This is a genomic window from Aquimarina sp. TRL1 (genome assembly GCF_013365535.1).
Classification (GTDB): Bacteria; Bacteroidota; Bacteroidia; order Flavobacteriales; family Flavobacteriaceae; genus Aquimarina; species Aquimarina hainanensis.
Genome location: NZ_CP053590.1, coordinates 672,501 through 903,186, shown reverse-complemented (window position 1 = coordinate 903,186; position 230,686 = coordinate 672,501). Strand labels below are relative to the sequence as shown.

Annotated in this window: 172 protein-coding genes, 2 tRNA genes and 2 rRNA genes (2 of these 176 only partly in view); 126 read left to right on the top strand and 50 right to left on the bottom strand. The window is 36.5% G+C overall.

Going from position 1 to position 230,686, the window contains the following annotated elements; genetic code table 11:
- From HN014_RS03395 to HN014_RS03365, 7 genes are all read left to right on the top strand, one after another.
- Positions 1 to 2,704: the 3' portion of a SusC/RagA family TonB-linked outer membrane protein gene (locus HN014_RS03395; protein ID WP_176027483.1), read on the top strand. It extends 515 nt beyond the left edge of the window; the window shows 2,704 of its 3,219 coding nt (coding positions 516-3,219); its start codon lies beyond the left edge, outside the window; it ends in the stop codon at positions 2,702 to 2,704.
- 12 nt (positions 2,705 to 2,716) lie between these two features.
- A complete protein-coding gene (locus tag HN014_RS03390; protein WP_176027482.1) occupies positions 2,717 to 4,144 on the top strand; it encodes a SusD/RagB family nutrient-binding outer membrane lipoprotein in 1,428 nt (475 codons plus the stop codon).
- Between the two features lie 77 nt (positions 4,145 to 4,221).
- A complete protein-coding gene (locus HN014_RS03385) occupies positions 4,222 to 5,580 on the top strand; it encodes a sodium:solute symporter (protein ID WP_254884088.1) in 1,359 nt (452 codons plus the stop codon).
- On the top strand, positions 5,556 to 6,386 hold the full coding sequence (locus HN014_RS03380) for a metallophosphoesterase (protein WP_176027481.1): 831 nt from the start codon (positions 5,556 to 5,558) through the stop codon (positions 6,384 to 6,386). The genes HN014_RS03385 and HN014_RS03380 overlap by 25 nt, the downstream gene beginning before the upstream one ends.
- A gap of 1,131 nt (positions 6,387 to 7,517) precedes the next feature.
- Positions 7,518 to 34,937, top strand: coding sequence for a gliding motility-associated C-terminal domain-containing protein (locus HN014_RS03375; protein ID WP_176027480.1), 27,420 nt, complete (start codon positions 7,518 to 7,520; stop codon positions 34,935 to 34,937).
- A 207-nt stretch (positions 34,938 to 35,144) separates the two neighbouring features.
- A complete protein-coding gene (locus HN014_RS03370; RefSeq protein WP_176027479.1) occupies positions 35,145 to 36,101 on the top strand; it encodes a type IX secretion system membrane protein PorP/SprF in 957 nt (318 codons plus the stop codon).
- 16 nt (positions 36,102 to 36,117) lie between these two features.
- Positions 36,118 to 38,079 (top strand): OmpA family protein, encoded by a 1,962-nt coding sequence (locus HN014_RS03365; RefSeq protein WP_254884087.1) that lies wholly within the window; start codon positions 36,118 to 36,120, stop codon positions 38,077 to 38,079.
- An 84-nt stretch (positions 38,080 to 38,163) separates the two neighbouring features.
- Here the strand turns inward: HN014_RS03365 and HN014_RS03360 are convergent, their stop codons facing one another.
- The gene (locus tag HN014_RS03360) at positions 38,164 to 39,240 is read right to left on the bottom strand and encodes an adenylate/guanylate cyclase domain-containing protein (RefSeq protein ID WP_176027478.1); all 1,077 of its coding nucleotides are present in this window, start codon (positions 39,238 to 39,240) and stop codon (positions 38,164 to 38,166) included.
- Between the two features lie 153 nt (positions 39,241 to 39,393).
- On the opposite strand from HN014_RS03360, the gene HN014_RS03355 reads away from it, so the two are divergent.
- The 15 genes from HN014_RS03355 to HN014_RS03285 all read left to right on the top strand — a co-directional run bounded on the left by HN014_RS03355 (position 39,394) and on the right by HN014_RS03285 (position 58,527).
- Complete coding sequence (locus HN014_RS03355; RefSeq protein WP_176027477.1) at positions 39,394 to 40,419, top strand: S1C family serine protease; 1,026 nt, start codon at positions 39,394 to 39,396, stop codon at positions 40,417 to 40,419.
- Positions 40,420 to 40,581: 162 nt separating this feature from the next.
- A complete protein-coding gene (locus HN014_RS03350) occupies positions 40,582 to 41,223 on the top strand; it encodes a DUF6515 family protein (protein WP_176027476.1) in 642 nt (213 codons plus the stop codon).
- 26 nt (positions 41,224 to 41,249) lie between these two features.
- The gene (locus HN014_RS03345) at positions 41,250 to 41,978 is read left to right on the top strand and encodes a hypothetical protein (RefSeq protein ID WP_176027475.1); all 729 of its coding nucleotides are present in this window, start codon (positions 41,250 to 41,252) and stop codon (positions 41,976 to 41,978) included.
- A gap of 550 nt (positions 41,979 to 42,528) precedes the next feature.
- The gene (locus tag HN014_RS03340; RefSeq protein WP_176027474.1) at positions 42,529 to 42,678 is read left to right on the top strand and encodes a hypothetical protein; all 150 of its coding nucleotides are present in this window, start codon (positions 42,529 to 42,531) and stop codon (positions 42,676 to 42,678) included.
- An 11-nt stretch (positions 42,679 to 42,689) separates the two neighbouring features.
- On the top strand, positions 42,690 to 43,319 hold the full coding sequence (locus HN014_RS03335) for a hypothetical protein (protein ID WP_176027473.1): 630 nt from the start codon (positions 42,690 to 42,692) through the stop codon (positions 43,317 to 43,319).
- Positions 43,320 to 44,258: 939 nt separating this feature from the next.
- Positions 44,259 to 44,489: a hypothetical protein gene (locus HN014_RS03330; RefSeq protein WP_176027472.1), complete on the top strand. Its 231-nt coding sequence runs from the start codon at positions 44,259 to 44,261 to the stop codon at positions 44,487 to 44,489.
- A gap of 388 nt (positions 44,490 to 44,877) precedes the next feature.
- Entirely contained in the window at positions 44,878 to 45,783 is a 906-nt protein-coding gene (locus HN014_RS03325) for a DUF6268 family outer membrane beta-barrel protein (RefSeq protein ID WP_176027471.1), read from the top strand.
- A gap of 203 nt (positions 45,784 to 45,986) precedes the next feature.
- Positions 45,987 to 46,400, top strand: a complete 414-nt coding sequence (locus tag HN014_RS03320; protein ID WP_176027470.1) for a hypothetical protein — start codon at positions 45,987 to 45,989, stop codon at positions 46,398 to 46,400.
- A gap of 14 nt (positions 46,401 to 46,414) precedes the next feature.
- Complete coding sequence (locus HN014_RS03315) at positions 46,415 to 48,766, top strand: TolC family protein (protein WP_176027469.1); 2,352 nt, start codon at positions 46,415 to 46,417, stop codon at positions 48,764 to 48,766.
- A gap of 13 nt (positions 48,767 to 48,779) precedes the next feature.
- Complete coding sequence (locus HN014_RS03310) at positions 48,780 to 49,874, top strand: efflux RND transporter periplasmic adaptor subunit (RefSeq protein ID WP_254884086.1); 1,095 nt, start codon at positions 48,780 to 48,782, stop codon at positions 49,872 to 49,874.
- A gap of 22 nt (positions 49,875 to 49,896) precedes the next feature.
- A complete protein-coding gene (locus HN014_RS03305; RefSeq protein ID WP_176027468.1) occupies positions 49,897 to 53,010 on the top strand; it encodes an efflux RND transporter permease subunit in 3,114 nt (1,037 codons plus the stop codon).
- A gap of 764 nt (positions 53,011 to 53,774) precedes the next feature.
- Positions 53,775 to 54,524: a porin family protein gene (locus HN014_RS03300; protein WP_176027467.1), complete on the top strand. Its 750-nt coding sequence runs from the start codon at positions 53,775 to 53,777 to the stop codon at positions 54,522 to 54,524.
- A 178-nt stretch (positions 54,525 to 54,702) separates the two neighbouring features.
- A complete protein-coding gene (locus tag HN014_RS03295) occupies positions 54,703 to 56,448 on the top strand; it encodes a S41 family peptidase (protein ID WP_176027466.1) in 1,746 nt (581 codons plus the stop codon).
- 170 nt (positions 56,449 to 56,618) lie between these two features.
- Complete coding sequence (locus HN014_RS03290; protein WP_176027465.1) at positions 56,619 to 57,083, top strand: RNA methyltransferase; 465 nt, start codon at positions 56,619 to 56,621, stop codon at positions 57,081 to 57,083.
- Positions 57,084 to 57,150: 67 nt separating this feature from the next.
- Complete coding sequence (locus HN014_RS03285; RefSeq protein ID WP_176027464.1) at positions 57,151 to 58,527, top strand: sodium:alanine symporter family protein; 1,377 nt, start codon at positions 57,151 to 57,153, stop codon at positions 58,525 to 58,527.
- 84 nt (positions 58,528 to 58,611) lie between these two features.
- Here the strand turns inward: HN014_RS03285 and HN014_RS03280 are convergent, their stop codons facing one another.
- The gene (locus tag HN014_RS03280) at positions 58,612 to 59,409 is read right to left on the bottom strand and encodes a dolichyl-phosphate beta-glucosyltransferase (protein ID WP_176027463.1); all 798 of its coding nucleotides are present in this window, start codon (positions 59,407 to 59,409) and stop codon (positions 58,612 to 58,614) included.
- A gap of 178 nt (positions 59,410 to 59,587) precedes the next feature.
- On the opposite strand from HN014_RS03280, the gene HN014_RS03275 reads away from it, so the two are divergent.
- The 3 genes from HN014_RS03275 (at position 59,588) to HN014_RS03265 (ending at position 65,562) form a co-directional block, all read left to right on the top strand.
- On the top strand, positions 59,588 to 62,710 hold the full coding sequence (locus HN014_RS03275) for a hypothetical protein (RefSeq protein ID WP_176027462.1): 3,123 nt from the start codon (positions 59,588 to 59,590) through the stop codon (positions 62,708 to 62,710).
- Positions 62,710 to 63,951, top strand: a complete 1,242-nt coding sequence (locus tag HN014_RS03270) for a hypothetical protein (protein WP_176027461.1) — start codon at positions 62,710 to 62,712, stop codon at positions 63,949 to 63,951. The genes HN014_RS03275 and HN014_RS03270 overlap by 1 nt, the downstream gene beginning before the upstream one ends.
- 63 nt (positions 63,952 to 64,014) lie before the next feature.
- Positions 64,015 to 65,562, top strand: coding sequence for a cellulase family glycosylhydrolase (locus HN014_RS03265; protein ID WP_176027460.1), 1,548 nt, complete (start codon positions 64,015 to 64,017; stop codon positions 65,560 to 65,562).
- Between the two features lie 278 nt (positions 65,563 to 65,840).
- Here the strand turns inward: HN014_RS03265 and HN014_RS03260 are convergent, their stop codons facing one another.
- The 4 genes from HN014_RS03260 to HN014_RS03245 form a co-directional block, all read right to left on the bottom strand.
- A complete protein-coding gene (locus HN014_RS03260) occupies positions 65,841 to 67,049 on the bottom strand; it encodes a glycosyltransferase (RefSeq protein WP_176027459.1) in 1,209 nt (402 codons plus the stop codon).
- 240 nt (positions 67,050 to 67,289) lie between these two features.
- Positions 67,290 to 68,537 carry an oligosaccharide flippase family protein gene (locus HN014_RS03255; RefSeq protein ID WP_254884085.1) on the bottom strand — a complete coding sequence of 416 codons (1,248 nt, stop codon included), beginning with the start codon at positions 68,535 to 68,537 and terminating at the stop codon, positions 67,290 to 67,292.
- Entirely contained in the window at positions 68,527 to 68,826 is a 300-nt protein-coding gene (locus HN014_RS03250; protein WP_176027458.1) for an STAS domain-containing protein, read from the bottom strand. The genes HN014_RS03255 and HN014_RS03250 overlap by 11 nt, the downstream gene beginning before the upstream one ends.
- A 94-nt stretch (positions 68,827 to 68,920) precedes the next feature.
- Complete coding sequence (locus HN014_RS03245; RefSeq protein ID WP_176027457.1) at positions 68,921 to 69,223, bottom strand: STAS domain-containing protein; 303 nt, start codon at positions 69,221 to 69,223, stop codon at positions 68,921 to 68,923.
- A gap of 349 nt (positions 69,224 to 69,572) precedes the next feature.
- Between HN014_RS03245 and HN014_RS22595 the strand changes: the two genes are divergently transcribed.
- Positions 69,573 to 72,929 carry a tetratricopeptide repeat protein gene (locus HN014_RS22595; RefSeq protein WP_254884084.1) on the top strand — a complete coding sequence of 1,119 codons (3,357 nt, stop codon included), beginning with the start codon at positions 69,573 to 69,575 and terminating at the stop codon, positions 72,927 to 72,929.
- Positions 72,930 to 72,945: 16 nt separating this feature from the next.
- On the opposite strand, the gene HN014_RS03235 is transcribed toward HN014_RS22595, so the two are convergent.
- Genes HN014_RS03235 through HN014_RS03205 form a run of 7 tightly spaced genes read right to left on the bottom strand, consistent with a single transcriptional unit; the run spans position 72,946 to position 78,833 of the window.
- Entirely contained in the window at positions 72,946 to 73,671 is a 726-nt protein-coding gene (locus tag HN014_RS03235) for a LytTR family DNA-binding domain-containing protein (protein WP_176027456.1), read from the bottom strand.
- A gap of 13 nt (positions 73,672 to 73,684) precedes the next feature.
- Complete coding sequence (locus HN014_RS03230; RefSeq protein ID WP_176027455.1) at positions 73,685 to 74,005, bottom strand: Hpt domain-containing protein; 321 nt, start codon at positions 74,003 to 74,005, stop codon at positions 73,685 to 73,687.
- Positions 73,998 to 75,158 carry an ATP-binding protein gene (locus HN014_RS03225; protein WP_176027454.1) on the bottom strand — a complete coding sequence of 387 codons (1,161 nt, stop codon included), beginning with the start codon at positions 75,156 to 75,158 and terminating at the stop codon, positions 73,998 to 74,000. The genes HN014_RS03230 and HN014_RS03225 overlap by 8 nt, the downstream gene beginning before the upstream one ends.
- A gap of 6 nt (positions 75,159 to 75,164) precedes the next feature.
- Positions 75,165 to 76,265 (bottom strand): FIST signal transduction protein, encoded by a 1,101-nt coding sequence (locus tag HN014_RS03220; RefSeq protein ID WP_176027453.1) that lies wholly within the window; start codon positions 76,263 to 76,265, stop codon positions 75,165 to 75,167.
- Between the two features lie 2 nt (positions 76,266 to 76,267).
- Complete coding sequence (locus HN014_RS03215; RefSeq protein WP_254884083.1) at positions 76,268 to 77,902, bottom strand: PAS domain-containing sensor histidine kinase; 1,635 nt, start codon at positions 77,900 to 77,902, stop codon at positions 76,268 to 76,270.
- Positions 77,859 to 78,404: a heme NO-binding domain-containing protein gene (locus tag HN014_RS03210; RefSeq protein WP_176027452.1), complete on the bottom strand. Its 546-nt coding sequence runs from the start codon at positions 78,402 to 78,404 to the stop codon at positions 77,859 to 77,861. Before HN014_RS03210 ends, HN014_RS03215 begins: the two co-directional genes overlap by 44 nt.
- Positions 78,405 to 78,425: 21 nt before the next feature.
- Positions 78,426 to 78,833: a response regulator gene (locus tag HN014_RS03205; RefSeq protein WP_176027451.1), complete on the bottom strand. Its 408-nt coding sequence runs from the start codon at positions 78,831 to 78,833 to the stop codon at positions 78,426 to 78,428.
- A gap of 199 nt (positions 78,834 to 79,032) precedes the next feature.
- Between HN014_RS03205 and era the strand changes: the two genes are divergently transcribed.
- The 3 genes from era (at position 79,033) to der (ending at position 83,241) form a co-directional block, all read left to right on the top strand.
- A complete protein-coding gene (era, locus tag HN014_RS03200) occupies positions 79,033 to 79,917 on the top strand; it encodes a GTPase Era (RefSeq protein WP_176027450.1) in 885 nt (294 codons plus the stop codon).
- 200 nt (positions 79,918 to 80,117) lie between these two features.
- Positions 80,118 to 81,635 carry a choice-of-anchor I family protein gene (locus HN014_RS03195; protein WP_176027449.1) on the top strand — a complete coding sequence of 506 codons (1,518 nt, stop codon included), beginning with the start codon at positions 80,118 to 80,120 and terminating at the stop codon, positions 81,633 to 81,635.
- Between the two features lie 298 nt (positions 81,636 to 81,933).
- Positions 81,934 to 83,241, top strand: a complete 1,308-nt coding sequence (der, locus tag HN014_RS03190) for a ribosome biogenesis GTPase Der (protein WP_176027448.1) — start codon at positions 81,934 to 81,936, stop codon at positions 83,239 to 83,241.
- Between the two features lie 96 nt (positions 83,242 to 83,337).
- Here der and HN014_RS03185 read toward each other — a convergent pair whose 3' ends face one another.
- The 6 genes from HN014_RS03185 to HN014_RS03160 are packed head-to-tail and all read right to left on the bottom strand — an operon-like array spanning position 83,338 to position 87,681.
- Positions 83,338 to 84,150 carry a YgcG family protein gene (locus tag HN014_RS03185; protein ID WP_176027447.1) on the bottom strand — a complete coding sequence of 271 codons (813 nt, stop codon included), beginning with the start codon at positions 84,148 to 84,150 and terminating at the stop codon, positions 83,338 to 83,340.
- On the bottom strand, positions 84,151 to 84,588 hold the full coding sequence (locus tag HN014_RS03180) for a TPM domain-containing protein (RefSeq protein WP_176027446.1): 438 nt from the start codon (positions 84,586 to 84,588) through the stop codon (positions 84,151 to 84,153).
- 2 nt (positions 84,589 to 84,590) lie between these two features.
- On the bottom strand, positions 84,591 to 85,190 hold the full coding sequence (locus HN014_RS03175) for a LemA family protein (RefSeq protein WP_176027445.1): 600 nt from the start codon (positions 85,188 to 85,190) through the stop codon (positions 84,591 to 84,593).
- A 57-nt stretch (positions 85,191 to 85,247) separates the two neighbouring features.
- The gene (locus tag HN014_RS03170; protein ID WP_176027444.1) at positions 85,248 to 85,577 is read right to left on the bottom strand and encodes a MerR family transcriptional regulator; all 330 of its coding nucleotides are present in this window, start codon (positions 85,575 to 85,577) and stop codon (positions 85,248 to 85,250) included.
- Positions 85,578 to 85,579: 2 nt separating this feature from the next.
- Complete coding sequence (locus tag HN014_RS03165) at positions 85,580 to 86,695, bottom strand: CapA family protein (protein WP_176027443.1); 1,116 nt, start codon at positions 86,693 to 86,695, stop codon at positions 85,580 to 85,582.
- An 8-nt stretch (positions 86,696 to 86,703) separates the two neighbouring features.
- Positions 86,704 to 87,681, bottom strand: a complete 978-nt coding sequence (locus HN014_RS03160) for a M23 family metallopeptidase (protein WP_176027442.1) — start codon at positions 87,679 to 87,681, stop codon at positions 86,704 to 86,706.
- 211 nt (positions 87,682 to 87,892) lie between these two features.
- Here HN014_RS03160 and alaS point away from each other — a divergent pair, with 211 nt between their 5' ends.
- Both alaS and HN014_RS03150 read left to right on the top strand, forming a co-directional pair.
- Entirely contained in the window at positions 87,893 to 90,526 is a 2,634-nt protein-coding gene (alaS, locus tag HN014_RS03155) for an alanine--tRNA ligase (protein ID WP_176027441.1), read from the top strand.
- A 125-nt stretch (positions 90,527 to 90,651) separates the two neighbouring features.
- On the top strand, positions 90,652 to 91,599 hold the full coding sequence (locus HN014_RS03150) for a GSCFA domain-containing protein (protein WP_176027440.1): 948 nt from the start codon (positions 90,652 to 90,654) through the stop codon (positions 91,597 to 91,599).
- A gap of 63 nt (positions 91,600 to 91,662) precedes the next feature.
- Here HN014_RS03150 and HN014_RS03145 read toward each other — a convergent pair whose 3' ends face one another.
- Positions 91,663 to 92,841, bottom strand: a complete 1,179-nt coding sequence (locus HN014_RS03145) for a DUF3103 family protein (protein WP_176027439.1) — start codon at positions 92,839 to 92,841, stop codon at positions 91,663 to 91,665.
- 262 nt (positions 92,842 to 93,103) lie between these two features.
- Positions 93,104 to 94,861: an aromatic amino acid hydroxylase gene (locus tag HN014_RS03140; RefSeq protein ID WP_176027438.1), complete on the bottom strand. Its 1,758-nt coding sequence runs from the start codon at positions 94,859 to 94,861 to the stop codon at positions 93,104 to 93,106.
- Between the two features lie 116 nt (positions 94,862 to 94,977).
- Here HN014_RS03140 and HN014_RS03135 point away from each other — a divergent pair, with 116 nt between their 5' ends.
- From HN014_RS03135 to HN014_RS02930, 42 genes are all read left to right on the top strand, one after another.
- Entirely contained in the window at positions 94,978 to 96,657 is a 1,680-nt protein-coding gene (locus tag HN014_RS03135) for a T9SS type A sorting domain-containing protein (RefSeq protein ID WP_176027437.1), read from the top strand.
- Positions 96,658 to 96,771: 114 nt separating this feature from the next.
- Positions 96,772 to 97,341: a TetR/AcrR family transcriptional regulator gene (locus HN014_RS03130; RefSeq protein ID WP_176027436.1), complete on the top strand. Its 570-nt coding sequence runs from the start codon at positions 96,772 to 96,774 to the stop codon at positions 97,339 to 97,341.
- Between the two features lie 96 nt (positions 97,342 to 97,437).
- Positions 97,438 to 98,511, top strand: coding sequence for a 1,2-phenylacetyl-CoA epoxidase subunit PaaE (paaE, locus tag HN014_RS03125; RefSeq protein ID WP_176027435.1), 1,074 nt, complete (start codon positions 97,438 to 97,440; stop codon positions 98,509 to 98,511).
- Between the two features lie 103 nt (positions 98,512 to 98,614).
- On the top strand, positions 98,615 to 99,571 hold the full coding sequence (gene paaA / locus HN014_RS03120) for a 1,2-phenylacetyl-CoA epoxidase subunit PaaA (protein ID WP_176027434.1): 957 nt from the start codon (positions 98,615 to 98,617) through the stop codon (positions 99,569 to 99,571).
- Between the two features lie 93 nt (positions 99,572 to 99,664).
- Positions 99,665 to 99,946 carry a 1,2-phenylacetyl-CoA epoxidase subunit PaaB gene (paaB, locus tag HN014_RS03115; protein WP_176027433.1) on the top strand — a complete coding sequence of 94 codons (282 nt, stop codon included), beginning with the start codon at positions 99,665 to 99,667 and terminating at the stop codon, positions 99,944 to 99,946.
- A gap of 227 nt (positions 99,947 to 100,173) precedes the next feature.
- Complete coding sequence (paaC, locus tag HN014_RS03110; RefSeq protein WP_176027432.1) at positions 100,174 to 100,929, top strand: 1,2-phenylacetyl-CoA epoxidase subunit PaaC; 756 nt, start codon at positions 100,174 to 100,176, stop codon at positions 100,927 to 100,929.
- A 129-nt stretch (positions 100,930 to 101,058) separates the two neighbouring features.
- Complete coding sequence (gene paaD, locus HN014_RS03105) at positions 101,059 to 101,562, top strand: 1,2-phenylacetyl-CoA epoxidase subunit PaaD (protein WP_176027431.1); 504 nt, start codon at positions 101,059 to 101,061, stop codon at positions 101,560 to 101,562.
- A 42-nt stretch (positions 101,563 to 101,604) separates the two neighbouring features.
- The gene (locus HN014_RS03100; protein WP_176027430.1) at positions 101,605 to 102,387 is read left to right on the top strand and encodes an enoyl-CoA hydratase-related protein; all 783 of its coding nucleotides are present in this window, start codon (positions 101,605 to 101,607) and stop codon (positions 102,385 to 102,387) included.
- A 58-nt stretch (positions 102,388 to 102,445) separates the two neighbouring features.
- A complete protein-coding gene (locus tag HN014_RS03095) occupies positions 102,446 to 103,609 on the top strand; it encodes a 3-hydroxyacyl-CoA dehydrogenase NAD-binding domain-containing protein (RefSeq protein WP_176027429.1) in 1,164 nt (387 codons plus the stop codon).
- 23 nt (positions 103,610 to 103,632) lie between these two features.
- Positions 103,633 to 104,013, top strand: coding sequence for a four helix bundle protein (locus HN014_RS03090; RefSeq protein WP_176027428.1), 381 nt, complete (start codon positions 103,633 to 103,635; stop codon positions 104,011 to 104,013).
- Between the two features lie 50 nt (positions 104,014 to 104,063).
- Positions 104,064 to 104,441 (top strand): PaaI family thioesterase, encoded by a 378-nt coding sequence (locus HN014_RS03085; protein WP_176031025.1) that lies wholly within the window; start codon positions 104,064 to 104,066, stop codon positions 104,439 to 104,441.
- 193 nt (positions 104,442 to 104,634) lie between these two features.
- Positions 104,635 to 105,843 carry an acetyl-CoA C-acyltransferase gene (locus HN014_RS03080; protein WP_176027427.1) on the top strand — a complete coding sequence of 403 codons (1,209 nt, stop codon included), beginning with the start codon at positions 104,635 to 104,637 and terminating at the stop codon, positions 105,841 to 105,843.
- A 59-nt stretch (positions 105,844 to 105,902) separates the two neighbouring features.
- Positions 105,903 to 108,407 (top strand): phenylacetic acid degradation bifunctional protein PaaZ, encoded by a 2,505-nt coding sequence (gene paaZ / locus HN014_RS03075; protein ID WP_176027426.1) that lies wholly within the window; start codon positions 105,903 to 105,905, stop codon positions 108,405 to 108,407.
- A gap of 66 nt (positions 108,408 to 108,473) precedes the next feature.
- The gene (locus tag HN014_RS03070) at positions 108,474 to 109,226 is read left to right on the top strand and encodes an enoyl-CoA hydratase/isomerase family protein (RefSeq protein ID WP_176027425.1); all 753 of its coding nucleotides are present in this window, start codon (positions 108,474 to 108,476) and stop codon (positions 109,224 to 109,226) included.
- 58 nt (positions 109,227 to 109,284) lie between these two features.
- A complete protein-coding gene (locus HN014_RS03065) occupies positions 109,285 to 109,884 on the top strand; it encodes a transferase hexapeptide repeat family protein (protein WP_176027424.1) in 600 nt (199 codons plus the stop codon).
- A gap of 32 nt (positions 109,885 to 109,916) precedes the next feature.
- The gene (locus HN014_RS03060) at positions 109,917 to 110,699 is read left to right on the top strand and encodes a DUF3050 domain-containing protein (protein ID WP_176027423.1); all 783 of its coding nucleotides are present in this window, start codon (positions 109,917 to 109,919) and stop codon (positions 110,697 to 110,699) included.
- A gap of 180 nt (positions 110,700 to 110,879) precedes the next feature.
- Positions 110,880 to 112,184 (top strand): dihydrolipoamide acetyltransferase family protein, encoded by a 1,305-nt coding sequence (locus tag HN014_RS03055; protein ID WP_176027422.1) that lies wholly within the window; start codon positions 110,880 to 110,882, stop codon positions 112,182 to 112,184.
- A gap of 199 nt (positions 112,185 to 112,383) precedes the next feature.
- Positions 112,384 to 113,442: a branched-chain amino acid aminotransferase gene (locus HN014_RS03050; protein WP_176027421.1), complete on the top strand. Its 1,059-nt coding sequence runs from the start codon at positions 112,384 to 112,386 to the stop codon at positions 113,440 to 113,442.
- A gap of 163 nt (positions 113,443 to 113,605) precedes the next feature.
- The gene (locus HN014_RS03045) at positions 113,606 to 115,669 is read left to right on the top strand and encodes a thiamine pyrophosphate-dependent enzyme (RefSeq protein WP_176027420.1); all 2,064 of its coding nucleotides are present in this window, start codon (positions 113,606 to 113,608) and stop codon (positions 115,667 to 115,669) included.
- 226 nt (positions 115,670 to 115,895) lie between these two features.
- Complete coding sequence (locus HN014_RS03040) at positions 115,896 to 116,570, top strand: HAD family hydrolase (RefSeq protein WP_176027419.1); 675 nt, start codon at positions 115,896 to 115,898, stop codon at positions 116,568 to 116,570.
- 145 nt (positions 116,571 to 116,715) lie between these two features.
- Complete coding sequence (locus HN014_RS03035; RefSeq protein ID WP_176027418.1) at positions 116,716 to 117,297, top strand: alkylphosphonate utilization protein; 582 nt, start codon at positions 116,716 to 116,718, stop codon at positions 117,295 to 117,297.
- Between the two features lie 374 nt (positions 117,298 to 117,671).
- A complete protein-coding gene (locus tag HN014_RS03030; RefSeq protein ID WP_176027417.1) occupies positions 117,672 to 118,415 on the top strand; it encodes a DUF6261 family protein in 744 nt (247 codons plus the stop codon).
- A gap of 753 nt (positions 118,416 to 119,168) precedes the next feature.
- A complete protein-coding gene (locus HN014_RS03025) occupies positions 119,169 to 119,741 on the top strand; it encodes a hypothetical protein (protein WP_176027416.1) in 573 nt (190 codons plus the stop codon).
- Positions 119,742 to 119,766: 25 nt separating this feature from the next.
- Positions 119,767 to 120,351 (top strand): acyltransferase, encoded by a 585-nt coding sequence (locus HN014_RS03020; RefSeq protein ID WP_176027415.1) that lies wholly within the window; start codon positions 119,767 to 119,769, stop codon positions 120,349 to 120,351.
- Positions 120,352 to 120,356: 5 nt separating this feature from the next.
- Entirely contained in the window at positions 120,357 to 121,328 is a 972-nt protein-coding gene (locus HN014_RS03015) for a Gfo/Idh/MocA family protein (protein ID WP_176027414.1), read from the top strand.
- A gap of 94 nt (positions 121,329 to 121,422) precedes the next feature.
- Positions 121,423 to 122,865 (top strand): lipopolysaccharide biosynthesis protein, encoded by a 1,443-nt coding sequence (locus HN014_RS03010; protein WP_176027413.1) that lies wholly within the window; start codon positions 121,423 to 121,425, stop codon positions 122,863 to 122,865.
- A gap of 53 nt (positions 122,866 to 122,918) precedes the next feature.
- Positions 122,919 to 123,752, top strand: coding sequence for an FkbM family methyltransferase (locus HN014_RS03005; RefSeq protein WP_176027412.1), 834 nt, complete (start codon positions 122,919 to 122,921; stop codon positions 123,750 to 123,752).
- Complete coding sequence (locus tag HN014_RS03000) at positions 123,749 to 124,843, top strand: glycosyltransferase (protein ID WP_176027411.1); 1,095 nt, start codon at positions 123,749 to 123,751, stop codon at positions 124,841 to 124,843. Before HN014_RS03005 ends, HN014_RS03000 begins: the two co-directional genes overlap by 4 nt.
- 92 nt (positions 124,844 to 124,935) lie before the next feature.
- Positions 124,936 to 126,255, top strand: coding sequence for a glycosyltransferase family 39 protein (locus HN014_RS02995; RefSeq protein WP_176027410.1), 1,320 nt, complete (start codon positions 124,936 to 124,938; stop codon positions 126,253 to 126,255).
- Between the two features lie 15 nt (positions 126,256 to 126,270).
- Positions 126,271 to 128,016 carry a hypothetical protein gene (locus tag HN014_RS02990; protein WP_176027409.1) on the top strand — a complete coding sequence of 582 codons (1,746 nt, stop codon included), beginning with the start codon at positions 126,271 to 126,273 and terminating at the stop codon, positions 128,014 to 128,016.
- 113 nt (positions 128,017 to 128,129) lie between these two features.
- Positions 128,130 to 129,272: a hypothetical protein gene (locus HN014_RS02985; RefSeq protein ID WP_176027408.1), complete on the top strand. Its 1,143-nt coding sequence runs from the start codon at positions 128,130 to 128,132 to the stop codon at positions 129,270 to 129,272.
- 19 nt (positions 129,273 to 129,291) lie between these two features.
- Complete coding sequence (locus HN014_RS02980; protein ID WP_176027407.1) at positions 129,292 to 130,218, top strand: glycosyltransferase; 927 nt, start codon at positions 129,292 to 129,294, stop codon at positions 130,216 to 130,218.
- On the top strand, positions 130,211 to 131,215 hold the full coding sequence (locus tag HN014_RS02975) for a GNAT family N-acetyltransferase (protein WP_176027406.1): 1,005 nt from the start codon (positions 130,211 to 130,213) through the stop codon (positions 131,213 to 131,215). Before HN014_RS02980 ends, HN014_RS02975 begins: the two co-directional genes overlap by 8 nt.
- 40 nt (positions 131,216 to 131,255) lie before the next feature.
- Complete coding sequence (locus HN014_RS02970) at positions 131,256 to 132,320, top strand: DUF354 domain-containing protein (protein ID WP_176027405.1); 1,065 nt, start codon at positions 131,256 to 131,258, stop codon at positions 132,318 to 132,320.
- Positions 132,321 to 132,326: 6 nt separating this feature from the next.
- Positions 132,327 to 133,082, top strand: coding sequence for a hypothetical protein (locus HN014_RS02965; protein ID WP_176027404.1), 756 nt, complete (start codon positions 132,327 to 132,329; stop codon positions 133,080 to 133,082).
- A 3-nt stretch (positions 133,083 to 133,085) separates the two neighbouring features.
- The gene (locus HN014_RS02960; protein WP_176027403.1) at positions 133,086 to 134,522 is read left to right on the top strand and encodes an MBOAT family protein; all 1,437 of its coding nucleotides are present in this window, start codon (positions 133,086 to 133,088) and stop codon (positions 134,520 to 134,522) included.
- Positions 134,522 to 135,451 (top strand): hypothetical protein, encoded by a 930-nt coding sequence (locus HN014_RS02955; protein ID WP_176027402.1) that lies wholly within the window; start codon positions 134,522 to 134,524, stop codon positions 135,449 to 135,451. Before HN014_RS02960 ends, HN014_RS02955 begins: the two co-directional genes overlap by 1 nt.
- A 387-nt stretch (positions 135,452 to 135,838) precedes the next feature.
- Positions 135,839 to 136,999 carry a sugar transferase gene (locus HN014_RS22705; protein WP_176027401.1) on the top strand — a complete coding sequence of 387 codons (1,161 nt, stop codon included), beginning with the start codon at positions 135,839 to 135,841 and terminating at the stop codon, positions 136,997 to 136,999.
- A 162-nt stretch (positions 137,000 to 137,161) separates the two neighbouring features.
- On the top strand, positions 137,162 to 139,540 hold the full coding sequence (locus HN014_RS02945; protein WP_176027400.1) for a tyrosine-protein kinase: 2,379 nt from the start codon (positions 137,162 to 137,164) through the stop codon (positions 139,538 to 139,540).
- A 355-nt stretch (positions 139,541 to 139,895) separates the two neighbouring features.
- Positions 139,896 to 141,212 carry a DUF5690 family protein gene (locus tag HN014_RS02940; protein WP_176027399.1) on the top strand — a complete coding sequence of 439 codons (1,317 nt, stop codon included), beginning with the start codon at positions 139,896 to 139,898 and terminating at the stop codon, positions 141,210 to 141,212.
- A 28-nt stretch (positions 141,213 to 141,240) separates the two neighbouring features.
- Positions 141,241 to 142,398: a TIGR03364 family FAD-dependent oxidoreductase gene (locus HN014_RS02935; protein WP_176027398.1), complete on the top strand. Its 1,158-nt coding sequence runs from the start codon at positions 141,241 to 141,243 to the stop codon at positions 142,396 to 142,398.
- A 4-nt stretch (positions 142,399 to 142,402) separates the two neighbouring features.
- A complete protein-coding gene (locus HN014_RS02930) occupies positions 142,403 to 143,083 on the top strand; it encodes a phosphonatase-like hydrolase (protein ID WP_176027397.1) in 681 nt (226 codons plus the stop codon).
- 108 nt (positions 143,084 to 143,191) lie between these two features.
- On the opposite strand, the gene HN014_RS02925 is transcribed toward HN014_RS02930, so the two are convergent.
- Positions 143,192 to 143,770, bottom strand: a complete 579-nt coding sequence (locus HN014_RS02925; protein WP_176027396.1) for a helix-turn-helix domain-containing protein — start codon at positions 143,768 to 143,770, stop codon at positions 143,192 to 143,194.
- A gap of 281 nt (positions 143,771 to 144,051) precedes the next feature.
- Here HN014_RS02925 and HN014_RS02920 point away from each other — a divergent pair, with 281 nt between their 5' ends.
- Positions 144,052 to 144,477: a hypothetical protein gene (locus HN014_RS02920; RefSeq protein ID WP_254884081.1), complete on the top strand. Its 426-nt coding sequence runs from the start codon at positions 144,052 to 144,054 to the stop codon at positions 144,475 to 144,477.
- 76 nt (positions 144,478 to 144,553) lie between these two features.
- Here the strand turns inward: HN014_RS02920 and HN014_RS02915 are convergent, their stop codons facing one another.
- The 3 genes from HN014_RS02915 to HN014_RS02905 all read right to left on the bottom strand — a co-directional run bounded on the left by HN014_RS02915 (position 144,554) and on the right by HN014_RS02905 (position 146,202).
- The gene (locus HN014_RS02915) at positions 144,554 to 145,138 is read right to left on the bottom strand and encodes an NAD(P)H-dependent oxidoreductase (protein ID WP_176027395.1); all 585 of its coding nucleotides are present in this window, start codon (positions 145,136 to 145,138) and stop codon (positions 144,554 to 144,556) included.
- A gap of 156 nt (positions 145,139 to 145,294) precedes the next feature.
- A complete protein-coding gene (locus HN014_RS02910) occupies positions 145,295 to 145,876 on the bottom strand; it encodes a Crp/Fnr family transcriptional regulator (RefSeq protein ID WP_176027394.1) in 582 nt (193 codons plus the stop codon).
- 140 nt (positions 145,877 to 146,016) lie between these two features.
- On the bottom strand, positions 146,017 to 146,202 hold the full coding sequence (locus HN014_RS02905; RefSeq protein ID WP_176027393.1) for a hypothetical protein: 186 nt from the start codon (positions 146,200 to 146,202) through the stop codon (positions 146,017 to 146,019).
- 330 nt (positions 146,203 to 146,532) lie between these two features.
- Between HN014_RS02905 and HN014_RS02900 the strand changes: the two genes are divergently transcribed.
- Complete coding sequence (locus tag HN014_RS02900) at positions 146,533 to 146,865, top strand: single-stranded DNA-binding protein (protein WP_176027392.1); 333 nt, start codon at positions 146,533 to 146,535, stop codon at positions 146,863 to 146,865.
- A 59-nt stretch (positions 146,866 to 146,924) separates the two neighbouring features.
- Here HN014_RS02900 and HN014_RS02895 read toward each other — a convergent pair whose 3' ends face one another.
- The 7 genes from HN014_RS02895 to HN014_RS02865 form a co-directional block, all read right to left on the bottom strand.
- Positions 146,925 to 148,352, bottom strand: coding sequence for a DUF3526 domain-containing protein (locus HN014_RS02895; RefSeq protein ID WP_176027391.1), 1,428 nt, complete (start codon positions 148,350 to 148,352; stop codon positions 146,925 to 146,927).
- A gap of 2 nt (positions 148,353 to 148,354) precedes the next feature.
- Positions 148,355 to 149,761 carry a DUF3526 domain-containing protein gene (locus HN014_RS02890; RefSeq protein ID WP_176027390.1) on the bottom strand — a complete coding sequence of 469 codons (1,407 nt, stop codon included), beginning with the start codon at positions 149,759 to 149,761 and terminating at the stop codon, positions 148,355 to 148,357.
- Complete coding sequence (locus HN014_RS02885) at positions 149,758 to 150,474, bottom strand: ABC transporter ATP-binding protein (protein ID WP_176027389.1); 717 nt, start codon at positions 150,472 to 150,474, stop codon at positions 149,758 to 149,760. Before HN014_RS02885 ends, HN014_RS02890 begins: the two co-directional genes overlap by 4 nt.
- Before the next feature lie 111 nt (positions 150,475 to 150,585).
- Positions 150,586 to 150,912, bottom strand: a complete 327-nt coding sequence (locus HN014_RS02880; protein ID WP_176027388.1) for a hypothetical protein — start codon at positions 150,910 to 150,912, stop codon at positions 150,586 to 150,588.
- Between the two features lie 171 nt (positions 150,913 to 151,083).
- Entirely contained in the window at positions 151,084 to 151,740 is a 657-nt protein-coding gene (locus HN014_RS02875; RefSeq protein ID WP_176027387.1) for a hypothetical protein, read from the bottom strand.
- Between the two features lie 219 nt (positions 151,741 to 151,959).
- The gene (locus HN014_RS02870; RefSeq protein WP_176027386.1) at positions 151,960 to 152,340 is read right to left on the bottom strand and encodes a hypothetical protein; all 381 of its coding nucleotides are present in this window, start codon (positions 152,338 to 152,340) and stop codon (positions 151,960 to 151,962) included.
- 21 nt (positions 152,341 to 152,361) lie between these two features.
- Positions 152,362 to 152,676: a hypothetical protein gene (locus HN014_RS02865; RefSeq protein ID WP_176027385.1), complete on the bottom strand. Its 315-nt coding sequence runs from the start codon at positions 152,674 to 152,676 to the stop codon at positions 152,362 to 152,364.
- A 219-nt stretch (positions 152,677 to 152,895) separates the two neighbouring features.
- Between HN014_RS02865 and HN014_RS02860 the strand changes: the two genes are divergently transcribed.
- The 7 genes from HN014_RS02860 (at position 152,896) to HN014_RS02830 (ending at position 159,661) form a co-directional block, all read left to right on the top strand.
- Positions 152,896 to 153,177, top strand: a complete 282-nt coding sequence (locus tag HN014_RS02860) for a hypothetical protein (RefSeq protein WP_176027384.1) — start codon at positions 152,896 to 152,898, stop codon at positions 153,175 to 153,177.
- 277 nt (positions 153,178 to 153,454) lie between these two features.
- Positions 153,455 to 154,906 carry a serine hydrolase gene (locus HN014_RS02855; RefSeq protein ID WP_176027383.1) on the top strand — a complete coding sequence of 484 codons (1,452 nt, stop codon included), beginning with the start codon at positions 153,455 to 153,457 and terminating at the stop codon, positions 154,904 to 154,906.
- Positions 154,907 to 155,821: 915 nt separating this feature from the next.
- Positions 155,822 to 156,511 (top strand): hypothetical protein, encoded by a 690-nt coding sequence (locus HN014_RS02850; RefSeq protein ID WP_176027382.1) that lies wholly within the window; start codon positions 155,822 to 155,824, stop codon positions 156,509 to 156,511.
- On the top strand, positions 156,496 to 157,887 hold the full coding sequence (locus tag HN014_RS02845; protein WP_176027381.1) for an RtcB family protein: 1,392 nt from the start codon (positions 156,496 to 156,498) through the stop codon (positions 157,885 to 157,887). Before HN014_RS02850 ends, HN014_RS02845 begins: the two co-directional genes overlap by 16 nt.
- Position 157,888: 1 nt before the next feature.
- The gene (prfH, locus tag HN014_RS02840) at positions 157,889 to 158,584 is read left to right on the top strand and encodes a peptide chain release factor H (RefSeq protein WP_176027380.1); all 696 of its coding nucleotides are present in this window, start codon (positions 157,889 to 157,891) and stop codon (positions 158,582 to 158,584) included.
- Between the two features lie 2 nt (positions 158,585 to 158,586).
- Positions 158,587 to 159,102: a hypothetical protein gene (locus HN014_RS02835; RefSeq protein WP_176027379.1), complete on the top strand. Its 516-nt coding sequence runs from the start codon at positions 158,587 to 158,589 to the stop codon at positions 159,100 to 159,102.
- Between the two features lies 1 nt (position 159,103).
- Positions 159,104 to 159,661 (top strand): hypothetical protein, encoded by a 558-nt coding sequence (locus tag HN014_RS02830; protein WP_176027378.1) that lies wholly within the window; start codon positions 159,104 to 159,106, stop codon positions 159,659 to 159,661.
- Positions 159,662 to 159,828: 167 nt separating this feature from the next.
- On the opposite strand, the gene HN014_RS02825 is transcribed toward HN014_RS02830, so the two are convergent.
- Positions 159,829 to 160,089, bottom strand: a complete 261-nt coding sequence (locus HN014_RS02825) for a hypothetical protein (RefSeq protein WP_176027377.1) — start codon at positions 160,087 to 160,089, stop codon at positions 159,829 to 159,831.
- 376 nt (positions 160,090 to 160,465) lie between these two features.
- On the opposite strand from HN014_RS02825, the gene HN014_RS02820 reads away from it, so the two are divergent.
- From HN014_RS02820 to HN014_RS02810, 3 genes are all read left to right on the top strand, one after another.
- Positions 160,466 to 160,792 (top strand): roadblock/LC7 domain-containing protein, encoded by a 327-nt coding sequence (locus HN014_RS02820; RefSeq protein ID WP_176027376.1) that lies wholly within the window; start codon positions 160,466 to 160,468, stop codon positions 160,790 to 160,792.
- Between the two features lie 27 nt (positions 160,793 to 160,819).
- A complete protein-coding gene (locus HN014_RS02815; protein ID WP_176027375.1) occupies positions 160,820 to 161,194 on the top strand; it encodes a hypothetical protein in 375 nt (124 codons plus the stop codon).
- A 261-nt stretch (positions 161,195 to 161,455) separates the two neighbouring features.
- Entirely contained in the window at positions 161,456 to 163,039 is a 1,584-nt protein-coding gene (locus HN014_RS02810; protein WP_176027374.1) for a S41 family peptidase, read from the top strand.
- On the opposite strand, the gene HN014_RS02805 is transcribed toward HN014_RS02810, so the two are convergent.
- Positions 163,036 to 163,773, bottom strand: a complete 738-nt coding sequence (locus tag HN014_RS02805) for a 4'-phosphopantetheinyl transferase superfamily protein (protein WP_176027373.1) — start codon at positions 163,771 to 163,773, stop codon at positions 163,036 to 163,038. The genes HN014_RS02810 and HN014_RS02805 overlap by 4 nt on opposite strands.
- A gap of 301 nt (positions 163,774 to 164,074) precedes the next feature.
- On the opposite strand from HN014_RS02805, the gene HN014_RS02800 reads away from it, so the two are divergent.
- From HN014_RS02800 to HN014_RS02700, 21 genes are all read left to right on the top strand, one after another.
- The gene (locus HN014_RS02800) at positions 164,075 to 165,649 is read left to right on the top strand and encodes a fatty acid--CoA ligase (protein WP_176027372.1); all 1,575 of its coding nucleotides are present in this window, start codon (positions 164,075 to 164,077) and stop codon (positions 165,647 to 165,649) included.
- A 62-nt stretch (positions 165,650 to 165,711) separates the two neighbouring features.
- Positions 165,712 to 166,602 carry a TauD/TfdA family dioxygenase gene (locus HN014_RS02795; RefSeq protein WP_176027371.1) on the top strand — a complete coding sequence of 297 codons (891 nt, stop codon included), beginning with the start codon at positions 165,712 to 165,714 and terminating at the stop codon, positions 166,600 to 166,602.
- A gap of 5 nt (positions 166,603 to 166,607) precedes the next feature.
- Positions 166,608 to 167,153: an FcoT family thioesterase gene (locus tag HN014_RS02790; RefSeq protein ID WP_217704362.1), complete on the top strand. Its 546-nt coding sequence runs from the start codon at positions 166,608 to 166,610 to the stop codon at positions 167,151 to 167,153.
- A gap of 124 nt (positions 167,154 to 167,277) precedes the next feature.
- Entirely contained in the window at positions 167,278 to 173,550 is a 6,273-nt protein-coding gene (locus tag HN014_RS02785) for a non-ribosomal peptide synthetase (protein WP_176027370.1), read from the top strand.
- A 144-nt stretch (positions 173,551 to 173,694) separates the two neighbouring features.
- On the top strand, positions 173,695 to 174,045 hold the full coding sequence (locus HN014_RS02780; RefSeq protein ID WP_176027369.1) for a hypothetical protein: 351 nt from the start codon (positions 173,695 to 173,697) through the stop codon (positions 174,043 to 174,045).
- Between the two features lie 460 nt (positions 174,046 to 174,505).
- Positions 174,506 to 176,890, top strand: a complete 2,385-nt coding sequence (locus tag HN014_RS22700) for a TonB-dependent receptor (protein ID WP_176027368.1) — start codon at positions 174,506 to 174,508, stop codon at positions 176,888 to 176,890.
- A 4-nt stretch (positions 176,891 to 176,894) separates the two neighbouring features.
- The gene (locus HN014_RS02770) at positions 176,895 to 177,800 is read left to right on the top strand and encodes a DJ-1/PfpI family protein (protein WP_176027367.1); all 906 of its coding nucleotides are present in this window, start codon (positions 176,895 to 176,897) and stop codon (positions 177,798 to 177,800) included.
- A gap of 431 nt (positions 177,801 to 178,231) precedes the next feature.
- Complete coding sequence (locus HN014_RS02765) at positions 178,232 to 179,206, top strand: ribonucleotide-diphosphate reductase subunit beta (protein ID WP_176027366.1); 975 nt, start codon at positions 178,232 to 178,234, stop codon at positions 179,204 to 179,206.
- Between the two features lie 184 nt (positions 179,207 to 179,390).
- On the top strand, positions 179,391 to 181,040 hold the full coding sequence (locus tag HN014_RS02760; protein ID WP_176027365.1) for a ribonucleoside-diphosphate reductase subunit alpha: 1,650 nt from the start codon (positions 179,391 to 179,393) through the stop codon (positions 181,038 to 181,040).
- 10 nt (positions 181,041 to 181,050) lie between these two features.
- Positions 181,051 to 181,446: a hypothetical protein gene (locus HN014_RS02755; RefSeq protein WP_176027364.1), complete on the top strand. Its 396-nt coding sequence runs from the start codon at positions 181,051 to 181,053 to the stop codon at positions 181,444 to 181,446.
- Positions 181,447 to 181,592: 146 nt separating this feature from the next.
- Complete coding sequence (locus HN014_RS02750) at positions 181,593 to 183,092, top strand: ankyrin repeat domain-containing protein (protein WP_254884079.1); 1,500 nt, start codon at positions 181,593 to 181,595, stop codon at positions 183,090 to 183,092.
- Positions 183,089 to 183,592 (top strand): DUF2271 domain-containing protein, encoded by a 504-nt coding sequence (locus HN014_RS02745; protein ID WP_254884078.1) that lies wholly within the window; start codon positions 183,089 to 183,091, stop codon positions 183,590 to 183,592. The genes HN014_RS02750 and HN014_RS02745 overlap by 4 nt, the downstream gene beginning before the upstream one ends.
- A gap of 312 nt (positions 183,593 to 183,904) precedes the next feature.
- Positions 183,905 to 184,912, top strand: a complete 1,008-nt coding sequence (locus tag HN014_RS02740; RefSeq protein WP_176027363.1) for a serine/threonine dehydratase — start codon at positions 183,905 to 183,907, stop codon at positions 184,910 to 184,912.
- Positions 184,913 to 184,952: 40 nt separating this feature from the next.
- Positions 184,953 to 185,405 (top strand): tRNA (cytidine(34)-2'-O)-methyltransferase, encoded by a 453-nt coding sequence (locus tag HN014_RS02735; RefSeq protein WP_176027362.1) that lies wholly within the window; start codon positions 184,953 to 184,955, stop codon positions 185,403 to 185,405.
- A 14-nt stretch (positions 185,406 to 185,419) separates the two neighbouring features.
- Positions 185,420 to 186,007 carry a Crp/Fnr family transcriptional regulator gene (locus tag HN014_RS02730; RefSeq protein ID WP_176027361.1) on the top strand — a complete coding sequence of 196 codons (588 nt, stop codon included), beginning with the start codon at positions 185,420 to 185,422 and terminating at the stop codon, positions 186,005 to 186,007.
- 68 nt (positions 186,008 to 186,075) lie between these two features.
- Entirely contained in the window at positions 186,076 to 186,780 is a 705-nt protein-coding gene (locus tag HN014_RS02725; RefSeq protein ID WP_176027360.1) for a DJ-1/PfpI family protein, read from the top strand.
- Between the two features lie 121 nt (positions 186,781 to 186,901).
- A complete protein-coding gene (locus HN014_RS02720; protein ID WP_217704361.1) occupies positions 186,902 to 187,555 on the top strand; it encodes a LysE family translocator in 654 nt (217 codons plus the stop codon).
- Positions 187,556 to 187,706: 151 nt separating this feature from the next.
- Positions 187,707 to 188,210, top strand: coding sequence for a sigma-70 family RNA polymerase sigma factor (locus HN014_RS02715; protein WP_176027359.1), 504 nt, complete (start codon positions 187,707 to 187,709; stop codon positions 188,208 to 188,210).
- Between the two features lie 54 nt (positions 188,211 to 188,264).
- On the top strand, positions 188,265 to 189,221 hold the full coding sequence (locus HN014_RS02710; protein ID WP_176027358.1) for a FecR family protein: 957 nt from the start codon (positions 188,265 to 188,267) through the stop codon (positions 189,219 to 189,221).
- 90 nt (positions 189,222 to 189,311) lie between these two features.
- On the top strand, positions 189,312 to 192,044 hold the full coding sequence (locus HN014_RS02705) for a TonB-dependent receptor (RefSeq protein ID WP_176027357.1): 2,733 nt from the start codon (positions 189,312 to 189,314) through the stop codon (positions 192,042 to 192,044).
- A gap of 6 nt (positions 192,045 to 192,050) precedes the next feature.
- Complete coding sequence (locus tag HN014_RS02700; RefSeq protein WP_176027356.1) at positions 192,051 to 192,890, top strand: DUF4249 family protein; 840 nt, start codon at positions 192,051 to 192,053, stop codon at positions 192,888 to 192,890.
- Between the two features lie 134 nt (positions 192,891 to 193,024).
- Here HN014_RS02700 and HN014_RS02695 read toward each other — a convergent pair whose 3' ends face one another.
- From HN014_RS02695 to HN014_RS02670, 6 genes are all read right to left on the bottom strand, one after another.
- Positions 193,025 to 193,465 (bottom strand): N-acetyltransferase, encoded by a 441-nt coding sequence (locus tag HN014_RS02695; protein WP_176027355.1) that lies wholly within the window; start codon positions 193,463 to 193,465, stop codon positions 193,025 to 193,027.
- Positions 193,466 to 193,992: 527 nt separating this feature from the next.
- Positions 193,993 to 194,268 carry a hypothetical protein gene (locus HN014_RS02690; protein WP_176027354.1) on the bottom strand — a complete coding sequence of 92 codons (276 nt, stop codon included), beginning with the start codon at positions 194,266 to 194,268 and terminating at the stop codon, positions 193,993 to 193,995.
- A 115-nt stretch (positions 194,269 to 194,383) separates the two neighbouring features.
- Positions 194,384 to 195,268 carry an AraC family transcriptional regulator gene (locus tag HN014_RS02685; RefSeq protein ID WP_176027353.1) on the bottom strand — a complete coding sequence of 295 codons (885 nt, stop codon included), beginning with the start codon at positions 195,266 to 195,268 and terminating at the stop codon, positions 194,384 to 194,386.
- Between the two features lie 485 nt (positions 195,269 to 195,753).
- Entirely contained in the window at positions 195,754 to 196,371 is a 618-nt protein-coding gene (locus HN014_RS02680; protein ID WP_176027352.1) for a DUF4230 domain-containing protein, read from the bottom strand.
- Positions 196,372 to 196,515: 144 nt separating this feature from the next.
- Entirely contained in the window at positions 196,516 to 197,049 is a 534-nt protein-coding gene (locus HN014_RS02675) for a DUF4136 domain-containing protein (protein WP_176027351.1), read from the bottom strand.
- A gap of 78 nt (positions 197,050 to 197,127) precedes the next feature.
- Positions 197,128 to 197,304 (bottom strand): DUF5522 domain-containing protein, encoded by a 177-nt coding sequence (locus HN014_RS02670; protein ID WP_176027350.1) that lies wholly within the window; start codon positions 197,302 to 197,304, stop codon positions 197,128 to 197,130.
- A 28-nt stretch (positions 197,305 to 197,332) separates the two neighbouring features.
- On the opposite strand from HN014_RS02670, the gene HN014_RS02665 reads away from it, so the two are divergent.
- The 5 genes from HN014_RS02665 to HN014_RS02645 are packed head-to-tail and all read left to right on the top strand — an operon-like array spanning position 197,333 to position 201,195.
- The gene (locus HN014_RS02665; protein WP_176027349.1) at positions 197,333 to 197,659 is read left to right on the top strand and encodes a hypothetical protein; all 327 of its coding nucleotides are present in this window, start codon (positions 197,333 to 197,335) and stop codon (positions 197,657 to 197,659) included.
- A 3-nt stretch (positions 197,660 to 197,662) separates the two neighbouring features.
- Positions 197,663 to 198,604 (top strand): 1-aminocyclopropane-1-carboxylate deaminase/D-cysteine desulfhydrase, encoded by a 942-nt coding sequence (locus HN014_RS02660; RefSeq protein ID WP_176027348.1) that lies wholly within the window; start codon positions 197,663 to 197,665, stop codon positions 198,602 to 198,604.
- Between the two features lie 6 nt (positions 198,605 to 198,610).
- Positions 198,611 to 199,567, top strand: coding sequence for a glucosaminidase domain-containing protein (locus HN014_RS02655; RefSeq protein WP_176027347.1), 957 nt, complete (start codon positions 198,611 to 198,613; stop codon positions 199,565 to 199,567).
- A 6-nt stretch (positions 199,568 to 199,573) separates the two neighbouring features.
- The gene (gene hemL / locus HN014_RS02650; protein ID WP_176027346.1) at positions 199,574 to 200,860 is read left to right on the top strand and encodes a glutamate-1-semialdehyde 2,1-aminomutase; all 1,287 of its coding nucleotides are present in this window, start codon (positions 199,574 to 199,576) and stop codon (positions 200,858 to 200,860) included.
- Between the two features lie 2 nt (positions 200,861 to 200,862).
- Positions 200,863 to 201,195 (top strand): gamma-glutamylcyclotransferase family protein, encoded by a 333-nt coding sequence (locus HN014_RS02645; RefSeq protein ID WP_176027345.1) that lies wholly within the window; start codon positions 200,863 to 200,865, stop codon positions 201,193 to 201,195.
- Between the two features lie 54 nt (positions 201,196 to 201,249).
- Here the strand turns inward: HN014_RS02645 and HN014_RS02640 are convergent, their stop codons facing one another.
- Complete coding sequence (locus HN014_RS02640) at positions 201,250 to 202,746, bottom strand: hypothetical protein (RefSeq protein WP_176027344.1); 1,497 nt, start codon at positions 202,744 to 202,746, stop codon at positions 201,250 to 201,252.
- A gap of 171 nt (positions 202,747 to 202,917) precedes the next feature.
- On the opposite strand from HN014_RS02640, the gene yiaA reads away from it, so the two are divergent.
- The 3 genes from yiaA (at position 202,918) to HN014_RS02625 (ending at position 205,463) form a co-directional block, all read left to right on the top strand.
- On the top strand, positions 202,918 to 203,391 hold the full coding sequence (yiaA, locus tag HN014_RS02635; RefSeq protein ID WP_176027343.1) for an inner membrane protein YiaA: 474 nt from the start codon (positions 202,918 to 202,920) through the stop codon (positions 203,389 to 203,391).
- A gap of 100 nt (positions 203,392 to 203,491) precedes the next feature.
- Positions 203,492 to 204,838 (top strand): DUF2157 domain-containing protein, encoded by a 1,347-nt coding sequence (locus HN014_RS02630; RefSeq protein ID WP_176027342.1) that lies wholly within the window; start codon positions 203,492 to 203,494, stop codon positions 204,836 to 204,838.
- Between the two features lie 52 nt (positions 204,839 to 204,890).
- Positions 204,891 to 205,463, top strand: a complete 573-nt coding sequence (locus tag HN014_RS02625) for a GDYXXLXY domain-containing protein (RefSeq protein WP_176027341.1) — start codon at positions 204,891 to 204,893, stop codon at positions 205,461 to 205,463.
- A 63-nt stretch (positions 205,464 to 205,526) separates the two neighbouring features.
- Here the strand turns inward: HN014_RS02625 and HN014_RS02620 are convergent, their stop codons facing one another.
- The 7 genes from HN014_RS02620 to HN014_RS02590 form a co-directional block, all read right to left on the bottom strand.
- A complete protein-coding gene (locus HN014_RS02620) occupies positions 205,527 to 206,132 on the bottom strand; it encodes an SPOR domain-containing protein (RefSeq protein ID WP_176027340.1) in 606 nt (201 codons plus the stop codon).
- Between the two features lie 259 nt (positions 206,133 to 206,391).
- Positions 206,392 to 208,599, bottom strand: a complete 2,208-nt coding sequence (locus tag HN014_RS02615) for a TonB-dependent receptor (RefSeq protein ID WP_176027339.1) — start codon at positions 208,597 to 208,599, stop codon at positions 206,392 to 206,394.
- Positions 208,600 to 208,656: 57 nt separating this feature from the next.
- Positions 208,657 to 209,868: a GTP-binding protein gene (locus HN014_RS02610; RefSeq protein WP_176027338.1), complete on the bottom strand. Its 1,212-nt coding sequence runs from the start codon at positions 209,866 to 209,868 to the stop codon at positions 208,657 to 208,659.
- A gap of 388 nt (positions 209,869 to 210,256) precedes the next feature.
- Positions 210,257 to 211,945, bottom strand: coding sequence for a lysine--tRNA ligase (gene lysS, locus HN014_RS02605; protein WP_176027337.1), 1,689 nt, complete (start codon positions 211,943 to 211,945; stop codon positions 210,257 to 210,259).
- A 274-nt stretch (positions 211,946 to 212,219) separates the two neighbouring features.
- Positions 212,220 to 212,696 (bottom strand): DUF1573 domain-containing protein, encoded by a 477-nt coding sequence (locus tag HN014_RS02600; protein WP_368660067.1) that lies wholly within the window; start codon positions 212,694 to 212,696, stop codon positions 212,220 to 212,222.
- Between the two features lie 87 nt (positions 212,697 to 212,783).
- Positions 212,784 to 213,947 (bottom strand): hypothetical protein, encoded by a 1,164-nt coding sequence (locus tag HN014_RS02595; protein WP_176027336.1) that lies wholly within the window; start codon positions 213,945 to 213,947, stop codon positions 212,784 to 212,786.
- 102 nt (positions 213,948 to 214,049) lie between these two features.
- Positions 214,050 to 215,114: a response regulator transcription factor gene (locus HN014_RS02590; protein WP_176027335.1), complete on the bottom strand. Its 1,065-nt coding sequence runs from the start codon at positions 215,112 to 215,114 to the stop codon at positions 214,050 to 214,052.
- 325 nt (positions 215,115 to 215,439) lie between these two features.
- On the opposite strand from HN014_RS02590, the gene HN014_RS02585 reads away from it, so the two are divergent.
- From HN014_RS02585 to HN014_RS02555, 7 genes are all read left to right on the top strand, one after another.
- Positions 215,440 to 215,598: a YqaE/Pmp3 family membrane protein gene (locus tag HN014_RS02585; RefSeq protein ID WP_176027334.1), complete on the top strand. Its 159-nt coding sequence runs from the start codon at positions 215,440 to 215,442 to the stop codon at positions 215,596 to 215,598.
- Between the two features lie 165 nt (positions 215,599 to 215,763).
- Positions 215,764 to 216,528, top strand: a complete 765-nt coding sequence (locus HN014_RS02580; protein ID WP_176027333.1) for a hypothetical protein — start codon at positions 215,764 to 215,766, stop codon at positions 216,526 to 216,528.
- A 145-nt stretch (positions 216,529 to 216,673) separates the two neighbouring features.
- Positions 216,674 to 217,375, top strand: a complete 702-nt coding sequence (gene lipB / locus HN014_RS02575; protein WP_176027332.1) for a lipoyl(octanoyl) transferase LipB — start codon at positions 216,674 to 216,676, stop codon at positions 217,373 to 217,375.
- A 910-nt stretch (positions 217,376 to 218,285) separates the two neighbouring features.
- Positions 218,286 to 219,659, top strand: coding sequence for an IPT/TIG domain-containing protein (locus HN014_RS02570; protein WP_176027331.1), 1,374 nt, complete (start codon positions 218,286 to 218,288; stop codon positions 219,657 to 219,659).
- Positions 219,660 to 219,745: 86 nt separating this feature from the next.
- A complete protein-coding gene (locus tag HN014_RS02565) occupies positions 219,746 to 220,009 on the top strand; it encodes a hypothetical protein (RefSeq protein ID WP_176027330.1) in 264 nt (87 codons plus the stop codon).
- Between the two features lie 79 nt (positions 220,010 to 220,088).
- Positions 220,089 to 220,976, top strand: coding sequence for a helix-turn-helix transcriptional regulator (locus HN014_RS02560; protein ID WP_217704360.1), 888 nt, complete (start codon positions 220,089 to 220,091; stop codon positions 220,974 to 220,976).
- Between the two features lie 69 nt (positions 220,977 to 221,045).
- Entirely contained in the window at positions 221,046 to 221,768 is a 723-nt protein-coding gene (locus HN014_RS02555) for a metallophosphoesterase (protein ID WP_176027328.1), read from the top strand.
- A gap of 387 nt (positions 221,769 to 222,155) precedes the next feature.
- Here HN014_RS02555 and HN014_RS02550 read toward each other — a convergent pair whose 3' ends face one another.
- Both HN014_RS02550 and HN014_RS02545 read right to left on the bottom strand, forming a co-directional pair.
- The gene (locus tag HN014_RS02550) at positions 222,156 to 224,630 is read right to left on the bottom strand and encodes a hypothetical protein (protein WP_176027327.1); all 2,475 of its coding nucleotides are present in this window, start codon (positions 224,628 to 224,630) and stop codon (positions 222,156 to 222,158) included.
- A 59-nt stretch (positions 224,631 to 224,689) separates the two neighbouring features.
- Positions 224,690 to 225,292, bottom strand: coding sequence for a ribonuclease HII (locus HN014_RS02545; protein WP_176027326.1), 603 nt, complete (start codon positions 225,290 to 225,292; stop codon positions 224,690 to 224,692).
- Positions 225,293 to 225,419: 127 nt separating this feature from the next.
- Between HN014_RS02545 and HN014_RS02540 the strand changes: the two genes are divergently transcribed.
- The 5 genes from HN014_RS02540 to HN014_RS02520 form a co-directional block, all read left to right on the top strand.
- Positions 225,420 to 227,399 carry a putative porin gene (locus HN014_RS02540; protein WP_176027325.1) on the top strand — a complete coding sequence of 660 codons (1,980 nt, stop codon included), beginning with the start codon at positions 225,420 to 225,422 and terminating at the stop codon, positions 227,397 to 227,399.
- Positions 227,400 to 228,020: 621 nt separating this feature from the next.
- Positions 228,021 to 229,546 (top strand): 16S ribosomal RNA (locus tag HN014_RS02535).
- 69 nt (positions 229,547 to 229,615) lie between these two features.
- Positions 229,616 to 229,689 (top strand) — tRNA-Ile (locus HN014_RS02530).
- A gap of 91 nt (positions 229,690 to 229,780) precedes the next feature.
- A tRNA-Ala gene (locus tag HN014_RS02525) sits at positions 229,781 to 229,854 on the top strand.
- A 165-nt stretch (positions 229,855 to 230,019) separates the two neighbouring features.
- A 23S ribosomal RNA gene (locus HN014_RS02520) occupies positions 230,020 to 230,686 on the top strand (it continues 2,155 nt past the right edge of the window).
- Together the 16S and 23S rRNA genes with 2 tRNA genes alongside form the textbook arrangement of a ribosomal RNA operon.

Genomic DNA, 230,686 nt, shown 5'->3' with positions numbered 1-230,686 from the left:
TAATAACCCTCTTTTCATAGTAGATGGAACCCCCATAAACAACAGTACGGTTTTTAATACCACCAATGAGGCTGCTGCAGGATTTCAGGAAGTTGATTTTGGAAATGGCGCTATGGATATTAATCCCGACGATATTGCTTCAGTATCAGTTTTAAAAGGTCCCTCCGCCGCCGCATTGTACGGAACCAGAGCGTCTAATGGAGTTGTGATTATTAATACAAAAGACGGAAGCAAACAAAAAGGAATAGGCATCAGTCTTACTAGTAGTTTGTTCATTGATTCTGCATTTCAGTTGCCAAAGTTTCAAAACCAATATGGGCAAGGAAATTCAGGACAGTTTGAATATGTAGATGGATTAGGTGGAGGAGTCAATGATAATATTACCTATAGTTGGGGACCAGCCTTACACCAGGGAATTCGTATTCCTCAGTTCGATAGCCCGGTTACCCTTCCAGATGGTACGGTCGTCAGAGGAGGAGATACTTCCCTTTATACGGGATTGCCAATAACAGCTACCCCTTTTGTGGCACACCCGAATAATCTTCGGAATTTTTATGAAACGGGAGTAACGACGATTAATAATATTGCTTTTGCAAATGCAACAGAGACAGGGAACTATCGATTGTCGTTTACAGATTTACAAAGTGAGTCGATTATACCAGGGGTGAATTTTGATCGAAAGACGCTAGCGACAAGACTTCGTTTTTTACCTACTGATAAAACTACAGTAACAGCTTCTGTTAATTATATGAATAGCCAAAGTGATAATCGTCCATCCAATGGATATGGATCAGAAAATGTAAATTATTCTTTGGTAGCCTGGGGACCGCGTTCTCTGGATATTAATAGCCTGAGAAGATATTGGCAACCTGGATTAGAAGGAATACAACAGTATTCTTTTAATTATACATTTTTTGATAATCCGTATTTTATTCTATTTGAAAATAGAAATTCATTCAATAGAGATCGCGTATTTGGGACAATAGCTATAAAACAACAATTATCCAAACATCTCAGTATTACGCTTCGGTCAGGAATGGATTACTCTAATGAAAAACGAAGATTTTTGAGGAATTTCAGTACGAATAGATTTAGAAATGGAGCATATGCAGAACATGATGTTACATACAGAGAAGTAAATACAGACTTTCTTCTAAATTACACTCGAAAGTTAGGAACGTTTGATATAGATGTTTCATTTGGAGGAAATCGCTTGGATCAAAAAGCAAAAACAATACAAACGCAAACAATACAACTAGCACAACCGGGCGTTTTTAGCTTTAATAATGCTGCTGCTCCTATAGAAAGTTTTGATTTTGAATCCAGAAAACGAATTAATAGTTTGTATGGCCTGATAAAAATTGGTTTTGAAGACTTGATTTATATTGATATAACCGGAAGAAATGATTGGTCCAGTTCTCTGGCAACTCCATTTTCTACCGATAACACCTCTTTTTTTTATCCCTCGATATCGTCGAGTTTGATATTGAGTAATCTGGTATCATTACCAGAAACTATTTCATTTGCTAAAATCAGAGCAAGTATCGCTCAGGTAGGAAATGATACGGATCCCTATCAAACTTCCGGAGCTTTTGTAGCAGGAACAACTGTAAATGCGCAACCTACTTTTAGTAATCAAAATTTTATTCCCAATCCGAATTTAGTTCCGGAAAAAACCACTTCTTATGAGCTAGGAACAGATATCAGATTTTTAAAAGATCGCCTAGGAGTTGATTTTACATATTATAATTCCATTACAAAAGATCAGATCATTTCGCTTCCTATTCCCATTTCATCAGGATTTAGTCAGCAAGTAGTAAATGGGGGAAAGGTCCGTTCTCAGGGAGTCGAAATGATCATTCGGGCAACGCCAATAAAAAGGCAGAGTTTTAAATGGAACACAACCCTGAATTTTAGTAAAAATAGATCAGAAGTTGTTTCATTGCCCCAGCAGGAAGGACGAGTTACTTTGGCATATTCCAGAGTGTATGATAACCCTGATCAGACAGTATGGTTTCAAGCAGAAGAAGGAGGGCGTATCGGAGATTTTTATGGTACAGGGTATCTAAAAAATGAAGATGGAGATTTTGTATTAACAGCGGATGGAAGGTTTATAGCGGATAATACACTCAAAAAATTAGGGAATTATACCCCTGATTTTATGGTTGGACTTTCTAATGAATTTTCTTTCAAGAATTGGCGGGCGAGTTTCCTTCTGGATTGGAGGCAAGGAGGAGAGATTGTATCCAGAACACTATCTTTAGCTGGCGTTGGGGGACAGCTAGAAGAAACTGCTTATAGACCTGAAGCAGGGATTGTAGCGAGGGGAGTAATCAATACAGGAACAGAAGCAAATCCGGTATACCAGCCTAATACCGTTGCAGTATCGCCCGAAAGTTACTACAGACAATTTTATGATAGGAACCATGAAGAAAATAACGTATACGATGCATCGTATCTAAAACTTCGTCAGTTTTCCATTGGATATTCTTTTGATATGAAAAAGGGAGCCTTTGGGGTATTAGATGATGGAGCAACCGTAGATATATCGTTGATTGGAAAAAACCTATTTGCGATTAGTGAAATCCCTCATTTCGACCCAGAGCAATTGGCAGTACAGGGACAAGGACTTGTGAGTGGAGTGGAAGATATGTCATATGCTACCTCGAGGAGCTTTGGAATAAAGCTGGGAATTAACTTTTAATAAAAGAAAAAAATGAAAATAATATATAGTGTCATTATTGGAATGTTGTTGTTGGGGTGTACCAAGGATTTTGAAGAAATTAATACCAATCCTAATACACCTGTTGATGTTCATCCGAGTTTATTGCTACGGCAAGTTATCTATAACTATGGCGAAGAGATGTCGTATGAAGGATTTGTAGCGGGGAATTTATTAGGACAATATCTAACTGCTATAGACTTTAACCTGTTTGATAGGCATGCGTTGAGTTCTCCCCAACTGGGAGGAAATCCCTGGTCTATTCTGTATACCAACCTTAGAGATAATGAAGTTATTCTCCGTAAGTCCCAAACAGAAGAAACCCTGGCAGTGTATGAAGGACCTGCGCTGATTTTTAAGGCATATATGACCATGACATTAACAGATTTATACGGAGATGTTCCATATACGGAAGCTTTTATAGGAGATCAGGGGATAACTACCCCTAGATATGATGAACAATCAAGTATATATCTGGATGAAGGCGGGATTTTGGATAATCTGAGAAAAGGAATAGAAGTGATTACAAACTATCAGGGGACTATAAAATTGGAAGGAGATGTATTGTATGAAGGAGTGTTATATAACTGGGTGAAATTTGCAAACTCTCTTCGAATTAAAGCATTGATGCGTATTTCAGGAAAAGAAGCTGTAGGGAGTGAATTGGCAGCTATTTTTGCAGAAGGAAATTTTATCCAAACAAATGAAGAGAATGCGGTTTTTAATTTTTCAGATGAAGCTCCTAATAATTTTAGATTAGCGCGTCTTAGAGCAGGAGATTTTAATAATTTCGTGATGTCAGAAACTATCGAAGAAGTTTTAACTGGCTTAAATGATTCGAGAATCAAGACATTGTTTCGCCCATTATCGAATACAGAAGAAGAATCGTATCATGGTTTGATTAATGGTATTGACGCTTCTCAAACACCAATAACAGTGTCTGATTATTCATTTGCAGGAACTGTATTTAGAGAAAATACAGGCGAGTTGTTTGCTAATTATATGACAGCCTGGGAGACCTCTTTTCTTTTGGCGGAAGCAGCAGAAAAAGGACTTATTAATGCAGATGCAGAATCGCTATATGAATCTGGAGTTACAATGGCATTTGATTATTGGAATGTGCCACTGCCGGTAACATATTTATCATCAGAAGCATTATATGATCCGACCAAAGGGGTAGAACAGATTATTACCCAAAAATGGATAGCTAATATGATTAATGGATATGAAGGGTGGATTGAGTATAGAAGAACCGGGTATCCTGCTTTAAAGCCGGTGGCAGCAAGCTTAAATAATAATTTGATTCCTGTAAGAATGCCGTACCCGGCAGAAGAAGCAACATTAAACTCAGCGAATTATGAGATGGCAGCAACAGCAACCAATGGCAATAGTATTAATATGCCAGTTTGGTGGGATCAATAAAAGAGATTAATTGTTAAAAGTTAAAATCAAAGATATCGATTCAATGAATTAGTATCTTTGATGTTTTTAGTAAATACATGTTCACGATTATGCAGGAAGTCGCTTTATGGCAATGGGGTTTAATTTTGCTATCTAGTGTTTTGTTTTTTTGGTTATCTCCATTTGCCAAAACAAAAACACAATTTTTTAAGGCTACTTATACTGATGAGTTTTCTTCTGTGTGGAAACTAACAGGAAGTCTGATTATTTCATGGATTTTTGCAAAAAGTATTACGAATGCTGCAAATTTAGGAATGAGTTTTGGTTTGCTCGGGGGGCTTGCCTATGCGGCCTATTATCTCTCTTTTGCAGTAGCAGGAATACTCATTTACAGAATGAGAAAAAAAGGAGGCTTCACAAGTATTCATCACTTTTTAGTAACCAGTTTTGGAAAGGGAGCCGTTTATGTCTTTTCGATTTTGATTAGTATTCGGTTATTTAATGAAGTTTGGTCAAATACCATGGTGATTGGTACTTATTTTGGAAGTGAAGGAAGCTTACCGTATTATAGCTCGATTGTTGTCTTTACATTTTTAACACTGGGTTATGCCTTAAAAGGAGGCTTGAGTAGTTCTATATTTACTGATACCATACAGATGATTCTTTTTTCTATGCTACTGGCAGTAATTTTATGGAGTATTTTCAGAGTAGAAGAATTTTCTGTTTCTACTGTGATACACTCAGGGGAATGGACAATGGAGATGGGAGGGAATTTATTAATTGCAGCATTATTACAATCATTTAGCTACCCCTTTCATGATCCGGTATTAACAGACAGGGGATTTATAGCTTCTCCAAAAGCTACATTAAAAAGTTTTCTTTGGGCAAGTATTCTAGGAGGAGGATGTATCGTCCTTTTTAGTATTGTAGGTATTTATGCACAGCATGAAGGAATGGAAGGGCAAGCAGCTGTTGCTGTGAGTCAATCTTTTGGTCTGGTGATTCTACTGATGATTAATTTTATAATGATTACTTCAGCAGCTTCTACGTTGGATTCTACTTTTTCGTCTTTTTCAAAACTAATGACGATTGATTTAAAATTAGGAGAAGGGCTTCGGTTCGGAAGATTAACCATGGTTGTGATTGCCCTTTTAGGAACCATTCCTGTTTTTTTTGGAGCAGAAATATTATCAGCCACAACGATTAGTGGAACCATGGTTATCGGTCTTTCTCCGGTTTTTTTACTTTGGAAAAAAGATGCTCCTAAAAGCAGTTTTTATCTTTCGCTCTGTTGCGGATTGTTTTTTGGATTATTATTAGTATTTGATGCTTTCCCCAATAGTTTAGTGTTTACAAAAGGAAAATATGCAGCTCTTTTATGGAGTAACATCTGGGGAATAGGAAGCTGCTTTATCGTTTATTTTATACCCATATGGCTACAAAAACAAAAGCGTTAGGAACTCTATCAGGAAAAGTACTTTTATTTGGAGGAGTCTATAGTAATTTACAAGCTTTAGAACAATTGATAGAAATCGCAGGTAAAGAAAACATTCCACCCGGAAACTGTATTTGTACTGGAGATATCATAGGGTATTGCGCACAGCCGGAAGAAGTAGTGAAACGCTTCAGGGAATGGGGAGCGAATAGTATTTTAGGAAACGTAGAAGAGCAATTAATAAGTGGTGCTATCGATTGTGGCTGTGATTTTAGAAAAGGATCTAAATGCGACCATTTGTCCAGGCAGTGGTACCCGTATGCACAAAACCAATTATCAGAAGATTCGATCACATGGATAAGAACATTACCGAATTATATTTCTTTTAGATATGCTAACCGAAAAGCAACCGTAGTTCATGGCAGTTACTCTTATATTTCAGAATTTATTTTTGAATCTACTCCCTGGAAAAAGAAGGAAGAGTCCTTTAGTAGAAGTAAGGCAGATATGGTCATTGCAGGACATTCCGGGTTGCCTTTCTTTCAAGAAAAGAAAGAAAAATTGTGGATAAATCCGGGAGTAATAGGAATGCCCGCTAATGAAGGACTACCCAGAGTTTGGTGTGTGATTTTAGAAAAAGAAATTGACCCTTTTTTTTCTTTTACATCATATACATATGATAGCGAATTTGCATATCAGCAGATGAAAAAACAAAACTTGCCGATGGAGTATGCTAATACCTTGAAAACAGGGTTTTGGGATAATATGGAAATCTTACCAGAAAGAGAAAAAAAGCTGCGTGGAAAAAAAATCTTTACAAAGGGTTAAAATAAGTAAGAATAAAAAACGTTTTTGATACTTTTAGAAAAAATTAAGAAAGGAAATATAGTTCCTGTTATTTTTTCTAAATACATTTATCAGGACTTTATGCTATTTTATTTTGTCTTCCCTATTTAATAAGGTTTTCTGTCAGAAAAGTCATTTTACAGTCGTAAATCACTAGTTATAAGGTTATTCCGTATTTATTCGGAGTAATTAAAGTATCCTTTTTTAAATATTTGTAGTTAATTTTAAGTGTTGAAAATAAATTTCAACAGATACCCCATATATAAGAGCATTAAAAACAGAAAATGTTCTTCCTAGTATATTTAAATAAAAAAAATGAATTATTTATTTGAATAAAATATAAGTGATATATGATTATAAAATTGTTCAAATAATCTTGTTTATGGATAAAAAATACATTTAAATCTTCTCAACTGCTTTGAAATAAATGATAAAGGATGTTCTCTAAAAAGAAATTTTTAGAAGTAAAGGAAAGGTGTTAAAGATATTTAGTGCGTATAATTTTTTCCTGAAAACATATGTTTGTATTCCTGGCAGTATCTCATAGTACTTGATATAATACAGGAATATGTTTTAAATATTACTGTATAAAAAGCCCCTACAAGAGTAAGACTTTGGCGAGCATACAATTGTAGGGGGGTGTATAATAATTAATTTATAACTAAATCAACCATTATGAGGATATGCTTTCGGATAGTACCTTCAAGCAACATATATGAATATATTACATCTCTTCAAATTAATTTCTCTTCGAATGAGGAGCTAAATACCCCAAAATTAATAAGTGTTAAAGATACCTATTATTTATCAAATACTACGATAGCAATTCCCTCTGTTTCAATTTTGAAACCCCCTAAAGAAGAGGAGTTTATTTATTTAGATTTAAAGCGTTTTCATTTGTTTTTCAGAAGGTTGATTTACTTCTGGAAAACATTTTTTTGTATTGAAAAATAAAAACGATAACAATAGATTCAGCTCATTTTATAAAAGTGATTTACTCCTTTTTTTCTATAGATGAATGTAACCCCACACTAAAATGAAATAACAATGATAAACCGGAATACTTTACATAGCATAGGGCACTTTATATATAACAAAATACTGAAATATAGGGTGGTAAATATTGTTGTTCTGACGATTTTATTTACGACAATATCATATTCTCAGACATTTATTGATGAGGATTTTGACAGTCCATTAAGTGCCGATTGGGTATTAAGTGGAACCGCGGCACAAAATACAAACTGGTTGCGATTAACGGATGCTTTAGGGAATCAGTCAGGAACTGCTATTTATAATGTGGCATTTCCTTCTACAGACAATGTAATTGTCGAATTTGATTATGCAGCTTATGGAGGAAATGGAGCAGATGGAATTTCCTTATTTCTAATTGATGGAACTGCGGCTCCAAGTACTGGGGGAGCAGGAGGACCATTAGGTTATGGATACTGTTCATTGTGTGGGTCACCTGTTACTGATGGAGTAGATGGAGGATGGATTGCAATAGGTATTGATGAATTTGGGAACTTTGAACCAGTGGGGGGAGGAGACGACTGTAGAGGAAATTATCCAACATATGCAGGGACTGTACCAGATACATTTACAATAAGAGGAGAAGAAGGAGCAAATTATCCGTGTTTAGGGTATACCACTCTCCCAGGAGGAGCTTTGGTAGATGGAGTTACCAGAGCGAATAGCAGAAGAGTGAGGATGACTATTATTGATGGAATAGTCAATGCATGGCTGAATCTAAATGATGGAAATGGATTTCAACAAATCTTTACGAATGTCAATTCAGGACAAACAGCTCCTGCAACATTCAAATTGGGAATTAGTGGAAGTACAGGAGGGTTTAATAATGTACATGAAATAGATAATATACGAGTAGGAGCTGCCATCGATACAGATAAAGATGGCATCATAGATAACGTAGATTTAGATGATGATAATGATGGCATCCCGGATGCTATAGAATGCCAGCCAACAGGAACCGATGCAATTGTGAATGGAGATTTTACATCTTTACTATCATCGTGGTCTGAAGGAGGTGATCTTGCCTGGAATTCTTTTGCAGGAGCAGATCCAGATGCTCAGATAAGTACGACAGGAACAGCTTCAACAATCTCTCAAACATTTTCGACTACTGCAGGAGATGGGAATTTATTATCATTTGATCTGGCAGCCAATTATACTAATGGAAACAGTTCCAAACTAAATATTTATATAGATGGAGAATTAGTATATGAGACAACTGCTCAGGAGTATCAAACAACACATGGAGCTTCTACCAGTGCAAATCAAAAAATAGTTATTAGCTCATTAGGAACTTCTACTACAATTACTATAGAAGCGATAACAGGAACAGGGGGTTCTGATCTATATTTTATCGATGATATAACTGTTTTAAGAACATGTGATAATCTAGATGGGGATGGAGTCCCTAATTATAAAGATCTAGATGCCGATGGTGATGGTATTCCTGATAATGTAGAAGGGCAGACTACCTATAGCTACACAGCCCCTGGAGGAACATATACCAGTAATGGAGTGGATACTTCTTATGGAGAAGGGATTAATGTGATTGATTCGGATGGAGATTTAATACCAGATTATTTAGATACCGACAGTGATGGGGATGGAACAAACGATACTATTGAAGCAGGAATTACATTAGCAGGCAGTGATACAGATGGTGATGGATTAGATAATGCAATCGATACGACAAGTGATCATACAGATCCTAATGGTACTATTAATACACCTTCTTCATTACCGGATTCGGATAATGATTATCCTTCAGATGATGTGGACTATAGAGACGGACATACGTACAGTTTGGATACAGATGGAGATGGGGTAGATGATAGTGTTGATTTAGATTCAGATGGAGATGGAATTTTAGATACAGAAGAAGGAAGATGTACTCAGGTCTCTACCGGAATCTGGTCAGGTTCGGGAACTACTTACACAACTACTGCAGGGAGTGTTTCAATTACCACGACATCTACATTTACAGCCCCAGCAGTACCTTTCCCTTTTGGAAATAATACATTAAATACAACGAACTATTGGACCCCAAATGTTGCTGGTGCTCCTTCTCTGGTATACGATGTAAATTGGGATCAAACTAATGAATCAGGAACAGATATTGATTTGCCCACTGATGATCAGGGATCAGGAACATTAACGTTTACTTTTGATCAGGCTGTAACGAATCCTGTTTTGCATATAGATAAATTAGGAGGAATTGATGGAATACATACCAATTCTCTAAGCCTAACTATTACCACTCCGGGAATCTCTTTATCCAGATTAAGCGGATCTGATGATTTTCAGGTGATTGGAGGCGCAACCATTCAGAGAATGCCCAATATAATACATACAGTAAATTCTACAGAGACATTACCTGCAGTTGATCAGGGAACCGCTTCCGGATCGGTAAGAATCAATGGGACAGTAACATCTGTAACATTTTCCTGGAAAGGAGTAGGGTATGAGGGGTTAGGAGGAGATTTAATTGAGATAGCCTTACAGGCTTGCGCTTCTAGAGATTCTGATGGAGATGGATTGGCAGATTATCTGGATTTAGATAGTGATAATGACGGAATACCAGATAATATAGAAGCACAGACTTCTGTAGGGTATGTAGGACCTAATGGAGATGCTGGACCAGCAAATAATGGGGTGGATTCTGCTTATACAGGAGGTATTTCTCCAACCAACACAGATGGAACAGATACACCGGATTACATAGATTTAGATTCAGATAATGAAGGAGGAAATGATACTTCGGAGGCAGGAATTACATTAGCAGGAAGTGATACAGATGGCGATGGATTGGATGATGCTACAGATGCAATAACAGGATATGGAGATAGTAATGGAATTTATGATGAGACACAGATCAATAACTTCCCAGATGCAGATAATGATGTTACAGTAGGAGGAGATTTAGATTGGAGAGATGCAATAATAAATTCTCCGTTTATAGATACAGATTCAGACGGAATACCTGATGTCACAGATATAGATGATGATAATGATGGGGTTTTAGATGATACAGAATGCCCTCGAACTTCTTATACGATTTTATGGGGGCAAATAGGTCTTACAGATGCAGGAATTAGCGCAGTTGGAGGGCAAACTATAGCCGATTTAGGAATCGTTACGGGAATTCCAGAATTTAATGGGATTTCTATGACTGTAGAGTTTGAGCATTCTGGAAGTTCACCTAACTCTAATTTAGTTAATGAAGGAACACCGACAAGTCCATTTTTAGTAGTAGGTAATGTTCCCGGAGAAAATAATAAGGTAACAATTACATTTAGTCAATATGCTGGAGAAGCTATTTTGGGATATGATCCATTATTTGTAGATGGAGAAACAGTGTCCTTTGGAATAAATGGAATTTTAGAAACACCTGTAATTGGTTCTGTTTCTGGATTAAATATTACAACCAATAGTATAGAAAACCCTATAGGAGGGGTAACCACAGGAATTAATTCAGGAAGTATTTCGTATAATTTGGGATATAATACAGTAGCAGAATATACTACTTCATTTTCTGCTTCTTCTGGAGTTTCATCCTCTCAAAATGCAATTTTTATTAGAATTTGGTATAGACCAGATAGTAGTTGTGATATCGATGGAGATACAACTCCGGACTATTTGGATTTAGATAGTGATGGTGATGGATGTAGTGATAGTGTTGAGGGAGGAAATACTTTGGTGAGTAATAATGATATTTCTAATTATAATACAGGTATTGATGCCAACCTCAATGGGCTACTAGATCAGTTTGAAGATGGTACAACAGGCACTATAAATTATACTTCTACTTATACGGAATATGCAAAAAGTAATCAGGTCAGTGCATGTTTAGATACAGATGGTGATGGGGTTGTAGATATTGTAGATATAGATGATGATAATGATGGGATACCAGATGAAGATGAATGTCCTGGGTTGAATCAACCTTTGGTAGTATATGGTAGTTTTTCTGAAAGTTCTATTCCAACGACAGAATGGTATATTTCGAGCACGGCATCTAATTTTGATACTCCTACAGGAAGTGTATATACTTATTCTTCTACAAATAAAAACTCTACATTAACAGGAGGACTTTTTGATGAAATAGGAGATGGAAATCCAGATACAGGGAATAGAAATACATTATTTGAGATAAACTCTTTTAATTCGGGGGTGGTTTTGAAATTTTCAAAGCAATTAGATGGAGGGGAAAATTATCAATATTCTTTTGACTTAGGGGCAAGAGGAGTAGGCTCCGCCTCAGAATATGTAGTAGATTTATACAATGCAGATACAGATATAGTAGTTAGTACACTAGAAAGAGCTGCATTTAACACATTACCTTCTTATTCGGCATCTCCTAATTATGCTACTTACTCAGGAAATTTCACAGTACCTCAAACCGGAAATTATTATGTTTTATTTAGAGGTACAGGTACAGGGAGTTCACCTGATGATTACATCATAGATAGAGTCGCTTTTAAAAGGACGGTACCTGAAATATGTACTACGAATACAGATGGCGATGGAGTTCCGAATAGTTTAGATTTAGATAGTGATGGCGATGGATGTAGTGATAGTGTCGAGGCAGGAAATACGTTAGTAGCTAATAATGATACAGTAAATTACAATACAGGGACTGATGCTAATGGAAATGGATTATTAGACCAGTTTGAGGATGGTACTACAGGAAATATTAACTACACTCCTTCGTATTATCTGGCAATAGATAACACCTTGAATGCTTGCCTGGATACAGATGGGGATGGTGTTGGAGATCTAACAGATATAGATGATGATAATGATGGGGTACTGGATACGACAGAACTTTCGTGTGGAGTTGGAGAAGCTGCGGTTACGAATACAGTACTTACAGCCGGGAGTCAGCAGATAGAAGGAACTTTTACCAATGGATCAGGAATTGCGGATTACAATATTCAGTTTTCGAACCTGAGTGCTGCTTTGGTAGCAGCTAATATTGCACCCGTCGCAGGAGGATTGCACTATATAGTTGATGATACGAATCTGGGAGATTACGAAACTACGATACAAATAACCCCTCAAACCGGAGGATTATTGGAATCTGTTGAGTGGGGACCTGATTTAGTAGGAAATACAGATACGGAGAATGATAATGATGAACAAACGATTACATTAACCTGGACTCCTGCAGTTACAGCAGTAGTGATTGATCCGGATAATCAATTAGACATAGCAGATGGTACGATAATAAATTCTGGACAGGCGATATTTCAGGGGGCCGAATATGAAAATGCGAGTCCCCCTACCTGGAAGATAGTCTTTACTACCAATTTGATTTCCTCAGCGTTTGCATTAACCACCTCTCATGAGGCTTTAGCAGGAGTTGCAGATTTACGAGACGAAGGGTTTAGTTTAGTGACCAATGTTTGTTACGCAGAAAATACTGATGGAGATGGACTTATTAATAGTTTGGATTTAGATAGTGATGGAGATAGTTGTAGTGATAGTGTCGAAGCAGGGAATACATTAGTTAATAATAATGATACGGTAAACTATAATACCGGAGCAGATGTTAATGGCAATGGGTTATTAGACCAGTTTGAAAATGGAACTACAGGAACAATCAATTATAATTCATCCTATGATAGCTTAGCAAAAGACAGTTCGTTCAATGGGTGTTTAGATACTGATGGTGATAATGTAGGGGATTTGATCGATATAGATGATGATAATGATGGAATATTAGATGAAATGGAATGTGATTATGGAGGAGGAAATACAGTGCCTTTAATATCGCACTCTTTTGCTGAAACGGGTTCTTATGGTGCCTATACATTAACAAATTATGCAGGATCCCCTTTTATTGATTCGAGAGGGATTGTTCTTAATAGAGATGCCAATTTCAGTGCAGAGCTGACAACAACCATAACAGCAAATAAGGGAGATCAATTAGATATGACAATAACAATTGGGAGATTGTCTGGAGCGAATACACTCGATTATGTAGAGGTGTTCTTAGACGGGGTTTCTCAGGGAACAGAGTTCGCTTCAGCCTTAGCATCTGGACCAATTGTTATCTCTTCTACAGTAGACAATAACAATCCTGAATTAAAGGTTGTCTTAAACCATATTCATTCGGCAGGTAATAACGATTATTATATTCATACAATAGAAGGTTTTTTAACGTATTCAGCAACTTGTAAAGAAAATACAGATGGTGATGGAGTTCCGAATAGTTTAGATTTAGATAGTGATGGCGATGGATGTAGTGATAGTGTCGAGGCAGGAAATACGTTAGTAGCTAATAATGATACAGTAAATTACAATACAGGGACTGATGCTAATGGAAATGGATTATTAGACCAGTTTGAGGATGGAGCTACAGGAAATATTAACTACACTCCTTCGTATTATCTGGCAATAGATAACACCTTGAATGCTTGCCTGGATACAGATGGGGATGGTGTTGGAGATCTAACAGATATAGATGATGATAATGATGGGGTACTGGATACGACGGAACTTTCGTGTGGAGTTGGAGAAGCTGCGGTTACGAATACAGTACTTACAGCCGGGAGTCAGCAGATAGAAGGAACTTTTACCAATGGATCAGGAATTGCGGATTACAATATTCAGTTTTCGAACCTGAGTGCTGCTTTGGTAGCAGCTAATATTGCACCCGTCGCAGGAGGATTGCACTATATAGTTGATGATACGAATCTGGGAGATTACGAAACTACGATACAAATAACCCCTCAAACCGGAGGATTATTGGAATCTGTTGAGTGGGGACCTGATTTAGTAGGAAATACAGATACGGAGAATGATAATGATGAACAAACGATTACATTAACCTGGACTCCTGCAGTTACAGCAGTAGTGATTGATCCGGATAATCAATTAGACATAGCAGATGGTACGATAATAAATTCTGGACAGGCGATATTTCAGGGGGCCGAATATGAAAATGCGAGTCCCCCTACCTGGAAGATAGTCTTTACTACCAATTTAATTTCCTCAGCGTTTGCATTAACCACCTCTCATGAGGCTTTAGCAGGAGTTGCAGATTTACGAGACGAAGGGTTTAGTTTAGTGACCAATGTTTGTTACGCAGAAAATACAGATGGAGATGGACTTATTAATAGTTTGGACTTAGATAGTGATGGAGATAGTTGTAGTGATAGTGTCGAAGCAGGGAATACATTAGTTAATAATAATGATACGGTAAACTATAATACCGGAGCAGATGTTAATGGCAATGGATTATTAGATCAGTTTGAAAATGGAACTACAGGAACAATCAATTATAATTCATCCTATGATACCCTTGCAATAGATAATTCATTAGGAGGATGTTTAGATACTGATGGTGATAATGTAGGGGATTTGATTGATATAGATGATGATAATGATGGAATATTGGATTCAGAAGAACAAAAACCATGTGATTTGGATGCTTTTGATGCCAGATATGTTGATACGGTAATAGAGTATACATATCCGGCGAATGTACCTATAATAAACAGAGACCCGGAACAGGCATTAGGACCACCAGATAATGTAGATAACCTAGGGGAGGTTGTTTCTTTAGGAGATGTAGGAAATTACATAACTCTTGGTTTTTCGAATGCTTATATGACAAATTCGGGAGATAATCAGATTGATTTGATCGTTTACGAAGCAGGAGCAGCAGAAAGTGTAGAGTTGAGGGTAAGACCTGTAAATAATCAAATAGCTACTGCATTACAAGGATTAGGAATTACAGCCGATGTACAAGGATATTACCCGTTAGGAATCTTTTTAAGTTCTTCCGGTCTGGATATTGACGCAGCAACAAGTAATGCTTTTGGTGCGGGAGAACTCATTTTTGATGCCATAAAATTAGTGAGTAACACTAATGCAGGAGGTTCTTATCCAGGAGCAGATATAGATGCTGTAGAAGCCAGGTTTATTACATGCTACCCTGAAGATATAAATACTGATAGTGCCAGTGGAGATAGTATTGTGAATCGGTTAGATCTTGATAGTGACGGCGATGGATGTAGTGATAGTGTAGAAGCAGGAAATACCTCAGTAGCAAATAATGATATTGTAAATTACAATACGGGTACTGATGCGAATGCAAATGGATTATTAGATCAGTTTGAAGATGGCACGACAGGAAATATAAATTATACTTCGACATATTATTTGGCAATGGATGATTCATTAAATGCTTGTTTGGATACAGATGGAGATGGAGTAGGGGACTTAATTGATATAGACGATGATAATGATGGAATTTTAGATAAAACCGAGCTTTCTTGTGGTGTTGCAGCAGCAGCAGTAACTAATACGGTACTGATAGCAGGAAGTCAGGAGATCGAAGGAACTTATACAAATGGAATGGCTGTTGCGGATTACAAAGTTAATTTTTCAAATTTAAATGCAGCTTTGGTAGCAGCGAATATTGTTCCTGTTGCAGGAGGGTTACACTATGTTGTCGATGATACTAATTTGGGAGACTATCAAACAATCATAAAAGTTATACCGCAAGCAGGCAGCCTATTAGAAACAGTAGAATGGGGACCTAACTTAGTAGGAAATACAGATGCCGAAAATGATAATGATGAGCAAACAATCACATTAGTCTGGACTCCATCAGTAATAGCTACAGTAGTAGATCCCGATAACCAATTAGATATAGCAGATGGTACGGTAATAAATTCAGGACAAGCCATATTTCAGGGAGCTGAATATGAAAATACAAATCCTCCAACCTGGAAGATTGTCTTTAATACGAGTCTTCTTCCCTCCGCATTTGAGTTAACAGCTTCTCATACAGCCTTAGCAGGAGTTGCGGATTTAAGGGATGAAGGTTTTAGTATCATAGCTAATGTTTGTTATGGAGAAAATACTGACGGAGATGGAATGATTAATAGCTTGGATTTGGATAGTGATGGCGATGGATGTAGTGATAGTGTAGAAGCTGGAAATACTGTTTTTTCTAATAATGATATTATCAATTACAATTCAGGCTTAGATGCGAATGGAAATGGATTATTGGATCAATTTGAAAACGGAACGTCTGGGACTATTAATTATGTATCAACCTATACACAATATGCTTTAGATGGAAATATTAGTGGTTGCCTGGATACGGATAATGATGGAGTAGTTGATATAGTTGATATAGATGATGATAATGATGGGGTGTTAGATACAGATGAAAGTCAGTCATGTTCTACTGCGATAGAACCTATTATTACTCCAGTCGCAATAGTATCTATTCCGGGGGCACCTTTTACGATTGATTGTAATACAGAAGGGTCTTTAGATGAAATGATAGATGGAGATTTTGCTTCTAATGGAGATGGATGCAGGGATTTAGACTGGACAGTAGCAGATGATAATCAAGGAAATGGATTGAGACTTACATTAGCAACAGTATATGATAACATATCTGAGTTTTATCTGTGGAATGATGTGAATTTGTCATCAGGGGTTAATGATGGAGTTCAAAATTTCTCAATAAAATTATATGATAAGGATGCTGTTTTATTAGGAACAGAAACAGGATTTGTAGCAGCAAATGCTGGAGCAGCAATGCAGAGCTTTTCACTCTCTCAGACATATAATGGAGTGCTCAGCTTTGATTTGGTTATTGAAACAACATACACGAGATCCCCTATTCAAATCAGAGAAATTGCTATTGGGGGTCCCTCTGCTAGATGTAGTGTTGACTATGATGTAGACGGGGATACCACAGCAAATCGACTGGACCTTGATTCAGATGGAGATGGATGCTCTGATGCCTATGAAGCAGGAGCAACAACAGATAAAACGGCAAATTTTGCTTTTACAAATACTACAGTTAATGGAGAAGATACAAATGGAAATGGGTTAGCAGATAGTATAGAAGATCTTCCAGGAAACCCAGGGCAGGTGAATTATAGTTTGTCCTATTTTCAGTTTGCTATCGATAATTCTGTTAATGCGTGTGCGGATAATGATAATGATGGTATAGGAGATCATGCAGATATAGATGATGATAATGATGGAGTGTTAGATGCTGTAGAATCTCCTAATTGTTTCTACACTGAGGCAGAAGCAACCACCATAGTAACAGTAACTTCTGACTTAACAGTAGAATCGGTGTCAAGGCCTTTCTCAAATGCTCATGACGGAGCAGATAATACAGCTAGTTATACAGGAGTAACGCCAAATCAGAATGGAGTAGGGGTATCTATTTATGAAATCACCCCTACAATTCCAATGGCAATTACAGCAATAGATTTTTCAATGTATAATCTGGCATTTACAAATGGAGCAGGAAATACGGTAAAATTACAAGGGTTTACAGGAAGTATATGGGAGGATCTAGATACTGCATCTAATAGGACAGTAGTAAATGCAATAGAGACATTTATCAATACATTACAACCTAATAAGGTTTATCAGAAGTTTAGAATAACAGGAGAAACGGGATTGGTATATTATGCCAGAGTGAAAGAAATCTATATTTATGCTAATAACTTTGTTTCGTCATTAAACCCTAAAACAATCTGTAATGATAATTTGGATGGTGGAACAGGAGATGTTCTTCCTAATCATTTTGATCCGGATTCAGATGGAGATGGATGCTCTGATGCCTATGAAGCAGGAGCGACTTCTGATAAAACAACAGATTTTGCCTTTACAAATACTTCAGGGAATGGAGAAGATGTTAATGGAAATGGGTTGGCTGATGTTGTTGAAAATGGAACAACAGGAACTATTAATTATGTATCTACGTATGAGTTATATGCCTGGTCAGATGAATTAAACTTATGTATTGATACAGATAATGATGGTGTTGGAGATTTAGTAGATTTAGATGATGACAATGATGGTATTTTGGATCCAGATGAAAGTAGTTATTGCAGTAACCCATTTACGTCTTCATATACAATTGCAAATGCAGTATTTGCAAATAATACTACGGCAAATGCCACGTATACTGCGGATATTTTGGACTCCTCTAATACAAAAGTGGCAACTATACAGTTTTTAATCCCGGCTACATCTGCTAATGTAGTAGGGTACGCAGATTATTCTGAAGTAGTTAATGGAGATGAACTACAATTTAATTGGTTAGGAACCGGGACAAACCCTAATCAATGTATCCAATATACAATTACCCCTGAAGCAGGGATGGAATTTAATGCTACTTTGAGGTGTTATTTGCCAGGAAATGGCTCTTCTGCACAAAATAATACAATTTCGATGACTCCTGATTTTGGAACATTACCTAATGGCAAAGCAATATCTGCTACATTTTTCGAATCAGCAACAAGTCATACCGATAGGGATACAGGAGATATTATTTCATCAGGAATGACAATTCAGCGATTGTCTAATGGAGTGCCTGGTACTACCTATAGTTATTTAGAATTTGATGTGATGTCAGATGATATTAATCCATATATTTTTAATATGTGTTTTAACTGGAGTAGCGCTATGAATCATGAGACGTTTAGTATTAGATTCGAGTCAGTAAATTGTACTTCCAGTGAATTAGATGTTGATGGAGATACTTTGATCAACTCATTAGATTTGGATAGTGATGGAGACGGTTGCTCTGATGCCGCAGAAGGAGGTGTTCCTCAGGCTTTAGGAAATACATCAAATAACTTTCAGTTTGTAATTTCTCAAGGTGTTGGTAATGGTGATGAAAATGGAAATGGATTGGCAGATGAAGTAGAAGATTTACCAGGATCTCCAGGACAAGTTAACTATACATTAAACTACACTAATGCTGTAGATCCAGCAGTTAATGTAGCATGTTCTATTGATAGTGACGGAGACGGGATTGATGATGTTGTAGATTTAGATGATGACAATGATGGTATTGTTGATCGTATAGAAGGAGGCGGAGTTGATCCTGGTGCAGATGATGACAATGATGGTATTTTAAACTATGCAGATTCGGACTACCCTGGATATGTAGACAGTAATGGCGATGGTATTAATGATCATTTTGATTATGACGGAGATGGCGTTGCCAACCATTTGGATTTGGATAGTGACAATGATGGTTTGTTAGATCTTATAGAAGCCGGTGGGGTAGACACAGATGGAGATGGAGCTGTTGATTACCCGACTCCTGGTGATGCCAGTAGTATGGTTGATGTTGACGGGGACGGATTAGCCGATAGTCTGGATACGATTGACAGTGGTAGTGGTGCAGGTGAGGTTACCAGTGGTACGGCGCTTCCGATGCCTAACAGTGATGGTACAGGCGGTTCGGATTCTCAGGATATAGACAGTGATGATGATGGTATTGTAGATAATATAGAGGTTCAGCCTACGGTAGGTTATATCGCCCCGTTAGGCAGTGATGCAGATGGGGATGGTATTGATGATGCGTATGATCTGGATGCAGGCGGCAGTGTTTTAGTTCGGGAAGATACAGACACTGATGGTTTGTATGACTATGTTGATTTGGATAGTGATGGAGATGGAGAGAGTGATCATATCGAGGGATATGATGTTGATGGCGATGGTGTTTCTGACACATTATTTAGTGGAGTTGATATAGATGGAGATGGTCTGGATGATGCCTTTGATGCAGATACGAGTGTTTTAGATGCTACCAATGGGGGTCAGACCTCAGGAAGTTTCCCGGATATAGACAATGTAGGAGGAGAGCCAGACTGGCGAGAAGCGAAGGATAGTGACGGAGACGGGATTAATGATGTTTCAGATTTAGATGATGACAATGATGGTATTGTTGATCGTATAGAAGGAGGCGGAGTTGATCCTGGTGCAGATGATGACAATGACGGTATTTTAAACTATGCAGATTCGGACTATCCTGGATATGTAGACAGTAATGGCGATGGTATTAATGATCATTTTGATTATGACGGAGATGGCGTTGCCAACCATTTGGATTTGGATAGTGACAATGATGGTTTGTTAGATCTTATAGAAGCCGGCGGGGTAGACACAGATGGAGATGGAGCTGTTGATTACCCGACTCCTGGTGATGCCAGTAGTATGGTTGATGTTGACGGGGACGGATTAGCCGATAGTCTGGATACGATCGACAGTGGTAGTGGTGCAGGCGAGGTTACCAGTGGTACGGCGCTTCCGATGCCTAACAGTGATGGTACAGGCGGTTCGGATTCTCAGGATATAGACAGTGATGATGATGGTATTGTAGATAATATAGAGGTTCAGCCTACGGTAGGTTATATCGCCCCGTTAGGCAGTGATTCAGATGGGGATGGTATTGATGATGCGTATGATCTGGATGCAGGCGGTAGTGTTTTAGTTCGGGAAGATACAGACACTGATGGTTTATATGACTATGTTGATTTGGATAGTGATGGAGATGGGGAGAGTGATCATATCGAGGGATATGATGTTGATGGCGATGGTGTTTCTGACACATTATTTAGTGGAGTTGATATAGATGGAGATGGTCTGGATGATGCCTTTGATGCAGATACGAGTGTTTTAGATGCTACCAATGGGGGTCAGACCTCAGGAAGTTTCCCGGATATAGACAATGTAGGAGGAGAGCCAGACTGGCGAGAAGCGAAGGATAGTGACGGAGACGGGATTGATGATGTTTCAGATTTAGATGATGACAATGATGGTATTGTTGATCGTATAGAAGGAGGTGGAGTTGATCCTGGTGCAGATGATGACAATGACGGTATTTTAAACTATGCAGATTCGGACTATCCTGGATATGTAGACAGTAATGGCGATGGTATTAATGATCATTTTGATTATGACGGAGATGGCGTTGCCAACCATTTGGATTTGGATAGTGACAATGATGGTTTGTTAGATCTTATAGAAGCCGGCGGGGTAGACACAGATGGAGATGGAGCTGTTGATTACCCGACTCCTGGTGATGCCAGTAGTATGGTTGATGTTGACGGGGACGGATTAGCCGATAGTCTGGATACGATCGACAGTGGTAGTGGTGCAGGCGAGGTTACCAGTGGTACGGCGCTTCCGATGCCTAACAGTGATGGTACAGGCGGTTCGGATTCTCAGGATATAGACAGTGATGATGATGGTATTGTAGATAATATAGAGGTTCAGCCTACGGTAGGTTATATCGCCCCGTTAGGCAGTGATTCAGATGGGGATGGTATTGATGATGCGTATGATCTGGATGCAGGCGGTAGTGTTTTAGTTCGGGAAGATACAGACACTGATGGTTTATATGACTATGTTGATTTGGATAGTGATGGAGATGGGGAGAGTGATCATATCGAGGGATATGATGTTGATGGCGATGGTGTTTCTGACACATTATTTAGTGGAGTTGATATAGATGGCGATGGTCTGGATGATGCCTTTGATGCAGATACGAGTGTTTTAGATGCTACCAATGGGGGTCAGACCTCAGGAAGTTTTCCAGATATAGACAATGTAGGAGGAGAGCCAGACTGGCGAGAAGCGAAGGATAGTGACGGAGACGGGATTGATGATGTTGTAGATTTAGATGATGACAATGATGGTATTGTTGATCGTATAGAAGGAGGTGGAGTTGATCCTGGTGCAGATGATGACAATGATGGTATTTTAAACTATGCAGATTCGGACTACCCTGGATATGTAGACAGTAATGGCGATGGTATTAATGATCATTTTGATTATGACGGGGATGGCGTTGCCAACCATTTGGATTTAGACAGTGACAATGATGGTTTGTTAGATCTTATAGAAGCCGGTGGGGTAGACACAGATGGAGATGGAGCTGTTGATTACCCGACTCCTGGTGATGCCAGTAGTATGGTTGATGTTGACGGGGATGGATTAGCCGATAGTCTGGATACGATTGACAGTGGTAGTGGTGCAGGCGAGGTTACCAGTGGTACGGCGCTTCCGATGCCTAACAGTGATGGTACAGGCGGTTCGGATTCTCAGGATATAGACAGTGATGATGATGGTATTGTAGATAATATAGAGGTTCAGCCTACGGTAGGTTATATCGCCCCTTTAGGCAGTGATGCAGATGGTGATGGTATTGATGATGCGTATGATCTGGATGCAGGCGGTAGTGTTTTAGTTCGGGAAGATACAGACACTGATGGTTTATATGACTATGTTGATTTGGATAGTGATGGAGATGGGGAGAGTGATCATATCGAGGGATATGATGTTGATGGCGATGGTGTTTCTGACACATTATTTAGTGGAGTTGATATAGATGGAGATGGTCTGGATGATGCCTTTGATGCAGATACGAGTGTTTTAGATGCTACCAATGGGGGTCAGACCTCAGGAAGTTTTCCAGATATAGACAATGTAGGAGGAGAGCCAGACTGGCGAGAAGCGAAGGATAGTGACGGAGACGGGATTGATGATGTTGTAGATTTAGATGATGACAATGATGGTATTGTTGATCGTATAGAAGGAGGTGGAGTTGATCCTGGTGCAGATGATGACAATGATGGTATTTTAAACTATGCAGATTCGGACTACCCTGGATATGTAGACAGTAATGGCGATGGTATTAATGATCATTTTGATTATGACGGGGATGGCGTTGCCAACCATTTGGATTTAGACAGTGACAATGATGGTTTGTTAGATCTTATAGAAGCCGGTGGGGTAGACACAGATGGAGATGGAGCTGTTGATTACCCGACTCCTGGTGATGCCAGTAGTATGGTTGATGTTGACGGGGATGGATTAGCCGATAGTCTGGATACGATCGACAGTGGTAGTGGTGCAGGCGAGGTTACCAGTGGTACGGCGCTTCCGATGCCTAACAGTGATGGTACAGGCGGTTCGGATTCTCAGGATATAGACAGTGATGATGATGGTATTGTAGATAATATAGAGGCTCAGCCTACGGTAGGTTATATCGCCCCTTTAGGCAGTGATGCAGATGGTGATGGTATTGATGATGCGTATGATCTGGATGCAGGCGGTAGTGTTTTAGTTCGGGAAGATACAGACACTGATGGTTTATATGACTATGTTGATTTGGATAGTGATGGAGATGGGGAGAGTGATCATATCGAGGGATATGATGTTGATGGCGATGGTGTTTCTGACACATTATTTAGTGGAGTTGATATAGATGGAGATGGTCTGGATGATGCCTTTGATGCAGATACGAGTGTTTTAGATGCTACCAATGGGGGTCAGACCTCAGGAAGTTTTCCAGATATAGACAATGTAGGAGGAGAGCCAGACTGGCGAGAAGCGAAGGATAGTGACGGAGACGGGATTGATGATGTTGTAGATTTAGATGATGACAATGATGGTATTGTTGATCGTATAGAAGGAGGCGGAGTTGATCCTGGCGCAGATGATGATAATGATGGTATTTTAAACTATGCAGATTCGGACTACCCTGGATATGTAGACAGTAATGGCGATGGTATTAATGATCATTTTGATTATGACGGAGATGGTGTTGCCAACCATTTGGATTTGGATAGTGACAATGATGGTTTGTTAGATCTTATAGAAGCTGGTGGGGTAGACACAGATGGAGATGGAGCTGTTGATTACCCGACTCCTGGTGATGCCAGTAGTATGGTTGATGTTGACGGGGACGGATTAGCCGATAGTCTGGATACGATTGACAGTGGTAGTGGTGCAGGTGAGGTTACCAGTGGTACGGCGCTTCCGATGCCTAACAGTGATGGTACAGGCGGTTCGGATTCTCAGGATATAGACAGTGATGATGATGGTATTGTAGATAATATAGAGGTTCAGCCTACGGTAGGTTATATCGCCCCGTTAGGCAGTGATTCAGATGGGGATGGTATTGATGATGCGTATGATCTGGATGCAGGCGGTAGTGTTTTAGTTCGGGAAGATACAGACACTGATGGTTTATATGACTATGTTGATTTGGATAGTGATGGAGATGGGGAGAGTGATCATATCGAGGGATATGATGTTGATGGCGATGGTGTTTCTGACACATTATTTAGTGGAGTTGATATAGATGGAGATGGTCTGGATGATGCCTTTGATGCAGATACGAGTGTTTTAGATGCTACCAATGGGGGTCAGACCTCAGGAAGTTTCCCAGATATAGACAATGTAGGAGGAGAGCCAGACTGGCGAGAAGCGAAGGATAGTGACGGAGACGGGATTGATGATGTTGTAGATTTAGATGATGACAATGATGGTATTGTTGATCGTATAGAAGGAGGTGGAGTTGATCCTGGTGCAGATGATGACAATGATGGTATTTTAAACTATGCAGATTCGGACTACCCTGGATATGTAGACAGTAATGGCGATGGTATTAATGATCATTTTGATTATGACGGGGATGGCGTTGCCAACCATTTGGATTTAGACAGTGACAATGATGGTTTGTTAGATCTTATAGAAGCCGGTGGGGTAGACACAGATGGAGATGGAGCTGTTGATTACCCGACTCCTGGTGATGCCAGTAGTATGGTTGATGTTGACGGGGATGGATTAGCCGATAGTCTGGATACGATTGACAGTGGTAGTGGTGCAGGCGAGGTTACCAGTGGTACGGCGCTTCCGATGCCTAACAGTGATGGTACAGGCGGTTCGGATTCTCAGGATATAGACAGTGATGATGATGGTATTGTAGATAATATAGAGGTTCAGCCTACGGTAGGTTATATCGCCCCTTTAGGCAGTGATGCAGATGGTGATGGTATTGATGATGCGTATGATCTGGATGCAGGCGGTAGTGTTTTAGTTCGGGAAGATACAGACACTGATGGTTTATATGACTATGTTGATTTGGATAGTGATGGAGATGGGGAGAGTGATCATATCGAGGGATATGATGTTGATGGCGATGGTGTTTCTGACACATTATTTAGTGGAGTTGATATAGATGGCGATGGTCTGGATGATGCCTTTGATGCAGATACGAGTGTTTTAGATGCTACCAATGGGGGTCAGACCTCAGGAAGTTTTCCAGATATAGACAATGTAGGAGGAGAGCCAGACTGGCGAGAAGCGAAGGATAGTGACGGAGACGGGATTGATGATGTTTCAGATTTAGATGATGACAATGATGGTATTGTTGATCGTATAGAAGGAGGCGGAGTTGATCCTGGTGCAGATGATGACAATGACGGTATTTTAAACTATGCAGATTCGGACTATCCTGGATATGTAGACAGTAATGGCGATGGTATTAATGATCATTTTGATTATGACGGAGATGGCGTTGCCAACCATTTGGATTTGGATAGTGACAATGATGGTTTGTTAGATCTTATAGAAGCCGGTGGGGTAGACACAGATGGAGATGGAGCTGTTGATTACCCGACTCCTGGTGATGCCAGTAGTATGGTTGATGTTGACGGGGACGGATTAGCCGATAGTCTGGATACGATCGACAGTGGTAGTGGTGCAGGCGAGGTTACCAGTGGTACGGCGCTTCCGATGCCTAACAGTGATGGTACAGGCGGTTCGGATTCTCAGGATATAGACAGTGATGATGATGGTATTGTAGATAATATAGAGGTTCAGCCTACGGTAGGTTATATCGCCCCGTTAGGCAGTGATTCAGATGGGGATGGTATTGATGATGCGTATGATCTGGATGCAGGCGGTAGTGTTTTAGTTCGGGAAGATACAGACACTGATGGTTTATATGACTATGTTGATTTGGATAGTGATGGAGATGGGGAGAGTGATCATATCGAGGGATATGATGTTGATGGCGATGGTGTTTCTGACACATTATTTAGTGGAGTTGATATAGATGGAGATGGTCTGGATGATGCCTTTGATGCAGATACGAGTGTTTTAGATGCTACCAATGGGGGTCAGACCTCAGGAAGTTTCCCGGATATAGACAATGTAGGAGGAGAGCCAGACTGGCGAGAAGCGAAGGATAGTGACGGAGACGGGATTGATGATGTTTCAGATTTAGATGATGACAATGATGGTATTGTTGATCGTATAGAAGGAGGTGGAGTTGATCCTGGTGCAGATGATGACAATGATGGTATTTTAAACTATGCAGATTCGGATTACCCTGGATATGTAGACAGTAATGGCGATGGTATTAATGATCATTTTGATTATGATGGGGATGGTGTTGCCAACCATTTGGATTTGGATAGTGACAATGATGGTTTGTTAGATCTTATAGAAGCCGGTGGGGTAGACACAGATGGAGATGGAGCTGTTGATTACCCGACTCCTGGTGATGCCAGTAGTATGGTTGATGTTGACGGGGATGGATTAGCCGATAGTCTGGATACGATCGACAGTGGTAGTGGTGCAGGTGAGGTTACCAGTGGTACGGCGCTTCCGATGCCTAACAGTGATGGTACAGGCGGTTCGGATTCTCAGGATATAGACAGTGATGATGATGGTATTGTAGATAATATAGAGGTTCAGCCTACGGTAGGTTATATCGCCCCGTTAGGCAGTGATGCAGATGGAGATGGTATTGATGATGCGTATGATCTGGATGCAGGCGGTAGTGTTTTAGTTCGGGAAGATACAGATACTGATGGTTTGTATGACTATGTTGATTTGGATAGTGATGGAGATGGGGAGAGTGATCATATCGAGGGGTATGATGTTGATGGCGATGGTGTTTCTGACACATTATTTAGTGGAGTTGATATAGATGGCGATGGTCTGGATGATGCCTTTGATGCAGATACGAGTGTTTTAGATGCTACCAATGGGGGTCAGACCTCAGGAAGTTTCCCGGATATAGACAATGTAGGAGGAGAGCCAGACTGGCGAGAAGCGAAGGATAGTGACGGAGACGGGATTAATGATGTTTCAGATTTAGATGATGACAATGATGGTATTGTTGATCGTATAGAAGGAGGCGGAGTTGATCCTGGTGCAGATGATGACAATGACGGTATTTTAAACTATGCAGATTCGGACTATCCTGGATATGTAGACAGTAATGGCGATGGTATTAATGATCATTTTGATTATGACGGAGATGGCGTTGCCAACCATTTGGATTTGGATAGTGACAATGATGGTTTGTTAGATCTTATAGAAGCCGGCGGGGTAGACACAGATGGAGATGGAGCTGTTGATTACCCGACTCCTGGTGATGCCAGTAGTATGGTTGATGTTGACGGGGACGGATTAGCCGATAGTCTGGATACGATCGACAGTGGTAGTGGTGCAGGCGAGGTTACCAGTGGTACGGCGCTTCCGATGCCTAACAGTGATGGTACAGGCGGTTCGGATTCTCAGGATATAGACAGTGATGATGATGGTATTGTAGATAATATAGAGGTTCAGCCTACGGTAGGTTATATCGCCCCGTTAGGCAGTGATTCAGATGGGGATGGTATTGATGATGCGTATGATCTGGATGCAGGCGGTAGTGTTTTAGTTCGGGAAGATACAGACACTGATGGTTTATATGACTATGTTGATTTGGATAGTGATGGAGATGGGGAGAGTGATCATATCGAGGGGTATGATGTTGATGGCGATGGTGTTTCTGACACATTATTTAGTGGAGTTGATATAGATGGAGATGGTCTGGATGATGCCTTTGATGCAGATACGAGTGTTTTAGATGCTACCAATGGGGGTCAGACCTCAGGAAGTTTCCCGGATATAGACAATGTAGGAGGAGAGCCAGACTGGCGAGAAGCGAAGGATAGTGACGGAGACGGGATTGATGATGTTTCAGATTTAGATGATGACAATGATGGTATTGTTGATCGTATAGAAGGAGGTGGAGTTGATCCTGGTGCAGATGATGACAATGACGGTATTTTAAACTATGCAGATTCGGACTATCCTGGATATGTAGACAGTAATGGCGATGGTATTAATGATCATTTTGATTATGACGGAGATGGCGTTGCCAACCATTTGGATTTGGATAGTGACAATGATGGTTTGTTAGATCTTATAGAAGCCGGCGGGGTAGACACAGATGGAGATGGAGCTGTTGATTACCCGACTCCTGGTGATGCCAGTAGTATGGTTGATGTTGACGGGGACGGATTAGCCGATAGTCTGGATACGATCGACAGTGGTAGTGGTGCAGGCGAGGTTACCAGTGGTACGGCGCTTCCGATGCCTAACAGTGATGGTACAGGCGGTTCGGATTCTCAGGATATAGACAGTGATGATGATGGTATTGTAGATAATATAGAGGTTCAGCCTACGGTAGGTTATATCGCCCCTTTAGGCAGTGATTCAGATGGGGATGGTATTGATGATGCGTATGATCTGGATGCAGGCGGTAGTGTTTTAGTTCGGGAAGATACAGACACTGATGGTTTATATGACTATGTTGATTTGGATAGTGATGGAGATGGGGAGAGTGATCATATCGAGGGATATGATGTTGATGGCGATGGTGTTTCTGACACATTATTTAGTGGAGTTGATATAGATGGCGATGGTCTGGATGATGCCTTTGATGCAGATACGAGTGTTTTAGATGCGACCAATGGGGGTCAGACCTCAGGAAGTTTCCCGGATATAGACAATGTAGGAGGAGAGCCAGACTGGCGAGAAGCGAAGGATAGTGACGGAGACGGGATTGATGATGTTTCAGATTTAGATGATGACAATGATGGTATTGTTGATCGTATAGAAGGAGGTGGAGTTGATCCTGGTGCAGATGATGACAATGATGGTATTTTAAACTATGCAGATTCGGATTACCCTGGATATGTAGACAGTAATGGCGATGGTATTAATGATCATTTTGATTATGACGGGGATGGTGTTGCCAACCATTTGGATTTAGACAGTGACAATGATGGTTTGTTAGATCTTATAGAAGCTGGTGGGGTAGACACAGATGGAGATGGAGCTGTTGATTACCCGACTCCTGGTGATGCCAGTAGTATGGTTGATGTTGACGGGGACGGATTAGCCGATAGTCTGGATACGATTGACAGTGGTAGTGGTGCAGGTGAGGTTACCAGTGGTACGGCGCTTCCGATGCCTAACAGTGATGGTACAGGCGGTTCGGATTCTCAGGATATAGACAGTGATGATGATGGTATTGTAGATAATATAGAGGTTCAGCCTACGGTAGGTTATATCGCCCCGTTAGGCAGTGATGCAGATGGGGATGGTATTGATGATGCGTATGATCTGGATGCAGGCGGCAGTGTTTTAGTTCGGGAAGATACAGACACTGATGGTTTGTATGACTATGTTGATTTGGATAGTGATGGAGATGGAGAGAGTGATCATATCGAGGGATATGATGTTGATGGCGATGGTGTTTCTGACACATTATTTAGTGGAGTTGATATAGATGGAGATGGTCTGGATGATGCCTTTGATGCAGATACGAGTGTTTTAGATGCTACCAATGGGGGTCAGACCTCAGGAAGTTTCCCGGATATAGACAATGTAGGAGGAGAGCCAGACTGGCGAGAAGCGAAGGATAGTGACGGAGACGGGATTAATGATGTTTCAGATTTAGATGATGACAATGATGGTATTGTTGATCGTATAGAAGGAGGCGGAGTTGATCCTGGTGCAGATGATGACAATGACGGTATTTTAAACTATGCAGATTCGGACTATCCTGGATATGTAGACAGTAATGGCGATGGTATTAATGATCATTTTGATTATGACGGAGATGGCGTTGCCAACCATTTGGATTTGGATAGTGACAATGATGGTTTGTTAGATCTTATAGAAGCCGGCGGGGTAGACACAGATGGAGATGGAGCTGTTGATTACCCGACTCCTGGTGATGCCAGTAGTATGGTTGATGTTGACGGGGACGGATTAGCCGATAGTCTGGATACGATCGACAGTGGTAGTGGTGCAGGCGAGGTTACCAGTGGTACGGCGCTTCCGATGCCTAACAGTGATGGTACAGGCGGTTCGGATTCTCAGGATATAGACAGTGATGATGATGGTATTGTAGATAATATAGAGGTTCAGCCTACGGTAGGTTATATCGCCCCGTTAGGCAGTGATTCAGATGGGGATGGTATTGATGATGCGTATGATCTGGATGCAGGCGGTAGTGTTTTAGTTCGGGAAGATACAGACACTGATGGTTTATATGACTATGTTGATTTGGATAGTGATGGAGATGGGGAGAGTGATCATATCGAGGGATATGATGTTGATGGCGATGGTGTTTCTGACACATTATTTAGTGGAGTTGATATAGATGGCGATGGTCTGGATGATGCCTTTGATGCAGATACGAGTGTTTTAGATGCTACCAATGGGGGTCAGACCTCAGGAAGTTTTCCAGATATAGACAATGTAGGAGGAGAGCCAGACTGGCGAGAAGCGAAGGATAGTGACGGAGACGGGATTGATGATGTTGTAGATTTAGATGATGACAATGATGGTATTGTTGATCGTATAGAAGGAGGTGGAGTTGATCCTGGTGCAGATGATGACAATGATGGTATTTTAAACTATGCAGATTCGGACTACCCTGGATATGTAGACAGTAATGGCGATGGTATTAATGATCATTTTGATTATGACGGGGATGGCGTTGCCAACCATTTGGATTTAGACAGTGACAATGATGGTTTGTTAGATCTTATAGAAGCCGGTGGGGTAGACACAGATGGAGATGGAGCTGTTGATTACCCGACTCCTGGTGATGCCAGTAGTATGGTTGATGTTGACGGGGATGGATTAGCCGATAGTCTGGATACGATTGACAGTGGTAGTGGTGCAGGCGAGGTTACCAGTGGTACGGCGCTTCCGATGCCTAACAGTGATGGTACAGGCGGTTCGGATTCTCAGGATATAGACAGTGATGATGATGGTATTGTAGATAATATAGAGGTTCAGCCTACGGTAGGTTATATCGCCCCTTTAGGCAGTGATGCAGATGGTGATGGTATTGATGATGCGTATGATCTGGATGCAGGCGGTAGTGTTTTAGTTCGGGAAGATACAGACACTGATGGTTTATATGACTATGTTGATTTGGATAGTGATGGAGATGGGGAGAGTGATCATATCGAGGGGTATGATGTTGATGGCGATGGTGTTTCTGACACATTATTTAGTGGAGTTGATATAGATGGAGATGGTCTGGATGATGCCTTTGATGCAGATACGAGTGTTTTAGATGCTACCAATGGGGGTCAGACCTCAGGAAGTTTTCCAGATATAGACAATGTAGGAGGAGAGCCAGACTGGCGAGAAGCGAAGGATAGTGACGGAGACGGGATTGATGATGTTGTAGATTTAGATGATGACAATGATGGTATTGTTGATCGTATAGAAGGAGGTGGAGTTGATCCTGGTGCAGATGATGACAATGATGGTATTTTAAACTATGCAGATTCGGACTACCCTGGATATGTAGACAGTAATGGCGATGGTATTAATGATCATTTTGATTATGACGGGGATGGCGTTGCCAACCATTTGGATTTAGACAGTGACAATGATGGTTTGTTAGATCTTATAGAAGCCGGTGGGGTAGACACAGATGGAGATGGAGCTGTTGATTACCCGACTCCTGGTGATGCCAGTAGTATGGTTGATGTTGACGGGGATGGATTAGCCGATAGTCTGGATACGATTGACAGTGGTAGTGGTGCAGGCGAGGTTACCAGTGGTACGGCGCTTCCGATGCCTAACAGTGATGGTACAGGCGGTTCGGATTCTCAGGATATAGACAGTGATGATGATGGTATTGTAGATAATATAGAGGTTCAGCCTACGGTAGGTTATATCGCCCCTTTAGGCAGTGATGCAGATGGTGATGGTATTGATGATGCGTATGATCTGGATGCAGGCGGTAGTGTTTTAGTTCGGGAAGATACAGACACTGATGGTTTATATGACTATGTTGATTTGGATAGTGATGGAGATGGAGAGAGTGATCATATCGAGGGGTATGATGTTGATGGCGATGGTGTTTCTGACACATTATTTAGTGGAGTTGATATAGATGGAGATGGTCTGGATGATGCCTTTGATGCAGATACGAGTGTTTTAGATGCTACCAATGGGGGTCAGACCTCAGGAAGTTTTCCAGATATAGACAATGTAGGAGGAGAGCCAGACTGGCGAGAAGCGAAGGATAGTGACGGAGACGGGATTGATGATGTTGTAGATTTAGATGATGACAATGATGGTATTGTTGATCGTATAGAAGGAGGCGGAGTTGATCCTGGCGCAGATGATGATAATGATGGTATTTTAAACTATGCAGATTCGGACTACCCTGGATATGTAGACAGTAATGGCGATGGTATTAATGATCATTTTGATTATGACGGAGATGGTGTTGCCAACCATTTGGATTTGGATAGTGACAATGATGGTTTGTTAGATCTTATAGAAGCTGGTGGGGTAGACACAGATGGAGATGGAGCTGTTGATTACCCGACTCCTGGTGATGCCAGTAGTATGGTTGATGTTGACGGGGACGGATTAGCCGATAGTCTGGATACGATTGACAGTGGTAGTGGTGCAGGTGAGGTTACCAGTGGTACGGCGCTTCCGATGCCTAACAGTGATGGTACAGGCGGTTCGGATTCTCAGGATATAGACAGTGATGATGATGGTATTCCTGATAATGTAGAAGTTCAGTTCACCACTGGATATGTGCCACCATTGGGACGAGATACAGATGGAGATGGTATTGATGATGCGTATGATATTGATAATAGCGACCCTGATACAGGAAATGCACTAATCGCAATAGATACCGATCGTGACGGAATACCAGATTATTTGGATACAGATTCTGATGATGATCAAATCCCGGATGTTTTAGAAGCAGGGATAGGGACGCTTATAGGTGTTGATAGCGATAATGATGGTTTAGATGATGGTTTTGAAGGAGGAAATTCAAATGATGGTTTTGATACGAATGATGAATTAAATAATGGGGCAAGAGATACCAATAATAATGATTATCCTACAACATTCGAGGTAGATTTTAGAGAGAAGTTGGATTGGGATAATGATGGGATTCCTGATGCAGTTGATTTGGATGATGACAATGATGGTATTGTTGATCGTATAGAAGGAGGCGGAGTTGATCCTAGCGCAGATGATGACAATGACGGTATTTTAAACTATGCAGATTCGGACTACCCTGGTTATGTAGACAGTAATGGCGATGGTATTAATGATCATTTTGATTATGACGGGGATGGCGTTGCCAACCATTTGGATTTGGATAGTGACAATGATGGTTTGGTAGATATTATAGAAGCTGGTGGGGTAGACACAGATGGAGATGGAGCTGTTGATTATCCGACTCCTGGTGATGCCAGTAGTATGGTTGATGTTGACGGGGACGGATTAGCCGATAGTCTGGATACGATCGACAATGGTAGTGGTGCAGGTGAGGTTACCACTGGTACTGCTTTACAGGTTCCTAACAGTGATGGCGCAGGCGGTTCGGATTCTCAGGATATAGACAGTGATGATGATGGGATTCCTGACAATGTAGAAGTTCAGTCCACCACTGGATATGTGCCACCATTAGGGCGAGATGGAGATGGAGATGGTATTGATGATGCCTATGATACTGATCTAGACGAAGGTATTAGTTTAAATAGACCAATGGATACAGATGGTGATACAATTCCAGATTACTTGGATACAGATGCAGATAATGATTCTGTTCCGGATGTTATAGAAGCAGGGTTCGATATCGCTATAGATATAACAGATACCGATGGAGATGGGCTATTGGATATTTTTGAAGGAAGTGACTCTGCCGATGGATTTGATACGAATGATGAATTAAATGGAGGGTCAGAAGATCTTCAGAATACAGATGATACAGATGATGTCGATTATCGGGATATAGATGATGATAATGATGGAATACTGACATATAATGAAGATTATGATGGAGATTCAAACCCTGTAAATCAAGACACTGATTCAGACGGGATTCCTGATTACCTAGATGATGATGACGATGGGGATGGCGTGTTGACTACTAATGAAGGGGTGAATCCAGATAATGATGGAGATCCATCAACGGGAGATATACAAGATACAGATGGAGATACAATTCCAGACTATTTGGATATAGACGATGATGGAGATGGGATACATACAGAATATGAATTAGACGTTAATAATGATGGAGAAGAACCAGATGATACAGATAGTGATTCTATACCTGATTATCTGGACCCTGATGATGATGGAGATGAAATTCTTACAATAGATGAAGACTCGGATCCAAACGGAGATGGAAATCCTAATGACGCTATAGACAGTAATAACAATGGAATTCCAAACTACTTAGAACCAAATACATTAACGGATGCAGAAGATGGAATAGAAATATTTACAGCGATGTCTGTAAATGCAGATGGGGATAATGATGTATTTATGATTAGAGGAGTAGAGCAATATGAAAATAGATTAGAAATTTATAACAGGTGGGGAGTAAAGGTTTATGAAGCTGATAATTATGGAGTAGATAATAAATACTTTACAGGAATGTCAGAAGGAAGATTAACTATTAATGAAGAAGAAGAATTACCAGTAGGAACATATTATTATTTATTGGAGTATGTATTACCTTCCGGAGTAAGGAAAAGTAGAATGGGATATCTCTATATCAATAAATGATATAAAAACACTCCTTATAGCTAATAGGTTATGAGGAGTGTTATACTATGAAAAAAGAAAAATGAATAAATGGAAAAACAATAATTGATTCGTTCAAGAGGACTTTAATACTCATGACAAGTTTTGAAATCAATAATATTTTTTTCAAAATAGGATATGTAGTTGGGCTTATGCAGATATAGCTAACTAAATAAAAAAATAGATCATATGAAGAAACTATACTTTTCGATACTAATAATTTTGTCTATTTCTTTATGGAATAAAGGATATACGCAGCAAGATGCTCAATACACTCAATATATGTATAATACAATAAGCGTTAATCCGGCATATGCAGGGAGTAGAGGCGTTTTTAGTATTAACGGATTACATCGTAGTCAATGGGTAGGATTAGATGGGGCTCCCAGAACGCAAACAATATCGATAAATACTCCTTTAGGGCAAAGTGAGCGAGTAGGTCTAGGAATATCAATAGTAAATGACGAAATAGGACCGACCAGAGAAACCTACTTTGATATTGATTTTTCATATACAATTCCTACTTCAGAAAAAGGAAGGCTAAGTTTTGGTCTTAAAGGAGGAGGTCACTTATTAGATGTGGACTTTAATAAATTATCAAAATTTGATGTAAACGATGCGAATTTTCAGCAAAATATAGACAATAGATTTAGTCCGAATGTCGGAGTAGGGATCTATTATTATACAGATAAATTCTATTTTGGACTGAGCGCTCCAAATATCTTAGAAACAGAACATTTTGATGAAAGTGCTACGGTTGGTAATAATAACTCCGAAGCCTTTATCGCTAGAGAACGAATCAATTATTATTTGATTACCGGATATACGTTTGATTTAAATGAAGAAGTGAAATTTAAACCGGCATTATTGACCAAAGCGGTTTTTGGAGCCCCATTACAGGTAGATTTATCCGCTAGCTTTTTATTGTATGAACGCTTGACACTGGGAGCAGGGTATAGATGGAGTGCAGCGTGGAGTGGAATGATCGGATTTCAACTCTCTAATGCGATGATGATAGGATTGGGGTACGACAGAGAAACAACAGAATTAGGAAAAGCGCAATTTAATGATGGAAGTTATGAGGTTTTTATACGATTCGAACTCTTTAAGAAGTATAGTAGAATGTTAACTCCTCGTTTCTTTTAATGATAAAATACTATTTATGATAATGAATTTCAGAAAATACAGTGTATTGATTTTAATTCTCTCTCTCTTTAATATATATGCTCAGGAAAATCAGTTGATAAAAGCGAATGAAGATTTTGAGCGATTCGCGTATGTAGATGCCAGAAAAATATATCAAAAAGTAGCTAAAAATGGATACTCTTCTCCCGATTTATACCAAAAACTAGGCGACTCCTATTACTTTAATGGAGAGTTGGAAGAAGCGGTAAAATGGTATGAGTCATTAGTCAATGAATATGAAGATGAAATAGAAGCAGAATACCTGTTTCGATATGCTCAGAGCCTGAAAAGTGCTAAAAGATATGTGGAAGCAGATAAAGTAATGGAAAAATTTTATATGCAGACAGGGAATGATCAACGGGCAAATTCATTTATGACGACCAGAGATTATTTGAAATTTATAGACATGCAATCTGGAAAATTTCAACTGCTGAAACTAAGTGTAAATTCAGAACATTCGGATTATGCTCCAAGTTTTAATCATCATGGAGATTTGATTTTCGCTTCTTCCAGAAATAGCCGTAATATGACCAAAACCGTTCATGAATGGAATGAAATGCCTTTTTTAGATCTGTTTTATTCCAAAATGAATATTGATGGAGACTTAAGCCCACCCAAAAAAATAAGAGGAGGTATTAATACGCGTTTTCATGAATCTTCTTCAACCTTTTCCAAAGATGGAAAGACCATGTACTTTACCCGAAATAATTTTACGAAACGAAAAGTAAAAATGGATTCTACAGGAACTATTTTGTTGAAAATTTATAAAGCAAAATTAAAAGGGAGCCAATGGACAGATATTGAAGAATTACCTTTTAATGGAGAAGAGTATTCAGTTGCACATCCGGCATTAAGCGCAGATGGAACAAAATTATATTTTGCCAGTGATATGCCTGGAAGTAGGGGACAGTCGGATATATATGAAATTGATATTTATGAAGATGGAAGCTTTGGAGTTCCTAGGAACTTAGGCGATCAAATCAATACAGAAGGGAGAGAAACATTTCCTTACATAAGTGATTCGGGAGTCCTTTATTTTTCGAGTGATGGACATACAGGTTTAGGAGGGTTAGATGTATTTGTTGCGGTTCAGGAGGATGGGTATTTTTCATTACCCTATAATGTAGGAAGACCGATTAATAGTCCGGAAGATGATTTTTCTTTTGTGGTTAATGAAACCACTCGAATGGGGTATTTCTCTAGTAATCGGAATGGAGGAAAAGGGAATGATGATATTTACAGTTTTAAGCAAACAGAAGAGTTGATAACCAAATGTAAACAATTTATAAAAGGAACTGTCACAGATAAAGAAACAAGAGAGCGAATGGGAGATGCAGCAGTTATTCTTCTGGATGAAAACAATGATGAAATCACCAGAACACTAACTAATGAAGATGGAGAGTATAGTCTAGATGTAGAATGTAATAAGTCATACATCTTACAAGCGAAACAAATAGCATATGCCCCTACAGAAACTGTTTTTACAACAAATAGTTCTTTGGGAGAAGAAAATGAATACCCGTTGGAATTAGAAAGAGGAGGATTGGAAGAAAAAGAAGTAGAAGAAGGGAATGATCTGGCGGCAGTACTGGAATTAGAAGTCATTTATTTTGATCTTGATAAAGCGAATATCAGACCTGATGCAGAAGTAGAACTGCAGAAGATAATAGAAGCATTAAGAGAATATCCCCGCTTGAGGATTAATGTAAGATCCCATACGGACAGTAGGGGGAAAGACAAATACAATATGATGTTAAGTGAAAAAAGAGCACAGAGTACTGTGAATTACATTATTGAGCAAGGAGGAATAAGTTCAGAAAGAGTTAGTGGTAAAGGGTATGGAGAAACTGAATTACTTAATAAATGTAGTAATGGAATCAAATGTAGTAAAGAAGAACATCAAAAGAACAGACGAAGTGAGTTTATTATTATTCGATAATCGAGATTTAGAGGTGGCGGAATTTCTTTTGAAATGATATTTATTTCCTCTAATGTTCTGTTTATCAATATTGAGCTCATTTTATTAAACCAATACAGTGTTATTTTTTAGCGATACACTATATAGTTCAGTTGTATTTTTTTTGCCCTTTAATAAGGGATTTCCCGTATTAATCAATTCAAAAACAGTAGGGTTTTTAATTCGATCAAAAATCGTCTTTGAAATCAGAAGAGACACCCCTTGTTTCTTACACTGTTCCTGAACTCTGGAGGCAATATTAATAGTATCTCCATGATATGCGATCTCATGTTTGATACTTCCTATTTCTACTACAGTAATGATACCTCCATGCACCCCAGCTTTAAAAAAAGGAACATGTCCGTAGTTTTTTTGATAATAAGACGTACGATCTTGTAACCTCTTAGAGAAAGCAAAAAATGCTAACAAACAAGCATCGGTATTAACTGTTTTATTCATTTTCCAGGTTAATACAGCTTCATCTCCTACATATTGATATACTTCAGCATTATACTTTTCTACTACAGCCAGATCCAGAAAACAATCTTGGATAAAACGACTGTACTGTAAATGTCCTAAATCTTCTGCAATCATAGTAGAAGATGTGAGATCTATAAACATAAAAACACGTTCTTCTTCCTGTGGATGATAGAAACGACCGGTAATTAATTTTAATAAATTTCCTTTCCCTAGTAATTTTTCGAGGTGAATCGTGATTACAATAAAAATATTAGTGACAATAGAATATCCAAGATTAACCAAAATCAATGGACTGGTTAAAAAATCAATAAATAGTATTTCCAATTTCTCAATTGCTAGGTTTAGCTGTATATAAATAATCAGATATATAAGAATCATGATAAAGACATGAAGCCCTAATCCCTTAATAAGTATATTTCTAAAAGATCGTTGCTTATTAGCAATAGATTCTTCACTAAGAAGCTGAATACTGCCAAATAAGATACCGCAAATGACAGCTATCAAAGCGATATATAAAAAAGAATTAGAAGCAGAATATTCGATGTCGAAAACACTTAAATAGGACTTGATTCCATATTTTCTGGTCATGCTCCATATAAATAAAGAAATAAACCAGCCTATTACAAATGTGGTTACTTTACTAAACCATTTTTTCGTCATCATGACCTATCTGGATTTTTTGGCTAAGAGCGAAATTACGAAACATTTTCTAGATCTATCAGCTAAAAAAAAATATAGATAGAACCGCTTTTTATAAAGAGTGATTCTAGGATGTCACAAGCAAATTATAGTATATTTGACAAAAAATACAGAGAGATGAAATTGCTGAAATTACTATTCTTTTTATTGTTTGTAGTATCCGTACAGGCTCAGAAATTATCGGACTTATATAAGAAAGTAAATTCCTCTGTGGTTGTAATAGAAATTATTAGTGTCGGAACAGAATCGAATGGGAGTAACAGACAATTAGTCAAAGAATCTTCTCAGGGATCTGGAGTATTAATCTCTGAAGATGGAAAAATCTGGACAGCAGCACATGTAGTACAATCGGCAGAAGTAGTTTCAGTAGAATTTGTGGATGGAGATATTTATGAAGCGACAATTGTTTCTTCTAATCCTCAGGCAGATGTAGCTTTATTACAAATCAAAAATAATTTCCAGTTAAAAAATAAAAAAGTCGCAACTATTGGAGATTCCGATAAAACATTAATAGGGGAAGATGTTTTTGTTTTGGGAGCCCCTCACGGGTTTAAACAATCTTTATCCAGAGGAATTATAAGTGGACGTTATGTGCCTGATCACAGGAGTAATGATTTTGTAAAGATAGAGTTTTTACAAACTGATGCGGCCATAAATCCAGGAAACTCTGGAGGACCTATGTTTAATATGAAAGGAGAAGTTATTGGAATTGCCAGTAGAATTTACTCAGCATCGGGAGGGTTTAGTGGTATTGGATTTGCCGTATCTTCTAATATTGCCCAAAAACTGCTATCCGAAGAAGAGAACATATGGACAGGGATGGAAGGGCTTTTAATCACAGGAAATGTTGCCAAAGCGTTAAATGTTCCTCAGGAATCAGGGCTGCTGGTGCTTAGTACAGCAACTCAGGGAGCAGCCAGTAAATTGGGATTACAAGGAGGGTATGTTCCTGCTGTAATTGACGGAGTTGAATTACTACTGGGAGGAGATGTAATCCTGCAAATTGCAGGAATTCCTTTTACAGATGATAACTCTGGATATCTGATAAAAAAGAAGTTAAAAGAATTCAAAAAAGGAGAAAAAATCTCGATTTCTATTCTCAGGCATGGAAAAATAGGAACTGCTGAGTTCTATAAGCAATAGAGATAGATTTACCGCTTGTACTTCACAACCAGAAAAGTACACTTCACAGCTAATTTTATTTAATTCACTTATTTCCTTCCCAGATAAACCGGTAAGCCAGGGTACTTTTGTGTAAAGAAATTCAAAGAAATTGATTTCACAAATATTTAAACCCTAGTAGTTATGAAGGCAATAAAAAGAATTATCGGAATTATCATTATCATAAGCTGTTTGGCTGGTCAGGATCTTCAGGCACAAGGAAGGTCAGGAAACAGAGGTGTGAAAACTTCTCATAGAGGAGGAAATCATGTAGGAACGAATCATTATAAAGGAGGACGCTACAGAACACAGCCGATTTATAGAAACCCGCATTACAGATATCCCCGACACAGAAGAGTAATCAGAACATTACCAGCGCATCATGTTCGCGTTGTATACAGAGGTTTACCGTACTTCTTCTATGCTGGGTTGTATTATACTATATATAATGATGGGTATATCGCAGTATTGCCACCAGTGGGAGTACGCATCGCGGTCTTACCAGTAGGACATGTAAGAGTAGTAGTAGGTCCCTCAGTAATGTACTACCATTCTGGGATTTATTACACGGAAATCCAGGGGGCTACCACAGAAGAGGAACGGTATGAAGTCATACAGCCACCGGTAGATACCATTGTTTCAGAAATATCAGCAGATGCAGAAGAAGTGATGATCGATGGCAATGTATTTTATGAATACAATGATGTTATGTACAAGAAAGTTACGTTGGATCAGGAAAGAAAAGGATATAAAGTGGTCTATGTAAAAGAAAATGAAGAGAATTAATTGCAAAAACTATAAAAAATAAAAAAATGAGAATTTCAGGGAGTATCGTAATCACACTAATGATGTTAGGTGCAACAGTACAAGCACAAAACGGAAGAGAAGCCGTACAAAACAGGGCACAAATTAATCAGGGAAAAAGAGATCTGGATAGAGATCTTAGGGAATTGGAAGCTTTCAAAGTAAAAATGGAAGTGTTTAATCGCTCATTCGATGCCAGAGATGGAAAAATCAATACCCTAAAAGCAGATTTGTTAACAGACATGGCGAGAGAAGTACGTCAGAGTGAAGAAAAAGCAAAAAGAGCCAGAAGAGAAATAGCGCAAAGTTCGCAAGAAGTACGATCAGAAAGAAGAGAAGTGAGAGATGATGTGAAAGATTCGAATAGAGGGCGCTATGACCATAAGGATGATAAAAAAGACCTGGCGAGAGACAGAGCAAATACCAGAGATGATAAAAGAGATCGAAAAGACGATATAAGAGATTTTGAAAATCAAATAAAAAGAGCGGATAGACAAGCCGTTATTCTGAAAACCATGAAGACAGTTAATTTCTCATTTGATGCAAGAGGAATAGAAAAGTCTAGAGTAAACAGAAAGCTGTTAAACGAATTTTTGGAAACCTTGAGAGCAGATGTAGTAGCCACTCAGAGAGAGATTAATGAAGATAAAAGGGAGGGAAGAGAAGATAGAAGAGAACGAAAAGATGACAGAGAAGAGAGGAATGAGTATGACTCTCCTAAAAAGAGAAGATGGTAATTTATTATCTGTGTGAATACAACTAGTAAGTTGTGAACCTTTCGGGAGCATCCCTCGAAAGGTTTTTTATTGTTATTATTAACTCGATAATCGTGATGTAATTACTTTGTGACGAGTCTCGAAATTAATATTAATTCTCAGAAGAGTAGAGTGTGTATTTACTGCGGGTAGTTCTGTTCTATTATATATAAATCCAGAATATCCCTGTTGTATGACAGAAAAGGCTGTTTCTTATTTTAGAAACAGCCTTTTCTTATAAAGAGACGTAAATATTCTTCAGCTTACTCCAAAGCCTTTATATAAAAAGCAAGGTTTCTAAGAAAAGAAGGCAATGGGATACAGTCTAGCTTGTTATATAAAAGTAATAAACAATAAAAGCATTGTTGTTTTTGAAAAAACCGATGCCAGATTCTGATTGTAAAATCAGAAAAACACTTCACTGTCTAAAAAGGAAACTTCACCGTCAAAATAGGCTGCTTCACCCAAAAAGCCCTTAAACAAAGGGGATAGCAGTGATACCTTTGTGTAAACAAAACAAAAGGATATAACAATGAAAACATTACAATCGAATTTAGAACTAAAAATAGAAAAAGTATTAGCACGCATTTCTACCGTTTTTAAACCAGAAAAGAAAACTGTTTTTATAGAGGAAACAGAAGGTTATGTTTTTTGTTTTTCACAAATAGAAAAAAGAAACTAAAATATAGAGGGATGTTAAGGTTAGCAGGGGTAAGTGTAATCGCATTGTTGTACTGTAGTTGTTCATCGGTAGATGTAACTAAGACATGGAATAGAAGCCAAACTACAGACTGGAAAAAAGAAAATGTAGTCGTTGTTAGTAAAACAACAGATACAGATATAAGAAAGCAGTTCGAGAGAGATATCACGACAGCTTTAAATAAAGAAGGGTATATCGCACTTGAGAGTTATTTAGTGATGCCGGAACTATCAAGATTAAACAACTTAGATAATAGAGAGGTTGTACGGATAAAAAATAGTTTGATACGAAGAGGAGCTGATATTTTATTTCTTACGGTACTCAGGGATCGAAAGGAGTATAAAAAAGCTGTAAAAACAACCTATGAAACAAAATCATACCCTTTGTTTTATAGACCCTTCAGATCAGGAGATAGTGTACTGTATACAAAATCAACACCAGAAGAAGTCATAAAAACAATAAAAAGAAGCTTTGTGCTCGAGACATTGGTATATGATCTGAAAGAAGAAAAGGAAAAGCAATTGTTATCAGTGATGATTACAGAAATTGATAATCCGAAACAGCTTACCTCAGTGTCGAGAGAGTTCTCGAAAGAGATTGTAGAAGCGTTAGTGAGTAAGTAATTTTTTTTCATAATAATTAGGTTAGCAAATCACCGGAGGATATGTATTTCCCCCACAAACATCTCCGGTGATTGTTTTTAAAGAAAAAGAATCAGTAATAAAGAAAAGAGAGGGGATGCATAAAGAAATAGTAAGTAATTTTTTTCATAATAATTAAGTGAGTAAGCCACTGGAATCACAATGTATTCCCCCCACAAACATTTCCAGTGGCTTTTTTTAAAGTAGAGAGGGGGCATTAAAAAATAGTAAGTAATTTTTTTTCATAATAATTAGGTTGGTGACTACCAGAGAGTAGTAAAGAGAATTCTCTGGTAGTTTCTTAAGAAAAGAAAACCGTGAAAAACATAAAAATAAGAGGTAAGTAATTATTTCATAATTGGGTTGGTAAGCTGCCGGAGATAAATAAGGGAAAGGGCATCTCCGGCAGTTTTTAAAAAAGATAAAAACATATGTACAGGTAGTACATTTTTTTTCATAATTGGATTGGTTGATTGCCGGAGGTGAAGTAAAGGGCGCCTCCGGTAATTTTTAAAAACAAAACAAGTTGCTGAAATATTATCGGATTGGATACAAAGCAATGATTAAGAAATATAAAATTCATGTACGAGTCGTACATATTTTTTCATAATTGGATTGGTTAATTACCGGAAGCAAATTCTAAATAGCTTCCGGTATTTTTTTGTAGTCAGTAGGGATATAAGAATATTTATTATTAAGGATAAAAGATATGCATAGAATACGATGTGTCAGAAAACACAAAAAGAGAAACATAATAGGATGTGGAATAAAACTTCTATTGATAAAAAACGGTTGACTGTTCTTATAGGATAGTTCAGGTACGGATTTGTCTGCTTCACCCAGAAAAGCAGATTTTGAGCCTGATTGGTGTCGTATTTTTGGAGTGTAGAAAAAATAAAACACCACTATTAAATATTAGTTATGAGAACTTCAAATCTGTTAATAGGAATGTTGGTGATTGCAGGAGTAGTTTGGTTAATGATAGGAAAAGGAAAATATGATTTTTGTGAAAAAAGATGCAATGAGTCAATAACCAGAGAGCTTACGACAATAGAGAAAATAGAGAAACTATTAGCAGATGAAGATAATGAGAAGAACCTTTTGGAAGATGAAGGAAAAGGTTCGGAAGAAAATGACTACCAGAATGAATGATGAGTAAATAAAGTAAAGTAGGTAGCAGTCAAACAGTGAAGGGACACTCCCCCAAAATTTCCCCCTAACTAAAGTTGATTACACGTCCCTTCACCGTATTTTGATCAGGCCTCCAGAAGTAATGGAGGCTTCTTCTTTTTAAAAAAGAAGTCAGGAAAAATAGAAAATAGTAAAATGTCAAAAAAAACATTAAAAAAATAAGAAAAACCCACCGATAATCACTTACCATTATGTAGTTCTGAAAAAAAAATAAAATACCCCTGTTTTTTGCTGAGTATACCTACTCATAATAGTCCTACATAGTTGATTTATAGCTGAATTTATTTATAAACCAAATATTGAAATTGGCAAATATTGTTTTTATTTGCCACAAATTAAATGACTAAAAATGAATAATAAGATTTTATTAACCACCGCAGTACTTTTTTTTCAAACGATTCTTGTTATCGGTCAGGAAAGATCACAAAAAGATCCTATGGAAGAGTTTTATATTGGGACTGTTAGTTACACACATTTTGGAGAATCCAGTTTTGAAGAAAAACAATATGAAGGAAAAGTTGGATTCTCTGAGGTTTTAGTAGACTTAAAATTCCCCTATGTTTTAAAAAATAAAAAAACAATCATAATTAATGGAGTTGAGTTTACCAATTTAAAACCTAATTTTTCTAATGAAGCAGATGCCTCTTCTTCCGTATCCAGAAACTTTTATTCTGTAGCGTATTATTTAGCATTGAATAATAGAATCGGAAAACAATGGAGTTATTCAATTGGATTAAAACCTACCTTCGCATCTGATTTTCAGAGTGGAATTTCTTCTGATGATTTTATGCTTAGAGGAACCGCTCTAGTCAGTAAACAAGTAAGCAGGTCATTTAAATACGGGTTCGGAGTGTCTTATAATACGCGTTTTGGTAGAAGAATGGTGATTCCATTAGTACAGTTAGTGTATAAAAAAGGACATTGGGGGACCTATGCCTACCTACCTGCTTATATTTCTCAGTTTTATCATTTAAAAAATGGAAAAGTTGGTCTGTCAATTATAGCCAATGGTAATAATTATAACTTTTATGACGATACAGGAGCAGGATTGAATCTGGATAAGTTAAATTATACTCGTGTTAATATAGGACCTGAATACGAAACAAAAATAGGAGGAAAACTAAAAATCAATGTTAGTGGAGGAATTACTGTTGCTAATAAACTGGAGTGGACAGATAGTGATAGTGAAACAGCATTGGATTTATCGCCAGAAAACAAGTATTTCTTAAGAGCTACACTGAAGTTTGGAAGATAAAGGAAGGAACCTTTTACTTAGAAGATAAAATATATGGAAGGTGGTTTCACATGTTATAAAGGTCATTTGATCTGTCAAAAAGAATACTTGACCTTAAAAAATGAGGAACTACCTTTTGATGTATAATATTTTTGTGTGTAGTTATTTGATTTTAAGGGATGTAATATCAGATATAACAAGTTTAAAAAACAAAATAAAAAACCATGAAATTAGTAAAACCAATCGCAACCTTCATCTGTTTAATTTTTTCTATCGCTTTTTATGCACAGGAAGCACCAGTGGAAAAAAACAAAAAAGTAGAAATTTTTACTCCACAGGAAAGAGATAATCTACAAGTATGGTTTCATGAAAAAGTAAAAGACATGAAACTTGGAATGGAGGTGGAAGAAGAGTATTTTAGTATTGTTTTATATCACATAGTGAAAATTACAAGACTAGACGATAAAAAAACGTTGACAAAGGAAGAAATAAGGGATAAAGCAAAGACGCTGTTGCTAAAGCAAAACAAAGAAGTAAAAGGGATCTTGACAGAAGAGCAATATGCAAAGCATCTAAGTATTTTTGGAGACATTATTAAGAGTGTTCACAATAGAAAGACACAACAAAAAGATAATTAGAACTTATTTTTCAGATGAAACACATAACACTTCTACTCTGTATTGTATTCAGTATGGTGTTTGGATATGCGCAAACCAATAAAACAGTTACAATAGGAGTTTTAACAGACAAATCAACTGCCAGAACACAAGTTCTTTTTCAGCAGATGAAAAAAGAAATTACAGCAGTTATAGGACAAGATGTTACTGTTCGGTTTAAACAACCCTTAGAAAATCAGTTTAACTTTCCGGAAGCTAAGAAGAACTATGAAAAAATGGTTGCTGGAGATGCGGATATCATTTTGGCATTTGGGGTAGTAAATAACTTAGTGATTAATAAAATAAAACAATACGCAAAACCTACTATTTTATTCGGTTCTGTGAATAGTGATTTTACTGATTTCCCAAAGGAACAAAAAACATCAGAAATTCCTAATATTACGTACCTCATTACACCTTTTTCATACACGAAGGATTTGGAAGCTTTTCATAGTCTGTACGAGTACGATCACGTAGGAATTATAGTGGATGAGTTTTTACCGGAGATTCTTCCATTGCAATCGCTTTTTGATACTCATTTTTCGGATAAAGAAGCTACCTATTCCTTACTACCTATCAAAGAAGGAAAATTACCCCCTTCTTCTCTTAATGAGGTTGATGCGGTATATCTTATTAGCGGTTTTTACCTTCAGGAAACTCAATTTGGAGAGTTGGTTACAACAATTAATAAAAATAAAATCCCTTCATTTTCTGCCAATAGTATAGTAGATGTAGAAAGAGGAATTTTAGCGACGAATCAACCAGAGACGAATATAGATAGGTTTTTCAGGAGAATAGCCTTGAATGTAGAGTCAATTATCAGTGGAGTAAACCCTTCAGACCTGCCCATTTTTGTCGATTACAAGAATAAGTTAACGGTGAATTACAGAACAGCAGATGAAATCGGTTTTCCGATGCGATATAGTATGTTGTCTTCGGTAGATTTTGTAGAAGGTTCTCAGGAGATTCACCCGGGACCTAATCAGAAATCTTATACGATTACAGATATATTAAACGGGGTAGTAGAAAAGAACTTATCATTAGAAGCTGCCAGAAAAGAAGTTGCCCTAAGTGAACAAGATGTAAAACTGGCTAAGAGTAATTTCTTGCCCAATGTAGTCGCGAGTGCATCCGGAGCTTATGTAGACCCGGAATTGGCTAAGGTTTCCAATGGACAGCGGCCAGAACTATCAACCTCTGCAAATATAGGGTTAGAGCAAGTGATTTATTCAGAGGGAGCAAATGCCAACATAAAAATTCAGAAAAACTTACAGAAAGCACAGCAAGAGATGTATAATGCAGAAGAACTCGATGCAATTCTCAATGCTTCAGCTTCTTATTTTAATGCATTGATATTAAAAACGAATGTAAGAATTCAGAATCAAAACCTACAGGTGACCAAAAAGAACCTACAGATAGCACAACAAAATTTTGAAACCGGAGCTTCTGGAAAATCAGATGTCCTGAGATTACAAAGTCAGTTGGCCCAGAATACCCAAAGTTTGATTAATGCAGGAAACTCATTGCAGCAAGCCTTTAATGCAATCAATCAGTTGATGAATAACCCGATGAGTACCAAAATAGATGTAATGGATGCTGGTATTGCCAACGGAATCTTTAAGAATTATCGATATGAAGAATTTCAGGAAATTTTAGATAGCCCTCAATTACGCCCGGCATTTATAGAGTTTTTAATAGAAGAAGCAAAAACCAATTCTCCTGAGCTCAAAAACCTGGGATATAACCTGGATGCTACACAGATAAATTATAAGTTGAATAATCTGGGAAGATTGATACCAACGGTTGCCTTACAAGGAAATTATAATATGACTTTCTCCCGATCGGGAGAAGGAGCTTCTCCACCGGCAGGTTTTCCAATGTTACCAGATAATTATTACAATATAGGATTGAATATTTCTCTACCGATTTTTCAAAGAAATGAACGAAATATCAATAAACAAATTGCCAAAATACAGGAAGATCAACTGTTGATTCAGAAAGATAACATTACCCTGGACCTTGACAAACGATTAAATGACATGGTGCTAAATGTGATTAATCAAATTGCAAATATTGAAATTTCTAAAGAGGCAGAGCGAACCGCAGAAGAAAGTCTTTCATTATCCCAGAATGCTTATAAGCAGGGAGCCATTCCGATTATACAATTAATAGATGCCCAGAATAATTTATTACAGTCTCAGTTGGCCAGTGCTACTGCTGTATATAATTATCTGATGACGACAATGCAGTTAGAAAGAGTGATCGGATATTTCTTCTTGATGAACACGGACGAGAGAAATCAGGAATTTATTCAAAAAGCAAATCAGTTTATACTCAATAAAAACTAATACCAATCAACTCATGAAGTGTATACAATATATCGGATTACCCCTGATGCTGGTTTTTTTACTGGGATCATGTAAGAGTAAAAAAGAAGAACAAAAAGAAGAAATATTACGACCTGTAAAATACCAGACAATAGGTACAGTTGCCACTCAGAATGTGAGAACCTTTAGTGGAGTAGCTAAAGCAGGAGATGAAATCGAATTAAGTTTTAGAAGCAGTGGAATCATTACGGTTTCTAATATCAAAGTAGGTCAAAAAGTAAAAAAAGGAGACCTGATTGCCAAGCTGGATAATGTACAAGCTAATTTATCCTATGAGAAAGCAGTTTCTGCTACGATTAGTGCTAAATCGTCAATGAAAACAGCAAAGTCCAGCCTGGAACGAATGAAATCCTTATACGAGAAAGGAAGCAATTCTCTAAGTGATTATGAAGCTGCTAAAAATGCATATCAAAATGCTTTAGAACAATATGAATCTGCAAAAAGAAATAAAAGCATACAACAATCACAGGTAAACTACGGGTATATCTATGCTCCTAGTGATGGGACAATTGCAGCTAAAAATAATGAATTGAATGAAAATGTGAATCCAGGACAAGTAATTGCAGTGCTAAATGCAGGAGAGCAGATCAATGTAGAGGTAGGACTTCCTGAAAATGTGATTAATAAGGTTGCGTTGTCGATGAAGACATCCCTTTCTTTTTCGGCACTTAATGGGAAAAAGTACGAAGGAACTATTATTGAGATTTCTCCAATTGTAGATACAGGATCTTCCACATATCCAGTGAAGATCGCGATAAAAAAACCAGAAACAGCAATCAAACCAGGGATGGCTGCAAATGTGACTTTTGATTTTGGAGAGCAGGAGAAAATACCAAGCAGCCAATTGATTGTACCTGTAAAAGCAGTAGGTGAAGACGGAAATGGAAATTTTGTTTTCTTAATTGAGACTGCAGATGGAAAAACCGGAATTGTCAAAAAACAAACCATTGAGATAGGAGAACTGACGACAGAAGGGTTTACAGTACGTTCAGGAATCACTGCAGGGCAGAAAATAGCTACTGCAGGATTACAGACCCTGTTAGATGGACAAAAAGTAAGATTACAATAACCGTATACAAAACAGAAACACTATGAATCTTACGAAATTTTCAATAAGTCAAAACCGGGTAGTACTTAGTATTCTTGGGGTAGTACTTATTATGGGAATGGCGTTTTACCAATCGCTGTCCAGAGATAGTATGCCACCGTATACGGTACGGGTTGCTACGATTGTATCTTCATTTCCGGGAGCTAGCCCCGAGCGAGTAGAAGAGTTAGTTACAGATAAAATAGAAAAAGTAGTTCAGGAACTTCCAGAATTAAAAAATGTAAAAAGTACGTCCAGAACAGGGCTATCCGTCGTAAAAGTAGAACTGAAAATGGATGTAACCCCAGAGAAGCTACAATCTGTTTGGGATCGTCTGCGAAGAAAGTTAGATGCATTAAAAGGATTGCCGAGCAATGTAGAACCTATGCTTGATGATGATGGAATAGGGGAAGTATTCGGAATTGCAGTAGGGATCACCAGTGATGGATATTCTTATCGAGAAATGAAGGAATATGCTGATGATCTTAGAGATGATCTGATCAAGTTAGAAGATGCAGCTAAGGTGGAGATAAATGGAGATCAGGAAGAACGCGTTTTTGTGATGTTTGATAATACCAAACTCAAAGCTTATGGGTTGACAGCCGGAAAACTAAAAGGAATTATCAATAATACGAATATTCTTAGTTCAGGAGGAGAAATTAATGTAGAAGATGAACGAATTATTTTAGAACCTACAGGGAACTTTAATAATCTGTCGGATATAAAAAGCATGTTGATTCCTATAGGACAAGGAGATCAGGTAGTAGCATTGGAAGATATAACCACAATTCGCAAGGGATATATTAACCCTCCAAAACAGAAAGTAAGTATCAACGGGAAAGAAGCAATTTCTTTACATGTCTCTTTAAAAGAAGGAGCCAATGTTATCAAATTGGGAGAGGAAATTGACCAGGTATTAAAAAAATGGGAAGGAAAACTACCTGTAGGACTCGAAGTACAAAGAATCGCTTCTATTGATAGTTATATTGATTTAAAAATCAATGATTTTGTAGGGAATCTGATTCAGTCTATTGTTATTGTGTTAGCGGTTATGTTGCTGTTTTTAGGAATACGAACCGGATTGATTATTGCTAGTTTAATTCCGATGGTAACTATTACTACCATCATGATCATGGGACTACTGGGAACCGGACTCAACCAAATTACACTGGCAGCTTTAATTATGGCTTTAGGAATGATGGTAGATAATGCCATAGTAGTGGCAGAATCCGTCATGGTTAAGATGGAGCAAGGAGTTTCGGTAAAAACAGCAGCCATTGATTCTTGCTCCGAGTTATTTACTCCTCTGTTAATTTCTACACTGACTACTTCGGCAGCATTTTTAGCATTTTTTCTTGCAGAATCTGTTATGGGAGATATTATGGGACCATTGTTTGTGGTGATTTCCATTGCTCTTTTATCTTCATGGATTATTGCTTTGAGTATTGTTACTTTATTGTGTGTGTTTTTTCTGAAGATTAAGAAAAAAGAAAAAGATCAGAAACCTTCTTTTCTGGATAAGTTGATCAATAGTCTGAAAACAAAATATAAAGCTTTAATCATGTTTGCCTTGTCCTGGAAAAAATCTGTGTTGATTGGTATTGTCGTCTTATTTCTTTTGTCGATTTTTGGGTTCACTAAACTGGCATTTGTCTTTTTCCCGGATAGTGACCGGAATATGATTACCATGGATATTAATCTGCCAGAGGGGACTAAAATCAGTACGACTCAGAAAACAGTAGATGCTATAGAAGCCTATATCAGAAAAGAGTTGGAAGTGACGGAACAACGCTCTGAGGGAATTGCTAATTGGGCTGCCTTTATAGGAAAAGGACCATCTGCATATGATTTAGGGTATAGTGCAGATGAAGCAAACTCTAATTATGCTCATATTGTGATTAATACCTCCTCATTTACTGTAAATGCTGAGATGGTTAAACAATTAGATGCTTATTGCTTTAATACTTTCCCCAATGCAGATATCAAAGTAGGGTTTTTAGGATCTGGAGGAGGAGGGGTTCCTATCGAGATTAAGGTATCAGGGGATAACCCGGATCGTTTGGCTGTTATTTCGGAAGCGATTAAAACCCGCTTATCAGGAATTAATGGGACTAAGAATATCAAAGATGACTGGGGGCCTAAAGGGAAAAAATTTGTAATTGAGATTGATCAAAATAAAGCTCAGTCAGCAGGAATTACTAATCAAGATATTGCCACCTCTTTACAGACAGTATTGGATGGATTTAAGGCAGGAGAATTTAGAGAAGGAGATAAGTTTATCCCGATTGTAATGATGAGTGATCAGGGGAAAGAACAAACATTAGCTTCTTTGGAAACTCTTAATGTTTATGCACAAAATTCTGGAAAAAGTGTACCATTGTTGCAAGTGGCAAATGTGATACCAAAATGGCAGTACTCCAAGATCAAGCGACTGGATCTTACACGTACAATGATTATTTCTAGTGAGTTGACCGAAGAAGGAAATGCTTCTAAGATTATGTCAGAGATGAAACCCTGGTTGGAAGAACAGAAAAAGGAATGGGGAGATGAATATACCTATACCCTTGGGGGAGATGCAGAGAATACAGCAGAAAATATGGGAGCAGTAGCAAAATACTTGCCATTAGCCGGTTTTATTATAGTGATGTTACTCATTATCCAGTTTAATTCTTTTAGAAAAATGACAATGATTGTCAGTACCATTCCACTAGGTGTTATTGGTATGGTTATCGGATTATTGGTCTTTAGAGTGCCTTTTGGATTTATGGCCTTTTTAGGAATTATATCGCTGGCAGGAATTGTGATTAATAATGCAATTGTATTAGTTGATCGGATCGAAATCGAAGAAAAAGAATTGCAGCGGATTCCTCAGGATGCTATTATAGGAGCTTGTTTACAGCGTTTTCGCCCTATCTTATTAGCGACTTTTACTACGGTATTAGGGCTTATTCCTTTGTATCTAGGAGGAGGAGAACTATGGGAACCCATGGCAGTAACTATTATGATAGGATTGCTTTTTGGAACGGTTATCACTCTGGTATTTATTCCCGCATTTTACAGTGTCCTGTATAAGGTAGATTATTCAGATTATACTTTTAATGAGTCTTTACTTGAGTAAAGAGTCAATCAACAATATCCAAGAGAGCCTGTACATTATGTACAGGCTTTTTTGGTTTTTAAGTGGATAGCTAATTTGCTTAAACAGAAAAAGAAGGTAAAAGATATACATTCTTTCTTCTTGATCGTAATTGAAAAAATAGTGCTTGTATTTTGAAGACTTCATTCGGTTCTCAGGGGGCACTTCGAGTACCCAAGAGCTATAGAATAGCGACTAAAAGTTAAATCGAATAGTAATGAGATGTTAACTTCTGAGACATAAAGTAGTATTATTTATAGTAAAAATATGAGATGTTAGCCTATTAAAAGGAGAAATAGTGTTTTAGACGGGGTAATCAATTGTGTATTTATTTTTTAAAAGACTTAATCTTTTAAAATGTATGCAAAAACCATAAAATAAATAAGGTTTTAATATTGTACAAACAATGGGTTTAACGCTATTTTTAGGGGGTTTTAACAAGGTGTTGGGTGTTATTGCCAATACCAGAAGATACATTTGCTGCTCACCAAAACTAAAACGATAGTATGATCATCTTAATTCTTATCCAAAAACAAGTCATCAATAATTGCATAAACAGACAATCAAAAGGTCTGATTCTTTATTAAGCAAATCATTTTTTTATAAAGGGAGTACTTATAAAAATGTTTTTATAAACCCGCTTCTTTGATTGTTGTGTATCGGTACAAAACAGTACGGAGTACATAAGTATGCACTTATTGTAGTGATGATCATAATTGGTGACTTAAAAATTTAAAACGTAATTTATGAATATAAAATTGTATGGCTGTATAGCCTGCTTCCTAATGGTATTCCATCTGGGAGCCCAGGAAGTACAAATAAAAACAAAACAGGATCAAACAATGCTTAGAGTTGAGGTGTCGGGGGGGCTATCTATGAATAGTGTCCGGCAAAACCTATCTAACCTAATTCATTCTCGGTATATAGGAAAAGAAGGGTATTTTGTCAATGCATCAGTAGCATATAGGTTTGAAGATCCGTTGATTATCACTGCCGGGATTTCATTATTGCAGAAAGACTTTGAATTTAAGCGTTCAGGTCCTTATGAAGGAGTATTTACAGATTATAATACGACATATCTTAATTTTCCAATAATGTTGGGAGCTTATCTGATCAATCCATATAAGGAAAAAGGCTGGAAACTTTCTGTAGCAGCAGGAGGATATCTAGGACATTGGTTAGATCTAAAAAGAAAAGGAAGATATCAGTCAATAAAAGGGTTAGAGTTTGATGATGTGGTAAAGGTAGAGGTGTTTCCTTGGGCTACGGTAGAGGAACGATATGATTTTGATACCAATGAGAATCAATTGAATCGATTTGATTATGGAGTACAAGGAGAGGTAAAAGTAATATATGACTTTTCAAAATACCTGGGATGCTCTTTGGGGTATACCTATAAGCATGGGCTTTCTAATATTTATAAAACAAATATCAATGACCATCCCATGTATAACCGTACCTCTGTTATATCGATAGGCATGTCCTATAAACTTTAAATACTCTACTCACTCTTTTTTCAGAATAAAATCCATAACGATAGTAAAAATATTTATAGACAGATTGTATGCGTATGGGATTGTTGTTTCTAATTTTTAAACAGGATGATTATTCTTAAAAAAGGTGAAATTTTGAAAACCAACAAGTTGTAGTTTTAATAGACAAATAAAACAATAGATGAAAAATTATTATATAAGTATACTCTTTCTTTTCTTAGGAAGTATACAGTTTTCTTGTACGCAAGATGATACAGTTATAGAAGAGCCTTCTAGAAAAGCACTACCGACATCTTATGCAGAAACATTTCAGTTATTATGGGATGTAATGGATAAGCGGTATAATTATTTTTATGAAGAAAAAATTAGAAATGGATTAGATTGGGATGAGGTTTATCGGGAATATTATCCAAAGTTTGCAAAGCTATCTACCTATGGCGATAAGCAGGCAAATAAGGAGTTAGCTTTACAAGAGCTTCGATTAGCTGTAGATTATTTTTATGAGATAATTAATCCGTTAATAGATCGCCACCTGAACATTTCTATATCATTTAATATCCCTTCCCTATCAAATTTTCCTTTGAAAGCATTTTATCAAACAGGAATGACGGATAAGGACGCATATAAGGACTTTCCATACAACTATTCGGTACAGGAAAAAACAGCAGTAGGCAGAGGTCAAATAAGAAGAGTTATGGAAACTAAGATTAATCGAGATATTAATATCGCAGATAAGAACGAAGAAGGGAACGTCACATTTTCTGCCTATGGAGGTTTTCTAAAATCTGACCCGGATGTGTATTATTTTTCTTTTGGTAGTTTTTCACTTACCAATAGAGATTTGAATATAGGAAGTGCCTTCGAAATTAAAGAGTTAACCCCTTCATTAGTTCCGACAGTTTCTTTATTTCCATTAGATGTTATTAAAAATGAAGAAGTACGGAATTATGCAACAGATTTCATAGATAGATTTGTAGCTACGTGGATAGGAACTTTAGGAGAGATCCGATCTTCTGAAAAATATACATCTTATAAACAGGCGGTGGCTATTTTTCAGGAAACAGAAAAAATAACTCCTCTGAAGGAAGCTTCAGATGAACTAGCTATCGAATTTGAACACTTGTTTGATACCATTAATGAGATGTTAGAAGAAATAATTCTTGTTCAACAAAACTTAGCATTAAACCCAGCGATTGATCAGTTGGATATCAATAATTTAGGAGAGGTGATCAATGCGAATCGTTTGTTTAATCTTCATAGAAAACTTTCTGTATTACATGGGTTACAATCATTTTTTAAAACGCAAGAAAAAATAAATAGTGCATATGAGCTATACCGAAACTTCTATAATAAATTAACAGATGGAACAATCAAAAAACTTATTGTAGACTTTAGAGGTAATACAGGAGGAATGGTATTAGATCTTAGGACATTTGTAGAACGCTTTATCACAGAAGAAAAAGTGTATTCTTATCAAAGAACCAAAGAAGGGAACGGACGATTTAATTATACTCCATGGGTAGCTAATACAATTGCTCCACATCCTTTTGGAATTCCCCAAAAAATCCCGATAGCTTTATTAACAAACAAAATTTCTATTAGTATGCCGGAAATGTCTACCATGGCAATCAAGTCACAAGGAAGTCATGTGATTTCTGTAGGGGACTATACTCGTGGAGGTACAGCAATATTGGGAGGTAATGATTCGATGAACGGAGGATATATTGGAGATGTAGGAAATATTAATTTTTACATGCCTTTAATGGCTACCAGAGATGCATCTAAAAATGTAATTGAAGGCATTGGAATCAAGCCAGATATACATATTCTTCCTACAGAAGAAGAAATTTTTGGATTAGGAGAAAATCCAGAGATTAAAGATAGTGTCTTTGAAGCGGCCCTTCTGGAAATCTCTAAAATGAATTAACATAAGGGACGCCTTCAAGGTATATACTTAGTGATTTAAAAAGGGAGTTTTTAGCTCCCTTTTTTTGTTTTCGTAAGAATAAAAAGAAGTTTGTCTACCTTTAAATTAAGAAGCTATATAAAAAGAAAATTATAGGATATTGGTTTCTATGGCTTTTATATTTTTGTAGCATGATCGATACTTTTGAAAACGAATTTTTTGGAATAGGAATTCAAAATGGAAAAACTCCGGAGAATCTGGGGGTGCTATGGCGTTCGGCCCAGAATATGGGAGCCAGCTTTATTTTTACCATTGGTAACCGTTATGCTAAGCAAGCATGTGATACGCACAATGCAGTAGCAGCGATGCCATATTTTCATTATGATACCTTTGATGATTTTTATAAGCATTTGCCCAAAGGAGCCATGTTAGTCGGAGTGGAAATGGATGAACGTGCAGAACCTTTGGAAACATTTCATCACCCTAAACGCTGTGTATATCTTTTAGGGGCAGAGGATCATGGACTTTCTAAAAAAGCGATTGAAAAATCCCATCGATTGGTACAATTCTCCTCTACTTATAGCCTGAATGTGGCAGTAGCGGGTAGTATTGTACTTTATGACAGAGGTATAGGGAAACCCCGGTTTATCAGATGATATTTTGGAAAAAAGAAGAAAAGAGATAGAGAGTTAAAGGCGCTTGCTTTTTTCTTACATTTATAGAATGCTTTTTAATAGACTAACACCAATAGATTCAATACCGGCTTATCTCAAAGCATTTAGTAAATGGATATGGGATTGGCCTTTACTTATATTACTCATCGGAGGAGGGATTTTTTTTCTGATTTATTCTCGTTTCACTCCTTTTTTGTATTTCAAACACGCCCTACAGATTTTGGGAGGAAAATATGACAGGGATGATGCACCAGGACAATTAAGTCACTTCCAGGCATTGTCATCTGCACTGGCAGCAACTGTAGGAATGGGGAATATCAGTGGAGTAGCTATTGCAATTGTCAGTGGGGGTCCAGGGGCTATTTTCTGGATGTGGATCAGTGCGTTGATGGGGATGGCAACTAAGTTTTATACCTGCTCATTAGCAGTGATGTATCGTTCCAAAACAAGTCAGGGAACTGTACTTAGTGGCCCTATGTATGTTATAACAGAAGGACTTGGTGCAAAATGGAAGCCACTGGCCATATTATTTGCGTTAGCTGGTTTGATAGGAACACTACCCGCTTTTACAGCTAATCAGTTGACACAGACAATGGTGGATGTAATGAAGTGGGATGAAAGTGTTAAACTTTATATAGGGATAAGTCTGGCAATAGTAGCGTCCGTAGTGATTTTGGGAGGAATTCAACGGATCGGTTTAGTAGCAAGTAAACTGGTACCGTTGATGGTGATCTTATATTTTATAACAGTTCTCATGGTATTAATCATACAAATAGAAAAGATTCCTGCAATGTTTTCATCAATCTTTACAGACGCTTTTTCAGGGCACGCTGTGGCAGGAGGGATATTGGGGAGCTTAATAAAAACAGGTGTCAAACGAGCCGCTTTTTCTAATGAAGCAGGAATTGGAACAGCACCGATGATGCATGGTACTGCTAAGACCAAAGAACCTATACGAGAAGGTTTGGTAGCTATGATAGGGCCAGCGATTGATACCCTGTTAGTATGTACTCTTACCGCCCTGGCAATTTTATGTACAGGAGCCTGGCAGCAGGGAGGAGATAATGGAATTACCGTAACACTTACAGCTTTTAATGAAACATTGCCTTATAATATTGGAAATATAGTTGTTTTTGTAATGGTATTGGTTTTTGGGTTTTCTACCTTATTCTCATATTCTTATTACGGAATAAGTTGCCTTGGATTTTTACTAACACCGAGATATGGAAAATACTATAATTATATTTATATCCTGTCAATAGTAGTAGCTGCAGTAGTAAAACTAGAAGTTGCGATCGATTTGATAGATAGTGCTTTTGCACTGATGGCAATACCGACTGTTATATCTGGTTTATTATTAGCAAATAAGGTTAATAAAAGAGCAAAGACATATTTTGAAAGACATATAAAAAAGGCTGGAGATTAATTGTTTAAATTAATTTCCAGCCTTTAAAATCCCTATTTGACTATATTGGTTAGAATAATTCGTTCGTAGAACGAGTATATTTTTTTATGCGTATACTTCGATTCTAGGTTCTACAGTGTTATATGTCATTTCCATAGATAATAGATCTGTAAGGTTATAATTTACCCAGATAGAAGCTAACCTGAATGGAATCTTTATTGCATCTTTAATTCCGATTTTAGAATCATCTACATGAACCCATCTTTTTAGAGGTTGCTCATAGATACGATTCATAACATCTTCTTTTCCGTAATATTTTTTTAAACGCAGGAACATTTCTATGTCGAATAACCATCTGCTAAAAAAGTTTTTAGCGAATAATACAGTGGCTAATTCGGTTCTAAACACCTTAGCTCCACACTGAGAATCCTGAATAGGTAAGTGCAATATAAAGTTGACCATTGTTTGTATGATCATAGAAAAAATACTTCGGAAGGCATCTCTTTTTATTTTTTGAGCCCCGTTTTTAGATCTGGATCCAAATACCATAGCTAAATTATTTTCTGTTTTTAAGGTATGTAACAGGTCATTGAAATCATTAAAATCTGTAGATAAATCAGCATCTATAAATCCAATAAAATCGATATCTCCTCTATTACTTAAATAACGTACACCTGCCCGTACAGCAGCAGCTTTCCCGGAGTTCTTTTTCATATCTATAACGCTCACTTTTTCTGGATTAGAATTTTGTATTTCTCTTAAAACAGTGATTGTGTTGTCTTTACTTCCGTCATTGACAAAGCATAAGTGAAATTCGTTATCTTCTGTAATGAAGTTTAAAAAAATTTGAACATTTAATCTTTTTTCTTCATTGTAGCAGGGTATGATTATTCCGGTTTTCATAGTAATATTATTTGAGATTTATACCTCAAAATTACCGCTGATTGCCTCCCAAAAATGGAATAATTCGATTAATGGTATTTTGCTGTCGGTGAAATGATTTTTAGTGTAGATGTATAATTTGTTGGTTATCAAAGCTTTGTTGTATCTTTATGTATACCCAAATTAAAGACCTACTCTTATGCTTACATCTACTAATAAACATCTAGTTGTTGCCTTGTTGATCGGGATTCTTTTTCACGGAACCAGTATTTTCTTTACCCTGGAATTTACGTATGATGCCCTAATTCATATTTATTTTGCAGATCACTATGCCAATAGCTGGTTCGAACCATGGAACTATGGATGGTATACTGGTTTTAGCGTTTTGGGATATCCGCCGTTAGTACATCAAAGTATTGCTTTATTCTCCTTTATAGGAGGTTTAAAGTTTGGTTTGTTTAGTGTAGCAATTATTGCGACACTATTGTTTATAACCGGGATATATCGTTTCTCTTATCTGATGACCTCTAATAAAAGAGTTTCCGGTTATGCCGCGATTTTAGGAGTCTTATCCTCTGCCTTTTTAGAAACCATGCATATTTTTGGGCAATTACCCAGTATCGTAGGAATCGCTATTTTGATGCATACACTACCTGAAATTTATGGGTGGGTAACAACAGGAAATAAAAAATTCTTGTTTACATCGTTTAGTTTATTAGCAGTAACAATCACCTCTCATCATGTAACGTCTATTTTTGGATTGGTCTTTTTTATCTTTCCATTGATAGGAATGGCAATTACAGATATAGGACAAGGAGAAGTAGGAGAAGGAAAGAGAATCGGATTTCTTCGGTTTTTTAGGATTTTCTTTAGATTGTTTAAAAGAATCATTGGATTGGGAGGAGGAATCTTATTCATCACATTATTCTGTATTTTACCGTATTGGATTAATGTAAGGGATAATCCTATTACCCAGATTCCTATTCCACACGGGTCAAGGGATAATTTTTTAGAAGTAACTTCTTCCGGACTTGTATTTTTTGTCATTCCCTGGGGAGTACTCCTTTTTGTATTACCTTATATATTTTATAGATATTATAGTAAACGATATTTCTTTTTTGGATTATCCCTTACCTTATTATTTATACTAGGAACTGGAGGGACAACCCCGATACCATTAACAATATTAGGAGAAAATGCATTTAACATTCTTACTTTGGATAGATTCACATTGTGGGGAGCAATTATGTCATTACCCATATTTGGGGAATTGGTATATCGATTTGTAGAATCAGATCTGAAACGAGCGATTGTTGATCGTTTTGGTCAGGCTTTCTATAAAATAATAGGAGGGGCATTTGCTGTGGCATTTGTTTTTATGATGATTTTCACCATGAGTTTGGGGTATTTTAGACCAATGCAACCTCAAAAAATAAAAATGTTGCCAATTCTTAATTTTCTGAGTCAGGACCAACATGACCATTGGCGGTATCTTCCATTAGGGTTTGGAGACCAGATGGCATGGTTATCTGCTCAGACAAATGCAATGACAGTAGATGGGAATTATCATTCTTCTCGACGATTGCCGGAATTGACCTCCAGAGCAATAGAACGTCTAGAGAACTCTAAGTTCAAAGGAGTCGAAGGAATTGGTTCCTTGCAACAATTTCTTACCGTTCCCGAAAAATATCATCTAAAATATGTGTTTTCGAATGATAAGTTTTACGATCCTTTATTATACTTCTGTGGCTGGCAACGATTACGAAGGCTGGAAAATGGGATTATGGTATGGGAGAAATTAAATGTTCCACCATTATCCAGTATTTTACCAAAAGAGGATGTCCCCTTATATCAAAAGTTGATGTGGGGATTGATTCCTGTACTATCTGGTTTAATAGCATTTATCATCAATATTGTTTTGAAATGGGTAGAGACCTTAAAATCTACCTCAGAAAAAGAAGATGAAAAACCAATGGAAAAAGTAGTAGAAGATATTTATCGCCTGTTATTTGTCACAGAATTTGGTCATTTTAAAAAATGGTTATTACGGATAACACTTACATGGAGTTTGATGATCTTACTATTAGTAGGGGTGGGAGTATATATCTTTTATATAAAAAATGCTTCTCAGATCAGTCCGGAGAATGTAATGAAAGCTTATTATGATGCGTTGGATTTCAAAGAGTTCGAAAAAGCGTATACCTACCTTGATCCTTTAGAACAAAAAACATTGGATCAGTATATGCTTGAAGTATCAATAACTGATGGTCTGTTAAGTTCTTATGCTAAGTTAGATGAGATCAATGTCGCGATTACAGAACAAACAGATTCTACAGCAAAAGCAATGGTAGCAACTCATTGGGTAACTCCATTAGACCGAATTTATAAAGAATTTCACCATGAATTGAGGTATCATAAAAGAAAATGGGTAATTAAACCGAATGAATATAGTCGAGATATCCCTGCAGATCAATTGCTCTCAGAGAATGGAACTCAGTTTTTTAATCATGGAAGGAGGAAAGTTTCTTCAGAACAAACCTATCATGAGGATGTATTAAGACAGCCTGTGTTAGAAGTTTTTTCAGCAAGCTTAGTTCGTTACAGGGATGAGTTTTCTATAATTGGAGAATTACAAAACATAGATAATACTCCTGCTGATGTGGTTGTTAAAGGGACTTTATATAGTGCTAAAGATAAAGAATTGGCAAGTCATAACGCTAAACATTTAATAAAACATAAACTATTACCGAAAGAAACCACTAGTTTCAAAGTTAATTTTGAAGGAATAGCCTGGTTGAGTGCTCTTGATTCTGTACCTAAAACTTTTGATCCACATCAATTTACTCCCATTCAATTAAAAGAAAGACCAGAAAAATTCAATCTACAATGTGCAGGAAATATATCAACTACAGATCTCTATAAAGGATTAACTATTAATGATTTGAAAATTAAAGGAGGAAAGGTTAGTGGAGTATTGTTTAATGCAGGGTTGCGAGAGACAACGATTCCTCAATTATTAATATCCTATTATACAAAGGATAAAGAACTAATTTGGGTAGATCATCAGTATCAGGAAGAAAGCATACGGATACAACGAAAACAATATTTCACCTACTCTCTTATGAACTTGGAAGAAGTAACTATTCTTACGTCTGATATTGCTAATGTATTTATAAATGGTAGGCGTAACTCAGAAGTACAGATTAATTATGTACCTGGTCGAAAGAAAAAACATCAGGAAAAACAATTAATCCCGGTTGAAGGGAGAGGTTTTAGTTATATAAAAATAGAACTCAATAATTATTTGGGGAACCCTTTTTAATGAAATTTAAAAAGAAACATATCATTTTTCTCTTGCCTATAGTGTTATTAGCTGTAGGCTTTTCGGGTGTTATAAAATTACCCCGACAAGAAGTATCTGTAGTAGTACTTAAGGAACAGGATGCTTCTAAACAACAACAATATATTGCAGGAGAAGATATTGAATTGTTTTTTAAATTAAGTAAGAGGTCAATAGCACACCTATACATAAGTAATTCGTATGGAAGTACAATATTAGAATCAGAAGAAGCTTCTATTGTTAGCTTTATTTTGCCAGACTTTATTGTCAATAAAAAAGGAAAAGTAACATACAAGCTATTAGATGATTCTAATGCTATTTATGAAGGAGAATTGCGTATAGAAGCAAACATAAAATCTCCTATTAATATGGAAGCATATATGGGACCAACCAGTATTCTTGTAGGAGGGAGCGATATGTCGTCGTTTGTAATTATTCCATCAGATATTTATGATAACCCATTACCTGATGGGACCCCTGTAACTATCAAACATCAATTCGAAAGAATTGAAAAAGATGAAGTTATTTATATGAAGAATATGTACGGAAGAAAAGATTTGTATTCATATAATAAAGCAGGAAGAGTGCTTTTTTCTTCAAAAATTAGTACCTTTTATTCTAAAGAATTTTCTATAGATATGTCACCAACACATCCTACAGATTTTAGTATTAGTAGTGATCGGAAGCATTTTTATGCTGATGGGAATCAGGTGACAGAATTTAATACATCTGTGATTAGAGACCGATATGGAAATGTAGTCAGTGATGGGACTATGGTTGAGTTTGTTACTCAAAATACTTCAGGAGCTTTTTTGCGGACATCAGGAAGTACTTTGAACGGGGTTGCGAATGCCAAAATGCTACACCCGGATCATCAAGATACCTGGAAGACGCATGCATTTATTAACGGAATGGCCGAAAGTAATACTGTTTTATTAGACTATAAGCCTGTATTAGATGATTTTGATGTAGAATTCCAACAAAATAACAGAGCTATTAATGTCGGACCTTTATTGAGTTTTATGGAGCAACTTATAGCAGATGGGACGTTGGTAAAATTACATATTTATAAAGATGGAATTTTTAAAGAGACTGTTGTGAAAGAGTCTTTTAGAGGAAATGTGACTTTTTTACTCAAAGAAAATTTTTACGATAGCGGAATGTACCGATTTGAGGTAGAAGCATTAGGAATAACCAAAGAATTCGAAAACAAAAAACTATAGCTCAGAACATATTCGAAATAGGTGTTTTTATAAGATGAAATAAGGAGCAAGAGAAGTATTCATATGAAAAGATGGAATAGAGCCATATACATATTTTTAATAGGGATCGGCTTTACAGCAGTGATAGCAATTGTCTTATTAGGGCTAAGTAAAGTATTTTCTTTTCTCAATACAGGTGCAGATCGATCTTCAATGCTACATATTTCTATGAAAAAAGATTTTGTATACCTGCCTACAGTTTCTTGGAGAGCTCAAGATAATCCTGGACGCGAAGTAGATTCTCAAACCTTAACCAATATAAGTAATGATTACTTAAGTGCTTGGTATGTGCGAAATGTTTCATATCAGACAAATGATTCTACTGGGATTGATCAGTATTATACCAAGAGTGCCAGAAAGAATCTGATCAATAATATTAACTATAACAAAAAAATGAAGAATCGGATAGAAGCAACGACACTTCAACATCATTTGTTTTTAGAGTTTTATAGTGCTGATGGGCAGACGGTTGTGTTTACAGATAAGGATGTGAAAGAATATCAGCGAGTCTATCGCAATAAAGATTTTATGATGGATACAGAATTAACATCCACCTATAAAGTAGTGATGCTGTTAGAAGATGGTTTCTGGAGGATTCGTCATATTGTAAAAGATAAATTAGAAACCATACAGGATAGTATCGAAGTCAATAAAAAAGCAGCAGTAAAAGGAGATACATTATTAGTGAATAATTATCCTTATACGGTTAAGGGGATTAATTACTATCCCAAAGATGCTCCCTGGAATATGTATGGAGATACATTCGATGTAGAAGTAATCGAGAAAGATTTTGAGATTATAAAAGAAGCGGGGTTAAATACGATTCGGATTTTTGTGCCGTATCAGGAATTTGGAAAAGAAAAAGTGAAAATAGAGAAGTTAGAGAAACTAACAAAGGTACTAGACCTCGCCGAAAAGAAAGCAATAAAAGTAGTCGTGACACTTTTTGATTTTTATGGAGATTATTCAGTGTTGGACTGGACCGTAACCCATAGACATGTAGAACAATTAGTAAGAGCATATAAAGATCATAAAGCGATATTAGCGTGGGATATTAAAAATGAACCCGACCTGGATTTTGATAGTCGTACCAAAGAAGCAGTGGTAGCGTGGTTAAGAGAGATGATTCGTCAAATAAGACGTTACGACCCGAATCATCTGATCACCATTGGTTGGTATGACATGCAATCTTCTTTGATCCTCGAAAAGGAAGTAGATTTTCTATCGTTTCATTATTATGGTGATATTAAAGAATTTTCCCAGCAATATGATACTCTACAAACAAAAACGTCAAAACCATTAGTATTACAAGAATATGGGCTGTCCTCAAGTAAAGGGTTATGGAATCCATTTGGAGCAACCCAGGAAGATCAGGCAATATATTATAAGGATTTTCATAAAATTCTCAGAGAGAAAGATGTACATGTCATGTCCTGGACGTTATATGACTTTGATAAAATTCCTACCTCAGTTGTAGGGAGGCTCCCTTGGAGAAAGCATAAACAAAAATTCTTTGGTTTTATTGATACAAAAGGAAATAAAAAACCAGCTTTTCAATTTATAAGCAGATAGAAAAGAAAAATCAGCCACTAGTATTACGATTCGTTATAGCATTAAAAAAGAGTCCTAAGTCAGGACTCTTTTTAGGACACCTTTCTTTTATAGCAATCATCAGGTGTTTGAGCAATGTAGATAAAGGGGTATATTATGTTTTTACTTTTTTAAACTCCGATAAAATAGAAGTAACTATTTTATCGGAATTAGGGAGTTTTCTCCTTTTCATAACAATTCGATTTAGGGTAAAAAAGTAAGGATTTAGGGGGATTGAATAAAGGGTATCTGTCTGTTTTCTAAAAATCTATTTTTATTAACTCATTTTCCCATTTAGAGGTTTGTATTTTCAAAAATTGTTTGATGTACATATCAGCAATGGTACTAATTGGATATGCGGTTGCAGCTTGATAGTTTGTTTTTCCTAATTGTATTCTATAGGTGTCGTCTGTAATAATTTTTTTTATTGCATTAGCGAGGCTATCAATATCTTCTGGGGTAAAAAAGGCTCCATCATACCCCTCTTCTTTAGTTAAGAGGCTTAAATCTCCAAGATCAGGCATGACAACTGCTTTCCCATAGCTTCCTGCTTGGTGCAAAACACCGGAACTTCCAGTTGTTGCTGTATATGGGAAAACTACCACAGCACTTTCTCTAAACAAAGAGGGAACATCCTGCTCTGCTACGTACCCCGTAAAGGTTAATTGAGGCACATACCAATATTTTTCTTCCATTTTTTGTAAATATCCTCTGGCGTTTGGATTATCTGTTCCTGCGATTACTATTTCTACATCTATACCGGTTTTGGATCGTAACTTTTCAATAGCTTCAATAAGGATTTCTACTTTTTTATAAGTACCAAATTTACCAAAAGTCATTATTTTTAGTGATCCTTCCTGTAAGGAGTAAATAGGGCGTTCAGGGATTTCAAAAGTACCGTGAGGAATTAATACTACATTAGTTGCTTTGTATTTATCTTGTAGAATGGTTACATATTTTTGCATAGTAACAGCAATGATATCTGCTGTTAATAAGAATTTAGTTAGGGTAGTCCCAATAAAAGTATATAGCTTCTTCGCAATAAAATTATTCGTAAAACCAGCTTTTTCCAGATCAACTTCTTCCATGATATTGTGAAGTAATACAATCGTAGGGATTTTAGAAAGTTTACAAAACAAAGGAGCTAATAGTCCCAGTGCTGCCGGAATTTTTTTATCTCCGAATTTCATAAATTGAAGATTAAAAAGAATGGCGTCAGGTTCCGTTGTTTTTATCGCCTTCATAATGCTAAAAATATTTTTATAACTATTAAATTTCCAGCAAGGAAGTACAGTTACTGTGCACCCTTGACTCTCCAGATGCGTATTGGCAGCTTCTGCTGTAATATCGGTCAGTAAAACTATCTCAGAAACATCTTGATGCTGTCTGAAGTGCTTTACCAGATGATACGCATATTCATTTAAGGTAACTTTACTAGGCGGATAAGCTGTGACAAGGGCTAATTTCATAACAATACGATTATTTAGGTTTATAAGGATTTAATACAAAAGTGTTTAAAAATCAGGGTTTTATTGATTGTTTTTGGGTGAAGTGAATAATACTGTCGGTAAAATGCAAATTGCTGTAGTTGAATGTATTTGCGATGAATGAACTAACAGTATGAGTTTGGAGAGATGCTGTACAAAAGGAGGTAAAGAGTTCTTTTATGCGAGATAGCATCAGGCAAAAAAGTGAGGTAAGAAAACACCCTAGTCCTTTGAAGTACTATCAGCGTTTTTCCTGAAGAAAAACAAGAGCTGTACAACCAATAAAATAGCCATTGCAATTATCTGCATATGCACTACCTGAGTAAGAGATTGATGAAATAATGTAATAAGAAGCACCTGAGTAATTCCCAATATTCCGGATAAGAGTACAGGGATATAATGATCCAGTGATAAAAAGTAATATGCAAAAATATTGGATAAGGCAAATAAGGAAGTAGCAATAGCATATTTCCATAAAAGAGGTGCCATACTTAGATATTCTGAACCAAACATTAATTGGATTACTAATTCGGGAAATAAATAACAACTCAGAACAATGATAAAAGCCAAGATACTAATATATCCGACATAGGAAAACAAAATGCTCGTAGTATTTTTGCCTTCTTTTTGTTTCTGTACAACTTTGGGTAATAATAACATGACAAACATCCAGGCAACGAAATAAACAACCCGACCAATTAACGCCAGAGAAGCATATAATCCAGCTTCATATCCTTCAAAATAATGTTTGACGAGTAATATATCGCTATTATTAATAATAATCTGAGTCAGTTCATAAAAAGCAGTAAGAGTAAAAAAACGATATACTTGTTTTTTATGAGAAGAAGGAAGAGTGATAGAAAAGTTGGTTGTAATATCTTTTGTTCTAAAAGGGTGTAATCCAAAAATAAAAGAGCAAGCGATACCCATAGCTACTACCATAGAAGAAGGAATGGGAAGTAGATATAGTAATGCCAATGTAATAACCAGTCGGGAAATCATTTCTCCCTGATATGTATAGGCTAATCGGTCAAATTTTTTGATACCCTGATAGATTCCTCTATTGACACTCATCACAAAATAAATTGGGATACCCAGACCAAAAATGATAAAAATGGTGGATGACTGTGTGTGAAAAATAGCTTGTAACTCCTTAGAGAAAATAATAAATGAGAGTCCGATTAAAATTCCTGTAATCAGGGAATAGCGATACATAATATTGATAAACCCCCGGAAAATACTAGATTCAAAAATCACAGAAAATTTTGTGGTAGCTAACTGGAAAGTCATCGCTACGAATGAGAGCACTAATAATAAGGTGATTAGAATAGCAGCATCAGCAAAAGCTTCAGGGCCGAGAATTCTCCCCAGTGCCAGATTGTATACATAATTACCTGCATTAACAATCAGTACACTAAGCATGAATTTTTGTTCAGCGCTCAATTTCGGGATGTAAGTACTAATAGTCATCTCTAAAAATATGATTCATTCCTGTTTCATCAAATAAAGAAGTAATAACGAAATTGTCTTTCCCCAGAACAAATAAGACTTTACCTCTTTTTAAAGCTTTTAGATAAATAACCTGTAATACTTTAATAGCTCTTACATCCATTCTTTTTACCTTGTTTAGGCTAATGACAATCTCATCATAATGATTCAACAGATAATCAAAATGGTCTTTTACTATATGCGTGTTTTTGGAAGTAAAATTTCCTATAATTTCATAGGTTCCGAGGTTGTTAGAGATATGTAATTTCATGATGGTAGATTTTTAATTTGGTTAGGCTAGTATGCTAAGAGGGATTACTTAGAATTGTAAGGGCAAGGAGCGGGATAAAGAAAGTTTAAGGGTTTTAGACAACATCCCTTCTGATAATATGTTCTATTTTTCTTCGGGCAAAGATTCTTTTTATTGCATTGTTTTCTTTTCCAATAATCGAAAAAACTTTATTCTTTTTTACCGCAGTCTTATATAGAGAAGTTAAGGCATTAATACCGCAAACGTCTATCGTATTTACATGATCCAAGGATAAAATAATTCTCTCAGAGGTCTCTAAAAGCTGTTCGAAATGATCAAACAAAGACTTAGCATTCTTAGTATTAATAGGACCATTGATCTCAAATATCCCTTGGTTTTTTGTTATCTTAAGAGCCATAACGTTTTGTTTAATAGGTTGATATGGTACAAATATGCAGCATAAAACAAGGAGAGACAGCAGTAATTCGTTTAGTTGCATTTTAGTGTAGATAAGCGGTAGAATTGCATAGATTAAAAAAATGAGAGAATTGTTTCGAAAACAAAAAAATATAGCTAAATTGTAGTATATGAGTGATCTAGTATGATTTCATATTTTTTAGTATAGATGTACTAAAAAGATTGTCGAGTTAGGGAAAGTAGACAAGAGAAATACACACGATGTAATAAGGGAATAATTGTTTATCAGAGTACGTACCCCAAACCAAGTGTTTTGTTGGTAATGGTTAATGAACAACAAAAGCTATAACATGATGACCAAAAGATTACTTACTCCTTTCTTTTTATTGTTTTTTATGAGTGTACAGGCTCAGGATATGAATGAAGGGTTTTCTTATTTAGAATCAGGGAAGTTTGAAAAAGCGAGCCTTTTTTTTGAAGAAATACTAAAAACGTATCCCGATAATAAAACAGCACGTTTGTGTTATGGGAGAGCTATAGGATTATCCGGAACTCCGGAAAAAGCTACCGAAATTTTTACAGCGTTACTATCCGAAGAACCCACTAATTATGAGTTTAAATTGAATTATGCAGAGTCATTACTCTGGAATAAGAAATTTCTAAAAGCCGAAAACTATTATCGAGAATTGATACAGGAAAAAGAAGATAGTTTTCCTGCAATTTTAGGCTATGCCAATACACTTTCAAACCTGAAAAAATATAAAGAAGCTTTAATATATGTAAATAAAGCTTTGACTCTTCAATCAGGAAACCCTAATGCGATGACATCCAGAAAATATATTCGGCTAGGGTATGCAGATGAATTACGAAAGGAAAAAGAATACGATAAAGCAATTCAACAACTAGAAGCTAACGTCATAGATTACCCAAATGATAGTGAATTAAAATTGAATATTGCAAATATTCAAATACAAAAAAATGAGGAAGAAAATAGAAAGAAGAGAGAGCAGGTCGAGAGTCAAAAAAAAATAGAAGAAGAGAGGAAAGCTTCTCTCTTGGACAAACAGATCCAACAGGCTGTATTGTCATTGGAGTTAGGCGAATATAATAAGTCAGTCGTTCAGTTTGAAAAAATACGAAAAGAGCACCCAGATAATTCGAGTTTTATGAAACCATACGCAGAGGCATTGATGTATACAGATAATATTAAACAAGCAATGCCAATTCTAGAAAGCTTACTACATCAAACACCAGAGGATATCCGACTTAACACATTATATGCACAGGCACTATACCGTAAGCAATTATACTCAGAATCGGTTCCTTATTATAAGAAAGTACTCTCTGTAAAAAAAGAACTGCCTATGATGACGACTTATGTAGATGTTTTATATCACACAAAAGCATACGCTGAGGCGTTGGCATATATAAATGAAATTCTCTCTGTGCAAAAAAGTGAAGAAGTAAGCATATTAAGAAGGACTGTGAGGAATGAATATGCAGAGGAGTTGACAAGGAAAAAAAACTATGATCTAGCGTTGGAATTATTAGAAGAAAATGAAAAAGAGCTACCCAATGATCCAGAGATTATGCAGAAAAAAGCACGATTATATGAGCTGAAAAAAGATAATAAAAATGCAGAGAAAGTGTATTCGATATTGTCAGTGCAGAATATGAAAGAAGGTTTTAAAGCATTAGAAACGGGAAAGTATGAAAAAGCACGAGCTATTTTTAAAAATATTTTGACACGGTTTCCAGACAATAAAACGGCCAGATTGTGTTATGGAAGAGCAGTGGGGCTTTCAGGAGATTCCGAAAAAGCAGTGCTGTTATTTGAAAAATTACTAGAAGAATACCCAGAAGATTTTGAAATAAAATTAAATCATGCAGAATCATTGCTTTGGGACAAGAAATATAAAAAAGCAGCCTCCTTATATGATGGATTAACGAAAGAAGATGCTACGAGTTTCTCAGCAGTTTTAGGATATGCAAATACCTTGTCAAATCTGAAAGAATATGAAAAAGCATTAGATTATGTCAATAGAGCTTTGACCATCCAAAAAGGAAATAAAAATGCGCTAATTTCCAGAAAATACGTACACCTGGGATATGCTAATAAATTAGCACAAGACAAAGAATATGATAGAGCTTTGGCAATGTTGGATCTAAACTTGGTTGATTTCCCGAATGATAAGGATACACAATTAAACAGGGCGAATATTTTCTTGATGACAAACGATATGGATCAAGCCCAAAAAGTCTATGAAGCTCTAGCGATTAGTCCGGTAGATAGTATACAGTCGATGGTTGGACTTTCATTAGTGGCGCACAAGAATAAGAAAGAGAAAAAAGCGTTGGCTATCGCAGATACTGCCCGGACAAAAGCACAAATATATAAGGAGAAGAACAAAGATGTATACCTGATGACACAAGAACGTTATGTACAGGCACTTTTGTGGAATCGAAAATTTTCAAAGGCAAAAATGGAAATAGATAAATTGCGATTTGACTACCCGGAAGATCCTAAAATTTTGAGTTTGTTAGCAGCATATGGCATGTATGCTAGTAAGTACACCTTAGGATTGGAGTTTTATAAAATGTTATTAGCAAAAGACGAACGTTCCTTCGATGGAAATTTAGGAATAGCCAATGCCTACAGAGCAGTAGGAGATGATATGAAAACATACGAATACCTGTATAAAACACTCACATATTATCCCAAGCAACCAGATGCAGAAAAACTACTCATTAAAATGAAACGCTCGCATATGCCCTATATAGAGGGAAAAGTAGCAATCACCAAAGATAATGGAGAAAACAAAGCGATGAATAACTCTGTAAGAGTAGAAATCCCTTTGTCTACTAAATTATCAATAGGTACAAGAGTTCGATATAGAAATACTAAAAATGATATCACGAGAAATGAAGCTTCTTTGAATGACGGGCAGGTTGGTTTATCATATAAGTTTAATGGAAGAATAACGCTGTTAGCCAGAGGAGGAATTACGAATGCAGATTCATATACTAATGAGTATATGGAATCCATTGGAGAAATTATGCTAAAAACTAAACCTTCGGCTATGCAACATCTGGAAATAGGAGCAAAAAGAGAATTGCAAGATTTTAATGCTGAGTTGATTAATGAAAAAATATTGATGAATCATTATTTTCTTAATAATAATCTGAGTTCTACGATGGGACTGGGGTGGTACACACAATATATGTATACCAATCAAACAGATGATAATGATCGCCACTTGTTATTTACATCGCTTTATTATAATATAAAGCATACTCCGGTAATAAAAGCAGGGGTTAATTATCAATACATATCTTTTAAAGATCAATATCCGGCACTCTATTTTAGCCCTAAACGATTTAATGTAGTAGAAGTATTTGCAGAAATACTAAACCAGCAGGATCAAAAATGGTTTTATCATTTTAATGTAGCAGGAGGAAGACAGTTCATCGAGGATGATGCGGGATCCAATACATATCGATTAGAGGGGAAATTGGGGTATCAGGTAAACAGATTCAAGATGCACGCCTATGGTAAGTATAGTAATATCGCCTCTTCTACAGCAGCTGGATTTGAGTATTCTGAAGTTGGGGTGGTACTAAGATGGTATTTCCTTAAAAAACCAGTCTTTGATAAACGAATTCGGGCATTAAAAACGGAAGTGAATGCAGAAAGCCCGTCAGAATAAACAATTAGACCCTGGATCAGAGTAAATTTAATCGCCTCATCAATTCAGGACGGTTAGAACGACTTACCGGGATTACATCTTTGGCAATTAACACACTATTGTCTTCAATATCAATAATTTTTTGAGTATTGATAATATAGGAACGATGTACTTTTAAGAAAAGATCCGTAGGCAATTTCTCTTCAATCTTTTTTAAGGTAGAATGAACCGTGTAATTCTGGCGATCCGTCTTTACTTTGATATAATCCCCTTTTGCTTCAATGAGATAAATGCTGGGAATGTCGATTTTGATAAGCCTTCTGTCGATATTGACATATAGATCATTTCCGGAATCCGTTGTTTTTGAAGAAGTCGCTTCTTCTTTTTCAATAGCTTTGGTTGGGGTAACTGTCTTCGCTGCCTCTGCTTTTTGCAATGCTTTTAAGAACCGAGGTAAGGTTACTGGTTTAACCAGATAATCTACAATGCACTCATATTCAAAAGCTTCTAAGGCAAAATCCTTGTCAGAGGTTGTCAAAATAATTTTAGGAGGGTTTTTTAATGTCTGAATAAAATCAAACCCAGTAAAGTCAGGCATATGAATATCTAGAAAAATAAGGTCAACCTCTTCTTTATTTAGAAATTTCATAGCTTGTATTGCATTAGGGAACTCTTCAATTACATCGAGATCCTTGGCATTACTACACAATTGCCTTATAATAACTCTTGCTGTTTCTTCATCATCAATGATAATACATTTCATGTTGGTTATTGGTTTAAAGGTTTATAAGAAAATCTTCTATTGAACTTAAAGTTAGCATAAATTTCGGAAATAAGGTAGTTTTATTTAGCTTCAACTCCTCTTCAAAATCAATAGCCAGAGTATACCCGTTTTCTAGCCCCATCATCCCGATTTTATGCTTTAATTTATGTACATTTTCAGCTGTTTTTCGATATGCTTTTGCATTATAGTTATTGAGAAATTCTGATTTTTCAGCAGGAAATTCTCTTTTGACAATATCAATTAACTGTTGCTCGAAGGCTTCTGATCCTCCCGCAATCTCTTTGATGTAATCTAGGTTCGGTTTTTCAGTCATGGTTATTTTTTTTTATGGTAAAATGGAATATGGTGCCCACACCCGGGGTAGAGGTGATCCAGATTTTTCCGTCGTAATAGTCAATGATTTTTTTTACAATAGAAAGACCTATTCCGGTTGACGATTTTCGAGTGCTTAGCGATTGAAACATCTTGAAAATTTTATCGTGATATTTTTTGGGGATTCCCTTGCCATTATCTTCTATCTCGAATTCCCAGTATAAAGGAAATTCCTTATATCTGATATCGATAATCCCTTTTTCTTTATCCATGTTTTGAATCGCATTTGTGATCAGGTTTTGAAACAACTGCTTCATCTTGAAACGATCCGCATGCAGAACGGGAATGTGTTTTTTGATAGTGATTTTTATATGGTCAGGTACCGTAATCTGAGTAAAGATTTCCTGGAGTAATGAATATAAATTAACCTTAGTGTTTACATGTTTTAATTTCTTGTCTATTACTGCGTATTCTAAAATTCCATTGATAAGATTATCCATTTTTTCTATGTTATCCTCCATCTTATCCAGGTATCCTTTAATCGTTTGATCTAATGTTTCAGGATTGTCTTCCTGTATCCAATTGATCAGGGTATTGATGGACCGAAGGGGAGATTTTAGGTCATGAGATACAATATGTGCATAATCATTGAGCTCCTGATTCTGAATGGCTAATTTTTTGAGTAGTTTTTCTTGCTTGGAAAAGGATTCACAGGCATCTAATGAAAGAATGAACTTGTTAATGATAGGTTGTAGCTGGGCAATTTCTTTATCAGAAAAAGCAGGAAGTTGTGTTTTGTAAAAGAACAACCCTCCGTGGTTTTTTAGATTAAAAAACAAGAATGATCCCTGGTCTATGGCAACCGGAGATACTTTGGAGATTACTTCCGGAATCTGTTCAGTGGCTAGCACCTGATGCGAAAAAAAAGAAGAAACCTCTTCTTCCTCTACGGATGGGAGCGAATTAGAGATATAAGAAGGGTATGAGTATTGAGGGAGATACCCGTTGACTTCTTTTTTGAGGATCCAGCAGGCACTTAAGTTTTTTCTGGCAAGGACGAGTTTTAAAAAATTTTCACAGTTCGTTTGATAGTCTAAAGAATTACCAATAGCCATCGAAAACTCATAAATCTGCAAAACGTCACTAATATCCATATTGTTTTATTCTAAAAGCCCAACGACAATTGTTTTGTTAAAAAATTCCAGATATCCGTTATAAGAAGAGATCTCCCCCAGAGTCAGTGCCCCTGCGATAGGAATATCTTTACTCTTTTGTTGTAGTGCCTGTACGGTACTATTGAGCTCTTTCGGAAACTCATCTTCTAAAAATAATACTCGGGAAATACAGTCGATAATAAATGCATTTTGAGGGTGTTTTGAGGCATTTAGTGCATGGCTGGCAGCTTGTTCCGCAGAGGAAATCAAAGCATTGTTTTCTCCCTTTAATACATCCAGAACAGTATTTTCAGGAACTTCTCCGACACAGATAAGCTCTCCTCTCTCATTAGTGGCAATAGGGTCCCGGACCACACATTCAGCATCTTCCTTAATGATTCCGAAGGGATACCCTTTAGCGATATCAAAGAAGTTGTCAATTTTCAGAGTAGTAGAAGAATCCGGCTCTATAATACTTTTATAGACATCTAATGCATTCATCCAATTGATTTGTTCAATCACATTTTTATTGGTTTTGGTGGCTATGACCGGACCGGATATTTTTTTCCACCCATGTTTCACACCAATACTAACCTGACATTTAAAAAGGAGGCAGATTGCCGCATTCTGAAAAAAACCATCATTTGTAAAAATACATGGCTTCTGAATCAGGGTTAGACTTCCAGCCCCTCCTCCCAGGTAAGAGGAGCTATTCCCGAATTGACGATATAATTCTGATAGATAGTGAGAGATGTTTGAAGAAAGCCCATCGACGAATGTAAATGCACAATAGCTGTGATTTTTATCCAAAGAAACCTTAGGGATACTAAAGTCTTTTGTGTCTAGATGATTGCAGACAAATGTAGTGACCACTTCTTCTATAAAATTAATAACGATTCCCTCTTTATAAGACTTATTTTGAAATATAACCTGCGGAAAAATTCCTCCGGCACAAGCAATTTCCTGTGCATTACAAGCATCAATTAAAGCCGTAATATCGATAGGAGTTTCTTCTGCTATGAAGAATAAGATCGTTGTAGAGGCAACTGATTTTCTCTGGCGAATACACTGTATGATCTCTGTAATATCGGTCGTATTTATATACATAATTATCTTTTTTTAATACTGAAATAAAAGGTAGTTCCAATAGTAGGGGTGCTTTCTAACCAAATATCCCCTTCGTATAGGTCTACAATTTTTTTAACAATGGAGAGTCCTATTCCCGTGGAATCTTCATGTTTCCCCAAAGACTGAAATACTTTGAAGATTTTATCGTGATATTCTTTCTCGATTCCTATTCCGTTATCCTCTATAGAGAAAACATAGTATGATCCGTGATCCTCAAAGTCGATTTCTACAGTTCCTTTGTCTTTATCATTGTAGTTGATAGCATTACCGATAATATTCTGAAACAATTGCTGAATTTTTGTTTTATCAGCTTTTATTATCGGTAGTGGTTGCAATGTCGAAACAGTGATATGTGTAGGGATGTAAATAGTACTGGTAATATCTCTAATTGTTTTATTGAGATCTACCTCTTCATTTTCCATCTCATTTTTATTGCCGGCACTGGAATAATTAAGAATATCACTGATGAGGTTCTCCATTTTTTCTAGTGTAGTCTCAATCATCGATATGTGATTCATGGCCGTATCATCTAAAACCTCTTCATAATCTTCCCTGAGCCAATTGACTAAAGCATTGATGCTTCGCAAAGGAGATTTCAGGTCATGAGATACAATATGTGCATAGTCATTGAGTTCCTGATTACTTTTTTCGAGGTCTTTTACCAGTTCCTCCCGTTGCTTTTCAAAAGCCAATTGCTCAGTTATGTTTTCAATAATGGCAACTTGATGCGTAATACTTCCTTGCTCATTTTTTACAGAAGTTACATTGGTTTTTGCCCATACAGAAGAGCCATCTTTTCGCTGATATCGTTTGTTAATAGTAAAATGATCAATCAACCCCGCATTGAGTTGGTGTCGTAGACTTTCTCCGGTTTGTTGATCCTCTTCCACGGTAATATCTTTGACAGCAACATTCAGCAACTCTTCCTTCTCATATCCTAATAATTCCTGGAAAGAAGCGTTGGTTTGAATAATTTTACCGAATTGTGCCAGGACAATTCCCAGGGAAGAATTATTAACAATAATATCTAATTGTTTCTTTTGCTGTTCAAAAGCTTTTTTTTGAGCAATTTCATCGGTAATATCCCGAACAATTCCCTGAGCAGCTATCGGTTTTTTTTCTTTGTTATAGATAATACTGGCATTGATGTGTACAGTACGAACACCTTTATGTTTTGTATAGACTCTTGCTTGATAATCAGAGAAAAACCCCTGGTTGATCAGTTGCTGGAACGACTTCATTGCATATTGATAATCTTCTTTATAAATAAGTTGTACTACATTGAGTTTTTCTTCTTTGATATCATATCCGAATAGCTCAGTAGCTGTCGCATTAAAGTTTATGACATTCCCATAGATGTCCATCAATACATAGGCGTCTACCAGATTGTCAAAAACACCTTGTAACTCAGTTTTTTTTTCATTAACGAGATCTTCGAGTTTCTCGTTGGTTTCTTGTAATTCTTGAGTGAGGTAGAATAATTCCTTGGATTTGCTTTCCAGGATTTTTTCTGCCTGTTTTCGGGCAGCTTTTTCTCTTTGTAGGGCTCTTTTTAATATGTCAATTTCTGAATTATCCATTGGTTTTGACAATGCTGAATTTAACTTCCGTTCCATCTGATGTAAGTTTTTCGTACGTTATTGTAGCCTTTGAATCAAAATGTTCGAATGTTTTTCGCATTAGTCCTAACCCAAAGCTGTACATAGCTCTGCTGGATTTGTAGATCATAACCAGTTTATCCGAAGTTTTTTCTACGATTTGAAAGGTAGGAAGTTCAGCTTCTGGATAAATTTTTTGTACCTCTACATGAATGTGGTTTTCTATAGAGGCTAATAGTTCTAATGGATCTTTATATCGTTTAATAAGATCCGGATATTCATTAGCCAATACATTAAAAAAATGTTCTGCATATACTAATAGCAAATCGTCTATTGCTATTTTGGTTTGTTGGCTGAGGTTTTTCAACAAACTGAGCATTTCTGAAAAATCATACGTGCCAATTGCAGTATAAACCCCATTAGAAGGGAGGTCTGATTGTGCAATGATTTTATCAACCATTTCCAGACCGAATTTTTCCTCAACCAATTCTAAAAATTCTGTAAATACGATACCTTTCATCCTATGTTGGTGTTTTAGTTATTATTGTATGAGCTCATTTTCACTCCAATATTCAACTAACCTTTTTATTTTAGCCACATAGTCCTGGTATTTTAATGGTTTTACAATGTATCCTGCAATGCCTGTTTCATAACATTCTTTTAGGTCACTATGGTTATTAGATGTACTCAAAATTACAACAGGGATGTACATCCATTTAGGGTCGGCTTTAAGAATTTTGATGAACTCAATTCCGTTCATTTTTGGCATATTTAGATCCAGAAATATAACATCCGGGACCCTTTCGTTGTCTTTTAATGCCTCTAAAGCTTCTTCTCCATTTGTCGCTTCAATAATCTGATGCGGGTATTGGTTTTTTTGTAAAACTCTAGAAAATTTGATTCTTTCTATTTCGTCATCTTCTACTAATAAAAAAGTTAAGTCTCTCATTTTAACATAAGTTAAGGTGAATAATCAATATTTACAAGAATAAATTTCTTCTTTTTTCTCCTAAAAACGATTGTATTTCGTTCAGTTGGTTTTATAGTTCGGTGAATGGTCTTTTTCGATAGACGAATGGAAAAAAGAAGAGTTCCTTGTTGTAATTCTATCAATTGAGCTAACTTTGCAGCGAATTAATCGATAGGAAATGGGACATAAAGCAGGCTTTGTAAATATAATAGGAAACCCAAATGTAGGGAAGTCCACACTCATGAATGCCTTTGTAGGAGAAAAGTTATCAATAATTACCTCTAAAGCTCAGACGACCAGACATCGTATTTTGGGAATTGTCAATGGAGATGACTTTCAGGTAATTCTGTCAGATACTCCAGGGATTATAAAACCAGCATATGAACTCCAATCTTCCATGATGGATTTTGTAAAGTCAGCTTTTGAGGATGCCGATATTCTGATATATATGGTAGAGATAGGAGAAAAAGCTTTAAAAGATGAAGCTTTCTTTACTAAAATCTCCAATGCTTCGATCCCCGTGTTGTTATTGCTTAATAAAATAGATACATCCTCTCAGGAAATTTTGGAAGAGCAAGTACAGTATTGGAAAGAAAAATTACCGAAAACAGAAATTTACCCTATTTCTGCACTGGAAAACTTTAATGTCAAAGAAGTGTTTGATAGAATTGTTAGTCTGTTACCTGATTCACCACCATTTTATCCAAAAGACCAATTAACAGATAAGCCAGAACGCTTTTTTGTCAATGAAGCCATTAGAGAAAAAATACTGTTGCACTACAAAAAAGAAATTCCATATGCAGTAGAGGTAGAAACAGAAGAGTTTTTGGAAGATGAAGATATCATCAGAATACGATCAGTTATTATGGTGGAACGAGAATCCCAAAAAGGAATTATTATTGGGCATAAGGGAACTGCATTAAAAAGAGTAGGGGTAGAGTCCAGAAAAGAATTGGAAAAGTTTTTTGGAAAGAAAATCCATATAGAATTATATGTAAAAGTAAATAAGAATTGGAGAAGTAGCGAACGTCAACTAAAAAGATTTGGCTATAATAATAAATAGAAAACATCCGGTTTTATACAATATAAAAAGCGATCATTCTTTGATGGCTTTTTTTGTGCTCTAAACTAAGACACCGTTTTTTATCTTTTTTTTGAAAATATTAGGGATTATTTAAAGATTATTTAATTAGGGGATAATGCTTCGTAGCTGTTGTATTGGTGAATTTTAACACATTAACTCATTTAATACACATGAAAATTATGAACGTTTTACAAAAAGCAATTGTTTTAGGAGCAATTTTAGGCGGAGCATACTCTTGTATTCCTGATGACCATAGTGGAGGAGGAAATGGAGATCCGTTGACTTTTACAAGAATAGGAGGCTTTGTTAATGGCACAGGAAAAGAAGGGTTTGTCGAAATTACGGCATTTGATCCGGAAACCGATAAGTTATTTATTGTCAATCCGGCAGCCTCACAACTTTCTGTTTGGGATTTATCTGATCCTAAAAGCCCGGTACATCTTACAGGTATTCCAGTATCAGGAACCCCAAACAGTGTTGCGGTTCATGATGGAGTAGTTGCAGTAGCCGTAGAAAATGGTGGAAATCCGCAAGCTCCGGGAGCAATTACGACCTATGATACAGAAGATTATCAATTACTTGCTGAATATACTGCCGGAGCAATGCCCGATATGGTTACGTTTAGCCCCGATGGAAATTATATAATTGCAGCAAATGAAGGGGAACCAAATGATGATTACTCTAGTGACCCGGAAGGTTCAGTGACCATCGTAGAAGTTGAAACAGGAATGGTCAATCAGCTAGATTTTGAAGGGTTTACGGCTGAGAATATTGGAAATGACTTTCGTGTTTTTGGTCCTTCTGCTACTTTTTCTCAGGATGTAGAGCCAGAGTATATAGCAGTAGCAAAGAATTCTAAAACAGCATATGTAACCTTACAGGAAAATAACGGAATTGCAATAGTAGATTTAACGAATAAAGTTATTAGTGATATCGTAGGATTAGGTGTTAAAGATCACACATTGGCATCGAATAAAATAGATGCAAGTAATAAAGACGATATCTCCGGGAATTTTAAAAACTGGCCGGTATATGGAATATTTATGCCAGATGCAATTACCTATACCACCATTGGAGGAACTCCATATTTAATAACAGCAAATGAAGGAGATGCCAGAGACTATAAAGGATTCTCTGAAGAAGAACGAGTAAAAGACATACTATTAGACCCAACGGTGTTTCCGGATGCAGCTGAATTACAGAAATCAGAAAATCTGGGGAGATTAAAAATAACCACTGCTCAGGGAGATACAGACGGAGATGGTGATTACGATACTTTATATTGCTATGGAGGTAGGTCTTTTACTATTTGGACTACCTCGGGAGCACTGGTATATGATAGTGGATCTTTTATTGGAGAAAAAACATGGGAGTTACAACCAGAGCTGTTTAATAATGATGAAGGGAAAACAGATGGGAGGTCAGATGACAAAGGTGCAGAACCGGAAGGAGTAGAGATATTAAAAATAGGAGAGAAGACATTGTTATTTGTAGGATTAGAAAGAACAGGAGGCGCGATGGTTTTTGATATAAGTAACCCTAGGTCACCTGTCTTTTTGGAATGGCTAAGAGAAACAGCTGATGTGGGACCTGAAGGACTGGTTGCTGTTACTGCAGAGGATAGTCCTACAGGAAATGATTTGATCATTATTTCTAATGAAGTGTCTAATTCAGTATCAATTTACGAAATAAAATAGTCTTCCATAGAAAGTTTGCTGTTTTGCAGTAACCACCTTATAATGATTGTTTTCTATATTTGTAATAAGTAATTATTTCACTGACTGATTATCAACTATGAAAAAGTTCCATTGGCAATGCGCTGCCTTTGGACTTTTTTTTTACTATCCTTTTTAAGAAGAATTTTAGAGGTTTTTTTATAACAGTTTTATATTAAATACAGGGTATTGTGCAAGATATATACTGGTTTGATAAAAAAGAAAGGAGACTTCTAAAATAAAAAGCCTAGTTTTGCAGAAAATTTCAGAATAAAAATCAATGGGTAGTATAGTAGCAATTGTAGGACGACCTAACGTAGGAAAGTCTACCTTTTTTAATCGTTTGATCAAAAGAAGAGAAGCTATCGTAGATGCAGTTAGTGGAGTGACGCGTGATCGTCATTATGGAAAAAGTGATTGGAATGGAAAAGAATTCTCTCTGATAGATACAGGAGGATATGTCGTAGGGAGTGATGATATTTTTGAAGCAGAAATTGACAAGCAGGTAGAATTAGCTATTGATGAAGCAGATGCTATTATATTTATGGTAGATGTAGAATCAGGAGTTACAGGAATGGATGAAGAGGTTGCAGAGTTGCTCAGAAAAGTAGAAAAACCTGTGTTTTTGGCGGTGAATAAGGTAGATAATGCACAGCGGGTAGCTAATGCAGTTGAGTTTTATTCACTAGGGTTGGGAGAATATTATACAATAGCTAGTATTAATGGTAGTGGAACTGGAGAATTACTGGATGCTTTGGTAGAGAAGTTACCAGAAGAAGATGATACCGTAGAAGAAGAACTACCCAGATTTGCCGTAGTAGGGAGACCAAATGCAGGAAAATCTTCATTTATTAATGCACTGATAGGAGAAGATCGCTATATCGTAACCAATATTGCAGGAACGACCAGAGATGCGATTGATACGAAGTACAATCGTTTTGGGTTTGAATTCAATTTGGTTGATACCGCTGGAATCAGAAGAAAATCTAAAGTAAAAGAAGACCTGGAGTTTTATTCGGTTATGCGATCGGTAAGGGCTATTGAACATAGTGATGTTTGTTTACTGTTAGTAGATGCTACAAGAGGGTTTGATGCGCAGGTGCAAAATATCTTTTGGCTGGCAGAACGAAATAGAAAAGGGGTTGTTATTTTAGTAAATAAATGGGATCTGATAGAAAATAAAGAGAGTAATACACTCAAAGATTTCGAAAAACATATCCGAAAAAAAATAGAGCCTTTTACAGATGTGCCTATTGTTTTTATTTCTGCTCTGACCAAACAACGAATTTTTAAGGCAATAGAAACAGCTGTAGAGGTATATAAAAATAGATCAAAAAAGATCAAAACAAGCGTGATGAATGATGTCATGCTACCAATTATAGAACATAACCCTCCACCTGCATATAAAGGAAAATATGTAAAAATTAAATATTGTATGCAATTGCCGACACCGCAACCACAATTTGTGTTTTTCTGCAACTTGCCACAATATATTAAGGATCCGTATAAACGATTTGTAGAAAATCAGTTGCGAAAAGAATTTGATTTTCATGGAGTTCCGGTAGCAGTGTATTTTAGGAAAAAATAAAAAATAAGACTTGGATAATAACAAAAGCACCATATTTAATGGTGCTTTTGTTATTTTATGTTTTTATTATTTCTTCTTTCTTCTTTTGGACTTTAGTTACCAGCTACCTCCAGCTCCGCCGCCGCCGAATCCACCACCGCCGAATCCACCACCGAATCCACCACCGAATCCACCACCAGAACTGCCTCCGCCAAATCCGCCACCACCGAATCCGCCTCTTCCCATATTGCTTAGGATGATCACATCCAGAAGGCTGTCTCCCATAGAAGAACGGTTTCCTCCTCTTCCGCCGCCGCCATTTCTACCTCGTTTAGAAAAAGAAATTATGATAATGACGAAAATGATAAAGAAAAACAAGATGGGAAGAAATGAAACATCGTTATCAGACTTCCTGCTACCTTTAAAGGTGCCGTCCAGTACTTTGAAAATAGCAGTGGTGCCATTATCTAAGCCTCGATAGTAATTTCCTTGTTTGAAATGAGGAGTGATGATTTGATCAATAATAGTTTTGGATACATAATCCGTTAATTTTTCTTCGACCCCATATCCGGTAGCAATCCATATTTTTCGATCATTTTTAGCGACGAGAAGTAGTATCCCGTTATCATCCTCTTTTTGTCCAATACCCCATTTATGGGCCCATTCGGTAGCATACGAGCCAATATATTCCCCATTAAGTGATGGGATAGTTGCAACTACAATTTGAGTAGAGGTTGTATCGCTATAAGTAATGAGCTTATGTTCTAATCTTTTGAATTGCTGTGCTGATAAAAGTTTTGCTCCATCATAGACACTTGTCTGATTAGAGGGTCTTTGAGGGATGGTCAGCTGGCTATTTCCTGTAAAAGGAAGCCATATAAATAGCAACAGAAATGTTATAAGACGAATATGATATTGATAATTGTTCATTTAGCCTTTTGAGATTTCGTCAGAGAGTTCATTCGTGTCATTGTGATCCCAGGGGAAATAATGTTGTAATTGCTCTCCGGCAAGTAGTACTCCATCGATAATACCCTGAGCATACTTCTCTTGTTTAAATTGAGAAAGAATACGGTCTTTAGTTTGTTCCCAGAAATTATCAGCAACAACGTCATTAATACCTTGATCTCCGTAGATGACAAATTGACGATCTTCTACAGCAATATAAATAAGTACTCCATTTCTCTGAATGGTATTATCCATTTTTAGATAATGGAATACCTCTCTCGCTCTTTCAAAAGAATCTTTATCGGTGCTTTTTTCCAGGTGAACCCTGATCTCTCCGGAAGTTGTTTTTTCTGCAGTACGAATGGCAGCAACAATCTTTTGTTCCTCATCAGCACTTAAAAAATCCTCTACCTTAGACATGATTAAAAATTAAACTCGACATCAGGTTTTTTCTCTGTTCCCGGATCTGACTTGAAACGAGTCATCTCATTAAAATTACCAAAGAGACCAAGTATGAAATTATTAGGGAATGATTTTACATACTTATTAAAGATCCCTACTTTTTCATTATAGCGATTGCGCTCTGTGTTAATTCTATTTTCTGTTCCCTCCAGCTGGGTTTGCAAGTTTAGGAAGTTCTGATTAGCCTTTAGGTCTGGATAGCGTTCTACTGTCACCAATAGTTTGGAGAGGGCAGAAGATAAGCCTCCCTGTGCTTGTTGGAACTGTGCCATTTGCTCAGGGGTAATATTGCTAGGGTCGATAGATACTGAGGTTGCTTTTGCTCTTGCTTCAATAACCTCTTTTAAGGTGTTTCTTTCAAAATCAGCAGCTCCCTGTACCGTTTTCACCAGGTTACTAATTAAGTCACTTCTTCGTTGGTAGGCACTTTCTACATTAGACCAAGCTGTTTTGGCATCTTCTTGAAGCCCAATAGCTGTGTTGTATCTTCCTGCAAATAATGAATATGCAATACCTGCAAGTACCACAATAACGATAATAGGAATCAATAGTTTTTTCATGTGTTGTGTGTTTTGTAATGCTTCGTATATTTTTTGGGTAATAGGTTTGTCGTAATCTTATAATTGATCTTTGATTTTTAATAATTGACCTTTAATAGCTTCTAGTTTCCGAATGATATCAAAACTATCCAACGCTTCTAGTTTTTGTTCTTTTAGGTGGATTTTAGCTCCTTCTAATGTAAACCCTCGTTCTTTAACTAAATGATATATAAGCTCCAGGTTTTTTACATCTTCCTGAGTGAATTTTCGATTGCCTTTTGCATTTTTTTTAGGTTTTAGAATATCAAATTCTTTTTCCCAAAAACGAATCAGAGAAGTATTGACCTCAAAAGCATCTGCTACTTCTCCGATACTGTAGTATAATTTTTTAGGCAAATTTATATACATACTTACTCTTTTAATTGTTTGAAAGTTCCATCTTCTTCAAAGATTAGTTTGCTTTCCGGAAAATCACTTTGGGTAAGTTGTTTGATTTCTTTTAAGGCACGTTTTTTATCATCCATATAAGGGTATACTTCATCGACTTGTTTTGCAGAGTGTAGCTTCCCGGAAATGAACTTTCCTTTGGGATCAATGGTAATTTCCGCTATCGGAGCATATCCTTTAATACCTGATAAATTAAACCTGGAATAGGTGCAGAAGTTTCCTAAGCTATATGCTATAAATCGATCTTTGTACACTTCGAATGCTCTGGATACATGTGGTCCGTGTCCTAAGATAACATCGGCACCAGCATCAATCATCGTATGTGCAAAACGATATACATCTCCTCTGTCTTCTCCATAAAAACGCTCTGTTTTTCTGGGGACATGAGTATGTTCAGCTCCTTCAGCTCCGCCATGAAAAGAAACAATCACAATATCTACCTGTTTTTGTAATTCGGTTACTATCTTCTTAGCATTGCTTAAGTTATGAATTTTTATGCAATCTTTATTAGGAGCAAAGGCACAAAATCCATATTTAATTCCATTTTTTTCAAAGATTGCAGAGGGTTTGGCAAATACACCTGCGTAAGCAATGTGATGCTTCTCTAATGTTTTGGCAGTGTTTTTAATTCCGATACTTCCAAAATCACCAATGTGATTATTGGCAATACTCATGACATCAAATCCGGATTCCTCAAGATACTTTCCGAAGTATTCAGGAGATCGGAATGAATAACATTTTGATGGGTCGGAGCATCGTTTTGCATTTTCACCAGTGTCAGTTAAAGTTCCTTCCAGATTGCCAAAAAGGATATCTGCTTGCTGTAGAATAGCATTGACATCATCAAAAGGACCTTTTCCGGCAGGAGGAAGATAGCTTTTGTTAGGAAAATCAGTTCCCATCATAATATCACCTACAGCCATTAATCTAATAGAAGCTGGTTTTTCGAGTTTTTTTAAAGCTGCTTTTGTCTGTACAGCCAATGTGTGTATTGAGTCAAGTCTTTCTCCTCGGTATTTCTGAGCCTGAATAGTATATCCTAGACCCAAAAAAATAAATAATAAGAGTGCTTTGCGCATGTGTGTGTTTAATCTAGAGTTTCATTGATTAGGGATGAGGCTTTAAGCATTTCATTAAACTCCTCAGAGGTTAAACTACCATAGTAGAAATTACGAGGATTAATTCGCTCTTTTCCTTTAAAAATTTCATAATGTAGATGCGGTGCTACAGATCGTCCTGTACTACCGACAAATCCGATAATATCTCCTCGTTTTACTTTTTGTCCCTTCTCTACATTGTATTTACTTAAGTGAGCATACAAGCTGACATAATTAAATCCGTGATCAATTCGAATGTGCTTTCCGTATCCCGATGAATTAGAATCAGCACGGGTAACCACACCATTTCCAGAGGCGTATACGGGAGTTCCTGTATTTGCAGAGAAATCCATTCCGTAGTGGAATTTTTTAGCTTTTGTAAAAGGATCACTTCTCCATCCGTATCCGGAAGCCATTCTTTTCAAGTCAGAATTAGCAATAGGTTGAATGGCAGGAATAGTACTTAATAAATCTTCTTTTTGCTCAGCCAGCTTGGCAATTTCATCTAATGATTTAGACTGTACTACAATCTGTTTCGTAATCTTGTCAATCTGCTTAGTAGCGCGAATAATAATCTCAGAATTGTCAAAACCTTCCAGGTCTCTATAGCGGTTTACACCTCCGAATCCCGCATTACGCAATTCTTTAGGAATTGGTTTTGCTCCAAAATATAAACGATATATGTTATCATCTCGTTCTGCAACTTCTTGTAGGATGGCTTCATCTCGCTTTAGTCGCTTGTTCAGTAATTCGAACTGAAGCTTCATGTTATCCAGTTCCCTTTTATATGCTTTTTCTTTAGGAGTCTGTAATTGCGGGATATTTAAGTAGATAACCAGTAGGATAAAACCAGCTAAAAACGCACCGAGAACCCCCAAAATCGCAAGACCAATTTTATGACCTTTTTTGTATTCTATTTTGCGATAAGAAAGCGTCTCACTGTCGTAGTAATATTTAACCTTTGACATAATCTAAAATATACTATTTTTGCAGGATAATAGCCGAAAAACGACATGCTTATATCCATGTGATCGGAACAAATATAATAAAATGTATTAAAGATCAGAAAAAGCTGACATCGGATGCAGCTTCTCTATTGATCAAGATATAATATAGTAACGTTTTTTTTGCAGATTTAATATATATTGTTGTTGGCTGATAAGTAATAAAATAAAACTCATGAGATCCCAAGAAATTAGAAAACAGTTTTTAGACTTTTTTACATCCAAAAAACATGGCATTGTCGCCTCAGCACCAATGGTGATTAAAGACGATCCTACTTTGATGTTTACAAATGCCGGGATGAATCAGTTTAAAGAATTCTTTTTAGGAAATGGTACTCCTAAGAATAATCGTATTGCAGATACCCAAAAATGTCTGAGGGTTAGTGGTAAGCACAATGATCTGGAAGAGGTAGGGATGGATACGTATCATCATACCATGTTTGAGATGCTGGGGAACTGGAGTTTTGGGGATTATTTTAAAAAAGAAGCCATCCAATGGGCGTGGGAATTACTGACGGAGGTATATGGTATCGATAAAGATATTTTATATGTTTCTGTTTTTGAAGGTTCCAAAGATGATAATCTGGAGATGGATCAGGAGGCATATGATTTGTGGAAGGAAATTGTTCCTGAGGATAGAATTATTATGGGGAATAAAAAAGACAATTTCTGGGAAATGGGAGATCAAGGACCTTGTGGTCCATGTTCTGAAATCCATGTGGATATTCGATCCGAAGAAGAGAAAGCAAAAGTTCCGGGACGTGATTTGGTTAATCAGGACGATCCACATGTGGTAGAGATCTGGAATTTGGTATTTATGCAGTTTAATAGAAAAGCCGATGGGAGTTTGGAAAAATTACCGGCACAGCATGTAGATACCGGAATGGGATTCGAACGATTATGTATGGTTTTGCAAGAAGAGAAATCTAATTATGATACAGATGTCTTTACCCCTTTAATCAGAGAAATAGAAACAATAACCAATACGAATTATGATAAAACTACACTGCCTACAGAAGCAAATGGAAAAGTGAGTGTAGCAATTCGGGTAGTAGCCGATCATGTCAGAGCAGTGTCCTTTTCGATTGCAGATGGGCAATTGCCTAGTAATACAGGAGCGGGGTATGTTATTCGTAGGATTTTGAGACGTGCCATCCGATATGGGTACACCTTTCTAAATACTAAAGAACCTTTTATTTATAAGTTAGTAGATATATTGAGTTCTCAGATGAGTGATGCTTTTCCAGAGTTAAAAGCACAGAAGAATCTGATTGTTAATGTAATTAAGGAAGAAGAACAATCTTTCTTAAGAACATTAGATCAGGGATTGGTGTTGTTGGAAAATGTTATAAAAGATACCAAAGGAACAACCATATCAGGAGAGAAAGCATTCGAATTGTATGATACCTATGGCTTTCCGATTGATCTGACCGCTTTGATTTTGAGTGAGCAGGGATATGATTTGGATGAAAAAGGATTTGAAAAAGAGTTGCAGAAACAAAAAGAACGTTCTCGTGCTGCATCTCAGGTGTCTGCCGGAGATTGGCAAATTCTTTTAGAAAATAATGAAGAAGAGTTTATTGGGTACGATCAGTTATCATCGACAGTACGGATCACCAGATATAGAAAAGTAGATAGTAAAAAAGACGGTTCTTTATATCAGTTAGTCTTTGATAAAACACCGTTTTATCCAGAAGGAGGAGGACAAGTGGGAGATAAAGGATATATAGAGGAACCTAATGGAGATGTTGTGTATGTAATCGATACCAAAAAAGAAAATAACCTGATTATTCACTTTACCAAAAACCTTCCTAAAAACTTAGAGAAAGAATGTAAGGCAGTAGTTGATAAAAATCAGCGGGCAAGATCCGCATCAAACCATACGGCAACCCATTTATTACATCAGGGGCTTCGTTCGGTGTTAGGGACTCATGTGGAGCAGAAGGGATCAATGGTGCATAGTGGAAATCTGCGTTTTGATTTTTCTCATTTTTCCAAGGTTACAGATGATGAATTACTACAGGTAGAAGAGTTTGTAAATGCCAGAATACGGGAAAATCTGCCATTAGAAGAAAAACGATCTATTTCTTATGATCAGGCAATCGAGGAAGGAGCGATTGCATTATTCGGAGAAAAATATGGGGATACGGTGAGGGCAATTCGATTTGGGGAGTCTATGGAACTTTGTGGAGGAACCCATGTAGAGAATACCAGAGATATATGGCATTTTAAGATAACATCAGAGGGAGCAGTTGCTGCAGGAGTGCGTCGTATTGAAGCGATTACCAGTGATGCGGCTAAAGAGTATTTTACAACACAGTCAGAAGCATTTTCTGAAGTAAAATCAGTGCTTAAGAACCCTAAAGATCCTATCAAGGCAATTGTTTCTTTACAGGAAGAAAATACAAGTTTGAAAAAACAAATAGAAGCATTATTAAAAGATAAGGCAAAAAACCTTAAAGGAGAACTTAAAAATGCATTTGAAGAAGTAAATGGTGTTAAGTTCTTAGCAAAAAAAGTAGATCTGGATGCTTCGGGAATCAAGAATCTTTCGTTCGAATTAGGAGGTGAGATGGAGAATATGGTCGCGTTTTTCGGAACAGAACAGAATGGAAAAGCCTTATTGTCTTGCTATGTGTCTAAAACATTAGTAGAAGAAAAAGGACTGAATGCAGGACAGATGGTACGTGAATTAGGGAAGTATATCCAGGGAGGCGGAGGAGGACAGCCATTTTATGCAACTGCAGGAGGTAAAAAACCTGAAGGAATTGAAGAAGCACTCGAAAAAGCCAAACAATATCTGAACTAAAAAAAATGATGTATATTGTTTTTGTATAAGATATGAGAGGGTGTAGCGTTTTTAATAAAAAAAGCTTGTTTCGAAATTGGATAGTATCTTTTCAATAAATAGTATCGTGTAAAATAAGATCGGTTATGAATTTACAGACCAAAATACAGTTACAGCCTCAGGAGCATAAAATTGATTATACCTCAGAAGTAGTATTGTTAGGATCTTGTTTTGCAGAAAATATTGGGAGTAAATTTTCGTATTATAAGTTTAAATCGCTGATCAATCCGTTTGGAATTCTTTTTCATCCTAAAGCCATAGAAACTTTTTTGTGGATGGCTACTCAGGAAGAGCAGTATACAGAAAGCGATCTTTTCCAATACAATGAATTATGGCACTGTTTTGATGCGCATTCCAAATTGAGTACGGCTAATAAAGAAGAGCTGTTAGCGTTGTTGAATGACACACTTGTTACTACTCGTGCCAGATTGAAGACCGCTACTCATGTGTTTATTACATTAGGTACTGCTTGGGTATATCGGTTACAGGCATTGGATATGATTGTAGCGAATTGTCATAAGATCCCACAGAAAGAATTTAGAAAAGAGTTGCTATCAGTGGATGAAATTAGTCAATGTATTCAGAACAGTATTCATTTGATACGAAGTCTTAATGACAAAATAACTGTCACATTTACAGTATCGCCTGTTCGGCATAGTAAGGATGGATTTGTAGAAAACTCAAGAAGTAAATCTCATTTATTGACCGGGCTTCATCAAGTATTGGATAATGATCCCGGAATAGGATATTTTCCTGCATATGAGATTGTGATGGATGAATTGAGGGACTACCGGTTCTATGAAATGGATATGCTTCATCCAAATGAATTAGCGATTAATTATATTTGGGAGCGATTCTCGTATGTTTGGCTTTCTGAAAATATTCAGCAAACGATGAAACGTGTAGAAGAGATTCAACGAGGAATGTCCCATAGAGCTTTTAATCCGGATAGTGAACAACATCTCAGGTTTTTAGAAAGATTAGAAGAAAAAAAGCTTCAGTTAAAAGAACAATACGCACATATTACTTGGTAATAAAAAAAAATAAAAAAGGGAAATATAAACATATTTCCCTTTTTATTGCATTCATTTTATTGGTTAATTCTCCGGAATGAACAAAGGAGAGAACGTTGCTTTCGCATTCCCTGCAGCTCCGATATGATCCGTGTAATGTTTGTTTTTTTCAATAGTGTAAAAAGAATCTACATAGTCATCGCTATTGGTATACCACTCATCTGGCATAGCCTGAATAATAGCTCCGGCAACCTGACCTAAAACGGAAACCCATGGCTGAGCTGAGACAGCTCCAATGATTTTAAAAACACCGTCTACGATAACAGAAACAAGATTTTTATAGTTGTGGTTATCATCTTTTTCAAATAATTGGATATTAGCAGCTTGGTATTTGTAGTCTTCCCAGAATAACAATACCTGGTTAGGATAGTAATCTTTTCCCTCGTGATCTAAATAATACATTGGTATGATCTTGATTTCCGGATCATTTCCAGCATTCTTTATTCCAGAGGTAATCGCATAAATTTCGGCAGCTCCGCTAATCCAGGGCTCCTCATCATTATTAAGTCTGATTTTATCCAATTTTGTAGTTTCAAGACCCGCATTGATTTTAGCTGTAGGTCGTAGATCCATCTTTTGAGTAGCAAATCGATCGTTTTGCAGTCCAGAAAGTTGTAATTGAGTATTCATATAGTCAACTTCTGCTTTTAATACTTCGTATCCTTTAGTTTCTATGACAATAACAGGAAGATCAGGAGCATTTTCAGGATCTAACTCAACTGCTTTCTTATCTAATGTATAAGCAGTGATTGTTTTCCATTCGCTTTCATCTCCTTCTGGGGCAAAAGAAATAAGAATATCCTCTGTGTTGATGCTTTTTTTATTCGCTGGGCGATGCATCCATAATTCAGGAATTTCAAAAGAGTCTGCAGTGTAGTTTTTACTCTGTTTTTTGGAAGTCTCGATACTCTTAATAAGTGATTTGTAAGCCGTGTGATGAGAGAAAGAGTTTTGTTGTTGTAATAAAGTAGCGAGTTTGATTCCAGGAGTATTGTTGTTACTTAATTCCTGTACAATTGTTGTGCTGAATGAGGGACTGTTTAAGAGATCGATAAGATCAAATGCCATCTTTTTCTTATCAATTCCTGATAACTTAGGTACTTCAGTATCATTTGCAGGTTCAAAAGTGGTCTTTTCTGATTCACAACTAATGTGTAGCATGATCAGAATTAGGGCGGTAATTGTGAAAATAGTTTTTTTCATAATACGTAAGTGAATTTGTTATATGTTAAGGCTTTAAAATTAGGGAATTAAGCTGATGCAGCTATGAGCCTCATGCACAAAAGAAAGGTGGTTTTACCGCATGAATTCATGCGGTATTTATTTGGAAATGATCAAAAAATTATGCATGCATAATAAAATAATGTAAAAAGAGTTTTTGTTGTTGTAATTGTCTTGTTGTTAGTTGCTTAGTTGTGGGTTTTTTGTTTGGAATAATATAAAAAGACCTGAAGAAATAAAATAATTAGACAGAAACTGGAGTATTTGCGATTTGAATCCCACTTTCTATTAAATGACGAATTTCTTCTCTTTTTTCTTTTAAATTAGTAAGATGCTCTACGATTAAAGTGTTTAATCGAATGTCCTTATTATATGTTAGTTCATAAATTTCCAGAGGAAGTAACCAGTCATCAGGAAACTCCTGTTTGAGAATGTCAAAAACTGCATCCAGAGAAAACTTAGTATTGTTTCCTTCTCGGATGTTCCTTACAGATTGATATAGTTCATGTAATTCCAGTTCTTTGGTATTATACTCTTTTTTTACAGTTGTAGATGAAGATTTGTGAGTAATAAGGTCAAAAGAGTAATCGTCTGCAGGTCCTGAAAAAGCGGAGACTACTTCTTTTCCAACAGCGAGGTCAAATGTTCCCCATTCGGGACGGAATAGAAACTCGTCTTTATATTTAATGGTGCATTCTTTGAATTGAATAATGATCAACTCGCCCTGGATATTTCTCATACCAGTCACATTGAGTCCGGCAACTGTAATGCCACTCTCAAATTCGAATTCGATATATTCCCCATCGTAGAAATGATATGCTTTGAGGTCTCTTGGAGACATGTTTTCAATAGCAAGGTTGATTCCTTTTAGTTTTCCCAGTGGAGATCGGAATCCGTTAGGATGTGCGTCGACTCCGTGTCCGATAATTTCTTTTTCTCTAAAAGATAATGCTGTTTGTCCTTTTGTTTCAAAATAAATGACTTCATTATCTTCATTCGTAATCATACGACTAAAGACTCCTGAAATTTGTAAACCTGTGCTTAGTTCAATAGTTCCCAGGTTTTCGGATTCGATGAGCTTGGCTAGTCCCCGATGCCCCCCTTTTCGCAAAGCCATCGAATTAGCAAATTCTTCTAATACCTGACATAGATAAGCAAAGTCAGGTGTTACATAAAGTTGTGGTTGTGGTTTGGTGATATCAAAATCCTGAAAAGCTGCTTCTGGAGAGTAAGCAATTTTTTTTACCTGATCTGTCATACACCATTCGCTTTCTCCTATAGAAGAGAGTAATCCTGCACCATAAATTTTAGGGTCATCCACAGTGTTGATTAAACCATACTCGACAGTCCACCAATGTAGATTACGGATCAGAGACATTTCAGAAGGAGTGGATTTTTCATTTTGTAAAGCCTCCACTTTTTTTTCAGCAGCTTCAATTTCTGTTTTAGGGGTTCCAGGAGCTTCTTTTAGAATGGATAAAAGGCGAACAGCTTCATACATTTCATAGTCCTTTTTAGAGGAAATGGCTTTGCATCCTATTTTTCCAAAACGCCTAAGATATTCTGCGTAATCAGGATTCGCAATAATAGGAGCATGTCCTGCTGCTTCATGAATTATATCTGGAGCAGGGGTGTATTCTATGTTTTCTAATTGTCGGATATCAGAAGCAATAACGAGAATGTTATATGCCTGGAATTCCATAAATGCATTCGGAGGAATGAAACCGTCAACGGCAACAGCCGCCCAACCAATTTCTTTCAGAATACGATTCATGCCATACATACTGGGAATTGAATCAATAGAAATTCCTGTTTGCTGCAGTCCTTTTATGTAAGATTCATGAGCAACTTTGCTTAAAGAGGCTATGTTTTTTCGCATAACATAACGCCAAACAGCCTGATCCATCGGAGTATATTCCTCATAATTTTGAGGCTTTATAAACTGTTTAAGATGTGGAGGTAGTTTGTCGATTAGCGGATTAGACTCTATTGATGGCTCCATGTTGATGGTTAAAATTTATAAAAAAGTTTTAGATTCGAAAAATAATAGTTTTATTTTGAACTAAGTGGGTGAAGCTTGTTAATTTTGAAAAACCCATAACACAAATGTCTTAACTTATGAGAATAATATTCATAGTCTGTTTTTTAATGTCTGTGCTAACGACTCAGGCACAGATTAGCAATCAGGGGATTCCTGTTAGTTGGTCAATCACTAAAAAGCAGCAAGTAGCGCCGATTTATATGCCCTCTTTTGATTTGAGAAAAGTACAGGCAGAAGATCGTATTAATGATAGGTATAGTACCAAAGCTTGGAGATTTGGTTACGAATTTAGTGTAGATATAGGATTGGGTAATGCCGGAAAATGGGAAGAACTCCCTAATGGAGATCGATTGTGGCGGGTATTAATCGTTTCTAATGGGGCTAAGACATTAAACTTTGTTTTTGATCGATATAAATTACCAGAAGGAGCTACTGTATACTTGTATAATGATGAGCGAACATTTAAACTAGGAGCGTATACCAGTTTGATGAATAATGAGAATGAGTCATTAGGAACGTGGTTAGCCGATGGAGATCGGGTCTGGATAGAATATTATGAGCCTGCTGAGGTTCGGGGAGAAGGGAAACTTCATCTGGGAACGGTGGTACACGGCTATCGAAGTGTAGCGAATTATAAAAGAACTCAAAAAGCACTGAATGATTCTGGAGATTGTAATTTAGATGTGAATTGCTCTGTGGGAGAGGATTTTGATACTCTTAAGGAACAGTTAAAAAAATCCGTAGGGATTGTCATTGTAGGGAGTAATGGTTTTTGCACGGGTGCACTGGTTAATAATACGAATAATGATAAGGCTCCCTATTTCTTGACAGCAAATCACTGCGAAGGGAATGTCGTTAATTGGGCATTCCGTTTTAATTGGGTCAGCCAGAATACAGTTTGTGCTTCTACAGATGATAGTATCGATAATGGAGAAGAAGAGTATTATCAGACAACAAGTGGAGCCAGGGAATTAGCTTCTAATGTAGCCTCTGATTTTAAGCTTCTGGAAATAAAAGGCGGATTGGATAAAGCATGGGATTTAGAATGGGCAGGATGGGATAGAACAGACAATATGCCGTCCTATGTAGTGAGTATTCATCATCCTAATGGAGATATTATGAAAGTATGTAGGGATGATAGTGGGGTTATTAAGGCAATCAATAATGGTGCAGCAGTAGAAGGTTTTGAAGCAGAAACTTGGGAAATTACTGCCGAAGGAAATGGTTGGGAATTAGGAGTCACAGAAGGAGGATCATCAGGAGGTCCCCTGTTTAATGAAGAAGGGCTGTTGATTGGTCAATTGTACGGAGGAGATGCAGCGTGTAGATTTGATGAGACGACAGTAGATAATAACCTGAAGGATTTCTATGGGAGGTTTGCCGTTTCGTGGAATGAAGGGATGACGAGAGAAACGCGCTTGTCAGATTGGTTGGATCCAACAGGAACCGGAGTGGAAAAATTAAAAATGCTATCAGAAGCTATAAAAAAAGGAGAAGAGAATGAAGGAGGGATTGTATTGTATCCTATACCGGCTTCTGATATTGTGAACGTAGCAAATTTAGGAACACAGCGATTTTTTTATGAGATTTTTGGAATAAATGGACAGCGAGTGAAAAAAGGAGTGGTGAATTCGCTGGAGCAGAGTGTCGATATTAGTTCCTTGTCGAATGGAGTATATTTTATGTTATTAAAAGAAACAGAAAATGCAGCGTTAGCGATCTCAAAAAAACTGGTTGTGAGAAAAGAAAAAGCATAAAGAAATCATTTTTATGATCAAATATGACCAGCGGAAGTCATAATGAAGGATTTTAGAGAGAAACAATCGTTTATTAGAGATTATAATTTATTTTTGAAATAAATTATAGAACAGATGAAACCCGAAAGTAGAAAACAAGAAATCATTAATGCAGCATCCGTACTTTTTAAGGAGAAAGGATATAGTGCTGTTACTATGAGGGATTTGGCGAGAGCTATGGGGATTAAAGCAGCAAGTTTATACAATCATATCCAGTCTAAGCAAGAAATTTTATCGACTATAATTATTGATCTGGCAGAGGAGTTTACAACAGGAATGAACCAAATAGCAACCTCTGAAGAGACGACAATTCAGAAATTAGAGAATATTATAGCATTGCATATTGATGTGACACTCAGGAATGCAGATGGCTTAGCTTCTCTTAATAATGATTGGATGCATTTAGAAGAGAAAAACTTACAATACTTCGAGAAAATGCGCCATGAATATGAAGAAAACTTCAGTGACATTATCAGAAAAGGAGTGAAGGAAAAAGAGATAAAACCATATAATATTGATATCATGGTTTTTTCTACATTATCTACTCTGAGAACATTGTATTTGTGGTACCCTAAGCAAGGAACGATTGATGCAGAAATCTTAAAAAAAGATATGATTTCGGTCTTGCTTAAAGGGGTGATTTAGGGTTATTTAAAATAATTCTAAATTAATAAAGGTGTTTGCTAACAAAACTAACAATTGTTAGTTTTGTTATAAGTTAACGTTGTATATAGCAAATGCATGAATGATTTTTATACCATAAAAGTAGCAGAAGTAACAAAAGAAACGAACGAGTGCACCTCGTTGACTTTTGATATCCCTCAGGAACTCAAGGAGAAATTCGCTTATAAACAAGGGCAGTATTTGACTCTAAAAGCAATGATTAATGGAGAAGAAGTTCGGAGGTCTTATTCGTTATGCTCCAGTCCGGTAGAAGATAAATGGCAGGTAGCCGTAAAGCAGATAGAAGGAGGGCTGTTTTCTACTTATGCGTGCACAGACATAAAAGCAGGAGATGAATTAGAAGTATTGCCTCCTAATGGTAACTTTTATACAGAAGTAGATACTACCAAATCAAAAGACTATATCGTATTTGCTGCGGGGAGTGGAATTACGCCTATTTTGTCTATTATCAAAACCCATTTAGCAAAAGAACCTAATAGTACCTTTAAGTTGTTTTACTTGAATCGTACTGTAAAATCCATTATCTTTAAGGAAGAAATAGAGGCGCTTAAGAATACGTATTTCGGAAGGTTTGAAATATTTTATTTCCTGACCAAAGAACACAGAGATATACCATTGCTTAATGGTAGATTTACTTCAGAAAAACTACAAATACTGGCAAGTAAAGTAATCGATATAAAAGAAGTTGATGAGTGCTTTATTTGTGGTCCGGAAGAGATGATATTTTTAATACGTGATGAATTGGCAGCAGCAGGATTGCCCAAAGAGAAAATTCATTACGAATTATTCTTTACCGGAGGAAGTGATGCAGATAAAGCAAAAGCAGCTAAAATTGCAGAACAAAAATTCGAAGGAACAAAAGTAACCATCATTGATGGAGGGAAAGAATTTCATTTCGCCATGGATGATGAACACGATAATATTCTCGATGGGGCTCTTGCAGCAGGAGCAGACCTTCCATTTGCATGTAAAGGAGGCGTTTGCAGTACCTGTAAATGTAAGGTCGTAGAAGGAACTGTAGAAATGAAAATCAACTACGCACTGGAGAAAGATGAAGTAGAAAAAGGACTTGTGCTATCATGTCAGGCAGTACCAACTGCAGAAAATGTTGTGGTTGATTTTGATGTGTAACCTATTTTGACCAGATCAAAAAAAGGTAAAATGAATAGTACCTGCTATGGATAGGTGCATTTCTGAAAAAAATAAAATCGAATAATCTAAATAACCTGGTGTTATGAGTGAAAAAGAGATTAAGAACTTAGAAGAGCTTTTCGAGCAAAAAATTGCCCGGGATGAAAAAATTGAACCTAAGGATTGGATGCCCGAAAAGTATCGCAAAACACATATCCGTCAAATTTCTCAGCATGCACATTCTGAGATAATAGGAATGCTTCCGGAAGGGAATTGGATTACCAGGGCTCCTTCTTTACGAAGAAAAGTGGCATTGTTAGCGAAGGTACAGGATGAAGGAGGACACGGCTTATATCTGTATAGTGCTTGCGAAACATTGGGGATATCAAGAGAAGAATTATACGAACAATTGCACTCTGGAAAAGCAAAATACTCCAGTATCTTTAATTACCCTACAGTGACGTGGGCAGATATAGGAGCTATTGGATGGTTAGTAGATGGAGCAGCTATTATTAATCAAGTACCATTATGTAGTACCTCATATGGACCATATGCCAGAGCAATGATCAGAGTATGTAAAGAAGAAAGTTTCCACCAGAGACAAGGATACGAGATCATGCTTACATTGGCCAAAGGAACTCCTGAGCAAAAAGCAATGGCGCAAGATGCATTAAACCGTTGGTGGTGGCCTTCATTAATGATGTTGGGACCTACAGATGATGTATCTGTTCACACGGCGCAATCCATGAAATGGAAGCTAAAAAGAAAGACCAATGACGAACTACGTCAGCAGTTCATTGATCAGACAGTACCACAAGCAGAATTGATCGGATTGACCATTCCTGACGAAGACCTAAAATGGAATGAAGAAAGAGGGCATTATGATTTTGGAGAAATAGACTGGGATGAATTCTGGCAGGTAGTAAAAGGTCACGGTCCTTGTAATAAAAAAAGGATGGCAGATAGAGTCAATGCTTGGGAAGAAGGAGAATGGGTGCGTGATGCCGCAGTAGCGTACGCAGAAAAAAAGGAGAATAGAAACCTTCAGAAAGCAATATAATCAGTAGATAAAAAAGAGATATACCTTTTTTAAAAAATAAAGAAAATAAGTAGATGGATTCATTTACTTAGAAATGACTAAAAAAATAATCAGATGAAAAATTGGCCTCTTTGGGAAGTGTTTGTAAGAAGTAAAAATGGACTGGAACATCGTCATTGTGGAAGCTTACATGCTGCAGATGCAGAAATGGCGTTGGAAAATGCGAGAGATGTATACACCCGTAGAAGCGAAGGTGTGAGTATTTGGGTAGTAGAATCTAAGGATATAACGGCTTCTAACCCGGAAAATAATGGAGAGTTATTCGAGCCAGCTCAGGACAAAGTGTATAGACACCCTACTTTCTATGACTTACCAGATGAAGTAAAACATATGTAGTAAACGTTGGTTGGTCAGAATGCCCCAATAAACGGTTTATAAATAGTAAGGAAGTTGTATAAGTATGCTTATTTTGAGAAGCTTTTTTTACAATTGTAAACTTTCATCAGGCATAGTAAACCCCACCTCTGTGAGAATACACGAGGTATTATAACTAGGAAGAATGTTCATTTCGAGGCAAGCCCCGGAGCATTTAAATTCTCGAATATCGAGTAAAAAAGTAAATAATGGAGAACGAAACGATCATACAATACATTTTAGGAATTGCAGATAATTCTTTAATTCTGGGACAACGATTATCAGAATTATGTGGTCACGGACCTAGTCTGGAAACAGATATTGCAGGATCTAATATTGCATTGGATTTATTAGGGCAAACCAGAAGCTATTATCAGTATGTGGCGCAATTATCAGGAGAAGATAAGACAGAAGACGATATTGCCTTTTTACGTACAGAACGACAATATAAAAATGTATTGTTAGTAGAACAACCCAATACACATTTTGGGTATGTGATTACACGCCAATTCTTTTTTGATGTTTTTCATAAAATGCTGTTAGCTGAATTAGAAAAAAGCAATGACGCAACCTTAGCAGCTATCGCCAAAAAAAGTAGCAAAGAAGTGAGCTATCACCAGCGATTTTCTTCTGATTGGATAAAAAGACTTGGAGATGGAACAGTCATTAGTCATCAAAAAGTGCAAGATGCAGTGAATGATTTGTGGACATATACAGATGAATTGTTCCATATGACTAAAGAGGATGAAAAAGCAGTAACCTTAGGAATAGGAGTCGATGTATCCAGGTTAAAAGGAGCATATTACGAAACAGTTAAAGAAATTCTGGAAGAAGCTACTCTGGAAGTGCCAGAATCTAAATGGTTTCAAAAAGGAGGAAAGCAGGGAATTCATACAGAGCATATGGGGTACTTACTTTCGGACATGCAATATATGCAGCGAACCTATCCTAATATGAAGTGGTAATAAACGACCTTGGTAGTGAACACAGGAGACACTGTATAGGAAACAAATGAGCTATAAGGTTGCCAGAAAAAGCAACCATGGATATAAGGCATATAACGCGATAGAACCTCACAAGCTGAGTAAAATAGAATGATTATCGAATTAGAACAAGACATATCACCCGAATTAGTTCCAATTTTGGAACAAGTGTCTGATCCCGAAATTCCGGTTCTTTCTATTATGGATATGGGAGTAGTTCGATACGCCAAGATAATCGATGATACGGTACATGTAAAAATAACACCAACCTATAGCGGGTGTCCGGCAATGGATGTAATAGGGGATGATATTACAGCAGCTTTTGCCAAAGAAAATAAAAAAGCAGTCGTTTCTCTGGTATTAGCTCCGGCATGGACTACAGACTGGATAACTCCCAGAGGAAGAAAAGCATTAGAAGCATATGGAATTGCAGCCCCGTTAGAAGCAGCAGTTGATAAGGAGGCCCTTCTGGGAGGGAAAAAAGTAGTGAAATGTACCCATTGTGGATCATTAAATACAAAAATGATAAGTCAATTTGGTTCTACCGCCTGTAAGGCATTATTTCAATGTCAGGATTGCCTGGAGCCATTTGATTATTTTAAATGTTTAAAATAAATATATACAATTCTATAAGAAGAATTAATTTTTTAAAAATATATGAGCAAGCCAATTCTAATTGCAATTGATAATAATGTTGCAACGATTACACTAAACAGACCCGAGGCCTTCAATAGTTTTAATAGAGAAATGGCATTATTGTTTCAGGAAGTACTGGATCAATGTGAAGAGAATGCTGATGTGAGATCAATAGTGGTAAAAGGAAGTGGTAAAGCATTTTGTGCAGGTCAGGATTTAAAAGAAGTTACTTCTCCGGAATTAAATCCGGGATTTCGAAAAATCCTGGAAGAGCATTATAATCCGATTATAACCCGAATCAGAAAAATTAAAAAACCAATCATAGCCGCAGTCAATGGAGTGGCAGCAGGCGCAGGCGCTAATATAGCATTAGCATGTGATATTGTGGTAGCAACAGAAGAAGCCTCATTTATTCAGGCTTTCAGTAAAATAGGATTGGTTCCGGATAGTGCAGGAACATTCTTTCTCCCCAGATTAATTGGGTTTCAGAAAGCTTCTGCATTAATGATGTTAGGAGATAAAGTAAATGCCTCAGAAGCAGAAAAACTCGGAATGTTATACAAAGTATTCTCTGCCGATACCTTTGAAGAAGAAGTACATAAACTAGCCTCAAAATTGGCGTTGATGCCGACAAAAGCGCTGGGCTTCACTAAAGATTTATTAAATCAGTCGATGGTAAATGACCTGGAAACACAATTAGCAAAAGAATCAGAGCTGCAAATAACCGCAGCAGAAAGTGAAGATTATGCAGAAGGAGTTGCCGCATTTATAGAGAAACGAAGACCTAATTTTAAAGGAAAATAAAACCAAAAGAGACATCATGATTATTGTGATGTCTTTATAATTTACAGTATACCTATATATGATACAAAAAGTAGGAATAATAGGATCAGGAACAATGGGAAGTGGTATTGCTCAAGTAGCTGCTACAGCAGGTTGTTCTGTAAAAGTATATGATACCAAACCAGAAGCATTAGATAAAAGTAAGAATGCACTTGATAATATATTAAATCGATTGGTGACTAAAGGACGAATCGATGAAGCAGAAAAAATGAGGATTCAGGGGAATATTTCCTATGTATCTACCCTAAAAGATTTAGGAGATGCAGATCTTACAATTGAAGCAATTATCGAAAATCTGGATATTAAGCAAAAAGTTTTCTCAGAATTAGAAACCTATGTATCGGATACAGCTATAATAGCGTCCAATACCTCTTCGCTGTCAATTGCATCAATTGCTTCTTCACTAAAAAAACCAGAACGATGTATCGGAATTCACTTTTTTAATCCGGCTCCGTTGATGAAACTGGTAGAGGTAATTCCAGCTGTTCAGACTTCTGAAGAAGTAACCTCAGAGATTGTTGAGGTAATCAATGGGTGGAAAAAAGTAGTGGCGGTAACCAAGGATACCCCAGGTTTTATTGTCAATAGAGTAGCTCGTCCTTTTTATGGAGAATCATTGAGGATATACGAAGAAGGAATTGCCGATTTTGCAACGATAGACGCCAGCCTCAAAACATTGGGGAAATTTAGAATGGGTCCTTTTGAACTAATGGACTTTATCGGTAATGATGTGAATTATACAGTAACAGAAACTGTGTTTAAAGCATTCTATAATGATCCGAGATACAAACCTTCATTTACACAAAAACGATTATCAGAAGCAGGGTATCTAGGAAGAAAAACAGGAAAGGGGTATTATGAATATACAGATGGGGCAGAAAAAGCAAGCCCGAATGAGGATTCGCAATTAGCTCGGCAAATTTTTGACAGAGTATTGGTTATGTTGATTAATGAAGCAGCCGATGCATTGTTCTGGAATATCGCCTCTGCAACAGATATAGATAATGCTATGACAAAAGGAGTGAACTATCCAAAAGGATTGTTAGCCTGGGCAGATGAGAAAGGAATTGATTGGTGTGTTCATCAGTTAGATGCATTATATGATGAATATCGAGAAGATAGATACAGATGTAGTCCGTTACTTAGAAAAATGAAAAGAGAGAAGACTACCTTTTTTAACTAATACAAATTAAAAAAAATACACCATTGAAAAGCGAATTTCAATTCAAGTTTGAAGAACTGACTATCTATGACAAAGCAATAGATTTTGGAGAAGCTGTTTATAAACAAATACAAACCTTTCCAAAAGAAGAACTTCATTTGTTAACAGCGCGTTTTAGCAAAGCAGCAGATGATCTCGCAGTAAATATAGCAAATGGAGCTATGAGTAATGATGTTATTGAATTTATGACCTGCCTTCAATTGGCATATGACGAAGCACATGATTGTATTGTATGTAGTACCAAAGCGAAGTTGCGAGGATATATTTCGGCAGAGCAGGACGAAAAAAACAGAATGGAAGTAACGGAGTTGGCTAAGATGCTACAGGCATATCAAAACCACCTTCAGTCAAAACATGGAGAATAGTGAATACTAATAAAGAAACGCCAATAACAGGGATTCAGATTCCGCATAAGATGTTAAGCTTAGATCCCTTTAGTCAATGGTTGGGAATAGAAGTGTTATCAGTAGAAAAAGGAAGATGCAAAGTAGGAATGACCATACGAAAAGAAATGCTTAATAGTATGGGAAAAGCTCATGGAGGAATTTCGTATAGTTTGGCGGATACAGCCTTTGGGTTTTCTGCAAATACACATGGAAAATATGCCGTCTCAATAGAGACATCGATTAATCATATTGAAGCTTTGGAAGAAGGAGATTACATAACAGCAGAAGCCGTTACGGATATCGTAAAAACCAGAGTAGGTTTTAATGTGGTAGAAGTAAAAAGAGGAGAAGAAATCGTTGCTCTTTTTAAAGGAGTGGTGTACAGAACATCCAAAGACTGGGAATAGATATGAGTTTTTGTGTTTCTGCATCTCCCAGAGTATTAGAAACTCTATTATAGCGTAAAATAAGATCAATATAAGTAACAGTTAATCGGAATGTAGAAACGGTTGACTGGAATTAATAACAGTAATAGAAAGCAGATATAAGGAAGGACGTTTTTTGTAGAAGCATCGATTACAGTTTTAAACCATAAAAAACATGGAAGCATATATCATCGATGGAGTAAGAACTCCAATAGGTAGTTATAAAGGGACATTATCAGCTGTTAGAACAGATGATTTAGGAGCTTTAGTGATAGAAAAACTAGTGGCAAACAACCCTGGTATCCCAAAAGAAGCATATGATGATGTAATTATGGGATGTGCGAATCAAGCAGGAGAAGACAATAGAAATGTAGCACGAATGTCATTATTGTTGGCAGGGTTACCTTTTACAGTTCCAGGAGAAACAGTAAATAGATTGTGTAGCTCTGGACTGTCATCAATTATCCATGCCAATAGAGCTATAAAAGCAGGAGATGGAGATGTTTTTATTGCAGGAGGAGTAGAAAACATGACCAGAGGACCATACGTTATAGCAAAACCTTCCTCTGCGTATGGAAATGATTCAAAAATGTATGACTCTAGTTTTGGGTGGCGTTTTGTGAATAAAAAAATGCATGATTTATACGGTACAGACGGAATGGGGAATACTGCAGAAAATCTGGTCGAAAAATATGGGATCTCCAGAGAAGATCAGGATGCCTTTGCATATTGGAGTCAGATGAAAGCCAGTAAAGCACAAGCATCGGGGAGGTTAGCAAAAGAAATTACAACGGTAGAAATCCCACAGCGTAAGAAAGATCCGATTCAATTTACAGCAGATGAGTTTGTCAAGCCGACAACTACTCCGGAAATATTAGCAAAGTTACGTCCTGCATTTAAGAAAGATGGAAGTGTAACAGCAGGAAATTCTTCAGGGTTAAATGATGGAGCAGCAGCAACCATCATAGCCTCTGAAGCAGCTGTAAAAAAATACGGACTAAAGCCAATGGCTAAAATTGTAAGTTCTGCAGTAGTTGGGGTAGAACCTAGAATCATGGGAATAGGTCCTGTACAAGCTTCTAATAAAGCATTAGAAAAAGCAGGATTGACTATGGATGATATTGACATTATCGAATTGAATGAAGCTTTTGCTTCTCAGGCATTAGCCTGTATCAGAGAATGGGGCTTAGAAGATAATGACCCTAGAATTAACCCTAATGGAGGTTCAATAGCAATCGGACACCCACTGGGAGTAACAGGAACACGAATTGCATATTCAGCTGCGCTGGAATTACAAGAGCAACAAAAGAAGTATGCTTTAATTACAATGTGTATTGGAGTAGGGCAGGGGTATGCAGCTATTATAGAAAATGTAAACTTGTAGTCACAGGGGAACCGGTAAAAATATTTTTGGTGAATATCAGATAACAAGATTGTAAACGCATGAAAAAACTAGAAAACTATATAAATGGGCATTGGGTAGCAGGTACCGGAGAAGGAACTCCTATGGTAGATGCTATAACCGGAGAGTTAATCGCATTGTCAACCACAGAAGGATTGGATGTGCCTTCAGCTTTGGAGTATGGAAGAACCAAAGGAGGAGAAGTATTGCGCAAAATGACGTTTCAGGAACGAGGAAATATGCTGAAAAAGCTAGCCTTGTATTTGACAAAGAGAAAAGAGCAATTTTATGAATTAAGTTACCGTACCGGAGCTACTCGTATCGATAGTTGGATAGATATAGAAGGAGGTTTTGGAAACCTATTTGCCAATGCATCACTGCGAAAGCTATTTCCTAATCAGCCCTTTCATGTAGAAGGAGATCCGATTGATTTATCACGAGGAGGACGTTTTATGGCACATCATATTTTGGTGCCAAAAACAGGAGTAGCTGTACATATTAATGCATTTAACTTCCCAATATGGGGAATGTTGGAAAAATGTGCGGTAAACTGGATGGCAGGAGTGCCGGCAGTAGTATTACCAGCTCCACAAACAGCATATCTGACAGAAGCAGTGGTTCGGGTAATTATAGACTCTGGGATATTGCCAGAAGGTGCACTGCAATTACTGAGTGGATTGACACGCTCAATATTAGATACAGTAACTTCTCAGGATGTTGTTACTTTTACCGGATCAGCACATACAGGAAGAATACTAAAAGCACATCCTAGACTAATAGAAGAATCTGTTCCTTTTACAATGGAAGCGGACTCTCTAAATGCTTCTGTTTTAGGGAAAGATGCCGTGCCGGGAACTCCAGAGTTTGATTTGTTTATCAAGGAGGTGAGAAAAGAAATGACAGTGAAATGTGGACAGAAATGTACTGCAATTCGACGTATTATTGTACCTTCTGATTTAGTTGAAGATGTACAAATTGCACTAGGAAAACAGTTAGATAAAGTAACTATAGGAGACCCAAGACTAAAAGAAGTTAGAATGGGAGCTTTAGCAAGTGCAGCTCAGGTAGCAAGTTTTAGAAATAATGTGTCAGAGATTGCTAAGACAGCAGAAATTGTCTATGGTAATCTGGATACGATTGAAACGATAGGGGCAGATGCATCCAAAGGAGCTTTTGTAAGTCCGGTTTTATTACGAGAAGACCATCCGTTTGAAAATAGTGGAGCCCATGAAATAGAAGCTTTTGGTCCAGTAGCTACGATTATGCCATATGATACAATAGAAGACGCGATTACACTCTCTCAAAAAGGAAAAGGGTCTTTAGTATCTTCCATTGTTACCTATGATGATAAAGTGGCAAGAGATTATATTGTAGGAGCCGCCTCTCATCACGGTCGTATTTTGGTCTTGAACAGGGAGAACGCAAAAGAAAGTACGGGACATGGATCCCCGTTACCAATGCTTACGCATGGAGGACCGGGAAGAGCCGGAGGAGGAGAAGAAATGGGAGGTATGAGAGGAGTGAAGCATTATATGCAGCGCTGTGCTATTCAGGGAACTCCTACCACTTTAACAGAAGTAACCGGAATATATCAGGCAAATGCAGCATATAAGGAAACAGATAAGCACCCATTTGCATATTATTGGGAGGATATAGAAGCAGGAATGTCTATCAAAACCCATAAACGTACTATCACAGATACAGATATAATCAATTTTGGGAACTTGACGTGGGATCATTTTTATGCGCATACAGATATTACTTCTCTAGAAGGAAGTATCTTTGAGAAGAGAACAGCACATGGGTATTTTATCCTTGCAGCAGCAGCAGGATTATTTGTTTATCCAAATAAAGGACCTGTAGCAGCGAATTATGGATTAGAGGAATGTCGTTTCTTAAGACCGATTTATCATAACGATACCGTATATGTACGATTAACCTGTAAAGAGAAAGTTGATAGAGATCACAGAGGAAAGGAATTACCTAGCGGGATCGCAAAATGGTTTGTAGAAGTTTTTGATCAAGAAGATGAACTGGCGGCAGTAGCCACAATTCTGACAATGGTTCAGAAGAAAACCCCGTTTGTACCGATCAATAGAGAAACAATCACCTCTTATTTGGCGCAATTAACAGAAGAATCTACCGCAGAATGGGGGATCATGACCCCTCAGCATATGTTAGAACATTTAGAAAAAACACTACGGATAGCGACAGGAGAAATCAGTAATTTTGAAGTAGCTACTCCGGAGAAATATTTAGATAAAGTACAGGAAATGGTTTATAACCATGTATCTATGCCGAAAGGACATAAATTTCCATTGTCCAAAGAAGAAGGATTAGAAGATTTGGTCCATGAAGATTTGGATAGCGCTAAAAACAGTTTGTTAGAAGCATATGATGCTTACAAGGAATTTTTTAAAGAAAATCCAGAAGCAATTACTAAAAACGTAGTTTTTGGTGCACTGAATAAGTTTGAGTGGGAACTATTGCATACCAAACACTTTAATCACCATTTTGTACAATTCGGATTAATAGAAGAAAAATAATTTTTTGAAAAAAGCTATTGTGTTTTTATTATCAAAATACAATAGCTTTTATATATCACATATCGTATGACACAACCATATGTAACCATAACAGAAGAAAATGGAATAGGAACCATAGAGTTCTTTCACCCAGCACATAACTCATTACCTGGAGATATCCTGGCAAAATTGGCAGAAACAATTACCGAAGCCGGTAAGAATGATGCTATAAAAGTAATTATTCTTAAAAGTGGAAGAGATAGAACATTCTGTGCAGGAGCCAGTTTTAAAGAGTTGATTAATATTAATGATGCAGAAACCGGAAAAGTATTTTTTTCAGGATTTGCTAATGTTATTAATGCGATGCGTACGTGCCCTAAATTTATTATTGGTCGGGTACAAGGCAAAACTGTTGGAGGAGGAGTGGGGCTGGCATCAGCTACAGACTATTGTATGGCAACAAAATATGCAGCTATAAAACTAAGTGAGCTTAATGTAGGGATAGGACCATTTGTAGTAGGTCCCGCAGTAGAACGAAAAATAGGATTATCTGCCATGACACAAATTGCAATCGATGCAAATACATTTTATAGTGCAGAGTGGGCTAGAGATAAAGGATTATATACCCATGTATATGAAGATATCGAAGCTTTAGATACCGCTGTAAATGAATTTGCAGCCCATCTTTGTACCTATAACCCGGAAGCTATGCGGGATATGAAAGCAGCATTTTGGGAAGGGACAGAGCATTGGGACACTTTGCTGGCGGAAAGAGCTGTTATCAGTGGGCGTTTAGTGTTATCAGAATTCACAAAAGAAACATTAAAGCGATTTAAATAAAAAAGTAGTATCTTATATAGGATAGTTTTTTAAAGTTCTAATCGAATAAGGGTAGGAGATGATATATGCGTTTAAAGGGTATATCCCTGTGATACACGAAAGTAGTTTTGTACATCCGTTAGCAGCTGTTACTGGTAATGTAATTATCGGGAAAAACTGTTATATTGGACCCGGAGCTGCAATCCGTGGAGACTGGGGAGAAATTGTGCTGGAAGATGGAGTAAATGTACAAGAAAATTGTACGGTACATATGTTTCCCGGGAAATCGATTGTACTCAGTGAAAGTGCACATGTAGGACATGGGGCAGTGATTCATGGAGCAAACCTGGGGAAGAATTGCCTGATTGGTATGAATGCAGTGATTATGGATGATGCAGAAATAGGAGATGAATGTATTGTTGGAGCAATGTCTTTTGTAAAAGCAAAAAGTGTTTTTGAAAAAAGAAGCCTTATCGTAGGAAATCCAGCAAAAGTAATCAAGCAGGTGTCTGATGAAATGATTGCATGGAAAACCAAGGGAACCCGATTGTATCAGCAGTTACCGGAAGATTGTTTTAATAGTCTTAAAGCGGTAGAACCATTAAGAGAAATACCGAAATCAAGACCAAAGCAAGAAGAGTTTTATAAAACACTGGAAGAATTTAAGGAACAAAAATAGAAGAATAGGACGTCGAATGTAATTAGAAAACTATGATTAATAAGGTACTTCAAACATTAGATCCACTGAGAGAACAGCTAACAGCACACCCACTATACACTAGCGTAAAAGATCTGGAAGATATACGGTTATTTACAGAACATCATGTATATGCTGTATGGGATTTTATGTCGCTGCTAAAAGGATTACAGATTCATTTAACATGCACACGTGTCCCATGGGTTCCTTCGGATAACCCAGTAACAAGGCGTTTTATTAATGAAATTGTACATGGAGAAGAAAGCGATATTGATGCGACAGGAACTCCAATGAGTCATTATGAAATGTATCTAGAAGCAATGGAAGAAATCAATGCAGATACGGTTCAGATCACACGTTTTATTCGAGAGATAGAAGCAGGAGAAACCGTGACTAACGCATTGAGAAAAGTGAGGGCAGATGTGGTTGTTCAAGATTTTGTAACCTTTACCTTTGATGTATTGGCTACAAAAAAACCACATGTAATCGCAGCCGTTTTTACCTTTGGAAGAGAAGATCTTATCCCGGATATGTTTATTGGAATTGTAAAAGGACTGGAACAATCCAATAATACATCTATAGGAAAGCTAATCTATTATTTAGAACGCCATATAGAGCTGGATGGAGATGAACATGGTCCCATTAGCCTGAAGATGGTGGAAGAGCTTTGTGGAGATGATGAAGAGAAATGGAATGAAGCAATTCACTATAGCCGTATAGCATTAGAAAAAAGAATTGCATTGTGGGACCAGATTAACCATAGTTTTAATGGTAAAACACTGGAAACACTAGCATAGTTAAATAATACAGGACATAGTGCCGGTTGGTAAAAGATAACAGGCACTATGTGCAATCCTGATAAAAGGATCGTGAGCGCTATGTGTTTACTAACACAAAGGGCTAGCAAAAGAAGATAAAAGATTTCGTATTTTTACAACAAAACAACTAACGAACGTTAGTTCATAAAGAAAATAAAGATGGCTTTGATTGAATTGAAGATGCCTAAAATGGGCGAAAGTATATCAGAAGCAACCATAATTAATTGGCTGAAGCAAGAAGGAGAATATATTGAAGAAGAAGAAACACTTTTAGAGGTCGCTACTGATAAAGTAGATTCAGAAGTACCAGCTCCCTGTAGTGGTGTTGTAAAGCAGATTTTGCATCAGGCAAATGAAGTAGTGGAAGTAGGAAAAGTTATCGCCATAATAGATGCAGAAGCAACAGAAGGAATTGCAAAAACAACAACTACTGCTCCTACAATAGTTGCAGAGGAAAAAGAAGAAATAAAAAAGGTAACGGTAGCATCCGAAGGTTTTGCTGTAAAAAATTCAGGAAGTTCTAATACCAATGGTTTTTTATCACCATTAGTCATCAGTATTGCACAAAAAGAGCATCTTACAATAGAAGAGCTCCACAGTATTCCAGGGACAGGAACAGATGGTCGTGTGTGTAAGAGTGATGTGATGCAATACCTCAAAAACCGAACCTATCCGGTAGCAAGCAGACCGCAACCTACAGTTCAGAGTCCCGTTAGTACTTATAATGCTCCTCCTATTTCTTATGTAGAAGGAAAAGATCAGCTCATAGAAATGGACCGAATGCGAAAAATGATCGCCGATCACATGGTGTATTCCAAGCATACCTCACCGCATGTAACCTGTTATATAGAAGTAGATGTAACCAATATGGTAAATTGGAGAAATGCTGTCAAAAAAGATTTTCAGGAGAAATACGAAGAGAAGTTAACATTCACTCCAATTTTTGTAGAAGCAGTAGCCAAAGCGATTCGAGAGTACCCTATGATTAACTCCTCTCTGGATGGAAACAAAATTATAGTGCATAAGGATGTCAATATAGGAATGGCAACAGCTCTTCCTACAGGAAACCTAATTGTGCCGGTAGTAAAAAATGCAGATGAGAAAAACTTACTGGGGCTGGCTAAAAATGTAAATCACCTGGCGAATAATGCCAGAAATAATGCTTTAAAACCGGAAGAAATCCAAGGAAGTACTTTTACGATATCTAATGTAGGAACCTTTGGAAGTTTGATGGGAACTCCTATTATTAACCAGCCAGAGGCTGCTATTTTAGCCATGGGAATTATTAAGAAGAGGCCTGAGGTTATTACCTCTCCCGAAGGAGAAGATCAAATCGCTATCAGAAGTATGATGTACCTCTCTTTATCATTTGATCACCGAATTGTCGATGGGTACCTGGGAGGTTCTTTTCTGCGAAAAATAGGAGATGAGTTAGAAGCGTTTGACAGCAATAGAACAATATAAATACAATGTTCCGAGGGAGTAAAATAAACTGAAACCACTCGGAAACATCAAGAGCTCACGTAGTGAGTACATAAGGCAAGAAAACAAGAGATATAAAAGAAGTACGCATAAATCTGTTATTTCTTTTTCTATCAGATCAATATCAGAAAAAGAAAATAACATCCTTTCTCTTGATTAGGGAATACTAAAATATTTTGACATGGGACATAACATTACGATAACAAAAACAGAGGCTTCTCGTTTAGCGACCGTTGACTTTGATAATATCCCCTTAGGGAAAACATTCACAGATCATATGTTTATCTGTGAGTATGAAGATGGAAAATGGACAAACCCCAGAATAGAACCATTAACATTAATTCCTACACATCCGGCAGCAATGGCATTGCATTATGGGCAAGCAATATTCGAAGGGATGAAAGCAACCGTTGGAAAAAATAATACCCCTTTGTTATTTAGACCAGAGGACAATGCCAAACGACTTAATCTTAGTGCGGATCGAATGGGAATGCCAGAAATACCTGAAACCTTATTTGTGGATGCGGTAAAGCAATTGGTAGCTGTAGAGAAAGGATGGATTCCTCCTCAAGAAGGAAGTGCCTTATACCTGCGACCGTTTATGTATGCCGATGAACCTTTTATAGGAATGCGAGCAGCAACCAGCTATAAATTTATTGTGATTTGTTCTCCTGCCGGACCATTTTTTACAAAAAAAATACGATTATTTGCAGAGACCACTTATATCCGTGCAGCAAATGGAGGAACTGGAGAAGCAAAAGCAGCTGGGAACTATGCAGCAGCGATTGTTCCTACCGAAAAAGCTAAAGCCAAAGGCTTTGATCAAGTATTATGGTTAGATGCGAATGAGCATAAATATATTCAGGAAGTAGGAACCATGAATATTTTCTTTAAGATAGGAGGGCGTTTCATAACTCCGAGTACGGACGGATCTATCCTGAAAGGAATCACCAGAGACAGTGTTATTACTTTATTGAAAGATAAAGGATTCGAAGTGGAAGAACGTCCAATTACGATAGATGAGGTGATAGGGTATCACAAAGAAGGAATGCTGGAAGAAGTATTTGGTACAGGAACTGCCGTAGCAATTGCAATGGTAGCGGCCATAGGATATAAAGATGAGGAATTGGTATTACCGGAAGAAAACCCAGTAAGTGAAGATATCATGAATACCATTAATGAAATCAAGGCGCAAAAACAAGAAGATCCATATGGATGGATTATTCCGGTAACTGAATAAAAAAGCAAACGACCTCAGGGCGAGCCCACGAGGCATTAGTTGGAAACAAATTTTCAATTTCAAGACAAGCCTCGGGGTATGATACCCTTTGGTGGTGTCAATAAAATAATCCTTTTGGAGATGCGAAATGAAATAAGCATCCCAAAATACAAAACATAAAGAGATGTTAGCAGAAAAAACAATTGCAAAAGAAGTTCTACAAAAGGCATTTGATATGTTGTGTACGGCAAAATCAATGGCAGAACTATATGAAGAAAATTTTAAGGTAGTATCCAAATATGTTCATGCTACCTCCAGAGGACATGAAGCGATTCAGATAGCTACCGCCCTTCAGTTATTACCACAGGATTATGCCTTTCCGTATTATCGCGATGACGCTATGTTATTAGGAATAGGAATGCGCCCCTATGAGTTAATGTTGCAATTGTTAGCTAAAAAAGAAGACCCGTTTTCAGGAGGAAGAACCTATTATTCACATCCGAGCTTACGAGATGAGGATAAACCAAAAATTCCACATCAGTCTTCTGCTACTGGAATGCAGGCAATTCCTTCTACAGGAGTAGCTTTGGGATTACAGTACAAAGAATTAGTAGGTATAGATGATAAAGAAATAAAAGAAAAACCATTAGTGGTTTGTTCTCTGGGAGATGCTTCTGTAACAGAAGGAGAAATCGCAGAAGCATTCCAGATGGCAGCTTTGAAGCAACTACCGATTTTATACCTGGTACAGGATAATGGGTGGGATATTTCTGCTAATGAAGCAGAGACAAGAGCGCAAAATGCTTTTGAGTATGCCAGAGGATTTAATGGGTTGGATGCTATTTCTATTGACGGAGCTAATTTTATAGAAAGTTACCTGGCGGTGCAGGAAGCGATCCGTGTGATTCGTGAAGAACGTCGCCCAATGTTGGTGCATGCCAAAGTACCTTTGTTAAACCATCATACCTCAGGTGTGCGAATGGAATGGTATAGAGATGATCTGGAAGAAGCCAGAACACGTGATCCATACCCGGTACTTCGTAAACAACTATTGGATAATGGATTTACAGAAGAAGCGGTAGTTGCTATAGAAAATTCGGCAAAAGAAACCGTGCAAAAGGATTTGGAAGAAGCTATGAAAGCAGAAGATCCAAAACCAGAAGATTTATTTACACATGACTTTGCTCCTACACCGATCACAGAAGAAGCAGGAGAACGTGCTCCAAAGGATAAAGATGAGGTGGTAATGGTCGATTGTGCCTTATTTGCTGTTGAAGAGTTGATGAGAGAAGATAAAGCTTGTTTGTTATATGGTCAGGATGTAGGAGGACGTTTAGGAGGAGTATTCAGAGAAGCTGCAACCTTAGCACAGAAATTCGGAGATGAACGTGTCTTTAATACCCCTATACAAGAAGCATTTATAGTGGGGTCGACCGTAGGAATGTCAGCAGTAGGATTAAAACCAATTGTAGAAGTTCAGTTTGCAGATTATATATGGCCGGGATTAAACCAGTTGTTTACAGAAGTTAGCCGTTCGTGCTATTTATCCAATGGAAAATGGCCGGTTTCTATGATTCTTAGAGTGCCAATCGGAGCCTATGGAAGCGGAGGACCTTATCATTCTTCTTCTGTAGAATCTGTAATTACCAATATTAGAGGTATTAAGATTGCATACCCTAGTAATGGAGCGGATCTAAAAGGATTGATGAAAGCAGCATATCACGACCCAAATCCAGTTGTGATACTAGAACACAAAGGACTATACTGGTCCAAGGTCAAAGGGACAGAAGCAGCAAGAACCATAGAACCAGCAGAAGATTATGTACTACCTTTTGGAAAAGCAAATATTGTTCAGCGTATTTGGGAGCAGGAAGAAAAGGAAACGCTAACCATAATTACCTATGGAATGGGAGTACATTGGGCGTTGCAAGCGACAAAAGATTATAAAGAAGTAGTAGAAATAGTAGACTTAAGAACACTGTATCCACTCGATGAAGAAACGATTATGACCTCTGTGCGAAAAACAAAAAAATGTCTTGTCGTTACCGAAGAACCTAGTAATAATTCGTTTGCCAGAGCATTAGCAGGGAAAATACAGGAAGAATGTTTCAAGTCTCTGGATGCTCCTGTGATGACAATAGGATCTGAGAATATGCCGGCAATTCCATTAAATAGTACCCTGGAACAAACCATGATTCCATCGGCAGAAAAAGTCAAAGCCAAAGTATTGGAGTTATTAGCGTATTAATATAACAACCATTTATATTACAAGAACACCTGTAGATTCTTTTAGCATCTCAGGTGTTTTTTTATAGCTAACTTTTTCACTAATAGATGAGTAGCGGGATTGTTAGGTTTGCAGAGGAAAAGAACGATTAATCTTACAATATTTCTAGTAACAAATTTTCTTCTTTGGGTACTAATATATAGAGCGTCTTTACGTTCTATGAGTCAATCATCATAAATCAATCATCATGAAAAAAACGTATCAAGGGGTACTGTTCGATTTGGATGGAACCCTGCTAAATACTATTAATCTTTACGGGTATTTAGTAAATCAATTATTGGAGGAGTATGGATTTCCAGGTCATACATTAGATGACTACAAAAGTTTTATAGGTTCCGGAACCCGTAATCTTATCAAAAGGTCGCTTCCAGCAGAAAAGCAAACGGAAGATCATATTGCTCCTATGGTGGAGCGTTTCAAAGAGTTGTATGAAAAACATTATACTGAGAAATGCAAAGCCTATAAAGGCATCAGAGAAACATTAATCTCCTTAAAATCATCTGGAGTTCGGCTAGGTGTATTGACGAACAAAGTTCATTATCTGGCTGTTGCATGTGTTAAACATTATTTCCCGGAGGTACGATTCGATATGGTTATTGGGCAAAGTAAGGAATACAGAAAACCAGAGCCTTCTGGAGCGATAGCCCTGGCAGGAAAGTTCGGACTACCGATGGCAGATATTGTAATGATCGGAGATACGGAAGTTGATATTCAAACTGCTAAGAATGCAGGAATGGACAGTATTGCTGTCAGTTGGGGATTTCGTAAAAAAGAAGCCTTGCAGGCAGAAAATCCTACCTATATGATCGATACTTGCAAGGAGCTGCAATCTATCTTACTGGCAGTTACCAGTTGCTCATAAACAACAAGAGGAGCTTCTTGCCAGGATGAGATGATAGCACATGCAAAAAAAATAGTTAATCCCTCTTAATTCAAAGGATAAATAGTATTATTGCATTTTGTGCTATGATATCTGTAGTGATATCAATAACATTACGATAGGAAATATGACGAAGATAGATAAGGAGCTTCTGCAACGAAGCAATGCCAGCTGTGAATTATGTGGTAATACGGAGCAATTAGCAGCATATGCAGTTCCTCCGGTAAGCACGCCTACGATCGATACAAGTATCTGGGCATGTAAGGTATGTACAGATCAGATTACAATCCCGGAGACCATGGATGTGAATCACTGGAGATGCCTTAATGATAGTATGTGGAGTCCAGTGCCCGCTGTACAGGTAATGGCATGGAGGCTGCTACATCGGTTAAAGGCAGAAGGCTGGCCACAGGATTTACTAGATATGATGTATTTGGATGAGGAAACCGCTTCCTGGGCAGCAGCTACCGGAGAAGGAAAAGAAGATGAAGATACAATTCGGCATATTGATAGCAATGGAGCCACACTACAGACAGGAGATAGTGTTGTGTTAATAAAAGACCTCAATGTCAAAGGAGCTAATTTTACGGCTAAAAGAGGAACTGCTGTTCGAAATATTTCTTTGGTGCAGGATAATGCCGAACAAATAGAAGGAAGAGTAAACGGTCAGCACATCGTTATTCTTACCAAATTTGTTAAGAAAACATAAAAATTGCCAGAAGATTCATATTCTAATATTCACTCCGCATCAAAACAAGATCATTTTATTGTTCGACGACAGCTTCAGCACGACTGCAGGAAGGTTTCGTCCACCGACGACGGGGATAACACAACTGCAGCAGAGATTCGTATCCTGTTGATATGCTCCACCTATCTGAAGGAATATTTTGTGCCCTGATGACGAAGAACATCATATTGCAGGATGGTTTTATTGTAAGAAGAAGAAGGGTTTGTGGTAAAAAGCAAAAAACATACATGTATTAAGTGTTAAAATATTGAAAATGTGCTAGTTAGTTTTTAAATTAAAAAACAATTTGATGCGTTGTCATCAAATAATGTATAACTAACTTAAATATTTTTAGTATGAATACTCCATATCTTAGCCGATTCCGCCATGGAGGTTTTTTGCAGTACATGAAAGACATACTGTCTTTATTAGTTCAGCAAGACCTAAACACATTACAATTAACGACCCAGAAAGCAGCATTAGAAGCACCAGTAGAAAAAATAGACGCTGCTTTTCAACAAGAAAAAGGAAGCACTCTTACTCAGGAAATCATCTTATTAGATGAACGAAGAGATAGAGCTATTGTAGGGATAAAAACCCTTGCAGAGGCATATACTTATCATTTTAAAGCAGCAGTAGCAGAAGCAGGAAGAGCCATTCTTTCTATGATACAGGCACATGGAACCAGTATTCAGCGGATGAGCTATCAGGAAGAAACGGCAACACTGGATAATATTATAGATGAATTAGAAAACGATCGAGAACTGGTAGCATCTGTGCGGAGGTTACATTTAGAATCCTGGGTCACAGAACTAAAATCAGCGAATACATTATTTACTCATAGCTATCTGGAAAGAGTAGAAGAAACTGCAGCAAACCAGGTATATGATATTAAAGAGTTGCGAAAAGAAGCAACAGATGCTTATCGGATTCTCATGCGCCATATCGAAGCACATGCTACCCTGGGTAATCATGAAGTATATCCGATTCTGGTCAATCAAATAGATGTTTTAGCAGGGCAGTATAATCAGGTCATAGAGAACAGAGCAGCGACCAAGGTATCCAGTCAGGTAGTATCCAGTGATGGACAAAACTTCTAATCCGGGTATAAAAAGGCATGTTTATAGTACGACATAATTCCTGTTTATAGACAATTCATATTCAGGAAATAAAAATTTTTTGATAGATGACAGTAGCTGTTATTGAAATGGTTACTGTTTTTTTGTTGGAAAAAAAGAATAGAAGGAAATAAAAGAAACCTTTCCATTATGTTTAATTCTTATGAGCGCTTTTAGCCATAGGTAATAGATATGTATAAGCTAAAAAAAGTATGTATAATATTAGATAGAAGGTGCCTGTGCCTTTTTATTAAAAAAGGAAATAAAAATGCAACGAATCAGCTAAGGGTTTCTTTTGTTTTTTTAAAAAAAAGAAGAAATTTTCCAGAGAAAATATAAGAGCTATTTGCTGATAAAAGATGCGGAATAGGAGGCTTTGTGTGTAGTAAGTGGTTGTTTTATAAATATATGCAGTATAAGGTTTGAGGAAAAACAGTATACTTTTCGAGTAAATAATAGTTAATTTTAAACCATAGTAGTTTAGTTAATTCTAAAGAAATAATTTGTATCAATCCCCATGATAGTATCGCTTCTATTACATAATAGTACTATGTAATATAGTTAAGATTTGCTCAAAATTATTTTTGGGATGAAGCCGAAACAATACGCTACTTCTAAATCTCTGTCTATACATACTAGTACGGTTTGCATATCAATATATGTGACCAGATGATATTTCAATGGGCTTATCTTTTTGATAAAAGATCTCTATTCAATGAAATATAAATATTCAATATGCAATGGATACGAATTGTTTTTATGGGGTGTATGTTTTGGTACATATGCGAAGGAAGAGCACAAGAATCACATTCATGGGTGTTTGGTCTTGGGTTTAATGTAGTTGATAATTCCGGAACCCAATTGAGTCAGATGCTGAATATAGAGGATAATTGGAATATCTCCCGATTGATAAAAGTATCAGGAGAGAAACGATTTGAATATGACTATGGAGTAGAGTTAAACATGACATTAAATGAGTTTACTCAGGGAAAAATGATTAACAGTGAATTGAATACAGTAAATACAAATTACCTGGCAATTGATGCTTTATTTAAGAATTATACAACCAACTACTTTTTAGACCCGCGTCACTCCTGGTATGATGGATTTCTTACAGGAGGAGCAGGAGGAAGCTTTTTTGACAGTACAATGAATGTCACGCTAAATTTTGGTTTTGGAATTAATTTCAAAATAAATGAATCTGTTCGATTCAATTTTATGAGCCTGGCAAAATTCGCCCTGATTAATAACAGTACTGGAAATGCGAATCATTTTCAGCACTCAGTATCTACCATCATCTGGATGTAGCTATAAATAAAAAAATAGAAATAGTATGATTGATACAACAGTAAAATATTTCGTGCATGATACAGCTGTAGTGGATGAAGATTGCCGCATAGGGGAAAAAACTAAAATATGGCATTTTTCACACATTATGAGTAATTGCTATATCGGAGCAGGATGTAATATAGGACAGAATGTAGTGATTTCTCCAGAGGTCGTATTAGGGAATAATGTGAAAATACAAAACAATGTTTCTGTGTACACCGGGGTAACCTGTGAAGATGATGTGTTTTTAGGACCGTCTTGTGTATTTACGAATGTAACCAATCCCAGAAGTGCAGTAAACAGGAGGGGGCAGTATAGCAAAACACATGTGGGTAAAGGCGCTACTATAGGTGCAAATGCTACCATAGTATGCGGGCATGATATCGGAGCCTTCTCTTTTATAGGAGCAGGAGCTGTAGTAACAAAAGATATAAAACCTTATGCATTGGTTGTTGGTAATCCTGCAACACAAATAGGGTGGATGAGTGAGTATGGACACCGGCTGGAATTTAATGCCGACGGACTGGCAATATGTCCGGAAAGTAAAGAACAATATCGTATTAATAATGAACTGGTAACTAAGATATAAATCATATGGGAGGAAAGAATTTTGCATTAATGGGCGCAGCAGGATACATCGCACCAAAACACCTGAAAGCGATAAGAGAAACTAATAATAATTTGATAGCTGCTTTAGATAAATTTGACAGTGTCGGGATTTTGGACAGTTATTTTCCGAATACAGATTTCTTTGTCGAATTTGAACGATTCGATAGGCATATAGAAAAACTACAAAGGAGAAAAGGGATTCATACAGATTATGTGAGTATTTGTACCCCCAATTATTTGCATGATTCCCATATTCGTATGGCGCTTAGGAGGGGATCTGATGCCATCTGCGAGAAACCACTTGTACTCAATCCATGGAATATAAAACCTTTGATAGATATAGAAAAAGAATCGGGAAATAGGGTACATACCATTCTTCAATTACGATTACACCCGAGTATTCTGGCATTAAAAGAACAAGTCGATAACGGTCCCAAGGATAAAATCTACGATATTGATCTGACATATCTAACTTCCAGAGGAAGTTGGTATAATAGTTCATGGAAAGGAGATGTTAGCAAATCCGGTGGTGTCGCTACCAATATTGGAGTACACTTTTTCGATATGTTATGTTGGATCTTTGGTGGTGTAACGGACAATAGAGTACATCTGCATACAAAAGATTCTGCCGCTGGATATCTCGAATTAGAGAGAGCCAGAGTCCGATGGTTTCTTTCCATTGATTATGCGAATATCCCTAATGAGATAAAAGAAAAAGGACAACGCACCTACAGATCGATAGAAGTAGATGGTAATGCGATAGAGTTTAGCACCGGATTTACAGAATTACATACAGAAAGCTATAAAGGCATCCTCAGAGGAGAGGGATATGGATTAGTTGATGCCAGACCTTCTATTGAGATTATCCATGATGTCAGAGAGGCAGAAATTGTATCCCTGAAAGGAGATTATCATCCGTTTTTGAAAAAACCAATCCTGGAGAAGCAATACGCCTGATCCGGTAGCAATATTTGATACTCAATAAAGTCAGTAAGAGTAATCAAAACGCTAATTAGAATGAAATAATTATGATTAAAAATTACGAAAACCAGTGAGCACATTAACCCAGAAAACAAAAGATGGACTGGTGTGGAGTAGTGTCGATAAATTTACCACCTTACTAATTCAGTTTGGGTTAGGAGTGGTTTTGGCAAGAATTCTTATGCCCAAAGATTACGGGCTTATTGGGATGATTGCCATTTTTATGGCAGTTTCTCAATCTCTTGTTGACAGTGGATTTTATACGGCTCTGGTACAAAAAAAAGAAGTGAATAAGCGCGATTATTCTACCATACTTTACTTTAACCTATTGATAAGCGGAATACTGTACAGTATACTCTTTTTTTCGTCAAAACTCATTGCCAATTTCTATGGAGAACCGGTATTAGAGAAACTTATAAAAGTCATAGGGGTCAGTATCGTCATTATCTCTACCACTATTGTACATAAGGCAATGTTGACCACTCAGGTAAACTTTAAGACACAGGCAGTTGTCAATATAGCTGCTATTATAGTCTCAGGAATAGTAGGGATATTTTTGGCATTGACAGGCTATGGTGTGTGGGCATTGGTATATCAATACGTAACGAGAACACTGGTTACCTCTGTGATGTATTGGAGTATGAACAGATGGAAACCGTTATTGATTTTTGATAAAAAAGCATTCAGGAGTATGTTCGGGTTTGGAGGGAATCTCATGCTTTCGGAATTAGTAAAGATCTTTTTTAAGAATTGCTACCTTATTATTATAGGAAAAGTATACAAAGCAGAAGAGTTGGGGTATTTTACACGAGCTACTTTGTTCAAGCAAATCCCGGCTACTTTAGTGGCTTCAATTTTACAAAATGTAACCTTCCCGATTATGGTAAAGGTTATTGAAGAACAAGACAAAGTAAAGCTATTGATGGTGAGAAGTATTCGGCTCACAGGTTTTTTATTAGCCCCGGTGATTGTTATTTTACTGTTTTGTGCAGAACCATTAATCAAAACACTTCTTACAGAAAAATGGTTGCCAACAGTAGTGTTGTTGCAGATATTGTCATTAGAAATAGTGTTTCATCCGATGCAATATATCAACCTCAATTTTCTCAATGCAAAAGGGCGTTCTGATCTGTTTTTGAGATTAGAACTTATCAAAAACCTATTGACAGTTATTGCAATTGTACTTACCTATAGATTAGGACTGATTCCAATGACTATAGGATATGTAGGAGTATCCTTTGTAGGCTTTTTTATCAATACCTACTATACCCGCAAGTATATTAATTATCCGGCATTAGAGCAACTAAAAGATTTGGCTCCCTATATCATGACTAGCGTAGGAATTGGAGCATTAACTTTTTTAATATGCAGAGGGCTGCCTTCGGGGCTTATACAATTGGTAGTCGGGGTCATTATGAATTTAGGATTTTACATCGTGCTCGCTTATGTGTTTAAGTTCAGAGAACTTACGGAAATTCAGGAAATCCTTATGAAGAAATTAAAATCAAAATAAAGAAGCAAAGGTGATATGAAAAAAAACACAAACCAAATAAAACCATTTTTGAAATGAAAAATATGCTTAAAAAAGGGATCGCTGGGGGGCTAAATATCATCATGTTTTTTTTGAGAAACAAGAAAAAGAAAGCCTCCTTAATGGAGTTTGCCAGTAAAATCCTGATGAATAAAACAAATGAGGTAGAATATGATCCGGATTATGATATGTACTGGTTAAAAGACAATGGGGAGTACCTCTATATAGTACCTAAACCATATTTTAACTTTAGTAAAGATAAATTGTTTGCCAGTATAGAACGCATTGCCTGCCAATATTATATTCCCAAAAAAGGAGATGTTATTCTGGATATCGGAGCTGGTATTGGTACAGAAACCCTGTATTTTTATGAAAAGACAGCCCATCAGGGACAAATATATTCTGTAGAGGCAAGTGCTGCCAGTCACAGCCGGTTAGAAAGTTTGTGTAAGAAGAATAAGATTGATATATCAGAGAACTTGCATCTGGCGATAACAGATAGTAATCAAAAAGTATGGATAGAAGAATCCGACACCTATCAGGTAGATGCGGTTAATAAGGAAGCTAAAGGGATTGCAGTAGATGGGGTAACATTGGATCACCTGATTACTGAGCGAAATATTCATACAATTGATTTTCTCAAAGTCAATATAGAAGGGTCTGAATTACAGATGATAGAAGGAATGCAAAAGGCTATAAAAATTACAAAAAACATAGCCGTTTCATGCCATGACTTTTTGTTTGATGATCAGCGAAATATCAAAAAAACCATGGCAGAATTTTTAGAGAACAATGGCTTTTTAGTCACTTATAACACCACAGGACATGAAGTAGTTGATAGCTGGATATACGGGACACAAGAGGTATGAATATCGTACATGTCATATCGACCTTGAACATTGGAGGAGCCGAGAACTTTGTAGTACAGTTGGCAAATGAACAAGTACGAGCCAATAGAGTAACCATCGTATTGCTGGGACAGACAAATAGTCTTCGCAATTATATACGAAATGTACATCCTGATATCAAGATCGTTCCATTAGGGTGGAAGAAGAAGTATTCCATTCGGCAATTTATGGAATTATATCGGCATATCCATGCTATCGGACCGAAGGTAATTCACGTGCATTTACACAATCCTTTTTATTATGTGTTTGCTATTTCATGTCTGTACAGAAATGTAAAATATATACACACGGTTCACAGTAGCTTTGATAACTGGAAAAAGGTATTTGTATGGGTTAACAGACTCCGGTATCTCAATAATAAAATAATGCATGTATGTGTAACAACCAGTATCTATAATGAATTACGCCGGACATATCCCAAATTGAAAAGTACAGTAATCAGAAATGGAATTCATCCGTACATTCCTAAAAGGAACATGGTCGCAATTAAAGATTTCTGGAATAGCTTCTCTAAAGTTCCTAAAAAAGGAGTTCGGTTTTTAGCGATTGGTAATATAAACCGGCATAAAAACTTTAAGCTGCTATCCCAGAGTTTTAAAGAGATCGCAGGTACAAATCCAGAAGTAATGTGCGTGCAAGTTGGATTGCCACTAAATAAACAATTAACAGATGAGGTGATTGCGATTAATGCACCCAATGTTTTTCTGGCCGGAGAGCAAGAAAAAGCAGCTGATTTTCTAAAAGAGACAGATGCATTAGTGGTTAGTTCCGTACAGGAAGGAATGCCCATTGTAGTATTAGAAGCATTGTCAATGGGAGTTCCTGTTATTACAACTCCGGCAGGAGGTTTAGTAGATATTATTAAAGAAAACTATAACGGATTTATTACCCCTGACATGGAAGTGGATTCAATGAGTGATGCGATCAGACGTTATATCGCATTGCCGGAGAAAGAAAAAGAACGCTTGTCAGATAATGCCAAAAAATGTTTTGAGAATCATTATCAGATAAAAACAATTGCCAGAGAATACTTAGTAAACTATATCGTGTAATAATGGATTGGAATAAAAGATATACAGACATATCAATATGCTTTGCACTTAGCATATTACTATTTCATATGCTCTTTTTTCCGTCTTATATTATGCCTTTACCAATTTTATTTACAGGAGTAGGGATTATTGTGTTCTTTTTTTTAGGAGTATATGCTTATAATAAATCCTGGAAGCATCAACCACATTTCAAACAGTCGATATTTATGCATAGTCTGTTGTATCGATTATTGGGGGTATTAGGGATGTATTGGTTGACAATGCTCTATGATCCGGCAAATTTACCTCTGGAGATATCAGCGTCAGATTCCTGGAACTACCACTACTCAGGTGTTATTGTGGCAAATGCAATACACGGAGGAGATGATATCTTTGAGCAACTTTCTTATTTCTGGAAAAGTGAAGCCGATTACGGGTTTTCGATATTAATTGGTACCCTGTATTCTTTCCTGGGGAAGAATATTCTGGTTATCAAAATATTTAATGCTCTTATAGGGGCTTTTACTGTTGTCAGAATCTATCAAATTACAGCTTTTGCATATGATGAGAAAAGAGCTCGGCTGGCAGGTGTTATTACCATGCTGATGCCTCCCTTATTATGGTTTGGAGGAATTTTTCTTAAAGAAACAGTCTTGATATTTCTCATTGTTAATACAGCTTATTATACAACTAAAATTATCAATCAAAGCAGGTTTTTACTTCTGTATGTATTGATTATTTTATGCCATTTTGGAGTTGTTTTTTATTTCCGGACAATTTTAGCGCCCCTACTTTTTTGCTGTGTATTGATGCAGTTGGTATTTTATAAGACTAAAAAGAAACGATATCGTTTCTTTTCAGGATTGATAACAGCCATTTTTATTGCAGGTAGTATATATGTGGTCAATACATTATCAATGGATAAACATCTGGAACCATTGATAGAAGCAAGTAAGAATCAATTCGGAACGGAATTATCCACGGCTTCTAAAAATAGAGGGATTACCTATGCAGCAGCCTTAATAGCCCCCTTGTTAATTGTAGGGGCAATTATAACACCTTTCCCTTCTGTCTTGGATTTTGAAGAGGCGCAATTGGGGATTTATGCACATTATCAGAATGAAATTATAAGGAATAGTCTGTACTTCTTTGTATTTCTTGGATTGTATAGGGCGGTTAAACTACGTAATAGGGAGACGATTTTTATACTTAGCTTTTCGATTATCTATATCGTTATTCTGGCAATATCAGGAATCTCATTTCAGGATAGATTCCAGATCTTATCCCTTCCGTTTTTAATTGTATTCATGTCTGATGGTATTATCGCCGATCACAAAAGAAAAAAGCAACAATGGATACTGTATTTGGGATTTATTTTTCTGGCCATTTTTATGTGGAATGTATTTAAACTATCAAATCGAGGACTTTTATAATTAAAAATGAGGATCATGGGTGAATTTATTCTTTTTAATACTTCAGTAAAATCGTATCAGAGGAAAGTGTTTTCAGGAACTTCTATACAATTATCCAGGCATTGGGAGTTGATGACAAATGATACGTATACTATTATAGAATACAATGATGTAAAGGTGATTCTTCTGGGCGATTTTATAGACTCTATAGAAAACCTCAAAGACATGGAGGACCATGCGATTCCCCGATGCAGAGGAAATTTTTATGCTATAGTAATCAGAGGCGAGCGACTATCATTGTACAGCAGTTTCCTTAGTATATTACCTATTTTCTATCATAAGGACAAAACGATATTCTCTTCTTCAATTTCGTGGATACAGAAATGGAAAAATACAGAATATACGATTGATAAAAAATATATTCTGGAGTGTTTATTGTTTAACTATGGCTTTTTTAATAGAACCTTATACCAGGAAATTCACTTATTGCCATGTCATACATTTTTGACATTTCAGGAGAATAGCGTTTCTGTAATTAAACATTTTGAAACCAGAAGGCTATTTACCAGTTTCCCTAATGAAGGAAGTAAGGTTGCCGGTACATTGAGTGACTTGTTTATCAATACTGTCAAGACGTATTTCCCTGATGACTTTTTTAATATCGCTTTTACCAGTGGATTTGATGGTAGAACACTGGTTAGTTGTGCGACACATCTAAACAAAAACTTCAGAACCTTTTCATTTGGTAAAATAGAAAATGACGATGTGCGAATTCCAATGCTTAATGCCGAAGAATTAGGCATCCCATATCATTATTTTGATTTAGGAACTGAAGACTATTATAACAATAAGTACTATGCAAATGCCCAAAAGTATTTATCATCAGGATATCAGGGGAATGGATTTTTATACGCTCATTTTTTGTATAGTGCCAGACAAGTGAGTAAGGAATCCAGATATCTGATTTCAGGTGTTATAGGGAGTGAGTTATTTAGAGCACTTCATACAACAGGAGCTGTTACTTCCCATGCATTAGCAGATGTTTTTCGAATTGAAAGAGAGCAGGAATTAATAGAAAGACTCCGAAATTCTCCTGTATTGGAGGTATTGGTTAAAAATGAGTTTCTTATGGAGTTAAAAGAGCTACTGGAAGAAATCATTGCCTATAAAAAAGGATTGCCTAAGGAGCTTTCTGTCAATCAGCAGTTTTACTCTTTTGTTTTTGAAGAGACCTTCAGGAAGTTTTTTGGACAGTGGATTGTCGCACAACAGCAATACCTCACCGTTAGGACTCCTTTTTTAGACTTTAATTTTATCAGAGAGCTATTGCAAAGTCAATATGCAGGAGCGAACAATGATTTTTTTACCAACAACCCTCTAAAAAGGATGAAAGGACAGTATCTCTATGCAGATATTATCAAAAAAACGAATGAGACCATCTACCATCAGATGACAGGAAAAGGGTATCGCCCTATTGATGTTAGAGAGATGCGGTATCATCACAACATTATGATTCCTTTTCTAACCAAACGATTGAAACGCAAAGTAACCAAAACAAACTTGGATAATCTGGGGATTATATCAGGGATAAAAAGTAATCAGCAAGCCCTGTATAAAACATTGAGTGATGTCCCTTACTTTAATTTGGCAAAAATAGAAAAACAGCTCACAGAACTATCTCCCTACACAGTAGAGAAAGAGCGGGATGCTCTTCTGATGAGCTTATCATTAGTACACAATATACAATCTGTAAAAAAGAAAAAAGAAAAAGAATACGTATGAGAAATCAGATACCATAATCCCCTGATATATTCACTATGGATATGAATATAGTTGAGATCATTGATTTGTTAACAAAGAAAGTGAAACCCGATAAATAATAACAAAGAGAACATATGGAACAGCTACAATATTACGGTCAGCATGATGACTTAATAAGTTCTATAGGGACTCTAAAAAAGTATGACAAACATATGAAAGAGATTATAGCATTAATGGATTATAAAAGTAAGTTCGGGTCCAAGCATTTTGATACGCCATACAGGAGCGGAATGGATAAAAAGAAACTTGCTACTTACTTTAGAGAAGTAGGGTATACAATTCATTACAGATATCTGAATGAAATTGACTTAAAAACCAATGAGTATAAGAATAAGCATATTATTTACACCTCTTCTGAGGATATAGGATACCTCTATAAATCATATATAGAAGATATCATATATGCATTAGAATTATCAGGAGCAAAAGTAATTCCGGAGTATAAACACCTGAGAGCTAATAATAACAAGGTGTTTATGGAATTATACAGAGATAGTCTCCAGCTCACAGAAAATATAAAATCGGTTGTTTTTGGGAGTCTTAAGGATATAGAAATGCATTTGGATACTATAGAATATCCAGTGGTATTCAAAACATCCGGAGGAGCATCAGGGACAGGGGTATCTCTCGTATCATCAGAAAAAGAACTCCTTAGAAAAATCAAATCAGAAAGTCCCAGGAATTATAAGATGGACGCCAAAGATCAGCTGAGAGCCTTAAAGCACAAAGGGTATATTAAAGAATCTGTATATAGAAAAAAATTTGTACTTCAGCAGTTTATTCCAGACCTCGTCAATGACTGGAAGGTATACTTTTTTGGAGAGAAATTATACATTTTCAAAAGACCAATTCTATCCGGAAGAGGGATTAAGGCGAGTGGAGGAGGATATGATAATTATTACTATGGCTTGGAAGCAGAAGCACCTCCTGGATTGTTTGATTTTGCATTTGATATTTTTCAAAAACTCGAAGTCCCGCATGTTTCTATTGATATTGCATATGATGGGACCAACTTTTATCTAATAGAATTTCAATCGCTCTATTTTGGTACGGCAGGGATTCCATATTCAGAAGGCTATTTTAGAAAAATGAAGGAGGGGTGGAGATTTATAGAACAGAAATTAGAGGTAGAAAAGGTATTTGCGGATAGTATCATCCGATACCTAAGTCATCAATCTGATCAGGTAACCTCAGAAGCGTATCAAGCAGAGTATTAATTTTTTTAAAAAGAAGCGCATGGAAATACTTTTTGTGAGTAGTGGTAATACACAACGAGGAATAACTCCGATAGTATACAATCAAGGAGTCTCCCTAAGATCGATAGGGCATGATGTCGCCTTTTTTACAATTAAAGGAAAAGGACTAAAAGGATATATCCGGAATATATTCATTCTGAGGAGTTACCTGAAAAGACATTCTTATGATGTCATACACGCTCATTATTCATTAAGCGGAATGGTTGCCTCCTTGGCAGGAGCATCCCCTTTAGTAGTTTCCCTTATGGGAAGCGATGTCAAAGCATCTTCGCTGATTGCCTGGGGAATTTCACTTTTTAAAAAAATCTTTTGGAAAAAAGTGATTGTAAAATCTAAAGATATGAAAGAAGCTACCGCTATGGAAGAAGTAAAAATACTTCCGAATGGAGTAGATTTTGATACATTCAAGCCTATTTCCAAGAAAAAGTCTCTGGAGAAAACGGGCTGGTGTCCGTATAAAAAACATATTCTTTTTGCGGGAAACCCGAGGCGAAAAGTAAAGAACTATGCACTGGCAGAAAAAGCGTTTAACTGTCTGAGAGATGAGTCTGTAGAAATGCATCCGTTAATCAATATCCCCAATCCCTTAATGCCATATTATTTTAATGCTGCAGATGTAGTGATCTTGACGAGTCTATGGGAAGGGTCGCCGAATGTGATAAAAGAAGCCATGGCGTGTAATTGTAAGATTGTGGCTGTGGATGTAGGAGATATCCGGGAACTGATTTCTGATACTTACGGATGTTTTGTGACCAGACCTGATGAAAAAGAACTAGCTTCAAAACTCAAAGAGGCACTGCGATTAGATGCTTCAAAAACCAATGGTCGTGATCAAATAGCACATTTGAACGCCAAAGTAATCGCAGAAAAACTGACTACTATTTATAAAGATGTGATAGATGATTGATCAATGTAGTATTACAACCGATAGGACACAACTATCCGAGAAGCAATGGAAGTCAATATTGGAAGAAGATACAGCTAATTTTTTTCAGACGCCACAGGCATTACTGTTTTTTGAAAAAACAGGAATAAAAACATTTTCATTTATCGCATTAGCAGGAGAAGATGTTTTAGGTATTGTTTCAGGAATTATTCTCAAAGAAAAAGGGATACAAGCATCTCTTACCAGTAGAGCAATCATATATGGAGGTCCTGTTTTTTCAAAAAAAGCAACGAAGCAAGATATTTCCGGACTTCTTACTGCTGTGATTGAGGGGTTAAAAAATAAGGTAATATATATTGAAATACGGAATTTTACGGACTATAGCAATTATCGAAACCTATATGAAGAAGTCGGGTTTTCGTATCAGCCACATCTCAATTTTCAAGTAGCCTGTGATGATTACGCCTTAATGAAAAAACGAATGAGTAGTAGTAAATTGAGGCAAATAAAGAAGAGCATCAAAGCAGGAGCCAGTATCCAAACAGCTACAACAGAAGCGGAGATAAAAGCGTATTACACTTTATTATATCACCTGTACAAAACAAAAGTAAAAACTCCATTACCGACATATCAGTTTTTTAAAAAACTTTGGGAGACCAATACAGCAGTATTCTTATTAATAGCTTATAAGGATGAAATTATAGGAGGTATTGTATGTCCTGTTTTTTCTGACAAAGTGATTTATGAATGGTTTATATGCGGAATGGATAGAGTGTATAAAGATGTATACCCCAGTGTATTGGCGACATGGGCCGCTATGGAATATGCCCATCGTCATCACATTGCTTGTTTTGATTTTATGGGAGCCGGGAAACCCGAAGAAGCATATGGGGTTAGAGAATTCAAATCAAAGTTCGGAGGAGTAGAAGTAGAATACGGTCGTTTTTTGTGTGTCTCAAAACCCATTTTGTATGAGATAGGCAAAACCGCTGTAAAAGTATTAAAGAGAAAAAAGTAAGCATTTCTGTTCGAAAAGCGAATAAAAAATAAACGATACTATGAGAGTATTAATAGATATAGGACATCCCGGACATGTACATTTATTTAGAAATTTTGCTAATATCATGATGGCTAATGGTCATCATATCCTATTTACATGTAGAGAAAAAGAGTTTGAAATAGAACTACTCAAGGCAGCAGGGTTCTCATATGTCTCTTTTGGGAAAAAATATTCCAGTACCATAGGGAAATTAATAGGTCTTATCAAGTTCGATATTATGGAATTTATCGAAGGTGTAAAGTTTAAACCTGATATATTAATGAGTCACGGATCGCCATATGCCGCCCATGCAGCAAAGATGTTGGGGAAACCACATATATCCCTGGAGGATTCCGGTAATTGGGAACAGATGAAAATATACCTTCCCTTTACAGCATGTGTATTAACACCAGATGTACTTTTTGAAGATCTGGGAACCAAACAAATACGATATACTTCATATCACGAATTAGCATATTTACACCCACATTATTTTCAGTCAACAGGAAAAGCACGTGAAATTTTAGGGTTAAAAGAAGGAGAGCAATATGTGATTTTGCGATTTGTCTCATGGAACGCATCTCATGATAAAGGGCAGCGGGGGTTTTCGGAAAAAGAGAAGGAAAGGATCATTTCTTACTTGTCTTCCAGGTATAGAGTATTTATTACTTCAGAGGGAGATTTGCCAGTACAATATGAATCTTTTAGAATAAAGATTTCTCCGGAGAAAATTCATGAGGTATTGGCAGAAGCGATATTCTTTGTAGGAGAAGGAGCGACAATGGCAGCAGAGTCTGGTGTTTTAGGAACCCCTTCAATTTATGTGAATTCTATCCGAAGAGCTTATAATGAAGATCAGGAACAATATGGACTGGTTTTTAATTTTCAGAATGAAGAAGGAGTTTTTGAAAAAATAAAGGAAATAGAACAACTTCCGAATATAAAAGAAACCTTTCAGAAGAGACGAGAAAAAATGCTGGCAGATAAGATCGATCTTACCGCTTTTATGGTGTGGTTTGTAGAAAATTACCCCGCAAGTAGAGAAGAAATAAGAGAGAATCCGGCACTTCAATTAAATTTTTAAAAACCTATGGATTTTACAATTCAGATATACACACAATTTTTAAAGAGCCTACAAGCTGGCGGTTATTGTTTTCAAACTGTAGAACAATACCTGAATACTCCTAAAGAACGGACGATTATGCTGAGGCACGATGTAGACTTATTACCGTTTAATTCGTTAGATTTTGCAGAAATACAATCAGATTTGGGGATTGTGGGAACCTATTATTTCCGGGCAGTTCCTGAAAGCTGGAATGAAGAAGTAATCACCTATATAGCATCGCTGGGACATGAAATAGGATATCATTACGAGTGTTTGACTACCTGTAATGGAGATATGGAGAAAGGGATTGTAGATTTTGAAGAAAATCTGAACGCTTTAAGAAAATTGGCTCCTGTAAAAACGATCTGTATGCATGGAAGTCCAATGTCTAAATACGATTCTAAAGACCTATGGAAACAATATCGGTATCAGGCGTATGATATAATAGGTGAACCGTATTTTGATATTAATTTTGAAGAGGTGTTTTATATAACAGATACAGGTAGAAAGTGGGATGGACATGCAGCCAGTGTACGAGATAAAGTACAAACCAGCTTTACCCAAAGATACCATACCACAAAGGAAATTATTGATGCTATCGCAGCAGGAGATTTTCCGTCTAGAGTGATGTTCACTTTTCATCCGCAGCGCTGGAGTGATAACTTTGTTAAGTGGGGAAAAGAATTAGTCGTACAAAATGTGAAAAATGTTATAAAAAAACATTTTTACGTCAATCGATAAGCTATGATTTTTAATTCTCTGGATTTTGCCCTTTTCCTGCCAATTGTATTTGTACTGTACTGGTTTGTAGTTGCCAAAAGTTTGACATTACAAAATGGGTTGATTGTCATTGCTAGCTATGTGTTTTACGGATGGTGGGATTGGAAGTTTTTAACACTGATTCTTTTTAGTAGCATTGTAGATTATACTGTAGGCTTGGAAATGAAGAAAACATCAGCTCCTCTTCGGCGTAAGGCACTTTTATGGACCAGTATAGGGGTGAATTTAGGTTTTTTAGGATTCTTTAAGTACTACAACTTTTTTATAGAAAACTTTCAAAGTGCTTTTTCCCTTTTTGGAACTGAAATAGCAGTCAATACATTAAATATTATATTGCCAGTGGGGATTAGTTTTTATACGTTCCAGACATTGAGTTATTCAATCGATGTCTACCGAGAGAAGATAGAACCTACCAGAGATTTTATTGCATTTAGTGCTTTTGTTAGTTTTTTTCCTCAGTTGGTAGCAGGTCCTATTGAGAGAGCAACCAATCTATTACCCCAGTTTTATAAAAAAAGAGTGTTCTCATACGAAAAAGCTGCTGATGGAATGCGGCAGATACTGTGGGGATTGCTAAAAAAAATGGTAATAGCCGATAACTGTGCAGAATATGCCAATCTGATTTTTAATCATTCAGAAAATTATTCAGGAAGTACATTACTCCTGGGGGCATTGTTTTTTACATTTCAGATTTATGGAGATTTTTCGGGCTATTCTGATATCGCAATAGGGACGTCTCGTTTATTTGGGTTTCATCTGAACCGAAATTTTGCATATCCCTATTTTTCCCGGAATATAGCTGAGTTCTGGAGAAGATGGCATATCTCTCTGTCTACCTGGTTTAGAGATTATGTATATATCCCTTTAGGCGGGAGCAAAGGGGGAACAGGAATGAAAATTCGCAATACGTTTATCATCTTTATCGTCAGTGGGTTTTGGCATGGGGCAAACTGGACGTTTATTGTTTGGGGAATATTAAACGCCTTATATTTTTTGCCATTGCTATTGACCAATAAGAATAGAAATTACCTGAATACTGTTGCAGAAGACCGATGGTTTCCTTCTCTGAGAGAATTAGTTCAGATAGGGATAACATTTCTGCTAACAGTGATTGCCTGGATATTTTTTAGAGCAGAAAACATAACCCATGGAGTGGAATACATCGCATCGATGTTTTCAGGTTCATTGTTTAGCTATCCCGAAGTAATGTCCGTAAAAGTACTGTTGTTGGTGATGTGCTGTCTGGTAATTGAATGGTTAGGGAGGCATTATGAACATGCATTAGCACATTTGCCAACTGCTTTTCCTCTAATGGTGAGATGGACTATTTATGGAGGTTTTGTCGTACTGCTATTTTATTTTACAGGAAAACAACAACAATTTATTTATTTTCAATTTTAATGAGAAAGTTCCTATATAAATCATCACTCTTTATCGCTATTTACTTATTGGCGTTATTTTTATTGCCATTGTTAGAAGAAAACAAAGAGACTTCAGATGCTTTTATGGCAGCAATGAACGATAAGCATATGGCAGCTTCAAAGATTAAAAAACCAAAAATTATCCTTTTGGGAGGATCTAATCTGGTCTTTGGAGTAAATAGTAAACAAATAGGAGAAGCAGTAGGAATGCCTATAGTAAATATGGGATTGCATGCACAGTTAGGTTTAGAATTTATTCTCAACGAGGCAAAAAATCTGATTCGGGACAATGATGTGGTGATCTTATCTATGGAACATTTGATGACCTTGGAAGGGAATAAGGAATTACAGTCATTAGCAGCGTATTATTATCCTGAATCAAGAACCTACTATGATAAAGAAGAAAGAGGACTTTCTTTTTTTCTGGAAGACCGGCATTTGTCTTTCAAGAAGATTATTGACCGTTGGTTTGGGCTAAAAGAGTTGGATGAAGTATATAGTAGAAGAACGTTTAATGAAGAAGGAGATGGCACTTTGCACCTTCCCAAACCCGGGCTAAAAGAATTGGGGAGTAAAGAAGTTATTAAAGAGCATAAGAAACAAGAAATACACGCATTGAATGCGTTTTTAGAAACAGTGATGTCACAAAATATCACTCTGTTGTTTTCATATGCTCCCTATGAACAATCAGAATATCAAAAAAACAGAGAAGTGTTAGATAAAATACATGAGGCCATAAAGGAAAAATTGAAATGGGAAATTATATCAGAACCCGATGATTTTGTTTATCCGGCGGACTACTTTTTTGATAGCGTATATCATTTAAATAAGGAAGGGAGAAGTATACATACGACCAGACTCATCGAAAAATTGAAAAATAGATATGGGAAAAAATACAATAAAGCTTGATTTACAGGGGATAAATACCCCGTAGAAACACCTGTTTTGATATTTTTTATCGGTATTCTTTGATTTATATCTTAATTTTTATAGAAAAAAAGTACTTTTTGTGTAGGGGTTTTACTACTTCTGTGTGTGTTAAGCGCTAACGGGCTACGGTTTTTGTGTAGAAAACAAGCAAGAGTTTGATTTACAGTGTATTTAGGTAGTAATACTACGGTAAATCCGTTCTGTATATTCGGTTGTATATCATAACTTTAAGTGTGTAACCAAGACTTAAATATATGAGTAAATTAATTAATAAAAACCTATTTAGAAAAGAAGGTAAAACTTCTGAACTTATCGAGCCGAACCCATATCAGTTTAGAACATATTTTATTAATTTAAACTTACATAATGATTAGCAGAACAGTGGGGGCTGAAGCTATTCATTATTTCAAAACAAAAAACCAAGATCTTACAACACCTGTTTCTTCAGACTCTCAACCTTATACGATAAGGGATACCCGTAAGATAACATTAGAACAAATAATAACCAGACGATTAGGTAATCAAGTCTGTGAATTTATCAGTGAACAAGTAAACCATATGAGATTACAAGATGTTTTCTTATGTGATACCAGAAAAGTAAATGGGATACTCGATTCAGATATTTACACTTGCAGTGCGATTATTAATCTTCATAGAGTTAATGATTATAGAAGAATAAACAAATTCTTTGAATCCGTTAATATGAAGTTACCCGAAGGAGGTCTTTTCATTAATAATGTTGAGACCTATGAAACGCGGAAAAAAAGAATATTAAAAAAATTTCCCAGACCTTTTAGCTATGCATATTATTTGACAGATTTTGTGTTTACCCGTATTATGCCAAAGCTAAAACTAACTAAAAAGTTATATTTCGATATAACGAATGGGCATGGAAGAGTACTTACAAAAGCAGAAACATTAGGTCGGTTGTATTCCTGTGGTTTTGAAGTCATAGAAGAAAAAGTAATCGATGACCGCTTGTATTTTGTAGCCAAAAAAGTAAAAAGACCAAACTTTGATATGGATCCTAGCTATGGACCATTGATACGACTAAAACGAGTAGGAAAAGGAGGAAAACCCATTAAGGTATATAAATTCAGAACCATGTACCCGTATGCAGAATACCTACAACAATATGTTTTTGAATGTAATGACCTGAAAGAAGGTGGGAAAATAAAAAATGATTTCAGGATTTCTAATGAAGGAAAACTTCTCAGAAAATACTGGATAGATGAATTACCCATGTTACTCAACTTACTAAAAGGAGAGATGAAATTGGTAGGGGGGCGTCCTTTGAGTAGCCATTACTTTGGGTTATACTCTAAAGAATTGCAGGAAAAAAGAATCCGGTTTAAACCAGGATTGATCCCTCCTTTTTATGCAGACCTGCCCAAAACACTGGATGAAATTATGGCTTCTGAAATGAGGTACCTGGAAGCCTATGAGAAAAAACCTCTAGCGACAGACATAAAATACCTGTGTAAGATCATAACTAATATCGTTGTGAGAGGAAAAAGAAGTTCTTAGTTGTTGTTTCGTAATTCTTTAAAAACAAGTTATTTGAGGGGATTACGTAATTTTTTTGATGGATCATTCTAAATTTAATTTTTAATAATGAAGGTAGAAGGATAATGGTTAAATTTAGAATGATTTTACTAGTAAACACAAAAAACAAAAAGAACTCATAGGATGAATTATGAGATTGAAGACGACTCCGGAAGCCTTGTTATAAAAGAACTATTTGAAAAATATATTCGCTATTGGAAATTATTTTTAGCGGCGTTCATTTTTAGCTGCATTGCAGGATTTTTATACCTGAGATATACTCCCAAAATTTATAGGGTAACTTCTTCCATTTTGATTAAAGCCGAAAAAAATGGAATGCTTTCTGAACTTTCTGCTTTTGAAGATTTAACTATTTTCAAAAATGCAAACCGGGAAGTAGAAAATGAAATCGAAATATTGAGATCACGACCATTGATGGAGAATGTCGTAAAAAAACTACATCTCAATGTATCGTATTATTCCAAGACAAAATTTTCAAAACGACTTGTCGAATTAGCAGAAAATAGTCCGATCGAAGTAGCTTTTCACGATATTGACATTACGACTCCCGGAATCACATTTATCATCAAGATTCTTTCCAGTGAGCAGTATGAAATTGTAGATGTATTGGGAAATCCCATATTACGCGGAACATTTGGAGAGTGTACTTTTACCGAGATTAGTGATATTACCATAAGACCGGATTATAGGCGCTTACCAGAATATATCGGAAAAAAAATTCATGTAAGCATGATCCCTTTGCTAGATGTGGTAGAAGGGTATAAGTCTGCAATTAAAATAGGATTGACTGATCAGAAAACCAGTGTGGTTACGCTAACCATGCTCACTCCCGCTAAAGAAAAAGCAAAAGAGATATTAAATGGTTTGATTGACGAATATAATGTGGATGTTATTAATGATAAAAACCAAATAGCAGAAAATACGGCTGTTTTTATCAAGGAACGTTTACAGATTATCAATAAAGAATTGGGAGATTTAGAGAAAAATGTAGAATCTTTCAAAACAGAAAACAGTCTTACAGATGTCAGTGTAGAAGCTTCGTTGTTTTTAGAAACGGCCTCATTTAATGAAAAAGAAGCGTTGGAGACGAATATTCAGATTGGATTGGTTGATTTTATATTGGACTATCTGAATAATTCATCTGTGGATTTATTGCCTGCGAATTTAGGTTTTTCGGATCATACTATCGCTACAATGATTCTGAAGTATAATGAAATTGCTTTACAGCGGAATAGAATACAGAAGAGCACTAATGAAGACAACCCGGCACTGATAACCATAACAGAAAAATTAAAAAGTATTGAGCAGAGCCTGGAACAAAGCCTGAGAAATCAAAAAAAGACATTGCGATTAAAACTCACGGATCTAAAAAGAAGAGATCGAGAGATGAGTTCTAAAATTGCCGCCTTACCGGCTAAGGAACGAAAACTACGAGATATTCAGCGGCAGCAACAGATAAAAGAAACATTGTTCCTCTACCTATTAGAAAAGAGAGAGGAAACCGCAATTTCTTTGGCGGCAACTGTATCCAATGCCAAAGTAATCGAAAAAGCATATAGTAGCAGAGCTCCGGTAAGTCCTAAAAAGAATCGGGTGTTTTTATCCATATTTCTAGCAAGTGTACTAGTACCGGTGTCATTAATATTTGTAAAGGACTTGTTTGATACTAAGATCAGTAGTCTAAAAGAAATTAAGAAAAAAATTCCTTTTGCGATAGCTGGAGATATTCCCAGAACTGACGAAAAACGAAGACTGGTTGTTGGAGATGTAGACCGGTCGAGTATTGCAGAATCATTTCGGCTGTTGGAGATAAATATTAATTTCTTACTCGCAAATACCGCTCCAGGTTGCAAAACGATTCTGATTACATCTACGATAAAGGGAGAAGGAAAATCATTTGTAGCCAGTAATCTAGGAGTAACATTGGGACGATCAGAGAAGAAAATAGTTTTATTAGAGATGGATCTGCGATCTTCTATGCTGAAAGAAAGTATGGGGATTCAACCTCATAAAGGAATTACCAATTTTATCAAAGATAAGGAGTTACAGATTGAGGATATCGTGACCAATGCTCCAACATTTAAAAACCTGGATGTAATTACTTCAGGTCCTAAACCTCCTAATCCTGCAGAATTATTGAAAAATGAACGGGTAAAAGAACTATTTGCCCAGCTGAGAGAGACTTATGACTATATTCTGATAGATACCCCTCCGGTAAGTTTAGTAGCAGATACATTGCTGTTAAGCCCATATACCGATCTGTGTCTGTACATTGTACGATTTAATTATTCGGATAAACGATTAATAGAAGTACCAAGGCATTTGTATAAAGACCAGCGCTTTAGGCAAATGGCATTGTTGATTAATGATGTATACCAGAAAAAATCATACGGCTATGGCTACGGTTACGGTTACGGCTATGGATATGGCTACGGTTATGGCTATGGAGAAAGAAAGAAAAAGAAAGGAATTCGAAGATTACTTCCTAAAGTATTTAGATAAGCGGTATTTCTTACCTCCCAGGAATGCTTTTGCCAATATTTTTTTTGCACTACTATAGAAATGTCGAATTAATTAACAATTTGACAAAGCCTTCGTAAATATTTCTTAAACTCTTATTTTTTACAAATAATTAATAATTGATCATTTTTGCAATTATAAGTTTACTATTTGTAAAAAAAACAAGATTGCTATTCTTTTTTAAAAGAACAGCAATCTTAGTTAGGATAAGACTATAGAGAAAACCGAAAAGAGCGCAAGTGAAGCTCTGGAAGAAAGCAGTGTAAATAATTATAATTGTCAGAATGTTATCAGTGAAGGGGTTCATGAACAGATTGACAGTTGCTATTAATTAAGTATGAATATTAATAAAATAAACATTCCTTTTTTATTACAGGCTTCTGTTGCCTCTTTCGGAACCTATTTTTGTATGTACGCTTTTAGGAAACCTTTTAGTGTAGCAACGTTCGAGGGGATTCAGTTTTTTCATATAGATTATAAAATACTTCTGATTATTGCACAGGTAATAGGGTATGCATTCTCTAAATTTATTGGAATTAAAGTGATTTCAGAATTAAAGAGTTCGAAAAGGGTATGTTACCTGTTAGCTCTCATAGGAGTATCGGAGATAGCGCTACTGTTTTTTGCACTGGTTCCTGCTCCGTATAACCTCTTTTTTATGTTTCTTAATGGAGTGCCATTAGGAATGATTTGGGGGATTGTATTTTCTTATGTGGAAGGAAGAAAATATACAGAAATACTAGGGGTTATTCTATGTTCGAGTTTTATTGTTTCTAGTGGAATGGTAAAATCGGTAGGATACTTTATAATGAATTCATGGGGAATTTCAGCATTTTGGATGCCGGCAATCACAGGTCTTATTTTTATAATACCCTTGTGTTTTTTTGCTTGGCTGTTGGAGAGAATTCCCCCTCCGACAGCAGAAGATAAACGTATGAAAATGAAGCGAGTTACAATGGATGCTAAAAGTCGTAAACAAGTGTTGTATCATTTTTTTGTTCCTATTACTGTTTTGGTTTTCTTCTATATGTTTTTGACAGCTTTTAGGGATTTTAGAGATAATTTTACCAGAGAATTGTGGGATGATATTGGATATACGGAAGATGCCAGTATCTATACCACTTCAGAGTTGTTGATTGCTATTGTGGTATTAGTTCTGTTAGGAGGGACATTTTATATCAAAAATAACCTGAGAGCTTTACATGCCTATCACGGGGTTTTATTGACAGGAGTTTTGTGTATTCTAATTACGACCTGGTGTTTTCAATCAGGAGTTATGTCCGGTTTTTACTGGATGGTGTTATCCGGATTTGGTCTTTACAGTTGTTACGTTCCCTTTAATTGTTTGTTTTTCGATCGCTTTATCGCCGCTTTTAAACTAAAAGGAAATGCGGGGTTTCTCATCTATATAGCAGATGCATTTGGGTATTTGGGCAGTGTAATAGTATTGTTATACAAGAATTTTGGACATCCCAATCTATCGTGGACTTCCTTTTTTATTTACGGTTCATATATTGTTTCTGGGATAGGGGTGATTGCGGTCCTTGGATCATATTACCTGTTAAATAAAAAGAAACATCACCAAGCAAAGTATTCAATAGGATATCCTATTGAATATACCAATCTGGAAAATGTTAATGAATATAATTATTAGCCCCTTAATTGAGTAAACCTATTACAATATGAGAGCTGCATATGACCTGATTATTATCGGAGGAGGAGTTTTAGGCTCTTTCCATGCATACCATGCATTAAAACGAGGATTACATGTACTTCTTGTCGAAAAAGACAAGGTACCAAGAGGAGCTACTACCCAGAATTTTGGTCAGGTAGTACCTTCAGGAATGAATACTAAATGGCAGGCTTATGGACGTCAAAGTTTGCAATTGTATAAAGAAATTCAACAAGAGTTTGATATCACTGTTAGAGAAGAAGGAAGTGTGTATGTTGCTTCTAACGAGGAAGAAATGCAATTGATAGAGGAGTTGGCTAAGATTAATAAAGCTAATGACTATACCGCTGTTTTGCGTTCTAAAAAAGAATGCTTGCAAATACTACCTGGACTTAATGAATCATATGTTGTGGGAGGCTTACAGTTCCCTCAGGAAGTAACGGTAGAGCCTCGAACGATGATTCACCGATTGCACGCTTATATGGTAAAGATACTGGGATTGACGATACAGTATCAAACGACAATAATACATTGTGAATCAGAAGCAGGCAATGCACGAGTGCAGTGTAGCAGAGGACAGGAGTATATCGCGAAAAAAGTAATTATATGTAATGGGAATGAGTTTAAGAGTTTATACCCAACTCTTTTTGCAAAGAGTGATTTAGAGGTTTCGAAGTTGCAAATGATGCAAACATATCCACAGAAAGCCTATACATTACCCGGATCTGTGCTTACTGGTTGGTCTATACGACGGTATGAAGCGTTTAGTGAATGTCCTTCTTATCGCGAAATAAAAAATAACGAAGCAAAAGAGTCTTTGCAACAGATGTGGGGGGTGCATATTTTATTCAAACAGGCTATAGACGGATCGGTTATTCTGGGAGATTCTCATCAATATGCAGATGCATCTGATATTGATGATTTAGGTTATGAGCTGGATATGGATATAGATCGGTTTATGATAGAGGAAGCAAAAAAAATCATAACATTACCGGCATATGAAATAAAACACCGTTGGTTTGGGATGTATTCCCAGTGTAAGAATAGTGATATTTTTCAAAAAACAATTGATGATACCATTCATATTGTTACAGGAATTGGGGGAAAAGGAATGACCGGAAGTGCAGGCTTTGCAAAGGAACATATCAATAAAATTTTTAATGTGTAAAAAGATGAAACAAGAAATAGATTTGGCAGTATTCGATATGGCAGGAACGACAGTAAATGAAAGTAATGTTGTTTATAAAACCGTGCAGAAAGAGATCAATAGGCAGGGATACAATGTTTCTTTGGAAGAGGTGCTGCAGTATGGAGCAGGTAAAGATAAACATCAGGCAATTATAGATGTTTTAAAAAATGTAACAACGGAGCCAAATAATGATCATATAGCAGACCTGATTTTCGAAAATTTCAAAAAAGCACTGCAAAAAGCATATGAAACGCTGGAAGTAACAGCATTCAAAGGTGTATACTCATTACTCTTATATCTGAGAACAAATAATATAAAGGTTGTATTAAATACAGGTTATGATAAAAAGACGGCGACCTTATTATTGGATAAGTTAGGATGGACTATCGGAACAGAAATTGATGCCCTGATAACAATGGATGATGTGTCGCAGGGAAGACCCCATCCGGATATGATCTATAAAGCGATGGAATTATATAATATTACAGATACCTCCAGGGTGTTAAAAGCAGGTGATTCTGCAATTGATATCGAAGAAGGAATCAATGCTAATTGTGGAATTACAGTGGGAGTTTTGACAGGAGCACAATCCAAAGAACAGCTTCAGAAAGCAAAACCTACTTATATTCTGGAAGAATTATCAGCATTAAAAGATTTTATTTAGAGTTTTTTGAAATTTTACTCTTATGGAGGCTTACTTGAGTATGAAAGTAAGTCTCTTTTTTTAATTGAAATGAATCATGTAATTCAGTATTTATAAAAGAATGAACAGCTATTGAGTAGGTTTAATAAAAAAATAAATAACGATCATTGTGCAGGGAGAATCAGTTCTGTTAATAGGCACATGGGGCGTTCTTCCATCAAAAAAGATAGCATCTCCTTTGTGTAAGGTGACTTCTTCTTCTCCTATGACATATGAACAACTTCCGGAAAGAAGGTATTTAAACTCGTAGGCATCAGTTTCTATTTTTTTTCTATAAGAATCGGGTTGTATTTCGAGGAGAACTGCTTCAAATCCCATGGCAGCTAATTGTTTTCCAAAAATATATTTATAGGAAAACCCTCTGGCGTCATCTTCTTTCTCTAACAGGGCATTATCGCCTGCTCTGGAAACAATAAAAAGATCACCTGATTGTTTAGGCATACTATTAAAAAAGTCAGGAATCTCCGTTTCGAGAGCATTGATAATATTTAATAGTACAGGTAATGAAGGAATTGTTCTGCCATTTTCAATTCGAGAGATTAAACCATTACTAACATCTGCCTTGGTAGCAATCGCACTAATTGTTTTTTTGTTTTTTTTACGTATTTCTTTAATACGTTTTCCAATTCCAATTAAATAATCTTCCATAAATATGATAACTAACGCTTACGAATATCGATAATAAATGTTAGATGAGAAAGCAAAAACAGTGCATTTATCAGTAGGTTAACAATCAAAAAAAATAGAAAAGAAAATTTTAAATTAACGATGAATCGATTTGTATAAAGAAATCATACAATCGACCTATACAAATTGGCGATTGGTCGAATAAGCCAAAAATTTGCTGATCTCTCCATGTAATTTTATCATCAAATAAAAAAGGAATAGATAAGAGGCTTTATTGCTTCCCAGAGATAAAAATTAAGGAGATGAGAACGATTGTAACAGGAATTATAATGATTTTAGGACTTCAGATGATGGCGCAAGAACATGAAAAAGGAGAATTCTGGGCAGATGATAAAATGAAGCATTCTGTAGGCTCTTTTGGAATTAGTGCAATCACGTATACCTATTTGTCATATCACAAGCGTTATCAGCATTTATCCGAATTAGAGAAGAGAGTCATTTCGTTTTCTACAACAATGCTTGTCGGCACCTTAAAAGAAGTAGCGGATAAATATTCATCAAATGGAGTTGCTTCCTGGGCTGATATGGGAGCCAATGCGATTGGTGCAATAACATTTCAGGCAACAGTGACGATTCCGATATCAATTAAAAAAAGAAAAAAGAGAATTGCAGCAAGAAAACGCCTTGAAAAACCTGCTTTGGCTTTGGTTGATCATCCAAAAAAATAAGAAAATTGTTTATTTCATATATGTTGTTGGTGAAAGGGCATTTCTGATGGAGAAATGCCTTTTCGTATGTATATACTTATCGGTGTTTCTCTCCTAAGGTATGTATTCGTTGTAACCATTTCTTTCGGTATGATTCCTTAGAGAGCCTGATAGGACCAATCGTAGTGATTTTTACGGGTTTAATTCCGACAAAGTTGAGAGTTAGTTTTTTCATAGCGCGATGACTGGGAGCTCTATAAACAAGTCGATAATACCAGGAAGGCTGATCAAGTGTACAGATAATACGTGCGCTTTTTCCACTTAATAACTTATCCCACCAAACGGAATTTTCTCTTTTCTGAAAAGCAAATCCAGGAAGAAAAACCCGATCAATAAACCCTTTCATAATGGCAGGAATCGATCCCCACCAAACCGGATATATAAAAACGATGTGTGCAGCCCATTTAATTTTTTCCTGAGCATCTAAAAGATCAGGCTCTAGCGGTGTTCTTTTGCGATACCCAAATGCAAGATTGGGGTTAAAATCTAATGCTCGGATTGAGATAGTTTGTACTTCAGCTCCTGTTTTGATCGCTCCGGCTATATAAGCAGCAGCGAGTCCCTGATTAAAACTTTCAGGATCAGGATGACCGTTAATAATAAGAATCTTTTTGTTTTTCATAGTGTCCAACTGTTTTTGCAAAGAATATTTTAATTATCGTTTCAGTAGATCGAGGTTTACCTGATAATTTGATTCATGGTATTTGTAATTACATTATCATGAATCAAAGCTAGGGAAAGAAGTGTTTAAAATTCTTGACGATCGTCAAAAAGAAAGTCAATGTTCTTTTGTTAATACTCGCTTTTTTATTCTACTGAGTGTTTCTGGAGAGACTCCCAGAAATGAAGCAATATACTGTTGCGGGACTTTATGAAAAATGACTCCGTTTTTATTGAGTAAATCCCGATACCGTTGTTCTGGAGATTGTGTTACGAAGGATGCTACAATTTTCTGATAAGTAATAAGTTCATCTTCTGTTGCTAATCGAGAGATAAGTTCGAATTTAGAAGAATATTGAAGTAACTTTTCTATATTTTCCTTTTCGAAATGTACCAATACTGTATCCTCTAATACCTGATAATTTTCTCTGGCGGGAACTTGCTTTGCAAAACTCTCCCCAGCACATATAAATTTTCCTTCGGTATAGAAAAAAGCAGTTTTATCATTTCCATTTACATTATAGAATAACCGAACCCAGCCTTGTAGAACGAAGTACATAGATGTAGCTACTTTCCCCTCTGCGAATAGGATTTCATTTTTTTTATAAGATCTAATGGAGACAGTATCTTTGAGAAGGTCAATTTCCTTTTGATTTAGTAAGGTATATTGGTTGATTAGTTGTATAAAAAGGTCAAACATAATCAATAGGATGTCGGATTAGCTATGAAATTACAGAAATACTATCTGGCTCGATTATCAGGATTTAAACAATGTAAGGTTTGTCCTGAGGTTGATGTTTACTTTCTGTATACTATCTCATGAGCTTACACCGAAGGAGCTTATTTTTTTTCTCTTTCTATTGCTAGTTCCTTTTGCGCCTGAGCAATATCTTTGGCAGTAATTTCTCTTTTTTGCATTTCTTTCTTTGCAGCAATAGCAGCCTCAGAACCTTCTTCTTCGCTTTCGAATACTTTAATTAATGCTACATTATCGTAGGCTTCAAAACGTTTTTCTAATTCGTTCATGATTAACATAGATTTTATCGGGAGGTCAAAACAGTAGGGAACTACAAAGGTACTTTCTTAATTTAACTCTTCCAAACACACATCTGTTAATCAAATATAAAAACTATTGTACGTTTTTTCTTGTTAAAAAGAAAATAATTGCAGGTTTGTTGTTTATTTTGAGTGAGTTAGGCTTTTTTGAAATGTTAAAGCTATTTCCAAACGACTACAAACGACTACAAACGATAACAAGTGTTTCCGAACCGAATAACAATAAATTGAAATTTAGCTTCGTACTGTCGAACAATAAAATTCGATAGTATTAACTGTTAACCTTAAAAATATATTCGTATGAACACACTTAGAAACAAAGTACAGTTGATTGGTAATTTGGGAAATGACCCAGAAGTTATCACCTTAGAATCAGGAAAGAAATTGGCAAGATTCTCTTTGGCTACAAATGATTATTATAAAAATAATCAGGGAGAAAAAATAACACAAACAGATTGGCATAATCTGATTGCCTGGAATAAAACAGCAGAGATTATAGAAGCTTATGTATCAAAAGGACAGGAAGTAGCCGTAGAAGGGAAATTGATGACCAGAAGTTATGAAACGAAGACAGGAGAGAAGCGATTTATTACAGAAGTTGTCGTCAGTGAATTATTAATGTTAGGAAAGTAAAAAACTCAAACCAATAAAATTTGATTTGAGTTTTTATAGGATGAAAAAGGGAAGTTGTTTCAGGTGATAACACTTCCTTTTTTTAGTTTATTATTAAAAAAGTACCAACCTATTGCCCCAATAAGTATCGGGAATACTAATAGAATGAACAGATGTTGCCCTCCTTTGTTATATCTGTAAGGGGTATATGAAAACGTTGGTAATTCTTTGACCAGGGAACTTTTAAAAGTTTTGTCTTTGTATAACATTGGAATAAAATGTTCCTTCCATTTCTCAGAAAATCCGATAACCTGTTTTCTGAAATCTTCATAACTGGCGGTCGAAGTTCCCGCTAGTTGATTAAAGCTCTGTTGGAGGATAATAGAAGGAGAAATATATTGCCACTGTTGTATCCATTGTTGTTGTTTTTCTAATTGAAGATCATAATCAGCAACAAGCGGAGCGATTTTATCTTTGACAAGTTTTTGCGAAGCAATGTATTTATGCCAAAAAGAATAATTCCCACTGTTGTTAGTTGCATACTCCGGATGGTCTCTTAGGTAATTGTCTAAAATTTTATCCTGTTGTTTCTTAGCTTCTGCTTTAATTGTTCTGATTTCATTGATCATTTTTGTTCGAGATGGGACAGGATAAATTGTATTTCCTAATTGACTGACAATCGCAGGCAACATAAGAACAATTAATACCCAAAGTCCTAATAGACTAATTGCGTTTTTAGCAGAAGATCCCACTAATAAGTTTACTATGAATGATACAGAAAACCAAAATAACATATAAACTGTTACCAAACCTGCGAATGATAAAAATGAACCGAGATTATCGGTAAAAGAAAAATCATTCAAAAGAAAAGTAAGTGTAATAATAAAAAGCGTGATAATGGCTAACCAAAAGAAGCGCAGTAATAATTTTTGCAACAACCAGATATAGATAGACATTGGTTGAGAGGCAAGGATCTTTAGAGACCCGCTTTCTTTTTCATTAGAGAGAATATTATATGTAAAAGCTATGATGAGTAATGGAAGTAGATAGATAATTACAAATGAAAGATCAAAACTTCCGAAAAGTAACTGAACAGGGCTTGACATTTCTGTATAATTTAAAGAAAAATCATCTCCATATACTTTGGGTTGTACATAATGAGTAAACAGGTCGCTTTGACCTACAGCAGTAAAAGTTAATGCCTGAGGTGACATAGAAACAACTCTGGGGTAGTAATTAGCAACGACCATTGGAGAGGTCGGAATTCTCCACGGAGAAACAGATGTTTTATGTCCTTGAGCTACTGAGTCTAATAGGGAAATCATTTCCCGGTCATCTTCGGCAACTTGTTCTTTTACCTTTTGGATATCATAATGTCTTTTGTCTACTTTCTGTTTACCATTAAAACCGGCAAATAGCATAACAACTAATAAGATACCTGAGAGAGCCTGAATCCACTTACTTCTTATAAGTGTTTTTAATTCGTATTTAAAATTATATGATAACATATTTAGTATTTTTTTGTTGAAACAAACAAAGCTCCGGTACTGAGCAATACCCAGAATAATAAGATGATGATATTAGACATATTTCTGGATAGTGTCATCGATAAGGATGGCGCATCATACTCAAAAGGAGGTAAATTTTTCCATGTATCTCCTGTGGCTTTATAGGACCATTCTCCATATTTGGAGTTTTGTGCAAAATTATCATTCAAAAATTTCTGCGTACGGATTCTGTAATTTTCTGCTGTATCAGAAAAATCCCAATGTGTTTGATAGTCGGTATTGGCAATCGCCATTGATAAGAAACGAGTAGGGAGAAATGGAGAAATAATAGCTAATGTTTTATAAGTAATCGTTTGATTTTGATATTGTTCTTTTAAGAGGTTGTAATGTTTGAAATAAATCTCTGCTTCATGCTCTTCTCCTTTTTGCATTCTATATGCATCAAAATTAAAGGGGAGTTGATGCAGGCTGTCAACACCATATTCCTGTAGTACTTCTTTTTCTAATTGTTTAGAAGCTTTGCTCCATGGATCATGACCATCCAGTCCTTGTTTTCTGTCTTCTTTTATATTCGAAGCAAACTCCTGTCGTGTCGGATAAGGGTACTTGCTATCAGCAAAGTTACTGGCAGCTTTGGGAGCTGCAAAACAAGCTAATATCCATATTGCTAATGATACTACTAAAGATATTCCCGATTTCTTGAAACGAGAGGAGATAAATAAAACAATATTAGCAAAAACGATATAGTAAAGTAGATATACAAGGTATAAGGCAATAAAAGAAGACCAGCTAAATACACCATAATCTGATATGGAAGAGAGAACAATCGCAGCTATTATAAATAAAAAAGTGGTCATTATAAATACAGGTAATATCGCTGATATCCACTTTCCTATAGCTAATTTCCAGGGAGAAATTCCCTGATTGCGTAGTAATAACATGGTGCCTCCCTCAACTTCTTTAGTATATGTATTATATCCGATAAGGATAATAATCAATGGCATAATAAATAGCAGAATAAAATCAGGGGTTAATTCTCCGAATCGAGAAAGCCCTGTCTGATCAGCGGCGGCACTAAATTGAGCCTCATTTCTTTTGTGAGCTTCTAAGAAAATAGAAACACCAGTATATTTTTCTACTCCCTGATCGAGTAAGGATAATGGGAATTTAGGTTTGAAAGCATATGTTCCATAGTGGGCAGCAGAGTGTGGGTTTTTATCACCCTGATCCTCCCAAACTGCTCGTTCGTCATTTTTAGCTTTTTCGTATTGCTCATTGGTATTTTGATATTGTTGTTTACTAACCAATAAAGCAATTGCTGCTAATAGCAATAGTATGATTGCTGAAATTCTAAAACGTCCGTCCCTTAGAATTTCTTTTGTTTCTTTTTTTATTACATTAGAAATCATACGGCAACATCATTAAAATTCATGGTTTCCAGATAGCACTTTTCGAGTTCAGGCAGAGAAATTTCTGAAGCAGCGAAATAATGTTTTAATACTCCTTGTTTCATAATTCCTATATGTGTACCGATTTCTTTGGCTCTGAAAAGATCATGAGTAGCCATTAAAGTAGCTACCCCGTTCTCACTCATCTTTTTTAATAAAAGACCAAATTCATTGCTGGATTTTGGATCTAAACCAGAAGTAGGCTCATCTAATAACAGGGCTTTAGCTTCTTTGGCAATAGCAATAGCAATTCCGACTTTTTGACGCATACCTTTAGAGAAAGATTGAATTCTCTTATGGAGAGCATCTTGTTGTAAACCTGCCTCAATCAAATAATTTTCCAAGACAGGAGTTGTCAGTTTTTTACCTCCAATCCCAGAAAAATAATCGAGATTCTCAACAGCAGTTAATGTAGGGTATAACATTAGGTTTTCAGGAATGTATGCCAGAAATTCCTTTGTTTTTTTAGGAGATTCAGCAGTATTAATTCCATTGATAAAAGCCGCTCCGGAACTTGGAGAGATGAAATTGAGCAAAAGGTTAATGGTAGTTGTTTTTCCGGCACCATTAGCTCCGAGAAGACAAAGGATTTCTCCTTCTTTTACGTTGAGATTGAGCGCGTTTAACGCGGTGAAATCTCCATATTTTTTAGTTAGATTTTGTGTACTAATCATTGTGTATTATTTAAGTAATGATAACAAGGGTATATGATATTATCATAGGAGACATGAAATAAGTAAGCTTTATTCCAGTCTTTTATTAAAAATTAATTAAGGTTGTTTATGTTAACTAAAGTGTTTTTTCTCAGGGGGAGGTTTGTTTAGGTAATAATCAGTGATTCTTACCTTTTTTACAGGACTGATGTACGCGAAATATGCTGTTGTTACTTCAGGTATTTTTTTTGCTATCGGATGGATTTCAGGAATGGTTGGAGTGTACAAAAACACATTTCGTTCCGTGGCAGATAGCGCATGACAATATTCACAGGATTGTTCTGCTAATTCATCTTCAAAAAGAAGATGAGAGGTCGTATGAAAATTGATAATCCTTATGAATATAAAGCTTATCAGGAAAAATAATGAAATACTATTTTTTAACTTCCAATTTCCCATGAGTTGATTGCTGAGGTGGCAAAGTAATCAAACAGGAAGTATTGCCCTTACATATTTGGAGTATTTTAACATCTAAGGAAAATTTTAACAGTAGAAAATATAAATCAGAGGCTGTTTTTTTCAAGAAAAACAGATCATAAGAAAGGTGTTTTTAGTAATTGTTTTTTAATGTTATGGATTGGTTTCTAGTTGTGCAGGTGTTTTTTTTACGACGTTTTCCATTGAAAAATTAAAAGGAGTAGCTGTAGCGCCAGTTCCTCCTCCCGTCATAACAATATCTGCACTTGTGATACCTTCCAGCGGGAGTTCTGTGCTAATCCCTTCTAAGGTAGGAGAATTGATGACACTACCTTCCTCTATCCCAGAAATTGCAGCGATATATAGTTTTGGCTGGAATTTAAAAACAGCTTTTTGATGAGGTCTGATACTATTTCTGAATCCGACAAGCCGTCCATTGCGTAGTAGCTGAGCATGAATAGCCCCTTTGGAAAGATGGTTTGTAACAACGATTCCTTCCTCTGAAGTGGTTGTGTTTTTGATACTAGCTAATTGTAGAGAGGTCGTTGTGTTATGTTGCGTTACCTCGAACTGTTGTCCTTTATCAGCATCCAGTTTTGTAGTTTTATTACCTGAAGAATCACTACATACTAGTTGCGTTTTTTGAGAATAAGTAAGTGGATGTTTTTCGTTCTTATGACAGTTTGTTAGAACCTTCCAGGGAACAGTTAATGCATCAAAGTCAGTTGCTACATTCTTCTGAAAAATAACAACAGAAGCAGTATTAATATCATTAGACTTATTAATAAAATTTAATTTGATATCACTCATGAGAATAGATTTAGGAACCAGATTGCAAATTTGAGATTTCTCTGTTTGATGAAAAACAGGTGTTTGTACTTGATTTGATCAGTCAGTAACAGAGGGCGGGCAGTATATTTTATGTGGTTAAGGTATCGTTTTAATATGTGTCAGAGCTGTAAAAAAAGCTACTCCTTTTCTAAAAAGGTGTAGCTCTTGATCGCATTGCTTTTTGACGCTAAAAAAAGATTATAATTTATTGACAATATCTTTTTTGTACTTCTTTAATAAAGCCCTGGTCATTCCTAAGTTTGCTTTGGTAGAATCAACCGCCAGGTAGATAAAATAATCTCCTTTCTCAGAGAGGTCGATGATATGAATTTGATCTGTTAAGGTAATCATGATGTCTTGTATATTGCTGTCAAGACCAAGTGCTTTGATGGCACTCTTTTTAGCTTTTACTACTTCGAGATTATAAGCAGAAGCGATTTCCGGGTCAAAATCATCTTTGTTAGACAAAGAAACATATGATACTCCGGTTTCGACTTCTGTCACTGATACTGCAATAAAACCAGGTACGTTGCTACTAATATCATCTTTGAACTGGTCTAGAAAGTTACTATCTCCCATATTTTTAATTTTATTGGTTTATTATTTTATGTTACTCATATATTTTAACAATAGTCCCAGTTTAGATAAATCTCTAGAAGCTATAAGAATGATGAATTCTGAATCAATTTTATTAGCAATGAAATATCCTTCAGAAGTTTTTGCTACAAGTTGATCTAAATGACCATTGATTAAGTCCTGTGATAATTCATCACACATTGTAAAAGCAGTTTCTGTCATTAAGGCGATATTGGAGTCATATTCTACATTTATAGAATCAATGATATCTCCTTTTTCATTTGCCATAAGTACAATTTCTGCATTGGTTAAATCTTGGATTTCTTTTAAATCGGGCATATTGTTAATTTGGGTTTATGACTAAAAAAGATCCTTAAGTAGAAAAAGGATCGAATTCTTATTGAAGATACTAATAAAATGTTGATTTTAAAACAAATACAAGTGGTTTTGTGATGGTTTATTAGAATTTATTTTCAGAACTAAAATTTTATACCGGGAATGATCTTTTTTTAAGAAAATTCTTTTTTAAGTGATTGATTTTTATTATCTTAAAAAGATATGATGAAAGAAAAACCTACCCCGGAATTAAAAAAGATATTGTCTAAAAGAAAAGAAAGATTTAGACATTGTAGAATCGGTAACGGAATTGTGACCAGAGTAGATCTGGAGTTTTTAAGTGAAACCATTGATACTAAATCAGAAGCGCAAATACAAGATAGCACTACTGAAGAAATAGCTCAGGAAAAACACAAGAGAACAAGTAATAATGTAGAAGCTGTAAAAACGTATATCGATAAGATGAAAGGGGGCTATTTTGGCAGAAGGAAAAGCAGGTTTTAAACACTACTATATGTATTCTTCTTGATGATGAAGATTTAAATGCGTTGGTTTTGCCAGATAAACTCCATTTCTTATTGTAATACCCCGTATGCGTACCTGAGGAGATTTGCGAAACTAAAACAAAAGAATACTTCCCTCGCTCATGCGTTGTGTTAACTCAATAAGACTAACTCAACACTATTTTTCATGCTTATTTTTGGAGAGAACCAGATAACCAATTAGAGTAAAGTAGCAATGTAACGGTACTTCTTTTTTTGTAGTCAACAAAAATGAAAAGATGAAAACAGTGATTAGTGCAAGTAGCATAATAATCCTTTTATTATGTTTTGCATGTAAAAAAACTCCTACCAGTGTTATTGATCCCCTAGCGATAGATAATTATATAACAGATGTAATGAAGTTTCATCACATACCAGGAGTAGCAATAGGTATTGTTAAAGATGGAGCGTTAATATACGAGAAGTATTTAGGACAAGCTTCATTAGAAACAAAAGAAACGGTCAATGAGAAGACAACATTTCAGTTATTTTCTACTACCAAATTAATTACTACTGTAGCTGTTTTTCAGTTGATAGAAGAAGGGAAAATTAGATTGGAAGATTTGATAGTAAAGCATATCGATGACCTCCCTGTCCATTGGCAATCAATAAAAGTAAAACACCTGCTTACACATTCTTCTGGCGTGCCGGATTTTGTTAGGTATGGAGATGAACTCTCAGATGAAGAGTTAATGGCTTTATTAGAGAAGGATTCGATGTTATATGAAGCAGGGGATCGATTTAGGTACACCCAAACCAATTATTGGCTGTTAACTAAGCTAATAGAGAAAGTAACCCTTATGCCTTTCGAAGATTTTGTTCGTATTAACCAATTTAGGGGCGAAAAAAAATCGGTTTACTTTTCGTCAAATTCACTAGAAGAAAAAGAAAATAGAGCTACCAGATACTTTTATAATAATAAAGAAGAAAAGTTTTTAAAATCAACAATAGACAATGGGAGAAGAGGGCATTCAGGAAATGGGCTTAACTTGACATTGCGAGAATTCATAAAGTGGAATGATAGATTGGATCAGAATGAATTACTACTCCCAAAAACAAAAAAGGAAATGTGGAGTGCCTTTAATTTTGAGAATAAAAAAGATGATTTTTTATATGGCTGGGCGAATTACATTATCAATCAGCAAAAATCTTATGGTTTTAGTGGAGGGAATATAACAGGATTCAGAAAGTTTGTAGATGATGATCTTACGATTGTATTTTTATCCAATGGGAGCAAAGTAGCAGCTCATGATATACTTATAAATGATATAGCAAGAATGATTATTCCTAGTGTATATAAAAAGAAGCCTGTATTAGAAGCAGAAGTGATAAAGCTGGTACTGTCAGGGAATTATAAAGATGCTATAAAAAAGTATAGGACTCTTAAGGAAGAAAATAAGGAGAAACCATTAGAGAACCTACGATGGAATATAAATGGAATCGGTAATAGTTTCTTGTATTCAGCGGAAGGAAGAAAAGCAGTAGAAGTGTTTTCCGTAAATGAAAGCGTGTATCCCGAGTGGTGGGTTTCTTCAGCATCAATTGCAGAAGGATATGAAAATGTCAAAGAAAAAGACAGTGCCGTTTTTTATTATCTAAAAGCCATCCGAAATAATGTTACTAATGAATGGAATTATAACGATGAAATGCTTAAAAAACTCAAGGAATTATCACCTTCAGAAAAGCATTAAAAGAAAGTAAAGAATGACTAATTCTAATTTTTTCCGAAAAAAACCTCATATTTGTAGTCTGATTTAAGAACTAAAAAAGAAATATATTCCGATGATTTTGTTTTTCATACATAATAAGGGCGCAGAAAAAGCCATTTTCAAAGAGAAATCATAGGCATATACTTAAAAGAAAATATATAAAATCGAAGCGCTCACCTAAAATGAGCGCTTTTTTTATGTTTTTTTATTACGAAATGCCTGTTTTATTAAAAATAAGGTAGAAAGTATAAATGGCTGTTGATCAATTTTTTACCAATCTCTATGATATCTGTTGTAATACGGACAGGACTCTCTTTGTGTTAACTTATTGATTTTCAGATTTTTGTGATTATTTTTTTGTTTGTTAAATTAAAAAAAAGTTTCATATTTGCAGTCCGGAACAATGTTATGGAAACAGGTTCTGAAAAAACAAATATTCACCATTAAAAAACCGAAGGTTATATGATTTTTATAAAAAATAACTTTGAGATTATGCCAGATCAAGGAACTGTCGTAATGAAACTTCGGGACTTCAAGATGTAGGAAAACTGCTTAAAAAATGAAAGAAGTCTGCGAATATAAGTATCGGATTTTTTTCATTCAGATCTATCTAAGTAAGAATCTTCCGATAAACATACATATTTTTTGATATATCATGGAATGAGCTGTCATCAATAAGTTCATATGAGTTTATCGATCGGTAATTCCAATTCGATATTAATAAAGGTTATACATATAAACAGATGAAACGAAACGATGTATTCCGTTAAGATTTCAGAGGTACTAGGTATTTACAGAAATCAATAGTCTACATTTTTAATTTTTTGTACCAGTTATTAGAGGCTTCATTCAAGAAACCTAAAAGATAAGTGGTATAACAATATCGTATATATAATTATGAAGCCAATAGCCATAAAAGGGCAGCGGCTAAAAGAAATATATTGTATTCGACGAAGACTAGCTCAGGTTTATAAAGAAATATATCAGTTAGGGTACATGCCACTGGAAGTTCCTATTCGACATGGGTGGTTTAGTGAATTGGTACTTACGACAAAGCTGGAAAGGTACAAAAATAAAGAAGCTATTCTCGAGGTGTACCAAATCATAGAGAAGTTGTATTGGGGTAGAACAAAAGAAGAAGCTACTCAAAAAAGGTTGAAGGAATCTACTAAATATATGTTGCATAAAAATGTAACTACTATAAGTAGACGCCAGTATAATCAATTGTCAGATGCGGCAAAATGCCTTTGTATACCTTTTTACTATTACACGGAACAGAAAAAAATACGACTTCGGTTTTATATAAATTTTCCATCGTTGGTATATAGAGTAAAGCTGACACGAGCATATGTTACACATCAAAAAAAGATCAACCCTGCTCTGGAAGCAGTCCGTGATTTATTGCAGCAACAACTTCTGAAGAATGCGTATTACGCTTTGAGCCAAAAAGGAAATGCATGGAAAGACCGTTGGGGTACTCCCACATCTAAAAAAAGAAGACAAGACATTAAAAAAGGGTTGAAAAACCTACAACGGTATACCTGTAAAGAAATAATAGATAAAGAAATATCATGGGAAAGAAATTAAGAGGGAAAGACCTTATTAAGTTAGGGTTTCCGAAGAATAACAGTATTAATGTGGCATTAGGTCAGATTAATAGATATTATAAAAAGAAAAAAAAGGAACAGATATTACAAGAAGCAAAAGAAGTACTTCTTAAACCGGAATTGTTTAAAGGAGATGGAGTATGGGGAAAAATAGCAGAAAGTCTGTTAACACCTGTAACAGTAAAGAAGCATGCATTAAATACGACAAGAGCTCCTTTTATGATATATGGAGAAGATGAAATAGATGACCAGGCGAAATATCAATTGTATGATGCTCTGAAATTGCCGGTTTCTGTAGCAGGAGCTTTAATGCCTGATGCACATACAGGGTACGGATTGCCAATTGGAGGTGTTTTAGCAACAAACAATGCTGTTATTCCATATGGAGTGGGAGTTGATATAGGTTGCAGAATGTGTCTGACAGTATATCCCGTTGCGGTATCCTATCTAAAAGGAAAGCGATATCGTTTAGAGAAAATTTTGTCAGAGCATACCAAGTTCGGAATGTATGAAACACATAAAATAAAACACGATCACGAAATTTTTTCCAGAGAAGAATTTACAACAATTCCATTGGTGAAAAAATTAAAAGATAAAGCGTACAAACAATTAGGAACCTCAGGAAGTGGAAATCACTTTGTAGAGTTTGGGATCGTTACGATTACCGATGCTGAGAATGAATGGGGGATAAAACCCGGGGATTACTTAGGGTTGCTTACACACAGCGGTTCCAGAGGGTTAGGAGCAAATATAGCAAAACACTATACGCATTTAGCCACCAAACAATGTCCATTACCTAAACACGTACAGCAATTAGCCTGGTTAGATCTGTCGACACATGACGGGCACGAGTACTGGCTAGCGATGAACCTGGCAGGAGATTATGCCCAGGCATGTCATGATGATATCCACAAGAGAATAGGGAAGTTAATTGGGGCTAAACCTATTTGTAAAATAGAGAACCATCACAATTTTGCCTGGAAAGAAATGGTGAATGGAGTTGAATGTATTGTACATAGAAAAGGAGCAACCCCAGCAGGAAAAGGAGCCTTGGGGATTATTCCCGGGTCTATGACTGCACCGGGTTATATCGTTCGGGGGCGAGGGAACTCAGAAAGCTTACATTCTGCTTCTCATGGAGCTGGACGATTGCTGTCCAGAAGAAAATGTAAAGAAAAATTTACCAAAAGCGCTATCAATAAAGTGCTCAAAGAACATGGTGTTACAGTACTTGGAGGAGGGGTTGATGAAGCTCCAATGGCATATAAAAATATACATAATGTAATGGCTAACCAAAAGGAATTAGTAGAGGTAGTAGGCACTTTTACTCCTAAAATTGTCAGAATGGATAGATAAAATGGAAGAAAAAACTATACAAATAACAGCAGCAAGAGGACCAGCAGAATGTTGGTGGGTTGTTGCGCAGGTGCTGAAACGGTTTTTAGCAGATATGAAAGAAAAAAGAATGGTCTGTACGGTTCTTCATAAGGATCAGGGTGTTGAAAATGGAACAATTAGATCTGTAATAGTCAGGGTAAGCGGAGAAAAAGCAATGATCAAGTGCCAGGAATGGATCGGAACTATTCAATGGATTGGAACTTCAAGGTATCGAAAATATCACAAACGAAAAAACTGGTTCATAGGTGTACATCAGCTGGAAGAGAGTAAAGATGATACGTTTGATGAAACTCAGATTACCTATCAAACCATGAAAAGTTCAGGACCGGGAGGGCAACATGTAAATAAAGTGAACTCTGCAGTACGAGCTATTCATAAACCCACAGGAGTGATGGTGGTAGTAATGGATCGAAGATCCCAGCATCAAAATCGGAAAATTGCAAAAGAACGATTGGAAGAAAAAGTAAAAAAGGCTCACTTAGAAAGCATAAAAGATAGATTGAATCAGGAATGGGATCATCAGGTGAAGTTATCGAGAGGAAATCCTGTAAAAGTTTTTACTGGAAGTGATTTTAAGAAAAAACAAAAACGCAAAACATATAAAGATAAACGTAATCAATTAAAGAGAGCATTGCGAAATACTATAAATGAATAAAAATGGCAAGTTTATTAGATAAATATGTATTTCAGGCATTGGAAGCATATCCGTATGATTTAATGGAAGCAGTAGAAGCAATTAATTATGCCTTGTCATATGATGAAAAAAATCCGATAGTGCTCTGTCTTATGGGACAGATACAGGCAGAAGCATTAAAAGATTATGAAGCGGCAAAAAGCTACTATCAACAGGCATTAGCAGAGAATATATATTGTTTCGATGTATATCCTAATTATATCAATGTATTGTTGTGGAATGAAGAATATGATGCAGCTGCAAGATTAATTGAATTCGGACTTTCTGTAAAAGGAACCGATAAAGGGATTTTATATCAGAAAAAAGCCTTGCTTTTAGAGCATCAAAAAGCATATAAAGAAGCGTTGAAATGGTTAAAAGTGGGAAAAGAGCATACCTATAATGCGATGTTGATGCAGGAAATAAAAGAAGATGAAATTAGGGTAAAAGAGAAAATACCGAAGAAGAAAAAGAAGAGAACAGAAGAAAAAGAAACATAAAATGGGAACAGTACACAATAAAAAGCGATATGGAGAACAATGGCCGGAATATAGAATTGTTCCGGTTCTGGAAATATTAAATGAATTAAGAGCATATGTTATCCTTTCTGGAGGGTGGGCATGGCATTTTTTATCCCCAGAAGGACACACTGAATACAAACATGCACATGATCATAAAGATGTAGATATTTTTGTCAATCCGATAGATGTTCCTTTAGTGATGAGAATTTTGCAAAAGCAAGGATTTGAAAAGGTGTGGACACGATATGATATGATGCCAGGAAATGAAGGGTTTAGACGATATGAAAAAACAGAGATGTTATTCGAAAGCAAGTTTTTTCGGGTAACAATAGACTTTTTTGAACGAAAGGAAATCCCAACGCGAAAAGTAAGAGGGTGGAATATTGTAGAGCCTGTTTACTTATTAGGATTGTACGGGTCTATTCATTCCGGAGAACAATGTTGGGCAGTACAGGTGAGTAAAGAACTACTGGCTCAAGGAATTGACCCTTTGGATAGAGAAGAGTTGGTGACTCTTCCAAAATATCTTCCAAAATGACGAGATAACCCTGCTATGAAGTAATTAGATGATTCGCGTCATCAGTGATATGATGATGCGAATCATTTCTATATCATTTTCAACCTAAATTTATTCAATAAAACGACTTTTTTTTAATAAATTTAAATCAGAAATAATACTAGTGTAACATTGAATGTAAACAAATACTATCGGCTTCTTCTTTTTAGGAAATACCCTTGTCTAATTGTTCTTTCGTATCTTTTAATAGGAGCCTGATCCTTTTTAGAAGTTTCTTCAGAAGAAAGTGAAGAGGCTTTGATTTCATTCTCCGGGGAATGATCAGTGGCGATGGTTTCCAGTAATTTGAGATAATCAGATTTACCAAAAACTCCATTAGAAATTCGGTAGTGATTAAATTCTTTCCTTTTGCGATCAAGGTCAAGCCTTATATCAGCGATATCTTTCATAACTATTTAATTTGGGACCTTGCAAAATTAAAGATATCCGGGTTTTTAGAAAAGAAGAGGGGCTTATTTATTACAAAAATTAATGTTATTTGAAAATTAAATTTTTATTAAATTTTCATTTCGTTGGCAATTTATTAAAGAAAGTGACAAGGAAAAATTGAATAGTATGTATAAAAATAATAATAAGTGTTGTAAAGTTGAATAATTTCGTATTTCATCAGTGTTTTTCAGGGGTTTGGTTCGTTGTATAAATTGTCGGATACGTAAAGTTATTAAGGCTAAATGTGTATTTTTGCTTCATTTTTGAAAAGAAATGAAAATGACGAATGTTAACTTATAGTTAACTGGTTAGCGATTTTTTTTAAATAAGAAACAAATGAGTGAAAAGACCCCATTACAGTTAGACAAGGTATTAGAAGATACAGGAGCAGATGCGGCACTTTTATTAGATTTGGAAGGGAATGTAATAAGTGCGTCTCATGTCGATTATGAGCAGAACATAGCAGCAATGGTACAAATGATATATGCTATGGGAAGTGATTTATCCCAAGATCTAAAAAATGGGGAGCTAGAACAACTCTTAGTAAAAGCATCAGCGGGTTTTTTTGTAGTGAATAAACATGGAGAAGATGCAATCATAGTGATTTTTTCCAAAGAAGTTTCCAAAATAGGTCGTTGCTTAAAAATGATTAATACTTTATAAAACAATTTATATTATACCAAAACTACTATGTCAAATTTTTTAGATCAATTTATTGAGGATATTAAAACAAATGTCCCTGGGTTTATTGCAGTATCAGTAACAGAAGTGGCAACTGGAGTATCTTATGTATCACATTCTAATAAAGCAGATTTTGATCCGGATATCGCTTCAGCATTCAACCTGGAAGTAGTCAAAGCGAAATTAAAAGCGATTAGCGCATTAGGACTAAGTTCTTCTATTCAGGATATTATGATTACACTAACAGATCAGATTCATATTATTGATGTTTCTGAGAAAGTAGATTATTTTATCTATCTGGCAGTTGATTCTTCTTCTGCTAATCTGGGAATGACCAGAGCTTTATTAAAGAAATACAAAAAAGATATTGTTCAAAAATTATAAACAAGTGCGTTTTTTTGATTACAGACCTACATGTAATCTAAAAAAACGTTTTTTAAGAAAGGGAGCTGTTAAGCTCCTTTTTTTATATGTATATGTTTCTATATTATAAAAATAGTATGATTATTGTAGTGATGTTTTCCATTTAGCAGAAATGAAACCGGTTGATTTTTAAAAAAATCATTACATCCAGATTTTTTAAAGTATAAATGGAATTAACTACGGTGACATGAGCTTTTTTATGATCCGGAAAAAAATCGAATTATGATTAGAACAATACTAGTATTCGCAGTTGTTATATCTGTAGTAAGTTGTACATCCGTTAAGAAATTTAATGCGCAATTGACCAGAGAGCACACCGTTACGGAACTACATGCAGATGTAGATTATGCGCTGAAGAAATTGAAAAAACTTCATCCGGATTTGTATTGGTATATAAGTAAGGAAGTATTAGAACAAAAATTCGATAGTCTCAAAAATTCGATAGAAAGCCCGATGAGCAGTCAGGCATTTTATAAAAAAATAACTCCGGTTATTACCAGTATAAGACAAGGACATACCAGTGTAGGGATGCCGGGAAAAAGACAAACAAAAAAAGAGGTAAAAGAAAAAGGAGTTAGAAAATCCCCCTTTAAATCGTTAAGAATAGAAAAAATTGCAGATGAATTGGTAATAAAGAAAAATCATGGTAAGGATAGTACAAAATACGTAGGAGAAACTTTATTGAAGGTAGATGGAAAACCAGTAGAGGAGTTGTTAAAGGAATTTAAAAACCTTCAGACAGGAGATGGGTACAACCAAACATTTATTCCTCGTTATACAAGTACTTATCTCGGGTATTTTTATGAAAAAACACATCTTCAAAAAGATAGTGTATTATTGACTTTAAAAAAAGGAGATCTAGTCTATGAATCCTATTTACATGCCATCTATTCCAAGAGTAAATCTTCAGAGAAGAAAAAAGACTCCATAAGACCAGCCAGGAAGAAAATAAGCAGGGAAGAAAAGAGAATAGCCAAGGCAAAGAGAAAATCAATTCAGAAATACCGAAAGCATCATGGTTATAACCCATACACCAAAGAATACAACAGAAACTTCACACTCATTACATCAGATACCCTTCCTGTAGTAGGGTATATGAAAATAAGAGGGTTTTCCAAAGGAAGGTATAAGGAGTTTTATGAAGACAGTTTTCAGAAAATGGATTCGGCAAAAGCTTCACATCTCGTATTAGATCTTCGAGGGAATCTGGGAGGGAGACTATCAGAGATAGATCATTTATATGCATATCTGACGGATAAAGAATATGTTTTTATCAAAAAAGCAACTATGACTAGCCGGACAAGTAATCTGTATCCTCTGTATCATTCACCTTCCTGGTTTATGAAGGCGTTAGGAGTTCTTTTTTCTCCGGGAGTTGCATTGTTTCAAATTGTTACAGTCAAGAAAGATAATGGGATTCCTTATTTTAAGTTTAAGTATAACAAGTCCAGAACTCCTAAGGAACGCAATTATAAAGGAGCGGTCTATGTGCTGATCGATGGAGAGAGTTTTTCTGCGAGTAGTATTTTGTCGACCCATCTAAAGGCTACAGGGAGAGCAACTTTTATAGGAGAAGAAACCGGAGGGGCATACAATGGAACTATTGCCGGAGTATTTGCGAATGTAGAATTCCCAACCTCCAAACTGAAAGTTAGGATAGGCCTAATGAATATTAGCACCCCATATGAGACCAAACCAGATGGGTATGGGATTAAGCCCGATATAACGATACCAGAGAAACACAAAAACAAAGATAGTATTTTACAAACCGCTTTACAGCAAATCGCTAAAACCAAAGAAAACTAAACCTGCTCAAGCCGGTATGTAATGGCTTCTTCGAATTCTGAAAGGATAGGAGAAGTGTTTTTAGGCAATACAAGCGTACAAATGTATTCATCAATACAATAAGAAACAGCCTTGTATTGAGCAAAGTTTTTAAAAGTACTGATATAGGCATTCCCCTCTTTAGAAATGCTCTCTATCTCCAGAATATTAAAATCAGCCATTAAGCCGGTTTTTAATATTTTAGAAAGCCCTTCCTTGATAGTCCATATCATCGTATAGCAAACAGAAGATGGAAGAAGATAGGAAGTGAGTAGGTTGAATTCCTGGTCATTGATGACACTTTTTAATGCATCGATACCTTTTTCATTAACACGTTCGATGTCAACTCCGATAGGATGGCTTTCAGGGAATGCTAATGCGATTCCAATAGTATCACAGTGACTAATACTTACTTTTGTATTATGAATGTGATGAGACTCTATAACAGGGAATTTAAAAATACCAGAAGAAATAAGAATACTATCAGCAGCTACGGTGGGAAAGAGAATGGATAAGGCTTTTTTTGCAGCATATCGCCCCAAAAGATAACTAGATTTTCGCTTTCCGAATTTTAACGCCTGTACTGTAGTAGTTTCTTTAGGATGTAAAAGATGAGTTATGGATTCTAAATCTTGAAGTTCTTTATGAATGATACAAAAACCAGCCATAAAAGTACGCTCTTTTCTCTCTAATGGTATAACTCCTTTTCTATACATAACCTGTCAACCTTATAATCTATAAAGATATTTAAATAAAAAAGATTTTTTACCCTAAAAAGCGTTAAAAGAATCGATTTTATGTAACTAAATATACTAGTGGAAGAACGTAAAAAAAACTTTTTTCTTCTGAAGTTTTCAAAGAAACATAAGAAGGATTGATTTTTTAATTAAAATGAGTAAAAACATAAATGTTAAGGATTGATTAGTGAAATAAAAGGCGTTTTTCTTTTTAGCCTTCGCAGGTGTAATTCATGAAATTTGTAGTAGACATGATAGAAAAAAAACTAATACTGTTTTCATGAAAAAACACCCCCCGGAGACCTTAGTTACACTTTGTAACCATCAGGCAAAAATAAGAGGTAACGAAACAGCCTTTCTTTTTGAAGATAAAGAGATCACCTATCGCCAGTTTGATTGTTATACCAATCAGGTCGCTAATGGACTGATAAAAGAAGGGGTCAAAGAAGGAACAAGAGTAGGGTATTTAGCAAAAGATAGTATTTGTGGGTTTGAAATATTATTTGGAACAGCAAAAGCTGCAGCTGTACTAATTACGGTCAATTGGCGGCTGAGTGCTAAAGAAATTTTATATATCCTCAATAATGGAGCAGCAGAAGTTTTATTTGTTGGGGAAGAGTTCTTTGATGTTGTCGCCTCTATAGCGGAAGAACTAATCACAGTCAGAAAGATTATATGTTGTAAGGGAACACATGGAGAATACCAGGAATATGTGCAATGGAAAGAAGAACAATCTTCTTTAGAAACAAGAGTAACACATACGGCAGAGACTCCGGTGGTACAAATGTATACTTCGGGAACAACGGGAAGTCCCAAAGGAGTACAATTGGCACATTACAGCTTTTTTTCCTTATTGCAGGGAATGTATGCAAAAGGAGATGCCTGGATGAATCTCGAGAGTAGGGATACTTTATTGTTGTCGTTACCGATGTTTCATATTGGGGGACTATGGTGGGCTATACAAGGGTTTATAGTAGGGGCAAAGGGCATTGTATTGGAAACATTCATCGCCTGGAAAGCATTGGAATATATAGAAAAATTAAAAGTCACCAAAGTTGCTATGGTACCGGCAATGGTACAATTTGTATTAGCAGAACCCGCATATAAAAATACTGATTTCTCTTCTGTTACTGGTTTTTTGTATGGGGGATCTCCGATTACTCCTGCGGTAATGCGAATAGCAATGAAAACTTTTGATTGTGACTTTTTTCAGGTGTATGGGATGACAGAAACGGGAAATATGGCAGTATGCCTTCGCCCGGAAGATCATACAATACCATGGAATGAGAAAATGAAATCTGCTGGTAAGCCCTTGCCAGGTGTAGAAGCCAAGGTAATAAACTTTAAGCATCAATCAGTTCCTCCGAATACCATAGGAGAGATTTGCCTGAAATCACCTTCCAATATGATTGGATATTGGAATAATACAAAAGCCACTCAGGAAACGATGATAGATGGATGGATACATACCGGAGATGCAGGTTACATAGATGAAGACGGCTATATTTTTATCTGTGATAGAATCAAAGATATGATCATTTGTTCTGGAGAAAATATATACCCGGCAGAGATAGAAGCAGTATTAAGTGAGCATCCGTCAGTAAAAGATGTTGCCGTAATAGGTATTCCGGATGATCAATGGGGAGAAGTGGTAAAAGCAATTATAGTAGTACAACCCGAACAAGAAATTAAAAAAAGAGCCCTCATTAATTTTTGTAGAGGGAAAATAGCAGATTATAAAATACCCAGCACTATTTCATTTGTACCATCGCTTCCCAGAAATCCAAGTGGAAAAATCCTGAAAAGAGAATTAAGAGCCCCTTTCTGGAAGGGATTAGAACGGCAAGTCAACTAAGTGTCGCAATAAAAATCATCAGTAATAAACTAATAATATATCGAATAAACCTAATCTAAATTATGGAAACAACACAAGTCATTCAGATTGAAGATGCTAAACCCGGAGAAATAGGAGGGATAATATCAGGAATTGATGTCAAAGAATTAAAAAAAGAGGATCCTGAACTGGCAGAAATAAGAAATGCTATTTATAGAAATAAGCTAGTCGTAATTCGGAACCAATCTTTGGAACCCGAGGAGTATGTGGCATTTACAAGAGTTTTAGGAAGACCACAAGTATATTTTCAGGAAAACTATCACCATCCCGATTATCCAGAAATTTTTGTTTCCTCCAATGTCAATAAAGAAGGAGAGAAAGTTGGAGTTGCAGGAACAGGACATTATTGGCATACAGACTGTCAGTTCGAAGCTAAGCCATTGTCTTTTACTTCGATAACGCCAATTGTGATTCCTCCGACAATTCGGGAGACCAGGTATATCGATATGCATGAGGTATACAATAAAATGCCAGAAGATCTTAAAAAAATAGTAGAAGGCGCCACCCTGATACATGGAGGAAATAACAGATATAAAGTTACTCCTGACGATATCGATAAATCCATCCAGCAGTTGATTGATAAAATGAATGAAATGGTACCGTTTGTAAAACATCCTGCCATTATAGAACATCCGGTAACTGGAGATAAAATTTTATACATGAGCAGCGGTTTTACGATGAAAATAGATGGTCTAAAACACGAAGAAAATGAAGAAGCAATGAAGAAATTGTTTGAATTCATCGAAAAAGAAGAACATATTCATGTACATACCTGGGAGAAAGGAGATTTAATTATTTGGGATAATAGATATTTGCTTCATATGTCTTCTGCTTTACCTCCCGGAGAAAAAAGTAAAAGCTATAGAATTGGGATTTATGATGATCTTCCTTTTTATGTTGGATTAGAAAAATAATGGTAATGGCTTCTATAGAAACAATATATCCGGAGGTAGAAAACCAAGTGGTTGTCGATCATGATTTTATGATGGAAGTGTTACAACCATATCGTTCACATACTACCTATTTGAAAAAAGCAATTTTTCAAAAGAAAGAAGAAGAACAAGAAAAAGGGCTGATGATGAAAGGAGAGTTTGGGATAGCAGATTCTTGTTATATAGATGATACAGGACACTTTAATGCAGTAGAATTTAATATTTGTTTTAATCAATTAGCATACGTGTTTTATGGATATTGTATAAAAGAAGGATTAATCCCTGAATTAAAAGGATTTGAAAGCGAGCATGGAGAAGTGTTTTTAGAAAAACAATTATCGCATTTTTTGATAGCGAGTATTAGTTCTTCATATCGAAGTCAGATCAATGCAAAACACTTCTATGGAGAAGTTGGGATTGATACAATTTCCAAAAAATCGAACTGCACATTTATAAAGATGTACTGCAGTTTTCAGGATGAAACCAACGGAAAATCCAAAGGAGATATTACGTTAGCTATTCTACATCCATAATAACCTATACTGTTAGAATATAGCGAATATTCATACCTCTGGTCAATGGTAGTCTCACTAGTAATAGTTGAGTATTACCATTGATTTTTTAATATACATACTTATCTCAATTTAGACTTTATTTATGATGACACCTGCTACTATACTTAGTGTTTTAACCCAAAGTACTTCTTCAGATCGCCCTAAGCTATTAACAGATCATATCAGAAGATTATTAGTGGATTTTTTAGAATTGGATGCCATAGAAGAGGTATCAGAAAATCAGGTTTTTGTTGAGCTAGGAGTAACTTCTATGGAAGCATTGCAATTCAAAACCACTTTAGAAGATGATCTGCAATGTCAATTGAGAACGACCTTATTTTTTGATTATCCGGAAATGCAATTATTAGTATCGTATTTGTTAGAAGAAGTGTTAGAGATGGAAGGAGGGAGTATGGAAGGAGTAATCAATGAGCGACATGAAACAAAAAAAATAACAGAAGAAAAGCTGGTAGTAGTTGGTATGGCAGGGATTTTTCCTGATGAAGTGGATGTAGCAGCAATGTGGGAAAAGTCCATGTCCGAAACTGTTCGACAAAAAGAAGCTACTTATAATAGTGGATTAGAGTATAGGAATATTACAAAAATCGATACACAACGAATCAGGGAAGTATTAGGGTTCGAAGAGGAAATTAAGGAGCTAAGCAGGCAACAAACTATCCTTTATTCAGTATTGGCAAAAGCAATGAAAACATATGGCTTTTCTCTACAAGATTGGACTTCGCAAAAAACCGGAGTGTTTATAGCAGCGGATACCAATGTAGCAGAAAAACAAAAAACCGCGTATCAGATTCCTTTGGCTAATGAGGTATCCTATCGGTTGAATATCGTCGGACCAAGCGAAACAATTAATACATTTTGTACCAGTGTGTATGTTGCGCTTCATAAAGCAGTACGCTGTATTCGCGAAGGAGAATGTGAACAAGCCATTGTAGGAGGAGTAAACTTAATAGAGAAAAAAACATTTGAAAAAGAATCATCTCAGGGGATGTATGAAGAATTATTAAGTGCTACGAATTGTACAAAGAGTTATAGCAATACCGCGAATGGATTTCTCAGAAGTGAAGGGGCAGGAGTTCTGATTGTTACCAAAGAGAGTATCGCTATTGCGAATGAGAGAAGGATATTGGCGAGTTTATGTGGGACAAGTGTTGTGCATGGAGGAAAAAACTTCTCTATTGAAGCCCCGAATGCTAAAGGGATTAAAGAAGCGATATGGCAAGGAGTAAAAAAGGCAGGAATTCCCGTTGATACGATTGATTATATTGAAGCACATGGAATAGGAAACCGTCTGGCAGATGCGGTGGAATTAAGTGCAATTAGTGAAGCATATAAAAAATTGAGCACAACTGTAGATAAGAAGTGGTATGTAAGTTCAGTAAAGCCAATTATTGGACATCCGGAAATAGCAGCAGGAATGGCTTCCTTGCTAAAAGTGATAAAAGCTTTGGAGTTTAAAGTTATTCCTGGGATATCAAACTTAGAAGAAGTAAATACAGAAGTGCCATCCAATCATTCTTTGATCTTAGAAAGATTTCCTAAGAAATGGAAAAAAGGGAAAACGGCAAGAAGAGCGGCACTGAGTAGTTATGCTATAGGAGGAGTGAATGCACATTGTATTATAGAAGAGTATACAGGTAGTATAGAAACAGAAATGGTAGATACACCAGAAAAAGAAAGTGTCTTTCCACAAAAACAAGCATCGCAATTATTGCCGGATACTTCCACTAAATTTGATAAAGAAAAAGAAATACTGGTTTATGGAATAATTGAAGATGTTTTTGGAGTAGGAAAAGAGACCATAGTATTGTCAAAATCTCCTGTCGATTATGGGTTTGATTCTATAAAAATCACACAATTTATACGACGTGTAAACGAACAATTGCATCTAGACATTAAGATGGGGCAAATGTTGGGGATGGAAAATTTTCAAGCTTTTTTTGATTTGCTTTCCCGGACAGATTATAGCGAGTTCGTGGGGAGTAGGGAGGTGCCTAAGGTAGAATCGATAGATAGGTTGCAGAGAACATCAGAAGCCTCGGTGTTTCAAAAAGGGATATTTCTTATTCATGAGTTAGATGCTATGAATACAGCATATAACTTACCCATTATTTTTTCAGTAAAACAGCGATTAAATCCATTGACTATAATCCAGACATTAGGATATATGTTAGAAGAGTATCCGGTACTCAGAATGTATTTCGATAAAGAAGAAACTACAGGAGAAATTATGTACAGATTACATGCTCTGGCATCGTGTTTACAGTTGGATATTGATGAAGAGGTACGGTTATCTAGAGATGATGAACGGCTAAAGGAATTAATACGCACTCCTTTTGTGCTTACTCAGGATTGTTTGCTGAGAACTTATATAAGAGGAAGTGTAGAAGAAGGAGCTTATTACCTTATTTTTATTGTACATCATACGATTTTAGATGGGATGTCTGGAGGGGTTTTCATGACATCTTTTTGGAATATATATAATAGATTAACCAATGAAGGGCATTACGAAGTACAACAGCCGGAATACACCTTCTTTGATTTTATAGAAAGCGAAAAGAATTATTTGCTTCAGCAAGGAAAAGCAGATGGAGATTGGTGGAAGGAAAAAATGGAAGGAGTCACGCCAATGACCTTGCCCTACGACAGATGGGAAAATAAAGAGAAAGAACAGAGGGCTGTTGGAGTAGAAAAGTGGATATTGGAGGATGCACTGTTCTCAAAACTACAAATGGTAGCAAAGGAGTTGCATGTAAACACCTCTGTCTTGTTATTAGGTGTTTTTAATTTGTTGGTATACCGTTTAACGAATCAGGAAGATATTGTAATGTCAATGCCTGTACAGGGGAGGACTAAAATGGTCTATGAAAAAGCCATGGGGTGTTTTATCAATGTAATTTTACTTAGAAATCAGGTCAGTTCCACTGACAGTTTTATCACCTTCGTTCAGAGAATAAAAAAGTCTTTTTATGAAGGGATGGATCGCGCACAATATCCTCTGGTAAGCCTGTTATCAGACTTAAGACCGGTTTTAGGGAGTGTAGGAGCGAATGAAACAGTCGTTCCGGTATCATATACATACCAGAATATTTTTGATGAAATACACCAGAACGAAGCATTTTCAGCATTCGTAACTCCGGTATTTGAGATGTATCAGGAAACGGAAGATGAATATGCATTAGAAGTTTACGATTTTAGAAAGTCATTGCAGGTACACCTAAAATATAAAGAAGGCCTGTTTGAAGCAACAACCATAAAAAGACACTTACGCTATTTTGAAGAACTGCTTAGGGCTGTTTTAGTATCTCCTGAAAAACAATGTCGTCAGTATACAATGCTTCCGGAAAAAGAGATACATCAACAACTATATACATATAATGATACAGCTGTTTTCTATGAAAAAGAATATGGGGTACCTCAGTTGTTTGAACGTATTGCAGCGAGGCATCCAGAAGCAATAGCACTGCTTCACGATCACGAAAAAATTACCTATAGATCCTTAGAAGAAAGAAGTAGAAAAGTAGCTCTTTTTTTACAAGAAAAAGGAGTTGTTGCAGAGACCCTGGTTGCGATTTGTATGAATAGATCCATAGATGCTATCGTTAGTGTGCTGGGAATTCTTAGAGCAGGAGGAGCATATCTGCCTATAGATATATCAATAAGCTCTAAAAGGAGAGATGCAATTTTAGAAAATAGTCATGCAAGAGGTATGATTGTACATAAAGAGAAGGAAAAAGAATATCATGCCCATAATACAAGTGTCTGGTCATTCGAAGATTGTGAACAGTTTTCTGGTAAAGAGGTGTTGCAAAGAAGAAAGACAACTCTTAGCGATCTAGCATATGTTATTTATACTTCAGGAAGCACAGGAACTCCAAAAGGAGTTATGATAGAACAGCAATCATTATTAAATCTTTGTGAAGTAATGAAGCAACGATACGCAATTAGTAAAGATGACAGAATACTTCAGTTTGCATCGTTGAGTTTTGATATGTCTGTAGAGGAACTATTTCCATTTTTATTGAGTGGTGCGACAGTGGTACTAAGAAATGAAGCAGACATTTTAGCGGAACGCTTCTATAACTTGGTAATGGATCAAGGAGTAACCATACTCAATCTTCCACCTTTATATTATAATGTGATTAAAGAGTTATCACAAAAACAGAGAGAAAAACTGTTTGATCAAGTGCGAATAATTGCCTTTGGAGGAGAAGAGTTGCCTGAACAGGTTTTATCAGGTGTACAACAGTACCCTGTAGCAGTTTTTAATGCATATGGTCCTACTGAATATACTGTTAATGCTGCAATTGCTGAGGTGACTTATAGGAATAAAGTAACCTTAGGGACACCGGTTAATAATACGCGGTTTTATGTTTTGGGAGAAACTATGGAACTATTGCCAGAAGGAGTTGTAGGAGAACTCCATATAGCAGGAGATGGAATAGCCAGAGGGTATCTGAATAATCCAGTATTGACAGCTGAAAAATTTGTCAAAAATCCATTCGGACCAAAATTGTTATACAAAACAGGAGATGCTGTGAAATGGCTTCCAGACGGTACCTTAGAATATCATGGGAGAATAGATCATCAGGTAAAAATAAGAGGTTATAGAGTCGAATTAGGAGAAGTAGAAAGTGTATTAGAAAAATATCCAGGGATTGATAAAGCTTCTGTCGTGTTGAAAAAAACAGAAAAAAGGGAACAATTAATTGCTTTTTACAAAGCTGAGACCCCTTTAGATCATCAATTATTAAAGAAACATATGCAGGATCTATTACCAGAATATATGATTCCGGTAGCATATGAGCAATTAGAAAAAATTCCAGTAACACCGAATGGAAAGATTGATAGGAAAGCATTAGAAAATAAAGATATAACCTTCAAAGAGACTCCAAAATATACTCCTCCTCAGGGAGAGAAAGAAGAAAAGATAGTACATATATGGCAAGAGCTTTTAGAAGAGAAAAAAATAGGAGTTACGGATGATTTTTTTGAAATAGGAGGGCATTCGTTGTTGGCAATTAAGGCAGTTGCTCGAATAAACACCATTTTAGAAGAAAGGGAAAAAATAGAAGTAAAAACGATGTTTAATTATTCTACAATTAGAACATTGTGTAAGTATATAACCGCAGGAGAAAAGAAAGAAGTGCCTATTTCTTTGTCTAAGGAGATGGAACTACCTGTAATAGCACTGCCGGAAGATTTGAGTATAAAAGAGATTCCTGAAACAATTTTATTGACAGGAGGTACTGGTTTTGTCGGGGTATTTATACTAAAAGAGCTATTAGAAAGTCATCAGGCAAGAATACTTTGTTTGGTACGGGCTGAATCTTCAGAAAAAGGAAGGGAGAAGATTAAAGAAGGAATGCTTCGTTACGAAATATGGGAAGAGCACTACAGTTCCCGCATAGAAATTCTCTTAGGAGATATAGGGAGACCTTTATTGGGGCTGACGAACGACACTTTCGAATCATTAAGTAAGGAGGTTGATATTATTTATCACAACGCAGCCTATATGAATCATTTGGAGACATACGATGAGATGAAAGCAGCCAATGTAGGGGGGACTATAGAAGTGATAAAACTAGCTGCTAAAAATAGGATGAAACCAATTCACTATACTTCTACATTAGGTGTTTTTAATAATGAGATATATAACGAGATCAAAGTAGTCGATGAACATCAGTCTTCAGAAAAGGAAACTCATTATGCATCAGGAGGGTATGCGGCAAGTAAATGGGTGGCAGAGAATGTAATTGTCGCAGCAAGAAAACAGGGGATTCCTTGTAATATTTATAGATTAGGTTTAATAACAGGAGAATCAGAAAAGGGTATTTTAGATAAAAAACAATGGTTTTATGGATTTTTAGAGTCCTTGTTATTGATGAAAAAAATGTTTGCGAAGGAAGAACAATTAGAACTGATGATTTTACCAGTTGATAAAGCAGCAAAAGCGTTGGTTTATTTGTCGACCAGAAAAAGGAATCAGACATATCATATATCAGGAGACAGAATGCCTCTATATACATTTGCATCACTATATAATAAGTGGAATGCTCAGGAATTGGAAGAGGTTTCTCTGTTTCAATGGTTGCAATCAGCAAAAGCATTTATGAAAGAGAAAGAGGGACTTCAATTACCTCCTTTTATGTATGACTATTTACCGTTGGGAGAAGAAGTATTAAAAGAGCGAGTAAATAAAGAATTAAAGGCTAAACTCGTATATAAAACCTTGTATACACAAGAGGAATTAAGTAAGATCGCCCTTTCTTTTTCGGTAATAAATGAAGCAACCATCTTATCGTATTTTGAGTATGTGAAAAAACAATTAGAAAAAAAAGAAGCAATAGCAGTTTAGCAACTAAAGTGATGATATGAGTTGTCTTATAAATCGACGAAACAATGTGAAAATTGTTAAAAAACTAGGAGGATCGATACGATATAAATTATTTTTGTTCAAAACAAGAATTACTTGAGAATAGGGTATGTCATAATACTATTAATGATATTTGTTATTAGACCGGTTTCCCAGTTTAGCGGGATGGTGTATTATCAATTAAATATTGACGAAATTATTGAGAAATATTGCGTTAATAAAGAACGCCCTATGTTGAGGTGTAATGGAAAATGTCACCTCTCTAAACAAATGAACTTCTCTCTACAGAATAAGGGAAGAACAGGAGAAAAAATAGTTCGGATAGCAGAAAGCTTTATTCCCGTTTATTATGAAAATCTTCATGTAACCATAAAAGAATTACAAATACCTTTCTATTCTAAAACCAATTGGAGATGGGAAGAAATCCATTTCATGGAAGTGTACTATCCAATTGACCATCCTCCTCGTTTTGTGTAAGCCGAACAGAGGAAAAAATTTTACTTCATAACCAATTTTAGTTTTGTGCTATAGCATTTGATTTCTTAGAGTAGGTTCAACTACTTATGTGAAGATCCGAATGCCATGACCAGAGGTCTCTATGTAGGGTATTGTACTGGTATAGACTGCTATTGAATAGATTGTTCGATGTAATCTATTAGATCAAATCGTACAATGTATGGTGTTGAAAAAGATAAGACCCTCTGAGAGAAAACATCCGATTTTTGGTTATACAGATAAGATAGTCTTATCACTGATAGCATAGTATCTAAACACTACCAGAGTGATCGGAGTATGCTATGACCAAAAGCGCAGCTCATCTAAACAAAATTAAATGATGCATCTATAGTAAAGAAAAATAGATGTGAGGTAGTGTATACTATTTCGTATAATGTGTTGTTTTTAAATGAATTGTATACACATTACTAACAATAAACCAATGAAGTTAAAAAAAGCAGTCATAGGGATCTTTCTCTTAGTAACGATACCTATGTTTTCACAGTCAATTAATGGAGTTGTCACAGCAACTGACGGAACTCCAATCCCTAATGCACATATTGATATACTCAATAGTGATCAGGGAACCATTACCAATACGAAAGGCGTATTTGTATTACCCCTAAGAGAAAAGTTGTTTCGTATTGTCATTTCCAAATTAGGATACACAACAAGAACGATGACCATTATTCCCGATCAGATTTCTCAGGGAGTTGAGGTTGTTTTAGAAAAAACAACTACTTCCTTAGAGGAAATTGTAATAACAGCTCAGAAAAGAGAGCAAACTATAATAGAAACCCCATTAGCAGTGTCCTCATTATCAGGGAAAAAAGTAAATGAGATGAGGGCATGGGATTTTACAACATTAAATGGAGTGGTCCCTAACTATACGTACCATGAATTGGGAGTAGGGTTTCAACAGGTGCAGGTAATTCGGGGGGTGCAGGTTTTTAGTGAAAACCCAGCAGTAGCAACCTATATCGATGGCGTGAATTCTATAGATATATTAGCTAATGGAGTTCAGCTTTCTGAGATTGAGCGAATAGAAGTATTAAGAGGACCACAAGGAACATTGTTTGGTCGAAATGCAATGGGAGGTGTCGTCAATGTTTTGACAAAAAAACCAACCAATAAAACCAGTGGATTTGCAGAAGTAAATCTGGGAAATAGGAACACGCAACGTTATGTAGTAGGCATAAAGACACCTATCATAAAGAATACACTTTTTTTAGGAGTGGATGGAATGTATACGTCTAAACATGGTTTTTTAAGAAATGATACTTCCCAGACCCTTCTTCAGAACACAGCCATTGATGGACACCGGGTTGGAGATGAAGAAAGTTTTTATACCAACCTGTTTTTAAAATGGTTGCCAGGAACTAAGTTTAGTGCCACGTTTAATATAAAACAACAAATGGATATTTCCGATGCTAGTGCATTTTTTACCACTGTAAGTGATGAAAAAATAGCTTTGGCAAATCCAGACAAAATATATCTGAACAGGATAGGAGAACACAAGCGAAATTTAGTTAATACCTCTCTGGCACTTAAGTTTTATGGCTCAGATTTCACCGTATCCTCGATTAGTGCATATCAACGGGTAGGTTTGGAATTTAAGGATATCGAATCAGGGGGATTCTATGCTTCCTTTGATGGGAAAAAAATAGGAGCGCCCCTCGATCCTCAGCAGGTTTTTAGCCAGGAAATACGAATTGATTCCAAAGAAAATGGCAGTCCGATACAATATACAATGGGAGTATATGGGTTCACACAACAAGCATTTTCTCCGGCAAGTAATTTTGCGACAGAAGACCCGGTGAATCTTCCAGGAGGATATATCATTATGAAAAATGAACAGGATAACTTTGGAATAGCTGCTTTTGGTCAGGCAAGTTATAGTATGACGGAAAAAATAAAAATGACAGGGGGAATTCGTTATGATTTTGAAAAAAGGAAGAGTGCCTATAATACATTGGGAGATTTACTTTTTGTGGGAGAAACGATCATAGAAAACAATCCACTAGTAAAAAAAGAAGGGGAGTTCTCTGCGATATCTCCCAAAGTCGCCCTGTCATACATTCCCGGAAAAGAAATGACACTATATGCTAGTTATACCAAAGGATTTAGAGCAGGAGGAATTAACGGACTTAATGTACCTGAAATAGATAAAGAAACTTATGACCCTGAATACTCTGATAATTATGAGGTAGGGTATAAGGCACGTTTGGTAAATAAAAAAATCTATGTATCAGCAACCTCTTTTTTGATTAATTGGAAAGATCTTCAGTTTTCTAATTTAGTAGCACCTCTGACATTTGCAATAGAGAATGTAGGGGATGCAAGATCAATGGGAATAGAATTAGAAGCCTCTGCAATTCCGGTAAAAGGATGGCAACTTGATGTCAGCCTAGGGTATAATGATACTGAATATCAGGACTTTTTGCTGAGAAGAATTGATCCCGTTACATTTGTAGAAATAGAAGAGCAGTTGGAAGGGAATAGGTTATCCAACGCTCCAAAGACGACTCTTTTTATAGCTTCTCAATATACATTTCCTATTAATAGAAAGAACTTGACACTGAGAGGAGAGTTTAGAAATATAGGCACCTACTATACCGATATACAGAATACCCTGGAGCAAGAAAATTACAGTTTATTTAACGCTCGGCTAAGTTATGAAAGCAATGAATTAGATATTGCTGTTTGGGGGCAAAACCTGTTTGATAAACGGTATATAGCATATGGAACGCCTGATACTTCTTTTGGAAGATCGACAAACATGGCAGCTCCCGGAAGTATAGGAATCACATGTAGATATAAATTTTAAAAAAATGAAAAAGAAATATAAATACCTGTCATTACTATTGATCTCATTAGTAGTGTTTTCCTGTGGAGAAAAAGATACGACAAGACACAATGATACGATGGTGGATAGTATTGCGGATGAAGCAGAAGCCTCCAGAGTAATTGATAGCTTACCGGAAATTACCGAAGAAAATCACGATTCGATGATGGACATGTTTTTTGGAAAACCAAAATACAGAGTTAGATCAATTGGGATTCTGGTATACAACGGATGTAATATTCTTGATGTGATGGGACCCAGATATATCTTAGGGCAGATTATGGGAGCAAAGACGAGGCTGGTCGCCTTGGAACCGGGAGTTGTTAAAACAACCTCGGGAATTCAAATTATCCCTGATACCGTAAAAGACTCAGTAGATAAGTTAGATATCTTAGTAATACCAGGAGGATTTAGAGGAACAATCAAGAATGTCTATGATGAGCAATTACATGAATGGATTCGAAAAATAGATAAAACAACTTTTTATACAGCAAGTGTTTGTACCGGCGGATGGGTGTTGGGAGCAACAGGGCTATTAAAAGGAAGAAAAGCGACTACCAACTGGTATAACGCAGAGGAAATGATGGAGAAATACGGGGCTGAATTTGTGAAAAAAAGATATGTACAAGACGGTAAATATTGGACTGCAGCCGGTGTGACAGCAGGAATGGATATGTCATTAGCTATACTTAATGATATTTTGGGAAAAGATTATACTCAGGGGGTGATGTTGGACATGGAGTATGATCCTCACCCACCAATCAAAGGAGGAACTCCGGATAAAACAGGAATTGTGATGAGGTATATGATGAAATCGATGTATGATGCAGGTGTAGAACCGTTGATAGATAGCCTCGAAACAGCTAAAAAATTACGTATGGAGTTACCATAAACTTCATGTTTCAGGGGGAAGAAAAACAGCACTTTTTAGTGCTGTTTTTTATATATATACGATTGATAATCGTCGAAATACTGCCCGAAAAAATAAAAAGTAACTAAAAATAGCAAGAAGTATAAGGGGAAAAGTTTTTTGGTGTAATATGTTGTTTTTAAGGTATTTGTTGCATGTGTTGATAAGATTGTGAAGAACTAAAACAAATCAATAATTATTTAGACTAATTAAAAATTAATTTTGTGTTAATGATGTAAAGTCATAAAGAAGGAAAACAAAAAATCATATCAAGTAAAGACAAGAAAGTAGAAATGCTACCATTGATTGTGGTCATATAAAATTATTGACAACCCCGTCAGATCATTAAAAAATAACAATCAAAACGCAGCGGAAACTGTAAAAGGGTCTTAAACGTTAAAAAAAGAAATAGAATGAGCATTTTTGAAGAAAGAACCAGTTACAAACCATTTGAGTATCCCGAAGTTTTAGAATTTGTCAACGCTTTAAACCATACTTATTGGGTACATTCCGAAGTAGATTTTACCGGAGATATTCAGGACTTCAAAGTCGAGTTATCAGCCTCGGAGCAACATGCGATAAAAAATACATTGTTAGCAATTGCACAAATAGAAGTAACTGTCAAAGCATTTTGGGGAAAACTGTATACACAATTGCCTAAACCAGAGTTTAATGGGTTGGGGAGTACTTTTGCAGAGTGTGAATTTAGGCACTCAGAAGCCTACTCCCGATTATTAGAAGTATTGGATTTAAATGGAGACTTTGAAGCAGCACTAGCATCTCCTCCCTTACGATCGAGAGTCACGCTGCTAAAAAAATACCTGACGTTAGCTCCGGGGCATAGTAAGGAGGATTTTGCAAAATCCCTGGCGGTCTTTTCTTTATTTATAGAAAATGTTTCTTTGTTTAGTCAATTTGCAATTATTCTCTCTTTTACCAGATTCAAAGGATTGCTGAAAAATACAAGTAATATTATTGCATGGACCTCAAAAGATGAGCAAATTCACTCTCAGGCAGGGATTTACATATTCAATATTATCAGGCAAGAATATCCGGATTTTTTTAATGAAGAAACCATACGTGTCATTCAGGAAGCGGCCATAGATTCTATAGAGACAGAAGAAGGGATACTAGATTGGATATTCGAGCAGGGAGAACTAGCTCATTTGCCCAAAAACAGGTTGGTTGCTTTTATGAAGCATCGGGTGAATGAAAGTTTACAAGCTATCGATATTCCTGCCGTTTTTGAAGTAAGTACTCAAGAAATCAATGCGATGCAGTGGTTTGAAGAAGAAGTGTTCGCAAATGCGAATGATGATTTTTTTGCCAAAAGACCTGTTGATTATACCAAACATAATCAATCTTTTACCGCCAATGACCTGTTTTAAGAGGGGATAAAAGCCGAAGTATTTCAAGCATCCGCTTGATATCATATGATTTTATCAAAAAGCAATTACGTGTTTACTATTGATACTAATGTATACATACAGTAATAGCTTCATGCGCTGGGAGTAGTTCTCAAAAGCGTTTACTAAAAACAACACATACATACTATATTAATACCACAACTATATGAAAGCATATCATTGGATATCTGAGGAATCTCAGACCATGTTAGAAAGAGGATATCTTCTAAAGGGAGAAACAGTACAAGATGCTGTAAAAAGAATAACGAACGCTACTGCAATACGATTAAAAAAACCAGCACTTCAATCAAAGTTCGAAGAGTTAATCTCTTATGGGTGGATGTCGCTGTCATCCCCGGTATGGGCAAATATGGGAACCGATAGGGGACTGCCAATTTCATGTTTTGGGTCCTATACAGAAGATACCATAGAGGGAATAACCCATAGCCTTAGTGAGTCTATTATGATGACTAAGATGGGAGGAGGGACCTCAGGTTATTTTGGAGCATTACGTCCCAGGGGAACCAAAATAAAGGATAATGGTGCCTCATCAGGTCCTATCTCATTTCTAAAAATGTTCGATGCTATGGTAGATACCATTTCTCAAGGAGCAGTTCGAAGAGGAGCCTATGCAGCCTATTTGGATATTGATCATCCCGACTGCGAAGAGTTGTTGAATATCAAGGATGTAGGGAATGCTATTCAGAATCTGTTCTTCGGGGTGTGTATTCCTGATTATTGGATGCAGGAAATGATAGATGGAGATACAGAAAAAAGAAGCTTATGGGCAAAAGTATTAAAGTCCAGGCAAGCAAAAGGACTGCCTTATATACAGTTCTCTGATACGGTAAACAAAAATGCAGCAGATGTATATCAGGACAAGGGAATGAGGATTTATAATTCGAATCTCTGTTCTGAAATTTCACTGCCTGCTAATAAAGAAGAATCTTTTGTATGTTGTTTAGCCTCTATGAATATGGAACTATATGACGAATGGAAAGATACAGATGCAGTGGAAACAGCTATATGGTTTTTAGATGGTATAATGGAAGAGTTTATTGCCAAAAGCAAAGGAATGCCCTATATGGAGCGCCCGTATAATTTTGCCAAAAGACATAGAGCTTTGGGGTTAGGTGTTATGGGGTACCATGCGTATTTGCAAAAAAACAGTATCCCTTTTGAGTCTTTTGAAGCAAAACAATTTACCGCCTCCTTTTTTAAGGAACTACAAGGAAAAACGCAGGAAGCTTCCAGGAAATTAGCAGAAGAATTCGGAGAGCCCGAAGTATTAAAGGGGTATGGCAGAAGAAATACAACCTTATTAGCCATTGCACCGACGACTTCATCTTCTTCTATTTTGGGGCAGACATCTCCCGGGATAGAGCCTTATAATAGTAATTATTACAAAGTAGGTTTGGCCAAAGGGAACTTTACCAGAAGAAATAAGTTTTTAAAATCCCTGTTGGCAGAAAAAGGGAAAGATCTGCCAGAAATATGGAGTTCGATTCTTATGAAACATGGTTCTGTTCAACATTTAGATTGTTTGACAGAACACGAAAAAGCCGTTTTTAAAACGTTTAAGGAAATTAATCCATACGAAATTATAACTCAGGCATCTATTCGTCAGAAATATATTGATCAAAGTCAATCACTCAATATTAATATTTCCCCGGATATTCCTATTAAAGAAGTAAATCAATTGATGATCGAGGCCTGGAAATTAGGAGTAAAATCATTGTATTATCAGCGTTCAGAATCCGTAGCTCATCGTTTAGTAAATTCTTTTAAGGATAGCTGTGAAGCCTGTGCATCATAATTTTTTACTTATGGAAACAAGAAATAAACTCATTGTTCTATGGATATTATTATTAATTGGAATGATGCTACATTTTAATTATCACATAAGTGGTGTATTTTATGGGATCGATATCAAGAGACCGGATGCCAATGGAGAAGAACCTGCCTCTATTCATATAATACGAGGGATATACTATCACCTCCCTTTTCTCTGGATTGTGATATTACTATACACTAAAAGAAGAATAACTCACTACATTCTTTTGGTAATAAGTGTATTGTATACGCTGTCGCATGGAATGCATTTATTTGAGGAAATATCCGGAACATCCCGTAATTTCTCCCAATTAACACTCTTAAGTATTGTATTGGTTGTATCCTTAATTTCAGCTGTAGAACACTATAGATTGACGAGGAATAACTAGTACTTAAAAGAAGGTATACGTGTAAATTTAACTACTTGATAGATACAACGTATACCTTTTTTTTGTTTCTTTGTTCTTAATTAGATTAATTCTAAATAATAAATATTGATCCGTCAATATGTTAATTACCACTATTAATTAAGTGTATGATGAAAAGAGCAATAGCAGTTTATACAGTCATTTTACTATGCATCGGCAGCTTGAAGATAACTGCTCAGGAAAGTAACCCGTTTCATGACCGCGCGTATTGGAAGACAAATCCGACCATATCCAGTGTAGAGACTAAAATTAAAAAAGGAGCTTCTCCTACGGCTTCGAACTCTCATGGGTTTGATGCAGTATGTTATGCGATTCTGGAGAAGGCATCCAATGAAACAATTATTCATTTGATAAACAAAGGAAATGATGTGAACAAAAGAACGCATGATGCAAGAACATACATTTTTTGGGCAGCCTACAAAGGAAATTTAGAACTGATGAAATATCTGGTGGCTAATGGAGCCAAAACCGATATTGTTGATGGTACCGGATATTCTTTATTGTTATTTGCAGCAGTGACCGGACAGACAGATAAGAAAATATATGAGTACTGTATTGCTCAGGGAGCAGATGTTGTAAACGAAGTAAATAAAGATGGAGCAAATGCATTATTATTGATATTACCACATCTGAATGACTTTGATCTGGTAACCTATTTCACTAAAAAGGGACTAGATCTCTATGGTGAAGATACGTTAGGAAATAACGCCTTTAATTATGCGGCTAAGAAAGCTAATATTCCAATACTGGAGCAGCTTAAGAAAAAAGGAATTTCTCATAATGGGAAGAACGAAGAAGGAGGAAATGCCATGATAATGGCTAGTAGAACCCGAAGAAAAGCCAATCCACTTTCTTTTTTTAAGTATTTAGAGAATTTAGGAGTTGCCTCTAATGTGACAACCAATAAAGGAATTACTCCCCTTCATGGATTAGCCTATAATGCAAAAGATACCGCTGTTTTTGAATATTTTGTATCAAAAGGAGTGGATGTTAATCAAAAAGATGTGAATGGAAATACCGCTCTTATCAATGCTGCTTATAGAAACACCTTACCGGTAGTAACGCTATTAGCAAATAAAGGAAAAGATGTTACAATCACAAATAATGAAGGAGTTTCTGCATTGGCAAGAGCAGTCCAGAGAAATACCCCAGAAATAGTTGAGTTTTTACTAACAGCAGGAGCCAATGTAAATGCAGTGGATAAAAAAGGAAATACGATCGGATATTACTTAATTAAATCATTCAGCTCAAAGAAGGAAAATGACTTTGATAAAAAAGTAGCGCTGTTAAAAAAACATGGGTGGAATAGTCAAATCTCCGAAGGAAATGGAAGTACCTTATTTCATATTGCTATGGAGAAACACAGTATTCCTCTGTTAAAGAAAATACATGCTATGGGGATTAATATAAACACAAAGGATAAAAACGGTAATACCGCGTTGCACCTTGCTGCAATGAAATCCAAAAATCCAAAAATCCTAAAGTATTTAATGACCATAGGTGCAGATAAAAAGATTGTAACAGAATTCAATGAGAGCGTATATGATCTGGCCACTGAAAATGAACTTTTAAAAGAAAATAATTCTAGTTTAAACTTTTTGAAATGATACGAAATGCAATGCTAAAAAAGACAGGCTGGTTCTTTAATGGTCTGTTAATAGTGCTCTTTTTGACCAGTAGTGCCGTTAGAGAAGATATGACCCGGTATAAGTGCATGCTCCAGATGAAGAATTATACTGGAGAAAAAGCCTATGTAATTATTTCTTTAATGAGCCCGGAAGGAACCTATGAGAAAACACTCTATGTGAATGGAGATGATACAGAATGGTATAGTGATATTCCAGCATGGTGGGATTTCCAGGGAAAAAAAAGAGCTGATTTAGATGCGATAACAGGAGCGACCATCGGTAATGGCGAACGGAAAATACAGCTGATAGAAATACCTAGTGATAAAATAGATGCAGGGTATAAAATTAGATTTGAAACAGCAGTAGAAGATCAGGAATATTACGAAAAAGATATCGAAGTAGCATTGACATCCGCTATTACAAAAGAAAAGCATACAGGAAAAGGATATATACGATATGTGCGATTGTTAACAGAATAAAATATATACAAAATGATTCTACTTTTATTGTAATATACCTCTTACGTATTTACAAGCATCCTAACTCACTTTAAAAAAGTAGAAGAAAGAAGGAGAGACGATACTAAACTGGCATTGTGTTTTTACGTTGTTCTCTCCTTTCTTATATCCTATATATTCGTTAAAAAAAAGATAAGATTTAATTGATTGTATTACTTTTATACCTAAGAGTAAACCCGCATAATGATAGCAGTGTAGACTCAAATTTCCCCGTAAGAAAATGATACCTCGCTTTTAGAATAAAAAAAGAGGTATAGTATAAAAGGAAGCCTTATGAAGTTTTTAAACATATCTGATGTGCGAAGTGCAAGAGAACGAATAGCTCCTCATGTAACCCGAACACCCATAGTACAATCATCATTGCTAAACCAATGGATGGGGCATGATATTTATTTTAAAGCAGAATGTCTTCAGAGCGTTGGAGCTTTTAAAGCTCGGGGAGCCTGTAATACTATTTCATGGTTAGCAGAAAATAATCGTATTCCTAAACATATTGTAGCAAATAGCTCGGGCAATCATGCACAGGCAGTAGCATGGGCAGCTAGTAGGTTAGGGGTATCTGCAACTATTTTTATGCCATCGTATTCTTCTCAGGTAAAAATTCAGGCAACAGCCTCTTATGGGGCATCAGTCGTATTGTGTGATACCCGCGATATTGCAGATCAGAAAGTAAGAGAGGCATCTGAAAAAGAAGGAACCGTATGGATTCCTCCATTTAATCACGAACAGGTAATTTCAGGGCAAGGAACCGCTGTATTAGAAGCGATAGAAGAAACAGGAGAGGTCGATGCTATTTTTGCTCCCTGTGGAGGTGGAGGATTGCTATCAGGAAGTCTTATTGCCTCAAGGGGGATATCTGCAAAAACAAAAGTAATCGGAGCAGAACCACTGGCAGGAAATGATGCTGCTCAATCATTGCGAGCTAATAAAATTCATCGTTTGTCAGAAGCACCCAATACATTGGCAGACGGAGCCATGACACTAGCCGTAGGAGAAATTACTTTTGAATACCTCAAACAATTGGATGCTTTTTATGAAATAGGAGAAGACAAAATGATCTATTGGACACAGTGGTTAACACATTTGCTTAAGCTACATATAGAACCTACCAGTGCCTTAGCTATGGCAGGAGCAGCAAAATGGTTATCAGAACAATCATCGAGAAAAAAAATACTCATTATACTATCAGGGGGTAATATTGATCATAATACAAATCGTACAATTTGGAAAGAAGACCAATTGTCGAATCCTCCCTCTTTATCTATGAAAAACCATTTTTGAAATAAAATTTACTAGTATCTTGCCTTCCAAAAGTGTTATTATGCCATATCATATTGTTCTTGTAGAACCAGAAATACCAACAAATACGGGAAATATAGGAAGATTGAGCCTGGCTTCAGGGGCTCATCTTCATCTGATTAAACCTTTTGGTTTTGAGATTGATGACTCCAGGTTAAAGCGAGCTGGTCTCGACTACTGGAAACACATTTCATTGACGGTTTATGATAGTGTAGAAGCATTTTTTGAAAAAAATAAAGATAAAAAGATGGCTTTTTTTTCTAGTCATGGAGAAAAATCTCATTGGGATATCCCTTTTGAAGATGACATGTTTTTGATTTTTGGAAAAGAATCTGTAGGACTTTCAGAAGAAATTGTTCAGAAACATCAGGATCAAGTATACAAAATACCAATGTATAGCGAGCATATTCGCAGTCTTAATTTAGCAAATGCAGTAAGCATTGTAGTATACGAAGGACTTCGGCAATTACAGTAACATATCGTACTAAAATGAAAACAGAAATTGATCCGAACCTGGCAGAATATATCAAGCGATATATCTCAATTTCTGATGAAGAGCTAACACTTGTAGCTTCCTTTTTGACATCTAAAAAATTGAAGAAAAAAGAATATCTTCTTCAGGAAGGAAGAATATGTCATTCCAGGTATTTTGTAACAAAAGGATGTTTTCGCGTATACTATTTAGATCCTAAAGGGGTTGAGCAGATTGTGCATTTTGGTCTAGAGTATTGGTGGATTACGGATTACAATAGTCTGATAGCACAATGCCCTTCTGTAATGAATATTCAGGCAATCGAAGATGCAGAGGTTTTAGTTCTGAATGAAGAAAAACTAGAAGAATTATGTGCTAAATTGCCTAAAATAGAACGTTTTTTTAGGAAAATAATGGAAAAAACCTATATGGCAATTCAGAAAAGAATGGAATATATGTTTAGTATGTCCGGAGAAGAAATGTACGATGTGTTTGTTACGGCAAATCCTGAATTTGCCCGAAGAGTCCCCCAGTATATGTTAGCTTCTTATCTCGGTTTTACACCTGAATTTTTAAGTAAAATGAAAGCAAAAAAATATAAGTAGTTTCTTAATCTTGATTAATTTTTTTGAGTTTTTTCTCCAGTAGTTTTGAGATATCAAAAAACAGTTTTATGAGAAGAACAATCTTATTTTTCTTGATGATCAGTCTAATAGGCTGCTCTCCGAAAAAAGAAAAAGATACACAATCGATTAATCAAACAAGAAACATGAAAACAAAACAACTGATCCAGGGTATACCCACTATTGGTGTCCTTATTTTTGACGGATTCCTAACGAATGAAGTGATAGCGCCTATTGATGTATTTGCGAAACCGGATAAAGAAGGAACCCCGCTGTTTAATGTTGTAACACTGGCCAAGGAGCAAAGAGCATACAAAAGTGAAGAAGGTCTGGTCGTTTTTCCCGATTTTAAGCTGGAAGAAACCCCGAATCTCAATGTCTTGGTTATCCCGAGCTCTTATCATCCTGATGTGCAGGAAAAAGACACCACATTAATAACATTCATACAAGAACAAAACCAAACGACAGAGTACATAGCTAGTCATTGTGCAGGAGCATTCTTAGTAGGTGCCTCAGGGATTGCAGATCAAAAAGAAATCGTTACATATGTGACCGGAGGCGAAATGTTGCAAAAAGCATATCCTCAGCTGCAGGTTTTGGATGATCGTACCATTTCAGTAGCAAGAGATGGAAAATTTTTCTCGTCTAATGGAGGATTGGTAAGTTATACATCTTCGTTGGATTTATTAGAGAAAATGACTTCGGTAGTACACAGAAAATACGTAGAAGAAGTACTATTATTAGACAGGCTATAAAAATAACCTGTCAAAGACGAGTATGTATCAACAAAGCATGAAGGGGTTTCTTCATGTTTTGTTGTTTTAACTGAAGAAAAGGAGGTTGTAAAGTGTCTGGTAACAAGATAAAAACGTATTTTTGAGGAAGCAGTTTGTAACTTGTGTAATTATGTTTGGGATAGAGAATTTTGGCGCTTTTGTAGCAACAGGCATTTTATTAAATATGACTCCGGGAGCCGGAACTATGTATATTCTGGGAAAAAGCCTCTCTGGAGGAACTAAAAGCGGTGTCATTTCCGTCATGGGAATCTGTACCGGGTCAGCCATGCATACTTTGTTAACTGCTTTTGGACTCTCTGCCTTATTAGCAGAATCTCAACTGGCTTTTGATATTGTAAAATATCTCGGAGCTATATATCTGATAGGACTAGGTTGTAAGCTGATTTTTAGTAACAAAAAAATGGAAGGAGTTCACGTTTCTAAAAAAGAGAGCTATAAAAAAATATACCTGTCAGGAGCATTGACGAACCTGCTAAACCCTAAAGTAGCGTTGTTTTATATTGCTTTTTTACCTCAGTTTGTCAATCCGGAATTCGAAATGCCTTTACTTTCCTTTTTGATACTGGGCTTTACCTATGTCTTTACCGGAGTTTTGTGGTGTACATTATTGGCGATTTTCTCCGCTAGGTTCTCAGAAAAAATTCAACAAAATCAGAAAATAAAAAAATGGCTGGATAAAATCTCTGGAGTTGTTTTTGTTTCTTTTGGAATCAAACTGGCGATAAGTAAATAAAAATAACAGTCAAAACTGTAACTTTATTTCCTGTTTAAGGTCTTATATCAAAATATCTTAACAAAAAAATAAGAAGTGAGTTTTATACATTTCTTTAGAAAAATCATTTAATTTGTTAAGCTCTTATTAAATTAGCTAGACCAACTCAAAGATGATATATCGAAACAAGGAAAAAGAGTTTTCGGACTTATTTGACCAGCACTATACACCTTTATACAATTACGCATTTAAGCGATTGGGAGAAAAAGATATGTCAGAAGAAATTGTGCAGGAAACTTTTATCAAGTTATGGCAGAATTTTGAAAGTGTACAAAAAGAAAAACGATCCGTTCAATCCTACCTGATAATCGTACTGAAAAATAAAATAATCGACTTTTATAGGAAATCAAAAGCCAGAGAAAAAAACACCAATCTTTACTTCATTAATAAAGAGTTATCAGAAGAATTGGATAATGAGTGGGAAATTAACAGTCGAATTCACGAGATTTATAATTCACTTCAGGCAAAAACCGCCGAAATATTTCAGCTTTCCAGAGAAAAAGGACTTACTTATAAAGAAATTGCAGAAAAAAAAGAGATCTCTGTAAAGTCCGTAGAACAGCATGTTTCCAAGGCTTTGACTACTTTTAGAAAGGGACTTAAAGAATTTTTGTAAAAAAAATATAGGGTACCCTTATTCGACAAACGTTATATATATAAAATGTCGAATATGAAATATGATGTAGTAACAGAAGCGATGCTTTGGGCATATGTCTCGGGGAATGCAACAGCAGAAGAAATACAGCAGGTAGAAGCATGGAAAACATCCAATGCATATGATGAGGAACTTTTTCAGGAAATAACCGGAATATATAAGAAGACTTCAGTACTTACTACCGCGGATGTGGTTTCGGCAAAAAAGCAGTTTTTTGATGAAGTGCACAAAGAAAAGACATTCAAAAAAAGAAATCTTTATAAGTATGCTGCAGTTTTGATCGTCTTGGTTCTTTCGGGGATGTATGCATTTTTTTACACATCATCAGATGCGATTACTATTACTACGAATTATGGAGAACGAAAAGAAATCAAACTGCCGGAGGGTTCTTTGATTTGGCTAAATGCCTCGAGCACCATCACGTATGATGAGAAAAACCCAAGGGCTATTTATCTAGAAGGAGAAGCTTTTTTTGAAGTAGCAAAAAATAAAAAAGTTCCCTTTACAGTAGATACTCCGGATCATATCAGAGTAAAAGCACTGGGAACCAGTTTTAATGTGAAGTCCTATGGAAATAAAGCCTATACAGAAACGGTGTTGCTGACAGGTAAAGTAGAAGTAAGCTCAGATAAACATTTTAAAGAAAAGATCCTGATGGATCCGAAAGATAAAGTCACTTTCTATAAAAAAGATAAAAGAATAGAACAAACTGTAGAAAAAACAACCAATACCATTATAGGCTGGAAAGAAGGTAAAATTATATTTAAAAATAAATCGTTTAGAGAAATCGCAACGGACCTAAGTATTCAGTATAATATTAAAATCAACTTTGAAAATGAACAAGTATCCAATTCTAATTTTACGGGAACCTTTGAAGAGAATACACCTATCCAGGAAATATTAGAAACATTGCAACTTATAAAACCGTTTGAATATCAGTCAATGTCTGAAAAAGAGTATGTTATAAAATAAAAGAGTGTGGAGAAACCGCCATTCCTCCACACAGAAAGTCAATAACAAACTCATCACGAGATCAGTATTAATTATCAACTTTTTAAATGTATGAAAATAAAACATTTCATAGGGCTTTTCTATGCCAAAAGTTCTGGAAAAAAACGCGCATTATTAATGAAGCTATCATTATCTATTTATTTGCTGGGTTGCCTTCAACTCATGGCGATAAATACATTTTCACAAGATAAAATATCCTTAGAATTATCCAATGTGCAATTGCACAGTATATTAGAGAAAATAGAAGAACAAACAACCTATAGTTTTGTCTATAATAATGATGAGATAGACGAAAACGAAACCTATAATATCAATGTAGACAATGAATATTTATCAGAAGCATTAAAGCAATTATTCAGGGATACGAGTATACAGTATTCCATACGAAAAAAACATGTGATCTTATCAGGTAAAAAAGATCCAACCAGCAATGGTAATTTTACCATTAGTGGAGAAGTACGAGAAGCAGATACAGGAGAAACCTTGCTAGGAGCAACAATCCTTGTTGTAGGTCAGAATAAAGGAACAGTGTCTAATGAATATGGCTTTTATTCTCTGACATTACCCGAGGGACAATACAAAATTCAGTTTTCATATATAGGTTATGAAAATTACGAAGTAAATGTCGACCTGACTGAAGACAAAAAAATGAATGTAGATTTAAAAATAGCTTCTAATGCATTAGATGAGGTGGTTATTACATCCCCCGAAATCCCTAGTAAGAGTCAGGTAGCTACTATACATTCAGGAGTGTCAACACTAAAGGCGAGAGAAATCAAGAAAATTCCGGCTTTATTAGGAGAGGCAGATGTAACCCGGGCGATTCTAACACAGCCGGGAGTAAGTACCGTTGGAGAAGGAGCTACTGGTTTTAATGTTAGGGGAGGAAATATCGATCAGAATTTAATTCTGTTAGATGAAGCACCTGTGTATAGTTCTTCTCATGTATGGGGATTGTTCTCTGTGTTTAATACAGATGCTATCAAAGATATAAAGCTTTATAAAGGGGGAATTCCTTCGCGGTATGGAGGAAGAGCATCTTCTGTATTAGCGATACGTCAAAAAGAAGGAAGTAATAAGAAATTCAAAGGAGAAGGAGGACTGGGATTACTATTTTCCAGATTGACTCTCGAAGGTCCTATAAAAAAAGAAAAGCTGAGCTTTTTAGTGTCAGGAAGACGTTCTTATTTTGATTTGTTTTTTCCTTTGATGGGAGATGATATCAAGAATAGTAAGGTGTATTTCTATGATCTGAATACTAAGATATCCTGGGATATAAATGAGAATAATAAACTATTTGCTTCCGGATATTTTGGAGCAGATGTGATGAAGTTAAAATTCGATGAAGAAAAGAATGAAGATGGAACTGTAGAAGAGCAGTCGCAAGATATCGATTTTCAATGGAAAAATGCTACAGCAACATTGCGATGGAATCATATTTTTTCTAATAAGTTATTCATGAATGTTTCAGGAATTTACAGTCGATATGATTATAGCCTGGATTCTGATAATGAAGCAGGGGGAGGTGCAGGAAGTACAGGAGCATTTAAGTGGACATCTTCTGTAGAGAATTGGATTTTTAAACCTGATTTTACTTTTTTTCAAAATGTAGATACACAAATCAGATTTGGAGTTAATGGGACATTATATCAATTTACTCCAGCAAAGGTGGAGGTAGATGAAGATGGATTGAATGAGATTAGTTTTCAAAAAGAAAAAGGACTGGAAATTGCTCCATATGCCGAGTATGAAAGAAAATGGGGCGTATTTTCTCTTAATGCGGGAATTCGTTATTCCTGGTTTGGGAATTTAGGACCTTATGATGTAGCAAGTTATGATCCTGATTTTCCAAAATCAGCTACCACCATTACAGGAGTGACAACCTATAAAAAAGGAGAAATTATAGAGGATTTTTCAGGATGGGAACCCAGACTTTCCTTGAAATGGGATATAAAAGACAATGCAGCGGTAAAAGTAGGGTATAACCGAATGTTTCAATATGTACATTTAATCTCTAATACCAGTGCCGCTCTACCATTTGATATTTGGAAACCTTCCGGACCTTTTATAAAACCCTTAGAAGTAAATCAGGTATCAGCAGGGTATGCATATGACACACGCGACCGGGTGTACAATTTTTCTGTAGAAGGGTATTATAAAGATTTTAACAATATTGTAGAGTATAAAAACGGAGCAGATCTGTTTTTGAATGAAAATTTAGAGACCCAACTGCTTACGGGAGAAGGATATTCTTTCGGAACCGAGTTCGGAGTGTATAAAAATAGAGGGAAGTTAACAGGGAACCTTAATTATACATACTCAGAAACCAGAAGAAAAACAAAGAGTGAATTTGCGTCTGAAAATATTAATGATGGAAAGTTTTACCCATCTAATTACGATAAACCACATATGCTGAATATGACAGCAAATTACAAATTAGGAGAAAAATGGACGTTAGGAACATTTTTTACCTATCAAACCGGAAGACCTACTACCAGACCGACAGGAAGGCTAGTGCATAATGGAACTCCTTATCTGACATATTCGAGCCGTAATGCTTTTAGAATATCAGATACCCACAGACTGGATATTTCATTTACCTATGCTCCGAAGCATACCGATAAAAGATGGAAAAGCAGCTGGTCATTCGGGGTGTATAATGTATATGCTAATAAAAACGCATTTTCAGAGTATTCTACATTTAAGAACAATAACTTAAAAACGTTTAGATTCTCATTAATAGGAGCACCTATTCCATTTGTTACGTATAATTTTAAATTTTAAGAAACGATGAAGTCATTATATAAACTTATAGCAGTTTTTTTGTTACTAATACTCGTAGGATGTACCAAAGAAATAGAGATAGATTTTGCACATGAACCACAAGTGTTTATTTCCGGGGTATTGCTTAATCAGACCGGAAATGTGAATGTACATATCCAGCGAACAGTTCCTGTAGATGTAGAAACCATAGATCCTGTAAATGATGCAACAGTATCACTATATCAAAAAGATCAAAGCGGGGTGGTTTCTTTACTGACCAATAACTTTACAGCGACTAATGGTACGTATACCAGTCTGGAAACCTTGTCTCCGGTATTAAATAATATGTATTGGGTAGAAGTTGAACTAGCAGACGGAACCAACTACAGATCAGCAGAAGAAAGATTAAAACCTCCGGTAGAATTAAAAGAGGTAACCAGAAAAAATGGATTAACCAGAGTGGTGTTTAAAGATCCTGCGGATGATATTAATTTCTATTTAGTGCATTTTTCTTATTCGAATAATGGTCAATTTATATCGGACGAATATTTGGTAGCCAATGATAAGTTATTCGATGGGAATGACCAGGCATTTGTAGAAGATGATGATGATACAGGGAATTATGTGACCGTGACGGTGTATAATATCAATTTTCAGACCTATCAGTTTCACTTAAATGCCCTTTTGCAGAGAGAAGATCAGATCGACGAAGGAGATGATGATGATGATGACTCCGGAGATCCCGGAAGGTTATTTTCTTCCCCACCAGCACATCTGATCGGTAATATTATTAACGTAGAAACAAACAAAGCAGCCTTGGGATATTTCGGAATTTCCAGTGTGAGTTCTATAGAAGGTTCGCTCTGATTACAATAAATGGTTGTTTATTATGGCAGGGGAGATTTAAGGGTCTAGAAATCAAGCCTGCCGCCAGAAAAAGGTTGTGTGAAAACAGCCTTTTTCTTTTTTGTAAAGTTTGTGTTCAACTACAAAGTACAATGTTATTCAACCTGTACAGGAAGTTCCATATGAAATTCATTGGCATCTTCCCCTGTAATTCGAAAACCGAATCGTTGATATAACGCTTGGGCAGGGTTTGACTTAAGTACCGTCAGTTTTATTTGTTTTTTCTTCTGTGCCGATTGTTGTTTTAAAAAAGATAGTACTTTTCTTCCAATACCTTTTCCTTGAAGATCAGGGGTTATTTGTAGCTGGAGGAGTTGTATTTCTTTTTTAGTTTCACAATATTTTACAAGCCCTATCGGACCTGTTTTAAAGAGAATGATATAGGCAACTTCAAAATGAAAACGTATCCGATTCAGATGCTGTTCTTCTGATAAGAAGAGGTGTTGATTTTCTAAATGAGGAACCATTGTTTCTTTTCTGAGGTTCAGTAAAAAATCAATATCTGCTTCTGTCGCTTTTCTATATGAAATCTCCATGTAATATAATAAGTCTGTAAAATACGATGAATTCTACAATTTTTTTAAAAAGAAGACCTTTCTTTTCCGAAAGGTCTTCTTGAACTACGACAAATCCAAGATAAACTTAAACAAAGTGCATCAGATTACGAATTATGACCTAATAAGAATTCTTTAATCGGATAGTTCCCTGTCGGGATCATGTATATGCCATACTTTGGCGCGGGGATTTATACGAATATTATCGTAGCATAAAGGTTTTGGAAAGTAGTAATCTTCCGGAAGTGTATCTTTCCAGTAAAATCCATTATTTCTATTTGTGTGAAGAGAAAGTTTTTTTATCATTGGAATTCATTATCAGTTACTACAAAATCCAAAACCAATTTTTTTTAGAATTTATAGGCTGGAGATCATCGAAGAGTTACTTGCAATTGAAAAATAACCTAATTGATAATTTAGCATATCTCCAGCACCATAAATTCTGTCTGCCCGATACGGTTGAATACCAGGGCAACCACCCGTTGTGTCTTCTTTACGATTGTTATCTGTTACAATAGTAAAATATGGGGCTTATTCCCGACCTTTTTAAGAGTTTGTGTAGAGACCTCGTTACTTATTGCTATCAGCCCATCATTTTTTTTGTAAATAAAATAGGTAGCCCCTTCCAGAGAGAATCTGTTGAGATATTGTTGCATGTTAAATGAAGGAGATAAGCGCGTTGACTCTATTAAAAAGGTCGTATAGTTTATTTGATTGTTATTGGGAAGTATAACGATCACATATAGCAGTGATACCACTATAAGGAATAGTATCTTGTTTTTCATGATTTGTGTTTGTGTTAAAGTAGTTAGCTTTTGAGTTAGCAAGTACAGAAAAAAAACAAAGGAGGGCAATAAAGAGACGTCCTAAAACATGATTATGGACAGCTCATAAATTGATTTAAGACATGTTAACTGTCTCTTTATTAGGGTTTTTTAAGCTTGATACGTAGTCGGAAGGGGAAATACCGACCATTTCTTTAAAGTTTTTATAAAAAGAAGCCCGGGAGTTAAAACCAACCTCATGAGCAATTGCTGCAATACTATATTTCTGATATTTCTCCAACCCTATCAATGTTTTAAACTCTTCAATTCGGTAATAGTTGACATAATTGTTGAAATTTTTATGTTCTACTGTATTAATTGCTTTGGATATTAACCGCTCTGGGATATGGATTTCTTTAGAAAATTTTTTTAGGTTGATAGAGGGATTCAGATAGGATTTGTGTGTTTTGAGATGTGCATCAATAGTCTGGAATATATGTTCTAATTCTTCCTTCTCATCCCCTTCTTTGCTGATTGTTTTCTTATCCGGGGTAGTCATATTGATAATGTTTATTTGTACAAGACTCGCAATAGTAATGTAGTATAAAGATAAAAGAGAGAAAGACTGATAGAGAACAAACATAATGTTGCTCTCTGGAAGAAAGAAAAACCGAATAGTGGTAATGAAATTAAAAACAATACAGATAAAACAAAAAATGGTCAGCCATAACAAGGATTTGTATTTAATGTCTTTGTAGAAATGTGGAAGCTGTATCCTGTGGAGTTTGTTAATTTTGATAATTAAAACACACATAATTAAGATGTAAATAGTAGCAGAAATACTGTAGAGCTCCATAAACTTGATCGCCAGGAGTATTTCATGAAAATCTGGGTTAAAACTTACAATAACACAAAAGATAGAAAATACTAAGAATTCTATTATAGCGGGAATGTAGTGAAGGCGTTCTTTCTCCAGATAGACCCCTGTTGTTCTAATAGCATAAGAGTATAGTAAGGTCATGCTTAGGAAGTTAAGTTTAAGAGGGTTGTAATAAATGGCTGGATGCTTTACTTCCTGAAATATAATAACCTTAAAGGTGTAGATAAAAATGGTAAAAAAGAACATCGCTAAATAACGGTTTATCTTTCTTTTTTTTGAATTGTAAAAAAACAAAATAAACGAAATAAGCAACGATTGTACACAACTGATGATATAGTATGAATATAAAGTATCCATAGGGTAATAGAACTAAAAAACGATAATGTAACCATATAGGAGAGCGAATCCCGATAAGGCGACATTAACAGGGTTATTATAGAAATTAGGTGTTTTTTTACAAGAAAGAAACGGATTTCTGATGGTGCTGATTCATATTTTTTTAGGTTAGTAGTTGATTATCAATATAATTAATAACTCTAAAAAAGAGAAATATTATTAAGAAAATCAATTTTTTTTCACAAAAAATGAATATTTACCATCAAAAAGAAGCGTTTTTTCTTCTCGAGTTACAGCTCCAATAGGGAAGGAATCATTTCTTGATTTGTGATAGGGCTTTTTTGGTATTGCAATGTCCATCCCAGAGAGTTCGTCAGGATATATATTTTTTGAAGTTCACTGATGAGTCGGTTACTAGCGTTTTTGACCAGAGAAGAATGTTTTATCTTCTGCTGAAGCTGTTGGTGGACCTTTTTTCTGATGATATTGTGATCCGATGCAGTAAATTGATTAAAGAAATCCTCTTCTAGATTGTGATAATCGATGGTCGGGTTGATATTAATTTCAGCTTCTGGAATCTCAGTGATAATAACAGTTTTTGTTTCAGGAAGTATTTGGTGTTTGATTTTTTTTAAATCATACGAAATGCTAACAGCCGCATTGACTACAACAATCGCTTTTTTTTCTGCAGTTAGAAAATCCAGGTAGAATTTTTTAGCATCCTTATATGTAATCACCTCAGAAAAGTTTCCTTCGGTAACAATTAATTTACCAACTTGTTGGATTTGATTAAGAATGAGTTCAGAAGAGGCAATTTCTGTTTTTTGTGCATCAGAACGAGTAATAAAATACTGTATACTGATAAAAATAAAAGCAGCAAGAAAGATTCCTAAAAAGAAATTACGCATACGGTCGATTCTGGTTCGGCATTAAAAATACGTAAAAAAATACAGGGGTTTTGATAAATAAAGAAAACTTTATCAGCCGACTAGAAGAAGAGAAATCTTCTTTTTTGAACACAACAGATAAAGTTTTCTGTAAAATTAAAGATGCTATTTGTTGAGCTGAGGAGGGTATTTTTTCATTACCTCAGAAACAATACAGTTAATATTTTCTTGTTTTCTGTCTACATTCTTAGTTAATGCTGCGGTTCCCATTCCCTGCCATACCAATTCTTTCTTTTTGGCATCGATAAGGTCTATATACAATGTTCCTTCTGTAGATCTGGAAACTGTGCTGTAATTAGGTCCCCAGTAAAAAGGAGTCCATCCCCAACCGTATCCCCAGCCAAAATTGTTTTGGTAGATGTTAATATTTTCTTTGGTTTTTGTAAATATACTCACCAGCAAATCCGGGTTTTGAGATTTGACAAATCCCTTGGCAGTCATATCTGCCTCTATAGCCCGTAAAATGCGTTTTTTATCTAAGTCGCTGATCTCAGCTTTGTCAATTCCTGGTTTATAAAAAGCAAAGCTCTTGTAGTTATCAAAATTGGCGTTCTTATCATAATCAGAAGCTACCCGTACACTAGAGCAGGAGCTAAGCATTATAATAAGGATCAGAGAAGCTAATGATGTAAATTTCATAATCCTTAATTTTAAAATGTTCGACAAATTCTTATGAGAAAAAACTCACAAAAACCATACCGATTCTATAAGAGCTACTTATTTCTTGGTATACTGATTTGTTTTTTTGTCATACCCATAGGGGCAATGCCGACACCCACTCTCACAACAGTACCCTCTTCTCAGATGATATTGTTCGGTAAAACACCTATATCCTTCAGGAGTAAGGTAGTAGTCCCCTTCGATAGGTTTTAGATTCTTTTTTAAGCGATTCATCGATACAAAAATACTATATTGCATCCATATGCTAATAATCGTTAATAAATATTTGATCGGAAGGCATTTTGCAGGAATTGTTTTATGGCCATTTATTGTAATAAAAGATTCAACCCTAAAAGAAGACGAAATCTTTATTAATCATGAGAAAATCCATCTGAGACAACAAGTAGAATTACTGGTTGTTCCTTTTTATATTTTATACCTGTCAGAATACCTGATAAGATGGGTACAGTATCGAAATTCAGATAAAGCATATCGCAATATTTCCTTTGAGAGAGAAGCCTATTGTAATGAACATGATCTTTCCTATTTGAAAAACCGAAAAACCTGGAGTTTTATTAAGTACTTATAATTTATGAGTTTATTTTCTGCTTCAAATGTATACGCTCAGAATCAGGAGATCATTCACCCGATATTAGAGAAGCATCAGGTGCGTGTATTCATCAAGCGGGAGGATTTGTTACATAAAGAAGTATCGGGGAATAAATTCAGAAAACTAAAATATAATTTACTGAGAGCAAAAGAAAGAGGAATCAGTACAGTTCTTACTTTTGGAGGCGCATACAGTAATCATATAGCAGCCACAGCCGCTGCGGGTAAGTTGTTAGGAATAAAAACTATAGGGGTTATTCGGGGAGATGAGTTAGGAAAAGATGTTTCAAAAACTTTAAAAGGAAATGAAACGCTGCGATTCGCTTCCATGGCAGGAATGACATTTAATTTTATTAGCCGGTCACAGTATAAAGAAAAAACAACCGAGGAGTTTCTAAACCAATTACAAGCAGTGTATGGGGATTGTTTTATTATTCCTGAAGGAGGAACCAATGCACTGGCTGTCAAAGGGTGCGAAGAAATCCTCAGTGAAGCAGATAAACAACATGATATCGTTTGTTGTGCAGTAGGGACAGGAGGGACCATTTCAGGAATTGTCAATAGTAGTTCTTTAACACAGCAGGTTTTGGGATTTCCCGCATTAAAAGGCGACTTCTTAGCAGAAGAAATAAAAAAATATACCTCAAAAACCAATTGGGAACTCGTTAATGAATATCATTTTGGAGGGTATGGAAAAGTAAATGGAACACTAATTGAGTTTATTAATACGTTTACTAAAGAACAGAAGATTGTATTAGATCCTGTGTATACGGCTAAGATGATTTTTGGGATTTTTGATAAGGTAGAAAAAGGGCATTTTATTAAAAATACTCGTATTTTAGCCATTCATACCGGAGGTCTGCAAGGGATTGCCGGAATGAATAAAAAGTTATTGAAAAAAAAGATGCCCCTGATTGAAATATAATAATACATGAGGAAGATTGTTTTGCTAATAGGAATCACAGTAGCGCTTGTTTCCTGCGGAGGAAGTAAAAAAGCAGTGACCACCAAAAAACCAACCATACCCAAACAAGTAACTAAAGTACCGAATACGAAAAAAGAAGTAGTAGTTCCCAGGGTAGAAAAGAAAGAAACTGCGCCTCCCGCCACCTATAAAGATAAAATTGTGCTGTATATAGCCAACTATGAGGAAATTGCAAGACATGAAATGGAAACCTATGGAATTCCTGCCAGTATCACTTTGGCACAAGGAATACTAGAATCGGGAGCAGGCTATGGAATGTTGACCAAAAGAGCCAATAATCATTTTGGGATTAAATGTCATGATTGGGAAGGGGAGAGCGTTTATCACGATGATGATCGCTTGCAAGAATGTTTCAGGAAATATGACCACGCAGGACAGTCATTCAGAGACCATTCCCTGTTTTTGAAAAACAGAAAGCGTTATGCCAAACTTTTTACATATAAGCAAGATGATTATAAAGCTTGGGCATATGGATTAAAAGCTGCAGGATATGCCACTGATAAAAAATATCCCGTAAAACTGATTAGTATTATAGAGCGATACAACTTAGCTAAGTACGATAGAGAAGTGCTTTCTAAAACAAAATCAAGGGCTGTAAGAAAAGAACCAACAGTCATAAAAGAAGAAGTAGCACCCCCTGTTCCTGTTGTAGAAAAGTCAGAAGAAGAAATACAGGCAACATCCAGAAAAAATAGCCGAATTCAAGTAGATACGAATACAGAGATAGAAACGGAAAAAGGAAAAGTCTATGTAGTAAAAAAAGGAGACACCCTGTATTCGATTTCACGAAAGTACAATATCAAAGTAGCGCAACTTAAAAGTTATAATAATCTTACAGACAATACCATCTCTATCGGACAGGAATTAATAGTCAAACCGGATGGAGATACAAATGAATTTTAATCATCTATGATTTACAAAAGAAGTAGTGCATTATTTGTCGAGGCACAGAAAGTAATACCAGGAGGTGTAAACTCTCCTGTACGAGCATTTAAAGCAGTTGGAGGAGACCCTATCTTTGTCAAAGAAGCCAAAGGAGCTTATCTATATGATGAAGATGGAAATAAGCTGATTGATTATATCAATTCCTGGGGACCTATGATTTTAGGGCATGCGCATCCGGCTGTAGTAGAGGCTGTAGTAGAAAAAGCAAGAAAAGGAACCAGTTTCGGGATGCCTACTGAAATTGAAACCAAAATTGCAGAACTGGCTGTTTCCATGGTACCGAATATTGATAAGATACGATTCGTGAATTCGGGGACAGAAGCCTGTATGAGCGCAGTGCGTCTCGCCAGAGGATATACCAAACGCGATAAGATAATCAAGTTTGCCGGGTGTTATCATGGCCATAGTGATTCTTTTTTAATTCAGGCTGGAAGTGGTGCTGTGACATTCGGGAGCCCGAATAGTCCGGGCGTAACCGAAGGAACAGCCAAAGATACCCTCCTGGCTCGATATAACGACCTGGAGAATGTACGGCAAATTGTCGAAGCAAATGAAGGAGAAATTGCTTGCATCATTATAGAACCGGTAGCAGGAAATATGGGATGTATTCCCCCTCATAGGGGATTTTTAGAAGGGTTGAGAACACTTTGTGATACTCACGGGATTTTATTGATCTTTGATGAGGTAATGACAGGTTTTCGATTGGCAAAAGGAGGAGCGCAAGAACGTTTTGGAATTGCTGCTGATATTGTCACATTTGGAAAAGTAATAGGAGGAGGACTTCCTGTAGGTGCCTTTGCAGCCAGAGAGGAGATTATGAATCATCTGGCACCCTTAGGTCCCGTGTATCAGGCAGGAACATTGAGTGGGAATCCTCTGGCTATGGCAGCAGGTTTAACCATGTTGACATTGCTGGATCAGGAACAGGAAATTTTTGATCGTCTGGAAGAAAAAACAGCCTACCTGCATAAGGGAATAGCTGAGGTATTAGAACGTCATCAAATAATACACACAATTAACAGACTTGGTTCTATGATTTCGGTACACTTTGCCGAAGGGAAGGTTGTCGATTTTGAAACAGCAGCAGCAGCGAATAATGATACTTTCAAAAAGTTTTTCCATGGCTTATTAGAGGAAGGAGTATATATTGCTCCCAGCGCTTTTGAAACCTGGTTTATTACAGATGCATTGAGTTATGAAGACCTTGATGCTACAATACAGGCAATCGAAGTAGTCGCTCAAAAATTATAAGGATGGAAAAATTGTTTTCTTATGGAACCTTGCAATTAGAAAAAGTGCAACTGGATACTTTTGGAAGACGGTTAACTGGTACTAAAGAAGTATTGACTAACTACCGAATAGAAACGGTAAAAATAACAGATGAGGCAGTTATTGCTTCTAGTGGAATAGATGAACATCTGATTCTAAAACATTCCGGGCAAGCTTCTGATACGGTAGAAGGAACCCTGTATGAGATTACAGAAGAAGAGCTAAAGCATGCAGATGCGTACGAAGTAGACGATTATACACGTGTCAAAGTTTCTTTTCGTTCGGGAAAAGAAGGTTGGGTGTATATAGGAGCATAATCTACTCAAAAAATAAAAATCACCGCTGTTGCCTTTGCCTCAGCGGTGATTTTTTTATATCGTATTTTTTCGGGTTGCTATTAGTTGCAAGGTTGTTTCGTATATAGAACGGTGGTCGATCTTAGATCGTAACCAGGCATAAAAACTCATGACAAAAATATCTATCTGCCCGGTATCTTCTAAGGAGAATGAAGCGTTTACCATAGTGCTAAAAGCTTCTGAAGGAATTTTTTCGGGATGCATGTGGATAAAAGTGATCAGTTTTACAAATTCTAAAATATGGTGCTCCTGATGTTTTTTTAAATATGGGAGGTATTTTTTCTTAAAACTGGTAAGTCTGGAAGAGACCAGCTCAATATTAGCTAATTCGATATGTAGTAAAATTTCGATCAAGCTCTTTTTTAAGACCCAAAGAATTCCTGTTTTTTCAATATACCAATGATCACTGTGATAAAACTCCTGAAAAATACGCAGCGCTTTTTTGAGTTCATATTGCTGAAAATAACACACCACCAATGTCAGTTTAATATCGAGAAGATAGACCAACTGATCTTTATATTTCCGTTCGTCAATACACTCCAGTGTTTGGATAGCATCTAGAGGCTTGTCAGTATAATTGAGGGTTAGCCCTCGTAGCAATATATATTGCGGATAAAATCTTTTGTAAAACTTTTTTTGTTGTAGCAGCATCTTTTCATGCATGCTATCCAGATAGGTGAAGGAGCCTGTGAAATTTCTGTTTCTGAAATAGGAATTAGCGACATAATATAGGATTTGTATGTGGTAAAATAAGTGTTTTAACCGGGTTTCTTTTTGAGGAGAAATTTGCTGGTATACTTTTTCTATAAATGGAAGCATCACATGGTGCTGCATGGTTGCATTAGCAGCGATGTTGGAGATTTCCATGATTTTATATAGGGATCTGTAACTCAGTGCATCAGCAGAAAACCCAAATTGTGCCAAACTGTCGATAATTGCCTGAGTAGCATCTTTCTCCCGGGTTTGAAGAATGTTCTGTACCGTAGCATAGAAGATATTCAGACGTTCTTCCTGCTGTAATAACTGTTGATTTTTTGTATAATCGTTTATAATGTCTGATAATAAAACATCCGGTAGATGATGTGCGTGTTGTATCAGGGTGTAATACATTTCATTGAGAATACTGTATTGATCGTGTTGCTGCGCTTTTAGAAGCCCCTTGTTTATTGTTTTAAGACCGGTTTTATATTTTTTTTGTTCAAAAAATATCCTGCTGGCGAGTAATAATTTCAAGGTCTCCATTTCTTCAGAACTTTCTTTGTCAAAACTCTTGGCAGCTATAAAATCAATTAATCGGTCATGAAGTCTTTTGCAGAGGGCGTGATAAGCTCCTTTGGCAGGTTTTCCGTATAAAATAATATCTGGGTTTTTGAGACGCTCGGTAGTATCCAATAACTTGAATAATGCCAGATTTCGTGTGTCGTTTCGTTTGTTCTTCTGTTTTAGATGAGAGATGAAGTTCCGCTTTTCTTCGGGAGAAAGGGTTGCTATGATAGACGAAATCACATTCATTATATCGTAAGTTATTTATTATATAAATACTATAAAATAAGTAATATTTTATTTTTTGTATACTAATATATCATAAGTTTTTTGAATATATGGAATTTATTTATTCATAGGCTAGCCACATCTTTGTACCGATCATTAATAACAAATAAGAATCATCAAAAACAATTAATTATGGAATATAAGTTTAGTAATGATACGACAACAGAAGAGATCGTTAAAGACGAGAATAAAAAAGAAAAAAATGTACAACGACCTACAGGAGCATTTATAGGAGCTTCGTGGGCTGCCTTAGTAACGGGAGTAACCGCCTTTTGTATAGGGTTGTGGAATGCAGATATGATGTTAAATGAGAAAGGATACTATTTTACGATACTGTTATTCGGGCTATTCTCGGTGATTTCGGTACAGAAGAGTGTGAGGGATCGGTTGGAGGGCGTTCCGGTAACAGACATGTATTATGGAATCAGTTGGTTTGCAACCATTATATCAATTTTATTACTAATTATAGGGTTGTGGAATGCAAGTCTGGAACTGAGCGAAAAAGGATTCTATGGAATGGCATTTACACTTAGTATCTTTTCCGGAATTGCAGTACAGAAGAATACCAGAGATAGAAAATACATAGACAATTTAGAAGCGTACTAGTTATTAGAAGAAGGGGGTGGTTTTTATACTACCTCCTTGTTTTGATGATCAGAAAAGATGGCCGTGTGGCTGCGGCTGTCTTTTTTCAAAACGATATAGAATGATGAATACTACATATAAGACAATGGTCAGTGAATTACTCAGAGAGCATGTAATTTCTGACGAGATCGGAGAGAGAATCATACATTATTATACGTCTAAAAAGATGCAGCAAGCTAATAGGGTGTTGACTATTTTTGCTGTTTTTGGATCATTGCTAATAGGAGCAGGTATTATATTGATGTTGGCACATAACTGGGATCAATTTTCAAAAATAACAAAGATAGGACTCTCTTTCGCTCCAATGTTTATAGGATATCTATTAGGCGGGTATATATTACTAAAGAAAAAAGGAATAGCCTGGAAGGAATCTATTGCCATTTTTTTGAGCCTGGCTATAGGAAGCAATATAGCAATACTAAGTCAGGTATATCATATAGAAGGGTCAATAGCCTCTTTTTTAATGGGATGGATACTGATGGTACTTCCTTTGCTATATGTGTTTAATTCGCATTCAGTGATGTTGCTCATCATCGGATTAAATACCTATTACGGAATAGCCTTTGGAAGCTATCGTCCCGAGAGGATCGTACATGCTCCCTGGGCGTATTTAGGGGTATGGATAAGTGTACTGCCATTTTTTATTAAAACGTTACGGCATCAGTTGCAGGAACATATCCGTATAGCATATGGGTGGCTGTTCTCTGTCAGTATGTTGATAACAGCCTGGAATTTCACCTACAATGTAGAAGTCCTTGGCTTTGTTGTGTATATGAGTATGTTTGGTTTATTGTATGCTATAGGGAATCTGGATGTTTTTAGAAAAAATCAGGGGTTCAAAAACGGATCGTTAGCGATAGGGTCAATAGGGACAGTGTTTCTTCTGTTTTTTTTCTCTTTTGAAGGGAGTTGGGAGATGTTTTTAGATACTCACATACTCACTGACAGAAAAAAATGGAATGAAATAGTACATACACGAGAATTTACTGTCATAAGTATCTATAGTGTATTAGGGATTCTTATTGCTGGAATTCAGTTAGTAAAAAAAGGAATCTCGAATATGAGCGTTTTGCATCCTGCTTGCATTCTATTTATAGGAGCATTGGGATATACATTGTATACGGGGAATACCCCCATCATATTGATTAACGGATATTTGTTACTACTGGGAGGATACTTTATAAAAAAAGGAATAGATCAGTATAAATTGGGAATAGCAAATTACGGATTGTTGATTATTAGTAGCTTAATTATATGTCGCTTTTTTGATATAGAAATGACATTTATCCTCAGGGGTGTTGTGTTTATCACGATAGGAATTATTTTGTTCATTACGAATTATTTGCTGCACATCAGGCAAAAGAAAAGAATAGAGAGGTTACAGGAAGATCACCAATCAAGTGAATAAGGAGGAGAAAATCCCTCCATATTGTATGTATTTTTATTAAAAAGATTAAAAAATGAAAACTAGTTATGTAATTATTGGATTTGTTAGTACCGCCCTGTTGCAACTGACCATGTCGGCACGGATCATTTGGAAACAGGAAAGAGTATTGGTTACAGGAACAGCTTATAAATTTAAAACAGCCCCTATAGATCCGGTGGATCCTTTTCGGGGTAATTATATCACATTGCGATTCGATGAAAACACTTTTTTTATAAAAAATCACAAGTATAAAAGAGGGGATAAAGTCAGATTATCTTTAAAACAAGATTCGGAAGGGTTTGCTATGGTAACAGCGATTGGTAAGGAAGATCAACCGGTAACACATGATTATATATGGGCAACAGTATCGTATGTGACGGAAGATTTTATTCGATATGATATCCCTTTTAATCGGTTCTATATGGAAGAGGGGAAGGCAAAAGAAGCAGAAATAGCCTATAGGGATACGCATAGATTATGCCCATTAGAGGAGGTATATGCACTGGTGTATGTGAGAGAAGAAACTGCGGTATTGAAGGACGTGTACATTAAAGATATTCCAATAAAAGAATATGTGCTACAGGAAAGAGCCTCCCGTATAAAATAAGGAGATCAAAAAAGGCATAAGATTTCTTATGCCTTTTTTTAGTGTTATATGTACGGTTGCTTTTTAATAAGCTTCTTCTATTTTTACACGCTGATTATCCTGATAAGAGGCAATAAATGCATCTCTGAACCCGAGTTTAAGCAATTCCCTTCTGAATTGCTTTGCTTCTTCCAGGGATTCGAAATTTCCTAAGGCATACTTATTATAGTCCCCACTTCTGATTTCTCTAAAATTGGCAAATCCTTCAGAATATAATGATAGGTCCTTATCTACAAAGGCGCCAATCTGTACGGCATACACTAATGCTCCTTCTAAGGATCCGGCAGTCTCAGAAGCGGCTTCTTCATTTTCTTTAGGGCTGAGTGATAAGGTTTTTACATTTTCTTCTAATTCAGCAATCTTATCATTGAGATCTGCCACTGTATTTTCATGTTTTAGCTTGGAGATTGCATTTTCCGGGGTATTGAAATTTAAAAAATAAATAGTTCCGGCAATACCTAATAATGCGATAATTCCAAGAATGATAGTGGCTATTTTAAACTTTTTTGTTTTGTCTTTTTCGTCCCGTATAGCTTTGGTGTGAATGAAGTTGGTCGCTCGTTTTTCTTCCTTGGCTTCATCTATTTGTACTTGTAGGTTAAGTAGTTCTTCGTCGGTTATAAAAGGCATGGTTTTTATGTCTTAGTTGTTTTCAAATATAGAAGTTTATTGCAGTAAGATAAAATTTATTTGGTATTTATCTGAAAATGAGTACATAAAAAATGTTCGTTTTGTTAATGAAAACAAAAAGGAACCGCTTTTTAGTAGTTCCTTTTTATGGAAGATAGTCTAATGATTTTATAGATTCCGATTATTTCCTAACGATACTTTTTGCACTTGCTCTTTGGTCTTTTATTTCAGTTGTTGTGTAGTGTTTTAATGTCCGAACTTAAAAACGCACACTGATAGTTCCTTTTAGGAAAAAGGGAGTTCCGGGGGTGAAATGAATTTCCTCTGTTGCATCAACTTCATTTTGCAAACGGGATTCCGTAGCAAATTGCGTTTCATTCCAGGCGACATCAAAAAGGTTTTGAATTTGTAATCCCACCGTGATATTTTTATACTCATATCCGGCATTGAGATCTGTTACTGTATATCCTTCAGCTACGATAGAGTTGTCTTCATTTGCAGGTCTGTCATCGATAAACCTTAGTTGTGCCCCTCCATAAAATCCGGATTTACTTTTATAATTTAGACCACTTGTTACCGTGAAATCAGGAGCCAAAGGAATAAAATCTTGACCTTCTATTTCTTCTGAAGCTCTGGCATACGTATAATTGGCATCTATGTTAAAGAAAAGCTGATTTACAGGTTCATATCTCAAACTAAAATCAATACCTTGTCGATTAGTTTTGCCACTAGGCTCTACAATTCCCGCATCCCCAACATATACGAATTCTTGTTCTAAAAACAGGTACCAGTATGCTGTGTTTATCAGTAATTTGGGGATAGGTTTCCAAATAAAACCAGTGTCAAATCCGTAAGAAGCGGGTAGAATATCTGTTCCGTTTTGCGCCACTACAACGCGAGTATCATTAGAATGAAACCCTTTTCCTGTTTTAGCATACAGTTGCAAATTGTCGTTGTAATTATAGAAGATATTTAATTTGGGACTTATGATGCTTTCTGTTTGTGATTGAGTTTTATAGCTTGTCTGCAAGGCATCATTGTATTTAAAATTGAAATAATCTAAACGCAGTGCAGGGTTGATCGTCAATTTGTCAAAGGTAACATTAGCATTTACATATGCGCCAAAATTGGTTTCGTTAATAGCCCCAAATTGTATTTGATTCAGCGTTTCTCTTCGGTTTAAAGTATGGGATAATTCATTGTCAGAGCTTTGATCGTTTCGAAGGCTAATCCCTGCCGAGAAACTTCCGTCAATTGTAGTGAAATCTTGTTTGTAGTCACTGTGAAACCCATAGATATTCCGTGTTTCTTTTTGTTTGATTTGATCCCCGTTGACAGGATCATCCAGAAAAAAAGTAAAGTTCGAGAACAGTTCAAAATCATAGGTGTTATAATACACCTTGTTCTGTATCGACGCATTTTCTGAAAGGGTCTTATTATAGGTGACTAATACATTTGTTCGGCTTGTCGAGCCTCCTTCGGTATCATCAATAGCGCCAAAACGCGAAATCAAACCACTGGTGACAGCGCGTTGCGGAATTTGTCCTGATGCGTCCCATGTACTGGTAAAATGTGATATGGTTATTCCGATTTTTTCTGTATCGGTTATAGAATTGGTGTACTTTCCAAAAATGTTTAAGCGATCAAAATTCTGCGAACTATCAAAATAACCATCCGTAAGGATATATTCAGAGGCGATGTATGCACTTTGCTTGTTGTTGTTTAGGAGATTAAACATTCCTAAAAAACGTTGGGTATTAAATTGTCCTATATCTAGTTTTACAATAGAAGAATTTAAGCTGTTTTTTGTTTTAAAGTTGACATACCCTGCTGTATTGAAGTTTCCTTTATCTGCATAATAAGCACCTTTTCCAAAGTCTATTTTATCAACTGTTTCCGGAATTACAAAATGTAGATCGGCATACCCTTGTCCATGAGCATGCGACACCATATTGACCGGTAATCCATCTGCTGTAATGGTAATATCAGTACCGTGATCTATATCAAAACCGCGAAGAAAAATTTGTTCTGCCTTTCCTCCTCCTGCGTGTTGCCCTATAAATAATCCGGGAACTTTCTGCAAAATCTCTTGTGATGAATTTACAGGATTGGCTTGTATATCAATAGCAGTAATTACATTCAGTGCATTTAGTTCTTTACGAATCGTTATTTCTTCTAGCGTCACCAGGTTTTCTTCCAGGATAATAGTTGTTGGCTTAAAATCACTAACCACAATTGTTTTCTTTTTGTAGTTTACATGACTAATAACAAGCGTATCTCCAATAGTAACAGGGGCTAACTTAAAAGCACCTTTTTCATTGGTATGGGTGTGATGTTTATCATTTACATTAAAAATATGCGCTTCAGTAACCGGGATGTTATCTCGAGAAACGACTTTTCCTTTTAAAGATTGAGCAAAGGTTTGGTGCATACATAACATGCAAAAAACCGTAATTAGGTGCTTCATTCGAATGATTATTGATTAATTAAAGGGGTGTAATAGTAGCTGTTGTAGTGTTTTATTTCAATATATGGCGGCTCTCTGAACTGACCATTGATCCTCATAGCCCAGTTTCCATTTTAGGGAGGCTAATTCTTCATCGGTAGAAAGACATGCGTTAAGATCAGATATAATTTGTTTTCTATCCATGTTTTGTCCAATAAATACAATTTCATTTTTTCTGTCACCAAAAGTCTTGTCCCAGTTTTCTTCAATTATATCTTGATTTTCAATATATGCTACATATTGGATTCGTTTTTTAACGGGCATACTACTCCACCATACTCCGGCACTATCGGCTTTTAATGATCCGCCAGCCTGTCCCCAAACTAAAGCTTGTTCAGGCCTGGAAGCTAGCCAGAATAAGCCTTTACTTCGGATAATAGTCTCCGGAAATTCTAGTGTAAAATTAAAAAAACGTATTGGGTCAAAAGGCTTTTTTGATTTAAAAATAAAAGAAGATATTCCATATTCTTCAGTCTCAGGAGTATGGCTCGATTTTTCGAGCTCTTCAATCCAACCGGCACTCTGTTCTGCTTCTTCAAAATCGAATAATCCTGTATTGAGAATTGTTTCAGGAGCTACTTTGCTATACGAAGATTCAACGATATGTGCAGAAGGGTTTAATGAATGGATCGCGTCTTTTAAAGTATTGAGATGATCAGCAGTTATTAAGTCCGTTTTATTTAAAATAATGACATTGGCAAATTCAACCTGGTCAGCTAATAAGTCGGCGATTGTTCTATAATCTCCATCTATATTGGTAAGTGATCGATCCATTAATCTTTCTGGACTGCCAAAATCATTGAAGAAATTAAAGGAGTCTACTACTGTAACCATGGTATCGATATAACTGAAGCGAGAGAGGTCAATTCCGTTTTCTTCATCTACAAAAGAAAAAGTCTGGGCAACAGGAACAGGTTCACTAATACCTGTGCTTTCGATTAATAAATAGTCAAATCGATTTTCTTTTGCCAAACGTTCCACTTCGACCATCAAATCTTCACGGAGGGTGCAGCAAATACAACCATTGCTCATTTCTACTAATTTTTCTTCTGTACGCGATAAGATATTTTCGTTTTTTACTAATTCAGCATCTACATTCACTTCACTCATATCATTCACAATGACTGCTACTTTTAGCCCTTCTTTATTGTGTAGAATATGGTTGAGTAAGGTAGTTTTTCCCGCTCCGAGAAAGCCACTTAAAACGGTCACTGGTAATTTATGATTCATCTATTTCTAGTTTAAAAATCACAAATGTAGAAGTATATAACCATAAATGCAACTTAGTTGCATTTGTTTTATCAAAAGTAACATAAAGACATTCTATAGCGTGATAACCCTTATAGTCAAGAAAATGACTCTGATTACGTATAGGGGTGGCCAGAAGCCGATAAGCTTCTTTTGTTGAATAGAAGATGTATTAGAACGGTGTTTTCTATAGAGGTATATTCGCATAGTTATAAGTGGCTTTTGGGCAGTTTGAAGTAAGGTAAAGTTTGTGATAATTTTGCAACCAAAAAAGGAGGATCTATATCATATGCGGGTTGTAATTCGAAACAAAAAAAGGAACTACCGAGAGTAGTTCCTTTTTATAGTATATAGTGTTAGGGACTTTAGATTAGATCATTTCTACAAATAACCCTTCTGCAGTTTTATGTACTTTAGCCACGTTGTTTTTGGTTAACCCTTTAATGGTTTTATCCCATTTTTTATTGCTAAGACCAGATTGTTCTTTTAGTGCATTCAGGTCAATAGGAGAGTTATCTTTTAGAAAGTTAAAGACTAATTTCTCATCATCCGTTAAGGCGATTTGCTTTTTCTCCGGTTTCATCTGTGGGAAGAACAGTACTTCCTGTATCGATTGATTATTGGTTAAGAACATAATCAGGCGATCCATTCCTATTCCCAATCCAGAAGTAGGAGGCATTCCGTATTCCAGTGCGCGTAAGAAGTCGTGATCAATAAACATGGCTTCATCATCGCCTCTGTCGGCTAATTTCAGTTGTGCCTCAAAACGCTCTCTCTGATCGATAGGGTCATTAAGCTCTGAATAGGCATTAGCGATTTCTTTTCCACAAACCATTAGTTCAAAACGCTCTGTCAACTCAGGGTTATCCCGGTGTTCTTTCGTCAATGGACTCATTTCTTTTGGGTAGTCTGTAATAAATGTAGGCTGGATATAATTTCCTTCACATTTTTCTCCAAAGATCTCATCGATCAGCTTTCCTTTCCCCATAGAATCATCTACTTCGATACCCATTTCTTTTGCTGCTTCTCTCAGCTCTTCTTCTGTTTTTCCATTTATGTCAAAACCGGTAAAGTGCTTAATAGAATCTGCCATCGTTACTCGGGCATATGGTGCTTTAAAATCAATCTTATGTTCCCCAAAAGTAGCTGCTGTCGTTCCGTTTACAGCAATTGCACAGTACTCCAATAGTTGCTCTGTAAACTCCATCATCCAGTTGTAGTCTTTATAAGCTACATAGATTTCCATGGCAGTAAACTCCGGGTTATGAGTTCGGTCCATTCCTTCATTTCTAAAGTTTTTAGAAAACTCATATACTCCGTCAAATCCCCCGACAATCAATCGCTTTAGGTACAACTCATTTGCAATTCGCATATATAGCGGGATGTCCAGTGAGTTGTGATGGGTAATAAAAGGTCGTGCTGCAGCCCCTCCCGGAATAGGTTGTAAGATAGGGGTTTCTACCTCAAAATATTCCCGTTCATTAAAGAAGGTACGCATTGCATTAAAAAGCTTGGTTCTTTTGACAAAAATTTCTTTGATATGAGGATTTACTGCCAGGTCTGCATATCGCTGACGATATCTTAATTCCGGATCATTAAATTCATCATAGGTATTCCCATCTTTATCCGTTTTAGGCAGTGGAAGCGGTTTTAGCGACTTACTGAGCAAGGTGAAGTTTTTAACCAATACGGTCTGCTCTCCAACTTGTGTAAGAAACAGCTCCCCTTCAATTCCGATAAAATCTCCAATATCAAGCAGTTTTTTATAAACTTCATTATACTGTGTTTTATCTTCATCAGTACAGATTTCATCTCGATTAAAATACACCTGTATACGACCATCAGAATCTTGTAGCTCTGCAAAAGAAGCTTTTCCCTGAATACGTCTGGACATTAATCGACCGGCGATGACTACCTTTTTACCTTCCTTAAACTCCTGTTTTATAGATTTGGAAGTATGATCAACAGCGAACATTGCCGCTGGATAAGGGTTGATACCTAGATTACGAAGCGCATTTAGTTTTTCTCTTCTTACGAGTTCTTGTTCTGATAATTGCATATTGCATCATTTTTAAGCTACAAAAGTATACTATTTAGAGAATTTAAAGAAAAGCCAGCCTAAAAACTTTTAGGGAATCAGAGGATTTAAATTAATATAGAACACCTTCTTTTTTAGGAAGGTATTTTTGGGGACTTCTCTGCTTGAATTTTTCAACAAAACAGTACAGTAGCTATTCGCTCAAACCTGAACCAAAACCGTATTTTTATCAAAAAAACAAGGAGGCATCAAATGCCTCCTTGTTTCATAAGTAACCTTAGCTTTCTCGTGCGGGTTATTTACTAATAGGGGTACCGGTAGAGGTAGCCGTTTTTGGAGTGACCATTGCTTTGATTTTCAGGATTTCTTTTCCCTTTTTGGTATTGGCTGTAATGGTTACCTGCTTGTTTTGCAGATTGGGCTTTCCGTTAGAATTAAAAGCCACCAACATACTCCCTGTAGCTCCCGGAGCAATAGGATCTCTGGACCATTTAGAAACGGTACATCCACAACTTCCTTTGGCGTTCGTGATGACCAATGGAGCATTTCCAGTATTGGTAAATGTAAAGGTATGTTCTACAATTTCCCCTTCTGTGATGGTTCCAAAATCATAATTCGTTTCAGAAAAACTCATTACAGGAGCACTGACTGTCACTTCTTTGGCAGTTAGCGCAGGAGCTTCTGGAGTTTCTGTCGCACTGGCATTGTTAATACAGGAAAATAAGGACAATACAAATAGTCCGCTCATAAATACAATAGCTTTTTTCATCATGTTCAATTATTTAGGTTATTAAAAAATTAGGGCAGTCATTGGTCTTATAAGGACGCTGATACTGCGGTTATTTGTTCTAATATGGGGTTATTGTATAGGCGCGATAAGCGCTGAAATACGGGTGTTAAAATTTTTTTGGGTGATTCCTGTCGCTTTTTTTAATGCAGGGAAATAGGCTTCTTTTTTCTTTCCGCAATTGAGTAATGGCACTACGGCGGGGAATCCTTCTTCCTTCTTTATTTTCTGGACAAGCAAAGCATTGATCATATAATCTACCCGTAAGGGTTTTTTCGTTTCATCACCGAAATCTCTTCCTTCTTTATAGAGTGCAAGCCAGTCAGGATTCGGAGTGATTGCTATAAAAGTTTTGAATTTCTGTAGAATCTCTTCCCAACTATATCCCCAACTGCCACCAAATAAGAAGGCACATCCTTCATCCACAGCTTTATGAATGCGATCAGCAGGGAATACGCGTCGTGCCCGGCTGTGCCATAGGTCATGCGGGTCAAAACTCCGATCTGTAGCAGCGAGGTATCCGTCGATAACCAAATGATGCCCATTTTCGGTAGCAGTAACTGTGTTATAGCGATACCCATTATAGTCTGCTTTATAATCGACTCCCATTAATCGCAGTACCTCATTAAAATTTTTGGCACAATACAGCGTTGTAGGGGTTTGCGTATCACTGTTCAGAATCTGATCATAGGCTTTGGCTTGTGCGGTATATGCCATGGCTTCTTCGAGTACCGCTTCATTTTGGTAGTGATAGGTATATGATTCGTGTTTTTTGATTTTCCATAAAGTGGTATTAGATACCAGCGGAGAATAAAAATAAAACCGATCTGGTTGTTCTTCTGCCAGTAGACTAAAGACTGCCCGTAATACGGGTGTCTCTTTATGAGTTCCGACATAAGAAAACTGCAATAAATAAGTAGTCGCATCTATAAGAATGATATTATTGACATAACAATGGTAAAATGCATCCTGTTCGAATCGACGGCTTTTTTCGATGTGCTTTAGTTCATCAAGCAAGGCAGAAGTAGCCAGTAAATGCGAAGGAGATATATAACTGTTTTCTCTGTTTGGTTTTTCTTTTAGACTGAGAAAAGCTTCAAAAGAATGTAACAGTTTATGAGTGCGAATAGAATCTTTAGGGAGTCGGGTACTGGGGGCAATATGAACAGTTACTTGCGCATAAGCGGTCAATAGACTACCGGTAAAAAAGAGAATAAATAGAAAAGTTCTACACATAGAGCTTGGTTTTGAATTGTGAGATCAAAAATCAAAACATCCATGCATAATCCCAATAAAATCCGGTTTGAAAAGAGGACTAGACCCGGGTTGGAATTATAGTTACTCTTTTATTTTCAGGGATTTAACTTCTTCTCTGGAAGATACTTTTAGCTTCTTGTATAAACTGTTGATATGTGTTTTAATAGTACTGAGGCTTAAGAACAAGCTGGCGGCAATTTCTTTATTGGTCTTATCTTCGCGAATCAGTTGCAGGATTTTTTGTTCCTGTTTTGTCAGTTGCTGGATATTGGGAAGCGACGTTTTCTTACGCTGTTGGAATTGATACAATAAGTATGCATTTCCTGCCAGAGATAGTAGTAATCCCGATAACAGGATCCAGGTCCATCGATTGAAAGTTTCGGGCGTTGTCAGGGGAGTTCCCCGATAGAAATCAGAGGTGATCTCGGTATCATATTGTACTGAGTAGTTTGTTTGTGGATAGTGTTGTAGTAAACGTTCTTTTAATTCGGTGTAATAAGCGTTTTGTTTTAGGTCTTTGAGATAGTACGAGTAGAGACGATTGGACTTATCAGATAAATAAGCATAGAGATAGAGTTCTGTAAGAGGTTCTTTTTGGGCGATTCCGAATTGCTGTAATTTTTTGAACCATTTTTTGGCATTGATTTTATAATTCGCAGGACTGGAGGAATTGCCAAAAGCATAACGCATTTCATTTAATAGAGAATCTGCCTGAATAAAGGTGCTGCTTTTAAAATTATTGGAGACGACTTTGCAAAACATTTCCCGGTCAAAAGAAAAAGGAAAGGTAAGTGTGTCTGTATTTTTGGCGATAAATACAATTTCTTTTTGATGTGCACATACCCCTCTCAGGTGCGATTGTTGCTCATTAGGAGAGCAATTTCCTACATGAATTTTATAAATGTGATTGTTTTCGGGAAGGTTGTTGTCTTCAAAAGTAAAAAAACCAGTACTGTCCGGGATCACCTTTTTGATAATTTGTTCCGGATAAATACCGTGTAGCTTGCGGTAATCTTCTACCAGAGACAGGTATACATCTCCAGACCATTCGGTCGTATCAATACGACCCGAAAATTGATATTGCGCCATCAGTACCGTATGGCATAAAACAAAAAAAGGGAGCAGTAACCTGGGGTGTAATCTCATTTGTCAGCTTTTAGTGTATTGTTTAATAATGGCAGATAAAATTTACTCGTTATCCTTATCAGAGGAGTTTAGCGTATCATTTTATGAGCAATTATTTAGCAATGATTGGGGAAGGTAAAAATTATATCCTTAATATGTAACATATTCGAGATAAAAGCTACCTATTAGTAGGGATCACTTTTGATTTTATCGTATATAGCAAGGTCGTTTTCCTTCCTGAGGGAGGAGGGTCTGTGAGTAACAGCTTTGAGATCAAAAAGTGATCAGAAAAACCCTTTGGGAATACTTCCAAAAGGGAATTTACTAATTTATCTTTTATAAAATTATGAGTATTTGGAGAGTGTTATTATCGATTTTTTTTCCCCCATTAGCCGTATTGGATAAGGGGTGTGGATCGATATTAATTGTATTAATTCTTACTGTCTGTGGATGGATTCCAGGGGTGATAGCTGCTCTGATCATCCTTAATAATCCTAAGAACTAAGGGAATTGATGCCCTGATTTTCCATACAGTTTGTCTAAAAAGAAAAGGAAAGCGATTTCCTGAGAGGGCTTATATCTTTTGGATGCTTTTTTTTCGTTCCTTTGTTATACAGAAAACACCTGTTGTTTTCTAAGCAATAAACAATCAATTACCTTTTTAGAATACATGAGAAAAATTAACATACTAATAGCAGGGCTTATCGCTTGCCTGTGCATCGGATGCCAGTTGACAGAGGAAATTCGTTTTAACGAAGACGGAACCGGGAACTATAGCCTGGGGATGAATATGTCAGAAATGCTCAAGATGGGGCAGGGAACCAAGGGGCTTGAACAACAAATGGATACGATTATCCGGTTTTCGGATATCTTAGAAGAAAAAAAAGATAGTATTGCTACGCTGAGTAAAGAAGAACAGGAGAAACTCAATACATTAAAAAATTATCAGGTGGCTGTAAAAATGGATACAGTTTCCAAGGAGTTTACTTTCAAAGTAGATTTTGATTTTAAAGATATCAGGGAGTTAAAGGATTTTTCCAAGAACCTGAAAGGAATGGGGGTTAATGAATTGGATCGAATGATTCCGACCAAAGAACAAGGAGGAAACAGAGATATGGATATTACAGCATTTACCAATTCGTTTGAGACCCGTTTTTCGACTGAGGCATTCGAGAGAAAGATTACGGAGAAGGTATACCAGAAAGCCATGGAAAAAAAGAAAAATGACACTACCACTTCTTCGGTAATGGCTAACCCTTTTTCTAAGATGATTACCTTTAAGCAGATTTATAGGTTTCCTTATAAGATAAAATCAGTAAGCAATGAGAAAGCCCGGGTTTTACCAGATTTCAAGGGAGTAGAGCTGGAAAGCTCATTCGGGGAATTAGATGCAACTCCCAGAGTGATGGATCTGAAAATAGAATTTGATCATTAAGGAAAACAAGCTACTCGATACTCAGGATTTTAATAACCGGGAGTGTTTTGATGGTAATGTTCATTTCCCAAAACGATAAAATATAAAAGCAGTCCATTGGCTGCTTTTTTTTATCATCGTACCTTTGTACTTCTAGTTACAGTATATGAATAAAAAAGTAAAGCTTCAGGATTTAGGATATAAGGATTATAAAGCGACCTGGGAATATCAGGAACAACTTTTTCAGGAGATTCTGAATATCAAAATAAAAAATCGCAGAGAAAATGCAGGTCTTGAAACACCGAATCATTTACTCTTTGTAGCCCACCCACATGTGTACACTCTTGGAAAAAGTGGAGATATGAAGCATTTGTTGATCAATGAAGAACAATTACGTGCCAAAGGGGCTACCTTTTATAAGATCAACAGAGGAGGGGATATCACCTATCATGGACCAGGGCAGATTGTAGGGTACCCTATTCTGGATTTAGATAATTTTTTTACAGATATTCATAAGTACCTTAGGTTACTGGAGGAAGCGGTAATTCTTACCCTAGAAGAATATGGAGTACAGGCAGGAAGAAGCGAAGGAGAAACTGGTGTATGGCTGGATGCAGGCACTCCTTTTGCCCGAAAAATATGTGCTATGGGAGTTCGTGCCAGTAGATGGGTTACCATGCATGGATTTGCCCTGAATGTCAATGCAGATTTAGGATATTTTGATCATATTGTTCCTTGTGGGATACAAGGGAAGGCAGTCACCTCCCTCCATGTAGAACTGGGACAGGAACAAGTAGATGAAACTGCTGTAAAAGATAGACTAAAAAAACACTTTGCAATACTCTTTGAAGCGGAGCTTGTTTCTTGAGATGTCTGGCATGTGTAGTTTTGTTTGTTTGGTAATTTGTTATTTAATTGTTTAAAAGTGTGATTGGAATACCTCTTGCTGTATACTTTATAAAGTAAATTACCTAGGGACAAACCCGGGAGGTATTCGTGAGAAACAAATTTTTAAATTCAAGACAAGCTCAGAGACGTACACCCTTTGGCGATACTAATAGAAGTCATAAATACACATTTGATTTCCATAGCAAACCATCCTTTCACGACAGATACAACGGTACATACCGAGATCTCTCCTGTAGATGTATCTAAATAGTAGTGAATGCATTGTCTTCTGCACTGTAGAAAATAAGAAAAGAGATTCTTCCTCTAACAGGCAAAGCCCGTATGTTAGGGCTTTTTTTGCCCCAAAAAGCCGCGTTTTCTCTTAAAAAAAACAGTAAATAAATGTACAGCACTTGATTACTTGTTGTAGATCCCTTTTTTATACAATAATCAAGAGGCGTCCGGACAATTCTCCTTAAGTAACCGACTGTGTTCTATAGGAGTTTTCCTTTGTCGGAATGGTAAAAACAGTTTTTTTTTGATGCGATTAGCTCCCCCGTTCTTTTGTTTATAATTTTAAAAAAATAGTCACTTACTTCAAGAAAAAGAAAATATTAAACGTTATCGTTTTTTATGCTGTATGTACTTGTTTTTTAGTTTCATCTTCTTTTGTTTTTTTATAGGGATACTATTGGTAATGAGTTGATTTTTTGTGAAGTGGTATACGGGAATTCAGGTTTGTAGTTGGGACTTTTATAAGAATGATAGATGAGAAACCGTCAATTAACAATAAGAGAAAATAAAGAATCAAAATGAATCATTCAGGTAACATTTTATCCGGTCATGACACCTATCTAAATATTAGTATCGTACCTTAAGAAAATAAAAATATGAGGAAAATTTTAGTAGTATTATTGTTATTAGGTGTAATGGTATCCTGCTCGGAAGATGAATCTACCCCCAATGAACAGTCTCCTGAGTTCCCGGAGAACCTAAGTCTTATAGCTCAAAAAGTGGCAGCAGAAGATACAATAACAATCCGTGGAGAACATTTTTCTGATCAGGAAATCTATACTGTTACCTTTGCAAAAAATAAGACAGGAAAGCTAATAGAAACCCAATCAGAGGTACTAAAAGTACAAGTTCCTAAAGAAGCTCAGTCAGGAGAAGTAAGACTAACCTATAAAAACCGTACGGAGGTTGTCGGGACTGTTGTGATTATAGAATTTCCAAAGGTGACACACCTTTCTAAAACATCACTAAATACCGGAGACCTGTTGACAATTCATGGAAGCGGGTTCTTGACAGATGAAAAGTACACGGTTACTTTTACGGATAGTGTAATAGGAGCGCTACAGGAAATAACAGAAAATACTATCCAGGTAGTAGTACCGGAAAATGCAGAAAGTGGTACAGTAACCCTGACCTACAATGGAGAGACTAAAGAAATAGGAGCGATTGAAATAATTCAAAAAGGAGAAACCCGGCTTTTTGCCTATGTGGCATATGATAAAATCGTAGAGCTGAATCCGGAAGATGGTACTGAGATTGAGACGATTGCTACTGTAGGAGCAGACTATCTGGGGAAATTAAACTATTCCCCGATCAATGATGAACTGATAGGATTGCAGTCTTATGGTGCTGTCACTCCGAGTTATGATTTTACAAGAATACATATAACGACAGGCGAAGTGTCCCGAACAGAACTAAAACACTATGAAGATTTAGTGATGACAGCTGAAGGAAAACTCTATGCCTATGTAGCATACGATAAGATTGTAGAACTCAATCCGGAAGATGGTACTGAGATCGGTACAATTGCTACGCTGGGAGCAGATTATTTTGGCAAAATGGTTTATGCAAAGGCGACCCATGAATTGATAGGATTACAGTCCTATGGAACCACTACTCCGGGGTATGATCTTACAAAAATAAATATTGCCACAGGAGAAGTGTCCCGAATCGTACTAAAACATTATGAGGATTTAGTGATGACAACTGAAGGAAAACTCTATGCGTACGTGGCATACGATAAGATTGTAGAGCTGAATCCGGAAGATGGTAGTGAGATCACTACAATTGCTACGCTGGGAGCAGATTATTTTGGCAAAATGGTTTATGCAAAGGCGACTCATGAATTGATAGGGTTGCAATCCTATGGAACAACCACTCCAGGGTATGATTTTACAAAAATAAATATTGCCACAGGCGAAGTGTCCCGAACAGAGTTAAAGCATTATGAGGACTTGATTATAAAAAATTAAGACGTGAATGAGAAAGTCTCCTTCCTTTGATAATTGTACATAAGGGGGAAAGGCTGTCGTAAAGAGGAAAGAATACAAACAAACGAATGAAAAAAGAAGAACTACAAGAGAAGTCTACAGAGAAATTGCGATCTACATTAAAAGGAAATAAAATTGTTGTTGGAGCCCTGGTAGGTATACTGACCTTTTTGCTTCTTATAACTATTTACGGGCTGATAGTAAAAGAAGAAAAAACAACTTTTATAGCGTTGTTGTCTGTTGTTTTTTCCTGTGGAGCAATTCTTCCGGGACAATTTAATACAATCAAGAAGATAAAAGAAGAGCTAAAAACAAGAGAAAATAAATCATAAAGAGATCCGGAGTGGGAGTGCTGAAAAGAAAATGAAATCGGTATAGAGGTACAGGAACACATAAAAAAGGTATCTTTAAGTGATAAATCAAGAGGAGCAAATTTCGGCAAGTTGTATGATAAAATTAGAAGAAGTAACAAATACTCCTGCGTTTTCGAGTCAGTTAGAGAATAAGATGCTGTATGCTGATCATTCCCGGGATATTTCCATATCCTATCAGACGACGTATACATTAAAGTATGTAATAGAAGGGGAGAAACAATATTACTATAATCAGCAGCGTATAAAGGTGTCAAAAAATCAATACCTTCTTCTGAATGCCGGTAATAAGATTACTACTAAAGCAAAAAAAGGAACCAAAGGATTATCACTTTTTTTAGCTCCCCGGTTGATTGATGAGATTTATGGATATCATACCAATACAGAACTTCCCCTACAGTTTCTGGAAGTTCCTCAGGAAAATAACAACAGTCATATTGCCTTTTTGCTGACTAGGGCTGCACAACTCTATAGAGAACAACCTGATGTTTTTAAACAAGAAAAGGAAGCCCTGTTTATCAGAACTTCAGAACTCATTGTGCAAGAACAAATGGCGCTCCAAAGAAAGTTTGGTAAGTTGAAAATAGTAAAACACGATACCAAAAAAGAATTGTATAAACTAGCAATAGGAGCCAGAGAGTATCTACACGATCATTATAAGGAACAATTGTCGCTTGAGCGGCTGAGCAAGGATATCGGGATGAGTAAGTATTACCTGCACCGACTGTTTACAGAAATTTATGGTAGGACACCTCAGAGTTACCTGACTGCAATTCGGTTAGAAAAAGCCAGATATCAGCTACAGAATTCTGCAGCAGCTGTTATGGAGATAGCTGTCGACTGTGGTTTTGATACCGTAGCGTACTTTTCTAATACTTTCAAAAAACATACAGGGTATACCCCTTCGCAATTCAGGAAACAAAACTGAAATCCGCAAGATATTACAAATCGATCTGGAACTTCTTATCTATTTTTGGAAGTATAAAATCAGTGCTACATGATCGAATTAATAGCTCATATTACAGACCCCCATTTGGATGAAGCTTTTCCGTTTAAGAAACAGAAAGTCCCGAGGAAACGACTATATAATATCCTGGAAGATATCGAAAAAAAGAAATGCTCCCGGATTGTTTGTACCGGAGATATAGGAGAAAATACAGCATTGCCTTGTTTTTTTAGCCGGCTAGAGGGAACGTCTTTTTTTCTTACTCCAGGGAATCACGATCAATATGTAGCCGTTGCATCATATTATACCAGAGGAATTGTTCCTACCTCAGAGAAGATATATACGAGCACTCAAAACAATACCTATAAAACTATCTATCTTGACTCGTCAGCATCTGTAATAGATGACGAACAATTACATTGGTTAACGAATGAGCTGTTGACCTCGCTTCCTGTTGTTATTTTTATGCACCATCCCGTTTTGGGATTAGAAGGAGCGGTAGATAAAATAGGGCACCTTCAGAATAGAGAAGCAGTAGTAGCAATATTGACCAAAACAACATCTCAGGTTACAATCTTTTGTGGTCATTATCATATGGACGATTGCAGGCAGTACAAAAATATAACTCAATATATAACTCCTGCTATAGCGTATCAGATAAAAACAAATCCTGATGCGATAACAGTAGATACAACAGTTAGTGGTTATCGAATGATTTATATAGAAGAAGGGAAAATCTCATCAACCGTTACATTATTCCATTATGCAGACTAAAAAACAATCCTTACAGGAGAGTCTTATGAATGTGAGTATAGGTTTTTGTATAACCATGATATCACTACATTTGATATTCCCTTTGTTAGGGATCGAAAATCACTCAGGAAAAAATAGCATCATTACAGGATATCTAACCGTACTAAGTATCATCAGGAACTATGTGATCAGACGTTTTTTTGTCAGAATAAGGAAGAGAAGGGAGTAACACGAAAGGTGTTTTTTATAAGCAGTGAAACCTTGTAGGACTCTTTTGTGCTGTCATTAATATAGGTATCAGTTGGTGAATTGATAATAAGCAGTAACTTGTATATAATTAAAGTAATTATAGTATATATGGTAGTACGAAAGAAGTTGTAAGCGCTTCTTTCGTACTACAGATAATCATTATTGTTTGATTTTATATAAGAGAATACTGTCCTCCTCTCCTTTGACAACAAACTCTAGATGCGAATCTTTATCAATATTCCCCAGACTTATAGCCGACTGTCCATACACGGGGAAATTAGGAAGTAGCTGAGCATTGCTGTCGTAGAGGTATACTTTTTTAGACTGGATGTCAGTAATGCTTACATAGATTTTATTATTGATAAAAAATAAGTGAGGAGTTGCATATACAGCATGTTCCAATTCAATGGTTTTTCCCTTAATTGTCAATTTATTTTCAGATAAAGTAACCAGGGTCTTATTGGTAGAAACCATCTTGTGGAATTGCTGTTGCTCTGGATAAGATACATTTCCCTGCGGGTCTATTTGTACCAGTTTACCATCTTTGTTTATCGAAGTAAACTTGTCTTGATATTGATACCACTCATTCGCAGAGAAGTTAATATACCCTTTGGGTTTGACTCTCGCTTTCCCCACTCGGCTTAGAATATTCATGGTTCCGTTCTCCTCCGGGATGATGATATAATCCTTACCTTTCATTCGGAAATGCTTAGGGGGCAATACAATATTGGTTTCTGTATTTTTAAACGTAAATCCAGAAACAATTTTAGCTTTTCCGTCAAACATTTTTACTTCATTCCCTTGGGTGATCATAATTCGATAGCGCTTGTTCTTATCATAATCAAATAGCGACAGCGGAAGCGTGAGCTCTTTATTAAAACGTTTAGGGTAGGGAGCTACACTATTTCCATCTCGGTCAATAAGGTAGACACTTCGTGCAGTGTTGAATAATAATTGATAGCGACCGTTTTTATAAATATCTATTTGCTTAATGTCACCCAGAATAGCCCCGTCGATTTGTTTTTTCCAGAAAATAGCGCCCTTTTCAGAAATGAGATAGAGCATGTTGGTGACATCCTGTACGGCATAATCCATTCCTTTGGTTCTGTGGTTTTTAACTAGAATGGGGTCATTTAATAGTTTGTTTTCTAAAGAAGTAGCAGCAATCTGAGCCACCGGAGAGGTGTTGTCATCGGCATGGTTTTTTTTGAAAACCCCGTGAATATGAGCAAAATTATGCTCTTTGATCACCTGTAGGGCAGCATGTTGGTACTCTTCAGATTTGACATCACTCCATTCCTTTTTATAAGGGGCAGCGGCATGATTCGCAATTCGTTCTTTTATGTTTTTTACAGTATTGACCAGTAAAATGGAAGATTCATTCGATAGCTTGTCGATAGATGCTGTATAGTTCGTTTGTTGTGCTAAGATTGTTTTATTGATAATGTTAGCAATGATGGTTTGCAGCGCATTTTTAGAAGTAGCAAAAATGACAAACTCTTCGTGAACAAGATATAGATCTCCTGAAAAATCAGGGATCAGTGGCGCAAGAATATTGCTGAACTTTAGCGGGCGTTCTGTTTTATAAATAGGGACATTCCGATATGAATCGATCTCCCTGCCATCAATATGCTCTGTGACTAATTGGATATCATGTGCAGTCAGGCTAAGAAGCATTTCATTTTCTAAATGAATCATACTGATCTCAGATACTTCCTGCAAGATTTCATCCAGTTCCAGAGGGATATCCCTTAATTCCCGGTCCTGAGCCAGTGCCAGGTTTTTTTTGAGTATAGAAAAATCATCATATGTATAGGAGGTAAATCCCTTAGCTGTGATAGGTGTGATTTTGGCAACCTGATTCTCCTGAGGGGCAAGATTGTCAAAAATACCAATCGTACTGGATAAAGAATCTTTTTCTATAGCAATTCCATCCAGATAGATAGCATGTTGATCAATGGTGGTGTCCAAAGAAATCCACCCACTGAAATTTGCAATCCCTAGAGAGGGAGCCTGTGCTTCAGGAAGGAGGGAGTCGTGAATGTTTTTTAACTTATGACCATTGACCAGTATAGAAAGCGGAGTGTTGTCATTCGCAACCTGAAAAGCCTTTGTCAGGTCAGAAGAGGTCATTTTATTTTTCTCCTGTAATCGGATGGCATTCTCGATGAGAATCTGAGAAGATGATGCGATGAGGATACTATCCTGTTTAGTGGCAAAAAAAGTGCCCTTGTTAGAAGTAATTTTTTGAAATGTTTGCTCGGCGTATTGTATGGACTCTATGGTTTTCTCATGGAGAGAATCAGTAGCGATGAGACCCGGAGAGTATTTAGAGATGAATGTGTATTCATAGTCGTTTTTACCCACAGGAGAAAAACATAAAAGGCCATTACTATTTTCCTTATTTCCTTCAATAACAGGTAAAGAATTGAAATAAGAAAACAACTGTAAAGAAGCGTTGTTTTTTATAAAGTCATTGTCTCTGAGGTGACTTTTGGCTTTTTCTAAGTCGTTGATTTTAAAAATAACCTGAGCGTCCGAAGGAACATAGTCAATTAATGTATTACTTTTTTTAGGTGCGTCATTACAGGATAAAACAAGGAGGTAAAAAAGAGCTAAAACTATTTTCTTCATATGATATGAACTTTGCTTCTTTATTAAGGTAATAGGAATTATGTTAAGGACAAAGATAATTAATTGAAATCTAGTGAGAGCTGTTCAGGAAGTAATCTGAAGCTTTTTCTGTGATATTTGGTGATTCCATACTGTCTGATGGCTTCACGATGTTCTTTTGTAGGGTATCCTTTGTTTTTTTTCCAATTGTACATAGGAAATTCCTCGTGTATTTTTTTCATATATTCATCCCGATATGTTTTGGCCAGAATGGAGGCCGCAGCAATGTTTAGATATTTTCCGTCCCCTTTTATAACGCAGGTATGTGGAATATTGTTGTAAGGCTTAAAACGATTTCCATCCACAGCAATGTGTTCAGGTACAGGAGAGAGCTTTCCGATAGAACGTTGCATGGCTACAATAGAAGCGTTGAGAATATTGATCTGATCGATCTCTTCCATAAATACATGTGTCACACTATAGGACAAAGAACAGTCTTCTAATAGCGAACGAAGCAAGTTTCGTTTGGATTCGGTAAGCTGTTTCGAATCATTGAGTATTTCATTGCTAAAATTATCAGGAAGAATAATGGCAGCAGCAGTAACCGGACCAGCAAGACAACCACGCCCTGCTTCATCCGTGCCGCATTCTATTAAATCGGAATGTAATTTTAATTCGAGCATAATACGAAGATACAGCATGAATGGATTAGGAAAAAACTAATTTTTAAAATACCAGATAAAAACAAAAAAGGATCGTGATTTACTTTCAGTAAAAAAAGTATATTTTTGCCTCCAGTTCGATATAGCAATGAAGAAAAACATCTTATTTATCATCGTAGTAATCATGGCTTGTGTTGCGAGTGCACAGGAAAATGAAATAGGGATTCAGAGAGAAGGACAGAAGAAGACGAGAAAAACCTTTGAAGAAGCCAGGAATGAACGAAAAAAAAGAAAGAAAAGACCTCCGATTACAGCGTATAAAATAATTGATGTTTATAACGATACTACCTATGTAGATACCTCATTAACTATTCAGAAAGATTATAACTTTAATTATCTTAGGAGAGATGATTTTGGGTTACAGCCAATACACAATGTAGGGCAATCTTATAATAGTATGATCAAGGTAGAAGAAAGACAGCACCTGTTGCCTCTTTTTGGGGCTCGCGCCAGACATTTTAACTTTATGGAAGTGGAGGATATTAAGTACTATAATGTAGCGACCCCTTTGTCCGAGATTTATTTCAAAACTACCTTTGAGCAAGGACAGCAAATGGATGCATTTATCACCGTAAATACATCTCCCAGATTAAATCTTTCTATCGCTTATAAAGGGGTGCGTTCTCTGGGGAAATTTCAGCATGCCCTGACCAGTACAGGGAATTTTCGCTCTGCGATCAGTTATCATACCAAGAATGAACGCTATGCTGTAAAGACGCACTTTGTAGCTCAGGATTTAATGAATCAGGAGAATGGAGGATTGTCAGAAGCAGGAAAAGAACAATACCTGGCAACAGGAGAGTATGTAGGAGATGATGATAAATTCGCAGATAGAGGTTCGGTAGAAGTAAACTTTAGAGATGCAGAGAATGAATTGCTAGGAAAGCGATTCTATCTTGATCATGCTTATGCGCTGATATATAAAAAAGATTCGGTAACAGATACCCGTTTGCTCTTAGGACATATGATGAATATGACCGACAAAAAATATACGTTTGTTCAAACAGCAGCAAATGCTCTTTTTGGAGCTTCTTATAAGGCAGGATCGCAATCAGATAAAGTAGCATTAGAGGATTTTACCAATGAAGCTTACCTGCAATATCAGCATAAGTGTTTGGGGAAGGTAAAAATTATAGGAGGGTATTCTGATTATAACTATGGCTACAATTCCCTGTTGGTGAAACAAAATGAATCAGGAGAAAGCATCAGTATCCCCAATAGGATAAAAGGAAATGTTTCTTTTGTCGGAGCAGCCTATAAAAATACCTTCAGAGGTTTTTTGATAGATGGGTATGGCAAGTGTATTGTTTCAGGAGATCAGGAGGGAAATTATGCAGGGTTTAGTCTGGGGTATACCACAAAAAATAAAATAGGGTTAAAAGGAGGAGTAACGATTCAGAGTGTTGCTCCCAATTATAACTTTTTGCTATATCAGAGTGACTATGTGGGGTACAATTGGGAAAATACATTCGAAAACACAGATACTAAAAAACTATATCTTGATGTGATGATGAATGCCTGGGGAGACCTGCAGGCTAGTCGTACTTCAATAGATAAGTATGCGTATTTTGTGAAAGAAGCAGGACAGTTGACAACTCCGATGCAGGCGACAGAAACGATTAATTTACTAAAGCTAAAGTATAAGCATACTTTCAACTATCATAAACTAGGATTAGACAATACAATTGTTTATCAAAAAGTAGATGGAGGAGATCAGATATATAATGTGCCGGAAATTACCACGAGAAATACCCTGTACTTTCAGGATAAGTGGTTCAAAAAGGCATTGTTCTTCCAGACAGGAGTAACTTTTAAGTATTTTTCAAAATACAGTGCAGATGGATATGACCCTTTGTTGGCGGAGTTCTATGTCCAGAATGAAGAAGAAATAGGAGGGTTCTCTCAGTTTGATATTTTCTTTAATGCCAAAATCAAACAAACCCGTATCTTTTTTAAAGTAGAGAATTTTGGAGAAGCGTTTAGTCAGAACCGGCAATTTTCAGCTCCGGGTTATGCAACCAGAGATGCTGTTTTACGCTTTGGTTTAGTCTGGAACTTTTTTATGTAAAGCTAAGTTTTTGTTTGATAGCGGATTGCTAAATAATTTAAAAAAAACGCAAAAAAAGTATTGCTGAATATGAAAAAGGTTGTATGTTTGCACCCGCTTAGCCGAGGGGCTGATGTTCATTGAAAACGGGGATTTTAAAGGAGTAAGTGTTTAGAGATACTTACTTTGAAAAATCATAAAAAAGCACACTTTTTTGTTTCGGTAAAATACATGTTTTCTTGTAAGAGTAGGTGTGAGTTACTGAGTAATTATAGTAAGTTTTTTGTTAGGTAAACTATGGTTTGTTTAAGATTTAAAAACTGTTATAAAAAAGTAAAAAAAAACTTTAAAAAAAGTTTTGTCAGAAACAAAAAAGGTTTGTATGTTTGCACCCGCTTATCGAAAGGATAAGAGTTCATAAAAATAGTTATACTGGAGTAAAGTATTGATGATACTTAATAAGGTTCGATTCCTATTTAACGTACGAAAAGACGGTTTAATTTTCGGATTAGACTTACGTTCATAAACATATTGATTGACAGCGCGTATATAGAAATATATAAGCATTAGAATTAAGACTAGAAACATCATTGAGAAGACACAATTCCATAGTTGTTGAATCTAAATAATATTTAAGAATTCACGATGAAGAGTTTGATCCTGGCTCAGGATGAACGCTAGCGGCAGGCTTAACACATGCAAGTCGAGGGGTAACAGGAGATTGCTTGCAATCTTGCTGACGACCGGCGCACGGGTGCGTAACGCGTATAGAACCTACCTTTAAGTAAGGGATAGCCCAGAGAAATTTGGATTAATACCTTATAGTATTATTTGATTGCATAATTAAATAATTAAAGATTTATCGCTTAGAGATGGCTATGCGTTCTATTAGCTAGTTGGTATGGTAACGGCATACCAAGGCTACGATAGATAGGGGTCCTGAGAGGGAGATCCCCCACACTGGTACTGAGACACGGACCAGACTCCTACGGGAGGCAGCAGTGAGGAATATTGGACAATGGAGGCAACTCTGATCCAGCCATGCCGCGTGTAGGAAGACTGCCCTATGGGTTGTAAACTACTTTTATAGAGGAAGAAACCGCAATACGTGTATTGCTCTGACGGTACTCTACGAATAAGGATCGGCTAACTCCGTGCCAGCAGCCGCGGTAATACGGAGGATCCAAGCGTTATCCGGAATCATTGGGTTTAAAGGGTCCGTAGGCGGGCGTATAAGTCAGTGGTGAAAGTTTGCGGCTCAACCGTAAAATTGCCATTGATACTGTATGTCTTGAATAATTGTGAAGTGGTTAGAATATGTAGTGTAGCGGTGAAATGCATAGATATTACATAGAATACCGATTGCGAAGGCAGATCACTAACAATTTATTGACGCTGATGGACGAAAGCGTGGGTAGCGAACAGGATTAGATACCCTGGTAGTCCACGCCGTAAACGATGGTCACTAGCTGTTTGGTTTTCGGACTGAGTGGCTAAGCGAAAGTGATAAGTGACCCACCTGGGGAGTACGTTCGCAAGAATGAAACTCAAAGGAATTGACGGGGGCCCGCACAAGCGGTGGAGCATGTGGTTTAATTCGATGATACGCGAGGAACCTTACCAGGGCTTAAATGTAAGTTGCATGATTTAGAGATAGATCTTTCTTCGGACTACTTACAAGGTGCTGCATGGTTGTCGTCAGCTCGTGCCGTGAGGTGTCAGGTTAAGTCCTATAACGAGCGCAACCCCTGTTGTTAGTTGCTAGCAGGTTAAGCTGAGAACTCTAACAAGACTGCCGGTGCAAACCGTGAGGAAGGTGGGGATGACGTCAAATCATCACGGCCCTTACGTCCTGGGCTACACACGTGCTACAATGGTATATACAGAGAGCAGCCACTTGGTGACAAGGCGCGAATCTATAAAGTATATCACAGTTCGGATCGGAGTCTGCAACTCGACTCCGTGAAGCTGGAATCGCTAGTAATCGCATATCAGCCATGATGCGGTGAATACGTTCCCGGGCCTTGTACACACCGCCCGTCAAGCCATGGAAGCTGGGGGTACCTGAAGTCCGTCACCGCAAGGAGCGGCCTAGGGTAAAACTAGTAACTGGGGCTAAGTCGTAACAAGGTAGCCGTACCGGAAGGTGCGGCTGGAACACCTCCTTTCTAGAGATTACGATACAATTATGGTTATTCTTATTTGTTTTTAGTCTTAAGCTGTTAATTAAGATATGCAGTCTCATAGCTCAGCTGGTTAGAGCGCTACACTGATAATGTAGAGGTCGGCAGTTCGAGTCTGCCTGAGACTACGAAGTTCATATTTATAGATACTGGAAATTTTAGAAGTTGAGTTTAGCTACTTCATTTTGTAGGAGTTTTTAAGACGCTTCTTGGATATATGGGGGATTAGCTCAGCTGGCTAGAGCGCCTGCCTTGCACGCAGGAGGTCATCGGTTCGACTCCGATATTCTCCACAAGGTAGTATATTTATTATACTACAAGAATAGATATTGATTTTTAAAATTAATTATCTGTTTTATAACGTTCATTGACATATTGATCAAAATAATACGAGCGCACAAAAAAAGTGTGTTAAAAAAAATATAGTAAATAAAAACTAAAGAGCATAAAAGCAAAACGCATAAGCTAATTAAGGGCGTATGGGGAATGCCTAGGCTCTCAGAGGCGAAGAAGGACGTGATAAGCTGCGAAAAGCTACGGGGACTGGCACATACAGATTGATCCGTAGATATCCGAATGGGGCAACCCGGTATATTGAAGATATATCACTCCGTAAGGAGGGCAAACCCGGAGAACTGAAACATCTAAGTACCCGGAGGAGAAGAAAACAACAGTGATTCCGCTAGTAGTGGCGAGCGAACGCGGAGCAGCCCAAACCTATATAGCTACGGCTATATAGGGGTTATAGGACTACAATATTTGATAAGGATTGAATTAGAAATGTTTGGAAAGACATACCATAGAGGGTGATAGTCCCGTATAGGTAAGCTTCTTATTGATAGTAGTATCCTGAGTAGGTCGGGACACGTGTAATCCTGATTGAATTTGGCGGGCCCATCCGCTAAGGCTAAATACTCCTGAGAGACCGATAGTGAACCAGTACCGTGAGGGAAAGGTGAAAAGAACCCTAAATAAGGGAGTGAAAAAGATCCTGAAACCATACGCTTACAAGCGGTCGGAGCCTATTAAGGTGACGGCGTGCCTTTTGCATAATGAGCCTACGAGTTACTTTATCTAGCAAGGTTAAGGTGTTCAGCACTGTATCCGTAGCGAAAGCGAGTCTGA

Bases quoted from the DNA above. Each gene is read 5' to 3' on its own strand.
- paaD (WP_176027431.1), top strand. From the start codon at position 101,059: ATGATTATCGAATTAGAACAAGACATATCACCCGAATTAGTTCCAATT.
- HN014_RS03140 (WP_176027438.1), bottom strand. From the start codon at position 94,861: ATGGAGCCATCAATAGAGTCTAATCCGCTAATCGACAAACTACCTCCA.
- HN014_RS02900 (WP_176027392.1), top strand. From the start codon at position 146,533: ATGAACACACTTAGAAACAAAGTACAGTTGATTGGTAATTTGGGAAAT.
- HN014_RS03195 (WP_176027449.1), top strand. From the start codon at position 80,118: ATGAACGTTTTACAAAAAGCAATTGTTTTAGGAGCAATTTTAGGCGGA.
- HN014_RS03170 (WP_176027444.1), bottom strand. From the start codon at position 85,577: ATGTATATAAATTTGCCTAAAAAATTATACTACAGTATCGGAGAAGTA.
- HN014_RS02790 (WP_217704362.1), top strand. From the start codon at position 166,608: ATGGCTTCTATAGAAACAATATATCCGGAGGTAGAAAACCAAGTGGTT.
- paaA (WP_176027434.1), top strand. From the start codon at position 98,615: ATGAGTGAAAAAGAGATTAAGAACTTAGAAGAGCTTTTCGAGCAAAAA.
- HN014_RS03355 (WP_176027477.1), top strand. From the start codon at position 39,394: ATGAAATTGCTGAAATTACTATTCTTTTTATTGTTTGTAGTATCCGTA.
- HN014_RS02905 (WP_176027393.1), bottom strand. From the start codon at position 146,202: ATGAACGAATTAGAAAAACGTTTTGAAGCCTACGATAATGTAGCATTA.
- HN014_RS03210 (WP_176027452.1), bottom strand. From the start codon at position 78,404: ATGAAAGGTATCGTATTTACAGAATTTTTAGAATTGGTTGAGGAAAAA.
- HN014_RS02615 (WP_176027339.1), bottom strand. From the start codon at position 208,599: ATGAAGCACCTAATTACGGTTTTTTGCATGTTATGTATGCACCAAACC.
- HN014_RS03145 (WP_176027439.1), bottom strand. From the start codon at position 92,841: ATGAAAAAAACTATTTTCACAATTACCGCCCTAATTCTGATCATGCTA.
- HN014_RS03050 (WP_176027421.1), top strand. From the start codon at position 112,384: ATGGGACATAACATTACGATAACAAAAACAGAGGCTTCTCGTTTAGCG.
- HN014_RS02550 (WP_176027327.1), bottom strand. From the start codon at position 224,630: ATGAAGAAAATAGTTTTAGCTCTTTTTTACCTCCTTGTTTTATCCTGT.
- HN014_RS03390 (WP_176027482.1), top strand. From the start codon at position 2,717: ATGAAAATAATATATAGTGTCATTATTGGAATGTTGTTGTTGGGGTGT.
- HN014_RS03100 (WP_176027430.1), top strand. From the start codon at position 101,605: ATGAGCAAGCCAATTCTAATTGCAATTGATAATAATGTTGCAACGATT.
- HN014_RS03250 (WP_176027458.1), bottom strand. From the start codon at position 68,826: ATGAAATTACATATCTCTAACAACCTCGGAACCTATGAAATTATAGGA.
- HN014_RS02565 (WP_176027330.1), top strand. From the start codon at position 219,746: ATGAAAAAAGAAGAACTACAAGAGAAGTCTACAGAGAAATTGCGATCT.
- HN014_RS03300 (WP_176027467.1), top strand. From the start codon at position 53,775: ATGAATATAAAATTGTATGGCTGTATAGCCTGCTTCCTAATGGTATTC.
- HN014_RS03385 (WP_254884088.1), top strand. From the start codon at position 4,222: ATGTTCACGATTATGCAGGAAGTCGCTTTATGGCAATGGGGTTTAATT.
- HN014_RS03265 (WP_176027460.1), top strand. From the start codon at position 64,015: ATGAAAAGATGGAATAGAGCCATATACATATTTTTAATAGGGATCGGC.
- HN014_RS03165 (WP_176027443.1), bottom strand. From the start codon at position 86,695: ATGCGCAAAGCACTCTTATTATTTATTTTTTTGGGTCTAGGATATACT.
- HN014_RS02860 (WP_176027384.1), top strand. From the start codon at position 152,896: ATGATGAAAGAAAAACCTACCCCGGAATTAAAAAAGATATTGTCTAAA.
- HN014_RS02810 (WP_176027374.1), top strand. From the start codon at position 161,456: ATGATTAGAACAATACTAGTATTCGCAGTTGTTATATCTGTAGTAAGT.
- HN014_RS02785 (WP_176027370.1), top strand. From the start codon at position 167,278: ATGATGACACCTGCTACTATACTTAGTGTTTTAACCCAAAGTACTTCT.
- HN014_RS02585 (WP_176027334.1), top strand. From the start codon at position 215,440: ATGAGTATTTGGAGAGTGTTATTATCGATTTTTTTTCCCCCATTAGCC.
- HN014_RS02700 (WP_176027356.1), top strand. From the start codon at position 192,051: ATGAAGTCATTATATAAACTTATAGCAGTTTTTTTGTTACTAATACTC.
- HN014_RS02965 (WP_176027404.1), top strand. From the start codon at position 132,327: ATGGATTTTACAATTCAGATATACACACAATTTTTAAAGAGCCTACAA.
- HN014_RS02990 (WP_176027409.1), top strand. From the start codon at position 126,271: ATGGGTGAATTTATTCTTTTTAATACTTCAGTAAAATCGTATCAGAGG.
- HN014_RS03290 (WP_176027465.1), top strand. From the start codon at position 56,619: ATGATCGATACTTTTGAAAACGAATTTTTTGGAATAGGAATTCAAAAT.
- HN014_RS03065 (WP_176027424.1), top strand. From the start codon at position 109,285: ATGATATATGCGTTTAAAGGGTATATCCCTGTGATACACGAAAGTAGT.
- HN014_RS03055 (WP_176027422.1), top strand. From the start codon at position 110,880: ATGGCTTTGATTGAATTGAAGATGCCTAAAATGGGCGAAAGTATATCA.
- HN014_RS02610 (WP_176027338.1), bottom strand. From the start codon at position 209,868: ATGAATCATAAATTACCAGTGACCGTTTTAAGTGGCTTTCTCGGAGCG.
- HN014_RS02945 (WP_176027400.1), top strand. From the start codon at position 137,162: ATGAATTATGAGATTGAAGACGACTCCGGAAGCCTTGTTATAAAAGAA.
- HN014_RS03205 (WP_176027451.1), bottom strand. From the start codon at position 78,833: ATGAGAGACTTAACTTTTTTATTAGTAGAAGATGACGAAATAGAAAGA.
- HN014_RS02580 (WP_176027333.1), top strand. From the start codon at position 215,764: ATGAGAAAAATTAACATACTAATAGCAGGGCTTATCGCTTGCCTGTGC.
- HN014_RS03005 (WP_176027412.1), top strand. From the start codon at position 122,919: ATGAAAAATATGCTTAAAAAAGGGATCGCTGGGGGGCTAAATATCATC.
- HN014_RS22700 (WP_176027368.1), top strand. From the start codon at position 174,506: ATGAAGTTAAAAAAAGCAGTCATAGGGATCTTTCTCTTAGTAACGATA.
- HN014_RS03085 (WP_176031025.1), top strand. From the start codon at position 104,064: ATGTTAAGCTTAGATCCCTTTAGTCAATGGTTGGGAATAGAAGTGTTA.
- HN014_RS03365 (WP_254884087.1), top strand. From the start codon at position 36,118: ATGATAATGAATTTCAGAAAATACAGTGTATTGATTTTAATTCTCTCT.
- prfH (WP_176027380.1), top strand. From the start codon at position 157,889: ATGGAAGAAAAAACTATACAAATAACAGCAGCAAGAGGACCAGCAGAA.
- HN014_RS03070 (WP_176027425.1), top strand. From the start codon at position 108,474: ATGACACAACCATATGTAACCATAACAGAAGAAAATGGAATAGGAACC.
- HN014_RS02745 (WP_254884078.1), top strand. From the start codon at position 183,089: ATGATACGAAATGCAATGCTAAAAAAGACAGGCTGGTTCTTTAATGGT.
- HN014_RS03225 (WP_176027454.1), bottom strand. From the start codon at position 75,158: ATGGATATTAGTGACGTTTTGCAGATTTATGAGTTTTCGATGGCTATT.
- HN014_RS03330 (WP_176027472.1), top strand. From the start codon at position 44,259: ATGAGAACTTCAAATCTGTTAATAGGAATGTTGGTGATTGCAGGAGTA.
- HN014_RS03150 (WP_176027440.1), top strand. From the start codon at position 90,652: ATGAATTTACAGACCAAAATACAGTTACAGCCTCAGGAGCATAAAATT.
- HN014_RS03160 (WP_176027442.1), bottom strand. From the start codon at position 87,681: ATGTCAAAGGTTAAATATTACTACGACAGTGAGACGCTTTCTTATCGC.
- paaZ (WP_176027426.1), top strand. From the start codon at position 105,903: ATGAAAAAACTAGAAAACTATATAAATGGGCATTGGGTAGCAGGTACC.
- lipB (WP_176027332.1), top strand. From the start codon at position 216,674: ATGAATAAAAAAGTAAAGCTTCAGGATTTAGGATATAAGGATTATAAA.
- HN014_RS03035 (WP_176027418.1), top strand. From the start codon at position 116,716: ATGACGAAGATAGATAAGGAGCTTCTGCAACGAAGCAATGCCAGCTGT.
- HN014_RS02985 (WP_176027408.1), top strand. From the start codon at position 128,130: ATGGAACAGCTACAATATTACGGTCAGCATGATGACTTAATAAGTTCT.
- HN014_RS02665 (WP_176027349.1), top strand. From the start codon at position 197,333: ATGCTAATAATCGTTAATAAATATTTGATCGGAAGGCATTTTGCAGGA.
- HN014_RS02930 (WP_176027397.1), top strand. From the start codon at position 142,403: ATGAAACAAGAAATAGATTTGGCAGTATTCGATATGGCAGGAACGACA.
- HN014_RS02685 (WP_176027353.1), bottom strand. From the start codon at position 195,268: ATGACCTTACTATACTCTTATGCTATTAGAACAACAGGGGTCTATCTG.
- HN014_RS02820 (WP_176027376.1), top strand. From the start codon at position 160,466: ATGAGTGAAAAGACCCCATTACAGTTAGACAAGGTATTAGAAGATACA.
- HN014_RS02540 (WP_176027325.1), top strand. From the start codon at position 225,420: ATGAAGAAAAACATCTTATTTATCATCGTAGTAATCATGGCTTGTGTT.
- HN014_RS02960 (WP_176027403.1), top strand. From the start codon at position 133,086: ATGATTTTTAATTCTCTGGATTTTGCCCTTTTCCTGCCAATTGTATTT.
- HN014_RS02935 (WP_176027398.1), top strand. From the start codon at position 141,241: ATGAGAGCTGCATATGACCTGATTATTATCGGAGGAGGAGTTTTAGGC.
- HN014_RS03305 (WP_176027468.1), top strand. From the start codon at position 49,897: ATGAATCTTACGAAATTTTCAATAAGTCAAAACCGGGTAGTACTTAGT.
- HN014_RS03180 (WP_176027446.1), bottom strand. From the start codon at position 84,588: ATGTCTAAGGTAGAGGATTTTTTAAGTGCTGATGAGGAACAAAAGATT.
- HN014_RS02620 (WP_176027340.1), bottom strand. From the start codon at position 206,132: ATGCCTTTTATAACCGACGAAGAACTACTTAACCTACAAGTACAAATA.
- HN014_RS02910 (WP_176027394.1), bottom strand. From the start codon at position 145,876: ATGTTTGACCTTTTTATACAACTAATCAACCAATATACCTTACTAAAT.
- HN014_RS03130 (WP_176027436.1), top strand. From the start codon at position 96,772: ATGAAACCCGAAAGTAGAAAACAAGAAATCATTAATGCAGCATCCGTA.
- HN014_RS02815 (WP_176027375.1), top strand. From the start codon at position 160,820: ATGTCAAATTTTTTAGATCAATTTATTGAGGATATTAAAACAAATGTC.
- HN014_RS02570 (WP_176027331.1), top strand. From the start codon at position 218,286: ATGAGGAAAATTTTAGTAGTATTATTGTTATTAGGTGTAATGGTATCC.
- HN014_RS02595 (WP_176027336.1), bottom strand. From the start codon at position 213,947: ATGTGTAGAACTTTTCTATTTATTCTCTTTTTTACCGGTAGTCTATTG.
- HN014_RS02640 (WP_176027344.1), bottom strand. From the start codon at position 202,746: ATGAATGTGATTTCGTCTATCATAGCAACCCTTTCTCCCGAAGAAAAG.
- HN014_RS02940 (WP_176027399.1), top strand. From the start codon at position 139,896: ATGAATATTAATAAAATAAACATTCCTTTTTTATTACAGGCTTCTGTT.
- HN014_RS03095 (WP_176027429.1), top strand. From the start codon at position 102,446: ATGATACAAAAAGTAGGAATAATAGGATCAGGAACAATGGGAAGTGGT.
- HN014_RS02920 (WP_254884081.1), top strand. From the start codon at position 144,052: ATGAGAACGATTGTAACAGGAATTATAATGATTTTAGGACTTCAGATG.
- HN014_RS02870 (WP_176027386.1), bottom strand. From the start codon at position 152,340: ATGGGAGATAGTAACTTTCTAGACCAGTTCAAAGATGATATTAGTAGC.
- HN014_RS03175 (WP_176027445.1), bottom strand. From the start codon at position 85,190: ATGAAAAAACTATTGATTCCTATTATCGTTATTGTGGTACTTGCAGGT.
- HN014_RS02660 (WP_176027348.1), top strand. From the start codon at position 197,663: ATGAGTTTATTTTCTGCTTCAAATGTATACGCTCAGAATCAGGAGATC.
- HN014_RS02725 (WP_176027360.1), top strand. From the start codon at position 186,076: ATGAGAAGAACAATCTTATTTTTCTTGATGATCAGTCTAATAGGCTGC.
- HN014_RS03340 (WP_176027474.1), top strand. From the start codon at position 42,529: ATGAAAACATTACAATCGAATTTAGAACTAAAAATAGAAAAAGTATTA.
- der (WP_176027448.1), top strand. From the start codon at position 81,934: ATGGGTAGTATAGTAGCAATTGTAGGACGACCTAACGTAGGAAAGTCT.
- HN014_RS03255 (WP_254884085.1), bottom strand. From the start codon at position 68,537: ATGACTATTAGTACTTACATCCCGAAATTGAGCGCTGAACAAAAATTC.
- HN014_RS02975 (WP_176027406.1), top strand. From the start codon at position 130,211: ATGATTGATCAATGTAGTATTACAACCGATAGGACACAACTATCCGAG.
- HN014_RS03275 (WP_176027462.1), top strand. From the start codon at position 59,588: ATGCTTACATCTACTAATAAACATCTAGTTGTTGCCTTGTTGATCGGG.
- HN014_RS02600 (WP_368660067.1), bottom strand. From the start codon at position 212,696: ATGATGAAAAAAGCTATTGTATTTATGAGCGGACTATTTGTATTGTCC.
- HN014_RS03080 (WP_176027427.1), top strand. From the start codon at position 104,635: ATGGAAGCATATATCATCGATGGAGTAAGAACTCCAATAGGTAGTTAT.
- HN014_RS02885 (WP_176027389.1), bottom strand. From the start codon at position 150,474: ATGATTAGTACACAAAATCTAACTAAAAAATATGGAGATTTCACCGCG.
- HN014_RS02705 (WP_176027357.1), top strand. From the start codon at position 189,312: ATGAAAATAAAACATTTCATAGGGCTTTTCTATGCCAAAAGTTCTGGA.
- HN014_RS02675 (WP_176027351.1), bottom strand. From the start codon at position 197,049: ATGAAATTTACATCATTAGCTTCTCTGATCCTTATTATAATGCTTAGC.
- HN014_RS02925 (WP_176027396.1), bottom strand. From the start codon at position 143,770: ATGGAAGATTATTTAATTGGAATTGGAAAACGTATTAAAGAAATACGT.
- HN014_RS02890 (WP_176027390.1), bottom strand. From the start codon at position 149,761: ATGATTTCTAATGTAATAAAAAAAGAAACAAAAGAAATTCTAAGGGAC.
- HN014_RS02970 (WP_176027405.1), top strand. From the start codon at position 131,256: ATGAGAGTATTAATAGATATAGGACATCCCGGACATGTACATTTATTT.
- HN014_RS02770 (WP_176027367.1), top strand. From the start codon at position 176,895: ATGAAAAAGAAATATAAATACCTGTCATTACTATTGATCTCATTAGTA.
- HN014_RS03185 (WP_176027447.1), bottom strand. From the start codon at position 84,150: ATGAACAATTATCAATATCATATTCGTCTTATAACATTTCTGTTGCTA.
- HN014_RS03310 (WP_254884086.1), top strand. From the start codon at position 48,780: ATGAAGTGTATACAATATATCGGATTACCCCTGATGCTGGTTTTTTTA.
- alaS (WP_176027441.1), top strand. From the start codon at position 87,893: ATGAGATCCCAAGAAATTAGAAAACAGTTTTTAGACTTTTTTACATCC.
- HN014_RS03030 (WP_176027417.1), top strand. From the start codon at position 117,672: ATGAATACTCCATATCTTAGCCGATTCCGCCATGGAGGTTTTTTGCAG.
- HN014_RS02865 (WP_176027385.1), bottom strand. From the start codon at position 152,676: ATGCCCGATTTAAAAGAAATCCAAGATTTAACCAATGCAGAAATTGTA.
- HN014_RS03350 (WP_176027476.1), top strand. From the start codon at position 40,582: ATGAAGGCAATAAAAAGAATTATCGGAATTATCATTATCATAAGCTGT.
- HN014_RS02915 (WP_176027395.1), bottom strand. From the start codon at position 145,138: ATGAAAAACAAAAAGATTCTTATTATTAACGGTCATCCTGATCCTGAA.
- HN014_RS22705 (WP_176027401.1), top strand. From the start codon at position 135,839: ATGATTAGCAGAACAGTGGGGGCTGAAGCTATTCATTATTTCAAAACA.
- HN014_RS03325 (WP_176027471.1), top strand. From the start codon at position 44,878: ATGAATAATAAGATTTTATTAACCACCGCAGTACTTTTTTTTCAAACG.
- HN014_RS02590 (WP_176027335.1), bottom strand. From the start codon at position 215,114: ATGAGATTACACCCCAGGTTACTGCTCCCTTTTTTTGTTTTATGCCAT.
- HN014_RS02735 (WP_176027362.1), top strand. From the start codon at position 184,953: ATGCCATATCATATTGTTCTTGTAGAACCAGAAATACCAACAAATACG.
- HN014_RS03315 (WP_176027469.1), top strand. From the start codon at position 46,415: ATGAAACACATAACACTTCTACTCTGTATTGTATTCAGTATGGTGTTT.
- HN014_RS02765 (WP_176027366.1), top strand. From the start codon at position 178,232: ATGAGCATTTTTGAAGAAAGAACCAGTTACAAACCATTTGAGTATCCC.
- HN014_RS02690 (WP_176027354.1), bottom strand. From the start codon at position 194,268: ATGAAAAACAAGATACTATTCCTTATAGTGGTATCACTGCTATATGTG.
- HN014_RS03000 (WP_176027411.1), top strand. From the start codon at position 123,749: ATGAATATCGTACATGTCATATCGACCTTGAACATTGGAGGAGCCGAG.
- HN014_RS03295 (WP_176027466.1), top strand. From the start codon at position 54,703: ATGAAAAATTATTATATAAGTATACTCTTTCTTTTCTTAGGAAGTATA.
- HN014_RS02980 (WP_176027407.1), top strand. From the start codon at position 129,292: ATGGAAATACTTTTTGTGAGTAGTGGTAATACACAACGAGGAATAACT.
- paaB (WP_176027433.1), top strand. From the start codon at position 99,665: ATGAAAAATTGGCCTCTTTGGGAAGTGTTTGTAAGAAGTAAAAATGGA.
- HN014_RS02855 (WP_176027383.1), top strand. From the start codon at position 153,455: ATGAAAACAGTGATTAGTGCAAGTAGCATAATAATCCTTTTATTATGT.
- HN014_RS03040 (WP_176027419.1), top strand. From the start codon at position 115,896: ATGAAAAAAACGTATCAAGGGGTACTGTTCGATTTGGATGGAACCCTG.
- HN014_RS02645 (WP_176027345.1), top strand. From the start codon at position 200,863: ATGGAAAAATTGTTTTCTTATGGAACCTTGCAATTAGAAAAAGTGCAA.
- HN014_RS03060 (WP_176027423.1), top strand. From the start codon at position 109,917: ATGATTAATAAGGTACTTCAAACATTAGATCCACTGAGAGAACAGCTA.
- HN014_RS02760 (WP_176027365.1), top strand. From the start codon at position 179,391: ATGAAAGCATATCATTGGATATCTGAGGAATCTCAGACCATGTTAGAA.
- HN014_RS02625 (WP_176027341.1), top strand. From the start codon at position 204,891: ATGAAAACTAGTTATGTAATTATTGGATTTGTTAGTACCGCCCTGTTG.
- HN014_RS02835 (WP_176027379.1), top strand. From the start codon at position 158,587: ATGGCAAGTTTATTAGATAAATATGTATTTCAGGCATTGGAAGCATAT.
- era (WP_176027450.1), top strand. From the start codon at position 79,033: ATGGGACATAAAGCAGGCTTTGTAAATATAATAGGAAACCCAAATGTA.
- HN014_RS02730 (WP_176027361.1), top strand. From the start codon at position 185,420: ATGAAAACAGAAATTGATCCGAACCTGGCAGAATATATCAAGCGATAT.
- HN014_RS02995 (WP_176027410.1), top strand. From the start codon at position 124,936: ATGCCTTTACCAATTTTATTTACAGGAGTAGGGATTATTGTGTTCTTT.
- yiaA (WP_176027343.1), top strand. From the start codon at position 202,918: ATGGAATATAAGTTTAGTAATGATACGACAACAGAAGAGATCGTTAAA.
- HN014_RS02875 (WP_176027387.1), bottom strand. From the start codon at position 151,740: ATGAGTGATATCAAATTAAATTTTATTAATAAGTCTAATGATATTAAT.
- HN014_RS02955 (WP_176027402.1), top strand. From the start codon at position 134,522: ATGAGAAAGTTCCTATATAAATCATCACTCTTTATCGCTATTTACTTA.
- HN014_RS03320 (WP_176027470.1), top strand. From the start codon at position 45,987: ATGAAATTAGTAAAACCAATCGCAACCTTCATCTGTTTAATTTTTTCT.
- HN014_RS03280 (WP_176027463.1), bottom strand. From the start codon at position 59,409: ATGAAAACCGGAATAATCATACCCTGCTACAATGAAGAAAAAAGATTA.
- HN014_RS02740 (WP_176027363.1), top strand. From the start codon at position 183,905: ATGAAGTTTTTAAACATATCTGATGTGCGAAGTGCAAGAGAACGAATA.
- HN014_RS02795 (WP_176027371.1), top strand. From the start codon at position 165,712: ATGGAAACAACACAAGTCATTCAGATTGAAGATGCTAAACCCGGAGAA.
- HN014_RS03025 (WP_176027416.1), top strand. From the start codon at position 119,169: ATGCAATGGATACGAATTGTTTTTATGGGGTGTATGTTTTGGTACATA.
- HN014_RS03285 (WP_176027464.1), top strand. From the start codon at position 57,151: ATGCTTTTTAATAGACTAACACCAATAGATTCAATACCGGCTTATCTC.
- HN014_RS03370 (WP_176027479.1), top strand. From the start codon at position 35,145: ATGAAGAAACTATACTTTTCGATACTAATAATTTTGTCTATTTCTTTA.
- hemL (WP_176027346.1), top strand. From the start codon at position 199,574: ATGATTTACAAAAGAAGTAGTGCATTATTTGTCGAGGCACAGAAAGTA.
- HN014_RS02805 (WP_176027373.1), bottom strand. From the start codon at position 163,773: ATGTATAGAAAAGGAGTTATACCATTAGAGAGAAAAGAGCGTACTTTT.
- HN014_RS03360 (WP_176027478.1), bottom strand. From the start codon at position 39,240: ATGATGACGAAAAAATGGTTTAGTAAAGTAACCACATTTGTAATAGGC.
- HN014_RS02825 (WP_176027377.1), bottom strand. From the start codon at position 160,089: ATGAAAGATATCGCTGATATAAGGCTTGACCTTGATCGCAAAAGGAAA.
- HN014_RS22595 (WP_254884084.1), top strand. From the start codon at position 69,573: ATGATGACCAAAAGATTACTTACTCCTTTCTTTTTATTGTTTTTTATG.
- HN014_RS02555 (WP_176027328.1), top strand. From the start codon at position 221,046: ATGATCGAATTAATAGCTCATATTACAGACCCCCATTTGGATGAAGCT.
- HN014_RS03245 (WP_176027457.1), bottom strand. From the start codon at position 69,223: ATGGCTCTTAAGATAACAAAAAACCAAGGGATATTTGAGATCAATGGT.
- HN014_RS03260 (WP_176027459.1), bottom strand. From the start codon at position 67,049: ATGAAATTAGCCCTTGTCACAGCTTATCCGCCTAGTAAAGTTACCTTA.
- HN014_RS03335 (WP_176027473.1), top strand. From the start codon at position 42,690: ATGTTAAGGTTAGCAGGGGTAAGTGTAATCGCATTGTTGTACTGTAGT.
- HN014_RS02715 (WP_176027359.1), top strand. From the start codon at position 187,707: ATGATATATCGAAACAAGGAAAAAGAGTTTTCGGACTTATTTGACCAG.
- HN014_RS02630 (WP_176027342.1), top strand. From the start codon at position 203,492: ATGATGAATACTACATATAAGACAATGGTCAGTGAATTACTCAGAGAG.
- HN014_RS03235 (WP_176027456.1), bottom strand. From the start codon at position 73,671: ATGAAATGTATTATCATTGATGATGAAGAAACAGCAAGAGTTATTATA.
- HN014_RS02755 (WP_176027364.1), top strand. From the start codon at position 181,051: ATGGAAACAAGAAATAAACTCATTGTTCTATGGATATTATTATTAATT.
- HN014_RS03020 (WP_176027415.1), top strand. From the start codon at position 119,767: ATGATTGATACAACAGTAAAATATTTCGTGCATGATACAGCTGTAGTG.
- HN014_RS02895 (WP_176027391.1), bottom strand. From the start codon at position 148,352: ATGTTATCATATAATTTTAAATACGAATTAAAAACACTTATAAGAAGT.
- HN014_RS03215 (WP_254884083.1), bottom strand. From the start codon at position 77,902: ATGGAACGGAAGTTAAATTCAGCATTGTCAAAACCAATGGATAATTCA.
- HN014_RS02695 (WP_176027355.1), bottom strand. From the start codon at position 193,465: ATGGAGATTTCATATAGAAAAGCGACAGAAGCAGATATTGATTTTTTA.
- HN014_RS02830 (WP_176027378.1), top strand. From the start codon at position 159,104: ATGGGAACAGTACACAATAAAAAGCGATATGGAGAACAATGGCCGGAA.
- paaC (WP_176027432.1), top strand. From the start codon at position 100,174: ATGGAGAACGAAACGATCATACAATACATTTTAGGAATTGCAGATAAT.
- lysS (WP_176027337.1), bottom strand. From the start codon at position 211,945: ATGCAATTATCAGAACAAGAACTCGTAAGAAGAGAAAAACTAAATGCG.
- HN014_RS02800 (WP_176027372.1), top strand. From the start codon at position 164,075: ATGAAAAAACACCCCCCGGAGACCTTAGTTACACTTTGTAACCATCAG.
- HN014_RS03380 (WP_176027481.1), top strand. From the start codon at position 5,556: ATGGCTACAAAAACAAAAGCGTTAGGAACTCTATCAGGAAAAGTACTT.
- HN014_RS03270 (WP_176027461.1), top strand. From the start codon at position 62,710: ATGAAATTTAAAAAGAAACATATCATTTTTCTCTTGCCTATAGTGTTA.
- HN014_RS02845 (WP_176027381.1), top strand. From the start codon at position 156,496: ATGGGAAAGAAATTAAGAGGGAAAGACCTTATTAAGTTAGGGTTTCCG.
- HN014_RS02680 (WP_176027352.1), bottom strand. From the start codon at position 196,371: ATGCGTAATTTCTTTTTAGGAATCTTTCTTGCTGCTTTTATTTTTATC.
- HN014_RS03045 (WP_176027420.1), top strand. From the start codon at position 113,606: ATGTTAGCAGAAAAAACAATTGCAAAAGAAGTTCTACAAAAGGCATTT.
- paaE (WP_176027435.1), top strand. From the start codon at position 97,438: ATGAATGATTTTTATACCATAAAAGTAGCAGAAGTAACAAAAGAAACG.
- HN014_RS02850 (WP_176027382.1), top strand. From the start codon at position 155,822: ATGAAGCCAATAGCCATAAAAGGGCAGCGGCTAAAAGAAATATATTGT.
- HN014_RS02750 (WP_254884079.1), top strand. From the start codon at position 181,593: ATGATGAAAAGAGCAATAGCAGTTTATACAGTCATTTTACTATGCATC.
- HN014_RS02655 (WP_176027347.1), top strand. From the start codon at position 198,611: ATGAGGAAGATTGTTTTGCTAATAGGAATCACAGTAGCGCTTGTTTCC.
- HN014_RS02780 (WP_176027369.1), top strand. From the start codon at position 173,695: ATGATATTTGTTATTAGACCGGTTTCCCAGTTTAGCGGGATGGTGTAT.
- HN014_RS03015 (WP_176027414.1), top strand. From the start codon at position 120,357: ATGGGAGGAAAGAATTTTGCATTAATGGGCGCAGCAGGATACATCGCA.
- HN014_RS03345 (WP_176027475.1), top strand. From the start codon at position 41,250: ATGAGAATTTCAGGGAGTATCGTAATCACACTAATGATGTTAGGTGCA.
- HN014_RS03220 (WP_176027453.1), bottom strand. From the start codon at position 76,265: ATGTATATAAATACGACCGATATTACAGAGATCATACAGTGTATTCGC.
- HN014_RS02880 (WP_176027388.1), bottom strand. From the start codon at position 150,912: ATGGGAAATTGGAAGTTAAAAAATAGTATTTCATTATTTTTCCTGATA.
- HN014_RS03135 (WP_176027437.1), top strand. From the start codon at position 94,978: ATGAGAATAATATTCATAGTCTGTTTTTTAATGTCTGTGCTAACGACT.
- HN014_RS03230 (WP_176027455.1), bottom strand. From the start codon at position 74,005: ATGACTGAAAAACCGAACCTAGATTACATCAAAGAGATTGCGGGAGGA.
- HN014_RS02545 (WP_176027326.1), bottom strand. From the start codon at position 225,292: ATGCTCGAATTAAAATTACATTCCGATTTAATAGAATGCGGCACGGAT.
- HN014_RS02710 (WP_176027358.1), top strand. From the start codon at position 188,265: ATGAAATATGATGTAGTAACAGAAGCGATGCTTTGGGCATATGTCTCG.
- HN014_RS02670 (WP_176027350.1), bottom strand. From the start codon at position 197,304: ATGAATCGCTTAAAAAAGAATCTAAAACCTATCGAAGGGGACTACTAC.